The sequence below is a fragment of the Inquilinus sp. Marseille-Q2685 genome, assembly GCF_916619195.1.
Taxonomy (GTDB): domain Bacteria; phylum Pseudomonadota; class Alphaproteobacteria; order DSM-16000; family Inquilinaceae; genus Inquilinus.
The window spans coordinates 222,566-391,346 of record NZ_CAKAKL010000005.1 but is presented as its reverse complement, the minus strand read 5'-3'; the positions used below and the strand labels follow the sequence as shown (position 1 = coordinate 391,346).

Genomic DNA, 168,781 nt, shown 5'->3' with positions numbered 1-168,781 from the left:
AGATTGAGTCGCCGCCCAGCTCGAAGAAGTTGTCCTCCCGGCCCACCTGACGCAGGCCCAGAACCTCCGACCAGATGCGGGCGATGGCCTGCTCGGTCTCGCCCTCCGGCTCGGCCAGGGTCTCGGCGCTGCCTTCCCATTCCGGCTCCGGCAAGGCCTTGCGGTCCAGCTTGCCGGTCGGCAGCAACGGCAGCGCCGGCAGCACCAGGATCCGCGACGGCCCCATGTAGTCCGGCCCCAGCCCCGACAGGTGCCGCTTCAGCTCGGACTCGAGGCCGTCCCCGGCCTCCGGCGCCGCGACATGCGCCACCAGGCGCCTGCCGCCCGGCGAGGCCACCGCCGACACCACCGCACCGCGCACCTGCGGGTGCGACAGCAGGCGCGCCTCGATCTCGCCCGGCTCGATCCGGTAGCCCCGGATCTTCACCTGATGGTCGGCCCGGCCGAGATACTCGACCGCCCCGTCCGGCCGCCACCGCACCACGTCGCCGGTGCGGTACATCCGCGATCCCGGCTCGCCATACGGGTCCGGCACGAAGCGCTCGGCCGTCAGGTCCGGGCGGCCGACATAGCCACGCGCCAGGCCGGTGCCGCCGATATAGAGCTCTCCCGCCACGCCGACCGGCACCGGCTGCAGCCGCCCGTCCAGCACATAGGCCCGGCGGTCGCCCACCGGCCGTCCGATCGGCACATAGGCGCCGTCGCACGGCGTGTCCGCCGTCCCCTTCCACACCAGCGGCGTCACCACCGCCTCGGTCGGGCCGTAGCCGTTGATCATCGCCCGCGGCCGCAGAGTCCGGCGCACGCGGTCGTATCCCGCCGCCGGCATCGCCTCGCCGCCGAAGGAATAGAGGTCGACCGGCGGGCATCGGCCGGTCTCTTCGGCCCAGGCCGCCATCTCGTTGATGTAGACCGGCGGGAAGCCGGCATTGGTGACGCCGTGCCGGCCGATCGCCGCCAGCGTCTTCTCGGCCGGCCACAGGCTCTCGTCGCGCAGCACCAGGCTGGCGCCGCAGGTCAGCGCCGTCAGCCAGCGCTCATGCGCGCCGTCGAAGCTGAAGGCGATGAAGTGGAACTCGCGCGAGCTCTCGTCCATGTCATAGAGCGGCGCGGTCACCCGGCAATGCATGGCCAGCGGGCCGTGGGCCACGGCGACGCCCTTGGGCTTGCCGGTCGATCCCGAGGTGTAGATCACATAGGCGAGGTTGTCGGGGTGCAGATCGACCGCCGGCCCTGCCTCGGCCTCGCCGGCCTCGGCCTCGACCAGCATCCGCTCCAGCCCCTCCGGCAGCCTTGCGGCCAGCGAGGCCTGGGTCAGCACCAGGCGCAGCCCGCTGTCGGCCGCCACCTCGGCCAGCCGCGCCGCCGGCGCGTCCGGCGCCAGCGGCACATAGGCGCCGCCCGCCTTCAGCACCGCCAGCAGCGCCACCAGCAGCTCGACCGACCGCTCCAGCACCACCCCGACCAGCACGTCCGGCCCGACGCCGGCCCGGACCAGACGGTGCGCGAGATGGTTGGCCCGCCGCTCCAGCTCGCCCCGGCTGACCTCGCGGTCGTCGAAGATCACCGCCGTCCGGCCCGGCTCCGCCGCCGCCCAATGAGCGATCCAGTCCTGGACCGACCGATAGGGCTCGGCCTCATACGGCTCGGTCTGCCATGCCGCGAGCTGCGCCAGATCCGCCTCCGCCAGCAGGGACAGGGAGCCGAGCGCAGCGCCCTCGCCCCCGGCCAGGCGGTCGAGCAGCGTGTCGAGGTGGCGGGCCAGCGCCTCGACCGGCGCCGGCGCGAGGGCGTCGCGGCGATACCCGAGGGCGATGTCGGGCGTGTCGCGGGCCGGGACCGCCAGCGACAGCGGGTAAGGCGTCGCTCCCACCGTTCCCGCCGCCGATACGAGCAGGTCACCGCCGGCACGGGCGGCGCGGTCGATCGGGTAGTTCTCGAACACCAGCAGCGTGTCGAACAGGCCGCCCTGCCCGCCCCAGCGCTGGATGTCTGCGAGCGGCGTGTGCTCGTGCTCGTGCAGCGCCAGCATCACGTCCTGCACCTGGCGCAGCCAGTCGCCCACCCGGGCCTCGGGGTCCGGCCTCTGGATCACCGGCAGGGTGTTGATGAACAGCCCCAGCAGCGTCTCGGCGCCCGGCAGCTCGGCCGGCCGGCCGGCCACGGTGGCGCCGAAGGCGACGCCGGCCTGGCCGGTGTAGCGCGACAGCAGCAGCGCCCAGGCGCCTTGCACCAGGGTGTTCAAGGTGATGCGCTGCCGCCGGCAGAAGGCGGTCAGCCGGGCGGCATCGCGGCGGGTGGCGCGGACGCCGTGCCCGTCGCCCTTCTCCAGCGGGGCCGGCAGCGCGTCGGCCAGCCGGGTCGGCGCCTCCAGCCGGGCCAGCTGGCCGCGCCAGAAGGCCTCGTCCGCCGCGGCGTCGCGGCCGGCCAGCCAGGCGATGTGGTCTCGGTAGCGGCCCGGGCCGGCGGCCGGCGCCGCGCCGTGATACTGCGACAGCACCTCGCCGATCAGCCGCGACGTGCTCCAGCCGTCCATCAGGATGTGGTGGAAGGTCCAGATCAGCCGGTGCCGGTCGTCGGCCACCCGCAGCAGCAGCACCCGCATCAGCGGCGGCGTGGCCAGGTCGAAGCCGCGCTCGCGCTCCCAGCGGGCGATCTCGGCGATCCCCGGCTCGTCGAGGCCGTGCCCGTCGCGGATCTCGACCGGCACGGCCACGCCGCGCCGCACCAGCTGCAGTGGCGCCGGGCCGTCCCACAGGAAGCCGGTGCGCAGGATGTCGTGCCGCTCGATCGCGGCCTTCCAGGCGCCGGCGAAGCGGCCGGCGTCGAGCGGCCCGTCGAAGGTCGCCAGCACCTGGTTGACGTAGAGCCCCGCCTCCGTGGCGTGCAGGGCATGGAACAGCAGCCCCTGCTGCAGCGGCGACAGCGGATAGGCGTCGGCGATCTCCGCGGCCGGGACCGGCAGGGCGTCGATCTGCGCCTGAGTCAGCCCGGCCAGCGGCAGGTCCGACGGCGTCAGGCGCCTCGGCCTCTCAGTGGCAGCGGTCGAGGCCGGAACGGCTGCCGGCGCCGTCCCCCGCCGCGCCGCCGCGGCCAGGGCCCGCACGGTCTGGTGCTGGAAGGTGTCGCGGAGGGTCAGGACCAGCCCCTGCCGCCGGGCCCTGGCGATGACCTGCAGGGACAAGATTGAGTCGCCGCCGCGATCGAAGAAGTTGTCGTCCCGGCCCACCGCACCCAGGCCCAGAACCTCCGACCAGATGCGGGCGATGGCCTGTTCGGTCTCGCCCTCGGGCTCGGCCAGGGTCTCGGCACTGCTCTCCCACTCCGGATCCGGCAAGGCCTTGCGGTCCAGCTTGCCGTTGGCCGAGACCGGCAGGGCCGCGAGCCCGACAATCCGCGACGGCACCATGTACTCCGGCAGCAGCGCCGACAGGTGCTGCTTCAGCTCGGCCTCGTCCGGCGCGGCGTCGCCGGCGACATAGCCGACCAGCCGTCCCTCCCGCAGCACCACCACCGCGTCCCGCACGCCGGGATGGGAACGAAGGGCGGCCTCGATCTCGCCGAGCTCGATCCGGAGGCCGCGCAGCTTCACCTGGTGGTCCAGCCGGCCGAGATACTCGATCGCCCCGTCCCCGCGGCGCCGCACCAGGTCCCCCGACCGGTACATCCGGCTGCCCGCAGGACCATCGGGATCCGGCACGAACCGGTCCGCCGTCAGGTCCGGGCGGCCGAGATACCCCCGCGCCAGGTTCACCCCGGCGATGGTCAGCTCCCCGGCCACGCCCTCCGGCACCGGATTGAGATCGGCGTCGAGGATGTGGATCCGGGTGTTGGCGATCGCATGCCCGATCGGCACGCTGCGCTGTCCCTCCTCCGGCCGGCAGGCCCAGAAGGTGACATCGATCGCCGCCTCGGTCGGGCCGTACAGGTTGTGCAGCTCCGCCCGGGTCTGGCCCAGCACTTCGTCCTGCAGTTCGCGCGGCAACGCCTCGCCGCTGCACAGGATCCGGCGCAGGCTGGTGCAGGCCGGCAGCTCGCCCGACGCCGCGAACGCCCCCAGCATCGACGGCACGAAGTGCAGCGTCGTGATCCCCTCCGCCCGGATCACCCGCCCCAGCGCCTCCGGATCCCGATGCGCTCCGGGCTCGGCCACCACCAGGCAGGCCCCGGTCATCAACGGCCAGAAGAACTCCCACACCGACACGTCGAAGCCGTAGGGCGTCTTCTGCAGCACCCGGTCCCCCGGACCGATGCCGTATTCCGCCTGCATCCATTGCAGACGGTTCAAGAGGCCCTTGTGGCTGTTGCCCACCGCCTTCGGCTTGCCGGTCGAGCCGGAGGTGGTGATGCAGTAGGCCAGGCTCTCCGGATGCCAATCCACCACAGGCGCCTCGTCCGCAAAGCCGGACAGGTCCCAGCCCTCCAGCGCCACCACCTCGACGCCGTCAACCTCAGGCATCCGGTCGACGAGATGCGCCTGGGCCAGCACCAGCCTCAGGCCGGTCTCGGCGATGGTGCCGGCCAGCCGCTCGCGCGGATGCTCGGGGTCCAAGGGCAGGTACGCCCCGCCGGCCTTGGCGATGCCGAGCAGCGCCACCACCATCTCCACCGACCGCTCGGCCGCCACCCCGACCAGCACGTCCGGCCCGACGCCCTTCGCCGCCAGCGCCCGGGCCAGCCGGCTGGTCCGCCGCTCCAGCTCGGCATAGCTCAGCCGCTCCGCGCCGAACACCAGCGCCTCCGCCTCCGGTGTCGCCCGCGCCTGCCGTCCGATCAGTGACAGCACCGTCGGCACCGCCTCATAGGCCACATCCGTCGCGTTCCAGGCGGACAGGCGCTCACGGTCCGCATCGGTCTGGAGGTCCAGTCGCGCCAGCGGTCGGTCGGGATGCGTCACGACCTGCTGCAGCACCGCGACGAAGCTGTCGCGCCAGCGCTCCACCGTCGCCCGCTCGAACAGCTCGGTGGCATAGGTCAGCTCGGCGGAGATCCGCCCGGCCTCGTCCTCCGCCGTGGTCAGGCTCAGGTCGAACTGGGCGCTGCCGCCGGACCGCGCCAGGACCTCGGCCCGCACATCGCCGAGGCGCAGCGCCGCCGCATCGCGCCGCCGGCCATGCTGCATCATCACCTGGAACAGCGGGTTGCGGCTCAGGCTGCGCTCGGGGTTGAGCGCCTCGACCAGCCGTTCGAAGGGCAGCGCCTGGTGCGACTGGGCGGCCAGCGCCGTGTCGCGCACCGCCGCCAGCAACGACCGGAAATCCGCCCGGCCGTCGACCTTGACCGGCAGCACCTGGGTGTTGACGAAGCAGCCGACCACCGCCTCGACATCCTGGCGCTGGCGGTTGGCGACGGGCACGCCGACGCGCAGATCATCCCGCCCGCCGAGCCGCCGCAGCAGCACGGAGAAACCGGCCAGCAGCACCATGAACAGGGTCGCACCCTGCCGCTGCGCCAGCGTCCGCAGCGATGTCGAGAGGTCGTCCGGCAGGTCGAAGGCGACGGTGTCGCCGCGCCAGCTCGGCTCGCTCGGGCGCGGCCGGTCGGCCGGCAGCTCCAGCGCCGGCTGCTCCGGGCCCAGCTTCTCCACCCAGGAGGCGAGCAGGCGTTCGCCCTCGCCGGCCTCCATCAGCTGGCGCTGCCAGACCGCGTAATCCGCGTACTGGATCTCCGGCGCGGCGCGCTGCGCCCGGCCCGACCGGTGGTCGTCATAGCCGCGCACCAGATCCTCGACCAGCAGGTCGAGCGACCAGCCATCGGCGACGATGTGGTGCAGGGTCAGCAGCAGCACGTGCTCGTCCGCCGCCAGCCGGACCAGGGTGGCGCGCAGCAGCGGGCCGGTGGCGAGGTCGAATGTCTGCCGCACCTCGGTGGCCGAGACCTCGTCGAGCCGGGCCTGCCGTCCGGCCGACAGGTCGATCCAGGCGAGGCTCACCGGCACCGGCGGCAGGATGCGCTGCCGCGGCTCGCCATCGACCTCCGGGAAGACGGTGCGCAGCGCCTCGTGCCGGGCGACCAGCCCGTCCAGCGCCGCCTGCAGCGCGGCCGGATCGAGGTCGCCCGACAGGCGCAGCCCGCCGGTGATGTGGTAGGCCGCGCTTTCCGGCTCCAGCTGCCACAGCAGCCAGAGGCGACGCTGGGCGTGCGACAGCGGCAGGTCGCCGTCGCGCGGCGCCGGCACGATCGGCAGGCGCTGGGCGCTGATGCCCTTGGCGTCGAGCTGGACCAGGAACTGCCGGCGCTTGTCGGCCGGCAGGGCGGCGACGCGCTCGGCGATCGCGCGCATCGGATCGGCCAAGGTCATGTCGTTCATTCGGACAGCTCCAGCGCGTCCAGGAGGTCGGACATCGCATTCAGTTCCGCCGCGGCGTCGGCGCGGCCATGTCGGTCGATCAGCGCGGCCAGGCCGGCAATGGTGCGGGCCTCGAACAGCGCCGCCAGCGGCAGCTCCACGCCCAGGGTCTGGCGCAGCCGCGACGCCACCCGGGTCGCCAGCAGCGAGTGCCCGCCGAGTTGGAAGAAGTCGTCGTGCCGGGAGACATGGGCGAGGCCGAGGACGTCCTGCCAGATGCGGGCGATGGCCTGCTCGGTCTCGCCCTCCGGCTCGGCCAGGGTCTCGGCCGCGCTCTCCCAGTCCGGATCCGGCAGCGCCTTGCGGTCCAGCTTGCCGTTGGCCGAGACCGGCAGGGCCGCGAGCCCCATGATGCGCGACGGCACCATGTAGTCCGGCAGCAGCGCCGACAGGTGCCTCTTCAGCTCGGCCTCGTCCGGCTGGGCATCGCCGGCGGCGTAGCCGACCAGGCGGCCCTCCCGCAGCACCACCACCGCGTCCCGCACGCCGGGATGGGAACGAAGGGCGGCCTCGATCTCGCCGAGCTCGATCCGGAGGCCGCGCAGCTTCACCTGGTGGTCCAGCCGGCCGAGATACTCGATCGCCCCGTCCCCGCGGCGCCGCACCCGGTCGCCCGACCGGTACATCCGGCTGCCCGATGGCCCCTGCGGATCCGGCACGAACCGCTCCGCCGTCAGGTCCGGACGGCCGAGATACCCCCGCGCCAGGTTCACCCCGGCGATGTACAGCTCCCCGGCCACACCCTCCGGCACCGGATTGAGATCGGCGTCGAGGATGTGGATCCGGGTGTTGGCGATCGCATGCCCGATCGGCACGCTGCGCTGTCCCTCCTCCGGCCGGCAGGCCCAGAAAGTGACATCGATCGCCGCCTCGGTCGGGCCGTACAGGTTGTGCAGCTCCGCCCGGGTCTGGCCCAGCACTTCGTCCTGCAGCGCCATCGGCAAGGCCTCGCCGCTGCACAGGATCCGGCGCAGGCTGGTGCAGGCCGGCAGCTCGCCCGACGCCGCGAACGCCCCCAGCATCGACGGCACGAAGTGCAGCGTCGTGATCCCCTCCGCCCGGATCACCTCTCCGAGGGCGGCGGGATCGCGATGAGCGCCCGGCTCCGCCACCACCAGGCAGGCTCCGGTCATCAACGGCCAGAAGAACTCCCACACCGACACGTCGAAGCCGTAGGGCGTCTTCTGCAGCACCCGGTCCCCCGGACCGATGCCGTATTCCGCCTGCATCCATTGCAGACGGTTCAAGAGGCCCTTGTGGCTGTTGCCCACCGCCTTCGGCTTGCCGGTCGAGCCGGAGGTGGTGATGCAGTAGGCCAGGCTCTCCGGATGCCAATCCACCACAGGCGCCTCGTCCGCAAAGCCGGACAGGTCCCAGCCCTCCAGCGCCACCACCTCGACGCCGTCAACCTCAGGCAGCCGGTCGATGAGATGCGCCTGGGCCAGCACCAGCCTCAGCCCGGTCTCGGCGATGGTGCCGGCCAGCCGCTCGCGCGGATGCTCGGGGTCCAAGGGCAGGTACGCCCCGCCCGCCTTCATGATGCCGAGCAGCGCCAGCACCATCTCCACCGACCGCTCGGCCGCCACCCCGACCAGCACGTCCGGCCCGACGCCCTTCGCCGCCAGCGCCCGGGCCAGCCGGCTGGTCCGCCGCTCCAGTTCGGCATAGCTCAGCCGCTCCGCCCCGAACACCAGCGCTTCCGCCTCCGGCGTCGCCCGCGCCTGACGCCCGATCAGCGACAGGACGTTGGGGACGCGCTCATAGGCGATGTCCGTTGCGTTCCACTGCGACAGGCGCTCCAGATCCTCCGCGGTCGGCAGGGCAAGCGTGCCCAGCCTTGCGGCGGAGTCGTTGGCCAGCCGCCGCAGCAGCGCCTCGAGCTGCCGCATCAGCTGGGCGATGCGATCCTGGTCGAAGGCGTCGCGCCGCCAGCTCCAGCCGATCTCCAGGTCTCCGCCCGCCTGCACCGTCAGGGTCAGGGCGTAGTTCGTCGTCTCCAGGTTCGCGACCGGGCCGAAGCGCAGCCCCTTGCCGTCGCGTTCCCGCAGCGCCTGGTCGACCGGATAGTTCTCGAACACCAGGATCGTGTCGAACAGCGCCCGTCCGCCATGCCCGGCCCAGCCCTGGATCTCGTAGAGCGGCGTGTGCTCGTGCTCCCGCAGCGCCGCATTCTCCGCCTGCAGATCCCGCAGCCAGTCGCCGACCCGCCCCGCCGGATCCAGCGCCGGCGCCACCGGCAGGGTGTTGATGAACAGCCCCAGCAGCGCCTCGGCGTCGCCCAGCTCCGCCGGACGCCCCGACACCGTCGCCCCGAACACCACCCGGCGCTGCCCGGTGATCCGCGACAAGAGCAGGGCCCACGCCCCCTGCAGCACCGTGTTCAGGGTCACGTGCTCGCGCCGGGCAAAGGCCTTCAGCGCCTCCGTCGCCGCCGCATCCAGCCGCAGCTTCCGGCTGTCATGCCTAGGCTCGGGCTCCGGCGCCGGCAGCGCCGCGGCCAGAAGCGTCGGCTCCTCCACCCCGGACAGCCGTTCCCGCCAGAAGCTCTGGTCCGCCGCCTGGTCGCGCCGGCCGAGCCAGGCGATGTAGTCCCGGTACCGGCCCGCCGGCAGCGCCGGGGCCGCGCCGTGGTACCGCGTCAGCACCTCGCCGATCAGCCGCGACGTGCTCCAGCCGTCCAGCAGCAGATGGTGGCTGGTCAGGATCAGCCGGTGCCGATCTTCCGCCGTCCGCACCAAGAGCACCCGCAAGAGCGGCGCCGCCGCCAGGTCGAAGCCCCGCGACCGGTCCGATGCGGCGAGATCCGCCAGCGCCGGCTCCAGATCCGGCCGGCCCCGCCAGTCCAGCCGCTCCACCGGCGACGGCACCCGCCGCCGCACCAGCTGCAAGGGCTTGTCGCCCTGCCACAGGAACCCCGTGCGCAGGATCGCGTGGCTCTCCACCGCCGCCTCCCAGGCCCGGGCGAAGCGGCCGGCGTCCAGCCCGTCCACATCCACCCGGATCTGCGTCACATACAGCTCCGGCACCTGCAGGCTGTGGAACAGCATCCCCTGCTGCATCGGCGACAGCGGGTACAGATCCTCCACCTCCGCCGCCGGCACCGGCAGCGCGTCGAGCTCCGCCTGCGTCAGACCGGCCAGCGGCACATCCGACGGCGTCAGACCGCCTGCCCCCGGGGAGGAGCACAGCGCAATCAGCGCTTCCAGCTCCGCCGCGAAGGCCTGGGCCAAGCCCTCGATCGTGCCGGCGTCGTGCCGGGCGGCGCTGAACAGCCAGGTCAGGCCCAGCACGCCCTCCGCCACCTGGCCGTTCACCACCAGCTCGGCCCCGAGCGGCGAACCCTCCGACTGGTCCTGCCCGGCGCTCTCCCGCGCCAGGGCGAACGCCCCCGCCGTCACACCGTCGAACCGCCCCAGATAATTGAATGTCACTGCCGGCCACGGCCGGCCCGACAGAGCCGCCTGCACCTCGGGCGAACCCATGTAGCGCAGCACGCCGTAGCCGAGGCCGCGGTTCGGCACCGCCCGCAGCTGTTCCTTCACCGCCTTCAGCGAGGCTTCCGGATCCTCCGCCGGAGTCAGCCGCACCGGGTACAGGCTGGTGAACCATCCCACCGTGCGGCTGAGGTCCAGCCCGCCCAGCGCCTCCCGGCCATGGCCCTCCAGCGCCACCAGCGCCGAGGCCTGCCCGGTGTGCCGGCACAGCGCCCGCGCCAGCGCCGTCAGCAAGAGGTCCTCCACCCCGGCCCGCCACGCCCGCCCCGCCGTCACCAGCCGTTCGGTCAGATCCCGATCGAAGCGCTGCCGGTGCTCCGCCCGCTCCGTGTCCGCCCCCTCCGGCCGTGCCGCCGGGAAGGCCGACGGGCCGTCCAGCACGCCCTGCCAGTACGGCAGTTCCGCCAGCAGCTCCGGGCTCGCCGCATGGGCCTGCAGCACCCGGCCCCAGGCCCCGTAGCCGCTGCTCGCCTCCGGCAGGGCGATGGCCTCCCCGGCCACGGCCTGGCCGTAGGCCGCCTGCAGGTCCTCCAGCAGGATCCGCCATGACACGCCGTCCACCACCAGGTGGTGGATCACCAGCAGCAGACGCTGGGTGCCGTCCCGGCGTTCGACCAGCGCCGCCCGCAGCAGCGGGCCCCCGGCCAGGTCCAGGCTGCGCTGGGCGTCCTCCGCCACGGCCGTCTGTTCGGCCTCGTCGGCGACGCTGCGGACCCACAGCCAGTCCTGCTCCTCAGGCTCGGCATAGGCCTGGGTCCAGGCGCCGTCCGCGCCCCGCACGAAGCGCAGCCGCAGCGCAGCGTGATGGCCCACCACCGCCGCAATCGCCCGCCGCAGCGCCTCGGCCTCGAGCCGTTCCCGCGGCGCCAGCAGCACCGACTGGTTCCAGTGCTGCCGCCCCGGGATCGCCGCCCCGAAGAACCAGCGCTGGATCGGCAGCAGCGGCGCCTCGCCCGTCGCCGCCTCCTCCACCACTGCAACCTCGCGCCCGACCACCGCCGCCAGACCCCGCACCGTCTGGTGCTCGAACAGCTGCCGCGGCGTCAGCACCAGACCCGCACGACGCGCCCGCGACACCACCTGCAGCGACAAGATTGAGTCGCCGCCCAGCTCGAAGAAGTTGTCCTCCCGGCCCACCTGACGCAGGCCCAGAACCTCCGACCAGATGCGGGCGATGGCCTGCTCGGTCTCGCCCTCCGGCTCGGCCAGGGTCTCGGCGCTGCCTTCCCATTCCGGCGCCGGCAAGGCCTTGCGGTCCAGCTTGCCGTTGGCCGAGACCGGCAGGGCCGCGAGCCCGACAATCCGCGACGGCACCATGTAGTCCGGCAGCAGCGCCGACAGGTGCCGCTTCAGCTCGGCCTCGTCGGGCTGCGCCTCGCCGGCGGCGTAGCCGACCAGGCGGCCCTCCCGCAGCACCACCACCGCGTCCCGCACGCCGGGATGGGAACGAAGGGCGGCCTCGATCTCGCCGAGCTCGATCCGGAGGCCGCGCAGCTTCACCTGATGGTCCAGCCGGCCGAGATACTCGATCGCCCCGTCCCCGCGGCGCCGCACCAGGTCGCCCGACCGGTACATCCGGCTGCCCGATGGCCCCTGCGGATCCGGCACGAACCGCTCCGCCGTCAGGTCCGGGCGGCCGAGATACCCCCGCGCCAGGTTCACCCCGGCGATGTACAGCTCCCCCGACACACCCTCCGGCACCGGATTGAGATCGGCGTCGAGGATGTGGATCCGGGTGTTGGCGATCGCATGCCCGATCGGCACGCTGCGCTGTCCCTCCTCCGGCCGGCAGGCCCAGAAAGTGACATCGATCGCCGCCTCGGTCGGGCCGTACAGGTTGTGCAGCTCCGCCCGGGTCTGGCCCAGCACTTCGTCCTGCAGCGCCATCGGCAGCGCCTCGCCGCTGCACAGGATCCGCTTCAGGCTGGTGCAGGCCGGCAGCTCGCCGGACGCCGCGAACGCCCCCAGCATCGACGGCACGAAGTGCAGCGTCGTGATCCCCTCCGCCCGGATGATGCGACCCAGCGCCTCCGGATCCCTGTGCACCCCGGGCTCGGCCACCACCAGGCAGGCCCCGGTCATCAGCGGCCAGAAGAACTCCCACACCGACACGTCGAAGCCGTAGGGCGTCTTCTGCAACACCCGGTCTCCCGGACCGATCCGGTACTCCGCCTGCATCCATTGCAGACGGTTCAACAGCCCCTTGTGGCTGTTGCCCACCGCCTTCGGCTTGCCGGTCGAGCCCGAGGTCGTGATGCAGTAGGCCAGACCCTCCGGATGCCAGTTCACCACCGGCGCCTGCTCCGGATAGCCGGACAGGTCCCAGCCCTCCAGCGCCACCACCTCGACGCCGTCAACCTGCGGCAGCCGGTCGATGAGATGCGCCTGGGCCAGCACCAGCCTGAGGCCGGTCTCGGCGATGGTGCCGGCCAGCCGCTCGCGCGGATGCTCGGGGTCGAGCGGCAGATACGCCCCGCCGGCCTTGGCGATGCCGAGCAGCGCCAGCACCATCTCCACCGACCGCTCCGCCGCCACCCCGACCAGCACGTCCGGCCCGACGCCCTTCGCCGCCAGCGCCCGGGCCAGCCGGCTGGTCCGCCGCTCCAGCTCGGCATAGCTCAGCCGCTCCGCCCCGAACACCAGCGCCTCCGCCTCCGGTGTCGCCCGCGCCTGCCGTCCGATCAGTGACAGCACCGTCGGCACCGCCTCATAGGCCACATCCGTCGCGTTCCACCGCGCCAGACGGTCCTCATCGGCGGCCGTCAGCAGGCCGATGGTTCCCACCACCCGGTCCGGGGCCGACACCATCCGGCGCAGCACCGCGACGAAGCTGTCACGCCAGCGCTCCACCGTCGCCCGCTCGAACAGCCCGGAATCGAACTCCATCCGGCAATCGATGCCGTTGCCCTCGGCGGCGACGTCCAGCGACAGGTCGAACTGGGTGGTGCCGGTGTCGACGTCGATCAGTTCGGCCGCCACCCCGTCCAGCGCCAGGGGCGCCGCGTCGCGGCTGGCGCGGAAGTTGAACAGCGACTGGAACAGCGGCGCGTGCCGCGCGTTGCGGGCGACGCCGAGCCCGTCCAGCAGCAGCTCGAACGGCACATCGGCTTGGTCGAGCGCGGCCATCGCCTCGCCGCGCAGCCGGCGGCACAGAGCCCGAACCGTGAGACGAGGATCGAGCCGGACGCGGTAGACCTGGGTGTTGACGAAGAAGCCGAGCAGGTCCTGGACCTCGGCCCGGCCGCGCGCGGCGTTGGGCACGCCGACGGCGAAATCCGACTGGCCGGAGAGGCGGCCGAGCAGGACCTGCCAGGCGGCGAGCAGCACGACGAAGGGCGTGCAGCCCTCTTCCCGACACAAAGCCTGGACCGAGCGGACCAGATCCGGCGGCAGCAGGAAATCGATGCGACCGCCGGGGCGGTTGCCCTCGGCGTCGCGCGGTCGGTCGGTCGGCAGGGCCAGCACCGGCACGTCGTCGCCGAGATAGTCCTTCCACCGCGCCACGACCTGGTCGCGGCGCTCGCCGGCAAAGCGCCGGCGCTGCCAAGCGGCATAGTCGGCATAGCCCAGCGCCGGGGTGGGCAGCGGACGCCCCCGGCGGGCCGGGTCGCTTAGCGCCTCGCCATAGGCGCGGGCGAGGTCGCGCACCAGCACCGCGGTCGACCAGGCATCGACGACGATGTGGTGCATCACCAGCAGCAGCACCCACTCGCCGTCTTGCGGCTCCCCGCGCCGGGCCAGGGCGACGCGCAGCAGCGGCGGCCGGCCGAGGTCGAAGGGCCGGCGCACCCGCGCCTGCAGCCAGGCGGACAGTGCCTGCTCCGCGCCCGGCGTCCCGGCCGCCGGCAGCACGGCATGCTCGATCGCGACATCGACCTCCGGCAGCACCACCTGCCGCGGCTCTCCCTCCCCGCCCTCGAAACGGGTGCGCAGCACGGCGTGGCGCTCGACCAGCCGGCGGAACGCGGTCTCCAGCGCCGGCACGTCCAGCCGGCCCTGCAGCCGCAGGGCGCGGACCGAGTTGTAGGCCGCGCTTTCCGGGTCGTAGTGCTGCAGGAACCACAGGCGCTGCTGCTGGAAGGACAGCGGGGCCGGGGCCTCGCCGCCGCGCGGCCGGATCGCGTCAGGATCCACGGCGTCGTCGTCCAGCAGCAGCGCGAGCAGCGCGTCGGTGTCGATGAGATTCATAGTCTCGTCGGGCATGATGCTCAGGGAGCCTTGGCCTGCCGCGCCTTCTCCAGAAGCGCCGCCCGTTCCGCCTCGCCCATCCCGTCGAGGCTGAGGCGGAGCGTGGCGATCTGGTCGACCCGCCCCGGCGCCGCATGGCCGCGCAGCGCCTGGGCCAGGGCGGCGATGCTGGGATGGTCGAAGACGATGCCGGGCGGCACCTCGACCTGGAACAGCTTGCGGATGCGGGCGACCAGCTTGATCACCTGCAGCGAGTTGCCGCCGATGTCGAAGAAGTCGTCGGTGACGCCGATCGCCTCGGCCGGCCGGTCCAGCAGCTCCGCCGCCATCTGGCGCAGCAGGGTCTCGACCGGGTCGCGCGGCGCCACCTTGGCGCTGGCCTCGACCAGGGTCGCCGGATCGGGCAGGCCGCGGCGGTCGATCTTGCCGTTGGCCAGGCGCGGCATCCGGTCGAGCGCCACGATCTGCGCCGGCACCATCGGGCCGGGCAGGCGCGCCGCCAGGGCCGGGCGCAGCGCCGCAGCGTCCGTTTCGCCCGAGGCCAGGGTGACGAAGCCGACCAGCCGCGCCTCCCCACCTTCCGGCCGATGCACGATGACGACCGCCTGCTGCACGCCGTCGAGCGCCTGCAGCGCGGCCTCGACCTCGCCCGGCTCGACCCGGAAGCCGCGGATCTTCACCTGGTGATCGGCCCGGCCGACCACTTGCAGGCGGCCGTCCGGAAGATGCCGCGCCAAGTCGCCGCTGCGGTAGAGCCGCCGGCCCTCATGCTCGACGAAGGCGCCGGCCGCATCGTCGTGCAGATAGCCGCGACTGAGCTGGGCGCCGCCGATATGCAGTTCGCCCACCGCGCCGGTCGGCGCCGGCCGGCCGGCCGCGTCGAGCACCAGCACCGCACTGCCGGCCAGCGGACGGCTCAGCGGCAGCGCATCGCCGGCCCAGACCGGGGCCGCGGGGTCATGGGCATGCACCAGCACGCCGACCGTGGTCTCGGTCGGGCCGTAATGGTTGAACACCCGGCACTGCGGCGCCACGGCGAGGATGCGGTCGACCAGCGCCCTCGGCGTGGCCTCGCCGCCCAGGATCAGCGTCGCCGGCAGCAGCACCGGCTGCGGCGCGTCGAGCAGCGCCGCCAGATGCGACGGCACCAGCTTGGCGCAGTCGATCCCGTGCCGCCGCAGGAAGCCGGCGAAGGCGGCGCCGTCGGCCATCTCCGCCTCGTCCGCCACCGCGAGGCAGGCGCCATGGCGCAGCGCGCCGAACAGCACGGTGTTGCCGAGATCGGCGGCGACGGTCGAGGTCAGGGCGAAGCGCCGGCAGCCGGCAAGGCCGAGCGCCTCGCTGACCGCCTCGACATAGGTGCGGAGCTGGCCGTGCTCGATCACCACGCCCTTCGGCGTGCCGGTCGAGCCGGAGGTGAACAGCACATAGGCGACGCGGGCCGGATCATCGTCGCCGAGGTCGGGGAGGTCCGCCGAAACCGGCTCCGCCATCGCCGCGGCCAGCGTGTGGACCGGGATCGTGTCGGAGGCGACCGGGTCGGCCGCGTCGGTCAGCGCCAGCACCGGCCTGGCCTGGTCGAGCAATAGCTGCCGCCGCGCCTGCGGCCATTGCGGGTCGAGCGGCAGATAGGCGCCGCCGGCGCGCCAGACGGCGAGCAGCGCGACGACCATGTCGGCCGAGCGCGCCATGTCGAGCGCGACGATGGCCTCCCGGCCGACGCCCTGGGCGGCGAGCCAGGCGGCCAGCGCATCGACCCGCGCATTCAGCCCGGCATAGTCGAGGGCGATGCCGCTGCCGGCCAGGACCGGCGCCGTCGGGGTCTCGTGAGCCCAGCGGGCGATCAGCGCCGGCAGCGACCGGCCAGGCGCCGGGGCCTGCGCCGTGGCGTCGAAGGCTGCGAGCCGCGCCCGCTCCGCCGCGCCGACCGGCGACAGGGCGCCGAGCGGCGTGTCGAGCTCGTCGGGCAGTTCGGACAGCAGGGTCACGACCTGCTCCAGCAGCGTTTCCATCGCCGCGTCGCCGTAGCGGCCGCCATCCCAATGCAGGGCGACGGCACGGAGGCTGCCGTCCTCGGCGAGGTCGGCCTGCAGCGCCAGCTCGAAGGGCTGGCTGCCGTCCGCCGAAACCAGGCGCCAGGCATCGTCATCGGCCATATGGCTCGCGATGCGGAAGCCGGCGACAAGATGGTCGCTGCGGCCCGGCGCCTCGACCGCCCAGTGCTCCTGCCAGCCGCGATGGCTGTCGAGCACCGGGGCGAGACGGTCAAGGAAGGCCGCAAAGGTCCCGGCCGGGTCGGCCGCCAGCCGCAGCGGCAGCACCTTGTCGAACGGACCGACCGTCTTGGCGAAGGCGTCGTAGTCGCGGCGGCAGTCATGCTGCCAGCCCGCCACCAGCTCGGCCCGGCCGGAGATGCGAGCCAGCAGCGCCCACCAGGCCGCCTGTAGCACCGCGTCGAGCCCGATGCCGCGCGCGGCGGCGAGATCCGCCAGCCGCCGGGCGACGGAGGCGTCGATCGCGGCCTCGAGACTGCCACGCACGGCCGGGCCGGCGTCGGGATGGCGATAGGGCAGATGCAGGGCCGGCGGCGCCGAAGGGCCGAGATGGTCCTGCCAATAGCGACGGCCTTCGTCGGCATCCTCGTCGGCCGCCATCTCGGCGCGCCATTCAACATACTGCGCGTAGGCGACGCCGTCCTCGTTGGCCGGCACGGCGGCACCCGCAACTTCGTCGCGCAGCGCGCGAAGGATCAGGTCGAGCGCGCCGCGATCGGCCGCCAGCGGCGAGGCCAGCAGCGCCATGCGCCACTCCGCGTCGCCCAGCCGGTAAAGCGTGGCCCGCAGGGTCCGGCCGGAGCCGAGGTCGAACCCGGCGTCCCTCTGCGCCGCCAGATCCCGGGCCATGGCCTCGGCCGCATCGGCCCGGCCGCGCAGGTCGTGCGCGGACCAGGCCGGCTCGGCCGGAGCGTCGAGCGGCCGGGCACGCAGGCCACGAAAGCCGGGGACGGCGACGAAGGCGGTGCGCAGGATGTCGTGCCGGCCGGCGACGCGCAGCAGGGCCGTGCGCAGCCGCGCCTCGTCCAGCTCGCCGGCGATGGCGACGACCAGGGTCGCGACAGCCTCGGGATGCTCCGCGGCGACGCGCTGCTCGGGGCCGAGCGGCCAGGTCTCGGCCCCGGCGGAGAGGGCGAGGTCGGTCATTGCGCGTCCCCCTGCCCGAGGCTGCTGCGGTCGACCATGTCGCCCATCGCCACGACGATGCGGCGCGGCCCCTCATACGGGTCGCGGGCATGGGCGGCGAGCATGTTGTCGAGCATCACCACATCGCCGCGGCGCCAGTCGAAGCGCACGGCGCAGGCCTCGTACAGCTCGCCGATCAGGTCCATCACTGCGTCCTCGATCGGCGAGCCGTCGCCGTAGAACACCTGGCGCGGCATCCGCTCCGGCCCGACCATGGCCAGCAGGTCCTCGCGCACATCGGCGTCGAGGCAGCGGGTGTGGTGCAGCTGGACCTGGTGGAAGAAGGAGCGCTCGCCGGTCAGCGGATGGGTGATCACCGCCGGGCAGCGGGTGCGGGTCTGCAGCTCGTCCTTCCCGATCCAGGCGAAGTCGACCCCGGCGGCGCGGCAGCGGGCCTCGACCTCCTCGCGGCTGTCGGTCTTGAAGAAGTCGCGCCAGTCGACGTCGAGATTCTCGGTGAAGGTGCGGACATAGGTCAGGCCGAGGCGGTCGAAGCGTTCCGCCAGCTCGGCCGGCAGCCGGCGGTACAGCTCGCGGCAGTCGACGATCGGGGTGGCGCCGCCGACCGGGGACGGCTGCTCGCAGAAGAACCACTGCTTGCGCGGCCAGCGCGGCAGGTGCGAGCTCTCATTGTGATAGAGGATCATCTTCCGCTCCGGATACGGCGTGGAGCGGTAGGTGTTGCGGCCGCCTTCCTTCTTCGGCAGGTCGCCATAGGAGCCGTAGAGGCCGGGCTGCAGCGCCTCGGCGAAGGCCTCGAACTCCTGCGGCGTGGTCAGGCCGAAGCCGCGGAACAGCAGGCCGGCATGGCGCCGCAGCCAGCCCTCGACCTGATCGCGATGCGCGGCGGCCCAGGCCACGGCGTCGAGATCGGCGCTGGCCGGCTCGACCACCAGCGGGAAGATCGCGCCCGGGGTCAGGGACGAGGTCCGCACCAGCTCGCGCGCCGGCGCCGCGGCAGTGGCCGGACGGGCGGCGGGGGATGCGAACTTCTTCAGCTTGTCCAGCTTGGCGCCCATGCGGGCGGTGGTCTCGGACGGCGACGCGGTCGACGACATCGCGGACTCCTCCAGGGGGGGAAGGGTGAAGCCGCTCAGCGAGCGGTCCGGGGTTTCGGCGATCTGCTCCAGCAGCGAGGTCCAGGCGGCCACCAGCCGCCCGACCCGCGGCCGGGCGAACAGGTCGGTGGCGAAGACCCATTCGCCTTCCAACCCCTGCGCGGCGCGGGGGCCGAGCGGGTCGAGGAACAGCGCCATGTCGAATTTCGAGCCATGGGCCTGGGCGGGCCGCAGTTCGGCCGTCAGGCCGTCGACGCCGAAGCGGCCGCGCGGCGCGCTCTGCAGCACGAACAGCACCTGCACCAGCGAGTTGCGGGCGCGGTCGCGCGGCGCGCCGACGGCCTCGACGATCTGGTCGAAGGGCAGCAGCGGCTGTTCGAAGGCCTGCAGCGAGTCCTCGCGCACCCGGTCCAGCAGTTCGGCGAACGGGGTCGTTCCGGTGGGGCGGGCGCGCAGCGGCAGGACGTTGACGAAGAAGCCGACCAGCCGGTCCAGCTCGCGCCGCGGCCGGCCGGCGACATCGGTGCCGATGACGAAATCGGTGGCGCCGGTCACGCGGTGCAGCAGCGCCTCGAACGCCGCCAGCAGCACCATGAACAGCGTGCCGCCGCGGGCATGGCCCAGCGCCTCGAGCCGCGCGACCAGCGGCCCCGGCAGGCTGAATCGAATGCTGTCCCCGGCCTGGGAAGCCACGGCCGGACGGGGGTGGTCGGCCGGCAGCTCCAGCCGGTGCGGAACATCGGCGAGGCGGTCGCGCCAGAACGCCTTCTGCCGGTCCAGCCCCTCGCCCTGCAGCAGCCGGCGCTGCCACAGCGCGTAGTCGAGATACTGCACCGGCAGCGGCGCCAGCTCGGCCGGGCCGTGCTCCAGCGCGGCCCGGTACAGCGCGCCGAGATCGTCGATCAGCACGCCGATCGACCAGCCATCGGCGACGATGTGGTGCAGGCCAAGCAGCAGGCTGTGCTCTGCCGGCCCGAGCCGCAGCAGGGTGGCGCGCAGCAGCGGCGCCGCCGCCAGGTCGAAGGGCCGCCGCGCCTCCTCCGCCTCGATCTCGGCCAGCCGCGCCTCACGCCGGGCCGGGTCGAGGGTGGAGAGATCGATCTCAGGCAGCGCCAGGACGGCGTCGGCGTCGACCCGCGCCACCGGCACGCCGTCGGCATCCTCGGGATAGGCGGTGCGCAGGATCTCGTGCCGCGCCAGCAGCCCGGCTAGGGCGCGCTCCAGCGCCGGCCGGGACAGCGGGCCGGTCAGGCGCAGCTGGCCGGTGAGGTTGTAGGCGCTGCGGGCCGCCTCCCCCGCCAGCCGTTCGGCCAGCCACAGGCGCTGCTGCGCCAGGGACAGCGGCATCTCCGGCTGCCGCGACTCGGCCGTCACCGGCGGCAGCCCGGCCTCCGGCGCCCGGCGCGGCGCCGCGTCCAGCCGGGCGGCAAACTCGGCCAGGCTGTGCGGCGCGAAGACCTCGCGCAGCGCCAGCTCGACGCCGAATTCGGCCCGGATCCGGTCGATCGCCTGCATCGCCAGCAGCGAATGGCCGCCCAGGGCCAGGAACTGGTCGCCGCGGCCGATCGGCCCGCAATCCAGGAGGTCGGTCCAGATCGCGGCCAGGCGCTGTTCGGTCCCGCTCTTCGGCGGCTCACGATCCTGCGCCCCGGCGCCGGCCAACGGGCGGCGGTACAGATGCCAGGCCTGCAGCTCGCCCGAAGCCAGCCGGTCGCGGCAGGCGGAGCGCTGCAGCTTGCCGCTGGTGGTCTTCGGCAGGGTGCCGGGGTCCAGCAGAGCGATCAGCGCCGTCGGCTCCTGCTGGGCATCGGCGACGACGCGGTCGATCGCTTCGACCAGCGCCTCCGGCGCCGTCTTGCGCTGCGTGGTGCGGCTGATCTCGACCGCGACGCCGATGCTCTCGCGGCCGTCATGCTCGACCGCGAAGGCCGAGACCCGGCCCTTGCGGATCTGGGGCACGCCGGCCTCGACAGCCTTCTCGATGTCCTGCGGATAGCGGTTCTGACCGCGGATGATGATCACATCCTTGCGGCGGCCGGTGATGAACAGCTCGCCCTCGTGCAGGAAGGCGAGGTCGCCGCTGCGCAGCCAGACGCCCTCGCCCCGATCCAGGAACGCCTCGCCCGTCGCCTTCGGATTGCGCCAATAGCCGCGGGTGACGCTGCCGCCGGTCACCCAGACCTCGCCGACGGCATCCTCGCCGAGCGGTTGCAGCGTCTCCGGATCGACGATGCGCAGCTGCTCCGGCCGGATCGGCCGGCCGCTGCTGACCAGCTCGATGCCCTCGCCGCTCGGCACCACCCGGTGCGCCGCCAAGGCCTGCGGGTCGACGCGCAGCGTGACATAGGCGTGCGGCCGCGGGCTGCAGGACATGGTCAGCGTGGCCTCGGCCAATCCGTAGGCGGGGGCCAGGGTCTCGCGCCGGAAGCCGGCGGGGGCGAAACGGGCGGCGAAATCCGCCAACGTGTCGGCCCGCACCGGCTCGGACCCCGAGAAGGCGTATTGCCAGGAGCGCAGATCGAGCCCGGCCAGGGGCTTGTCGCTGACCCGCTCGCAGCACAGGCGGTAGGCGAAATCGGGGCCGCCGCTGAGGGTGGCGCCGAAGCGGTGCATCGCCTCCAGCCAGCGCGCCGGCCGGGCCAGGAAGTGCTGTGGCGCCATCAGCACCAGCGGGATACCGGCGAAGAAGGGCAGGATCAGCCCGGCGATCAGCCCCATGTCGTGATAGAGCGGTAGCCAGGAGACCAGCACGTCGTCGGCGGTGACGCCGCAGCCATGCACCATCATCCGCTGGTTGTCGATCAGGTTGGCGTGGGTGACCTCGATGCCCTTCGGGTTTGCGGTCGAGCCCGAGGTGTATTGCAGGAAGGCGATGTCGTCGCCCTTTGCCGGATGCGGGCGCCAAGCTTCGGCAAGGACCGAGGACAGAGCGTCGACCGCGATCACGTCGACGCCGTCCTGACCGGCGCAGAGGGCCTCGACCGAGGCGCGATGGGAACGGTCGGTCAGCAGCAGGCGGGCGCCGGCATCCTCGACCATGCCCTGCAGCCGCTCGACATGGTGGCGGCTCATGCCCTCCGGCGGGTAGGCCGGCACGGCGATCACCCCGGCATAGAGGCAGCCGAAGAAGGAGGCGACGTAGTCCGGCCCGCTGTTCAGCAGGATCAGCGCCCGGTCACCCGGCGCCGCCACGGCCAGGAGGTGCGCGGCGATCGTCCGCGCCCGCAGGTCGAGAGCGCGGTAGCCCAGGGTCTCGCCGACCGTCTCGCCGTCGGTCAGGAATCGCAGCGCCGGCCCTCCGTCATCGGCGGCGGCACGGCGGCGCAGCAGCTCGATCAGCGTCTCGGCATCGGCATAGTCGAGCGCCAGCGGGGCGGCGGCGTCGCGGCGCGGGCGAAGATCGAAGGCAGCGTCGCTCACGGCGAACCTCATGATACCGGCGAGAGGGAGAGATCGTGACCGTTGACGGCGCGCTGGGGCGCCGGCCCGGCCGCGGCGGGGCCGCTGCATTCGACCACCTGGCCGCGGTCGAGCTTGACCAGCTGATCGGCGAGCGGGAACCAGCGGTCGTCATGGGTGATGACCAGCACCGTCTTCCGCCGGGCCTTCAGCTCGGCCAGGACCTCGCGGTAGAACACGTCCTTGAACTGCGGGTCCTGGTCGGCCGCCCATTCGTCGAACACCATGACCGGCCGGTCCTCGAGGCAGGCGGCCACCAGCGCCAGGCGCTTGCGCTGCCCCTGCGACAGGTCGCGGGTGGAGAAGGCGCCGTCGCGGACCGCGACCTTGTGGTCGAGATGGAGCTGGCGCAGCCATCTGTTGGCGCGGTCGTCGAGCGACCCTTCCGCCGTCTCCAGCAGTGTCTCGAACAGATGGAAGTCGGAGAAGACGGCCGAGAACAGCTGCCGGTGTGCTTCGCCGCCCGGTGAGGCGAGTGCCTGGCCGTCGACGCGGATGGTGCCGGCCTCGGGCACGTAGAGGCCGGTGATCAGCTTCGCCAGCGTGGTCTTGCCGCTGCCGTTACCGCCGACCAGGAAGGTGACCTCGCCAGGCCGCAGCGTCAGGTCGACCGGACCGAGAGTGAAGACCTCGTCCTCACGCTCGTCATAGTAGCCGTGGGTCACGCCCTCCAGCACCAGGGTGACCTCGCGCCCGGCCGGCGGCGGTGCCGGGGCGCGGCCCCCTGCCCCCGTGTCCAGCTTCGCCAGCGTATCGCCGATACGGCCGAGCGCGACCCGGGCCATGCCGATATGCGGAATGTTGGCCAACAGCCCTTCCAGCGGGCCCATGATGTAGAGGAAGGCGATGACGTAGCCCGTGACGACCCCGGCATCCCCCGGCGCGATCCAGATCCGCGCGAACAGCGCCGTCCCGATCGTCGCCATGAACAGCAGCCGGCCCCAGCCATCGGCGAAGGCCAGCAGCGACAGGCCGCGGATGCGGCTGCGGGCCACCGCATCGATCGCCTCGGCCAGCACGACGTCGAGGAAGCGGCGCGCCTTGCCGGCGTTCAGCTTCAGCTCCTTGGCGCCGCCGTTCAGGGCCTCGAACTGGCTGAACAGCCGATCCTGGCCGCGGCCCGCTTCGCGGAAATGCGACAGCACGCGCCGGTAGCCGAGCTGATGGCCGATCGAGCCGAGCACCATCACCGCCGCGGCGAGCAGCAGGAAGGTCCAGGACAGGGTGACGAGATAGGCCAGGACGCCGAGGATGACGACACCGTTGGTCACCAGGATCGGCAGGCCCATGCAGAAGGTGGCGATGGCCGAGGCGTCGTCGGTCAGCAGCGACTGGATCCGCGCCCGACCGACGACCTCCAGCTGCCGGTAAGGGGCCGCCACCACCGCCTGGGCGATATGCTGCCGCAGCCCACCCAGCGCGCGCTGCCCCAGCCGGGCGAACAGGGCGCGCGACGAGACCTGCGCCGCCATCACCAGCAGCGCCGCGGCGACGAAGGGCAGCAGCCATTGCGGCAGCGCCTCCGCTGGCGCATGCAAGGCGCGGTTGATCAACAGCACCAGCAGCGCGCCGCCCAGCCCGCAGGCCAGGCTCGCGAGGATGGCGGCCGCGAACAAGGTGCGCGATCCGCGGAGCAGCATTCCGAGAAGCGACACGTCTTTCTCCGGCTCGGAGCGTCAGTGCAGGCCGTGCGCTTCCGCCATGGCGACGATGACCTTGCGCGGCCCCTTGAAAGGCGCCCGCGCATGGGCGGTGAGCATGTTGTCGAGCATCAGCACGTCGCCCGCCTGCCAGGGGAAGCTGATCTTGTGCGCCTCAAGCACCTCGCGGACGACGGCCAGCGTCTCGTCCTCGATCGGCAAGCCGTCGCCGTAATAGACGTTGCGCGGCAGGTCGGGCTCGTCGACCAGCTCCAGCAGGGTCGACCGCACCTCGGGCTCCAGGTTCGAGACATGGAACAGATGGGCCTGGTTGAACCAGAGCATCTCGCCGGTCACCGGATGGGCGATCGCGCCCTGGCAGACCTGGCGGGTGCGCAGCTCGCCGTCCGGCTTCCACTCGCAGTCGATGCCGTGGCCGCGGCAATAGGCTTCGACCTCGCCGCGATCCTCGGTGCCGAACACCTGCTGCCAGGAGACGTCGAGGCCGTTGCCGTAGTTGCGGACATACATCAGGCCCTTCGCGGCAAAGCGGTCGCGCAGCGCTGCCGGCATGGCGCGGTAGACGGCGCGGCTGTCGGCGATCGGCGTCTCGCCCCCTTCCGGTGCCGCCTGCTGGCAGTAGAACCAGATCTTCATCGGCCAATCCCGGGTGTAGGCCTGCTCGTTGTGCAGCGGGATGTGCTGATGCGGCGGGTATTCGGTCGAGGTGTAGACGCCCTGCGTCACCTTGCTGCGCGGGGTCGAGCCGAACTCATAGGTCAGGAGCGGGTGGCCGAAGCCGGCGGCGAAGCTACGGAAGGCGTCGGCGCCGTCCAGCGCGAAGCCGCGGAACAGCAGCCCGCCCTCAACGATCAGGTGACGGTCGACGACCGGCCGGATCTCCGGCAAGGCCTCGATCAGCGACGGGGTGCCGCCTGCGGGCTCGACCAGCAGCGGCAGGGAGCCCTCGTCGCGCAGCGGGCGGATCGTCAGCGTGGTCACGGCATCCATGGCGTGGGCACTCACTGAAGCGTGGCGGCCGGGCCGCCGTTCAGCCGTCGCGACAGGGCGGCGTCGACGACACCGAGCACTTCTGCCTGACGGGCGTGGATGAAGAAGTGGCCGCCCTCGAACAGGTCGATGGCGAAGCCGCCGCACGTCTCCCGGCCCCAGGCCTCGAGCGCGGGGCGGTCGAGATCGTCGCGAGTGCCGGCAAGGACATGCACCGGACAGGGCAGCGCCGGGCGCGGGCGGTAGGCATAGGCGCCGGCCATCATGAAATCGGCCCGCAACACCGGCAGCACGACCGCCATCAGTTCGGCATCGGCCAGCGCCTCCTCCGGCGTGCCATGATAGCCGCGCAGATCGGCGATCAGCTCGTCATCGCTGCGCGGCCGGGCCAGGTCGCGGTCGTCGCGCATCGCCGGCGCCTCGCTGCCGGAGGCGAACAGCACCAGCGGCGGCGCGGCGCCGCGCTCCAGCAGGGCATGTGCCAGCTCGAAGGCCAGGAGGCCGCCCAGGCTGTGGCCGAACAGGGCGTAGGGCCCGTCGATCAGGCTCTCGACCTCCGCTGCCAATGACGCGGTCAGGCGGACCGGGTCGGTCGACAGCGGCTCGCCGGCGCGGGCGCCGCGGCCGGGCAGTTCGACCGGATGCACCGCCAGCCAGGACGGCAGCGCCCGGCGCCATCGCGCATAGACCATGGCGCTGGCGCCCGAATAAGGCAGGCAGAACAGCCGGGCGGCGACGGCGCTCATCCGATCACTGCGCCGCGTCGGCCGGGGGGATGTCCGCGGTGGCCGGGCCGTCCATGTGACGGCGCAGCGACAGCGGCCGCATGTCGGTCCAGACCTCGGCGATATAGGCCAGGCATTCCGGCTTCGGGCCGGTCTTGCCCACGGCGGTCCAACCCGCGGGGATCTCCTTGTAGTCGGGCCAGATCGAATATTGCTCCTCGTGGTTGACCACGACGTGAAAGACGGTGTCGTCCCGATCGAAGGCCATCAGGCGCTCCTCGCCGATATCGCACGCAGAGATAAAGAGAATTTTACGGATTTTGCAGATGCAGCCACACGACACCCTGCCGAATTGGCTTCGGCTTGGCATCTTGACTTGGTCTTCTGCGCTGTCCGGTGGCTTGAAGGAGATCGATCAGGAGCCGACAACGTGCCTGGACTTCCTGTTCCCTTCTGGCTATGAATGATAATGATTTGCAGTTGCACTGCGAGTCAAGCCCGTTTTCGCCCTTCCCTGTTCCTCGTCCGGGAAGAGGCGAGCCGACCAGACGACGAGACGAATCCGCCGCTTGCCGGCGGCCGCCGACACGCCGGAATGGGCAGAGTCTCGCGGCCGCGGAAGGAGAAGACGATGGACGCCATACCCATTCCGCAGCCCGGCACGACCTTCCTGTCCTATGCCTCCACCCGGGCTCCCGTGACGACGTCGCGCCAGGGCGATTCGCTGACGGTGCGGCAGGCCGGCGCCGCGCCGCTGACGCTCCGGCTGACCGAAGGGCGGCTGTCGGTGACCGGCGCCGGATCGGGCGATGCCGCCCTGCGCGGCGTGTGCGCCGCCATCGAGGCCGCCTTCGGCTGGCATCCCGGGTGGGAGCGGCTGACGCTCGACCTTGGCGACGGCGCCACGGAGCTGGCCGACGTACTGCGCCGCCGCGGGGTCGCGGTCGAGACGGCCGATGCCCCGCTGACCGTGCTGCCGGAGCTGTTCATGCAGCAGGCCGACCTCTGGCACGGCCGGCCCGACCTGCCCGCCTTCCCGCAGCGCCATGTGATGACGGACGGCAAGCGCCACCCGCAGCGGCCGCCGAAGCCGCAGGGGATAGTCTATGCCCGCTGGATCCCGTGGCTGGAGCAGACCATCGCCTTCCGCGCCGCCACGGTGGAGGACGATCTCGGCCATCTGCACAAATGGATGAACGATCCGCGGGTCGCCGCCTTCTGGAACGAGGACGGCGATCTGGAGAAGCATCGCCGCTACCTGTCCGGGCTGATCGCCGACCCGCACATGGTGCCGCTGATCGCCACCTTCGACGGCGTGCCCTTCGCCTATTTCGAGATCTACTGGGCCCGCGAGAACCGGCTGGCGCCGTTCTACGACGTCCAGGACTACGACCGTGGCTGGCATGTCGTGGTCGGCGAGGACGCCTATCGCGGCCGCGCCTTCATCAGCGCCTGGCTGCCCTCGCTGACGCATTACATGCTGCTCGACGACTGCCGCACCCAGCGCATCGTCGGCGAGCCTGCGGCGGCACACCACCAGCAGATCCGAAACCTCGAGACCTCCGGCTTCGTGCGGATCAAGACCTTCGACTTCCCGCACAAGCGTGCGGCGCTGGTGATGCTGCTGCGCGAGCGCTTCTTCTTCGACCGGCTGTGGCTGCCGGCCGCCCCCGCCGCCCAGCCGGTGCTGAGCCGATGAGCCAGGACGCGATCCACGACGTCATCGGCGTCGGCTTCGGCCCGTCGAACCTGGCCCTGGCCATCGCGCTGGACGAGGCGCTGCGCCAGCGCGGCGCGGCGCTGAGCCATCATTTCATCGAGAGGCAGCCCGGCTTCACCTGGCACGGCGGCATGCTGCTGCCGGACAGCGACATGCAGATCTCCTTCCTCAAGGACCTGGTGTCGCTGCGGGACCCGACCAGCCCGCTGACCTTCGTCAACTATCTGCACCAGAAGGGCCGGCTGGAGGCCTTCATCAACCGCAAGACCTTCTTTCCCAGCCGGGTCGAGTTCAACGACTATCTCAGCTGGGCCGCCGCGCGCTTTGCCGAGCATTGCAGCTACGGCGAGGAGGTGACGGCGGTCGAGCCGGAGACGGCGCAGGGCATCGTCACCGGCCTGCGCGTGCGCTCGCGCACCGCCTTGGGCAGCGAGACCGTGCGGCGGACGCACAACCTGGTCGTCGCCACCGGCGGCAATCCGCGCATCCCGGCTGCCTTCGCCAGGCTCCGCGGCGAATCGCGGGTCTTCCATTCCTCCGGCTATCTCGACCGCATCCATGGGCTGGGCCTGGCGCGCCGCCCCTCCGCCCGGGTGGCGGTGATCGGCGGCGGCCAAAGCGCGGCGGAGATCACGCTCGACCTGCATGGCCGGTTCCCGCAGCTCGGCATCGACCTGCTCTTCCGCGGCCATGCGCTGAAGCCGGCCGACGACACCCCCTTCGTCAACGAGATCTTCAATCCCGGCTTCACCGACTACGTCTTCGGCCAGGGAGAGGCGCAGCGGGACGCGATCATCCGCGAGTTCCGCAACACCAATTACGCGGTGGTCGATGCCGACCCGATCGAGCGGATCTACGGCATCCTGTACCAGCAGAAGGTCCAGGGCGCGGCGCGGCTGTCGCTGTGCGGGCGCTGCGAGGTGACCGAGGCCGAGGCGGGCCCGGAGACGGTCGAGCTGACGGTGCGCGACGGCTTCGCCGGCATCGCTGCACGGCGCGGCTACGACGCCGTGGTGCTGGCGACCGGCTACGACCGCGACGGCGGGCGCCGCCTGCTGTCGGCGCTGGCCCCCTGGATCGAGGATTTCACGGGCGACCGCGACTACCGGCTGCGCACCCGGCCCGAGTTCCGGCCGCAGATCCACCTGCAGGGCCAGTCCGAGACCTCGCACGGGCTCAGCGACACGTTGCTCTCGGTGCTGGCGGTGCGGTCGCAGGAGATCGCGGAATCGCTGCTGGCGGCCAAGCGTCGGCGCGGTATCCCGCCCGACCTGCACGCCCCCGCCCCGCTGCGCCGCCTGGCTGTCAACGACGACTGAAATCCCGCAGCCCGGCCGCCGGTTTCCGGCGGCTGCAGATTCGCGTTGATATTCGTTTCAAATGAAACAATCATCCCGGCAAGACGCAATGACAGCCGCCGGGAGGACGCCATGACGCTCCGCTACATGCCGGGATTCGGCAACGATTTCGAGACCGAGGCCCTGGCCGGCGCCCTGCCCCAGGGCCAGAACTCGCCGCAGCGCTGCGCCTACGGGCTGTATGCCGAGCAGCTCTCCGGCTCGCCCTTCACCGCGCCGCGCGGCACCAATGAGCGGTCCTGGCTGTACCGGCTGCGGCCCTCGGTCAAGCATGTCGGCCGGTTCCGGGAGATCGAGCTGCCGCATTGGAAGACGGCGCCCCACGTGGTCCGCCACGGGCTGCCGCTGGGCCAGCTGCGCTGGGATCCGACGCCGATCCCGGACGAGAGGCTGACCTTCCTGACCGGAATGCGGACCATGACCACGGCGGGGGACGTGTTCACCCAGGCCGGCATGGCCGCGCATGTCTACCTGGTCACCGAATCGATGGTCGACGAGGTGTTCTACGACGCCGACGGCGAGCTCCTGATCGTGCCGCAGCAGGGCTCGCTGCGGCTGGTCACCGAACTCGGCATCATCGAGATCGGCCCGGCCGAGATCGCGGTGATCCCGCGCGGCATGAAGCTGCGGGTGGAGCTGGTGGACGGCCCGTCGCGCGGCTATGTCTGCGAGAATTACGGCGCCAAGTTCACCCTGCCGGACCGCGGCCCGATCGGCGCCAACTGCCTGGCCAATCCGCGCGACTTCAAGACCCCGGTCGCAGCCTTCGAGGAGAAGGACGGGCCGCACCGCGTCGTCGTCAAATGGTGCGGCGGCTTCCACGAGACCACGATCGACCACTCGCCGCTCGATGTCGTCGCCTGGCACGGCAACTACGCGCCGTACAAATACGACCTGCGCACCTATTCGCCGGTCGGCGCGATCAGCTTCGACCACCCGGACCCGTCGATCTTCACCGTACTGACCGCGCCGTCCGGCGAGGAGGGCACGGCCAATGTCGACTTCGTGATCTTCCCCGAGCGCTGGCTGGTGGCCGAGCATTCCTTCCGGCCGCCCTGGTACCACATGAACATCATGTCGGAGTTCATGGGCCTGATCTACGGCCGCTACGATGCCAAGGAGGAGGGCTTCCTGCCCGGCGGCATGAGCCTGCACAACTGCATGCTGCCGCACGGCCCCGACACCGACGCCTTCGCCAAGGCCTCGACCGCCGAGCTGAAGCCGGTGAAGCTGACCGGCACCCTGGCCTTCATGTTCGAGACCCGCTTCCCGCAGCAGCTGACCCGCTATGCGGCGGAGCTGCCGACGTTGCAGGATGACTATCCGGCCTGCTGGAGCGGGCTGGAGAAGAACTTCGACAAGACAAATCGGGAAGGAACCGGCCGATGAAGCTCGCCAGCCTGAGGGACGGGTCGCGCGACGGGCGCCTCGTCGTGGTCTCACGCGACCTGACCCGCTGCACCGCAGCCGGGGGCATCGCCCCGACGCTGCAGCGCGCGCTCGACGATTGGGACCATCTGCGGCCGCGGCTGGAGGCGCTGGCGCACGACCTCGAGCTCGGCGCTGTACCGAGTGAAAGATTCCGCGAGCACGACGCCCTCTCCCCCCTGCCCCGCGCCTATCAATGGGCCGACGGCTCGGCCTATGTGAACCACGTCGAACTGGTGCGGAAGGCGCGCGGCGCCGAGATGCCCGAGAGCTTCTGGACCGACCCGCTGATGTACCAGGGCGGCTCCGACGCCTTCCTGGCGCCGCGCGACCCCATCCGGATGGAGAGCGAGGCCTGGGGCATCGACCTGGAGGGCGAGGTCGCGGTCGTCACCGGCGACGTGCCGATGGGCGCCGGCCGCGACGCCGCGGCCGAGGCCATCAAGCTGGTCATGCTGGTCAACGACGTCTCCCTCCGCAACCTGATCCCGGCGGAGCTGGCCAAGGGCTTCGGCTTCTTCCAGTCCAAGCCGTCCTCCGCCTTCTCGCCCGTGGCGGTGACGCCGGATGAGCTGGGCGACGCCTGGGACGGCGGAAGGCTGCACCGACCGCTGCTGGTCGAGCTGAACGGCGCCCCCTTCGGCCGGGCCGACGCCGGGGTCGACATGACCTTCGACTTCCCGACCCTGGTCGCCCATGCGGCGAGGACGCGGCCGCTCGGCGCCGGCACCATCATCGGCTCCGGCACCGTGTCGAACCGCGATTCGGATGGTGGGCCGGGCAAGCCGATCGCCCAGGGCGGCCTCGGCTACTCCTGCCTGGCCGAGCTGCGCATGGTCGAGACCATCCTGTCCGGCGCGCCCAGGACGTCCTTCCTCCGCTTCGGCGACACGGTGCGGATCGAGATGAAGGACGCCCATGGCCATTCCATCTTCGGCGCCATCGAGCAAACCGTCGAGGAAGCTGCCGGGTAACGGCGGCGTTATGCATTTCGCGGCCCCGCCCGACCGTCTCGAGGCAAGCCCTCTTCTGCCTCAAAAAAGCCCACAAAACTCACAAAAATCGTTTGACACTCCAAGCACAGAAAGCTTGAAATCCAGCCTCGAAGGAATTTCTTTCGAAACGGACAGGTTGTCCGCCGCTTACCTGGCGAACTGTATCGGGATTTCACTGTCAGACTTGGGGCCACGGCGCGCGGAATCTCAGCAAATAGGATTTCTCGCGCCTCCTGGATGAAGGAGGGGGATGTGATTCACGGAAATAGGGTTTTGCTCTTTGCCCGTGTAGACTGGGCGACGCAGGCCGTGGCAGGAAGAATCGGAACAGCCTGAGCAGGACGCTGGTCGGCAGTCGCCGACATCGCATCGGACAACGGTTTGAGAGAAATCCCTTATGAGAATCCTCGTCACAGGCTCGCGCGGGCTGATCGGCACCGAGATCATGCGGCGCTTTGCCGAGGCCGGGCACCAGCCGGTTCCCTTCGACAGCGCCTATGAGCCCGGGTCGCCCGGCCATGGCGACATCCGGAACCTGGACCAGCTGCGGCAAGCCATGGCCGGATGCGGCGGCGTGGTGTCCCTCGCCGCAATCTCCCGCGTCATCACCGGCGAGCGCAACCCGGAGCTGTGCTGGGACATCAACGTCAACGGCACCGAGGCGGTGCTGAAGGTCGCGCTGGAGCAACCGGCCGACCGCCGCCCCTGGGTGGTCTATGCCAGCAGCCGCGAGGTCTATGGCGATTCGGCGACGCTGCCGGTGCCCGAGGATGCGCCGCTCGAACCCGTCAACATCTACGGCCGGTCCAAGGCCGCCGCCGAGGCCGCGGTCGGCCGCGCCCGCGAGGCCGGGTTGGCCACGGTGATCGTCCGCTTCTCCAACGTCTTCGGTTCCATTGCCGACCATCGCGACCGGGTGGTTCCGGCCTTCGCGCGGGCGGCCGCGACCGGCGGCACGATCTCGATCGAGGGCGCGGAGAACACCTTCGATTTCACCCATGTCGAGGATGTCGGCCGCGGCCTTTCCCTGCTGGTGGAGCGCCTGAACGAAGGCGACCGGACGCTGCCGCCGATCCACTATGTCGGTGGCCGGGCCGTGTCGCTGGGCGAACTGGCGGAGATGGCCCGGGCCGCCGCCCTGGCCCCGGTCGAGATCCGCACGGCGCCGCCCCGCAACTTCGATGTGGCGCATTTCCGGGGCGATCCGGCGCGGGCCGAGGCGCTGCTGGGTTGGCGGACCGAGATCTCGGTCGAGGAAGGGCTGCGCCGACTGATCCATGCCTATGCCGCCGATGCGGAGAGGCAGCAGCCCCAGATCGCTGCGAGCGCACCAGCGAAGTAGCATGCTTCGGACACATTTGCGGCGGGCTCCGTAGCCTCAGGCCGCAGGTAAGGATCTTGGAGGGCCGGCCACGCGTCACGTGGCCGGCCCTTTTTGCTGAGATCGGCGACCGCACCTCGATGTCTGTGGGTTCTGCTGGCGTGCCTCTTCCGAAGCCTGCCGCCTCGTATCAACGCCGGCAACTCCGGCTGATCAGATTTCGATATAATCTCTTGAGAAAACCATCCCATAAAACCTTACAAAAACTTTATTGACATCTCGAACCCTCAAAGTTTGAATCCGAACCCTGAAAGCTTCCGGCCGAAACCCTGACGAAACTAAGGTTTTGCGGCGAATCGCGCCCCCTAGAGGCCGCCGATCGAGCGAAACCAAGGCTTCATCGGAAAACTCTTGTCCGGATGCGTGGAACCTGAAGGCGCGAGTGCGGTCTTGCCGCCTTCGAGCAGGGGAACGCCGACCTTCATGAGAATCCTCGTCACGGGCTCGCGCGGGCTGATCGGCACGGAAATGATGCGATGCCTGGCGGCAGCCGGGCATCAGACGGTCGCCTTCGACATCGCCCATGAGCCGGGGACGCCCGGCCACGGCGACATCCGGAGCATAGACCAACTGCGGCAGGCCATGGCCGGCTGCGACGGCGTCCTGTCTCTCGCCGCCGTATCCCGCGTCATCACCGGCGAGCGCAACCCGGAGCTGTGCTGGGATATCAACGTCAACGGCACCGAGGCAGTGCTGAAGGTCGCGCTGGAGCAGCCCGCCGATCGCCGGCCCTGGGTGGTCTATGCCAGCAGCCGCGAGGTCTATGGCGATTCGGCGACGCTGCCGGTGCCCGAGGACGCGCCGCTCAGTCCGGTCAACATCTACGGCCGGTCCAAGGTGGCCGCCGAGGCAGCGGTGGGCCGCGCGCGCGAGGCTGGCCTCGCCACTGCGATCGTCCGCTTCTCCAACGTCTTCGGCTCTACCGCCGACCATCGCGACCGGGTGGTGCCGGCCTTCGCCCGGGCGGCCGCGACCGGCGGCACGATCTCGATCGAAGGCGCGGAGAACACCTTCGACTTCACCCATGTCGAGGATGTCGGCCGCGGTCTGACGCTGCTGATCGAATGCCTGAAGGAAGGCCATCGGGCGCTGCCGCCGATCCACTTCGTCGGCGGCCGGGCCGTGTCGCTAGGCGAGCTGGCCGAGATGGCCCGGGCCGCCGCCCTGGCCCCGGTCGAGATCCGCACGGCGCCGCCCCGCACCTTCGACGTGGCGCATTTCCGGGGCGATCCGACGCGGGCGGAAGCGCTGCTGGGCTGGCGGGCCGAAATCTCGGTCGAGGAAGGGCTGCGCCGGCTGATCCATGCCTATGCCGCAGAGGTGCCGCAGCCGGTGTCCGTGCCGGCGACGGGGGACGCGGAGGATCGGGACGAACCGGTCCTCCGCCGCGGGAACTCGCCCCGGCGATTGTCGCAGCTGACCCCCTGGATCCTGGACTTCAGCCACGATCCGATCCGCATGCCGCCGCGGCCACCGACCCTGCGGCATGCGGGCTACGAGGACGATTTCGACTTCACCACGGTGTTCTGCGACGTGTTCTGGGACGCGTCGGGCGAGGCGATCCGCTTGGTCGGGCCGCCGCTCCTGAACCTGGAGGCGGAGCTGGAGTTCCGGTTCACCGCCCTTCCCTCGATGCAGCCCTGCGCCTTCGAGGTGCGGCACAAGCGCTGGGTCGACCTGGTCACCGTCCCGGTCCCGCCCGGCACCACCGGGCTGATCGCCGACACAAGCCTCGGCCGCGCCTTCCTGGCGCCGCAGCCCAATCTGAGCGAGATCTTCGCCGGCCGGCGCTGCATCTACGCGATGAGCCAGGACAACGACATCGCCTGGATCCAGGACTGGGTCCGCTACTACGCCCGCGGCCATGGCTGCAACGGCGTCGTCCTCTACGACAACAACTCCACCGCCTACAGCGTCCGCGAGCTCGACGACGCGCTGCGCGCGATCGACCCTTCGATCGAGGTGCTGACCATCCCCTGGCCGTACAAATGGGGCGTATTCGACGGCCGACGGCCGCTGTCCTACAGCATCTGGGATTCGTTCTACGGCCAGGCCGCGGCCTTCGAGCATGCGCGGCTGCGCTATTTCCGCAAGGCGGCCAGTGTCGTCAACGCCGATATCGACGAGCTGGCCGTCACCCGCGACGGGCAGAGCGTGTTCGAGATCGCCGAGCAGTCGGACACCGGCTTCATCCGCTTCGACGGCTGGTGGATCCACAACTATACGACCGAGGCGCTGCCGCGGCAGCGCCGGCACAAGCACTTCTTCTACAAGAAGACCGGCCGCCTGGACGCCTGCACCGAGAAATGGGCGGTGGTTCCGGCCAAGTCGCCGGAGGACGTGCAGTGGGCGATCCACAACGTCATCGGCATGACCCCGGACGAGGCCAGCTTCAAGGTCGGCCTGCGCCACTTCAAGCCGATCAACACCAGCTGGGACGTGGATTCGAACCTGACCGACGCCAAGCGGACCGAGCTGTTCCATGGCGACGGCACGGATCTCGAGATCGACGAGGAGTTGCGCCGGACGCTGGCCCGAATCTTCCCCGATAGCGAGGATGAGCAACCGGTCGCGGCGCCGGACCGGCCGGCCGAGGTCACGGCGTATCAGCACCGGGTGCGGAGCGAGGCTCTGGCCCGTGGCGGCCGGGTCGAGGAGGCGGTCGGCGAGGCGCGCCGGGCGGCGGAGCTGCTGCCCGGCCACCCGGCGACGCTTCTGCATCTCGGCAAGCTGCTGCGCTTGCAGGGCGGCGAGGACGAGGCGGTCCGGTTGGCCCAGGAGGCGCAGCGGCTGCGCGAGGCCGACCCGCTCTACCATGTCCAGATGGGCCGTTCGGCCCAGCACACCGGTGCGATCGACGAGGCTGTCGCCAGCCTCCGTCGCGCGCTCGAGCTCGACCCGGTGTCAATCGACGCGGCCGAGCTGCTGTTCAAGCTGTTCTGGGGCCATGGCCGTTACGGCGAGGGCCGGGCGTTGGCCCGGGACTGGGTTGCGCGCGCCCCGGCCGATCTTGCGGAGGCCCAGGCGCTGGCCGGCACCATGCTGATGACGATCGGCCGGGCGCCCGAGGCGATCCCGTTCTGGCGCAATGCCCTGGCGCTCGACCCGGAGCGTGCGGATTTCCACCACAGCCTGGCGCGCTGCCTGCTGCTCGACCGCAGCCTGGCTGAAGCGGAGCAGATCGAGCGGATGGCGATCCGCCTCTACGAGGATGAACGCGACCACGCCCGCGACCCGATCCCGCCCGATGAGGTGCAGAAGCTGAAACGCAAGCTGCTGCTGCGTGCCTCTACCCGATCATCGATGTTCGAGCAGCTCGGACGCATCCTGCGGGCGCGTGGTCGCCTGGACGAGGCGGCCGAAGCCGTGCGCGAATCGATCCGGCACTACCGCTTCGACCCGGACCTGCATCTGCTTCTGGCCGAGATCCTGACCGATCTGCGCAGGCCCGACGAGGCGAAGGCGGAGCAGGCCAAGGCTGCGGCGGTGGCGCGGGAGCTGCTGGGGCATCCGCCCAACACCATCCGCACCGCCTTCGATCGCGAGCGCGACCTGGTCGGGCTCTACTCCTGGGTCGCCACCGTCCTGCTGCGCTGCGGCCATGCCGAGGAAGCAACGGCGACGGCGGACGAGATCGGCCGGCTCTTCTCGGGCAGCGCCAATGCCACGACCGCGCGCGCCGGCTTCCTGATCAGCGCCGGCAAGCCCGAGGCGGCGGAGCGCCTGATCGCCGAGGCCGTCGCTCGCGGCGAGGATCACTCCCGGCTGCATCACCTGCACAGCACCGTCCTGTCGCAGCTGAACCGGCTGCCGGAGGCGATCGCCGCCTGCCGGCGCGCCCTGGCGCACGACCCGGACGGCCCGCATCTGCATCGCAGCCTGGCCGCGCTCTTCATCTCGGACAAGCGCTGGACCGACGCCGTCGCGGCGCTGGAGACAGCGATCGCCCTGGAACCGTCGCATGCCGGAGCCCAGCGGCAGCTGAGCAACGCCCTGGCCGCCCTCAACCGCCCGGCGGAAGCGGAGGCGGCGGCGCGCCGCGCGATCGGGCTGTCCCCCGACGAACCCGGCCTGTATCGCCATCTCGCCAACCTTCTCGCCGCCCGGAAGCGTTGGAAAGATGCGGTGGTCGAGCTGCGCCGCGCGATCGACCTCGACCCCGGCCATGCCGGCGCGCACCGGCAGCTGAGCGCTGCCTTCGCCGGACTCGGCCAAATGGAGAAGGCGCTCTCGACCGCCCGCAAGGCGATCAAGCTGGCGCCCGACGATGCCTCGTTGCACCGTCATCTCGGCAACCTGCTGGCCGGCCAGAAGCGGTGGGACGAGGCGGCGCTGGCGCAGGGCCGGGCGGTCGAGCTCGAGCCGTCTCACGCCGGGGCACGACGGCAGCTCGAGGTCGCCCGGGCGGAGGCCCGCAAGGCCAAGGCGCCGAGCCCGGCCAGGCAGCCGACGCAGCCGGCGGCGAACCTCAGCGGCACCGCCGCGGAATAGTCGAAAGCGCGCTATCATCCGCGGTTGACGACCCCGGCGGGCCTCACCTATCGGTGGGGCCCGCCTGAGTCTGCGAGCGAAGACCGCGATGACCGCACCCGACAGATCCCTCGCGACCGCGGTGCCGGACCGGGGCTCGCCGGCCGAGGTGTTCCGCGTCTTCCTCAAGCTCGGCCTCACCTCCTTCGGCGGACCCATCGCCCATCTCGGCTATTTCCGCGACGAGCTGGTGAAGCGGCGGCGATGGATCGACGAGACCGGCTATGCCGATCTCGTCGCCCTGTGCCAGTTCCTGCCGGGGCCGGCCTCGAGCCAAGTCGGCTTCGCCCTCGGCCTGCTGCGCGGCCGCGGGCTGCTGGGCGGGCTCGCCGCCTGGTGCGGCTTCACCCTGCCCTCGGCCGCCCTGCTCTGCGCCTTCGCGCTCGGCGCCGCCGCCCTCACCGGCCCGGTGGCCGAGGGCGTCCTGCACGGCCTGAAGCTGGTCGCGGTCGCCGTCGTCGCCCAGGCGGTCTGGGGCATGGCCCGCACCCTGACGCCCGACCGCGAGCGCGCGGCGATCGCGCTGGCGGCCGTGGCCTTCACAGTGTTCGTCGGCGGTTCGCTCGGCCAGATCGGCGCGATCGTCCTGGGCGCGGCCGCCGGCCTGAGGCTCTGCCGCCACGGCGGCCCCACCCTAGCCGGACGGCTGAGCTTTCCGGTATCGCGCCGGGGCGGCGGCGTCGCGCTCGCGCTGTTCGCGGCGATCTTTCTGGCCGCCCCCGCGCTCGCGACGGCGACCGGCGCCCAGGGGCTGGCGCTGTTCGACGCCTTCTACCGCTCGGGCACGCTGGTCTTCGGCGGCGGGCACGTCGTGCTGCCGCTGCTGCAGGCCGAGGTGGTGCCGCCCGGCTGGGTCTCCAACGAAGCCTTCCTCGAAGGCTACGGCTTGGCGCAGGCGGTGCCCGGACCGCTGTTCACCTTCGCCGCCTGGCTCGGCGCGGTGATGGGATCGCCACCGAACGGTCTCGCCGGGGCCGCGATCGCGCTCGTCGCCATCTTCCTGCCGGGGCTGCTGCTGGCCTACGGCACCCTGCCCTTCTGGGACGCTCTGCGCCTGCGCCCGGGCGCCCAGAGCGCGATGCGCGGCGCCAACGCGGCCGTCGTCGGCATCCTCGGCGCGGCCCTGTACAGCCCGGTGTGGACCAGCGCCGTCCTGGCGCCCCGCGACTTCGCCCTGGCGCTGGCCGGCTTTCTCCTCCTCACCGTCTGGAAGGCGCCGCCCTGGACCGTCGTCCTCGGCCTCGCCGCGGCAGGGGCGGCTGTCCCGCTGATGGGGCCGTAGGGCGAGACCGCCGGCCGGTTGCGCCCGGCGGCCCCTGCCATTAGCCTTCCGGTGTCGGCGGATCGTCGGCCAGGCATCTCGCGCAGGAGGGTCCGATGGTACAGATCATCGACCGTATCCGGGCACCGTTCGCAGCCGATCCGCGGCGCCCCGGCAGCAGCGACGACAGCGTGGCGACCGCCTTCCGGGCCGCGCTGGCCCATGCCGCCCCGACACCCGGGCCGACGCCGCCGGCGGACCCTCTGCCCCGGGAGCGGCCCCTCCCGGCCCCCTCGCCCAGTCCCGGACCGGCCCCGGCCCAGCCCGGCGCCAGCGCCGAAGAGCAGGCGCTGGATAGCAGGATCCGGGCCAAGCTGGCCGGAGATCCGGTGGCGCTCCAGGCCTATGAACGGCTGTGGCGGATCTCGATCTTCCAGGACATGCAGCCGGAGGCGGCCGGACAGCGCATCGAGATCCTGCGGCAAACGCTGGCGGCACCGGCACGGGTCAGCACCGGACCCGCGGTCGATCCTCAACGCCTCGCCGGGCAACACGCGCCCGTTCTGGTCCTGCCCCAGGGCGAGTACAACCTTCCGGCCGATCCGCAGGCCTTTATCGCGAACTCCCGCTGGCGCCAGGACCGGGCGTTCTGGCCGGACCGGGAGCACGGCAACAACACCAACGGCGACAGGGACGACGACTTCACCGCCTCCGATGTCGCCGGGGCCGGAAGCGATGATTTCCTGGACCTCGACAACGACGCCCGCGGCCGGCTCGGCAGCGCGGACGCGCCGGTGTTCTACCAGTACGACGATACGGACGGGCTGCCCCGGCTGACCTATCACGTCTTCTACGCCTACAATGACGGGCCGTCGGTGCAGAACCACGAAGGCGACTGGGAGCGCATCACGATCGAGCTGAACCCGGTGACGCTCGAGCCGATGGCGGCACGCTACAGCGCCCATGGCCACAGCTCCGTCACCGCCTTCCACGATCTGCCGAAGGATGCCCGGACCGGCCGGCCGCTGGTCTATGTCGCCGGCGGGTCGCATGCGAACTATGCCAGCCCTGGCGGGCATCCGACCGCGGTGCCGTTCTTCCACGACCACACGGCGACGGACCGGAACGGCGACGGCACGATCGATGCGGCGGACGGCGCCCTGCGGTTCGACACCGGCCGGACCTTGCGAGACGTCCGGGCGCAGGACTGGTACCCGTCCGATGGCAAGGGCCTGCGCTGGGGCGAGATCGGAGAGCTGGACGCGACCAGCGGCCCGCATGGCCCTTCGCCGGAGAAGGGAGCTGTCGGCTGAGCCGAAACGCGCCAGCTACCAGCGCAGCCAGCGTCGGCCCGCCAGGGCGCCGATCAGCACCACGATCCCGGTCGCCAGCGTGTACCAGGTGGCGACGAAGAACGGGCTGTCGTCCGGGCAGTGCGCGGCATAGAAGGTCGCGGCGATGCCGCTGGCGACGAGGCCGGCGACTGCGCCGGCCAGCCCCGGACGCCGCGGCGCGCCCTGGCGCAGGGCGAGCAGCAGCAGGGCCAGCGGTCCCAGCGCCATCAGCGGGATCAGCGTCAGGCACCAGGGCGCATTGGTGCCGATCCACCGGCCCCCCCAGCTCGACATCGGCATCGCCATCATCTCCAGCGCGACCGAGACGACGAGAAGAACAGGCGCGGCCAGCAGCGCCCAGCGCCAGGCGCCCAGCGGCACGCCCGGCCGTGCCAGATGCAGGATCAGCCCGGTCGCAGTGACGGCGAGCGCCAGGGTGACGACGAACTTGAACAGGTAACGGACGGTCTCGACCGCCTGCATCACGTCCGGCCGGATGCCCACGCCGGCGAAGAAGATGACCCCGGCCACGACCGCGCCGCCGGCCATGGCGGCCGCCACCGCACGGCCGAACGGCCAGCGGACGGGCGCGTCCTGCGCCAAAGCGGTGATGAGGTCGTCGGTCTTCACTCCGGTTCACTCCGATACAAGGCGGCCAGCGCCTTCAAGGCGCGGTGCAGCGCCACGCGCACGGCGCCTTCCGTCATGCCGAGACGGCCCGCGGTCTCGCGCACGCTGCCGCCCTCGACCGAGATCGACCGCACGATGTCGCGCTGCCGGTCCTGCAGCCGCGACAGCAGGCGGTCGACGTCGCGCTGCTCCAGCCCGTCCGGCGGCGCCTCCGCCGCCAGCGTGTCGATCACGTCCTCGATCGGCACGTCGGCATGCCGGCCGCGCCGACGCAGCGCGTCGATCATCTTGTTGCGCACGATCACCGAGATCCAGGGCCCGATCGGCCGCGACGGGTCCCAGCTGCCGCGCTTCAGATGGATCGCCAGCAGCACCTCCTGCACCACGTCCTCGGCGTCGCTGGCCGAGCCACCGAACAGGGCGCCGCGCCGCCGGGCCATGGCGCGCAGATGCGGGGTCACCGCCTGCAGGAACAGGCGATAGGCGCCGGCGTCCCCGGCAATCGCGGCCCGCATCCATGTCGCCCACTGGTCCTCCCGCAACGGATCACTCACGCGTCATCACCTCATACGGCTCCGATCCCGGATTCGTTACAGAGGGCCCGGCGGTTCTGCGGACAGTGTCAGAAAAATTTTCCCGGGCCGTGTAATACCAGCCGCCCGACCGCCGAAGAAGTCGTCACGAGCCCGTTGCGGCGAACCTCTTCTGCAGGAACATCCGATGGATCGTCTCCAGCTTCACTTCGCCCCGAGGACCGCTGATCCGGCGATGACGCCTCCTGCCGGCCCGGCCGCCCCGCCGGCATTGCGGTCGAGGGTCGCAACCCGCGACGGCTGAGCCCCCGGCGCACCCGCCCCTTGCACAGAACCGGATTGCCGCCGCGTCGCCCGATCGACGCCACGGCCGAGCCTTGCCCGGACGGGCGAGAAAGGACCGACATGCCGTTGGACGCCCACGATCTCTCCACCAGCTCCGCCAGCCCCGGCGCCACGCAGGCCTTCGAGGAGGCGGTGCGCGACCTCGCGGCCCACAGGCCTTCGACCGGCGCGGCGATCGGCCGGGCGCTCGAAGCCGATCCGGACCATGTGCCGGCCTTGGCGCTCAAGGGTTTCGCCAACCTGATCCTGGCCCGCCGGGAGCTGGCCGCCCCGGCGCGCGAGGCGCTGGCGGAGGCCCGGCGCGCCCTGGCGGCGAAAGAGGGAGGCACAGGCGACGAGCAGGCCCTGGTCGAGGCTCTCGGCCACGCCGCGGAGGATCGCTTCGCAGACGCGGCAGACTGCCTCGACCTCCGCTTCGCCGACCGTCCGGCCACCTTCCTGCCGTTCAAGATCGCCCATGCGCTGCGCTTCATGCTCGGCGATGCCGCCGGCATGCTGGCCGCGTCGCAGCGAATGATGGCCGTCTGGTGTCCCGGCCGCCCGATGGCCGGCTTCCTCTTGGGCTGCCACGCTTTCGCCGTCGAGGAGCACGGCGCCTATGCCGCCGCCGAAGCCTATGGCCGGCAGGCCGTCGCGATGGAGCCGGACGACGCCTGGGGGCTGCATGCGGTCTCGCATGTCCATGAGATGAGGGGCGAGACCGCCGCCGGCATCGCCTGGCTGGAGGCGAGCCGCGGCAGCTGGTCCCGCTGCAACAACTTCAGCTTCCACATGGCCTGGCATCTGGCGCTGCTGCACCTCGAGCGCGGCGATCACGAGCGCGTGCTGCACCTCTATGATGAGGAGGTGAGGCCGCAGCCGACCGACGATTTCCGCGACATGGCCAACGCCGTGTCGCTGCTGTGGCGGCTGGAGCGGCTGGGCGTCGATGTCGGCCACCGCTGGACCGGCCTGGCGGAGATCGCCCGCAGGCGCCGGGCCGACACCACCCTGGTCTTCGCGTCGCTGCACACCCTGATCGCCCTGGTCGCGCTCGGCGACCGGCCGGCGGCGGCGGAGCTGGTGATGGCGCTGCAGGTCCGCGCCCAGGGCACCGGCGACCAGGCCAGGGTCGCGGCCGATCTCGGCCTGCCCCTGGCCCGCGTGATCGCCGGCCTGGGCGGCGAGCGCGGCGCGCTCGACCGCCTCGCCGCCGCCCTGCCGCGGCTCGGCGGCAGCAACGCCCAGCGCGACCTGTTCGTCCTGGCCTTGGCCGAGACCGCGTCCCGGCGCGACGACGCCCCGGCCCTGCGCGCCATCGGCGACGCCCGCCGCCGCCTGAAGGCCGAGGACCGCCTGATCGCGGCGGTCGACGGCCGTGCCCTGTCGGCCCGCCTCCGGGCCCACCGTTGAGCTCGACTGGAGATCCCATCATGACCATGACCGAGACCACCCCGGCACCGCTGTTCCCCTCCCTGACCGGCCGCCTCGTCCCGACCATCCTGCTGGCCGGCGTCGCCGCCGACCTGACCTGGGAGGTCTGGGCCCGCGGCATCACCCCCTTCCTGGTCGGCGGCCCGCTGGAGCCGGCGGCCCTGGTGCAGTCCGTCTTCGGCTTCCAGAGCTGGGCGGCGGCGGAGCTGATCCACGCCATCGTCGGCATCGTGTTCTACCCGATCGGCTACCTGTTCATCGCCCGGCCGCTGCAGCGCCGGATCCTGCCGCAGCTGCCGCTGGTGCTGACCGGCATCGGCTTCGGCACCGGGCTGTGGGTCTTCGCCCTCTACGTCATGGCCCACATCTTCGCCGGCCTGCCCGCCTTCCTCGGCTTCATCCCGCTGACCTGGGCGTCGCTGGTGGGCCACATCCTGTTCGGCCTGGTCGTGGCGTACGTCGTACGCTTCCGTGAATCCCAGCCCGCCGAAAGCGCCCCCCGATGACCCGCATCGCCGACACGATCGCCGCCACCCTGCACGCCCATGGAATCCGCCATGCCTTCGGCATGCCGGGCGGCGAGGTCGTGACCTTGATCGACGGGCTGGAAGCGGCGGGAATCCGCTTCCACCTGGCGCGGCACGAGACGGCGGCGGCGATCATGGCCGCCGGCGCCTCGGTGACCACCCGCACGCCGGGCCTGCTCGTGGCGACCGTCGGGCCAGGGCTGGCGAATGCGGTCAACGGCATCGCCGATGCGGCGCAGGAGCATGTGCCGCTGGTGGTGATCTCCGGCATCGTCGACCGGCCGACCCGGGCCCGCTACACCCACCAGGTGATCGACCATGCCGCGTTGCTGCGGCCGCTGGTCAAGGCCAGCTTCGAAGTCGAGCCGGAGAGCGCGGGCCCGACCGTGGCCCGGGCCTTGGCCATCGCGCTGGCCGAGCCGATGGGGCCGGTGCATCTGGACCTGTCGCCGGCGGTGGCGGCGATGGCCGACCCGGCGCCGCGGCCGGTCGCGCCGCCGGCCGTGCTGCGCCCGTCGGTTGCGCCGCGGGACCCGGCGATCGCGGCACTGGGCGACCGGCTGTCGCGGGCGCGGCGGCCGCTGATCCTGGCCGGGCTGGAGGCGGCGCAGGGCGGCGCCGGCCCGGCGCTGCTGCGCCTGGTCGAGCGGCTCGGCGCGCCGGTGGTCACCACCTACAAGGCCAAGGGGCTGGTGCCGGAGGATCATCCGCTGGCGCTGGGCGGCGCCGGGCTGTCGCCGCTGGCCGACGCGGTGCTGCTGCCGCTGTTCGGCCGGGCCGACCTGCTGCTGTTCGTCGGCTACGACCCGATCGAGATGCGGCTCGGCTGGCTCGACCCGGTCTCGGACCCGGATCGCATCGTCGAGATCAGCGCCGCGCCGGCCGACCATGCCATGCACCATGCCGGCACGCGCCTGCTGGCCGCCCCCGCGGCCGCGATCGCCGCCCTGGCCGAGGCGGTCCGCCCCGGCGAGGCCTGGACCGACGGTGAACCCGCCGCGGCCCGGAGGGCGCTGGCCGAACGCTTCGCCGCCCGCGCCGACTGGGGCCCGCATGCGATCGTCGAGGTGCTGAACCGCGCGGTCGGGGACGGCGACCTCGTCACCGTCGACGCCGGCGCCCACCGCATCCTGTTCTCCCAGAAATGGGTCGCGCGGCGGCCGCTGTCGCTGCTGCAATCGGCCGGGTTCTGCACCATGGCCGCGGCCCTGCCGCTGGCGATCGGCGCCAAGGTCGCCGACCCGTCGCGCCGCGTCGTCGCCGTGATGGGCGACGGCGGGCTGGAGATGGGGATCGGCGAGCTCGCCACCCTGCGCGACCTCGGCCTGCCGGTCACCCTCGTGCTGTTCCAGGACCGGAGCCTGGCCCTGATCGCGCTGAAGCAGAACTCCGCCGGACTGGCGCCGAACGGCGTCGCCCTCGGCCTCACCGATTTCGCCGCCGTCGCGACCGCCTTCGGCGGCCATGGCCGAACCGTCGCCGGCGCCGCGGCACTGGCCGAGGAGCTGGCCGCCGCCCGGGACCGCAACCGCTTCACCCTGATCGCCTGCAGGTTCGACGCCGATGCATATCACCAGGCATTCTGAGCCGACGGAGGCGCTGTCCAGCGCCCCCGCCGGCCGGACCCGGCGCGACCCGCGGCTCGACTTCTTCCGCGGCCTCGGGATGCTGATCATCCTGACCGCGCATATCCCGGACAACCCGTGGATCCTGTGGATCCCGGCACGCTTCGGCTTCTCCGACGCGACCGAGATGTTCGTGTTCCTGTCCGGCATGGCCTCGGCCATCGCCTTCGGCCGGGTGTTCGACCGCGACGGCTTCGCCCGCGGCGCCGGCCGGGTCGCGCGCCGGGTCTGGCAGATCTACTGGATCCATGTCGCGGTCTTCGTCGTCATCGCCGCGCTGGTGGCGGCGGCCGGCACCCGGCCGGGCGGCGAGAGCTACATCGTCGAGCTGAACCTGCCGCATTTCTTCGCCGACCCGATGGGCCTGCTGCCGCGATTCCTGACCCTGACCTATGTGCCGAACTATTTCGACATCCTGCCGATGTACCTGGTCATCCTGGCGCTGATGCCGGCGATGATCCTGGCCGAGCGGCTGCACAAGGCCCTGCCCTTCGTGCTGATGGCGGCGATCTGGGGACTGACCCAGGCGCATCTGCTGGACCTGCCGGCCGAGCCCTGGTCGGACCGCCCCTGGTTCTTCGACCCCTTCGGCTGGCAGCTGCTGTTCTATCTCGGCTTCTTCCTGATGCGCCGCACCCTGCCGGCGCCGGGCTTCAGCTGGACGCTGACCGCCCTGTCCGCGCTCTTCGTCCTGGCGACGGTGCCGTTCGCGTATTACCGGATCATCGAGGCCTCGCCCTTCTTCGGCGGCTGGGCCCGGGCGCTGGCGCCGCTGACCGACAAGACGCATTTCGGCGCGCTGCGCCTCCTGCACTTCCTGGCGCTGGCCTATCTCGCCGTGCGGCTGGTCGGTGACGGGGGCCGGCGGCTGAAGGGCCCCATCGTCGCCGTCGTCTCGAAAGTCGGGCAGCAGACCCTGGCCGTGTTCGTCGGCGGCATGGTGACGGCGCAGGCTCTGGGCATGGCGCTGGACCACACCGGCCGGGACCCGCTGGCCGTCTCCGCCGCCAACCTGGCCGGATTCGGCGTGCTGGTCGCGGCCGCCTATGCCGTCGCCTGGTTCAAGGACGGGGCGGCCCCCAAACCGGACCGCGGGAGCCGGCGCATCCGTGAACTGGAGGAGGCGTTGGCGCGACAGCGCGCCGCCGCGCTGCTGCCCCAGTGACCCCACCCCCTCGAAAGGAGCCCATGATGCTTCGTCGCACCCTGCTGGCGCTGGCCGCGCTGGCCTGCTTCACACCCCTGTCCGCCCCGGCGCAGGACGCGTCCCGCCCCGTCAACACGCTGGGATCGCCCGACCATGTCGCGATCCGCGGCTACGACCCGGTCGCCTATTTCCGCGAAGGCGCGCCGCGCCAGGGCAAGCCCGAATTCGCGGTGCAGCACGGCGGCGCCACCTGGTGGTTCGCCAGCGCCGAGGACAAGGCGCTGTTCGAAGCCGATCCGGACAAGTACATGCCGGCCTTCGGCGGCTTCTGCGCCTATGGCACGTCGCGCGGCTATCTGGTGAAGATCGAGCCGGAGGCTTGGTCGATCGTCGACGGGCGGCTGTACCTGAACTACGACCTCGGCGTCCGCGACACCTGGGCGAAGGACCCCAAGGGCTATATCGCCAAGGCCAATGCGAACTGGCCCGGCCTGGATCGAGACGACATCAGATAAGGCCGATCGCCGTGTCGGACCGAACCGTCGCCGGGCGCGGCGTGTTGACTCCATATGCGGGCCGACCGACGCCTCGGCGGCCTCCCGAAACCGCATGGAGCTCGCGATGGATCCGCTCGTGATTCTGCAGCGCTGCAAGCCCGGCGATCACCTGGAGATAACGAATTCGAACGGCGACAAGGACGACGTCATCGTCGCCCGGCTGGATCTCGACCGGCAGCAGGTCATCCCGGAGCAGGGCAACGCCATCGCCTTCGGGGATGTCGGGGACGTCGTGAACCACAGCGAGGAGCGGCGCCGGAAGAGATCCGCGTGACCGCCCAGCTTATACCGGCGGCCTTTAAGATCGACACTTCGGTCCCTTCCCCGTCATGGCCAGGGGCCGGTGCGAGCCGCCCTGGATGGCCACGCCCCTTCGGGGCTCGCCATGACGGGTCAATATTTCGGGCCGCTGGTATGAGATCCGGTCACATCATGGCCTGACAGGATGGCGAGCATCTCCCGGGTGAGGGTCGGTCCCGGCCTCGACAAACTCCCCTCACCCGGAGGCGCAAGCGCCTCCGACCTCTCCCGCGGGGCGGGAGAGGCAAAGGAAGCGGTTCGTTTCATAGGTTGGGTTCGCGGCACGCGAACCCAACAGGATCGGGGGCCGCGACGGCGGCCGGATGTCGGGTTCGCCACGGGCGAACCCAACCGACGCGGTCATCCCGTGTCCGGAGCTCTGGGTCTGCGGCCGGGAGCAGCAGCCGGGCGGGGCTCGGGCGGGTCCGCAGGCGGATCGTCCTCGCCGTCCTGCGGCGGCAGGAAGCCGAGCTCCTCCATCGCCTCGTCGGCCATCTCCAGCCACTGCTCCACCCGCACCGGGTAGCCCCAGCGCCGGCACAGCGCCGCCACCGCCACCTCCGGACGGCTGGCCTCGATCAGCTCCACCACCTCCGGCCGCTCCAGCCGCTCATGCATCTCGGCTTCACGGCGGTCGGCCTCCTCGCCCTCCTCGGACACCTCATAGGCCGCCGCCATCATCGCCAGCTGCACCCGCAGCCCGTGCCAGTCCTCCTGCGCCGCCTCGCGCTGCGCCGCGGCCTTGCGCTTCTCCTCCGCCTGCCGCGACAGCTTGTCCTCCAGCAGCAGGGTCAGCCGCAGCGACCGGGTGACGACGGCGATCCGCTGGCCATAGTCGACCCCGGGCTGCGGCGCCTCCACCGCTTCCGTGCGGGTGGCCTCGATGATCTCCATATGGACGTCCGCCGCCCGGGCGAGCATGCGCAGATGCCGGGCCGCCCGCTCCTCCTGAAGAGCGGGCGCGGCCTCCGATGTCCGATCGGTCTGCGTCGCGTCCATGGAACATAGCATGAACGCGCCTGCAAGATAATACAACTGCACGAAGTGTTTACACGCTCTGCCTCGATGCCGGCTCGCAGCGTGTCCATGCCGGCGGTCGGCGGTTCCGCTCAACACGATCCTTGAAGACAGGCCGAGCGTGCCGGCGGGAGGCGCGAACCGCTCCGATCATCCGCACCCCTGCCGTCATCGGCGCCACCGACTTTCTTGCACTTGCCCGGTGGCTAGTCCGATGCCGGCGTCAGCAGGTCATGCAGCCTGATCGGGAAGCGGCGGACACGCGTTCCCGTCGCGTGCCAGACCGCGTTCGCCACGGCACCGGCGGTGCCGGTGATGCCGATCTCCCCGACCCCCTTGATGCCCAGGGCGTTCACATGGGGATCGTGCTCCTCGATCATCAGGGCATCGATGGACGGCACGTCGGCATTCACCGGGACGTGGTACTCGGCGAGATCGGCATTCAGGATGCGGCCGGAACGCCGATCCATCACCGCTTCCTCATGCAGTGCGAAGGACGCACCCCAGATCATGCCGCCATAGTACTGGCTGCGCACGAGCCGCGGATTGATGACCCGACCCGCCGCAAAGGCCCCAACGAGTCGGGTGACGCGGACCTGGCCGAGATCGGGGTCGATCTTGACCTCGGCAAAGACCGCCCCGTGCGCATGCATCGCATAGGCCGACTGAGCCGCGGGGTCCGCGGCGCTCCTGCCACGGCCCTCCAACTCAGTCAGCCCGGCGCGGGCGAGAATGTCGATATAGCTCTCGCTCCGGCTTTCGTCGTCACGGCGGAACAGGCGGCCGCTTCGCGCCAGCCCCCCGGCATTTCCCGCCCCGAACAGGGGCGAACGCTGATCACCTGTCGCCAGATCGGTCAGCTTGGCGATGACGTCGGCGCCGGCGCCGTGGATCGCCATCCCGGCCGTGGCGGTGTGGGCCGAACCACCGGCGATGCCGGCATCCGGGAGATCGGACGAGCCGGCCCTGAACTCCACCTGATCGAGATCGAGCCCGAGGCCGTCGGCCGCGATCTGAGCCAACGCGGTCCAGGCGCCCTGCCCCATGTCCTGGGCGCCGGTCTCCATCACGGCAGTGCCGTCGCGCCGCAGCACGGCGCGGGCCTGGGCCTGGAACATCAGCGCCGGGAAGGTCGCGGTCCCCATGCCCCAGCCGACGAGGAAGCCGGCCTCGTCCCGCATCTGCCGCGGCGCGAGCGGCCGCCCCGACCAGCCGAAACGCGCAGCCCCTCCCGCGTAGCATTCGCGCAGAGCCTTGGAGGAGAACGGCTTGCCGGAGATCGGCTCGCCCGCGGCGTAGTTCTTCACCCGGAGGGCCAGCGGGTCCATCCCGCAGGCCCAGGCCGCTTCGTCGATCGCGCTTTCCAGCGCGATCGAGCCGGTGGCTTCCCCAGGCGCCCGCATGAACAAGGGCGTGCCGGTGTCGACGCGGACCGCTTCGTGCGAGGTGGCGATCGCCGGGCTGGCGTAGAGCGTGTGCGAGGCGTCGGCCGCCGGCTCGAAGAAATCGTCGAAGCTGCTCGACGTCGTCCTCGCATGATGGGCAAGCGCCGTCATCCGGCCCTCGCCGTCGAGGCCGATCCGGAGCGTCTGGCGGGTTGGCGCGCGATGGCCGACCGGCCCGTACATCTGCTCGCGGCGCAGCACCAGCTTGACCGGCCGGCCGACCAGCCGGGCCGCGAGGATGCCGAGGACCTGCGGCCCGGAAACCAGGCCCTTGGAGCCGAATCCGCCGCCGAGGAAGGGGCTGCGGATATGGATCTTCTCGGGCGGGATGCCGAACAGCCCTGCGATCCGGCCCTGAGCCATCGCCATGCCCTGGCTCGGCGTGTCGATCGAGAGGGCATCGCCGTCCCAGGAGGCCACGATGGCGTGAGGCTCCATGGCGTTGTGGTACTGGCTGGGAGTCTCATAGGTCGCCTCGACCCGGTTGGGCGAGGCGGCAAGGGCTGCCTCGACCTCGCCCCGTTCCACCTGGGCCGGATTGCCGACGCCGACGGCCGGCGGCACGAAGCTGTCGCCAGCGTCGAGCCCCACACGTGCGGGCAGTGTCTCGTATTGCGGCGACAGCAGCGCCGCGCCCTCCGTCGCGGCCTCCAGCGTCTCGGCGATCACCACCGCGATCGGCTGGTTGGCATAACGCACCAAGTCGTTCTGCAGGACATCGATCCGGAACATGAAGGGGTTCGACTTCTCGTCCGGATCCATCGCCAGCGGCGGCCGGTTCCCGGAGGTCATGACCTCGATCACGCCCGGATGGGCCTTGGCCGCATCGATATCGAGGGCCTTCACCCGGCCGCGGGCGATGCTGCTGACCGCGAGAACCGCGTACAGCATCCCCGCCGGGTGATTGTCGGCGGCGTAGCGCGCCGCGCCCGTCACCTTCAGGATGCCGTCGCGGCGCGTCAGTGGCTGGCCGATGCTGGAGCCGTGGCGCATATGGCCGACAGCGGCTGAGGGGCGGATCTCAGTCATCGTGGCGCGCTCCGCAAGCTGATGAGAACGGCGAGGCCGGAAGGGCGGGGAGGCGCTTGGGCGTGCCGGCTGCGGCGAGCGTCAGGGTCCGGACGAGGACCCGGCGCGCGAGCTCGATCTTGTAGGCGTTGTCGCCCGAGGGCCTAGCGTCCGCCAGGGCCACCTCCGCCGCTTGGCGGAAGGCGGCGGCGCCCGGCCTGGCGCCGGCGAGAACAGCCTCCGCTGCCCGGGCGCGCCATGGCTTGGCCGCCACGCCGCCGAGCGCGAGCCGGGCCTCCCGGATCGTGCCGTCCTCGATGCGGAGCGCCGCCGCGGCCGAGACGACCGCAAAGGCGTATGAGGTGCGTTCCCGCACCTTGAGGTAGCGGGCATGAGCGGAGAATGCGGCGGCCGCGGGCGGCAGGCGGATGGCGACGATCAGGTCGCCCGGCTCAAGCGCGCTCTCGCGGTCGGGCGTTGTGCCCGGCAGCCGGTGGAGATCCTCGACGGCGATCTCGCGCCGGCTGTTCCTGCCCTCGATCTCCGCCACGGCATCCAGCGCGACGAGCGGCACGCAGAAGTCGGAAGGGTGAGTGGCGATGCAGCCGTCGCTCCAGCCGAGCACGGCATGCAGCCGGTTCTCGCCCTCGCGGGCGTCGCAGCCCGCGCCCGGCTGGCGCCTGTTGCAGGCGCTGGCGGTGTCATAGAAATACGCGCAGCGCGTCCGCTGCAGCAGGTTGCCGCCGACCGTCGCGGCATTGCGGAGCTGCGCCGAGGCGCCGGACAGCAGCGCCTCCGCCACCGCCGGATAGCTCCGGGCGAAATCCGGGTCGTGGGCGAGGTCGGCATTGCGCACCAGGGCGCCGATGCGAATCCCTCCGTCGGGCAAGGCCTCGATGCGGTCGAGCCCCGGCAGCCGCGTGATGTCGACGAGACGGCCGGGACGGGAGACGCCGACCTTCATCAGGTCGAGCAGGTTCGTGCCGGCGGCGAAATAGGCGGCCCCCGGCTCGGCCGCAGCCGCGACGGCATCGGAGATCGTGGCGGGCCTGACGTATTCGAAGGTGTTCACGCAGCGTCCCTCCGGCCGGCTTCGGCCAGGTTCTTCTGCGCCTCAAGCACAGCCTCCGTGATCCCGGCATAGGCCGCGCATCGGCAGAGATTGCCGCTCATGCCTTCGCGGATGCGTTCGGGGTCGTCGCCGGCCTGGCCTTCCCCGATCAGGCCGATGGCACTCATGATCTGGCCCGGCGTGCAGAACCCGCACTGAAAACCGTCATGGGCGATGAAGGCGGCCTGGACCGGATGAAGCTCGTCGCCGCGGGCGACGCCCTCGATCGTGAGGATGTCGGCCTCGTCATGGCTGACCGCAAGCGCCAGGCACGAATTGATGCGGCGGCCGTCGACCAGGACCGTGCAGGCGCCGCACTGGCCGCGGTCGCACCCCTTCTTCGTGCCGGTCAGGTCGAGGCGTTCGCGCAGAAGATCGAGCAGGGTGACCCGCGGATCATCCAGCTCGATGTCATGCCGCGCACCATTCACGGTGAGGCTGATCGAGAAACTCATGCAGGACTCCGATCGGTGATATCGTCGAAGGCATGGCGGCCGCACGAGACGCGCGGCGAGGCCGGAACGGCCGGATTTGCGTGCTATGAGGACACCAGGCGCCCGCCTTGTTCGACTTGGCGTTTCGAAGTCGTGTCCGTTTGGATAATATACGGAGGGACCCTCCGCTTTTCAAGCAGGATGGGTGCTCAGACGAGGAATATGGAAGAGAACCCGGCAAAGACCACCCGGAAGCCGCGCGCCGATGCGGCCCGCAATCGCGAGCGCGTCCTGGAAGCCGCGAAGGCCGTGTTCAGCGCCGGGGGGCCGGACGCCAGCCTCGAGGCGGTGGCAAGGCGAGCCGGGGTGGGCATCGGCACCCTGTATCGGCACTTTCCGACCCGCGACGCCCTGTTCGAGGCGGTCTATCGACGCGAGGTGGAGCAGCTCGGGGCTTTGGCCGAGCAGCTGAAGGGAGAGGCGGCGCCGGTCGATGCCCTGCGCTCCTGGCTCAGATCCAATGTCGACCTGGTCGCCACGAAGAAGGGCATGCTGGCGGCGCTGGCGCTTGCGACGCACGGACGGTCGGAACTCTATGCCCACACGTTCGATCGCCTGACCAAGGCCGCCGGCACGCTGCTGGACCAGGCCGTCTCGGCCGGCGAGATCCGCCCCGATATCAGCGCCGAGGACCTCCTGCGCGCGCTCGTGGGCATGTGCTACATGCACGACCAGCCCGGCTGGCAGGAAACCGTGCTGAAGCTGCTGGATGTCTTCGTCGACGGCCTTCGCCTGCAGACGGGGGCGAAGCCAGCGGCGCCAAACCCCTCCCCCTAACCCCCTCCCGCAAGGGGAGGGGGAGAGTGGAAGTACGCGTCGGTTCAAGTGATCGAATTCTGAAACAGGTCTTGCAAGCGGGCGAGGCAGTCGGATCTCGCCCGACGCGTGGCGGGGTCAGCCCGCGCTGGCCGCCAAAGCCTGGGTCAGGTCGGCGATCAGGTCCTCGACATGCTCGATGCCGATCGAGACGCGGATGGTGGCGTCGGAGATGCCGATCCGCTCCCGCGTCTCCTTCGGCACGCCGGAATGCACCGTGGTCGCCGGGTGGCAGACCAGGGATTCGGTGCCGCCCAGGCTGACCGCGAGCTTGAAGATCCTGAGCGCGTTGAGGAAGCGGAAGGCCTCGGCCTCGCCGCCCTTGATGTCGAAGGAGAAGGTGGTGCCGGCGCCGGTGCATTGCCGGTCGAGCACCGCGCGTTCCGGGCTGCCTTCGGGCAGCAGCGCCGGGTAGTAGACCCGCGCCACCTGCGGATGCTCGGCCAGGAACCGCGTCACGGTCTCGGCGTTGCGGCAGGCGGCGGTCATGCGCAGCGACAGCGTCTCCAGCGACCGCGCGATCATCCAGGCCGAATGCGGGTCGAGCTGCGTGCCGATGGCGCCGCGCAGCAGTTTCACCTGCTTGATCTGGTCGCGCCGGCCCAGCACCGCGCCGGCCACCAGGTCGCTGTGGCCGCCGACATATTTGGTCAGCGAATAGACCACGATGTCGGTGCCGTGCCGGATCGGCTTCTGGAAGATCGGGCCCAGGAGGGTGTTGTCGCAGACCACCACCGGGGTGTGGCCCTGCTTCGCCCCGATCTCGTCGGCGACGGCGCGCACCAGCTCGAGATCGACCAGGGTGTTGAGCGGGTTGGACGGCGTCTCGACCAGGATCACCGAGACCCGGCCCTTCGCCGTCGCCTCGTCGGCCGCGGCCCGGATCACGGCGCCGTCGACGCCGTCGGCGAAGCCGACCGAGGCGATCTGGAACGGCGCCAGGGTGCGCGCGATCAGCGTCTCGGTGCCGCCATAGAGCGGCTGGCTGTGCAGGATCACGTCGCCCGGCCGGGCGAAGGCCAGGAGCGTGGTCGCGATCGCCGACATGCCGCTGGAGAAGATGCCCGCGGCCTCGGCCCCCTCGTAGATCGCCAGACGGTCCTCGACGATCTCGCTGTTGGGGTGATTGAAGCGGGTGTAGACCAGGCCCGCGTCGACGCCCGGCTTCGGCTCGCGCCGGCCGGCGGTGTAGTCGAAGAAGTCGCGCCCGTCCTCCGCCGATTTGAAGACGAAGGTCGAGGTCAGGAACACCGGCTGCTTGACCGCGCCCTCGGACAGGGTGGGGTCGTAGCCGTAGCCGAGCATCAGCGTCTCGGGGTGCAGCTTGTGGTTGCCGATGCGGTCCTTGCGGTAGCCCGATCCGGCCATGGGGAGTCTCCTGAACAGTGTTGGCGCGGAGACTACCCCGGATCGGCCCGCGATTCCGCAACTACGATATAGCGCCCGTCCGAGAACGCGCTGGCGCGAGTCGGCTGGCGGTGGTTTCGAGAACCGGAGCGCAGCGCACGTTTGGTGCGTGAGCACCGGAAGCTTCGAGCCCGCCGTCAGACGGCCGCGCCAGTAGCGTTATCGGGCGGGCTCTCAGTGGTCGTAGCCCTCGCCGGCCTTAACCTTGCCGCGGAACACCCAGTAGGCATAGGTGGTGTAGACCAGGATCAGCGGGATCAGGAAGGCGACGCCGATCAGGAGGAACAGCTGCGACGAGGCCGGGGCGGCGACGTCCCAGATGGTCAGGTCCGGCGGCACCACCTTGGGCCACAGGCTGATCGCCAGGCCGGTATAGCCCAGCACGAACAGCGCCATGGTATAGAGGAACGGCCCGTAATCCGAGCCGCGCTGCAGCGACAGCCACAGCCGCCAGGCGAACAGCACCACCAGGATCGGCACCGGCGCGAAATACGCGATGTTCGGCCAGGTGAACCAGCGGTCGGCGATCTCGCGGTCCAGGAACGGCACCCACAGGCTGACCACCGCCATGAAGAACAGCACGCCGAGCAAGAGGCGGATGGTGGCGTCGCGCGCCCAGGCCTGCAGCGGCCCTTCCGTCTTCATCACCAGCCAGGCGGCGCCGAGCAGGCCGTAGCCGAGCACCAGGGCGATTCCGGTCATCAGGCTGAAGGGCGAGATCCAGTGGAACGCCCCGCCGGTGTAATGGCCGCCGGAAAGCGGAAAGCCCTGGACGAAGGTGCCCAGCACCACGCCCTGGAAGAAGGTGGCGAGCAGGCTGCCGCCGGCGAAGGCCACGGTCCACAGCCATTTGCTGGTGTGCGCCTTGAACCGGAACTCGAAGGCGACGCCGCGGAAGATCAGCCCCATCACCATGAAGGTGATCGGCAGGTACAGCGCCGGCAGGATGATCGAGAAGGCGGCGGGGAACACGGCCAGGAGGACCACGCCGCCCAGCACCAGCCAGGTCTCGTTGCCGTCCCAGATCGGCGCGACCGAGTTCATCATCAGGTCGCGGTCCTCCTCGGTGCGGGCCCACGGGTAGAGGACGCCGACGCCGAGGTCGAACCCGTCCATCAGCACATACATGAACACCCCGAAGGCGGCGATCGCGGCCCAGATCAGGGGCAGGACGGTCGGAATCGTCCAGACTTCCGGCGTCATGGCATCACTCCCGGGATTCGAAGGAGGCATCGGGCAGGGAGAACGGCCGCGCCGGGGTCTTGAACGGCTCCTCGCGGTCGGATTCGGGGGCTTCCGGCCCGATCCGCACCAGCTTGACGATGTAGTAGACGGCGGAGCCGAGCAGGATGGCGTAGACCAGGACGAACAGCGCCAGCGACAGCAGCACGCTGCCGCCGCCGACCGGGGACAGCGCATCCGCCGTGCGCAGGATGCCCTGCACCACCCAGGGCTGGCGGCCGATCTCGGTGGTGAACCAGCCGGCGATCACCGCGACGAAGCCGGAGGGCAGCATCACCACCATGAAGCGGTGGAACCAGCGGCTGTCGTAGAGCCGGCCGGTCGCCCGCAGCCACAGGCCGAGCAGGCCGGCGCCGAGCATCAGGAAACCGAGCCCGACCATGATCCGGAAAGTCCAGAACACGATCGCGACCGGCGGCCGGTCCTGCGGCGGGAAATCCTTCAGCCCCTGCACCGAGCCGTCCCAGCTGTGGGTCAGGATCAGCGAGCCGAGATGCGGGATCTCGAGCACGAAGTCGTTCTTCTCGCCGCTCTGGTCGGGCCAGGCGAACAGGATCAGCGGCACGTCCGAGCCGGTCTGCCAATGCGCCTCGATCGCGGCCAGCTTGACCGGCTGGCGCTCGCGCACCTCCAGCCCCGCCTGGTCGCCGATGAAGATCTGCAGCGGCGCCAGCACCGCGATCAGCCACAGCGCCATCGAGAAGGCCTGGCGCGATTCCAGCACGCTGCGGCCGCGCAGCAGGTACCAGGCCGAGACGCCGGCGATGACGAAGGCGGTGGTCAGATAGGCCGCCGCCACGGTGTGCAGGAAGCGCACCGGGAAGGACGGGTTGAACACGATCGCGAGCCAGTCGGACGGGACCAGGGCACCATCCGCCACCTCGTAGCCGGCCGGGGTGTGCAGGAAGGAATTGGCCGACAGGATCCAGAAGGCGGAGATCGCGGTGCCGACCGCCACGGCGGCGGTGGCCCCGAAATGGACGATGCGGGGCACCTTGTCCCAGCCGAACAGCATGATGCCGAGGAAGCCGGCCTCGAGGAAGAAGGCGGTCACCACCTCGTAGCCGAGCAGCGGCCCGAGGATGCTGCCCCCGGCTCGGGTCAGGCCGGCCCAGTTCGTGCCGAACTGGTAGGTCATGACGATGCCGGTGACCACGCCGACGCCGAAGGAGACGGCGAAGATCTTGATCCAGAACTTGTAGAGCGTCCGGTATTCCGCCCGCCCCGTCCTCAGATACAGCCCCTCGAGCACCGCCAGCCAGCTGGCGATGCCGATGGTGAAGGCCGGGAACAGGAAGTGGAAGGAGACGACGAAGGCGAATTGGAACCGGGACAGGAGGACCGGATCGAGATCCATGACAATTCTCCTTCGGCGACCGACTGGCTTCGGTCGCCTTATTTCTTGGCTCGGAAAGAATATGCCACGATTCCACCGTTGGCCCACGAACTTCCCGACGTGCCATAAGGCCCCAGCCGGGCGACACGTCGCAGCGCAGCGAAGCGGCTGGGCGTGCTAGGGCTGTTCCTTCCCCCGGGACGGAGGGCTATGCTCGCGCCATGAGCTTCACCGACGCCCAGATCAAGCGCTATGCGCGCCACATCCTGCTGCCCGAGGTCGGCGGCAAGGGTCAGGAGAAGCTGCTGGCCGCCCGGGTGCTGGTGATCGGCGCCGGCGGCCTCGGCTCCCCGCTGCTGCTGTACCTCGCCGCCGCCGGCATCGGCACGATCGGGATCTGCGACGACGACCTGGTCGAGCTGTCCAACCTGCAGCGCCAGGTGGTGCACGACACCACCACGCTGGGCCAGCTGAAGGTGGACAGCGCCATCGCCCGGCTGCAGGCGCTGAACCCCGAGGTCAGGGTCGAGCGCTTCGCCGAGCGGCTGACCGCGGCCACGGCGCAGGAGCGGGTCGCCGCCTTCGACCTCACGGTCGACGGCAGCGACAACTTCGCCACCCGCTACCTGCTGAACGACGCCTGCTACCTGGCCAAGCGGCCGCTGGTCTCGGCTGCGATGCTGCGCTTCGAGGCGCAGCTGTCGACCTTCAAGGCGCATCTCGGCGATCCCCACCCCTGCTATCGCTGCCTGTTCCCGGCGCCGCCCGACCCGGGCACGGTGCCGAGCTGCTCCGAGGCCGGGGTGTTCGGCGCCCTGCCGGGCGTGCTGGGGTCGATGCAGGCGATCGAGACGATCAAGGAGATCCTGGGCATCGGCGAGGGCCTGTCCGGCCGCCTGCTGCTGTACGATGCGCTGGAGGCGCGGCTGCGCGAGATCGCCCTGCCGCGCGACCCGGACTGCCCGCTCTGCGGCGACCATCCGACAATGACCGACCTGTCGCATCACCATGGCTGACGCGGGCATCGGCGCGCTGTCGATTGTGGTGTTCGACGGCCGCTTCGACCGGGTGCACTACGCCCTGGTCCTGGCCAGCGCCGCCGCCGCGACCAACCGCCAGGCGACGCTGTTCTTCACCGGCCAGGCGCTGCGGGCGCTGCTGCCCGAGGGCTGGCGACGGCTGGACGGCGATGCCGAGGCGCAGGAGGCAGGGTTCGCCGCCCGGCGGGTGGCGACCTTCGCCGAGCTGCTGGACGCCTGCCGGGCGCTGGGCGTCCGCTTCATCGCCTGCGAGATGGGGCTGCGCGCGCTCGGCCTCGCCGCCGCCGACCTTGCGGTGCCGGCCGAGATCGCCGGCGTCGTCACCTTGCTGGCTGAATCGCCGCGCGACGGCCAGCTGCTGTTCATCTGACCCGCAGCGGTCCCGTCAGGACACGGGCACGCGGAACATGAAGGACGGCGCCGAGGTCAGCCGGTCGCTGCGGCTGCCGGACGGGCCGTTGGTCGAGAGCTGCACCGACCGGGCGTCGCCGGTGATCGGCCCGGCGAAGACGAAGCTGGCGTTCACCCGCGAGCGCGGGGCGATCTCCACCTCCGGATTGCCGGCCGGCGGCACGAAGGGATGGACACGCCCCCTGTCGTCCACCAGCACCAGGCTGCCGGCGCGATTGAGCGACACGGGCCGGCCGGACAGGTTGGTGATGCTGGCGGAGACGATGACGCTGTCGGCCCGGAAGGTGATGCCGGTCAGCATCATCGAAACGCCGCTGGGGTGCGCCTGCTGCTGCTCGAGCGGGACGGTGCGGCCGGCGTCCTGGCCGCCCGGGACGGCGGCCGGGACCGCGGCGGAGGCCGCAGGCGCCGTGGGCGCCGGCGCCATCACCGGCCGTTCGGGCCGCGACGGCAGCCCCGGCTTGACCAGCGGCTGGGACGGGGTGGGGCTCGACGGAGCCCGGCTGGGCGGCGCCTGCAACGGGTCCAGCGGGACCTGGGCCTGGGCCGCCGTCGCGGTCGCCATCACGGCAAGCGCGATCAGAATCGGCCGAAATTTCATCAAAATCCTCCCGAATGGCGTTTGCTTGTTCAACCCGCGGTCCGGCCCGCTGTTCCCGCGGCGGGCGCCGCGAAGTCGCTTTGCACATCTCAAAAGAGTGATACCGTGAAGGCGATTCGGCGCGAGCCGCGCGGAAGACTGCACAGATGCCCCCTTGATCAGAGCCGAAGGAGACAGGCCAATCATGTCGGGATCCTGGACAGCCTGGCGGCGCCGTGCGCCCGTCGCCTTCGGCCTTCTCCTCCTCGCCGGCTGCAACGAATCCTCGGAAAAGCAGGCCCAGGCGCCGCAGATGCCGCCCCCCGCCGTCGGCGTCGTCACCGCGGCCAAGCGGCCGGTGGCCGAAGGCTACACCTTCGTCGGCCGGGTCCAGGCGCTGAACAAGGTCGACCTGGTGGCCCGGGTCGAAGGCTTCCTGCAGCAGCGCAACTACACCGAAGGCCAGGAGGTGAAGGCCGGCGAGCTGCTGTTCGTGCTGGAGAAGGACACCTACCAGGCCGCCGTCGACCAGGCCCAGGCCAACCTGGCCAGCGCCCAGGCCACCGCCGACAACGCCAAGCTTCAGACCGACCGCGCCCGCGAGCTGATCAAGAACCAGAACGTCGCGCAATCGACGCTGGACGACCGCATCGCGGCGGAGAAATCGGCGGTCGCGGCGGTGCAGCAGAACCAGGCGGCGCTGGAGCAGGCGCAGATCAATCTCGGCTACACCGAGATCAAGGCGCCGTTCGACGGCCGCGTCGGCATCTCCAACTTCAGCGTCGGCGCGCTGGTCGGCCCCGGCAGCGGGGCGCTCGCCACCATCGTCAGCCAGGACCCGATCTACGTCACCTTCCCGGTCAGCGACCGCTTCATCCTTGACGTCCAGCAGCAGACCGGGGCCGGCAAGGTGAACCCGGAGAACGTGGCGGTGAAGCTGACCCTGGCCAACGGGTCGCAGTATCCGCAGGTCGGCAAGATCGACTTCACCGACGTCAAGGTCAACCAGAACACCGACACGCTGCTGGTGCGGGCGGAGTTTCCGAACCCGGACCGCACCCTGACCGACGGGCAGTACGCCCGGGTGACGGCGGAGCGGAAGGACCCGGTCGAGGCGCTGGTGATCCCGCAGCGCGCGATCCTGACCGACCAGAGCGGCAGCTACGTGCTGGTGGTCGGCGAGGGCAACAAGGCGGCCGCCAAGCACATCACCACCGGCGCCAACCAGGGCGCCGACGTGGTGGTGCAGCAGGGGCTTAACGACGGCGACGTGGTCATCGTCGACGGCGTGCAGAAGGTCCGCCCCGGCCAGGAGGTGAACCCCGCGCCGGTCACCGAGGCGACGGCGCCGGCGAAGCCGGCGGGGAACTGACCCCATGCTGTCCTCGATCTTCGTCGATCGCCCGCGCTTCGCGATCGTCATCGCGATCGTCATCACCCTCGCGGGCCTGATCGCGATCCGCAGCATCCCGATCGCCCAGTTCCCCGACATCGTGCCGCCGCAGGTGTCGGTCACCGGCGCCTATCCCGGCGCCAGCGCCGCGGTGGTCGAGGCGACCGTGGCGCAGCCGATCGAGGCCCAGGTCAACGGCGTCGACAACATGCTGTACATGTCGTCGACCAGCGGCAGCGACGGCTCCTACTCCCTCACCGTCAGCTTCGCGGTCGGCACCGACCCGGACATCAACACCGTCAACGTCCAGAACCGGGTGGCGCTGGCCGAGCCGAAGCTGCCGAGCGAGGTGACGGCCCAGGGACTGACGGTGAAGAAGCAGTCCTCGGCGATCCTGCAGCTCGTCACGCTCTACTCGCCGGACAAGACCCAGGACGTCCTGTTCCTGAACAACTACGCGATCATCAACGTGGTCGACGCGCTGGCCCGCGTGCGCGGCGTCGGCCAGGCCTCGCTGTTCGGCACCCAGAACTACGCGATGCGGATCTGGTACAGCACCGATCAGCTGACCAGCTTCGGCCTGACCCCGAACGACATCGTCACCGCGGTGCAGAGCCAGAACGTGCAGGCCGCGGTCGGACGCCTGGGCGCCCAGCCGATGCCGGATGACCAGCAGATCCAGGTGACGCTGCAGACGCTGGGCCGGCTGAGCGACGTCAAGCAGTTCGAGGACATCATCCTGCGCGCCAACCCGGACGGGTCGGTGGTGCGGCTCAAGGACGTGGCGCGGCTGGAGCTGAACGCCCAGTCCTACGACACCGTCGCCCGGCTGAACGGCGCGCCGGCCGCGGTGATCGGCATCTACCAGTCGCCCGGGTCCAACGCCGTCGCCGCCGCCGAGGGCGTGCGGGCGGAGATGGAGCGGCTGAAGGAGCGGTTCCCGGCGGGGGTCGACTACCGGATCACCTACGACACCACCGTCTTCGTCAGCGAGACGATCGGCGAGGTGATCCACACCCTGCTCGAGGCCTTCGTGCTGGTCGCGATCGTGGTGTTCGTGTTCCTCGGCAACCTGCGCGCCACGCTGATCCCGATCATCGCCGTGCCGGTGTCGCTGATCGGCACCTTCGCCGTGCTGCTGGCCTTCGGCTTCTCCGCCAACACCATCTCGATGTTCGCCATGATCCTGGCGATCGGCATCGTCGTCGATGACGCCATCGTCGTGGTCGAGAATGTCGAGCGGGTGATGGCCGAGACCGGGCTGCCGGCCCGGGAGGCGACCAAGCTGGCAATGCGCGAGATCACCGCGCCGATCATCGCCATCACCCTGGTGCTGCTGTCGGTGTTCGTGCCGGTCGGCTTCATTCCCGGCATCACGGGCGAGCTGTATTCGCAGTTCGCCGTCACCGTGTCGGTGGCGATGCTGATCTCGGCCCTGAACGCCCTGACGCTGAGCCCGGCCCTGTGCGGCGTCTTCCTGAAGCCGCACCAGCACGGCCACCGCCCCGGCCTGTACGGGCGGATCATGGGCCGGGTGTCCGGCGGCATCGACAAGGTGCGCGACGGCTATGCCTGGATCGTCGCCCGGCTGGTGCGGCTGGCGGTGCTGTCGATCGCGCTGGTGGCGGCCTTCGGCGGCCTGGCCTGGCTGGTCAACAGCGCCACCCCGACCGGCTTCCTGCCCGACGAGGACCAGGGGCTGTTCTTCGTCGAGATGAAGCTGCCGGCGGCCGCCGCGCTCAGCCGCACCACCCAGGTGACCGAGCAGGTCGAGGCGCTGGTGCGCGACATCCCCGGCGTCGCCGACATCACCGGCGTGGTCGGCCGCAGCTTCATCGACGGTCTGGCCGAGCCGAACGCCGCCTTCCTGGTGGTGGCGCTGAAGCCGTTCGACGAGCGGGTGAAGGAGGGGATCACGGTGTTCAACGTGATCCGCGAGGTCGCGATCCGCACCGCCGGGGTGCGGGACGCGCTGATCATTCCGCTGAACCTGCCGCCGATCATCGGCCTCGGCACTGCCGGCGGCTTCCAGTACCAGCTCGAGGACCTGGAGGGCAAAAGCCCGAACGAGCTGGCGGCGGTGGCCCAGGGGCTGGTGGTGGCCGCCAACCAGGCGCCGGGGCTGACCCAGGTCTTCACCTCCTACAACGCCAACACGCCGCAGATCTTCCTGAACCTGGACCGCGAGAAGGCGCAGAATCTGGGCGTCGCCGTCAGCGCCATCTTCAATGCGCTGCAGGCGACGCTGGGCGGCTTCTACATCAACGACTTCAACCTGTTCGGCCGCACCTGGCAGGTGATCGCCCAGGGCGAAGCGAACGACCGGCGCACGGTCGACGACATCTACCGGATCTATGTCCGGTCCTCGACCGGACAGATGGTGCCGATGCGGTCGCTGGTCGACGCGCAGCAGCAGCTCGGCCCGCTGTTCATCACCCGCTACAACAACTACCGCTCGGTCAGCATCCTCGGCAGCGCCGCGCCGGGCGTCAGCTCGGGCCAGTCGCTGGCGGCGATGACGCAGGTGTCGAACGCGACGCTGCCGGCCGGCTTCGGCTTCGAATGGACCGGCACCGCGCTGCAGGAGCTGGAGGCGGCGGGCCAGACCGGCTTCATCCTCGGCCTCGCGGTGCTGTTCGCCTATCTGTTCCTGGTGGCGCTGTACGAGAGCTGGTCGATCCCGATCGGCGTGCTGCTCTCGGTCATCGTCGGCATCGTCGGCGGCCTGGCGGCGCTGTGGATCGCCGGCCTGTCGAACGACGTCTACGCCCAGATCGGCATCGTCGTGCTGATCGCGCTGGCCAGCAAGAACGGCATCCTGATCGTCGAGTTCGCCAAGGCCAAGCGCGAGGAGGGCATGGCGATCGCCGACGCCGCGATCGAGGGCGCCAAGCTGCGCTTCCGGCCGGTGATGATGACCAGCTTCGCCTTCATCCTGGGCTTGGTGCCGCTGGTGACGGCCGCCGGCGCGGCCGCGGCCAGCCGGCGCGGCGTCGGCACCTCGGTGTTCGGCGGCATGATCGCGGCCTCGGCGATCGGCATCTTCCTGATCCCGATGCTGTACGTCACCCTGCAGCATGTCCGCGAATGGGTGCACGAGAAGCTGCTGGGCGGGTCGATCGCGCCGAAGCCGCGGGCCGAGGCGCCGAGCACGCCTGCCGAATGAAACGGGCGGCTCCGGTGGAGCCGCCCTTCTCTCTCGCCGCTAATGCACCCAGCGGCCGCGGTCGCGGTACCAGGGCCGGCCGCGGTAGTAGTTATCCCAGTACGGGCCGGCATCGAAGGTGATCACCGGCACGCCGATCACCGGCGCCGCCTCGACGATGATCCGGCGGCGATGCTGGACATCGGCCGCCAGGAACCGGCCGTCGGTCCAGCCGCGGTCGGGACCGACGCCGATGTCGCACCAGGCCCAGCCGTCGAGGCAGCCGAAGATCTGCACCGGCACGCCCGGCCGCAGCCGCGCGACCACCGGATAGTCGGCCCCCGGCCCGGCGCGCAGCCGGACCGAAGCGGTGGTGTAGCCCGGCGCGGCATCGGCCGCCGTCGCCGTCAGGGCCGTCATCGCCAGCCCGGCCATCGCGGCCAGGGCGAGCTTCCATCTCATCATGCGAACTCCAGGGACGAGAATCCCCCTTCGTCCGCCACAACGCGGCAGAACCGAATTCCGGTCGCCGGGATCGGGGGGCGCGGCGCCGTGCCTCACCCCGCGAGGGTTCCGCCGTCAGCCGGCCCGCTTCGCCGCGTCGAGGGCGCGGGACAGGTCGCGCTCCAGGTCCTCGATGCCCTCGAGGCCGACCGACAGCCGCACCAGCCCTTCGGTGATGCCCATGGCGGCGCGGTCCGCCGCCTCCATCGCCCGGTGGGTGGTGGTGGTCGGATGGGTGGCGAGCGACTTGGTGTCGCCGAGATTGTTCGAGATGTCGACCAGCCGCAGCGCATCGAGGAAGGCGAAGGCCGCCGCCTTGCTGCCGAGGTCGAAGGCGACCAGCGTGCCGCCGTTCTTCATCTGGCGCTTCGCCAGCTCGTGATGCGGGTGGCTCTTCAGCCAAGGGTAGCGCACCGACTTCGCCGCCGGATGCGCCTCGACCAGCTGCGCCAGGCGGTGGGCGCTGGAAACCTGGCGCTCGACCCTGAGGCCCAGCGTCTCCAGCCCCTTCACCAGCACCCAGGCGTTGAAGGGCGACAGGGCCGGGCCGGTGTGCCGGTAATAGGGCAGGAAGTCGTCGGTCAGGAACTTCCTGTCGGCCAGCACCGCGCCGCCCAGCACCCGGCCCTGGCCGTCGATGTGCTTGGTGGCGGAGTAGATCACCACATCGGCGCCGAGCTCCAGCGGCTTCTGGCCCAGGGGCGTGGCGAAGACGTTGTCGATGAACACCTTGGCGCCGGCGGCATGGGCGATCTTCGCCACAGCGGCGACGTCGACCAGGTCCAGTGTCGGGTTGGCCGGCGTCTCCAGGAACACGGCCCGGGTGTTCGGCCGCATCGCCGCCTCCCAGGCCGCGAGGTCGCCGCCGTCGACGAAGGTGGTGGTGATGCCGTAGCGCGGCAGGATGGTGCCGAGGATGACGAAGCAGGAGCCGAACAGCGCCCGGCTGGCCACGACGTGGTCGCCGCCGCGCAGATGGCAGAACAGCGCGGTGAACACGCCCGACATGCCGCTGGCGGTGACGTGGCAGCCCTCGGCCCCTTCCAGCAGGGCCAGGCGCTGCTCCAGCACCTCCAGCGTCGGGTTGCCGTAGCGGGAATAGACGAAGCCCGGTTCGTCGCCGGTGAAGCGCGCCTCGGCCGCCGCGGCGCTGTCATAGACGAACCCCGAGGTCAGGAAGATCGCCTCGGAGGTCTCGCCATAGGGCGTTCGTCGGGTGCCGCCGCGGATCAGCGCGGTCTCGGGGCCGAATTCGTCTTCGCTGGGGGCTTCGTATCGATCCATCTCACCGACTCCTCGATCCGACCGGGAGGCGGTGCGTGCGGGACCTGCGCGCATCCGACCTTTTAGCGGAGATTAACGTGGCCGCAAGCCGGTCGGCTCAAATCACCACGGGGCCGCTGTCAGGAGCGGCGGCCCCAAGACTTATCGGCAAAACGGCAATCGGGCAATGCGTTTCGGGCAACGCTGCCTTTCATCCTTCGGCCAGGGCGTAGAGCACGAAGGGCAGCTCGAGCCCCTCATAGAGCCGGCGGTAGGAGCGGCACAGTCGGAAGCCGCGGGATTCGTAGAAGCGGCGGGCGAGCCGGTTGTGGGCGAAGCTCTCCAGCGTGCGGCAGCCGCGCGCCACGGCGTCGGCCAGGAGGGCGGTGCCGGCCGACCGGCCCTGCGCCGCCGGGTCGACGAACAGCATGTCGAGATGCGACCCGGTCATCAGCGAGAAGCCGAGCTGCGCGTCATGGGCATCGACGGCGACGCGCAGGTCCGGCAGCCGGGCGGCGAAGCGGCGGGCGAAATCCTCCGGCCGCTTGCGGTCCAGGACCGCGGCCGGGAGGATGTGCTCGAAGGCGGCGCGGGTGCTGCGCCAGGCCACATCCGCCAGAGCCGGCAGATCCGCCGCCACCGGCGGCCGGACCGTCACCGCCTCCATCGTCTTCGCCTCAGCCATCATCCACTACCCCGCAGCCTGGGATCGAGCGCATCGCGCAGCCCGTCGCCGAGCAGGTTGAAGCCGAAAGACGCCAACAGGATGGCAAGGCCGGAGAAGATCGAATCCCAGGGCGACAGCAGCAGATAGCCGCGCGCCTCGGCCAGCATGCGGCCGAGCGACGGCGTCGGCGGCTGGGTGCCGAGGCCGAGGAAGGACAGCGACGCTTCGACCAGGATGGCGGTGGACAGCGACAGGCTGGCCTGGACCAGGATGACGCTGGCGAGGTTGGGCAGCACATGGCGCCACAGCACCCGCCCCTCGCCCGCCCCGATGGCGCGGGCGCCCAGCACATACTGGCTGCCGGCGACCACCAGAGCCGGGCCGCGCAGGAGGCGGGCGAAGACCGGGATGTAGACGACGCCGATCGCCAGCGCCGTGGTCGTCGCCCCCGGCCCCAGCATGGCGACGATGCCGATCGCCAGCAGGATGATCGGGAAGGCGAACAGGATGTCCATCAGCCGCATGCCGGCGCGGTCGAGCCAGCCGCCGCGCAGCGCCGCGGCCACGCCCAGGGTGCCGCCGACCAGGAGCGCCAGCAGCACCGCGCTGGCCGAGGCGGCGAGCGAGGCGCGATAGCCGTAGAGGATGCGCGACAGCACGTCCCGGCCGAACTGGTCGGTGCCGAGCCACGCCGCGACGCTGGGGCCCTTCATTCGCCGGATGACATGCTGGGCCAGCGGGTCGTCCGGCGCGATCCAGGGCGCCAGCAGCGCCGCCCCGACCTGCAGCAGCACCAGCGCCCCGCCGATCCAGACCAGCGGGTGGCGCGGCGCCGCGATGCGGCGGCGCGAGGGCGGCGCCAGGGTCTCGGGCAGCAGTGCCGTCATCTGAGGCCGATCCGCGGGTCGAGCGCGGCGTAGAGCATGTCGGTGACGAAGTTCACCAGCACGAATCCGGCGGTGACCAGCAGGATCGCCGCCTGGATCAGCGGGTAGTTCCGCTCCGCGATCGCGCCCAGCATCAGCCGGCCGAGCCCCGGCAGGGCGAAGACCTGCTCGACCACGATGGCGCCGCCGAACAGATAGCCGGCGGAGATGCCGAGCGCGGTGACGAAGGGGATCATGGCGTTGCGGAAGGCGTGGTGGAACACCACCGACCGCTCGCTGACGCCCTTGGCCCGGGCGGTGCGGATGTAGTCCTGCCCCAGCGCGTCGAGCATGGCGGAGCGGACGATGCGCGACAGCGAGGCCAGCACCGGCACGGCCAGCGCGATGGTCGGCAGCAGCATCCGCTGCAGGTTGCCGACGGGATCCTCGGCCAGCGGCACGAAGCCGATCGCCGGGAAGGCCGGGAACACGCCGTGGAACAGGTAGATCAGCAGCGCGCCGAGCCAGAAGGAGGGCACGGTGACGCCGGCGATGGTGACCACCCGCACCAGATAGTCGCGCGCCGAGTTGCGGAAATAGGCCATCAGGCAGCCGGCCGGCACCGCCAGCGCCACCGAGACGGCGAGCGCCAAAAGCGTCACCTCGATGGTGACGCCGATCCGGGCCGCGATCTCCTCCAGAACCGGCCGGCCGGTCCACAGGCTGGTGCCGAGATCGCCGGTCAGCAGCCCGCCGAGCCAGGCGAGATACTGCGTCACCAGCGGCTGGTCGAGGCCGAGGCGCTGGCGCAGCGCCGCGATCCGGTCGGGCGTCACCTCGCTGTTGGCGCCGAGCATGATCTGCACCGCATCGCCCGGGATCAGCCGGATCATCAGGAAGGCGACGACCGAGACCCCGAACAGCACCACCAGCAGGTCGAGCAGCCGCCCGGTCAGGAAGCGGACCATGACGCCTCACCGGGACGATAGCTCGGTCCCGCCGCAACCCCTTTTCTGTCATGCCCGGGCTTGACCCGGGCATCCAGAGACTGTCGACATCCTCTGGATTGCCGGGTCAAGCCCGGCAATGACAAGAAAGGATAGGCTGGAATCATCACTTCTCCAGCGCCGTCTGGCGCAGCGAGCGGGTGGAGCGGTTGCCGGTGATCTCGTATCCGGTCACGCCGTCGCGCACCGCGGTGAAGAGCTGGCCGAAGGCCAGATGCGCGATCGGCCCGTCGCAGGCCAGGCGCTTCTGCAGGTCGGCGTAGATCGCCTTGCGCTTCGCCGGATCCAGCGTCGTCCGCCCCTCGTCCAGCAGGCGGTCGACCTCGGCGTCCGAATACTTAAAGACGTTGGTCGAGCCGCCGGTGCGGAAGGTGCGAAACATGTAGCCGTCCGGATCCGCGACGCCGCCGTTGATCGAGGCGAAGAGTTGGAAGTTGGAGTTGCGCCAGTCCTGGATGAAGGTGCCCTGCTCCTGCACGTTCAGCGCCACCTCGAAGCCGGCGGCGTTGAGCTGCGCCTGCACCACCTGGGCGACGTCGACCACCAGCTGGTTCGAGCCCAGCACCTTCAGTTCGGCCTTCAGCGGCAGGGCCACGCCGGCCTCGGCCAGGAGCGTCTTCGCCTTCTCCGGATCCGCGGCGTAGCAGGGATAGTCCGACACCGGCAGCGCCCAGTCCTTCAGCGCCGGCGACAGCGGCCCGCCGGGCTGGCCCTTGCCGAAATAGGCGGCCTCGACGATCTGCGACCGGTCGATCGCGGTGTTCAGCGCCTGGCGCACCTTCGGGTTGTCGAAGGGCGGCTTCGACACGTTCATGCCGACCAGCGTGTAGGACAGATCGGTCGTCTCCAGGAGCGTGACGCCGGGGGTGCCCTGCAGCGTCGCCGCCGTGGCCGGGTCGACATTCGGCAGCAGCTGATAGGTGCCGCCGGAGATGCCGACCTGCCGGGTCGAGGCCTCGGGCACGATGTTGAACTTGATCGCGTCGAGCTTCGGCAGCCCCGGCTGCCAGTAGCCGTCGGCCTTCGCCAGCAGCAGGTAGGTGTCGGGCACCCATTCCTTCAGCGTGAACGGGCCGGTGCCGTCGGTCCTGCGCTGCAGGTCGATGCCGCCGGTCGCCGCCGCGGCCGGCACGATCACGATCTGCGGCAGGTTGGCCAGGAACGGCGCCGACGGCGTCGACAGCGTCACCGTCACCTGCCGGTCGCCGGTCGGCTCGACCGACTTCACCATGTCGATGCGGCTGGCATAGGGCGAGCCGGTCTTCGGGTCGCGCACCCGGGCGAAGCTGGCGGCGACGTCGGCCGGGGTCACCGGCGACCCGTCGTGGAACTTCGCGCCCGGCCGCAGGGTGAAGACATAGGTCAGGCCGTCGGGCGAGATGGTCCAGGATTCGGCCAGCTCCGGCACCACCTTCAGGTCCTTGTCGATCGAGGTCAGGCCCTCATAGACCGCGCCGTTGACCAGCACCGTGGCGAAGGAGGTGGCGACATGCGGGTCCAGCCCGACCGGCGACTGGTCGGTCGCGACCTCCAGCGTCTGTGCCGCCGCCATCGATCCGACGAGGGCTGCCGCCGCTGCCGCCAGCGACGCCCGAATCATCCGTCCCATCTTCCAGCCTCCCCCTGTTCATTGGGCGCCAGTAAGGCGCGTTCGACGGGCGAGGTCAATCGATCGGGCGCAGGCTGCTGCTCCGTTCCGCTTTGACCGACGCAGGACTGTTTGTGATAATTCTGTTCTTCAGAATGGAAATTTTCATGCGCTATTTTCAGGAGGCTTCATGAGCAATCGGCAGATTCGGCACTACAGCGCGCCATCGGCGTCCCGGCGGCGCTTCACAGCCGCGGCGCTCGCCATCCTGGCCCTGTCCGTCGTCGGCCCGGCGGCGCGGGCCGCGGATGCGCCGATGGACGCGCGGATCCCCGCCCTGGAGCCCGAGCTCGAAGCCTATGCCGCGGCCGGGATGAAGGCATTCGACACGCCGGGCCTCGCCATCGGCATCGTCAGCGGCGACAAGCTGGTCTACGCCCATGGCTTCGGCGTGCGCAGCAAGGCGAAGGGCGGGGCGGTGGGCACGCGCACCGTGTTCCAGATCGGATCGACCACCAAGGCGTTCCTCGCCGCCACCCTGGCGATCGCGGTGGACCGCGGCACGCTGCGCTGGGACGACCGCGTCGTCGACCTCGACCCGGAATTCCAGCTGAAGGACCCCTGGGTGACGCGCGAGTTCCGGGTGTTCGACCTGCTCGCGCAGCGCTCGGGCCTGCCGCCCTACGCCAATGATTCGCTCGGCATCCTGGGGCTGGACGAGGCGGCGATGATCCGATCGCTGCGCCATGTCGAGCCGGTGTCGAGCTTCCGCTCCACCTTCGCCTACACCAACATCACCCACATGCTGGCCGGCCGCATCGTCGCACGCGGCGAGGAGGCCGCGGACTGGAACGCGGTGCTGCGCCGGGACCTGCTGGAGCCGCTGGGCATGGCCGAGACATCGACGACCGCCGAGGCGATCGAGGCCGCGCCCGACCATACCCAGGGCCATCGCTGGACCCCCGACGGCACGGTGGAGGTGCCGTTCACCCCGCTGTTCCCCTACGCCTTCGGCGGCGCCGGCGACATGAACTCCACCATCGAGGACATGGCGCGCTGGCTGCGGCTGCAGCTGCGCGACGGCAGCTTCGACGGCCGAAAGATCGTTTCGCCGGAGAACATGGCGGTCACCCGCACGGCGCGGGTGGGGATCACCGACAAGGCCTTCTACGCGATGGGCTGGGTCGGCGTGCTGACCCCGAACGGCCGCGTCGTCTGGCACAATGGCGGGACCCCGAGCTTCGGCGCCTATGTCGGTTTCGCGCCAGAGAAGGATGTCGGCGTCGTCGTCCTGACCAATGCGGAGAATGTCGGCTTCCCGGACGCCGTCGGCGCCTGGGTGCTGGACCGCCTCTTGGACAATCCGCGGGTCGACCATGTCGCGGCCGCGCTCGATTCCGCGAAGGCCCGCTTCGCCGAATCGGCGAAGGCGTTCGTCAGGCCGGAAAACCCGCAGCCGGCCCTGCCGCTGGCGCCGCTGGCCGGCACCTATGCCGAGCCGAGCTTCGGCAAGGCCGTGCTGCGCCAGGACGGCGACGGCGCGGTGCTGGAGCTGCAGGACGGCGGCGGCGCGCTACAGCTCGAGCCGTGGGACGGCAGCGTCTTCACGGTTCGGCAGAAGCCGGTCGGCCGCTTCGCCGCCATCGTCGAGAACAACGGGCCCAGCCCGAGCGGCTTCGCCCAGTTCCAGATCGATACGGACGGAACCAAGCCCCTGCTGCGCCTGACCATCGAGAACCAGTCCTATATGTTCCGGCGCGAATAAGGCCCCCCGCCGGTTCAGACGACCGCGACCGCCAGCCCTTCCGACAGGCCCAGCCAGGCCTCGGCCAGGCCCGGGACGCACAGCGCCCAGGCGGCGAGCCGCCCCTTGATCTTCCCGAGGGTCGAGGCCTGGACCGGTTCGAACGTGTCGAGCCAGCGGGCGAAGGCCTTGTGCGGCAGCACGCCGGGGCGATCGGCCAGGGCCCAGAGCCAGGTCGCGTGCACCAGGCGGATGTGGACCGGAACGCGATCGAGGCCGAGCGCCTGCGCGGCGCAGATCCGGTGGCGGCCCGCCAGCATTCGGTAGAACGTGCCGTCCGGGCCGGCCGCGACGATGATGTCGCCTTCGGTGCGTTCGCTGCGGGGATCACGCCCGCGGGCCGGGGCGAAATCCGGGGTCAGTTGCCGCGGCGTCACGCCATGGGTCCGGATGCTGTCGAGCAGCGATTCGCAGTAGCGGCGGTAGGATTCGATCGCCTCGACGCTGTCGAGCACCAGCGGGCCGACCTGCATCGGGCGGCCCGCCTCCATCAGGCGCAGCATCCTGCGGTAGCTGGGCGTCTCGGTCAGGGTGCCGCCCCACACCAGATCGTGGAACCACTGGTGGTGAAAGCTGTCCGCCACCGGCTTCGAGATCTCCGACCAGTCGCCGGCGTCGATGAAGCGGTCCCGCAGCCAGACCGGGCGGCCCCGGGCATGGACCTGGGTGGCCAGCGTCCGGGTCACCAGCCGCATCGGCACCCAGCGCAGCAGGGCGGACCCGTAGAAAATCCGCGCGTCGCGAGGAGAGACCAAGGATCTCTCCGGAAGCTCCGGTAATTTTTTCAGGTCCCTCAGCATCCTTCCAGGGAATCTCAAACGAGACTCCAGAATTGTTTGTGGACCCGCTTTTTCTTGAGTCTCAGAGATTTGCTGAAAGAGAGGGATGATGGCGGCGTCGGCGCGCTGATAGGTCAGCATTGCTTCTCTCCCCGATCGCAAGACTGTGTTTGTAATGAAAGTGTCACAGTCTGGCAAGAATGGGGCGGGAACGGCTTCCACGCGGGCCGGCGTCTTCGCCATAATCCCGGTGCCGATTCGACGGCGAAGACGCGAGGAGATCCCCCATGGCCGCAGCCCGGCGCACCGCCATCGGACTGATGAGCGGCACCTCGATGGACGGGGTCGACGTCGCGGTGATCGAGACCGACGGCGAGACCGTGTTCGCCTGCGGCGCCGCTTCGACCACCCCCTACACCGACGCGGTGCGCGACGCCCTGCTGGCGGTGGCGCGAGACCCGGCGCGGGCCGAGCACGAGGCGCTGGACGATCTCTCCGCCGCCGTCACCGACCTGAACACCGCCGCCGTCCGCCGCCTGCTGGACGAGACCGGTCTGACGCCGGAGGCCATCGACGTCGTCGGCATGCACGGCCAGACCGTGCTGCACCGGCCGGAGCGGCGCTTCACCCGGCAGCTGGGCGACGGCGCCCGGCTGGCCGCGGCGCTGGGCATCCCCTGCGTCAACGACTTCCGCTCCGCCGACGTCGCCGCCGGCGGCCAGGGCGCCCCCTTCGCGCCGCTGTACCACGCCGCCCTGGCAAAGGACCTGCCGCGGCCGCTGGCCGTGCTGAACCTGGGCGGCGTCGGCAACGTCACCGTCATCGAAGAGGGGACCATCACCGCCTTCGACACCGGCCCGGCCAGCGCCATGATCGACGACTGGGTGCAGCGCCACACCGGCGCCCGCTATGACGAGGACGGGCGGATCGCCGCCAGCGGCCGCATCGCCGAAGACCGGCTGGCGGCGCTGATGGCCAACCCCTATTTCGACGCGCCGCCGCCGAAATCGCTGGACCGCAACGATTTCCCGCTGGCGGCGGTGGACGGTCTGTCGCTGGCCGACGGCGCCGCCACGCTGGCGGCCTTCACCATCGCCTCGGTCGCCGCGTCGCGCCAGCACTTCGCCGCGGCGCCCGGGCGCTGGCTGGTGACCGGCGGCGGCCGGCACAACCGCACCCTGATGGACGGGCTGCGCCGGGCGCTGGGCGTGCCGGTCGACCCGGTCGAGGCGGTGGGCTGGGACGGCGACGCGCTGGAGGCCCAGGCCTTCGCCTTCCTGGCCGTGCGCTCGCTGGACGGGCTGCCGCTCAGCCTGCCGACCACCACCGGCGTGCCCCGCCCGATGACCGGCGGCGTGCTGCACCGGCCGCTGACGCGGGCGGCGTGACCAGGTCCGGCCCTCTTCTTGTTGTCATCGCCGGGCTTGACCCGGCGATCCAGGGGCCATTACGGACAGGCCTGGCCAAAATGCCCCTGGATGCCCGGGTCAAGCCCGGGCATGACAGTAGAGTGTTGCACGACCTCCTTCCGGACTCCGCCGAATGACCCTTGCCGCCGCGGCCGACGCCGCCTTCGCCCTGGTCGATGAAGCGATCGATGCCGGCCGCATCCCCGGCGCCGTGCTGGGGCTGGTGACCCGCGACGGCGGCCGCGCCATCCGCTCCGGCGGGCACGCCGCGCTGGTGCCGGAGCGCGCGGCCCTGGCCGAGGACACGCTGTTCGACCTGGCCAGCCTGACCAAGGTGATCCTCACGACGACCGAGGTGCTGTGGCTGGTCGAGCAGGGGCGGATCGACCTGTCCGACCCGCTGGCGCTGCACCTGCCGGACCTGCGCCAGTACCAGCCGGAGCACTGGGTGCGGCAGGTCACGGTGCGGCAGCTGCTGTCGCACCGCTCCGGCCTGCCGTCGGTGGAGCCGCTGTACACCTGGGGCAGCGACCCGGAGACGCTGAAGGCGCTGGTGCTGCAGAAGGACTGGGTGGCCGGCGCCGACACCTATTCCGACGTCAACTACGTGCTGCTGGGCATCCTGGTCGAGCGGCTGCGCGAACGCCCGTTGCGCGACCTGCTGCCGCCCGGCGACTTCGCCGTCAACCCCGGCCCGGCCCGTGCCGCGGCCACCGAGCGCTGCACCTGGCGCGGCCGGGTGATGCGCGGCGAGGTGCATGACGAGAACGCCTACGCCCTCGGCGGCCTGGCCGGCCATGCCGGGCTGTTCGGCAGCGCCGCCGCGGTGCTGGACTTCGCCCAGGCCTTCCTGGCCGGCACCGTGCTGCGACCGGCCACGGTCGCCGAGATGCTGCGCGCCGAGGGCCACCCGCACGGGCTGGGCTGGCAGGTGCGGCACGAGGGCTGGTCCGGCGGGTCGCTGTGCTCGCCCGACACGATCGGCCACACCGGCTTCACCGGCACGGCGCTGTGGATCGACCTGGAACGCGGCCACGCCTGGACGCTGCTGACCAACCGGGTGCACCCGTCGCGTCATGTCGAGACCGGCATCCAGGCGTTGCGGCGCGGGGTGTCGAACACGGTGTCGGCGGGCTGGCCGTTTTAGGCCGGGACTCAAGTCGTAAATCCGTCATGGCGAGCCCCGAAGGGGCGTGGCGCTGCGCTCCTCGCCATGATGGAGTGGGGCCGGAGGGGGCGGCATCCACGACATGATTGACAGGCGATTCCCGCCCGCCTTCCATGGGCACAATCGGTCCGGCGATGGGAGAACGCCGGAGATTTCTCATAAAATTCAATGCATAGGGGGACCCCAATGATGAGATCCCGCCTGCTGGCCGCCGGCGCCGCCGCGGCCGCCCTGCTGTGGGGCATCGCCGCCCCGACCCAGGCCGCGGCGCCGACCCCGGAGGAGGCCCGCGCCTTCGTCGACAAGGCCGAGGCCGACCTGGCCGCCACCAGCGAATACCTCAACAAGGCGTCCTGGGTGCGCGCCACCTTCATCACCGACGATACCCAGTGGCTGGAGGCCAAGGCCAATGGCGAGTGGACCGAGAAGACCACCGTCTATGCCAAGGAGGCCTCGCGCTTCGACGGCGTCGCGCTCGACCCGGTGACGCGGCGCAAGCTCGACATCCTGAAGCGCAACCTGGTGCTGCCGGCGCCGGACCGGCCGGGCGCGGCCCGCGAGCTGGCGACGCTGAGCACCAAGCTCGACTCCACCTATTCCACCGGCGAGTTCCAGGTCCAGGGCAAGACCCTGACCCTGAGCGACGCCGAGGACATCCTGGCCGCCTCGCGCGACCCGGCCGAGACCAGGGCGGTGTGGGAGGGCTGGCATTCGATCTCGCCGGTGATGCGGCCGGACTATGCCCGGCTGGTGGAGCTGGCGAATGAGGGGTCGAAGACGCTGGGCTATGCCGACACCGGCGCGCTGTGGCGGTCCGGCTACGACATGCCGGCGGACGAGTTCGCGGCTGAGACCGACCGGCTGTGGGGCCAGGTCGAGCCCTTCTACAGGAACCTGCACTGCTATGTCCGCGGCCGGCTGAACGCCCGGTACGGCGACGCGGTGCAGCCGAAGACCGGCCCGATCCGCGCCGACCTGCTGGGCAATATGTGGGCCCAGTCCTGGGGCAACATCTACGATCTGGTGGCACCGAAGGACGAGACCGAGGGCTACAGCCTGGACAAGCTGCTGGTCGACGCCGGCTACGACCCGACCAGGATGGTCAAGACCGGCGAGGCCTTCTACACCTCGCTGGGCCTGGCGCCGCTGCCCGACACCTTCTGGAAGCGGTCGCAGATCGTGCGGCCGGAGGGGCGCGACGTCGTCTGCCACGCCTCGGCCTGGGACCTGGACGACCGCGACGACATCCGCATCAAGATGTGCACCAAGGTGAACGGCGAGGACTTCTACACCGTCCACCACGAGCTCGGGCACAACTACTATCAGCGCGCCTACAAGGACCAGCCCTACATCTTCAAGAACGGGGCCAATGACGGGTTCCACGAGGCGATCGGCGACTTCATCGGGCTGTCGGCGCTGACCCCGACCTACCTGAACCAGATCGGCCTCCTGGACAAGGTGCCGGGCGCCGAGGGCGACATCCCGTTCCTCTTGAAGATGGCGCTCGACAAGATCGCCTTCCTGCCCTTCGGCCTGCTGGTCGACCGCTGGCGGTGGGAGGTGTTCGCAGGGAAGGCGACGCCGGAGACCTACAACGACGCCTGGTGGGCGCTGCGGCTGAAGTACCAGGGGCTGGTGCCGCCGGGGCCGCGCCCGGCCGACGCCTTCGACCCCGGCGCCAAGTACCACATCCCCGGCAACACGCCCTACACCCGGTACTTCCTGGCCCATATCTACCAGTTCCAGTTCCACCGCGCCGCCTGCCAGCAGGCCGGCTGGACCGGGCCGCTGCACCGCTGCTCGGTCTACGGGAACAAGGAGGTCGGCGAGCGCTTCAACGCGATGCTGGAGATGGGCCAGTCCAAGCCCTGGCCGGAGGCGCTGGAGGCCTTCACCGGCGAGCGCCGCACCGACGCCAGCGCCGTGGCCGAGTATTTCCAGCCGCTGAACGACTGGCTGACCGAACAGAACAAGGGCCAGAGCTGCGGGTGGTAGCGGCCCGCTCCGCCCTGTATCCTTTCTGTCATTGCCGGGCTTGACCCGGCAATCCAGGGGCCACCGAGAGCCGCTCTTGAAAGCCCCTGGATCCTCGGGTCAAGCCCGAGGATGACAGAGAAGGAAGGCGGGACTTGCTCCGCCCCTCACACCACCCGGGCGTACCAGTCGAAGTCCAGCGGCGGCACCTGGCTATGAAAGCGCCGGTATTCGGCCAGCTTGATCTTGGCGAAGGCGTCGACGAAGGCGTCGCCGAGATAGTCGCGCATCAGGGCCGACTGCCGGAAGTCGCGGATCGAATCCAGCCAGTTCGGCGGGATGTCCGAAGCCGGGGTGCCGTAGCCGTTGCCGGTCACCGGCGGGCCGGGGTCGCGCCTGTCGAGAATGCCGCGATGCATCCCGGCCAGCGCCGCCGCCAGCGCCAGATAGGGGTTGGCGTCGGCGCCCGCCACCCGGTGCTCGACATGCTTGGCTGCCGGCGGGCCGATCGGCACGCGCAGCGCCACGGTGCGATTGTTGACGCCCCAGGTCGGCGCCAGCGGCGCGTAGCTGAGGGTCTGGAACCGGCGGTAGGAGTTGGCGTTCGGGGCGAAGACCAGCATGCCGTCGCGGATCGTCGCCCCCATGCCGCCGATGGCATGACGCAAGAGGTCGTCCCCGCCCTCGGCCGCGAAGCGGTTGCCGCCGTCGCCGTCGGCCAGGCTGATGTGCAGATGGGTGCCGCTGCCGGTCTCCCCGGCATAGGGCTTGGCCATGAAGGTGGCCTCCATCCCATGCCGCTTGGCCACGGCGCGGACCAGCCGCTTGTACATGATGGCGTCGTCGGCGGCGCGCAGCGCGTCCGTCCGGTGCTTCAGGTTGATCTCGACCTGGCCCGGCGCATATTCGCTGATCGCCGTGTCGGCCGGCAGGCCCTGGATCTCGCAGCAGGCGTAGAGATCGGCCAGGAAGTCGCCGAGCTCGTCGAGATCGGCCATGCCGTAGGCCTGCTTGCCGGTGCTGGCGCCGCGCGGCGGCACCGGGCGTCCGCTCTCGCGCCAGGCTGCGTCGAAGACGTAGAACTCCAGCTCCACCGCCACCACGGGATGCAGGCCGTCGGCCGCCAGGCGCGACACCACCCGGGACAGCACCTGGCGCGGGTCGTAGGCGGACGGCGTGCCGTCCAGCTCGAACAGCGTCAGCAGGAGCTGGGCCGAAGGCTCGGCCTTCCACGGCACCGGCACCAGCGTGCCGGGCACGGGCCGGGCGGTGCGGTCGGCGTCGCCGTCCTCCCACACCAGCCCGGTCTCCTCCACATCCGCCCCGGTGATGTCGAGGCTGATGATCGAGCCGGGCATGTAGCGGCCGTTGCGCCAGATCCGCTCCAGCTCCCCCACCGGGATGCGCTTGCCGCGCTGCACGCCGCAGGCATCGGTCAGCAGGATGTCGACGAAGCGGATGTCGCGGTGCCGGGCCAGGAAATCGAGGCATTCCTCTGCCGGATCGGCGGCGGCGTTCGAAGTCGCGTCGGGCATGTCCGGTCCCCCCTCAGGCGTGGCCGGCCAGCGCCGCGGCGCAGGCGTCGAAGGCGTCGTGGAAGCGGGCGATCTGGTCCTCCGTCGTGGCCGGGCTGGCCAGCATCATGTTGTGGAACGGCGCGATCAGGATGCCGCGGTTGATCAGGAACAGGTTCACGAATTGCTCCAGATCCGGCCGCATCGCCGAAGCGGCTTCGCCGCCGGTGCGGTAGGGCGTCGGCGTGAAGTGGAACTCGACCCGGGCGCCGATCTGGGTGACGTGCCAGGCCAGGCCGTGCCGCGCCACCGCGGCCTCGATCCCCGCGGCCAAGCGCCGGGCGCGGTCGACCATGCCGGCATAGGCGGCCTCGGTCATCACCTCCTCCAGCATGGCCCTGAGGGCGCGCATGGCCAGGGCGTTGGCCGACAGCGTCGTGCCCATGCCGCTGTGGCCGTGCGGCACGCCCGCCTTGACCCGGCGCATCCGCGCCTCGACCTCGGCGGTGAAGCCGTAGACGCCGCAGGGGATGCCGCCGGCGATCGGCTTGCCGAGGGTGAGGACATCCGGCTCCAGCCCGTATTCCCGGGTCCAGCCGCCCGGGCCGGTCGAGATCGTGTGCGTCTCGTCGATCACCAGCAGCGTGCCATGCCGGCGTGTCAGGCCGCGCAAGGCCGCGTGGAAGCCGGGCTCGGGCAGCACCATGCCGATATTGGTCAACGCCGGCTCGGTGATGACGCAGGCGACGTCGCCGGGTGCCAGCGCCGCCTCCAGCCCCGCCACGTCGTTGAACTCGACCACCTTGGTCGTCGCGGTCAGGTCGGCCGCCTGGCCCAGCAGGCCGGGCCGGTGCGCCGGCCGGCCATCGTCCAGCCGGACGAAGGTGTCGTCCACCGTGCCGTGATAGCAGCCGTTGAACACCAGGATCTTCGGCCGGCCGGTGATGGCGCGGGCCCAGCGCAGCACGAAGCGGTTGGCGTCGGTCGCGGTCGTCGTCACCTGCCAGTAGGGCAGGCCGAAGCGGCGGGCCAGCGCCTCGGCCGCCGCCACGCCGTCTTCGGTCGGCAGCATGGCGGTGACGCCGCGGGCGACCTGGTCCGCCACGGCGCGCGCCACCGGTTCCGGCGAATGGCCGAACATCGACCCGGTGTCGCCCAGGCAGAAATCGGCGTAGCGATGGCCGTCGGCGTCGACCAGCTCGGCGCCCCGGGCCTCGGCCATGAACAACGGGAAGGGCGTGGCCCAGTCGCGCATCCAGTGCAGCGGTACGCCGCCGGGGAAGACCGCCCCCGCCCGCTCCGCCAGGCGCTTCGAAGCGGGGTGGGAGGCCTCGTAGCGCTCCAGCTCCGCCCGCATCGGGCTGTCGATCACCCTGCCCGCATCGTCCAATCCGGCCTCCCTCCCTGGTGTCTGGTGCCGGAGAGCTTAGGGGGAGGCGCGGGCGACCGGAACTGGTCCCAACCGCGGGACCGTCATGCCATCGGCAGCCTATTTCCTCTTCCCCGCCGCCTGGAACCGGCCGACATACTCCGCCATCAGCGTGCGGATCGCGGCGCCGATCCTGGCGTAGTCGGTCTCGTTCAGGTTGGCGAGCGACACCCGGGCCGAGGGGTGCAGCGTGCCGAAGCCGCGGCCCGGCAGCAGCACCACGCCGCTTTCCTTGGCCAGCCGGAACAGCACCTCCTGCGGCTTCGTGTTCTTCATGAACCAGTCGACGAACTTGCGCCCGTGCAGCCGGGTGCCCAGCACCTCGAGATCCAGGATGGTGTAGTAGTCGACCGAGTTCTCGTCTTCCTCCAGCGTCACCCCGGCGGCCTGGTACAGCGCGGCCTTGCGGCGGCGGATGATCCGCTTCATCGCGTTCTTGTAGGAATCGGGCTCGTCCATCAGGCAGAACAGCGAGAACAGCACCATCTGCACCTGCTGCGGCGTCGACAGGCCGGCGGTGTGGTTCAGCGCGACGGTGCGGCTGTCGGCCACCACCCGGTCGATGAAGGGCAGGCGGCGGGGGTCGGTGGTGATCGACGCATAGCGCTCGTCCAGCTCCTTCTGCACCCTGGCCGGCAGCCTGGCGATGGCGCGGTCCAGCACGTTGTCCCTGTGGGTGGCGATCACGCCGAGGCGCCAGCCGGTGGCGCCGAAATACTTGGAGTAGGAATAGACCAGGATCGTGTTCTGCGGGCAGGTCGCGAACAGCGACACGAAATCGTCGGCGAAGGTGCCGTAGACGTCGTCGGTCAGGAGGATCAGGTCGGGCCGCCTGGCCACGATCTCCTGCAGCCGCTTCAGGTTGGCCGCGCCCAGCTTGACCGAGGGCGGGTTGGACGGGTTGACCAGGAAGAAGGCCTTCACCTTCGGGTCGAGCAGCTTGTCGAGCTCCTTGTCGCCGTACTGCCAGCCCTTCTCCGCATCGGCGTTCAGCCCGACCTCGACCAGCCTGTAGTCGTTGAGATGCGGGATCTCGATATAGGGGGTGAAGATCGGCAGGCCGATCGCGATCGAATCGCCCGGCGCCAGCAGCCGGTTCTCGCGCAGGCTGTTGAACAGATAGGTCATCGCCGCGGTGCCGCCTTCGACCGCGTAGAGGTCGAAATCGCCGACGAAGGACTGGCGGCCGATCATCTCCTTGCGGAGGTACTGGCCGACGATCTTCTCGGAGAGCACCAGCATCCGGTCCGGCACCGGGTAGTTGCAGGCGAGGATGCCCTCGCACATCTCGTAGAGGAAGTCGCCGGCGGAGAGGCCGAGCTGGTCGCGGACATAGGACACGGCGCCGACCAGGAAGGCGACGCCGGGCACGTCCTTGTGGGCGCGGGCGAAGATCTCGAACCGGCCCTCGATGCCGTCGCGCCGCGGGAAGCCGCCGACCCCTTCCGGCATGTAGGCGAAGGAGCGTTCGGCCTCGGTCATGGCGAACAGGCCGAGCTGGAAGAAGCCGTGGCGCGGCACGGTCGCCAGGAAGTTCGGGTTGCCGCGGCCGGCGTTCAGCATCATCCGGTCGGCGTCGCTCTTCGCCAGCTGGATCAGCGCGTCCTTCAGCTCGAACGGGCTGAGCTTGGCGAGCGAGGCGGCCGTCTTCTCGTCGATGGCGGGTGCGGTGTCGTTCATGATCGTTCTCCTCCCTGGCGCGCTCAGACGAAACCGACCACGAGGGGCCCGAGGATCGTCAGCAGCACATTGGCCATGGCGTAGGTGATGGCGAAGGGCACGGTCGGCACCGAGTTGCCGGCCTTGTCGAGCACGGCACCGAAGGCCGGGTTGGCGCTGCGCGACCCGGACAGGGCGCCGGCCAGGATGGCGGCGTTGTCGTAACGCAGCACGTAGCGGCCGAAGAGCAGCGTCAGCACCAGCGGCACCAGCGTGACCACGAGGCCGAGCACGAAGATCGCGGCGCCGCTTTCCTGCAGCGTGGTCCAGGCCTGGGCGCCGGAGGACAGGCCGACGCAGGCGACGAAGGCGGCGAGGCCGAAATCCTTCAGGATCTGGCCGGCCGCCGACGGCATCGCCCCGAAGGTCGGGTGCTTGGCGCGCAGCCAGCCGAAGACGAGGCCGGACAGCAGCGCGCCGCCGCCGCTGCCCAGGGTCAGCGGGATGCCGCCGACCCGCGCGGTTATCAGGCCGACCAGCAGGCCCAGCAGGATGCCGAGGCCGAGATAGACGAAATCGGTCTTGTCGCTGGGCGCGATCTCGTAGCCGAGCAGCTTCGCCGCCCGGTCGACATCGGAGGCGGCGCCCTGCAGCGTGATCACGTCGCCGTGATGCAGCGCGGTGCCGTCCAGCACCGGCAGCGGCCGCTCCATCCGGGTGATGCCGGCGATGTAGACGCCGTGCCTGGCTGCGGCGTCGGCCTGGGCCTTGAGCTCGCCGATGGTCTTGCCGCTGGCGCCGGGGCGGGTGAAGACCACGTCGCGGAGATGCAGCACCATGTCCATGCCCGCCGCCGCAGCCTCTTCGGTGCCGATCGCCGGCGCCGCCGCGACCACCGCCTCGCGCCGGCCGACCACCAGCACATGGTCGCCGGCCGCGAGCCGCAGACCGGGGTCGACCGCCGGCGCCGAATCGCCGCGGCGCACCCGCTCGATCGTGATCCCCGGCGCCGCGGCCTCGATCTCGCCGACCGTCCGCCCGGCGGCCGCGATGACGGCGTAGGCGCGGCCGACCAGCGCCGGCGCCGCCGCGACGTCGCCGCGGCCCAGCACGGCGCCGCCGCCGGCCAGCGCCCGCTCGGCCTTCACCGCATCCTCGCGGATGTCGCGGCCGAACAGGCGCGGGATCAGGATCAGGCAGACCAGGATCGGCCCCAGCGAGCCGAAGATGTAGGTGACGGCATAGCCGATCGCGATCTCGGATTGCTGGCGCGCCACCTCCTCCGCGGGCAGGCCCAGGCGGTTCAGCGTGTCGCCGGCGGTGCCGATGATCGCCGACTGGGTCAGCCCGCCGGCGGCGATGCCGGCCGCCAGCCCCTTGTCCAGCCCGCCGATCCGGGCGCAGAGAATGACGGTGACCAGCGCCGTCGCCGCCAGGAACACGGCCAGCACGATCTCGCGCAGCGCCGAGCGGTTCAGCGAATTGAAGAATTGCGGGCCGCTCTCGAAGCCGACGGCGTAGATGAACAGGGCGAAGGCCACCGCCTTGATGCCGGGATCGATCGTCACCCCGACCTGGCTGATCAGCACCGCGGCGATCAGCGAGCCGGCGACCCCGCCGAACTGGAACCGGCCGAACTGGATCTTGCCGACGGCGTAGCCGATCGCCAGCGACAGGAACAATGCGGCCTCTGGCGAGGCTTTGAATAAATTATGAAGTATTTCCATGTGTGTGCTCCATCACTGGATGGCACTACACGACAATCGCCGATGACGTCGGCGGCGTCATCAAAAATCCATTCCATGAATACAATAGTAGTCGCTGCCGCGACTGCGGCCGAATCAGATCACGGCTCGGCGAGGCCGGATCGCACGGCGTGTCGGCAGGCAGCGATTGCAAAGGGGGCTGGAGCGGGTGAAGGGAATCGAACCCTCGTCGTAAGCTTGGGAAGCTTCTGCTCTACCATTGAGCTACACCCGCGCGCCGTCGGTTATAGGCGAAGCGGCGATGCCGTTCAAGGCGCCTCGACGACGCCGCGTAACCCTGTTTTGTTCGCGATGCTGGGAAACGGCGTCCCGCCGGTCTAGATAGGATCGGTGCCCGTCCGCGGCGGGCGGGCGGCGGGAATGGAGCGCGCATGAGCGGCGAGATCGCCACCATGATGGACCTGCTGGCGCGGCTGCCGGGGCTGGGGCCCCGGTCGGCGCGCCGGATCGCGCTGCATCTGCTGCGCCACCGCGACACCGCGATGCGCCCGCTGGCCCAGGCGCTCGAGGCTGCCGCCACGGCGATCGTGCCCTGCTCCATCTGCGGCAACCTCGACACCGTCGACCCCTGCCCGATCTGCAGCGACCCGGCCCGCGACGCCGGGGTGATCTGCGTGGTCGAGCAGGTGGCCGACCTGTGGGCGCTGGAGCGGGCGCGCGCCTTCCGCGGCCGCTACCACGTGCTGGGCGGCACCCTGTCGGCGATCGACGGTGTCGGGCCGGAGGACCTGGCGATCCCCCGCCTGCTGGCCCGCGCCCGCGAACCCGGCGTGACCGAGGTGATCCTGGCCCTGAACGCCACGGTCGACGGCCAGACCACCGCGCATTACCTGGCCGAGAAGCTGGAGGGCGCCGGCCCCAGCGTCACCCGGCTGGCGCATGGCGTGCCGGTGGGCGGCGAGCTGGACTATCTCGACGACGGCACCCTGGTCGCCGCCCTGCGCTCGCGCCGCGGGCTGCAGCCATAGACCCCTACCCTGGCAGCGGCGGGGCGCGCGGCGGCACCGGAGTGGACTGGACAAACGAGGGGGTGGGCTGGCCCTGCGCCAGGAAGCGGGCGGGCAGCCGGTCCAGCGTCTCGATCGCCTCGACATGCACCTTCAGGATGAAGCAGTCCTCGCCGGTGATGCGGTGGCATTCCGCCACCTGGGGCATGGCCCGCGCCAGCTCGGCGACCTTCGGCACCTGCCCCGGCATCGGCCGGATGCGGACGAACACGGTCAGCGGATAGCCGAGCGCCTTCGGCTCCAGCTCCAGCCGCCAGCCGCGGATCACCCCCGCCTCCTCCAGCCGCAGCAGCCGCTCGCGCACTGCCGGCGCCGACATGCCGACGCGCCGCGCCAGCTCGGCCGTGCCCAGGCGCGGCTCGGCCTGCAGCAGGCGGATCAGCGCGAGGTTGCGCTCGTCGGCGAGCAGCGGCGAGACCTGGAAGGCCAAATCAACGGATCTCCTTCGAAACGAAGGCAGATGAAAGCGACAAGCTTCGACCGATCATGGGCCGGATCGCCGGGGCATGCAAATCTTCGGCATGTCGACCCATGAGACCTCCGCCCCCGCGCCGCTGGCGCAGCGGGTGCCGCCACAGCTGTTCTTCGTCGTCAGCGCCGTGTTCCACTATCTGGGGCCGGCCTGCGCCGTGCTGCTGTTCGCCGCGGTCGAGGTGCTGGGCGTGGCCTGGCTGCGCATCGCCACGGCCGCCCTGGTCTTCGCGCTGTGGCGCCGGCCCTGGCGGCTGTGGCGGCGCAGCAGCCCGGCCGATCGCCGCACGCTGCTGGCGCTGGGCTTGGTGCTGGCGGCGATGAACGGCTGCTTCTACCTGGCCATCGCCCGGCTGCCGCTGGCGACGGTCGGCGCCATCGAGTTCCTGGGGCCGATCGGCTTGGCGCTGGCCGGGCTGCGCAGCCGGCGGAACCTCGCGGCGCTGGGTCTGGCGGCGGCCGGCGTGGCGCTGCTGACCCAGATCCGGCTGGAGGGCGACGCGCTGGGCTATGCCCTGGCCTTCGCCAATTGCGCGCTGTTCGTCGCCTACATCGTGCTGGGCCACCGCATCGCCGGGGCCGGCGGCATCGACGGGCTGGCCGCGGCGATGCTGGCGGCGCTAGCGGCGATCACCCCGTTCGGGCTGGGCCCGGCCCTGCCGGCGCTGGCGGATCCGGCGCTGCTGCTGGCCGGGATCGGGGTCGGCGTCGCCTCCTCGGTCATCCCCTATGCCTGCGACCTGCTGGCCATGGCCCGGCTGCCGCGCGCCAGCTTCGCGCTGATGCTGGCGCTGCTGCCGGCCACCGCCGCCGGGATCGGCGTCCTGGTGCTGGGACAGATCCCCTCGGCCCGGGACCTGGCCGGCATCGGTCTGGTGATGGCCGGCGTCGCCCTGCATCGGGCCGTTCGGGCCTGACAGGCCAAAAAAAATTGCTGACCAGCTGACTGGGACGATAATCTCACCCCGGTGACACAATCGCGCCAACATCTGCCGATATCCAGATTCACAAGCGCGGTGACGACGCGGCCTCGATCCCAATCGCAGGACCTCGTCATCGGGCAGCCCGCCGGCGGCAGGTCCGGCCCGTGAGTCAGCGAGATCGAGCGAGCGACGGGGCACGCCGGCGAGCACCGGTCCCCCGGTCCAGCGGCAAATTGCCGGCTCGGCAGCGGCGACGACGCAAATAAGTTTGAATCAAAGTTTATTTGATGGAAGGGGAGCACCTTGGACGTCATTCATGGGACCGCACCGGTCGCGGCAGAAGACCGCAGCGGCCGCCCGAGGAGCCTCCGTCTCCTCCTGTAGCCTTCCGGACAGGCCGGCAAGGCCGGCCGACCACTCGGACACTTCAAGCTCAAATTCCTCCCGCCATCGCGCGGGAGCGGTGAGGCGGCCTTCGCCACGAAGGGCGCCAACGGCCCTGTCATGTCCGCTCCGAGGGCGGGCGGCGGCCTTCGATCGAACCAAAAAAGGATGAAGCAATGACGGACTATATCGGCGACGATAGCAACAACACCTTCACCGGCGGCAGCGGCAGCGATACCTTCATCGGGCGCGGCGGCAACGACACGCTCACGGGTGGCGGCGGCAGCGACACCTTCAAATACGACACCCGGCAGTTCGGCGCCGATGTCATCAAGGACTTCGTCGCCGGCGCCGGCGGCGACAGGATCGACCTGTCCTTTCTGAAGGTCGCCGATCTCGCCAGCCTGACGCCCTTCATGACCGAGGATAACGGCAACGTCCTCATCAAGCTCGGCTACAACAGCTGGACCGAGAGCATCCTCATCGAGAACACCACCATCGCCCAGCTGACCGCAGCGAACTTCGTCTTCAACACCTCGTCCGATGTGGTCAACACCACCGGCACCGGCTATCGCGACGTCCTGTTCGGCGGCAACGCCAACGACATCCTCCGCGGCGGCGACGGCAACGACACCCTCGTCGGCGGCGTCGGCAACGACACGCTCACCGGCGGCGGCGACGAGGACACGCTGCGCGGCGGCGGCGGCAGCGACACCTTCGACTACAACAGCCGGCAGTTCGGCGCCGATGTCATCAAGGACTTCACCGCCGGCGCCGGCGGCGACAGGATCGACCTGTCCTTCCTGAAGGTCGCCGATCTCGCCAGCCTGACGCCCTTCATGACCGAGGATAACGGCAACGTCCTCATCAAACTCGGCTACAACAGCTGGACCGAGAGCATCCTCATCGAGAACACCACCATCGCCCAGCTGACCGCGGCGAACTTCGTCTTCAACACCTCGTCCGACGTGGTCAACACCACCGGCACCGGCTATCGCGACGTCCTGTTCGGCGGCAACGCCAACGACATCCTCCGCGGCGGCGACGGCAACGACAGCCTCGTCGGCGGCGCCAACAGCGACACCATCACCGGCGGCGGCGACGACGACACGCTGCGCGGCGGCGGCGGCAGCGACACCTTCGTCTACAACAGCCGGCAGTTCGGCGCCGATGTCATCAAGGACTTCACCGCCGGCGCCGGCGGCGACAGGATCGACCTGTCCTTCCTGAAGGTCGCCGATCTCGCCAGCCTGACGCCCTTCATGACCGAGGATAACGGCAACGTCCTCATCAAACTCGGCTACAACAGCTGGACCGAGAGCATCCTCATCGAGAACACCACCATCGCCCAGCTGACCGCGGCGAACTTCGTCTTCAACACGTCGCCTGACGTGATCAACACCACCGGCACCGGCTATCGCGACGTCCTGTTCGGCGGCAGCGCCAACGACATCCTCCGCGGCGGCGACGGCGACGACACCATCGTCGGCGGCGCCAACAGCGACACCATCACCGGCGGCGGCGACGACGACACGCTGCGCGGCGGCAGCGGCAGCGACACCTTCGTCTACAACAGCCGGCAATTCGGCGACGACGTCATCAAGGACTTCACCCGCGGCGCCGGCGGCGACAAGATCGACCTGAGCTTCCTGAAGGTCGCCGATCTCGCCAGCCTGACGCCCTTCATGGAGGAGGTCGATGGCGGTGTCGTTATCACCCTCGGCTACAACAGCTGGTCCGAGACGATCCGCATCGAGAACACCACCATCGCCCAGCTGACCGCGGCGAACTTCGTCTTCAACGCCTCGTCCGACGTAGTCAACACCACCGGCACCGGCTATCGCGACGTCCTGTTCGGCGGCAACGCCACCGACAGCCTCTCCGGCGGCGACGGCAACGACAGCCTCGCCGGCGGCGCCGGCGACGACGTGCTTCGCGGCGGCACCGGCAGCGACCGGTTCTTCGGCGGCACCGGCAACGACACCGTCACCTATTTCGGCACCGACGGTGCCGTCACGGTGAACCTGGCCACCGGCGTCGGCAGCAGCGGCGAGGCGCAGGGCGACACCTTCAACGGCGTCGAGAACGTCTATGGCGGCAAGGCCGGCGACACGCTGACCGGCAATGCCGGCGCCAACATCCTCAAGGGGTATGACGGCAACGACCAGCTTGCCGGCGGGGATGGGAACGACATCCTCAACGGCGGGACCGGCGGCGATTCCATCAACGGCGGGGCCGGCATCGACCTCGGCACCTATTTCGACAGCGCCGTGGGCGTGACCGTGAACCTCGCCGCCGGCACCGGCAGCGGCGGCACCGCGCATGGCGACACCCTGGCCGCGGTCGAGGCCGTCAACGGTTCCACCCATGCCGACACGCTGATCGGCAGCAGCGCCGCCAATACCCTGCGCGGCGGCGACGGCAACGATTTCCTCCGCGGCGGTGCTGGCGCCGATGTCCTCGACGGCGGCGCCGGCGTCGATACGGTCAGCTACACCGACAGCGCCAAGGGCGTGACCGTCAATCTGGCCGCGGGCACCGGCAGCGGCGGCACCGCCACGGGCGATACGCTGCTCTCCATCGAATCCGTCAACGGCTCCAGCTACGCCGACACGCTGATCGGCAACAGCGTGGCCAACGCCCTGACCGGTGCGGGCGGAAAGGACGTGCTGACCGGCGGGGCCGGGTCCGACCGCTTCGTCTTCGGCGCCGGCCACAGCGCGACGGGATCCGCCAACGCCGACCGGATCACCGATTTCAGCCACGCCCAGGGCGACAGGATCGACCTGTCGCTGATCGACGCCAACACCGGCGCCGCCGGAAACCAGGCCTTCAGCTTCATCGGCACCGAAGCCTATACCGGCGTCGCCGGCCAGCTGCGCTATGTCGTCTCCAACGGCGACGCGGTGATCGCCGGCGATACCGACGGCGACAAGGTTTCCGACTTCAACATCGTGCTCGACAACATCGGCAGCCTGCAGGCCTCCGACTTCGTCCTGTAACGCCGACAGGCCCGGTGCCGGCCTCGCCGGCACCGGGGATCCTTGCAGCAATCGACGACGTCGCGCATCGCCGGCGGCGTAGGAGTTCTCTCCGGTCGAGGATTGCCGGCACAAGGTGACTGCGATACACTCGATTTATCTTAAAATATTGCAAGAAAATAAGCATCTTGGATGGCATTCGTGGAACGGGGATCTGTCGATGACGCCTCGCAGGGGACCGCGGCCTGCGCCCATACGGCGAGATCTCCTTTCTTGTGACATCCGTCCGGAACGGCCGGTGAAACCGGCTATCCGGTAGGAAGATCGAGGGTTGTCCGCACGCGCGCCCCGGCGAAGGTGTCCTGCGCGGCGCTGTCACACCCGGTGTCCACGCCGAGGCCGTTCGGCGGGCATTCGATCGAACCTTCGGCAAGGGAAGACGCGACGATGAACCATGTCGGCGGCAATCTCGACACCATCATCACCGACGGCAGCCCGCAGGCCTCCGGCTTCGTGCTGTAGCTCCATCGATCGAGGGGGACGTTCACGCGAGGGGGGACGTTCACGGGGACAGCCGTCCCGCGGACGCCAGCCTCCCAACCGCCAAGGAGGAGACCATGCCTGACTTCGACGGAACCGATGGCGACGATATCATCCGGGGCTCGCAGGAAGCGGACCGCATCCGCGGCCTCGGCGGAAACGATGTCCTCAACGGCCTCGGCGGAGCCGACATCCTCGATGGCGGGGACGGCACGGACATCGTCTCCTACTTCGACAGCACTGTGGGCGTGATGGTGAACTTGGCCACCGGCACCGGCAGCGGCGGCACCGCCGAGGGCGACACCCTGATCTCGATCGAACGGGTCCACGGCTCCGCCTACGATGATGTCCTGACCGGCAGCCAAGACAACGACATCTTTATGGGCTACGCCGGGAACGACCTCCTCGACGGTGGCGACGGCAGCGACAGGCTCGACGGCCACCAGGGCAGAGACGATCTCACGGGCGGTTCCGGGGCCGACGCTCTCCACGGAGGCGACGGCGGCGACGATCTCGCAGGCGGTTCCGGGGCCGACATCGTCGATGGCGGTAACGGCATCGACACGGCCCGCTATTCCGACAGCACCGCGGGTGTGACCGTGAATCTGGCCGCCGGCACCGGCAACGGCGGCGATGCCGAGGGCGACACGCTGATATCGATCGAGAACCTGCATGGCTCCGCCTATGCCGACAAGCTGACAGGCGGCAGCGGTGTCGAAAGCCTGTTCGGGGAAGACGGCGACGATGTCCTCGAAGGCCTCGGCGCAGACGATAGCCTTCAAGGCGGTGCCGGCGACGATGCCCTCCACGGCGGTGAAGGGAACGATTACCTCTCCGGCGACGTGGGCACGGACACCCTCGACGGTGACAATGGAAATGACCAGCTTTATGGCTACCACGGGAACGACGTCCTCCGCGGCGGTGAAGGGAACGACTATCTCTACACCGGAGAAGGGGCCGACATTCTCGATGGCGGCAGCGGCACCGATGAGGTCTCCTACGACGACAGCCCCGCGGGGGTGATGGTGAACCTCTCCACCGGTGCCGCCAGCGGCGGCACCGCCGCTGGCGATTCCCTAATCTCGATCGAACAGGTCCGAGGTTCCGTCCATGCCGACACCCTGATCGGCAGCGGCTCCGCCGAACACCTGGTCGGAGGCGATGGTGATGACGTCCTCGAAGGTCATGACGGAGACGACACCCTCGACGACGGCATCTACTTTCTCCACCCCGGCTTTGGCAACGATATCTTCCGCGGCGGCAACGGCGACGACACCATCTACGGTGGTCCCGGGACCGATACCCTCGATGGCGGCGACGGCTACGATCTGGCCATCCACTCCCGCAGCACCGTGGGCGTGAGGGTGGACCTGACCACCGGCACCGGCGGCGGCGGCACTGCCACCGGCGACACGCTGATCTCGATCGAAGCCGTCGAGGGGTCCGACCATGCCGACGTCCTGACCGGCGATACCGGATCCAACACCCTGGCCGGGGGCTGGGGCAAGGACGTGCTCACCGGCGGGGACGGCGCCGACCACTTCGCCTTCGCCTTCGACAATAGCATACCGCTCCGCTCCGATGGCGACCGGATCACCGATTTCAGCCGCGCCCAGGGGGACAAGATCAACCTGTCGGCGAGCGACGCCGACCTCGGCACCGCCGGCGACCAAGCCTTCACCTTTATTGGCACCGCAGCCTACACCGGGGTCGCCGGACAGCTGCGCTATGGCGTCTCCTGGGGCAATGCCGTGATTGCCGGCGACATGGACGGCGACGGCGTCTCCGACTTCCACATCGTGCTCGCCAACATCGGCAGCCTGCAGGCCGCCGATTTCGTCTTGTAACGGAACCGACCCGGCGCCGGCCGCACGACATCGGCTAGAGTCGCGGGTGAACGCAATGATCCAAACTGCTGCGGACGGGAGCGGAGCGAACGCCGGCTCCGCCTCCAGATGCGGTGCCACAGGGGGAGAGAGACATGGCGAGTCGCATTGACGGGACGTCTGGCGACGACGTCCTTACCGGGACGGATCAAGCCGACGAGATCTACGGCTACGCCGGCGACGATCGGCTGGCCGGCGGCGCCGGGGCGGACGTCCTCGACGGCGGTGAGGGCTTCGATACCGTCAGCTACGGCGACAGCACCAAAGGCGTGACGGTGAACCTGGCAACCGGCATCGGCAGCAGCGGCACCGCGTTCGGCGACACCCTGGTCTCGATCGAAGCGGTCGAGGGCTCCGCCTATGCCGACACCCTGATCGGCAGCGCCGCCGCGGAGACCCTCCGCGGCGGCCAGGGCGACGACGTGCTCCGCGGCGGGGCCGGGGCCGACACCCTCGACGGCGGGGCCGGCTTCGACACCGTCAGCTTCGCCGACAGCACCAAAGGGGTGAGGGTCAACCTCGCTGCCGGCAGCGGCACCGCCGGGACGGCATTCGGCGACCATCTGATCTCGATCGAAGCGGTCGAGGGCTCCGCCCATGCCGACATCCTGCTCGGCAGCGCCATGAAAGACACACTGCGCGGCGGCGGCGGCGACGACACGGTCCAAGGCGGTGCCGGGGCGGACACCCTGGATGGCGGGGGCGGCTTCGACCTCGCCAGCTATTCCGAGAGCAACGTGGGCGTGAGGGTGAACCTGGCAACCGGAACCGGCCTCTACGGCACCGCGCATGGCGACGTCTTGATCTCGATCGAGGCCGTCATCGGCTCCCGCTTCATCGACGTTCTGACCGGCACCGGCGACGCCAACGTCCTGCGCGGCGGCGACGGTGACGATTTCCTTCTCGGCGAAGCCGGGGACGACACCCTCGACGGCGGCAACGGGAACGACACTCTCGACAGCGGTGCCGGGGCCGACGAACTCGACGGCGGTGCCGGCTTCGATACGGCCCGCTACGGCACCAGCACCCTGAGGGTGATCGTGGATCTGTCCGCGGGCACCGGCGTCGGCGGCACCGCGGCCGGCGACACCCTGGTCTCGATCGAGGCGGTCGTGGGCTCCGCCTATGGCGACACCCTGATCGGCAACAGCGATGCCAATATCCTCGACGGCGGCGGCGGCCGCGATATCCTCCGCGGCGGCGGCGGGAACGACGTCCTCGACGGCGGGTCTCTGGAGGACACCCTCGACGGCGGCGCCGGGGACGATGTTCTCGCTGGCGGGAGCGGGAGCAACACCCTGGACGGCGGGGACGGCCACGATCGTGTCTCGTATGATGGTCTGTTCGGCTCCACGATGGTGAACCTGGCCACCGGCACCGCCAGCAGCGATCGTGGCGCCGATACCCTGATCTCGATCGAGTCCGTCACCGGCGGGTATGACGACGACACCCTGATCGGCAACGCCGCCGCCAACACCCTGGCCGGGGGCGGGGGAGCGGATGTGCTGACCGGCGGGGGCGGCGCGGACCGCTTCGTCTCCTCCATGGCGTGGCAAGGCACGGACCAGATCACCGATTTCAGCCACGCCCAGGGAGACCGGATCGACCTGTCGGCGATCGACGCCGACGGCAACGGCTTGGACGGCGACGACAGCTTCACCTTCATCGGCACCGCCGTATTTACGGGCGTCGCCGGCCAGGTGCGCTATGCCGTCTCCGGCGGCGATGCCGTGATCGCCGGCGACATCAACGGCGACGGTGTCTCCGACCTCGAGATCGTGCTCAGCAACGTCGGCAGCCTCCAGGAATCCGACTTCGTGCTGTAACGCCGGGCGCTCTTCGGGAGCTGTCGGCACGGTTGCACCCTATCGATCGAAGGGATGTCCCGCGGCAACCCGCCCGCGGGGGCATCTGCTTCTCCAGGAGAAAAGCATGCCTGATTTCGACGGCACCGAGGACGGCGACATCATCCGCGGCTCGCAGGAAGCGGACCGCATCCGCGGCCTCGGCGGCAACGATGTCCTCAACGGCCTCGGCGGGGCCGACATCCTCGACGGCGGGGACGGCCTGCAGCGGCAACGCCACCGGCGACACCCTGGTCTCGATCGAGGGGGTCGCCGGCTCGCGCTATGCCGACACCCTGATCGGCAGCAGCACCGCCAATATCCTCAATGGCGGTGACGGAGACGATGTCCTGCGCGGGGGCGGTGGCAGGGACACCCTGACTGGCGAGGGCGATGCCGATCGCTTTGTCTTCACCACCACCGGCGACAGCGCGACGGGATCCGCCAACGCCGACCGGATCACCGATTTCAGCCACGCCCAGGGCGACAGGATCGACCTGTCGCTGATCGACGCCAACACCGGCGCCGCCGGAAACCAGGCCTTCAGCTTCATCGGCACCGAAGCCTATACCGGCGTCGCCGGCCAGCTGCGCTACGTCGTCTCCAACGGCGACGCGGTGATCGCCGGCGATACCGACGGCGACAAGGTTTCCGACTTCAACATCGTGCTCGACAACATCGGCAGCCTGCAGGTCTCCGACTTCGTCCTGTAACGCCGACAGGCCCGGTGCCGGCCTCGCCGGCACCGGATTTCACAGCGGCGTGAGCGATGTTCAAGACTGCTGACTGCGCTTCGTAGCGGAGCCGGCTTCCCGGCACCGTGTATCATCGCGATGGGAAGCGATTCTCGGAACTGCTGCTGACGGGAACCGGAGCGAGTCCCGGTTCGCGTCTCCTGATGGTGTGCCACAGGGGGAGAGAAGCATGGCGAATCGGATCGACGGAACTCTCGATGACGACATCCTGCATGGTACGGATCAGGCCGACGAGATCCATGGCTATGCCGGCGACGACACGCTGCAGGGCAAAGCCCACGACGATCGGCTGATCGGCGGCGCCGGGGCGGACACCCTCGACGGCGGAGCCGGCTTCGACACCGTCAGCTACGCCGACAGCATCAAGGCCGTGACGGTGAATCTGGCCAGCGGTCGCGGCACCGCCGGAACCGCATTCGGCGATCGCCTGATCTCGATCGAGGCGGTCGAGGGCTCCGCCTATGCCGACATCCTGCTCGGCAGCACCGCCGCCGACACACTGCGCGGCGGCGCCGGGGCCGACACCCTCGACGGCGGTGAAGGCTTCGACACCGTCAGCTACGCCGACAGCATCAAGGGCGTGACGGTGAATCTGGCCAGCGGTCGCGGCACCGCCGGGACCGCATTCGGCGACCGCCTGATCTCGATCGAGGCGGTCAGAGGCTCCGCCTATGCCGACATCCTGCTCGGCAGCGCTGCCGACAACGTCCTGGACGGCGATGATGGCGATGACGTCCTCGAAGGCTATGGGGGAGGCGATACCCTCGGAGGCGGCAGAGGGAACGACATACTCATCGCCGGCAGCGGCGGCGACTTGCTCGCCGGTGGCGACGGGAATGACACCCTCGTCGACTTCGACAGCAGCGGCGGGAACGACTCCCTCATCGGCGACGACGGCTTCGACACCGTCAGCTACGCCAACAGCACCGAGGGCGTGACGGTGGACCTGACCACCGGTCACGGCCGGGGCGGGGCGGCCCATTGGGACAGTCTGCTCGATATCGAAGCGGTCGAGGGCTCCGCCTACAGCGACGCCTTGATCGGCAAAAGCGACGCCAACACCCTGCGCGGGAACGACGGCAACGATGTCCTCCGCGGCGAAGCTGGGGCGGACATCCTCGACGGCGGCGGCGGCTTCGACACCGTCGGCTACACCGAGAGCAACGCGGGCGTGACGGTGAATCTGGCCACCGGCATCGTCAGCGGCGGCGACGCCACCGGCGACACCCTGGTCTCCATCGAAGGCATCAACGGCTCGGCCTACGCCGACACCCTGATCGGCAACAGCGGTGACAATGTACTGCAGGGCAGCGCCGGGGCAGACACCCTCGACGGCGGCAACGGCGTCGACACCGCCAGCTACGCCGACAGCACCAAGGGCGTGACGGTGAACCTGGCCACCGGCATTGCCAGCGGCGGCACCGCCACCGGCGACACCCTGGTTTCCATTGAGGGCGTCAACGGCTCGGCCTACGACGACACCCTGATCGGCAGCGCCGCCGCCGATATCCTGGCCGGCGGCTGGAGAAAGGATGTTCTGACCGGCGGAGGCGGCGCCGATCGCTTCGTCTTCACCGATGCGCGCGACAGCTCGTGGGACCGGACCTACACCGACCGGATCACCGATTTCAGCCGCGCCCAGGGGGACAAGATCGACCTGTCGACGATCGACGCCAATGGCGACGGAGCCGGCAACGGCAGCTTCACCTTCATCGGCACCGCCGCCTACACCGGGGTCGCCGGCCAACTGCGTTATGCCGTCTCCGGCACCGATGTGGTCATCGGCGGCGACATCGATGGCGACGGCGTCTTCTCCGACTTCAACATCGTGCTGAGCCACGTCGGCAGCCTGCAGGAAGCCGACTTCGTGCTGTAGCTCCATCGATCGAGGGGGCGTTCACGAGGACAGCCGTTCCCGCGGACGCCCGCCTCCCAACCGCCCAAGGAGGAGACCATGCCTGACTTCGACGGAACCGATGGCGACGACATCATCCGGGGCTCACAGGAAGACGACCGCATCCGCGGTCTCGGCGGAAACGATACCCTCAACGGCCTCGGCGGGGCCGACATCCTCGATGGCGGGGACGGCAGCGACATCGTCTCCTACTTCGACAGCGCCGCGGGCGTGAGGGTGAACCTGGCCACCGGCACCGGCAGCGGCGGCACCGCCACCGGCGACACCCTGGTCTCGATCGAACGGGTCCACGGCTCCGCCCATGCCGACACTCTGATCGGCTGACCGGCGGAGGCGGTGCCGACCGCTTCGTCTTCGCCGCCGTCGGCGACAGCGCAGCGGGGGAGGCCAATGCCGACCGGATCACCGATTTCAGCTCCGTCCAGGGCGACCAGATCGACCTGTCGCCGATCGACGCCGACGGCAGCGGCGCCGGCAGCTTCACCTTCATCGGCACCGCGGCCTATACCGGCGTCGCCGGCCAGCTGCGCTACGACGTCATCGGCAGCGACGCCGTGATCGGCGGCGACACCGACGGCGACGGCATTTCCGACTTCAACATCGTGCTGAGCAACGTGAGCAGCCTGCAGGCCTCCGATTTCGTCTTGTAACGGAACCGACCCGGTGCCGGCCGCACGACATCGGCTAGAGTTGCAGATGAACGCAATTATCGAAACTGCTACGGACTGGAGCGGGTCGAACACCAGCCCCGCCTCCAACTGCGGTGCCACAGGGGGACAGAGGCATGGCGCGTATTGACGGAACCTCCGGCGACGACGTCCTTCCCGGGACGGCTCAGGCCGACGAGATTTATGGCTACGCCGGCGACGACACTCTCCAAGGCGAAGCCGGCGACGATCAGCTGATCGGCGGCGCCGGGGCGGACGTCCTCGACGGCGGTGAAGGCTTCGACACCATCAGCTACGGCGACAGCGCTCAAGGCGTGAGGGTCAATCTCGCCACGGGTGTCGTTTCCGGCGGCGATGCCGAAGGCGACACCATTGCCGATATCGAACATGTTCGCGGTTCGGCCCGCGCCGACACGCTGGTCGGCAGCGCCGGAGACAATATGCTGCGCGGCGGCAACGGGGATGATTGGCTGGTCGGCGGCGCCGGAGCCGATACCCTCGACGGCGGATTCGGCTGGTCCGACATCGCCAGCTATTCCGGCAGCAACGCCGGCGTGACCGTGAACCTCGCCCTTGGCACCGGCTCGGGCGGCGATGCCGAGGGCGACAGCATCGCCGACGACATCGAAGACGCCTCGGGTTCGGCCTATGCCGACACTCTCACCGGCAACGCCGAGGACAACTTCCTGTCTGGCGGTGCCGGCAACGACGTGATTCGCGGCGAAGCCGGCGACGACGTCCTGGAAGGTGGGGCCGGGGCGGACACCCTTTCGGGCGGCGACGGCATCGACCTCGTCGGCTACGGACACAGCAGCGCCGGCGTCACCGTGACCATCGGCGGCATCGCCGCCGGCGGCGATGCCCAGGGCGACAGCATCGCCGACGACATCGAAGACGTCTCGGGTTCCGTCTATGCCGATACGCTCACGGGCAGCGCGGGAGACAACACCCTGAATGGCAACAGCGGCAACGACATCCTTCGCGGCGGCGCCGGGGCGGACATTCTCTCCGGCGGCAGCGGCACCGATCTCGTCAGCTACTCGGACAGCACGAAGGGCGCGACGGTAAACCTCGCTGCCGGCGCTGGCAGCGGCGGCACCGCGCATGGTGACCGCCTGTACTCGATCGAGACCGTCATCGGCTCGGCCCATGCCGACACCCTGATCGGCAGCGAGCTCGACGACACCCTCATCGGCGGCGCCGGAGACGACCGGATCACCGGAGGAAAGGGCGACGACGACACGCTGACGGGTGGCGTCGGCAACGACATCTTCGTCTACGACGCGCGCGAGTTCGGCGAGGACACCGTCACCGACTTCGACGCCGGCGACAAGATCGACCTGTCGGCCCTGCACATCGCCGACTTCGACACGCTGAAACACTTCATGGAGCAGGACGGCAGCGACGTCGTCATCACCTTCGGCTACGGCATGTGGGAGACTTTTCCCCCGGATCCGCCCTGGCCCAACAACGAGCTCATCCGTCTCGAGAACGTCTCGCTGGATAGCCTGAGTGCCGACGACTTCATCTTCGACACCTCGACCACTCCCAGCGGCATCAACGGCACCGACCTCTATGATGTCCTGTTCGGCAACAACGGCAACAATACATTCTACAATGGTGATGTAATATACGCCGGCGGTGGCGATGATTATGTTCAGAACAGCCCCAGATTTCTCGACGGGGGTGCGGGGATCGATACCGTTGCCCTGGGCAACGATTTTGTCCACTTGGGCTCCTCGGCGGATCTGCAGTCCGGCCAATACGTCAATGTCGAGAACGTCACCGGCACGTATTACGACGACATTATTCGCGGAGATGGTGGCGCCAACGTGCTTCGAGGCTTGGACGACAACGACGTTCTCACCGGCCGCGGCGGGGCCGACACCCTCGACGGCGGCGCCGGCTCCGATACCGCCAGCTATTCCGACAGCACCAAGGGCGTGACCGTGGACCTGGCCGCCGGCACTGGCAGCGGCGGCACCGCGCAGGGCGACACCCTGGTCTCGATCGAGGCCGTCAACGGCTCCGCCTATGCCGACACCCTGATCGGCAGTGGCGGCGCCAACACCCTGCGCGGCAGCGTCGGCGACGATGTGCTCCGCGGCGGCGCCGGGGCCGACACCCTCGATGGCGGCGCCGGCTTCGACCTCGTCAGCTATTTCGACAGCACCAAGGGCGTGACGGTCAACCTCGCCGCCGGCACCGGCAGCGGCGGCACCGCCCCCGGCGACCCCCTGGTCTCGATCGAGGCCGTCAACGGATCTGCCCATGCCGACACCCTGATCGGCAGCAGCGCCGCCAACACCCTGCGCGGCGCGGCCGGAAAGGACCTGCTGACCGGCGGCGCCGGCGCCGACCGCTTCGCCTTCACCGGCGGAGACAGCGCGGCGGGCCGGATCAATGCCGACCGGATCACCGATTTCAGCCACGCCCAGGGCGACCGCATCGACCTGTCGGCAATCAATGCCAATGGCGGCGGCGCCGGCAACGGCAGCTTCGCCTTCATCGGCACCGGCGCCTATACCGGCGTCGCCGGGCAGCTGCGATACGCCCTCTCGGGCACCGACGCGGTCATCGGCGGCGACGTCGACGGCGACGGCGTCTCCGACTTCAACATCGTGCTCAGCAACGTCGGCAGCCTTCAAGCCTCCGACTTCGTGCTGTAGCCGGCGGACAGTAGAAGGGCCGGCTCTCGCCGGCCCTTCTCCGCCGGATGCTACTTGCCCATCGCCTTGTCCCAGGCGGCGTGGGTCCAGGCCGCGTCGCCCGGGTCCTTGGTGATCACCGGGTCGCTCTTGCTGGACAGCAGCACCTGCACGGTGCGCTTGTACGCCTCGGGGTCCAGCCAGCCGATCTTGTCGTCCGACACGGTGATCAGCTTGGCGATGTTCTCGGCCATGCGGGTCTGCACCTCGTCGGTGGTGGCGCCCGACGCGTCGGCCTCGGCCACGATCTTGCCGGCCTCGTCCGGATGCGCCTTGGCATAGGCCCAGCCCTTGGCCGAGGCCTTGATGAAGCGGCCCAGCCGGTCGACATAGGCCGGGTCCTTCAGCTTGGAGTCGAGCGCGTAGAGCCCGTCCTCCAGCGTCGCCACGCCCTGGTCCTCGTAGTAGAAGGTGATCAGGTCGCTCTCCGGCACGCCGGCGTCGATCACCTGCCAGTACTCGTTGTAGATCATGGTCGAGATGCAGGCCGCCTGGTTCTGCAGCAGCGGGTCGACGTTGAAGCCCTGGCGCAGCACCTTGACGTCCGGGTTCGAGCCCGAGGTCGACAGGCCCAGCTTGCCCATCCAGGACAGGAACGGATACTCGTTGCCGGCGAACCAGACGCCGAGGGTCTTGCCCTTGAAATCGGCCGGCGAGGTGACGCCGCTGTCCTTCTTGCAGGTCAGCATCATGCCGGAGCGGTTGAAGATCTGCGCCACGTTCACCAGCGGCACGCCCTTCTCGCGCGCCGCCAGCGCCGCCGGCATCCATTCGACGATGACGTCGGCACCGCCCGCCGCGATCACCTGCGGCGGGGCGATGTCCGGCCCGCCGGGCTTGATCGTGACGTCCAGCCCCTCATCGGTGTAGTAGCCCTTCTCGGCGGCGACGTAGTAGCCGCCGAACTGCGCCTGGGTGACCCATTTCAGCTGGATGGTGAAGGGGTCCGCCGCCTGCGCCGGGCCGAAGCCCAGCGCCGCTGCGATCGCGGCCAGTCCCAGAATGGTTTTTTTCATGTGAAGCCTCTCCCGTTCGTTCGATGCCCTGTCAGTGCGTCGTGCCCCGCATCGAAGGGTGCCAGAAGGTCGTCGCCCGCTCCACCAGGGCAAGCAGCCCGTAGGAGGCGGAGCCGGCGACGGCCGCGACCAGGATGGTGGCCCAGACCATGTCGACATTCAGCCGCGCCACCTCGGTCGAGATGCGGAAGCCCATGCCGTAGATCGGGGTGCCGAAGAACTCCGCCACGATGGCGCCGATCAGGGCCAGCGTGGCGTTCAGCTTCAGCGCGTTGAAGATGAAGGGCAGCGCCCCCGGCAGCCGCAGCTTCAGCAGGGTCTGCCGATAGCTGGCGGCGTAGGACCGCATCAGGTCGCGCTCCATCGCCCCCGCGGCCTCCAGCCCGGCCAGCGCGTTCACCAGCATCGGGAAGAAGGTCATGACCACGACCACGGCGGCCTTGGAGTGCCAGTCGAAGCCGAACCACATGATCATGACCGGGGCGATGCCGACGATCGGCATGGCCGAGACGGCGGAGCCGAGCGGCAGCAGCCCGCGCTGCAGGAAGGGCGACCGGTCGATCGCCACCGCGGTCAGGAAGCCGGCGCCGGAGCCGATCAGGAAGCCCGGGATGGCCGAGCGGATGAAGGTCTGGACGAAATCGACCCACAGCGTGTCGGTGCTGGCGGCGAAGCGCGCCGCGATCTGCGACGGCGCCGGCAGCAGGATCTGCGGCACCTGGAATCCCGTGACCAGCACCTGCCACAGCCACAGCAGCACGGCGCCGAACAGGACCGGCACGGCGATGCCGGCGGCACGGCCGGGGACCGGCGACAGCCCGCGCAGCGCCGCCCAGGCGGCCGCCACGGCCGCGACGATCGGCAGGGCGATCCAGGCGGTGCCGGCGGCGAACACGCCGCCCGCATCGATCCACCGCAGCACGAAGCCCGCGAGGACCACCGCCAGGAGCAGCCAGCCCAGGCTGCGCAGCACCCGCGCGTTCATCCTCGCCCTCCGCGGCTGGCGATCACGGCGCGCTCGGCCAGGGTGACGGCGAAGACGCAGAGCAGCGCCAGCAGCGCCGCCATCACCAGCGCCGACCACAGCTGGATCATCTGGCCGAAATAGGAACCCGTGAGGAGCCGGGCGCCGATGCCGGCCTGGGCGCCGGTCGGCAGCTCGCCGACGATGGCGCCGACCAGGGCCAGCGAGATGCCGATCTTCAGGCTGGGGAACAGGAACGGCACCGCGGCCGGCCAGCGCAGCTTCCAGAACACCTGGGCGCCGCTGGCGGAATAAGTGCGCAGCAGGTCGAGCTGCAGCGGGTCGGGCGAGCGCAGGCCCTTGACCATGCCGATGGTGACCGGGAAGAAGCTGAGATAGGCGGAGATGATCGATTTCGGGATCACGCCGGTGAGGCCGAGATTGCCGAGCACGACCACGATCATCGGCGCGATCGCCAGGATCGGCACGGTCTGGCTGGCGATCACCCAGGGCATCAGCGACCGGTCGAGCGTCGGCACATGGACGATGCCGATGGCGAGCCCGATGCCGAGCAGCGTGCCCAGCACGAAGCCGAGCAGGGTCGAGCTCATCGTCACCCAGGCATGGTAGACGAGGCTGCGGTTGCTGGTGACCGGCCGGCCGACGGTGTTGGTCCAGAGATCGGCCGCCACCTGGTCCGGCGTCGGCAGCAGCGGCCGGTCCAGCTTCCAGACCGCCTCGAAGAACTGCGCGGTGGTCCAGTCCGGCCCGGCGCGGTTCAGCCGCTCCACCGCCGCCGGCGCGTTCAGCCAGAAGGAGGCGAGATACCAGACCACCAGCAGCACGCCGAGCACCGTGGCCAACGGCAACGCCCGCCCGCCCTTCAGCCGCGCCCAGACGTTCGGGCGCGCCGAGAGGGAGTCGGCGAGGGCGGTCATGCTGACCTCAGGAGGACGCACAACCACAATCCCCCTCCCCTTGCGGGAGGGTAGGAGGGGCTGTCGATCGAAGAGGGCCGGCGTCGGGCCGCCCAAAATCGGATCATCGCTGATCGGCGATTGACGATCGCTCCTGCGGCGCCACCCCTCCCTAGCCCCTCCCGCGAGGGGGGGGAGAGTGAATGATGACCGCCGCTCGCGATGCGCAACCGCACCCTCGGCCTCATTCGTAGGAATGCCCGGCCCGCAGGCCCTCGCGGACCTGCTGGGCGATGGCGAGGAATTCCGGGGTCTCGCGGATGTCGAGGTCGCGCCGGCGCGGCAGGTCGCTGTCGATCACGTCGAGGATCCGGCCCGGCCGCGGCGACATCACCACGATCTTGGAGGACAGGAACACCGCCTCCGGGATCGAATGGGTGACGAAGATGACCGTCAGGTTCGTCCGGTTCCACAGGTCCAGCAGATGGACGTTGAGGTTGTCGCGCGTGATCTCGTCGAGCGCGCCGAAGGGCTCGTCCATCAGCAGCAGCTTGGGCTGGAAGCCGAGGGCACGGGCGATCGACACGCGCTGCTGCATGCCGCCCGAGAGCTGCCAGGGAAACTTCTTCTCGAACTGGCCCAGCCCGACGGTGCCGAGCGCCGCCCGCGCCCGCTCCTGCCGCTCCGCCGCCGGCACGCCCATGATCTCGAGCGGCAGCTCGACATTGCGGCGGACATTGCGCCAGGGGTAGAGGGCCGGCGCCTGGAAGACGTAGCCATACGCGCGGGCCAGCCGCGCCTGTTCCGGCGACATGCCGTTCACCGTGACCGAGCCGGCGGTCGGCCGCACCAGGTCGGCCACCACCCGCATCAGCGTGGTCTTGCCGCAGCCGGACGGGCCGATCAGCGACACGAACTCGCCTTCGCCGATGGTCAGGTCGACATCCTGCAGCGCCACCACCGGCGCGTCGGCGGTCTGGAAGGTCAGGCCGAGGCGCCGGGCCTCGACCACCGGCGGCGCGGCGGAAGCCGTTTTCGGAAGCTGCTCGGGCCGGACCGCCGACACCGCCATGCCCTCAGCCCGCCTTTCCGGCCTGTTCGAGCGAGCGGTCGTAGTCGAGCACGGCGCGCAGCAGCACATTGGCCCCGGCGGCGGCGTGGTCGAACTCGATGCTCTCCTCCTCGTTGTGGCTGATGCCCTCGCGGCAGGGCACGAAGATCATCGCGGTCGGCGCCACCCGGGCGATATAGGCGGAATCGTGCCCGGGACCGGAGACGATGCGGCGATGGGAGAAGCCGTTCGCCCGCGCCGCCGCCTCGACCGCGTCGATGCAGGCCGGGTCGAACTTCACTGCCGGCGAATCCCAGATCGCCTCGACCTTGACCTCGAGCTTCAGCTCGGCCGCGATCCGGTCGATCGCCGCTCGCGCCTCGGTCTCCATCACCCCGATCTTCGCGTCATCGGGGTGGCGGTAGTCGATGGTGAAGAAGACCTCGCCCGGGATCACGTTGCGGCTGTTCGGCCGCACCTCGACCAGGCCGACCGTGGCGACCGCATCGGCCGTGGCGTCGCCGACCGCGATCACCGCCTCGATCATCCGGGCGGCGCCGCGCAGCGCGTCGCGGCGCAGCCGCATCGGGGTCGAGCCGGCATGGCTCTCGCGCCCGGTCACCGTCACCTCGTACCAGCGCATGCCCTGCACGCCGGTGACGACGCCGATCACCTTCTCCTCGGCCTCGAGGATCGGTCCCTGCTCGATATGCAGCTCGAAATGCGCGCCGAGCCTGCGCTGGCCGACCGGCTCCGGACCCTTGTAGCCGATCCGCTCCAGCTCCTCGCCGAAGCGATGGCCGTCGCGGTCCTCGCGGCTGTAGGCGTACTCCTTGGTGAACACCCCGGCGAAGACGCCGGAAGCCAGCATCGCCGGGGCGAAGCGGGAGCCCTCCTCATTGGTCCAGTTGATGACCTCGATCGGCGCGTTGGTCTCGTAGCCGGTGTCGTGCAGGGTGCGCAGCAGCTCGAGGCCTGAGAGGACCCCGAGGATGCCGTCGAACTTGCCGCCCGTCGGCTGGGTGTCGAGATGGCTGCCGACGCAGATCGGCGGCAGCGAGTTGTCCCGGCCCGGCCGGCGGGCGAACATGTTGCCGACCTCGTCGACGGTGACGGTGCAGCCGACCGCCTCGCACTGCCGCCGGAACCAGTCCCGCACCTGCTTGTCCAGGTCGGTCAGGGTCAGGCGCTTGACCCCGCCCTTCGGGGTCCTGCCGAACTCGGCGGTCTCCATGATCGCGTCCCAGAGGCGCTGCGGATCGATCTGGATGTTCTGCTGCATCGTCACACGTCCTTGAGGTCACATCCGGGCCCGATCTCCCGATCAGGCCGGCCTGCGGATGAAATCGGCCTCGATGGTGGAGGCCGGCTGGCCCGCCACCTCACGGGTATAGGCCAGCTTCAGATGGGAGCCGTCGACCAGGGTGCGGCGGTAGAGCTGGCGCTCGACCTTGCCTTCCTGGGTGGTGCCGACGACCTCGACCGTCAGGGTCGGGCCGGACAGGCTGGCGGTGGCATAGGCGCGGTCGGCCGGGACCGTGGCGGTCCAGAAGTTCGGCCGGGTCGAGGGCTGGAAGGACAGCTCCCGCTCGCGGAACTCCAGCCCGTCGCCGGGCTGGCCGGCCTGGACGTTGCGCCAGAACAGCCGGAAGCCGCCGTCGCTCCGTGGCTCCACGATCACCGCCGAGGCGCGCTGCACCTCCTCCTGGCTGGCGCCGATCCAGGAGCCTGCGAAATCGTCGAGCTTGGCTTCCGCCACGGGTCCGGATGCCGGCTCCTTGCTGCCGGCACATCCGGCGAGCGCCGCGGCCATGATCCCCACCAGCACCGCGCGTCGCATGACAGCCATCATTCCCCTCGCTTCTTTTCGTATCGAATGATCGGAAGGGCGCCATCATGACCGATCGCTCCCGAGCCGACGATGCCAAATCGCATCAAAAGTCAGGGGTTATTCGGCGGCATCCTTGCGCATGGGGTTGTTGGGGTGGTGCTGCCAGTTCAGATAGGGCAGGCCGGTGTCGACCGCCTGCATGGTGATGCAGTTGTCGACCGGGCAGACATGCATGCACAGGTTGCAGCCGACGCACTCCGCCTCGTTGACCTCGTAGCGCCGCGCCCCCTCCGGCGTGCGCAGCTTGAAGATCGACTGGTGCGAGGTGTCCTCGCAGGCGATGTAGCACTTGCCGCACTGGATGCAGGCGTCCTGGTCGATATGGGCGATCGACTTGAAGTTGATGTTCAGATCCTGCCATTCGACGAAGTTCGGCACAGCCAGCCCCTGGAAGGCGCGGGTGGTCGCATAGCCCTTGCCGTCCATCCAGTTGGCCAGGCCGGACGCCATGTCCTCGACGATCTTGAAGCCGTGGGTCATCGCCGCGGTGCAGACCTGGACGTTGGTGGCGCCCAGCGCCATGAACTCCGCCGCGTCGCGCCAGGTCGAGACGCCGCCGATCGCCGAGATCGCCATGCCCCGGCATTCCGGGTCGCGCGCGATCTGCCCGACCATGCGCAGCGCGATCGGCTTCACCGCCGGGCCGCAATAGCCGCCATGGGTACCGAGGCCGTCGACCGTCGGCGTCGGCGCCATCAGGTCGAGGTCGATCGACACGATCGACTGGATGGTGTTGATCAGCGACACCGCGTCGGCGCCGCCGCGCTTCGCCGCCCGCGCCGGCCCCAGGATGTTGGTGATGTTCGGCGTCAGCTTGACGATCACCGGCATGCGCGAGTGCTGCTTGCACCAGCGGGTGACCATCTCGACATATTCCGGCACCTGGCCGACGGCGGAGCCCATGCCGCGTTCCGACATGCCGTGCGGGCAGCCGAAGTTCAGCTCGATGCCGTCGGCGCCGGTGTCCTCGACCAGCGGCAGGATCGCCTTCCAGCTCGCCTCCTCGCAGGGCACCATCAGCGACACGATCAGTGCCCGGTCCGGCCAGTCGCGCTTGACCTGCTTGATCTCGCGCAGGTTGAGCTCCAGCGGCCGGTCGGTGATCAGCTCGATGTTGTTGAGGCCGGCGACGCGGGTGCCGTTATAGCTGACGGCGCCGTAGCGGGAGGAGACGTTGACCACCGGCGGGTCCTCGCCCAGCGTCTTCCACACCACCCCGCCCCAGCCGGCGCGGAAGGCGCGGACGACGTTGTACTCCTTGTCCGTCGGCGGCGCCGAGGCCAGCCAGTACGGGTTCGGGGAGCGGATCCCCAGGAAGTCGTTGCTCAGATCGGCCATCGAAGCCTCCAAAAGATCCCGCGGCTCTGCGGCCGCTTTCCTGTCGTCCGACCGACGGCGCCGGCCGGGTCAAACCGTCAGCAGCGCCTCGATCTCGTCCGGCAGCCGGTCGCCCCGGAACGGGTTGCGCACGGTAACGCCGCCCAGCGTCACGCCGTCCGCCATGTCTTCGCTCAGCAGCGTGGTGCAGCCATGGCTGTCGGCGGTCGACAGCAGCATCGCATCCCAGTAGCCGAACCGCGCGGCGGCGGCTTCTCGCGCCGCCGTCATGGTGTTCGCCGTGGCCGGGGCCATGGTCGCGAACAGCTCCATCCAATCGGCGACCTGGGCTGCGGCATCGGCCGCCGGCAACAGGCGGCGGCGCTGCGAAGTGACATAGAACTCCCCCAACGCCTGGATCGCGAGAACGCAATCCGTCTGCGCGGCGCGCTCGACGATCTCCCTCGCCCGGCTGTGCTTATTGCCCTCGCCGCTGTCGATCGCATGGATCAGGATGTTGGTGTCCAGGGTGAACCGCCTATCGGTCATGCAGCGCATCCCGGTCGAAAGGCTCCGGCGATTCGCTGCGGTATCCATGAGCCATGCGCGCCCGCGTCCGCTCCAGCGCCGCCTGCTGCGACGGGGTCAGCACGCGCCGGCGCGACACCGGCACCACCCGGGCCACCGGCTCGCCGCGGCGGGTGATGACGAACTCCTGGCCGGATTCGACCGCGCGGATCATCTCGGCGAAGCCCTGATTGGCCTCGCGCAGGGTGATGGTGGTGCTGGATCCGTCGTTCATGGCGTTACTCCTCCGAATGCACTACCAATGTAGCACATTCAGCGCCGCAGCGCCCGGTCGATCGACAGCGCCGCCAGCTTGCCGTCCTGCACGGCGCTGACGGTCAGGTCCTGGCCCGGCACGCAGTCGCCGCCGGCCCAGACGCCGGACAGCGAGGTCTGCCGCTCCTCGTTCACCGCGATGCGGTTGCCGGCCATGTCCAGCGTCTCGGCCTCGTTCGCGAACGCGGAGGGCACGAGGTACTGGCCGATGGCGGTGAAGACCTGATCGGCCAGGATGGTGAAGCGGTCGCCGGTGCCGGTCAGGCGGCCCTGGGCGTCGAGCTGGGTGTGCTCGAACTCGACCTCCTTGACCGACGCGGCCTTGCCGTTGGCCGGCCAGCCCAGGATGCGGCGCGGCTGCGCCCAGTGCCGGACGGTGACGCCGTTGACCTGCGTCCAGTCCTGTTCCTTCCAGGTGGCGGACATCTGCTCGGCGCCGCGGCGGTAGACCAGCATCACCTCCTCCGCCCCCAGCCGCTTGGCCTGGGTGGCGGCGTCGATCGCGGTGTTGCCGCCGCCGATCACCACCACGCGGCGGCCGATCGGCACCGTCCGCTTGTCCGCGGCCTGGCGCAGACGGGCGATGAAGTCGACCGCGCTCTCCACCCCGGCCAGGGTCTCGCCGTCGCAGCCGAGCGCGTTGACCGCGTTGTGGCCGAGGCCGAGGAACACGGCGTCGTAATCGCGGCGCAGCTCGCCCAGGGACACGTCGCGGCCCAGCGCCATGCCGGTGCGGATCTCGATGCCGCCGATCTCGAGGATGTAGGCCAGCTCGGCCTGGGCGAAGCCGTCCGCCATCTTGTAGGCGGCGAGGCCGTATTCGTTCAGCCCGCCAGCCTTCTCTTTCGCCTCGAACACCACGACGTCGTGGCCCAGCACGGCGAGGCGGTGGGCGCAGGCGAGGCCGGCCGGGCCGGCGCCGACCACGGCGATACGCCGGCCGGTCGACGGCGCGCGGCTGAACAGCTGCTCGTTGCGCAGGAACACATGGTCGGTGGCATAGCGCTGCAGGGCGCTGATCGCCACCGGCTTCTCCTCCTGGTGGTTGCGGACGCAGGCGTCCTCGCACAGCTCCTCGACCGGGCAGACCCGGGCGCACATGCCGCCCATGATGTTGGCGGTCAGGATGGTCTGCGCCGCGCCCTTCACATTGTCGGTGGCGATGCCCTTGATGAAGGCCGGGATGTCGATGCCGGTCGGGCAGGCCTCGATGCAGGGCGCGTCGTAGCAGAAATAGCAGCGGCTGGCTTCGATCAGCGCGGTGCGCCGGTCGAGCGGCGGATGGATCTCCGCGAAGTCCTCGGCGATGCGCTCGGCGCCGAGGCGCCCGGCCGCGATGTCGGATCCCGTCGTCATTCCCCAGCCTCCGATGGCCGGTCCGACCGGCGCTCCGCCCGTCGACCTCGGCCGTCCTGTCATGGGCGCGCCCGGATTCTCCCGGTTCTCGCCGCGGCCCAGCCTCTCCTGACCGAAACGGTATCGAGAACCTGACCAAATGGTCAACTCTATTTTCAATTGAGAGTCACTATCATTCTCGGTTGTTGCGCGAAGCCGAATCGTGCTAGGAACGTTTCGGGAACGCGAAACAAGCGCACGGGAGACGGCGCATGGACCGACATGTCCGATGGGCCCCGGCCGACGGCATCGGCCTGGAGCATCTGCGGCTGCACCGCAGCGGCGCCTGGATCCAGGCCGACAGCGTGGTGATCGGTGGCGACGAGGGCGTCGAATGGGCGCTGAGCTACGCCATGGTGATGGATTCGGAATGGCGGGTGCGGTCGGTGGCGGTGACCGACCATGCCGGGGACCGTCGGCTGCGGCTTCTGGCCGATGGCGGCGGCGCCTGGACCACCGGCGACGGCACGCCGCTGCCGCAGCTGGACGGCTGCATCGATGTCGACCTGGTGGCGACGCCCTTCACCAACACGCTGCCGATCCGGCGGCTGGGGCTGCAGCCCGGCGAATCGGCCGAGATCCGGGTGGCGTATCTGGCGCTGCCGGACCTGGCGCCCTTCGCCGCGCCGCAGCGCTACACCGCGCTGGCGCTGCGGCGCTGGCGGTTCGAATCGCTGGACGGCAGCGGCTTCGCCGCCGAGATCAGCACCGACGCCAACGAGCTGGTGCTGGATTATCCGGGCCTGTACCGCCGGGTGGGGTGACGACGCCGCGGCGGCACCTCACCCCGAGTTCATCTCCGCGCCAGCCTCGTGCAACGCTCCGTCGCCTAGTTTCCGACGCTGCGGACGCATGCGTCGGACAGGGACATCCGGCTGCCCGGCCCTCAGCGTGGCCGGCGGCCGAGGAGGAACGGATGAAAGCGCAGATCCTGGCGGGGATCGCCGCGGCGGCCCTGCTCTGCGGCGTCGGCCCGGCGTTGGCGGACGATCCGCCGGCCCGGGTCGGGCGGCTGGCCGACATCTCCGGCGCGGTGTCGCTGCGCCTCGACCCGGCCCAGCCCTGGGCGGTGGCCGCCCGCAACCAGCCGGTGACCTCCGGCATGTCGCTGTGGACCGAGCCGCAGGCCCGGGCGGCGCTGGAGATCGGCCCGACCGAGCTGCATCTCGGCGACCAAGCCGAGCTGGACATCCGGCAGCTGGACGACAGCGCCTTTGCCGCCCAGCTGGGCCAGGGATCGGTCAACATCGACATCGCCGACCTGCAGGCGGGCGAGAGCTGGACGGTTGACACCCCGCGCGGCACGATCACGCTGGACCGGCCGGGCGAATACCGCATCGACGCCGGCACCACCCAGGACCCGACCCAGGTGGTGGTGTTCTCCGGCGAGGCGCAGATCGCCGGCGGGCCGGACGGGCCAGTCGACATCCAGGGCGGCGAGACCGGCGTGGTCGCCGGCGGCAGCGATCCGTTCAGCTACACGCTGGCGCAATCGGCCGACCGCAGCCCGCTGGACGACTGGGCCGACGGCCGGATCCGGGCGGCGGACACGGCGCCGCGCTACGTCTCGCGCGCCATGACCGGCTGGCAGGACCTGGCCGCCGCCGGCACTTGGCGCGAGACGCCGGGCACCGGCGCGATCTGGTATCCGACTGACGTCCCGTCCGGCTGGGTGCCCTACCGCTATGGCCGGTGGTCCTACGACAGCCGCTGGGGCTGGACCTGGATCGACGACCAGCCCTGGGGCTTCGCGCCGTTCCACTACGGCCGCTGGGCCTATGTCGACGACCGCTGGGGCTGGGTGCCCGGCCCGGTCGAGATGCATCCGGTCTACGCCCCCGCCCTGGTCAGCTTCTTCGCCGGCGCGGCGGTCGGCGCCGCCGTCACCCTGGCGGCCGACAGCCACCCGATCGGCTGGTATCCGCTGGGCCCGGGCGAGATCTACCGCCCGCCCTACCGGGTCAGCGACACCTATGTCCGGAACGTGAACGTCACCAACATCCGGAACGTCCAGATCAACCGGATCACCAACATCCACAACGGTCCCACCACGATCGTCGAGGACGGCGCCAACCGCCGCTTCGCCACGGTGGTGCCGGCACAGGTCCTGGCCGGCCGCCAGCCGGTGGCTCATGCGGCGCTGCCGGTGGCGGCGGACCAGCTGGACCATGCCAGGCTGACCCCGGTCGCGGCCCTGCCGCATCCCGAGGGCCCGGCTGCCGGCCAGACGCCGGCGCCGCATCCGGCGCTTTCCCGCGGACCGGAGGCTCCCGGACCGGGAGGCCACCTGCCGCTGGCCGCAGCCGACCCGACCCGGCCCCGCCCGCCGGCGCCGAGCCAGCCGGCCCGGCCGATCGACCGCGCGGCGGGCCCGGCCGCTCCGGCCCAGGCCACCGGACCGTCGCCCGTGGCGCCGACCGGCACGCCGCCCGCCGCCGGAACCGCACAGGCCCAGCCGGCGCATCCGCCCCTGCCCGCCCCCAGCCAGCGCGGACCCGAACCGCCGAGCGCCGCCGCCCGGCCCGGCCCCGCATCGCAGGAGCAGCATCCGCCGCTGCCGGAGCGCAGCCAACGGCCGCCGCCTCCGCCGGCCCGCCGCCCCCGCCACCGCCCGACAAGCGGCAGCAGCAGGACCAGACCTGACCGCGCGGACCCTCACCGCCGGTTATGACGTCCCGAAGCCGCGGTCCTGGCCTGCCCCCGGATTCCCGCTACACTCGCGGCGACCGTTGGTGAGGAGCCCGCATCGTGGATATCAGGCGTCCCTATCTGCTGTTCCTCGGGGATGCCCCCGACCAGCTCGCCGCCAAGACCGCCTATGGCGTGGCCCAGTGGCGCCGTGAGGTCTGCGTCGGCCAGCTTCGGCTGGACGGCTGCCGTGCCACCTGCGGCCTGCCCGACCTGACGCTGGAGGAGGCGGCGGCGCAGGGCGCCCAGACGCTGATCATCGGCGTGGCCAACCGCGGCGGCCGGATCTCCGAGGCCTGGCAGGACACCATGCTGCGGGCGCTGGAGCTCGGCATGGACATCGCCTCGGGCCTGCACAGCCGCATCGCCGACCTGCCGGCGGTGGCGGCGCGCGCCCGGGCGCTGGGCCGCAGCCTGTTCGACGTGCGCCACCCAGACCGCGACTTCGACGTCGCCACCGGCGTGCCGCGCCGCGGCCGGCGCCTGCTGACCGTCGGCACCGACTGTTCGGTCGGCAAGATGTTCACCTCGCTGGCGCTGGAGCGCGAGATGAAGGCCCGCGGCTTCAAGGCGGATTTCCGCGCCACCGGCCAGACCGGCATCCTGATCGCCGGCGGCGGCGTCTCGGTCGACGCCGTGGTGGCCGACTTCATCTCCGGCGCCACCGAATGGCTGGCGCCGGAGGCCGAGACCGACCATTGGGACCTGATCGAGGGCCAGGGGTCGCTGTTCCACGCCTCCTACGCCGGCGTGTCGCTGGGCCTGCTGCACGGCGCCCAGGCCGAGGCGCTGGTGATGTGCCATGAGCCCGGGCGGCCGCATATGCGCGGCCTGCCGAACTTCCCCCTCCCCGACCTGGCCGACTGCATCGCCCTGAACGAGCGCTGCGCCCGGCTGACCAATCCGGACGCGAAGGTCGTCGGTCTTGCCTTCAACACCTCGGCGCTGGACCCGCAGGCGGCGGAGCGGGCGCTGAAGGAGGCGGAGGACCGCTTCGGCCTGCCGACGGTCGACCCGGTGCGCACCGGCGTCGCCGCCATCGTCGACCGGCTGCCGGCCCCGGTGCACGCGTGATCGGCCGAATCCTCTCGGTCCGGCAGGCGGTGTGGCCGATCCGCGGCGTCTTCACCATCTCGCGCGGCAGCCGCACCGAGGCGCGGACGCTGATCGCCGAGATCGCCGCCGGCGGTGCTGTCGGCCGCGGCGAATGCACGCCCTATGCCCGCTACGGCGAGAGCCTGGAGAGCGTGACCGCCCAGATCGAGAGCGTGGCCCAGGCCATCGCCGACGGCGCCGACCGGCCGGGGCTGGAGGCGCTGCTGCCGCCGGGCGCGGCCCGCAACGCGGTCGACTGCGCGCTGTGGGACCTGGAGGCCAAGCTGGCCGGGGTGCCGGCCTGGGCCGTGGCCGGCCTCCCGGAGCCCGGCCCGGTCACCACCGTCTACACGCTGAGCCTGGACACGGTGGAGAAGATGGGCGAGGCGGCGCGGCAGTCGGCGCACCGGCCGCTGTTGAAGCTGAAGCTGACCGGCGACGGCGACCTGGAGCGGGTGCAGGCGGTGCGGGAGAACGCGCCGGCCAGCCGGCTTGTGGTCGACGCCAACGAGGCTTGGTCGATCGGCCATCTCGAGCGCTTCGGCCCGGCCTTCGCCGCGCTCGGCGTCGAGGTGATCGAGCAGCCGCTGAAGGCGTCCGAGGACGACGCGCTGCTGGGCTTCGCGAGCCCGATCCCGCTCTGCGCCGACGAGAGCTGCCACGACACCGCCAGCCTGGACCGCTGCGCCGGCAAATACGCCATGGTCAACATCAAGCTGGACAAGGCCGGCGGCCTGACCGAGGCGCTGCGGCTGCGTGCCGCAGCCCGCGAGCGCGGCTTCGCCGTGATGGTCGGCTGCATGGTCGCCTCCTCCCTCGCCATGGCGCCGGCGACGCTGGTGGCGCAGGGGGCGGAGGTGGTGGACCTCGACGGGCCGCTGCTGCTGGCCCAGGACCACGATCCTGCCCTGCGCTATGACGGCGCCACGGTGTACCCGCCGGAGCCGGCGCTGTGGGGCTGAGGCGGGATCGGCTCCCGCTCCGGCTCGCCGTGCAAGGCAGCTTTTCCTTTCATTGGTAAGAGGCTCGACTCGAAATCTGGACGCCATGCCCCTAGATGAAGGAGGCTGTGCTGCGAGGGGCGGACCATGGGCGTCGTGATCGAGAAAGACCATCCGATGACGAGCTGTACCGGCTCACCCGCGCTGGACTGGCTGCTCTACGAGGCGCCGAGCATCCGTGACACCGGCCAGCTGCTCGAGGAATTCTGCAACCGCCTGGTCGCCGAGAACGTCCCGGTCGCGCGCGGCTTGGCGATCATCCCGGCCCTCCACCCGCTCTATTTCGGCACCGCCTATATCTGGCGCGGCACCGGCGCGATCGAGCGCCGCCGCGGCCTGTGGGAGAACCGGAACGCGCCCGAATATCTGGAGAGCCCGATCCGCGTGGTGATCGAGGAGGGGGCGGACGCGGTGCGCCGCCGGCTGACCGGCCCGAAGGCGCAGTTGGACTTCCCGGTGCTGGTCGAGTTCCGCGACGAAGGGCTGACCGACTACGCCCTGTTCGGCCTCGGCTTCACCAGCGGGCGCCGCTCCGCCATCTCCTTCGCCACGCGCGAGGAGGGCGGGTTCAGCGAGGAGGCCCTGGCCAAGATCGACCGGCTGATGCCGGTGCTGACCCGGCTGATCGAGATCCACACCCTGCGCGCCACCGCGGTCGACCTCCTGGACACCTATGTCGGCCACGACGCCGGCGCCCGCATTCTGAATGGCCAGATCCGCCGGGGCATGTCGGAATCGCTGCACGCCGCGATCTGGTACTGCGACCTGCGCGACTTCACGGCGATGAGCGAGAAGGTCGGGCGCGAGGAGATCGTCGCCTCGCTCGACAGCTATTTCGAGACGATGGCCGCGGCGGTGCAGGAATCCGGCGGCGAGATCCTGAAGTTCATTGGCGACGCCATGCTGGCGATCTTCCCGGTGGATGAGGAGCAGGGCGTGCAGGACGCCGCGACCAAGGCCCTGACCGCCGCCGCGGTGGCCGAGCACGGCATGGCCGCGCTGAACGCGAAGCGGGTCGAGGAGGGCCGGCCGGCGCTCGATTACGGGCTGTCGCTGCATATCGGCGAGGTGATGTACGGCAACATCGGCGCTGCCGACCGGCTGGACTTCACCGTGATCGGCCCCGCGGTCAACCTGGCCAGCCGGGTCGAGGCGCTGTGCCGCATCACCGGCCGCCGGCCGCTGATGACCGATGCCTTCCGCCGCGCCGCCGGGGTGGAGGCCGAGCCGATGGGCCGGTTCAGCCTGCGCGGCGTGTCGGAGGAGCAGGAGGTGTTCAGCCCGGTGCGCCTGCCGCTCCCGGCCGAGGCCGAGGCGGCCGCCGAGTAGGTCAGCCCCCGCCGGACGCCTGCAGGTCGGACCCCAGGACCGTCCCGTCCGCCAGCGCCCGCCGGGCCTCGCCGCGGATTTCCGCGCCCGAGGGCAGGTCGGGCCCCGGATGCAGCATCCAGTCGGCGATGTCGCGCTGCGGCGTGCGGCGGCCGAGGTCGCGCAGCAGCCAGTGCCAGCCGCGGCTGTAGGAGGCGACGACCAGGTCCGGCCGCCGCGGCAGGCGGCGCAGCAGCAGGTTGACCGAGGCCGGCGCCAGCACCTGCTCGTGCTCGCCCAGCAGCACCAGGGTCGGTTCCGAAATCTCCGCCGCCGCATCGGAGGCGCGGCCCATCAGGTCGACCAGCCCGTCGATCGCGTCGACCCGGGTCGCCCGGATGTAGAGCGGGTCGCGTCCGAGCGCGACCAGCATCGGCACGTTGTCGCTGGCCTGGACGCCGAGGTTGCGCCCGGTGAAGGTCATCGCCGGGATCAGCCGGCGGGTCAGCCACAGGGCCACCCGCGGGATCGTGGCCATGCTCTGCCGGCCCCAGGTGGCCGGGGCGGACAGGATCAGCCCGGCCATCGGCGGATGGTGCGGCCCGGTCGCGGTCAGGATCGCGACGGCGCCGCCCATGCTCTCGCCCAGCAGATAGACCGGCACGCCGGGATGGCGCGCCTCCAGCAGCTGCAGCGCCGTGGCGGCGTCGGCGGCCAGCGTCTCCGCCCCCGGCCAGATGCCGCGCTGGGCGGTGTCGCCGAAGCCGCGCTGGTCATAGGCGTAGGTGGCGATGCCGAGCTGGCCCCAGAACCTGGCCGGATCGTCGAAGGCGCGGCCGTATTCGTTGAAGCCGTGCAGCGCCAGCACCACCGCGCGCGGCTTGTCGACCGGCCCCCAGCGCCGCAGCGGCAGGCGGTAGCCATCGGCCGCGATCACCGCGTCGGCCTCCAGCCGCGGCGTCCCGTTCGAGACACCCATCGGCTGGACCATCGCCCCGCAGGCGGCGACCAGGAGGAGGGTGAGGCAGGCGAGGAGACGGGCAAGAGGCCGGCAGATGCTTGGTCGCCGACCCGCCCTCCTATCCTCCCCCTCCCCTTGCGGGAGGAGGTAGGGGGAGGGGTTGGTGCAGCAAGGCCCTTGTCGGAAAATCGTCGCAGCCTGGCGGCGATCCCGGATCTCCTCGCATCGCCGCCCGTCATCGACACCCCCCCCTACCCCTCCCGCAAGGGGAGGGGGAGAATAGAGGGCTTGGGCCGGCATCAACGGAGCGAAGGCTGTCATGACGGATCTGTCGCTCACCATGATCCCATTTCAGCCGCCCGCCGCGGCGGGATCAAGGTGTCGCGACCTCCTGCGGCAGCCGGCCCTCCAGCAGGTCGCGCCGCTCGCGGAACAGGGCGACCAGGGAATCCATCACCCGGCGCACCCGCGACAGGGCCCGCAGGTCGCGATGGACCAGGAGCCACTGGTCGACCCCGACCTCCTCCACCACCGGCCCCAGCCGGCGCAGGCCCGAATCGGGGTCGCCGGCATAACAGGGCAGCAGGCCGATCGCCTCGCCGCTGCGCACCGCCTGGTGCAGCACCAGCCAGTTGTTGACCCGCACCGCCGGCCGGGCTCCCTGCAGCAGCTCCGCCACCCAGGCCTGGCCGGGCATGTAGGCGTGCTCCTCGTCGAAGCCGGCCCAGGTCAGGCCGCGCAGCCCCTCCGGCGACGCGTCGGCGATGTCGCGGCCGCGGGCGGCGTAGATCGCGTATTCCACCCGGCCCAGCCGCCGCGCCACCAGGCTCGGGATGTCCGGCACCTGCTCGCGGATCAGCAGGTCGGCCTCGCGCCGCGACAGGTTGACCAGCATGTGGCTGGCCGCCAGCTCGATCTCGATGCATTGCAGGCCGCGCCGCAGCCGCGGCAGGTGGTCGGCCAGGAACCCGGCCATCGCCTCGCCGGCCGAGACCCGGACCGTGCCGTGCGCGGTGTCACCGAGTCCCGCGCTGCGGCGCTGGATCGATTCGGCGGCACGCTCCATCGCCTCGGTATCGGCCAGCAGCTCCTCGCCCGCCGCGGTCAGCACGAAACGGTCCGGCAGCCGGTCGAACAGCCGGGCGCCGATCGCCTCCTCCAGCCCGCGCACCCGCCGCGCCACGGTCGGGTGGCTGACCTGCAGCCGCCGCGCCGCGGCGGTCAGGTTGCCCTCGCGCGCCAGCGTCAGGAACACGCGCAGATCGTCCCAGTCGGCGGCCATGGCCGGCTTCTCCTGCACCGATATGCCTGAACAGAAACGTACAGCCCCTCCTCGAATTTGTCGAATTCCGTTCACCAGCGTTCACATTATCGTCAGGTCGGAACCGGCCCGACCCATCCGACGACAGGCGGCCGGCGGCGTCCTTTCATCAGAGGGAAACACGCGCGATGCATTTCGAACCGCGCCTGTGGAGGTTCACGGAAGGCGTCCGCCTCCGCATCGTCTGGGCCGTGGCGATCGGGCTGGTCTCGGTCGCGCTCGGCGTCGCCCGGCTGGCCCTGCTGGGCTGGCTGATCGGCCAGGTCTTCGCCGGCCGGCCGCTGGCCGGGCTGGTGCCTTCCATCGCCCTGATCGCCGGCGTGATGGTGCTGCGCGGCGTGTTCGAGCACTGGCGGGTGATGATCGCGCATGAGACCGCGTCGCAGGTCCAGGCCCGGCTGCGACGCACCATCTTCGACCGCATCGCGGCGCTGGGGCCCGGCACGGTGGCCCGCCGCCGGTCCGGCGCCCTGACCCTGTCGCTGATCGACGGGGTGGAGCAGCTGGAGGTCTATTTCGGCCAGTTCCTGCCGCAGTTCCTGATCTCGCTGCTGACCCCGATCCTGATCTTCGCCGCCATCGCCTTCGTCGACCTGCCGGTGGCGGCGGTGATGCTGGCCTTCGCCCTGATCGCCCTGTTCGGCCCGGCGCTGTGGCACAAGCACGAGACCGGCAGCTCGCTGCAGCTGCGCCAGGTCTATGCCGATTTCGCCGCCGAGTTCCTGGATTCGGTCCAGGGCCTGGCGACGCTGAAGGCCTTCGGCCAGAGCAAGGCCCGCGCCGCGGTGCTGGAGACCAAGGCACGGTCGCTGTTCCGCAGCACCATGCGGGTGCTGGCGACCAACGTGCTGGCCCGCGGCATCACCGACAGCGCCATCGCCTGCGGCGCCGCCGCGGCCCTGGCGCTGGGTGTCTGGCGGGTGGAATCCGGCGCCATGGCCCTGTCGGCGCTGCTGGTCATCCTGATGCTGGGCGTCGAGATCTTCCGGCCGATGCGCGAGCTGCGGTCGGTGCTGCACCAGGGCATGGTCGGCCTGTCCGCCGCCCAGGGCATCTACCAGGTGCTGGACGACGTGCCGGAGGTGGCGGATGCCGCCCCGGCGGCGCTGGCCCGGCCGCTGGCCCCGACCATCGAATTCGACGGCGTGCGCTTCCGCTACCCCGGCACCCGCCGCACCATCCATGAGGCGCTGAGCTTCGAGGCCAGGGCCGGCGAGCGGATCGGCCTGGTCGGCCCGTCCGGCGGCGGCAAGTCGTCGATCGTGCGCCTGCTGCTGCGCTTCTACGACCCCGAGGCCGGCGCGATCCGCCTGGGCGGGCACGATCTGCGCGGCCTGTCCTTCGACCAGATCCGGTCGATGATCTCGGTGGTCAACCAGGACACCTTCCTGTTCCACGGCACGGTCGAGGACAACATCCGCATGGGCCGGCCGGAGGCGACCGAGGCCGAGGTCGAGGCCGCCGCCCGCGCCGCCAACATCCACGGCTTCGTCCAGACCCTGCCGCAGGGCTACAGGACCGTGGTCGGCGAGAAGGGCGTGAAGCTGTCCGGCGGTCAGCGCCAGCGCGTCGCCATCGCCCGGGCGCTGCTGCGCGACACCCCGATCCTGGTGCTGGACGAGGCGCTGTCCGCGGTCGACGCCGAGAACGAGGCGGTGATCCAGGAGGCGCTGGACCGGCTGATGCAGGGCCGCACCACGCTGGTGCTGGCGCACCGGCTGTCGAGCGTGATCGGCTGCGACCGCATCCTGGTGCTGGACCGCGGCCGGGTGGTGGAGAGCGGCCCCCATGCCGCGCTGATGCAGCAGGGCGGCGTCTATGCCGGGCTGATGGCCGAGCAGGCCCGCGAATCGGCCGCCGGCGCCATCATCGACGCGCCCGTCGCCGCCCGCACGGTCGAGTCGGCGCCCACAGCGCCGGCGGCCGCAACCAAGGTGGAGACCGAAGGCATCCTCAAGGCCGAGGGGCTGGGCTGGGGCCGGCTGGTGGCCGAGCTGATGAAGCTGGCCAGGCCCTGGAAGGGCAAGCTGGCCCTGACCTTCGCCTTCGGGGTGCTGCGCGTTGTCGCCTTCATCGGCGTGGGCGTGCTGAGCGCGCTGGTCCTGCTGGCGCTGAAGAACGGCGAGCCCTATGGTGGCCTGCTCTGGGCCCTGGCTGTCGTCGCGCCGCTGTCCGGCGTGCTGCACTGGCTGGAATCCTGGATCGCCCACGACATGGCCTTCCGCCTGCTGGCCGACATGCGCGCCGACGTGTTCCGCAAGCTCGACGCCCTGGCCCCGGCCTATCTGGTGCGGCGGCGCACCGGCGACCTGATGGCGCTGGTCACCCATGACATCGAGCTGGTGGAGTACTTCTTCGCCCACACCGTGGCGCCGGCCTTCGTCGCGGTGCTGGTGCCGGCCGCGGTGCTGGCCGTGCTGGTCTGGGCCAGCCCGTGGATCGCGCTGGCGCTGCTGCCCTTCCTGCTGGCCGTGGCCGTCAGCCCGTTCCTGATGCGCGGCCGGGTCGACCGGCTGGGCTCCGAATCGCGGGAGGCGGCCGGCGAGCTGGGCGCCTTCGCCGTCGATTCGGTGCAGGGGCTGGGCGAGATCGTCGCCTTCCAGCAGGAGAAGGCGCGCGGCGATCGGCTGGACGCGCTGTCGCAGCGCTTCATCCGGCTGCGCCTGCCCTTCTTCGCCGAGCTGACCCGGCAGCAGAGCCTGCTGGAGATCCTGACCGGCCTGGGCGGCCTGGCCGTGGTGGTGACCGGCGCCGCGCTGTCCACCCATGGCGCCATCGACCCCGGCCTGCTGCCGCTCTTGACGATCCTGGCGATGTCGGCCTTCCTGCCGGTGTCGGAGATCGCGCAGATCGGCCGCCAGCTGGCCGACACGCTGGGCGCCACCCGCCGCATCTACGGGCTGAAGGCCGAGCCGGTGCCGGTGGTGGACGGGCCGGGCGTGCCGGACCATGCGGGTCCGGCGGCGCTGGCGCTGCAGGGCGTCGGCTTCACCTATCCCGGCCAGGGCCGGCGCGCCCTGGCCGGGGTGACGGTCGAGATCCCGGCCGGCAGGACCGTGGCGCTGGTCGGCACCTCCGGCGCCGGCAAGACCACCACGGCCCAGCTGCTGATGCGGTTCTGGGACCCGGACGAAGGCCGGATCACCCTGAACGGGTCCGACCTGCGCGACTACGAGCTCGACGACCTGCGCCGGCGCATCGCGCTGGTGGCCCAGGACACCTACCTGTTCAACGACACGCTGCGCGCCAACATTCGCATCGCGCGGCCGGAGGCGAGCGAGGCGGAGCTGGCAGAGGCGATCGAGCACGCCTCGCTGGCCGAGCTGGTCGCGACCCTGCCCGAGGGGCTCGATTCGCCGGTGGGCGAGCGCGGCACCGCCCTGTCCGGCGGCCAGCGCCAGCGCGTCGCCATCGCCCGCGCCTTCCTGAAGAACGCCTCGGTCCTGATCCTGGACGAGGCGACCTCGCATCTCGACACGGTGAACGAGCAGGCGGTGCGCCGGGCGCTGGACCGGCTGCAGGCGGACCGCACCACCATCGTCATCGCCCACCGCCTGTCGACCGTGCGCGACGCCGACCTGATCGTGGTGCTGGACGAGGGCCGGGTGGCCGAGACCGGGACCCACGCGGCGCTCCTGGCCCGCGGCGGCCTCTACGCCCAGCTGGTCTCCCGCCAGCTGGCATCGGCGCAGGCGGCGCAGTAGGCGTGAACGGTTGTGCCGTCGGCCCTTGAGACCCGCTCTCCGGCCCCTTTCTCGTCATGGCGAGGCGCGCAGCGCCGTGGCCATCCAGAGGGCGGTGCCACTGGATGGCCACGCCCCTTCGGGGCTCGCCATGACGGGTCTATATTTCGGCGCCGGTAGTGAGATCGTCACGCCTGCGGAGCTGCTGAGGAGGATCGGATGAGCAAGGCCAACTATGCGCTGCGTCTTCAGCCTTCGCTCAAGAGCGCGGCGGAACGCCTGGCGGCGGCTGAAGGCACCAGCCTGAACCAGTTCATCAACGTCGCCGTGGCCGAAAAGCTGTCGGCGCTCGAAACGGAGGAATTCTTCCGGAAGCGGGCGGCTACAGGAGACCGGGCGGCGTTCCTGCGCTTCCTCGACGAGGCCGGCGACGAACCGCCGGCCGACGAGGACGCCGGCTGAGACGGCTTACTCCCCCGCCGCCCTCCGCGCCGCGGCGGCGCCCTCGCCGGTCAGCTGCAGGAAGATGTCCTCCAGGTCCGTCTCCTCGGTGGACAGGTCGGCGATGCGCACGCCGGCCTGGTCCATCAGAGTCAGCAAGTCGCCCAGCCGGGTCTCGCTCGGCCGGTAGCGCAGCACCAGCCGGGCCGCGCCCGCCAGCTCCATGCCGCGGGCGGCCAGGGCCGGCGGCAGCGCGTCCAGCGGCTCGCTCAGGCTCACCACCAGGGTCTTGCTGTCGACGCTGGACAGGAGGTTGGCGGTGCTGTCGCAGGCGACGATGCGGCCGTGATCGATGATCGCGATCCGGTCGCACAGCTCCTCCGCCTCCTCCAGGTAGTGCGTGGTGAGCACGATGGTGGTGCCGGCCCGGTTCAGCGCCCGGACATGGGCCCACAGGCTGCGCCGCAGCTCGATGTCGACGCCGGCGGTCGGCTCGTCCAGCACCAGCACGGGCGGCGAATGCACCATCGCCTTGGCCACCATCAGCCGCCGCCGCATGCCGCCCGACAGGGTGCGGGCATAGGCGTCGGCCTTGTCCGCCAGCCCGACCGCGGCCAGGAGATCCGCGGTGATCCGCTCGTTCTTCGGCACGCCGTAGAGGCCGGCCTGCAGGTCCAGCAGCTCGCGCGGGGTGAAGAAGGGGTCGATGTTCAGCTCCTGCGGCACCACGCCGATCGCGGCCCGCGCCTGGCGCGGCGCGCGGGCGATGTCGAAGCCCCAGATCCAGGCGTCGCCTGCGGTCTTGGTGACGAGGCCGGCCAGGATGTTGATCAGGGTCGACTTGCCGGCGCCGTTCGGGCCCAGCAGGCCGAAGATCGAGCCGGCGGGGATGTCGAGGTCGATCGGGTGCAGCGCCAGCTTGTCCGGCTGCCGGTTGCGGCCGCGATAGGTCTTGGTCAGGCCGCGCAGGCGGATGGCGCTCTCGGGGGCGGCGGCATTCATGATGGTACGTGAAACAGTTGATCGGCCGGGCGCCATGGGTATCATCCGGCCGGAACGCGGGCAATCGCCGCCCGCCCATGTTTTGCCGCCAGGAACCCCCAGCCATGCAGCCCGCCGCCCTTCAGCCGTCCGATGTGATCGAGGTCGACCGCGATGTCGAGACCGTCGGGTGCGACGGCGGCGGCGGCCCGCTGGGCCACCCGATGGTCTATTACCCGATCGGGCATGAGCACGAGGTGGTGTGCAACTATTGCGGCCGCCGCTTCGTCCGCAAGGCCAACCGCCACGGCCACTGACCCGCGGAGGGCGCGATGACGCCCGAAACGGTCGAGGAATTCTGCCTGACCCTGCCCGGCGCGGCCCTGAGCGTGCAGTGGGGCGGCGCCCATGTGTTCAAGGTCGGCGGCAAGATCTTCGCCATCCTGGCCGGGATGTCGCGCGGCGAACCCGAGGCCTGGTTCAAGGCGTCGGACTTCTCCTACATCCTGCTGGTCGAGCAGCCGGGCATCCGCCCGGCGCCCTATCTGGCCCGCGCCAAATGGGTGGCGGCGGCGCTCGACGCCCTCCCCGCCGACGACCTGCAGGCCTATCTGCGCGAGGCGCACCGCCTGATCCTGGCCAAGCTGACCCGGGCGGCGCGGGCGGAGATCCTGGGGGCGGGGTGACGGATCGCGGGCTTCCGATCCGCGCGGCACTCCTGTAAGAGGCGCAAACCCGTTCCGACCGCCCGAGGGGCCATGTCGCGCCAGCCGATCTTCAACGTCCCGCCGATCACGCTGTGGCTGAGCGGCGTGATGATCGCGGTCTTCGCCGTCATCCATCTGCTGCCGGAATCGCTTTGGGCGCCGATCATCTACCGCATGGCGGTGGTGCCGGCCTATTTCGGCTATCTGGACCAGCTGCCGCCGCTCGACGCGCTGACGGTGGTCGCCTCGCTGGTATTCTACGCGCTGGTCCATTCCGAGCCGATCCACCTGATCGCCAATCTCGGCTTCTTCCTGGCCTTCGGCAGCGTCTGCGAGCGGCACTACGGCCTGCGCCGCTACACCGTGCTGCTGCTGGTCACGACCGTCGTCGCGGCCCTGGCCCAGGTCGCGGCGAACTGGGGCGAGGAGACAACGCTGATCGGCGCCTCCGGCGCGGTGTCGGGCTGCATCGCCGCCTTCTGCCGGCTGGCGCTGGCGCGGCACGATCCCGCGGGGCGGCGGCTGGCGCTGAACCTGATCGGCTTCACCATCATCGCCAACGCCCTGTTCGCGCTGATGGGCGGCGGCTTCATGGGCGTGAACGCCCAGATCGCCTGGCAGGCGCATATCGGCGGGTTCCTGGCCGGCCTCGTCCTGGGAGCCCCGCGCCGAGCGTGACGCGGCGGCCACAGCCGTCCGGGCCGCCGTCACAATCCTGAAGACTCGACGTTGCAGCCCGAGGACGCGCCGCCTATATGACCGGGGAAGCAAGAGCCGCCCGCGCGGGCGGCATGGACATCGATTGGGGGTCCCGGCGGTGCCTCACCGAGGGCCAGCCGCGACCTGCTGAAGGAATGAGGAAGAGATGAGCAAAGTCATCGGTATCGACCTCGGCACGACCAATTCCTGCGTCGCCATCATGGATGGGGCCCAGGGCCGGGTGATCGAGAATGCGGAGGGCGCGCGCACTACGCCGTCGATCGTCGCCTTCACCGAATCGGGTGAGCGGCTGGTCGGCCAGGCGGCGAAGCGCCAGGCGGTGACCAACCCCGAGAACACCATCTTCGCGGTCAAGCGCCTGATCGGCCGCCGCTACGACGACCCGATGACCCAGAAGGACAAGGGCCTGGTCCCGTACCAGATCGTGTCCGGCGACAACGGCGACGCCTGGGTCGAGTCGCGCGGCCAGAAATACGCCCCGAGCCAGATTTCCGCCTTCACCCTGATGAAGATGAAGGAGACGGCCGAGGCGTTCCTGGGCGAGAAGGTGACGCAGGCCGTCATCACCGTTCCGGCCTATTTCAACGACAGCCAGCGCCAGGCCACCAAGGATGCCGGCAAGATCGCCGGGCTCGAGGTGCTGCGCATCATCAACGAGCCGACGGCGGCCGCCCTGGCCTACGGCCTGGACAAGAAGGCGTCGGGCACGATCGCGGTCTACGACCTCGGCGGCGGTACCTTCGACATCTCGATCCTCGAGATCGGCGACGGCGTGTTCGAGGTGAAGTCGACCAACGGCGACACCTTCCTGGGCGGCGAGGATTTCGACGCCAAGATCATCGACTACCTGGCCGAGGAGTTCAAAAAGGAGCAGGGCATCGACCTGCGCAAGGACCGCCTGGCCCTGCAGCGCCTGAAGGAAGCGGCCGAGAAGGCGAAGATCGAGTTGTCCTCCTCGGTCCAGACCGAGGTGAACCTGCCCTTCATCACCGCCGACGCGTCCGGCCCGAAGCACCTGAACATCAAGCTGACCCGGGCGAAGCTCGAGGCGCTGGTCGACGACCTGATCCAGCGCACGGTCGAGCCGTGCCGCGCCGCGCTGCGCGACGCCGGCCTGAAGGCCAGCGAGATCGACGAGGTGATCCTGGTCGGCGGCATGACCCGCATGCCCAAGGTCATCGAGACGGTGAAGCAGTTCTTCGGCAAGGAGCCGCATCGCGGCGTCAACCCGGATGAGGTCGTGGCCGTCGGCGCCGCGATCCAGGGCGGCGTGCTGCGCGGCGAGGTCAAGGACGTGCTGCTGCTCGACGTCACCCCGCTGTCGCTGGGCATCGAGACGCTGGGCGGCGTGTTCACCCGGCTGATCGAGCGCAACACCACGATCCCGACCAAGAAGAGCCAGACCTTCTCGACCGCCGAGGACAACCAGACCGCGGTGACCATCCGCGTGTTCCAGGGCGAGCGCGAAATGGCGGCCGACAACAAGCTCCTGGGCCAGTTCGACCTGGTCGGCATCCCGCCGGCCCCGCGCGGCATGCCGCAGGTCGAGGTGACCTTCGACATCGACGCCAACGGCCTGGTCAATGTCAGCGCCAAGGACAAGGCGACCGGCAAGGAGCAGGCGATCCGCATCCAGGCCTCGGGCGGCCTGTCCGACGCCGACATCGACAAGATGGTCAAGGACGCGGAGGCCAACGCCGCCGGCGACAAGAAGCGCCGCGAGGCGGTCGAGGCGCGCAATCACGGCGACGCCCTGATCCACTCGACCGAGAAGCAGCTGGCCGAGTTCGGCGACAAGGTCGACGCGGCCGACAAGGCGGCGGTCGAGAGCGCGATCGCCGAGCTGAAGTCGGTGCTGTCGAGCGACGACGCCGACCAGATCAAGGCCAAGACCGAGGCCCTGGCCCAGGCGGCGATGAAGATCGGCGAGGCCATGTACAAGGCCAGCCAGGAGTCGGGCGCGGCGCCGGAGGGCGGCGAGCAGGCTTCGGCGAAGCCGGATGACGGCGTGGTCGACGCCGATTTCGAGGAAGTCGACGACGACAAGAAGAAGAAGTCGGCGTGACCGCGGCCGCATGACCGCGACACGACGATAAGGGGCAGACGCCGCCCCCGCGAGGGTCCGTGAGGGACCGCGCGGGGGCGGTTTTCATCCGGGCCGGGGCCGATGCGGCTCTCCCGGTTCGGCACGAGGATCTTCATGGCGAAGCAGGACTTTTACGATCTTCTGGGGGTCGCGCGCGGCGCCGGCGCGGACGAGATCAAGAAGGCCTACCGCAAGCTGGCGATGCAGTATCACCCGGACCGCAATCCGGGCGACAAGGCCGCCGAGCACAAGTTCAAGGAAATCAACGAGGCCTACGACGTCCTAAAGGACGAGCAGAAGCGCGCCGCCTATGACCGCTTCGGCCACGCCGCCTTCGACGGCGGCGCCGGGCCGCGCGGCCCCGGCGGGGCCGACTTCTCCGGCGGCTTCGCCGACATCTTCGAGGAGATGTTCGGCGACTTCATGGGCGGCCGCCGCGGCGGCCAGCGCGCCCAGGCCGGGCGCGGCGCCGATGTGCGCTTCAACCTCGAGATCACGCTGGAGGAGGCGTTCGTCGGCAAGCAGGCCACGATCAAGGTGCCGTCCTCGGTCGCCTGCGAGGTCTGCGACGGCTCGGGCGCCGAGCCCGGCAGCCAGCCGGTGACCTGCCCGACCTGCGGCGGCGCCGGCCGCGTCCGCGCCTCCCAGGGCTTCTTCACGGTCGAGCGCACCTGCCCCGGCTGCGGCGGCCAGGGCCGGGTGATCAAGAACCCGTGCCGGAACTGCAGCGGCTCCGGCCGCGTGCGCAAGGACAAGACGCTGAAGGTCGACATCCCGCCGGGGGTGGACGACGGCACCCGCATCCGCCTGTCGAACGAAGGCGAGAGCGGCATGCGCGGCGCGCCGCCGGGCGACCTCTACATCTTCCTGTCGGTGCGGCCGCACCCGCTGTTCCAGCGCGACGGCGCCGACCTGTTCTGCAAGGCGCCGATCCCGATGACCACGGCGGCGCTGGGCGGGCCGATCGAGATCCCGGCGATCGACGGCGGCCGCGCCAAGATCACGGTGCCGGCCGGCACCCAGTCCGGCGCCCGCTTCCGCCTGCGCGGCAAGGGCATGTCGGTGCTGCGCTCGGCCGGCCGCGGCGACATGTATGTCGAACTGCAGGTCGAGACCCCGGTCAACCTGACCAAGCGCCAGCGCGAGCTGCTCGAGGAGTTCGAGCGCGAGGGCGGCGGCGGCACCAGCCCAGAGAGCCAGGGCTTCTTCGCCAAGGTGAAGGAGTTCTTCAAGGAGTAGGCGCGACTCGCGTCACCGCTTCCCCTTTCCGTCATCACCGGGCTTGACCCGGCGATGCCGGGGTCGCAAAGAGCGCATACATCCAACCTGGATGCCCGGGTCAGGCCGGGCATGACAGGGGTGGAAGAGGATCGCCACCGAAGGACCCTGCCGCATGACTGCCGGCGACACCCCGCGCCCCGTCGAGGGCCCCGTCAGGATCGGCATCACCGGCGCCGCCGGACGGATGGGCCGGATGCTGCTCCAGACCGTGCTGGACGCGACCGACAGCTCGGTGGCGCTGCACGGCGCGGTCGAGCACGAGGGCAGCGCCGCGGTCGGCCAGGATGCCGGCCTCCTCGCCGGGCGTCCGGCCTGCGGCGTGATCGTCTCGGACGACCCGGTGCAGCTCTTCGCCACCGCCGATGCGGTGATCGACTTCACCCGGCCCGAGGCCTCGGTCCGCTTCGCCGCCTTGGCGGCGCAGGGCAAGGCGGTGCATGTGGTCGGCACCACCGGCTTTTCGGCCGAGGACCTGGCGGCGCTGGGCCGGGCCGCGCGCCACACCCCGATCATCCAATCCTACAATATGAGCCTGGGCGTGACCCTGCTGGCGGCGCTGGTGCGCCAGGCCGCCCGCGCGCTGGATGCCGGCTGGGACCTCGAGGTGGTGGAGATGCACCACCGCCACAAGATCGACGCCCCCTCCGGCACCGCCATCCTGCTGGGCCGCGCCGCCGCCGAAGGCCGCGGCGTGGACTTCGACGCGGCGAAGGCGATCGACCGCGACGGCAAGCGCGTCGAAGGCGCCATCGGCTTCGCCACGCTGCGCGGCGGCGACGTGGTCGGCGAGCATGCGGTGATCCTGGCCGGGGCCGGCGAGCGCATCGAGCTGGGGCACAAGGCCACCGACCGCGGCATCTTCGCCCGCGGCGCGCTCAAGGCCGCCCTGTGGGGCCGCGGCCGGGCGCCCGGCCTCTATTCGATGAACGACGTGCTGGGGCTGAGCTAGGGCTCCTCGTCTTTCTTCCCTGTCATGCCCGGCAATGACAGCAGAGGGGTTTTAAACGCACACCGGCGGCCGGCGCTCGATCCAGGGCTGCGCCGCCTCCAGCTGGGTCGCCAGCCGCAGCAGCGTCGCCTCGTCGCCGGTGCGCCCGACCAGCTGCACCCCGACCGGCAGCCCGTCCGGCGTCCAGTGCATCGGCAGCGACATTGCCGGCAGGCCGGACAGGTTGAACGGGAACATGAACACGGCGTCCGACCACAGCGCGTTGTAGGCGTCGTAATCGGTCATGCTCATATCCCAATGGCCGAAGGGCCGCGGCGGCTGGGTCAGGGTCGGGGTCAGGACGGCGTCGAAGGGCAGCAGCTGCCCGACCAGGCCGCGGGCGAACTGGCGCAGCGCCTCGACATCATTGGCGTGCCGGATGCCGCTGATCGACCGGCCGCGCTCGATCGCGGCCCAGGTCAGCGGCTCGACCTCCGCCGGCGTCACCGGCCGGCCGACCAGCGGCTCCAGCGCCGCGAACAGCGCCGCCGTCTCGACCGCCAGCATGTCGGTGTAGACCGCCCAGGCGCGCCGCGCGTCGAAGTCGAGATCGTGCTCCACGACCACATGGCCCAGGCTCTCCAGCACCTTTGCGGTGCCGCGCACTGCCGCCAGATTCTCGGGATGGATCGGGCCGCCATCCGGCGCCCGGGTGACCAGGCCGATGCGCAGGCCCCGGGCCGGCTGCCGCGCCGCGGCGGCCCAGCCTTCCGCCGGCGTCTGCGGGGTGTAGGGGTCGCCCGGCGTGCCACCGGCCACGGCGTCGAGATAGGCGGCGGTGTCCCGCACCGTGCGGGAGACGCAGAGCATGTACACGCCGCCATACCAGATATCGACCGCATCGGGGGCGAAGGTGATCCGGCCGCGCGACGGCTTCAGCCCGACCAGGCCGCAATTCGCGGCGGGCACGCGGATAGAGCCGGCGCCGTCGCTGGCCTCGGCCAGCGGCACCATCCGCGCCGCCACCGCCGCGGCCGACCCGCCGCTGGACCCGCCGGGGGTCACATCCTCGCGCCAAGGGTTGTGGGTGCGGCCGTACAGCTTCGGCTCGGTCGAGATGCACCAGCCGCCCTCCGGCACGTTGGTGCGGCCGAGCGGCACCAGCCCCGCGCGCTTGATCCGCCGCGTCAGCTCACTGTCGCTTGGCGCCGGCAGGTCCCTGAAATAGGGGCAGCTCCAGGTCGCCGGCACGCCCTGCCATTGCGAGGCGAGATCCTTCATCAGGAACGGCACCCCGGCGAAGGGCCCGTCGGCCGGCGCCCGTGCCGCCAGGTCGCGGCCGATGTCGTAGGCCTTGCGCGTGACGGCGTTGAGCCGCGGGTTCAGCCGGTCGATCACGGTGATCGCGGCCTCGGCCAGCTCGGCCGCCGAGACCGCGCCGCTGCGCACCCATTCGGCCAGGCCCAGCCCGTCGCGCGCCGCATAGTCTCGGATCAGGGCCTCGGTCACGATCGCCATGCGCTTCCCTCCCTCATCTGGTTTGAGGCAAGGCTAGCATGGGTGCTGCCGGCGGCAACGGCGGCCCTCCGCGGGGCTGCCATCACCACGGCCCATGCTATGCTGCAGCATGAACGACATCCTGACGGACGCCGTGATCGACCGGGCGCGCGGCGCCCTGGTGGGGCTCGCGGTCGGCGACGCGCTCGGCACCACGCTCGAATTCAGCACCCGCGACAGCCGGCCCCTTCATCGCGAGATGACCGGCGGCGGCCCGTTCGGGCTCCAGCCCGGGGAGTGGACCGACGACACCAGCATGGCGCTGGCCCTGGCCGACAGCCTGATCACCCGCGGCAGCTTCGATGCGACCGACCTGATGGACCGCTTCGTCGCCTGGTGGCAGGACGGCCGCTACTCCTGCACCGGTGCGTGCTTCGACATCGGCATGGCCACGCAGCAGGCGCTGGACCACTACCTGCATGGCGGCGGTCCCTTCGCCGGATCGACCGACCCGACCACGGCCGGCAACGGGTCGCTGATGCGGCTGGCGCCCGCCGTGCTTCATACCCTTCGCGACGCCGAGGCCTGCCGCCGCATCGCGGCCGATCAGAGCCGCACCACCCATGGCGCGCAGGAGGCAACGGACGCCTGCGTCTTCTTCGGGGAGGTGCTGCGATCGGCGATCCTGGGCGCCGGCAAGGCCGAGACTCTGGCACCCAGGGCGTGGGACGGCGCCGCCAGGATCCAGAGCATCGCCCATGGCGATTGGCGCGGCCAGCCGCGAGCCCTGATCGAATCCTCGGGCTATGTCGTCCATACGCTGGAAGCGGCGCTCTGGGCGGTGGACCGCACCGACAGCTTCGAGGAGGCCTTGGTCCTGGCCGTGAATCTGGCCGACGACGCCGATTCGGTCGGCGCCGTCACCGGCCAGCTGGCCGGCGCGCTGTACGGGATGTCGGGCATCCCCCGGCGCTGGTTGGAACCGCTGGCCTGGCGGGAGCGGATCGTGGAGACGGCCGACGGCCTGATCGCCGGAACCTAGGCCGCCGCGGCGTCGGTCAGGCCGGCTTCCCAGGCCAGCAGCGCCTGCTTCTTGGCCGAGCCCCAGCGGTAGTTGTGGAGGATGCCGCTGGCCCGGATCACGCGGTGGCAGGGGATCAGCACCGAGACCGGGTTGGAGCCGACCGCCCCGCCCACGGCGCGGCTGGCGGTCGGCCGGCCGATCGCGGCGGCGACGTCGCCGTAGCTGGCGACCCGGCCGGGCGGGATCGACAGCAGCGCCTCCCACACCTTGACCTGGAAGTTGGTGCCGCGCAGCAGCACCGGCAGCGGCGGCCGCTGCCCCACCGGCGCGAACATCCGCGCCACCACCGCGGCGGTGGCCGACTGGTCGCGCACCAGCTCCGCCCCCGGCCATTCGCCGGCGAACTCGGCCACGGCCGCGCCCTCGTCGCCGGTCACGAAGCTGAACCAGCAGACGCCGCGGTCGGTGACGCCGAGGATGCAGCGGCCGAACGGGCTGGACTGCAGGCCCCAGCGTATGACGAGGCCGGCGCCGCGCGTCTTCCAGTCGCCCGGGGTCATCGCCTCGCAGGTCACGAACAGGTCGTGCAGCCGCGACGGGCCGGACAGGCCGGTGTCGAGCGCGGCGTCGAGCAGGCTGGTCGGGGCGCTGAGCAGCTTTCGGGCATGGTCCAGCCGCAGATACTGGGCGAAGCGCTTGGGGCTGATCCCGACCCAGCGCGAGAAGACACGCTGGAAATGATGCGGGTGCAGCCCGGCCTCGGCCGCCAGCGTCGCCAGGTCCGGCGGGTCGTCGCGCCGCTCCACCAGCAAGGCGATGGCCCGCGCCACCGCCTCGTGGCGCGGCTCGTCGGCGGCCCCGGTCAAGTCATGGGGGGCCAGCTGATCGGCGGAAAGGGTGCTCATGCCGCCACTGTCCCGCCGCCGGCCTGCGCGGACAACCCGGAAGTTGCGGTCAGGCGCCGCCGCGCAGCCGGTCGAGCGCCGCCGACAGGTCGCGCGCCAGATGGGCGCGGTCGGACGGCGCCAGGAAGCCGCCGATGGCGACGCGCTGGCCGTGGCTGGTCAGGGTGACGCGGTTCTGGCCGACCTCGCTGCGGTCGACCTCGACCCGCAGCCAGTAGGGCTGCAGCTCGATCCGGTGCGACACGCCGCGATGGTCGCCATGCTCGATCACCAGCCGGCCGGCGGTCAGGCGCAGGCTTTCCCAGCTGCGCCCGGCCCGGCGCAGATTCGACCGCATCAGGACGAACAGCAGCAGGGCGTCGAGGCCGTAGAAGCCGAACACCGGCCAGGCGCCGAGCATCAGGAACAGCACGCCGTTGAACAGGCTGGTGACGCCGACCACGCCGATCACCAGCCAGAAGCCGATCGGCCCCAGGCTGCGCTTGGGCCGCAGCAGCCGCTCGAACAGCACCGGGTCCGCCGCGGCGGGGCCGTGGACGCCGATCCGGGTGAGGCTGCTGCTGCGCATGGACATCAGCATAGGCCGGACCGGCGGCATGGCAATGGCCGATGGCGCGCGCCCCGTCGCCCCGTTAGGCTGCGGCGCATGAAGCCAGCCGCCATCGACACCTTCTACGCCCGCCTCGCCGCCCGGATGCCGGAGCCGAAGAGCGAGCTGAACTACCACAACCCATACACCCTGCTGGTCGCGGTGGTGCTGTCGGCCCAGGCCACCGATGTCGGGGTGAACAAGGCGACCGGGCCGCTCTTCGCCGTCGCCGACACGCCGGAGAAGATCGTGGCGCTGGGGGTGGAGGGCCTGTCGCGCTACATCCGCACCATCGGCCTCTACAACATGAAGGCGAAGAACGTCATCGCCCTGTCGCAGATCCTGCTGCGCGACCACGGCGGCGAGGTGCCGCGCGACCGGGCGGCCTTGGAGGCGCTGCCGGGCGTCGGCCGCAAGACCGCCAATGTGGTGCTGAACGTCGCCTTCGGCGAACCGACCATCGCCGTCGACACCCATATCTTCCGGGTCGGCAACCGCACCGGGCTGGCGCGGGGCAAGACGCCGGACGCGGTGGAGAAGGTGCTGGAGCGGGTGACGCCGGACCGCTGGAAGCTGCACGCGCATCACTGGCTGATCCTGCACGGCCGCTACACCTGCAAAGCGCGCAAGCCGCTGTGCCCGGCCTGTCCCGTCGCCGATCTGTGCGAATGGCCGGAGAAGACGGCCTCGATCCCCGCCTAGAGCGGCACCCCCGCCCGCTCTCCGGTCCGCCGGCCCGCGGCGCCGGCCAGCATCGCCAGATGGGCCCGGGCGATGCCCAGCTTCTTCCCGAAGGACGTGCCGCATTCGATGCGGTGGAACAGGTCCTGCCGGTCCGACAGCGCGTCGATCATGCGGTCGACATAGGGCTGCCGGGGCCGGGCCCGGGCGACCGCCCGCAGATGGGCCAAGCCGTCCGGATCGGCGAGGTCGCCATCGAAGCTGTCGCGGATCTCCCCGGCCAGAGCGGCCTCGAACCACGGCAGCAGCCGGGGATGGGTCAGCAGCGCCCCGAACAGCGCATCGTCGCGGTAGCCGTGCCAGCGCGTGGTCAGGCGCCGGGCCTCGTCGTCGCCGACGCTGGCGAGGTCCTTGAACGAGCTGCCGCCACCGTGCCGGGTGACGGCGGCGACGCGCTCGCTCGACCGCAGCCCGAGCCGGTCGGCCACCCGCTGCCGGTAATCCGCATCCAGGACCCAGGCGTTGTAGCCGATCAGCGACAGCCCCGGCACGGTGCCGTCGGCATGGATCTGCAGCCAGTCGCGCTCGGCGAAGAGCTGGCGCAGGATCATCACCAGGTCCAGCCGGGCCAGACGCTTGCGGTGCATCAGGCTGGCGCAGAGGTTCAGCGGGTCGCGCAGGAACAGCAGGTCGACCCGCCGGCCGCCGGCGGCGCGCTGCATCCGCCAGGCGGCCTCGAGCCCCAGCAGCGTCACGCCCTCATAGTTGAAGATCGTGGTGCCGTTCGCGCCCTTGCCCCGCGCCGCCGGGCCGGCGACCTTGCCGAGATGCGACCGGATCGGGTCGCCGATCACGGCGTTGTTGACGAAGGCAGCCGGCGTGTCGCGGTGCTGCCGCAGCCAGCGGACGAAGGCGTGATGGCCGGACCGCTTGGTCGAGATGACGTTGATGAATTCGAGACCCATCCTGCGTCCCGCTCTCCCTCGGTGTGGACGGATGAAGTTCCCTGCCCCGTGTTCCGGACAGCGGACGGCGCCGCCGTCGGCCGGCTTCGGGCCGGCGCGGCTATCCTTACAGAAAAGTAAAGTCGGGCAGAACCGCTAAGTTCGCCGCAGGGGCCGGGCGCGTCCCGCGCCGGCGCCGGTCACGGCGTGGTTGCCGTCACCGCCGGATGAGCTCGGCGCCATGCCGGCTCAGGCCGGGGGATCGGCGATCTCGTCATAGCCGCGGTTCAGGAACTCGATCAGGCACAGCCCGTGGCCGAAAGGATCGGCCAGCGGCGCCAGCCGGCCCCAGGCCGCGGTGCGGATGCCGTCCTCGGCCACGGCGCCGGCCGCGACCGCGCGGGCCAGCGCCGCCGCGACGTCGTCCACCACCACGTCGAGATGCACCGGCGTCCAGTGCCGGGCGTAGCCGCGGCGGCTGTCGCCGGCGCCGACCGTGCCGGCCGCCTTGCGCAGCAGATAGAGCGGCGCGGGCCAGCCCGTCAGCTCCGCCATCTCGCCGCCGAAGCGGCGCCCGACCTCGAGGCCGAAGGCGCCGGTGTAGAAGGCCACCGCGGCCTCGAGATCGGGCACGTCGATATTGACCAGCAGGCTCACGGCGGTCCCCTCCCCTCGCCCCGGCGGCCGCCCTATCCTGCCAGCGCCTCCGGATCGAGCGCGCCGAGGGCGGCGGCGAAATCGGTCATGTCGGCGGTCAGCCGGGCCAGGCCCTTGGTCGGCGACAGCGTCGCCTCGTCCATGTACAGGGCCCGGTTCAGCTCGACCTGCAGGGCATGGATGCCGGCGCGCGGCCGGCCGTAATGCCGGGTGGTGAAGCCGCCGGCATAGGGGGTGTTGCGGGTGACGACATAGCCGCGGCCGGCCAGCCACTGCTCCGCCGCCTCGGTCACCGCGGCGGCGCAGGAGCTGCCGTAGCAGTCGCCCAGCACGACGTCGACCGCGCGGCCGCCTGGGGTGCGCGAGGCGCCCTGCGACGGCATCGAATGGGCGTCGATCAGGACGGCGTGGCCGAACCGGTCGCGGGTCTCGTCGACCAGCCGGCGCAGCGCCGCGTGATAGGGGGTGTAGTATCGCTCCACCCGCTCCACCGCCTCGGCGAATCGCAGCTTGCCGCGATAGATGTCCTTCCCCTGGGCGACGATGCGGGCGATGGTGCCGAGCCCGGCGACCACGCGCGGCGAGCGGGTGTTGACCCAGCCCGGCAGCGCGTCGTCGAACATCTCGGGATCGAGCTCGTAGGCCTCGCGGTTGACGTCGAGGAAGGCGCGCGGGAACAGGGCGCGCAGCAGCGGCACGCCCTGCTCGGGCACCCGGCCGAAGATCTCGTCGACGAAGCCGTCCTCGGACCGGCGCAGCGTGTGCGGGTCGAGCCGCGCCGCGGCCAGGAACGACGGCGGGTAGTCGCGGCCGCTGTGCGGCGAGGCGACCACGACCGGGAGGCGCCGGTCCTGCGGCAGGGCGATCGCCACCGCGTCGGACGCCGGCGACTGCGAGGCGACTTGACCATCCATGCCACCGTCATATCCCAGCGCCCCCGGGCTGTCGACGGGGCCGATAGGCCGGTTCGGCGGCAGGGACGGTTTGATGCTTGCACCCCCCGGTCGATGATGCTACATGGGCGCTCCCCGCGGACGACCGGCCTTCGGTCGTCCTTCCCGGTACCGGGCGCGTAGCTCAGCGGGAGAGCACTACGTTGACATCGTAGGGGTCACTGGTTCAATCCCAGTCGCGCCCACCACCGGCCTCCTGAAGAGATCAGTAGCTGGTCTGGCCGGCCAGTCGCGACAATAGGCTCGCGACGAGTTCCCGTCCGCCCATGAGGGGGTGTTCTGCCACTCGCATTCGAAGCGATGCGCTCGGCCTCGCCGAGCAGAATCGCCCTGGCCTGTGGGATGACCTGGCCAGCTGGACGGCCGTCATGCGTATGCATTACAATGTCATCAGCACAGGAGAGCGCCGATGACATCAAGCGCACTGATCCAGACTCGCATCGACCCCGCTCTGAAGGACAAGGCGACACTCGTGCTCGCCCGGATGGGCCTGACCGTTTCTGATGCCGTCAGGATGCTGCTCACCCGTGTGGCGAACGAGGGCACTCTGCCGGCTGGGCTGGCGGTGGACCCGGAAACCTACGACGCTTGGTTCCGACGGAAGGTGCAGGAGGCCATCGACGACCCGCGCCCCTCCATCCCGCATGAGGAGGTGGAGGCCGAGTTCGCCCGGCGCCGCGCTGAGACACGCCGCAAGCTGGCCGAAGGCAAGGCGTGAAGGTTGAGTGGCGTCCGGCGGCGCAGGCGGATCGGGACGCGATTTACGACTACATCGAGGCAGACAACCCGCGCGCTGCGCTGGTTGTGGACACGCGCGCCTGTGGGCGCATGCACAGACCCTGACGCGGCTGCCGGCACTCGGACGACCTGGACGGATCGCAGGAACACGGGAGCTGGTGATCCGTCGGACATCCTACATTCTTGTGTATCGGCTGGCCGGCGACACTGTCGAGATCCTGCGAATCCTGCACAGCGCCCGCCAATGGCCAGCGGAACTGGGCGACGAGCAGTAGAAGCATCATGCCGACGCAGGCACTTTACCGCGCTGAAGCGATGGAATTTGCGGCGACTGCGGCCGCCTCTTCACCCGTCCTTCGCCGACGCCTCCACCTCCACGATCCCGACCCGCGATTCGATCTCCACCGCCGACACCACCCCCTCCGCCTGCTCGATCTCGCGGAAGCAGCGATACATGCCGTCATTGAAGCGGATGTCGTCGAACACAACGACCCAGCGGCCGGCCAGCCGCGGGATCAGCAGCTCGGCCTGGGCCTTGACGATCTCGCCGACATGGATGCCGTCGATGAAGGCGATCCCCGGCCGGTCGAAGCGGATCTCCGCCGCCTCGAACCCCGCCTCGAAGGTGTCGGCGACGGCGGTGAATCGGGGGCTGATCGCGGCCAGGTTGGCGCGGGCGATCTCCTGCCACTGCCGGTTCGGGTCGAAGGTGACCAGCCGGCCCCGGCGGTTGGCCGAGAGCCCGGCCAGCCAGTACATGCCCGAGACCCCGAAGGCGGTGCCGATCTCGACCACCGTCCACGGCCGGAAGCGGCGGACCAGCTGGTAGTAGACCCGTCCGTATTTGTGGCTGGTGCGGACGGCGTTGCTGGACCGCTTGAAGCTGTCGTCGGGCGCGGTGAAGTCGCGATAGCCCTCCCACAGGTCGAGCGGCCCGATCTCCTGCGTCGACCGGGCGCGCTCCGCGATCAGCCGCTCCTTAGCGAAGCGGCGGGGGCGGATCAGATCCGCCACCCGCGTCTCGTTCAGGAACGCCGTGTCCCGCTTCCGGCGGACCACGGCGAGCGGCACTTGTGCCGGTTCTCCCATCCTGCCGGTCAGGCCGCGAGCGGGAACGGGCAGGCCTCGCGCAGCGCCGCCAGGTCCGGCATCCGCTCCGGCACGTATTGGCACAGCCGCGCATGGTCGGGCGTGACCGTGCCCAGCTCCGCCAGGTCGAAGGGCTCGACATCCTTCAGCCCGACCGAGGCGAAATAGTCCTCGAACTTGGTGTTGCCGCCCGGAATCTGGGTCTCGCTGGTCGACATCACCGCCCAGCCGACCGGGATGCCGTAGGCCTGCGACACGATGAGCCCGTGCAGCGAGGTCGAGATGATGTGCTCGCACTCCGACACCTCGTCGAGGAACGCCTCGATGCCGTCATAGGAGCCGCGCATGATGTCGATCACCTTGACGTCCGGATGCACCTCCAGCGGCGCCGCCACATGGGTGAAATGGCGGATCAGGCCGAGCTTGTGCTTCTTCGTGCCCTTCGGCTGGTACAGCTGCGGCAGCAGGAGGGCGACGTCGCCATAGACCTGCGGGCACTTGCCGCCGCTGTCCAGCACCAGCCGCCGGGTCAGCGGGCCGCGCACCGCCTTGTACACCGCCTGCGGGTGCAGCTTGTCGGTCAGGCGCGGGCTGCCCGTGCCCCAGACCGGCGTGCCCTTCTTGGCGAACTTGATCACCGAGCCGATCACCAGGGCGCCGCTGCCCGCCGCCACCCAGCGCGGCGGCCGCCCGGTCAGCTTCTCGACGATATAGGGGTTCAGGATGTCGCCGAAATTGCCGGGATAGGGCTGCTCCATCCACCACAGCTGCGGCCGCTGCTTCGGCTCCAGCCCGCCGGCCTTGGCCCGCTCCTCCAGCCCCAGCCGCAGCATCCGGCCCTGGGCGAAGGCCCTGGCCTTGGCGGTGCCGTGCTCCGCCAGCTCGCCGGCATAGCGCAGGCCCTCCTCCGGCAGGTGGAACTCGATGCAGAAATCGACCACGCGCTGCAGCAGGGCCGACAGGCGGTCGCTGTATTCGCCCTCCTGCCGCAGCTGGGAGATCCGGCCCTCGTACAGCGCCAGCGCCGCCTGCTCGCCCTCCTGCCGCCGCGCGATGCGGGCCAGGGTGTTCAGCGGGTCGTCCTGCGACGGGTCCAGCTCGGTCATCTTCTTCAGATAGACCCCGGCGTTCTGCAGCTTGCCGGCCTTCAGCTCCTGCTCCGAGATCGCCTTCAGCACCCGATACTGGCGCGACGGCTCCAGGATCGGCGCGTCGTGCTGGGCCACCTCCTTGACGAAGTCGCGGACATTGCCGCTGTCGCCGAAGGCGAACCAGGCGTCGGCCGCGCCCAGCTTCTCGCCCCAGGCGATCCGCTTCGGCGGCAGCAGCGTGATCTGCAGCTGCTCGGAATGCGCGCGCCACGCCTCCTCGAAGAAATAGTCGTCGGTGCCGCGCTCCTTGCTGCCCTTCTCCAGCTCCACCAGCTGCTCCAGCAGCCGCCGGGTCGGCGCCGTGTAGTTGAAGAACAGGAACCCGGGATGGAACGTCCGCGCGAAGATGAACGGGTCGTATTCCCGGAAGTACTTGAAGTTCCGCAGGAACGCCGCGAAGTCGCTCTCGCAGCGCAGGAACGGGTCCGGCCGCTTGATGATCCGGGTGTCGATGTCGACCCAGATGATCGGCCGCTTATGCTCCTCCAGCTTGCGGGAGTAGTAGTTGACCTTGTAGCGGCAGATGTCGGCCCAGTTGGCGTCCGGCCCCAGCTTGACCTCCTCGAAATCGTATTCGATCTCGAGCTTCTTGCAGTCCTCGGCCAGGTGGTAGGCGGAGTCGTAGTAGTACTGCTTCCCGCCGTAGAAGCTGACGACGACGGCTTCCTTATCCATGGTGCGCCTCTTCGAGCTGCAGAAGCAGGGTGGTCTCGTCGAGCTGGGCGATCTCGTAGATCGGCCGCTCGACCAGATCGGAGTCGGCGAAGGTGAAGATCCGCCGGCCCTCGCGGGCGATCTCGGAGCCGAGGAAGCTCTCGATCGCGTTGCGCACGGCCGGCAGGTCGGCCGCCTCGACGATGACATGCGGCGAGCGCGAGCGGATCGCGCGGACGCAGTCGGCCCGGTCGCGGGCCGCCTGGCCCGACAGGCGCAGCCGCACCAGAGTGGCGTCGTCGCAGGCCTTGGACAGCTGCTTCGGGTCGGCGGCGTCACACAGCTTGATCGCCGCCCGGTCGCCCTTGCCGTTGAGGGCGCGGTACTGCTTCAGGATCGGCTCGCCCTTGCTCTTCTCATAGGCGACCGACACCGAGCCCGCCTTGGAGACGAGATTGCCGAAGGCCGAGGCGAAGTAGAGGAAGCCGGGGTCGAGATCGACCACCTTGTCGCCCGGCTTCAGCACCTTGGCGGCGCAGGCCAGCGTGCTGTTGCGCCACCGCCGGGCCTCGATCTCCGACAGCTCGGCCTCGAGGCCGTCGGCCGGCACGGCGAGCTGGATGGCATCGGCCGTGGTGACGACGACATGGTCCGGCAGCACGATCTCCTGGTTCTTCGGCGGCTCCTCGACAACGGCCGCCGCGGGCTCCGGCGCCTTCGCCGCGGGCGCCGGATCGATCGCGAGGGCCTCGACCGCGACGGCCGGCTTGCGGTCGAAGGCGGCCGCGAACTGCTCGACATTGTCCAGCGCGCCCGCGATCGCGGCCGACCGCTCCTCCTCGCCGACCGGCTGGGCGAACTCGATCGCGTCGCCGATCCGCAGGTTGCGGTTGGCGTGGTCCAGCAGGATCGCAGCGCGGGTCAGCGACGGGAACCGCTCGGCCAGCGCCCGGCCGCTCTTGCTGGTCGGGCCGCAGACCTGGATCAGCGGCGTCCGCCCCATCACCGAGAACAGCAGCCCGTGGAAGCGGGAGCTGACCGCGAGCGCCGCCGAGGCGTAGAGATCCATGATCGCCGAGACGTCGAACTCGGCGGCCTTGACCACATGGATGTCGCGCCGCTGCCGCAGCCGCTCGTAGATCGCCTCGTCATCGACCGAATGCACGACGCCGACCACCGTGTCGTAGCCCTTGCCGAGGGCCTCGAGCGTCTCGTCGAGATAGGCGTCGATCGTGCTGTCGCGCTTGGCCAGCCAGCTCTCCAGGCTGTGGCTGAGCGACAGCACGGCGAGGTTCGGGTCGCGCCGCACGGGCACCGGCCGGGGCCCGTCCGCCAGCAGCAGCGCCAGGTCGCCGGTGGTGTGGACGTTCTTCAGCCCCACCGTCTCGGTCAGGAGGGTGGCGTCGCTGCGCTCGCGCACCGTGACCAGCTTCGCCAGCGACAGCGTGTCCTTGTAGGCGGCGGCGCCGAGCGTGGTCCGGATCCCCTGCGTGCCGACGCCGAGCACGGCGGAGGGGATGCCGCGCTCATAGGCGTAGCGGATCGGCGCCGTGTAGTTCGAGACGTTGCTGAAGCTGCTGTCGTAGAGCAGCCCGCCGCCGCCGATCGCGAGCAGGTCGGCGCCGTCGATCACGGAGTAGTCGGGGTTGGGGCCGACCAGCTCGACCTCGTCGAAGCCGTTCCGGTACAGGATCTCGCGGGCGCCGAAGCTGACCGCGTCGTCGCCGACATTGCCGACCCCGAAGGCCGAGACCACCACGGCCCGCCTGCTCGCCGAACGGGGCCGCACGCGCGTGTCGCGCTTGACGTATTCGAGCACCGGCTGGGTGTGTCGCCGCCGGGCGACGTCGAGCACCGCCGGCTTGGCGCCGGCGGCGTGCCTGGCGAACACCACGAAGACCTCGTTGGCGTGCACGACGTCGCCGTGGATCACCAGCGCCTGCAGGATCTGCCGCGGCAGGCGGGGCATCAGGCCCTTGTGGACGATCGCCCGTTCGGGGACCGGCGATTTCAGCTGCGCCGCCGCGCTGTAGGGAATGACCCGGGCGTTGGCGAGATCCTTCGACAGGGCTTCGAACAGATAGTCAGGAACGAGGACCTCGTCGCCCGGCGCGAGCTTCAGCGACGAGATCATGTCTTTGTGGTGCTTATCCACTATCCCCTCCGAGAAACCGGTTGAAAGGGGGAGGGTGGCGCGACCAGCTTTCCCGCGGGTCCGAAAGGGCCTCTTCCGGACCCGCGGGCATGACGGGCTGGCTCCCGCCGGCTATGCGGCCGGGCGGGCGGTGGCTGTCATCGCTGGAAACGCGGAACGTCGGCGCTACGAGGCGTCGGGTCTCGGTCTGGGACGCCGCTGGTCGATCGATTCCATCTGATCCCCCTTCACTGAGGTGCGCGGCCGCCATCAGCCGTCCGGACGAACCGGGATCAGCTGACAATCGCGACCGCCTTCCCCGGGGTTGGGTCCCAGATCAGGCACAATGGCGCCGAAGCGCCATTCGCCCCGCAGGCTGAACGCCTTGCGATAGGGTTAGTCGGCCGCAGGCCACCGGATCTTTTTGACACCGTTCATGTTGCAGCGCAATCAGTAATTCGTCAGTTCTTTATACTGTCAATAAAGATCACAATTTATATTATTCCCTGCTAATTATTGCTGCATATTGCATAATTTTTAAGCATTCTTTATTTGGTAACAAGACTTCGATCTTCTACACTAGAATCAGATGGCAGATTTCGCAACCCCGTTCGGCTCATACCTTGTCATGAAAACCATCAATCCTGGTTTTCAGCGTGAAATTACAGAGGAGCCTTCGCCGAAGTCTGGCTGCTGCCTGTTGGCTCACGCCGCCGCTTTGCGCTCCAATCGCCGGATCGCGTCGGCGAGCGGCCGGGCGGCATCGTCATAGCCGTCCCAGGCGGCGCTCTTCGCCAGCAGGTCCGGCGCGGTGCGCAGGGTGTAGCGCTTCGGGTCGAGGCCCTTGCGCACCTGGTCCCAGGTCAGGGGCATCGACACGGTGGCGCCCGGCCGGGCTCGCGGCGACAGCGGCGCCACCGCGGTCGACATCCGGTCGTTGCGCAGATAGTCGAGGAAGATCCGGCCCCGGCGCTTGTCCTTGGCCATGTTGACGACGTAGCGGTCCGGCGCGTCGCCGGCCATGCGCAGGCAGACCTCCTTGGCGAAGCCCTTCGCCTCCGGCCAGTCCGGCGCGCCGGCGCGGGCGGCGGCGAGCGGCGTCACCACATGCAGCCCCTTGCCGCCGGTGGTCTTGCAGAAGGGCACCAGGCCGACCGCCTCCAGCCTGTCCTTCAGCTGCCGCGCCGCGTCGACCACCCTGGCGAAGTCGACGCCGGGGCCGGGGTCGAGATCGAACACCAGGCGGCCCGGGCGGTCGGGCACGCCCGGCCAGCAGTTCCAGGGATGCAGCTCCAGCGCGCCGGACTGCGCCACGGCGGCCAGCGCCTCGATCCGGTCGATCTGGATATAGGGCTTGCGGTCGCCCGACACCCGGGCGAGGGAGATCAGGCTCGACGTGCCGGGCATGGCATGGCGCTGGAAGAAGATCTGGCCGCCGATCCCGTCCGGCGCGCGCAGGATCGAGCAGGGGCGCCCCTTGATGTGCGGCAGCATCCAGGGGCCGACCGCCTCCAGATACAGCGCCAGGTCGTGCTTGGTGACCGGCTCGCCGTCGCCCGCATCCGGCCACAGCGCCTTGTCGGCCTTGGACAGGGCGACGCCCATAACCGTCGCCTTGGCCGCGCCGCGGCGGCGCACCGGCCCGGCAGCTTTGGCCGGCGCCGGCTCCGCCAGCTCCGTCTCGGCCGCGGGCGCCGGCGTCCCGGCCTCGACCTCCTCGGCCGGCTTGTCCTCGCGCAGCCCCTTGAACGAGGCCTGGCGCACCATGCCGGAGCCGGTCCAGCCGGCGAATTCGATCTCGGCCACCAGCTCCGGCCGGGCCCAGTGAACGTTGCGCTCCTTGCGCGGCGCGCCGGGGCCGGTGAAAGGTGATGTGTCGGTCTCGACCGCCTTCAGCCGCGGCACCAGCCGCTCCACCTTGGCGGCGCCGAAACCGGTGCCGACCCGGCCGATATGGACCAGGTGGCCGCCGCGATGGACACCGACCAGCAGGGATCGGAAGCGGTTGCCGGTCGTCGACCAGCCGCCGATCACGACCTCCTCGCCGCCGCGGCACTTGGCCTTGGTCCAGCGGTCGCTGCGGCCGGACTGGTAGGCGGAATCGAGGCGCTTGGAGATGATGCCTTCGAGATGCAGCCGGCAGGCGGAGCGCAGGACGGCCTCGCCCGCCTCCTCGAAATGGTCGACGTAGCGGATGGTGGAGGTGGCGTCGCAGCCCCGCGCCTCCAGCAGCTCGCTCAACCGCGCCTTGCGCTGCGACAGCGGCTCCGGGCGCCAGTCGCGGTCGCCCTCGTAGAGCAGGTCGAAGGCGAAAAAGATCAGGTCGCGGCTGCGGCCCTCGGACAGCGCCACCTGCAGCGCGGGGAAATTCGGATGGCCGTCCTCGTCCAGCGCCACCGCCTCGCCGTCGATGATGCCGTCCGGCCAGTCTTTCGCCGCGTCGGCGATGGCCTGGAAACGGTGCGTCCAGTCGAGGCCCTTGCGGGTCTTCAGCGTCGCCGCGCCGCCTTCGATCCGCAGCTGCAGGCGATAGCCGTCGAACTTGATCTCATGGCCCCAGCCCGGGCCGCCGGGCGGCCGGTCGACCGACAGGCACAGCTCCGGCGGGATGAAATCCGGCATCGCCGAGGCGGCGGCCGTCTTCCGGCGGCGCGGTGCCAGTGCTTTGGCGGCGGCCTTCTCCGGTTTGGCCGACGAATCCCAGACCGCATCCGCCCGCGCGGTCTTCCGGCCGCCCAGCATGAAGGGCTTCGGGCCGCGGCCCCGCCCGCCGGCGATCTCGGCCATGGCGCGGCCGGAGGCGACCGACCGGTCCTCGGCCAGCACCGCGTCGCCATCGGCCTCGACCGCATGCGCGTCGCGATGCTTGATCAACAGCCAGTTGCTGCGCTTGCCGCCGGTGCGGTCCCGCTTCATCCGCACCAGCACCCAGCTGCCGTGCAGCCGGTCGCCCTCCAGGGCGAACTTCAGCTCGCCCCTGGCCAGCTGCTGCTGCGGCGACAAGCGGCCCTCGGGCTCCCAATAGCCGCGGTCCCACAGCTGGACCGTGCCGCCGCCATACTGGCCCTTCGGGATGGTGCCTTCGAAATCGCCATAGGCCAGCGGGTGGTCCTCGACCTCCACCGCCAGGCGCTTGTCATGCGGGTCGAGCGACGGCCCCTTGGTCACCGCCCAGGACTTGAACACGCCGTCGAGCTCCAGCCGCAGGTCGTAGTGCAGCCGCGTCGCCGCGTGCTTCTGGATGACGAAGCGCAGCCGGTCCGACGGCGCCACGCCGCCGGCGCCGCTGGGCTCGGAGGTCTTCTCGAAATCTCGCTTGCGCCGATAGGTCGACAGGCTGTCCTTGGCCATCGCCTTCGCCCGAATGATCCGCTGCCCTGGAAACGATGCATGCGAAGCGGCAGTTCCGGAGGCGCCTATCGCGGTGACCAGCTGCCCTCCCGCACTCCGGGGGCGGCAAACAGCCTTTCGATGGAGTCCGGCAGATCGTTGTCGGCCAGGTATCCCCGCCACCGCAGATCGTAACGCAGGGTCCGGCATCCGGCCGCCGGCTGGACCGCGACCGTGCTGGTGGCGATGCGGAAGCCCGCCTGCCGCAGCGCGGCCTCGACGTCGCGGACGCTGAGCCGGTCCTGCTCCACGGTCAGGCTCAGCCGCGCCTTGCGCTCGTGCGTCACCCGGTCCTCGAGCTGCTTCAGCCCCCACAGCACGGCCAGGCCGACGGCGAAGGCGATGCCGCCCAGAATCAGCTCCCCGGCGCCGAAGCACAGCCCCATCACCGTGACGAACCACAGCGTCGCCGCCGTGGTCACGCCCATCACCAGGTCGCCACGATGCAGGATCGCGCCACCGCCGATGAAGCCGATGCCGGACAGGATGCCGAGCGGCAGGCGCATCACATCCATCCGGATGAAGCTGTCGTCGGTCTTGCCGGTGGTGGGCAGCAGCAGATTGGCCAGCACCATCGAGAAGGCGGCGGCGAGGCAGACCAGGAGATGGGTGCGCATCCCCGCCGGGCGGCCATGGGCGCCGCGGTTCCAGCCGATGGCGGCACCGGCGAGCGCGGCGAGCGCGAGCCGCAGCAGGAGGTCGGGCCAGGTCGGATACAGCGGCATGGTCGAAGCCCTCGCAAGCGACGCCGGAGCGATGCGGAGCGCCGCACCGGAGTCAACATCGCGGGCCGGCCGGCGTTCCGTCGCCGGAACCCGTCGCCGGCCCCGGCCGTTCGTTCTGAAGCATCGGCCGACGAGGATGCCATGGCGCCGCGCGCGAACTGGAAAGGCATGCTGAAGCTGGGCTTCCTGTCCTGCCCGGTGGCGCTGTACACCGCGGTCGGCGGCGGCGACGAGATCCATTTCAACATGGTCAACCGGCGCACCGGCCACCGGCTGCGGCGCCTGTTCGTCGATGCCGAGACCGGCAAGCCGGTGGAGCGCGACCAGCAGGTGAAGGGCTACGAGGTCGACACCGACCGCTATGTCGTGCTGACCGAGGAGGAGATCGAGGCGGCGATCCCGGACAGCACCAAGACCATCGAGATCGAGGCCTTCGTCCCGCGCGACCAGGTCGACCGCGTCGCCATCGACCGGCCCTATTACCTGGCGCCCACCGACGCCGTCGGGTCGGAGGCCTTCGCCGTGATCCGCGCGGCCTGCGAGACGGCCGGGGTGGTGGGCATCGGCCGGACCGTGCTGTTCCGGCGCGACCGGGTGCTGATGCTGTGTCCGGAAGGGCCGGGCTTCCTGGCCAACCTGCTGCACTTCGAATACGAGATGCGCGACGAGGCCCAGGCCTTCGACGACATCCCGGACATCAAGATCACCGGCGAGATGCTGGACCTGGCTAGGCACATCATCGGCCAGAAGAAGGGCAGGTTCGAGCCGGCGAAGTTCGAGGACCGGTACGAGACGGCGCTGATGGAGCTGATCCGCGCCAAGCAGCGCGGCGAGACGATCAAGCCGCCGGCGGCGCCGAAGCGCGGCCAGGTCATCGACCTGATGGCCGCGCTGCGCGAGAGCGCCGGGGTCTCGGCGAAGCCCGGCCGGAAGAGCGCGGCGAAATCCAAGACCACCGCCAAGAGCAAGACGAAGCGCAAGGCCGCACCGGCCGCCCGGACGACCCGGCGGAAGGCCGGTTGATCGGAAAGCGCCGTCGCGCTGCCTCTCCTCCCCGGGCTTGACCCGGGGATTGCGGACCTTTTCAAGCATCCATCCCATACCCGTCATGGCGAGGAGGCGAAGCCGACGAAGCCATCCAGGGGCCGTCTCCAGCCGCCCTGGATTGCTTCGCTGCGCTCGCGATGACGGCACTGCCCATTGCGAGCGCGTCACCGATCTGCCCGGCCTCCCCCTTCCTCCCTCCCGCAAGGGAGGGGGAGAATAAAAGTCCATACCGGACGGGCACGGGCCGTTCCGAAAGATCCCGCAAGCAATAGAGGCAACAGAGTTGGCGAGATCCCGCCCGCCCCTCCCGGGATGCCATCGATCCTCGGCCGGCCCTCCGCCGCTAGCGCTTCCGCTTGTCGGACTCCAGGCTCTTGCGCAAGGCGGCCATCAGGTCGATGACCTTGGCGGTCTCGTCCTCGGTCCTGGGCTTCGGCGCCTCGATCTTCTTGCCCTTCTTCTTGCGGGCGATGATCTTCTGCAACGAGGCCTGGACGCGGTCGCCGAGCAGGTCCTCGCTCCAGTCGGTCTTGCGCTCCTTGATCACCGACAGAGCCAGCTTCATCGCGTCCTTCGGCGGCTCGGCCGGCCTGATGCCGCCGAAGGCCTCCGCCTCGTCCCGCACCTCGTCGGCCTGGCGCAGGGTCCACACGATCATGCCCTTGCCGCGCGGCTCGATCATGATCGGCCGCTCGCGGCGGTACAGCACCAGCTTCGACAGCCCGACGGTCCGGGTCGCGGCCATCGCCTCGCGGATCACGCTGAACGCCTCCTCGCCGACCGGCTCGCTCGGCGCCAGGTAGTGCGGCCGGTCGCGCCAGACCAGGCCGACCTCGGCCCGCGGGACGAAGGCCTCGATGTCGATCGTGCGCGTGGTCTCCAGCGCGACGGCGGAGAACTCCTCATCGGTCAGGATGACGTAGTCGTCCTCGCCGACCGGATAGCCGCGCACCTGGTCGTCATCCGCCACCGGCTTGCCGGAGACGGAGTCGACATACTGGCTGACGACGCGGTTGCCGGTCGCCTCGTTCAGGGTGTGGAAGCGCACCCGCTCCGCCTGGGTGACGGCCGGCGTCATCTCCACCGGGCAGGTCACCAGGCTGAGCTTGAGATAGCCGGACCAGAAGCTGCGGGCCGCCATCGGCCGCCTCCGCGACGGTGTCTCCTGCCGAAGAAAGCGCCGCGGCCGGCCGACGGTTCCCCGCCGGCCCGGTCCGCCCCTACTTGGCCGCCGCCTTCCGGCCCCGGCCCGACTTCGCGGCCGGCGCCGGCGCGGGCGCCGGCGGTTCCGCCACGCGGCGGGTGCCGAGGCCGATGCTCTTCGCCAGCGAGCTGCGCTGCTTGGCGTAGTTCGGCGCCACCATCGGGTAGTCGGCCGGCAGGCCCCAGCGCTCGCGATACTCGTCCGGCGTCATGCTGTAGGCGGCCTGCAGATGCCGCTTCAGCATCTTCAGCTTCTTGCCGTCCTCGAGGCAGACGATGTAGTCGGGCGTCACCGACTTGCGGATCGGCACCGCCGGCTCCGGCCGGCTCGGCGCCGGCGTCGACGGCTTGCCGAGGCCGGTCAGGGCGCCGTAGACCTGCTCGATCAGCGCCGGCAGATCGTTCGGCGCGACGCTGTTGTGCGAGACATGAGCAGCCACGATCTGAACGGTGTGCTTGCGCAACGCATCTGTCGAAGTCGGCTTCAAATCGTCGGCGATGTCTGCACCCATCAAATCTCTCCTGTGAATGGATCGGACATAGATATCGCATTCCAGCGACAGGTCCAGACTTATTTGAACAAGTCGAGATGATCCGCATCCAAAGACTTTCCATAGAATGCTTTGCGACCCGATGATCGGGGAGAGCTGCGACGCCATGGCCTGGGCCGGCAGGCTGGCCGCGGCGGGAAACCGGGTTAAGATCGCTCCGGCTCGCTCGACACGACAGGATTCCCGATCGATGGCGCAGCACGGTCCACTTCCAGGCTTCCGGCGCACCGCCGCCCTCGCCGCCGCGGCCCTGCTCGGCCTCCTGTCCGCGGCCCGGGCGGAGCCGGCCTTCACCGATCCCTGGCCCGCGGTCGGCGACGCCGCCGGGCGGATCGTGGCGGTGCCGAGCCACAGCCCCTTCGTCCCGTCCGAGATCGGGCCCGAGGCCCCCGCCACGCCGGCGCGCGTCACCTACTATCCGCCCGCCGGCGCCGATGCCGCGCACAAGGCGCCGGCGGTGGTGCTGCTGCACGGCGCCGCCGGCGTCGACGAGCATCGCGAGCCGACCTATGCCCGGCAGCTGGCGGCGATGGGCATCGGCGCCGCCGTGGTCGACGTGTTCGGCGCGCGGCGCGACGTGGCCACCAGCTTCACCGACCGGGTGATCCGGATCACCGAGACCATGGCGCTGGCCGACGCCTATGCCACCCTGGCCTGGCTGAAGGCGCGGCCGGAGATCGACGGCGGCTGGGTGGCCGTGTGGGGTTTCTCCTACGGCGCCATGGCCAGCATCGTCGCCACCAATGCCGCCATCGCCGACCGCTTCGCGGCGCTGTACGATCTGGGCGACACGCGCTTCGCCGCCCATGTCGCCTTCTACGGCCCCTGCATCATCGACTTCGAGGATCCGCGCACCACCGGCGCGCCGGTGCTGATGGCCTGGGGCGACCGCGACGCCATCATGGATGCCGAGCGCTGCCAGGCCACCGCGGCAACACTGCGCCAGGGCGGGTCGGAGGTCCGGACCATCGTCTATCCCGGCGCCGTGCACCAGTGGGACGGCAGCCGGCCCGGGCCGCGGCCGATCGGCCGGCTGCTGAACGGCTGCGACTTCGAGGTCGAGCGCGACCTGACGGTGCGCGACGGCAATCTCGGCATCGCCATGGGCGGCACCTTCACCCGCAAGCTGATCCTGGCCAACTGCGTCGGCAGCGAGGGCTATCTGATCGGCCGCGACGATGCCGTGCGGGCCCGGTCGGACCGCGACGTGGCCGCCTTCCTGTCGACCGCCTTCGGCCTGGCCGAACGCAGCTGACCCATGTCCGCTCTTCACAGGCTGATCGCCGCATTGGCCCCGCTGGTGCCGGCGCTGCGCGCCTTGGCGCCGCGGCCGGTGTCGGCAGCCGAGCGGCTGGCCGCCTTCCCGACCGGCGGGCTGCCGCTGGCACGGCCGGTCGACATCCGCTGGAACGGCCACCAGATCCCCTTCGTCGAAGCCGAGACCGACGGCGACCTGGCGGTGGCGCTGGGGCTGGTGCACGCCCATCTGCGCGGCGGCCAGATCGCGCTGATGAAGCGGGTGGCGCAGGGCCGCCTGTCGGAGATCGCGGGGCCGGTGGCGCGCGACATCGACCACGCCCTGCGCATCCTCGACTACGGCCATGCCGCCGACGCCGTGATCGACCGCATGCCGACGGACAGCCGCGCCTTCGCCGAGGCCTTCGTCACCGGCGTCAACGCCTATCACGCGCTGGAGCGGGCGCCGCCGCCGGAATTCGCCCTGCTGGGGCTGCGGCACGAGCCCTACACGCTGCGCGACATGTGGACGATCGGCCGGCTGGCCGGCAGCGACATCAACTGGGTGGCCTATTTCGGGCTGCTGCGCGAGCGCGGCACGCCCGGCTTCGCCGAGGCCTGGGCCCGCACGCTGAAGGCCGGGGCCAACGCCGTAACCAGCTTCACCACCGACAGCCGGCAGGCGGCGCTGGCGACCCTGCTGACCGCGACCGGCCGCACCGGCAGCAACAGCGTCGCCGTGGCCGCCGCCCGCAGCGCCACCGGCGGCGCGATGATCGCCAGCGACCCGCATCTGTCGCTGTCGCTGCCGAACCTCTGGCTCGTCGCCGGCATGCGCTCGCCCGGCTACCACATGGCCGGGCTGATGGTGCCGGGCATGCCCTTCGTCGCCGTCGGCCGCAGCCTGCACCTCGCCTGGGGCGGCACCAATATGCGGGCGGCGTCGAGCGACCTCTACGACGTCAAGGCGCTCCCGGATGCCGAGATCGAGACCCGCGAGACGGTGATCCGCACCCGGTTCTGGCGGCGGGCCCGGCGCCAGATCCGCCGCACGCGCTTCGGCCCGATCGTCAGCGACGCCAAGGTGGCGCGCAGCCGGCCGGGCGACACCATCGCCCTGCGCTGGATCGGCCACGAGCCGACCGACGAGGTCACCGCCCTGCTGCGCGCCAGCCGCGCCGCGACGCCGGAGGCGTTCCGCGCCGCCTTCGCCGGCTTTGGCGTCTCGGCCCAGAACATGGTGGTGGCGTCGGCGGATGGGCGGATCGGCCAGATCATGGCCGCGACCCTGCCGGTGCGCCGCCGCTTCCCGCCGGCCGACCCGGTGCTGGATGCCGGCGACCCGGACACCCACTGGCACGGGCTGGTCGACGCCCCGGCCCTGCCCTGGACCGCCGACCCGCCGGACGGGGTGCTGGCCACCGCCAACAACCGGCCAACCGACACCGCTTTGCCGGTCGGCTTCTTCTTCTCCGCCGACGAGCGGGTGCGGCGCCTCTATGCCCTGCTGCGGTCGAAGGACCAGCTGGCGCCGGAGGACCTGGTCGCGCTGCAGGCCGACACGGTGTCGCCGGATTCCGCCGCCCTGGCCCGGCACCTCGCCGAGGCGATCCGCGCGGCCGGGATCGGCGGCGAGCATACCAGCTTCCTCGACCGGCTGGCCGGCTGGGACGGCGACTACGCCGCGGATTCGGCCGGCGCCCCGGCCTTCGAGGCGCTGCTGCACCACCTGGTGCCGCGGGTCTACGGCGCCGAGACCATCGACGCCATGCCGCGGCTGATGGCGCAGTGGAACGCGATCACCGCCTTCCTGGCCGACGACCTGGCCGCGCTGGCGCCGGAGCGGCGCCGGCAGGTGCTGGGCGAGGCGGTCGGGCTGGCCGCGATCGACGCCGCCCCGATCCCGAACTGGGGCGAGATGCACCGGATGCGGGTGGCGCACATCCTGGCCAACCTGCCGGTGCTGGGCCGCTTCTTCGTCTTCGGCGAGTATCCGACCGGCGGGTCGCGCGAGACGCCGATGAAGACGGCGCACGGGCTGGTGCGCGGCCGGCACAACGCCAGCTACGGCTCGATGGCCCGGCATGTCGCCGACATGTCCGACCCCGACGCCAGCTGGGTCACGCTGTTCGGCGGCCAGGACGGCTGGCTGGGCAGCGAGGGGATGACCGACCAGATCCCGCTGTGGCGCGAGCGCCGGTCGATCCGCCTGCCGCTGCGGCCCGAGACGGTGGCGCGGGAGTTCCCGACCCTGACGCGCCTCTCTCCGCGATGATCGATGCGACTCCCGTTTTCCGGCTGGCGGCGGCGCTGCGGCGCCGGCGGCTGCGACGCCTGGACCCGGTCGAGAGCCAGCGCCGCACGCTGCTGCGGCTGCTGCGCCGGGCCGCCGGCACCCGCTTCGGCCGCGACCATGGCTTCGACCGCATCGCCGACGTCGCGGCCTTCCAGGCGGCGGTGCCGCTGCGCCGCTACGAGGAGATGTGGCGCGACTACTGGCAGCCCGCATTCCCGGTGCTGCGGGACGTGTCCTGGCCCGGGCCGATCCCGTTCCTCGCCGTCACCTCCGGCACCACCAGCGGCCGCAGCAAATACATCCCGGTCAGCGACGCGATGCGACGCTCCAATGTCCGTGCCGCCTTCGACCTGACCGCTTGGCATCTCGGCGCCCGGCCGCACAGCCGGATGTTCGGCGGCCGCAGCCTGATGCTGGGCGGCAGCACCGCCCTGACCGAGGAGGCGCCGGGGGTGCTGAGCGGCGACCTGAGCGGCATCGCCGCCCGCACCCTGCCGGCCTGGGCCCGGCCCTTCGTCTTCCCCGGGCCGGACCTCGCCCTCCTGACAGACTGGGAGGAAAAGCTGGACCGCATCGCCCGCGGGTCGCTGGACCTTTCGATCCGCAGCGTCACCGGCACCACCAGCTGGCTGCTGATCTTCCTGGAGCGGGTGCGGCAGCTGCGCCGTGCCCGCGGCGACGCGCCGGACCCGCCCTATCCCTCGCTCGACCTGCTGGTGCCGGGCGGCGTCGCCCTGGCGCCCTACCGCCCCCGGCTGGGGCGGCTGATCGCCGGCACCGCGGCCGAGATCCGCGAGGGCTACGCCGCCAGCGAGGGCTTCATCGCGGTGCAGGATGCCGGGCCGGAGGACGGGCTGCGGCTGAACCTCGATCACGGGCTGTTCCTGGAGTTCGTGCCGGTGGAGGAGCTGGGCTCGCCCCGGCCAGCCCGGCACTGGATCGCGGATGCCGAGCCTGGGGTGAACTACGCCATCGTCCTGACCAGCTGCGCCGGCGCCTGGGCGTATGTGCTGGGCGACACGGTGCGGCTGGTCGGCCGCGACCCGCCCCGCATCCTGATCACCGGCCGCACCAGCTACGGCCTGTCCGCCTTCGGCGAGCACCTGATCGCCGAGGAGGTCGAGCGCGCCGTCGCCGACGCCGCCGCCGCGATCGGCGCCGACATCGCCGATTTCGCGGTGATGGCGGTGTTCCCGGACGAGGCCGCCCCGGTCGGCCGCCACCGCTGGTTCGTCGAATTCGCCGCGGCACCCGACGACGCCGCGATCGGCCGCTTCGCCGCCACGCTCGACGCCCGGCTGTCGGCGCTGAACGACGACTACGCCGCCCACCGCGCCGGCGGCACCGGGATGGGGCCGCCGGAGGTGGCGGCCGTGCCACCCGGCCGCTTCGCCGCCTGGATGAAGTCCCGCGGCCGGCTGGGCGGTCAGAACAAAGTGCCGCGGCTGATCGCCGATCCCGGGCTGGCGGCCGAGCTGGCGGCGTTCATGGCCGGGTCGTGATGCCCCGTGCGGTCCATCAGCGTCGGGTCGTCGTTGCGCACGGCATTGACCCGGGTCGAGACCGGATAGGCCTCGACCGGCAGGTCGGCGGGCGGCGCCAGCATGGCCTGCAGCTGCGCCGGCGACGCCGTTTCCTCGCCGAGCCAGGCCGGCCACCGCTCCGGCTCCAGCATCACCGGCATGCGGTGATGGATCGGCCGCAGCCGCTCGACCGCGTCGGCGGTGACGATGGTGAAGGTGCGCGTCCACTCGCCGGACTCGGGATCCTTCCAGCCTTCCCACAGCCCGGCGAAGACCATCGGCCTTCCGTCCAGGCGGCGGACGAAATGCGGCGTCCGGTCCGGCGCCCATTCGTAGAAGCCGTCGGCCGGGACCAGGCAGCGCCGGGCCTGGAAGGCCTTGGCGAAGCTGCGCCGCTCGGCCAGGGTTTCGGACCGGGCGTTGATCAGCTTGGCGCCGCCCTTCAGGTCCTTCTCGCCGTTCGGCACCAGGCCCCAGCGCAGCAGGTCGATCGCCCGCCGCCCGGTCTTGGGGTTGAACCGGACCACGGCGAGATCCTGGGTCGGCGCCGCGTTGTAGCGTGCCGGGACGTTGGGCACCGGGCCGTCGGCGCCGAAGGTCTCGACCAGCTCCTCCGGCGGCAGCTTCTGGACGAACCGCCCGCACATGGCTCAGGCCGGCACCGGCAGCACATAGGGCCCGAGCAGCAGGCCGAACAGCATCATCAGCACCACCAGCGTGACCAGCGTCAGGCCGAAATGGGCGCCGCGCTGCTCCTGCGGCACGCGCAGCACCAGGCCGGTGCCGCGATACAGGATCGTCAGGGCATAGCCGATCGCCAGCAGCACCAGCAGCACGGCGGCCGGGCCCGACATCAGCAGCTGCACGCCGGGGCCCAGCATCTCGGCGACATAGACCGGCGTCATCGCCAGCGCCACCAGGACGAAGGCGGCATCGAAGCTGGCCGGCGCGCCGAACATCCCAGCATAGAATCGGACCACGGCGGCCATGACGAACAGACCCGCCAGATTCACCGCCACCCGCACGGCCAGGAACAGCACCAGCAGGCCGAGCGGCGTTTCGACGTCCGAGACCGAGAGCAGCAGCGCCAGCAGCAGGAAGGCGCCGATCGAGGTCAGGATCAGCACCGGCAGCACATGCTCGCGCACCACCACGCGCCAGCCCGGCGCCGGCACGCCATGGCCGGCCAGCGTGGCGTCGGGTTCGAACAGCATGCCGCGCACGCGGCCTACCACTGCGGCGAGATCCAAAACCGTCTCCAGCACATCGTCGCGGCCGCTCAGGACCGGCCCCCTAGCACAGGGATATGGCCCTGGCCGCGAAGCGCATGCAACCCCACGCCTTGCAAGGCCGGGCCGCGCATGCCATGGCTGCCACCATGAAGCGGCAGATGCGACGGAGCAAGCCCGCGGCCCCCGGGTCGCGGCGGGAGATCGAGCTGGTGGTCGAGCGCCTGGGCGGCGGCGACGGCATCGGCACGGTCGACGATCATCGCGTCTACGTGCCCTTCGCCGCGCCGGGCGACCGGGTGCGCGCCCGGCTGGGCCGGCCGGAAGGCCAGGCCTATCGCGGCGAGTTCATCGAGCTGGTGCAGCCCGGCCCGAATCACCGCGAGCCGCCCTGCCCGCATTTCGGCCCCTGCGGCGGCTGTCAGGTGCAGCATCTGGCACCGCCGGTCTACACCGACTGGAAGCGCGGCCTGCTGGCCGGCGCCCTGGCCCGCAACGGGCTGGAGGTCGAGGTGGACGCCCTGGTGGAGACCCCGCCGCACAGCCGCCGCCGGGCCAGCCTGGCGGCACGGCACGGCCGGTCCGGCGTGTTCCTGGGCTTCAACGAGGCGGGGTCGAGCCGGATCGTAGACCTGACCGACTGCGTGGTGCTGCGGCCGGAGATCACGGCCCTGCTGCCGCCGCTGCGCACGGTGCTGGCCGCGATCCTGCCGGAGAACGGCGGCGCCGACCTCGCCGTCACCCTGCTGGACGACGGCCTCGACCTGGTGGTCGTGGCCGAGGCGGGCCTGGACCTGCAGCGGCGGGAGCGGCTGGCCGAGTTCGCGGCGGCGCAGGACCTGGGGCGGCTGTCCTGGCGCGGCCCCGACGGCTTCACCGACCCGGTGGCGCATCGCCGCGCCGGGGTGGTGCATTTCGACGGCGTGCCGGTGGCGGTGCCGCCCGGCGGCTTCCTGCAGGCCAGCACCGAGGGCGAGGCCGCGCTGGCCCGGCTGGTGCGCGAGGGCGTCGGCCAGGCCAAGCGGATTGCCGATCTGTTCTGCGGCGCCGGCACCTTCGCCCTGCCGCTGGCCCGCGGCGCCCAGGTGACCGCGGTCGACGGCGAGGGCCCGGCGGTCGAGGCGCTGGCTGCTGCCGCCCGGCGCGGCGGCCGGGGCGAGCGGATCACGGCGCAGCGGCGCGACCTGTTCCGCCAGCCGCTGACGGCGGCGGAGCTGCGCGGCTTCGACGCCGTGGTGTTCGACCCGCCGCGGGCCGGCGCCCGCGACCAGGCGCAGGCCTTGGCCTCATCCGCCGTGCCGTTGGTGGTCGCCGTGTCCTGCAACCCGTCCAGCCTGGCGCGCGACGCCCGCATCCTGGTCGACGGCGGCTACCGGCTGGAGCGGGCGACGCCGGTCGACCAGTTCCTGTGGTCGCCGCATCTCGAGGCGGTTGCCGTCTTTCGACGGTAGGAAACAGCCCTTCCATTGTCATGCCCGGGCTTGACCCGGGCATCCAGAAGATGTCGACGCTCTCTGGATTGCCGGGTCAAGCCCGGCAACGACAGAAGAGGAGACTCACCCGATCAGGCTGCGCAGCGGCACCAGGGGACGGGGGCCGACATGGCTGATCACCTCGGCGGCGGCGATGCTGCCGATGCGGCCGCATTCGGCCAGGCCGAGGCCGCGGGTGAAGCCGTAGAGGAAGCCGGAGGCGTAGAGGTCGCCGGCGCCGGTGGTGTCGACCAGCTGGGCCAGCGGCGCGGCCTCGACCACATGGCTCTCGCCGTCGGTGACGATCACCGAACCCTTCTCGCTGCGGGTGATCGCCGCCACCTCGCAGCGGCCGCGCACCGCGGCGACGGCGGCGTCGAACTCGTCGACCTGGTACAGCGCCTTGATCTCCGCCTCATTGGCGAACAGCACGTCGACATGGCTGTCGATCAGCGACAGGAAGCTGTCGCGGTGCCGTTCGACGCAGAAGCTGTCGGACAGGGTCAGCGACACCTTGCGGCCGGCGGCGTGGGCCACCCGGGCGGCCTTGATGAAGGCCTCCTTCGCCGTCGGCCGGTCCCAGAGATAGCCTTCGAGATAGGTCACCTGCGAGCCGGAGATCACCGCCTCGTCGACGTCGTCGGGCGTCAGCTCGACGCAGGCGCCGAGATAGGTGTTCATCGTCCGCTGCGCGTCGGGCGTGACGATGATCAGACTGCGCGCGGTCGGCGGCGTGCCCGGCACCGCGGGGTCGAGCGGCTTGGAGTCGAAGTCGACGCCGACGGCGCGGATGTCGTGGCGGTAGACGGCGCCGAGCTGGTCGGCCGTCACCTTGCCGATGAAGGCGGCCTTGCCGCCCAGCGAGGCCAGCCCCGCCGCGGTGTTGCCGGCGGAGCCGCCCGAGGCCTCGAGCCCCGGTCCCATGGCGGCGTAGAGCGCCTCGGCCCGTTCCGCATCGATCAGCGTCATCGCCCCCTTCACCAGGCCGTGCCGGGTGATGAAGGCCTCGTCGTTCTTGGTGATGACATCGACGATGGCGTTGCCGATGCAGGTGGCGTCGTAGCGGGCGCTCATGGGTCTCGCTGGTTGCGGCCGAGGATGCGACCCGCAAGGGGTCCCCGACCCTCTAGGCTGCGGCCGCCCCCGAGTCAACCTGAGCCGCCGGGTCGCGCGCCGGCGCGGCGGGGTGCGGGAGGCAGTAGCGCTCCGCGATCCGGTCGATCCACAGCCCCGGCGTGCCGTGCGGCCGCTCATGGGGAGCGAAGGGAGTGATCACGGCGTCGAGCCGCGCCATCGCCGCCGTCACCTGCTCCGCCTCGGCCGGGCTCAGTGCCGGCTTGCTTCCGTCCTCCGTCAAGGCGCGGATGCGGCTGCGCTCGACCAGCTTGGTGACCAAGTGATGCCCGTCGAAGCTGCGCAAGCAGACGGCGTACGCGCCGCCCAGCCAGTTCTCCTCCCAGATCTCCTCGATCGCCTTGGCGAAGGCGGCCTCGTCGATCGCGCCCATGGCGCCGAATAGCTCGGTCCAGCCATGGACGCGGCCTTCGGAGGCGAGCAGCGCGCGGCGGAAGTCGGCCGTGAAGTCCCGCCGCAACCGCTCCGCCAGCGCGGGCAGCGGCAGGGTCGACTCGGCGGCGCGGCAGGCCCAGGGCAGCACCGCGGCGCCGAACCATTCCTCCGGCCGCGGCGTCAGCGCTTCGCTGCGGATGGCGCTGCGCGCCGTGAGCGACGGGTCGAGCACATAGGTCGGCCCCGGCAGGCAGCGGCCAGCGATCAGCTCGCGCAGCCGCCCCTCCGTCAGCCCGGCGGCCTGCGCCAGCGCGGGCGGCGTCAGGCAGCGGCGGCGGACATAGTCGAGAATCGCGAAAGCGTCGGTCATGGTCGGCTCCCGTTCAGGTCGCCTCCAGGTGACATCCGGCGAAGGGCCTTGACCAGCGGGGATAGATCGACCACCATCGAAATATGAAGGAAGGCCTTGATCTGGCGAGCTTATCGTCCTTGATCGGAGATCCGAGCCGGGCGCTGATCCTGTCGGCGCTGTTCGGCGGGGAGGCGCTGCCGGCGGGCGAGCTGGCGTTCCGCGCCCGGGTCACGCCGCAGACCGCCTCGAGCCATCTGGCGAAGCTGACCGAGGCCGGGCTGGTCACCGTCGAGCGCATGGGGCGGCACCGCTACTACCGGCTGTCGGGGCCGGAGATCGGCAGCTTGCTCGAGCGGATGATGACCATCGCCTGGAAGCCGTCGGTCGAGCGGTCGCGCGTGCCGGCACCGTTGCGCGACGGGCGCATGTGCTACGACCATCTCGCCGGCCGGCTGGGCGTGGCGGTGACCGACGCCCTGGTGGCGCGGGGCGTGCTGGCACGGGGCGACGACGCCTTCGCCCTGACCGAGGCCGGGACGCGTTGGTTCGCCGATCTGGGCATCGATGCGGCGGCGCTGCGGGACGGCCGCCGGGCCTTCGCCCGGCACTGCATCGACTGGAGCGAGCGCCGGCCGCATCTGGCGGGTGCGCTGGGCGCCGCCATCGCCGAGCGCTTCGTCGACCGCGGATGGATCCGGCGCGACCGCGACAGCCGCGCCGTGGCGCTGACCGAGGACGGCCGCGCCGCGCTGGCCCGGATCTTCGGGCCGGAGATCCTGGCGGAGACGGCTGCGGCCTGAGCTTCAGCGCAAGATCCGCAAAGACGCCGCACCGGGGCCAATGTAGAACGAGATCCTTCCATCGCAGGGAAGGATGGAGACGATGTCGGAGAAGGCCGAGCCCCGGACCGGCGGATGCGGCTGCGGCGCCGGACGCCATGCCGCGGCGGGCGGGCCGCGCTGGGTGGCGGGCTGCCATTGCCGCGACTGCCGCCGCCTCACCGGCGCCCCCTATTCCGTCTATGCCGGCTTCGAACGCACTCAGGTGAGCTGGAGCGGCGAGGCGCCGCGCCGCTTCCGGTCCTCGCCGGGCGCCGAGCGCTTCTTCTGCGGCCGCTGCGGCACGCCGCTGGCCTATGAGGGCGCGCGCTGGCCGGACGAGGTTCATCTGCTGGTGACGACGCTCGACGACCCCGGCGCCCTGCCGCCGCGCGGGCATGTCCATGTCGGCCAGAAGCTGCCCTGGGTGCGCCTCGCCGACGGCCTGCCCCGCTATCGCACCACCGCCGGCGAGGGCGGGCCGATGACGGAGAGCGAATAGACGCCGCCCTTGCGCCGGGACCGCCGCCGCCCCAGGTGAACGGCCGCGACACCAACCGTGCCGAGTCCGATGCCGAACGCCCTCCGCCTCGCCCTGCAGCAGATGACGTCCGACCCGGCGATCCGCCGGGTGCTGTGGGTCAGCTTCGCCGCCACCATCGCCCTGGTGCTGACCCTGCCGGCCCTCGTCGGCTGGGGCCTGTCCTTCGTCCACATCGCCAACTGGTCCTGGGTCGACACCACACTCGACGTGCTGGGCGGCGTCGCCGTTCTGGCGCTCGGCATCCTGCTGTTCCCGGCGATCGTCGGCCTGGTGGCTGGGCTGTTCCTCGACGACGTCGCGGCGGCGGTGGAGGCCCGCCATTACCCCACCCTGCCGCCGCCCCGCCGCCAGCGGATCGGCGAGATCGTGTGGGGTTCCGCCCGCTTCTTCCTGGCGCTGGTCGCGTTCAACCTGGTCGCGGTCGGCATCGTGCTGGTGGTGCCGGGGGTGAACCTGCTGGTGTTCTGGCTGGTGAACGGCTACCTGCTGGGCCGCGAATATTTCGAGCTGGTGGCGGCGCGCAGGGTCGAGCCCGCGGCGGCGCGGGCGCTGTGGCGCGAGCGCCAGGGCCGCTTCATCGCCGCCGGGCTGGTTCTGGCCGCGATCCTGCTGGTGCCGGTGGTCAATCTGGTGGTGCCGGTCCTGGGCGCCGCCTTCATGACCCATGTCTTCCACCGCGCCGTCGGCGCCGCCCCCGGCGGGGTCGCGACGAGGCGGATGGCCGGATAATTCATTTGACCGAATTGCGGCTTAATTGTTCCTGTGCCGGGAACGGGGCTGGCCGCGGCGGGTTGAACCGCGGATACGCATCCATGCTACAGTCCCGGCCCCATCGCCGATGGGGCATTTGAGCCCGGAACCACAACAAGCAGGGGGACACCCGCGTGTTTCGTCGACGCAACCCCGCTGGCGGAGGATCGGATGGCGGTGCCGAGCGGCCAGGCTATTCCCCCGCCACGGACACGTCCGTAGTTCGGCCCACCGCCCCGACCGCGCCTCAAGGAGAGCCCATGTCCACCGCCAAGCCCGCCACCGGCTACAAAACCGAGCTGCCGCGCCGGGTCGACCTGCCCGGAACCGGGGCGATCGGCGGCGTCCGCCGCCCGGCGGAGTCGGCGCCCACGACCGGCCGCGAGTCGCCGCGCAAGCTGATCGTCGGCAGCGAGATCTCGCTGGCCGGCGAGATCACCGCCTGCGACCACCTGGTGGTCGAGGGCCGGATCGAGGCCAAGATCAAGGACTGCCAGACGATCGAGATCGCCGAGCAGGGCGTGTTCAAGGGATCGGCCGAAATCAGCGACGGCGACATCGCCGGCCGGTTCGAGGGCGACCTGTCGGTGTCCGGCCTGCTGCGCCTGCGCGCCAGCGGCGTCGTCACGGGCACCATCAAGTATGGCGAGCTGCAGGTCGAGACCGGCGGCAAGCTGATCGGCACGCTGCAGCCGCTGGGCGGCGACGCGGCGGCTGCGGCCCCGGCCGCGGCGGCTGCCCCGCAGCCCGCCCCGACCCCGCTGTTCGACGACAAGGCCGAGGCCGGCAGCGAGGCCTGAGTCGGGCCGCATTGGGCCACCAGCGACCATGAACGGCCGGGGCGACCCGGCCGTTTCGCTGTCCTACCGATCGCCCGAGGGCGATTCGAGCTGTCCCGGGATCCGAAGGGACCGGAGATCGAGCCTTCCCGGCTGCCGACGTGTCCGGGGCCGCGCAAAGAAAAAGGGCCGCAGCGAACTGCGGCCCGAGTTTAGGGAGGAAACGCCCAAGAAGTGCGTTACGACAGCAGCATCGCTGCATGTCGCAATGCACAATTTAGGGAGTTCGCCCGACAAATCAAGAAGAAAATAAATTCTCCTTATGCAACAGGCGCTTAGGTGCCATTCGTGCCTAAGATATGTGCATTTAGCATCAAGTTTGTGCTGCGATGCACACAGACGCGCCGAATCCGATCCGGCGATACATTCCGGCTCGCGGCCGGCGCCATAAGCTTCGGGCTTGCCCCCGGCGGCCGCATGAGGGAAGCATGGCCGACCCGACACAGCCGGCCCGCCATGTCTGAGCCCCTCGCCCTCATCGCCGATCTCGGCGGCACCAACGCCCGCTTCGCCCTGGCCGATGCCGGCGGGACGCGCGACACCAAGATCCTGCACGGGGCGGATTATCCGACCCTGGCCGATGCCGCCCACGCCTATCTCGACATGGTCAAGCCGGCGACTCCGCCCCGGCAGGCGGCGATCGACGTGGCCAGCCCGGTCACCGGTGATCAGGTGACCCTGACCAACGCCGCATGGTCCTTTTCGATCGCGAGCCTCAAGAAGGATCTGGGGCTGGAGCGGCTGGAGGTGATCAACGACTTCACCGCCGTCGCCCTGGCGGTGCCCTATCTTGAGGAGGGCGACCGCACCCGGATCGGCGGCGGGGCGGCGGTGGCGGACGAGCCGATCGGCGTGCTCGGCCCCGGCACCGGCCTCGGCGTCTCCGGCCTGGTGCCGAGCGGCGGGCGCTGGGCCGCCCTGGCCGGCGAGGGCGGGCACGTCACCATGGCCGCGGCGACCGAGCGCGAGGCGGCGGTGCTGGACCGACTGCGGCACCGCTACCAGCATGTCTCGGCCGAGCGGGTGCTGTCCGGCATGGGGCTGGTGAACCTGTACGAGACGCTGTCGCAGCTCGACGGTGTCGACCCCGCGCAGCGGGACGCCGCCGCCGTGACCGAGGGTGCCGGGACCGGCGATCCGCATTGCGTCGAGGCGGTGTCGATGTTCGCCTCGATGCTCGGCACCGTCGCCGGCAACCTGGCGCTGACGCTGGGCTCGCGCGGCGGCGTCTACATCGCCGGCGGCATCGTGCCGAAGCTCGGGCCCCTGTTCGACGGCGCGCTGTTCCGCCAACGCTTCGAGGCCAAGGGCCGGATGCGCAGCTTCGTCGTCGGCATTCCGACGCACCTCGTCACCCACCCGCTGCCGGCCTTCATCGGGTTGCGTTCGGTGCTGGGCCTCACTCAGGCACGATGATGCTCGATCTCGACCGGTTGCGCGCCGACACGCCGGGCTGCGCCCGGGTGCTGCATCTCGACAACGCCGGCTCGGCCCTGCCGCCGCGGCCGGTGCTGGATGCGATGCTGGACCATCTGCGGCGGGAGGCGGAAATCGGCGGCTATGCCGCCGCGGCCGAGGCGGAGCCGCGGCTGGAGGCCGCCTATGTCTCGATCGCCCGGCTGATCGGCGCCGATCCGACCGAGATCGCGATGATGGAGAACGCCACCCGGGCCTGGGACATGGTGTTCTACGGCCTGCCCTTCCGGCCGGGCGACCGGATCCTGACCGCCAAGGCCGAGTACGCCTCCAACACCATCTCCTACCTGCAGGTGGCGCAGCGGACCGGCGCGGTGGTCGAGGTCGTGCCCGACGACGCCACCGGCCAGCTCGACGTCGCTGCGCTGGAGCAGGCGGTGACGGCGACCGACCGGGGCCCGGCGCGGCTGATCGCGGTCAGCCACGTCCCGACCAATGGCGGGCTGGTGAACCCGGCGGCGGCGATCGGCCGGATCGCACGCGCGCATAACATTCCCTACCTGCTCGATGCTTGTCAGTCGGTCGGTCAGATGCCGGTCGATGTCAAGGCGATCGGCTGCGACATGCTGTCGGCCACCGCCCGCAAGTTCCTGCGCGGGCCGCGCGCCGTCGGCTTCCTCTATGTCCGGCGGTCGATGCTCGACCGGATCGACCCGCCCTTCCTCGACCTCTACGCGGCGGAGATGGTGGCGCCCGACCGCTATGTGGTGCGCCCGGACGCCCGCCGCTTCGAGAATTTCGAGCGCAACTTCACCGGCATCCTCGGCATGGGCGCCGCGGTCGACTACGCCCTGGCCCTCGGCCTCGATACCATCCGCGACCGAGCCCGGGCTCTGGCTGACCGGCTGCGCGACGGGCTCTCGACCCTGCCCGGCGTCACCGTGCGCGACAAGGGCGCCGAGCGGTCCGCGATCGTCAGCTTCACCAAGGCGGACGAGCCGGCCGAGGGGCTGCACAAACGGCTGCGCGCGGCCGGCATCAACACCAGCGTCACCCGCCGCCGCTCGACCATGTTCGATATGACCGACCGCGGCCTCGACGCCATGCTGCGGGCTTCGCCGCACTGCTACAACAGCGAGGCCGAGATCGAACGGTTCGTGGCCGCGGTCGCGGCAGGCTGAACCGGAACCGAGCGGCGCTCAGGCGCCAGCTTCGATCAGACGAACCGCATAGGCCCGGAGCACCGGATCGGCCGTCATCAGCTCCAACCCCTCCGTCTGGGCCTGCGCAATCAGCATGCGATCGAAGGGATCGCGATGGTGCGGCGGGAGGGCCCCCGCCTGTTGGCCGTGGAAGAACGAGATCGCCAGCTTGGCGAACCCCTTTTCCTCCACCACGGCCTCAATGTCGGCGGGTGCCGTCAACTTGCCGAGCTGCCGCTTGATGGCGATCTCCCAAGCCGTCGCTGCGCTGACGACGACACGGTTCCGCGGCTCGGCGATGATCTCTCGCGCCGACGGCCCCAGGGCAGCATCGTTCGCGAGCCACCACAGGAAGGCGTGGGTATCGAGCAGGACAGCGCGCATCACTTGCCTTCGAAGAGGTCGGCGATCTCCTCATTCGGGGCATCGAAGTCCGGAGCGATGACGATCTGGCCCTCATAGCCGCCGGGTTCGCGGCGCGCGCCGGTGTAGGGCACCAGTTCGACCCATGGCTCCCCCGCGCGTGCGATGACGACCTGCTCGCCAGCCCGCGCTTTTTCCGCCAGCGCCGACAGGTTGCTCTTCGCTTCGTGCATGTTGACTCGGATCATGGCGACCTCCTTAGCCCGATTAGCTAAGATCAGGCCTGAGGAATGTCAATGGGGCGCCGGCGTTATTCCCCGAGCAAGTGCAGCACGATCTCGCGCCGGTGCGGCATGCTTCGGTGTTCGAACAGGTAGATGCCCTGCCAAGTGCCGAGCACGAGACGGCCGGATGCGACCGGGATCGAGAGCTGCACCTGGGTCAGCGCCGTGCGGATATGGGCCGGCATGTCGTCCGGCCCCTCGGCATCGTGGATGTAGACGTCGCCCTCCGGCGCGATCCGCTCGAAATAGGCCTCCAGGTCGGCCCTGACGTCCGGGTCGGCATTCTCCTGGATCAGCAGCGAGGCCGAGGTGTGTCGGCAGAACACGGTCAGGAGCCCGGTCCCGATCCGTTGCGCCTCGACCCAGGGCCGGATCTGCGGCGTGATCTCGACCAGACCCTTGCCGCGGGTGGTGACCTGGAGGGTATGGAGGAACTGCTGCATCGGTGCACCATGCGTCGGGCGGTGTTCCGGATCAATGGCAGCGACAGGATGGCGGATCCCCGCCCGATCGGCGAGAATGCGGCCATGGCCGAGGACGACTTCTACCCCCAGGTGCCGGTGTTCGACGGCTTCGCCCGGCTGACCGACACGGCGCTGTACCGGCCGCTGCCGGAGGATTGGGTGATCGGCCTGTCCGACGTCGTCGCCTCCACCGCGGCGATCCGGGCCGGGCGGTACAAGAGCGTCAACGTCGCCGGCGCGGCGCTGATCGCCGCCGTCTCCAACGCCCTGGCGCAGCGCGACTTCCCCTTCGCCTTCGGCGGCGACGGCGCCAGCTTCGCCCTGCCGCCCGGCGATGCCGACACCGCCCGTGCCGCCCTGGCCGCCACCGCCGCCTGGGTGCGCGACGAGCTCGGCCTGACCCTGCGGGTCGGGCTGGTGCCAGTGGCATCGATCCGGACCGCCGGCTGGGACGTCCGGGTCGCCCGCTATGCCCCGTCGCCGAACGTCGCCTACGCCATGTTCATGGGCGGCGGCCTGGCATGGGCCGAGCGCGAGCTGAAGGCCGGCGCCTTCGCGGTCGAGCCGGCGCCGGCCGGCACACGCCCCGACCTGACCGGCCTGTCCTGCCGCTGGCAGGAGTTTCCGGCCCGGCACGGCGTGGTGGTGTCGCTGATCGCCGCCCCGGCGGTGGCCGAGAGCGAGGCCGGATTCCGCGAGCTGGTCGGCGACATCCTGCGCATGACCGGGCGCGAGAGCGAGGCCGAGCACCCGATGATCGATCTCGCCCGCGGCCTGGCCTGGCCGCCGCCCGGGCTGGACATCGAGGCGCGGACCTTGCGCGGCGCCGGCCAGCCGCTGTTCCTGCGCAAGCTGCTGGTGGGGCTGCACAGCCTGGGCGGCTGGGCGGTGTTCCGCTTCGGCATCCCGGTCGGCGGCTTCCGGCCCGAGCGCTACATGCGCGAGATGGTGGCCAATGCCGACTACCGCAAATACGACGACGGGCTGCGCATGACGCTGGACTGCACCCCGGCCCTGGCCGACCGGCTGGAGGCCCGCCTGCTGGCCGCCGAGCAGGCCGGCATCGCCCGCTTCGGCCTGCACCGGCAGGACTCGGCCATCGTCACCTGCTTCACCCCGTCGCCGCTGCGCAGCGACCATGTCCATTTCATCGACGGCGCCTCCGGCGGCTATGCCGCCGCCGCCTCCCGGCTGAAGCCGTCATGAAGGCCGGCAACCTGTTCGATGCCCTGCCGCGAGAGGCGGCGGAGGAAGAGTTCACCACCCTGCTGCAGGGCGCGGGCTTCATGCTGGAGCGCATCGTCTCCACCGGCCAGGCCAGCCCGCCCGGCTTCTGGTACGACCAGGCGCGGGCGGAATGGGTGGTGCTGCTGCGCGGCTCCGCCGGCCTGGAGGTCGAGGGCGAGGCGGCGCCCCGCAGCCTACGCCCCGGCGACTGGGTGCACATCCCGGCCCATGCCCGCCACCGCGTCGCCTGGACCGATCCGCAAGAGCCAACCGTCTGGCTGGCGCTGCATCACGGCTAGGCCGCGATCAGCTCGAACCGGTCCACATCCACCAGCCCGCGATCGGTGATCTTGAGGTGCGGGATCACCGGCAGCGGCAGGAAGGCCAGCTGGATGAAGGGCTCCGGCAGGGGGCATCCCATCGCCTTCACCGCCCGGCGCAGCGTCAGCAGGTCGTCCGCCACCTGCTCGAAGGGCTGCAGGCTCATCAGTCCGGCCAGGGGCAGGGCGATCTCGCCGGCCACCTGGCCGTTCCGGATCGCGACGAAGCCGCCCTGCAGCGCGATCAGGCGGTTCACCGCCGCCGCCATGTCGGCATCGTTGTCGCCGACCACGCAGATGTTGTGGCTGTCATGCCCGACCGAGGAGGCGAGCGCGCCGCCGCGGAAGCCGAAGCCCTTGACGAAGGCGCGGCCGACATTGCGGTTCACCCCGTGGCGGGCGAAGACGCAGATCTTGAGGATGTCCTGGTCCGGATCGGGGTGGCGGCAGCCGTCGCGCCAGGGCAGGGTCGCGGTCAGCGCCTCGGTGATGATCTTGCCCGGGATCAGCCCGATCACCGGGCTGGTCGGGCCGGATGTGGGAGCCTGGAAATCCTCCGCCACCACCGGGTCGAGCTTCACCGAGCCGAGGCCGACCGAGGCCGGCGCGGCCCGCCCCGCGAAGATCTCCGGCCCGACCACACGCCCGGCGCTGATCACCTGCGACACGGCGCAGGCTTCGAGATCATCGAGCAGCACCAGGTCGGCGCGGCGGCCGGGGGCGACCAGGCCGCGATCGCGCAGGCCGAAGCCCTGGGCGGCCGACCAGGTGGCGGCGCGGTAGACATGGGCCACCGGCGCGCCGCGGCGGATCGCCGACCGGATCAGGTGATCGAGATGGCCTTCCTCGGCGATGTCGAGCGGGTTGCGGTCGTCGGTGCACAGGCCGAGCAGCGGCGAGGTCTCGGCCGAGATGATCGGCGCCAGCGCGTGCACGTCCTTGCTGACCGAACCGTCGCGGATCAGGATCTGCATGCCCTTGCGCAGCTTCTCCAGCGCCTCCTCCGGCCCCGTCGTCTCGTGGCAGTTGCGGATGCCGCAGGCGAGATAGGCGTTCAGCGGCTTGCCGGTCAGCAGCGGCGAATGGCCGTCGATATGGCCGTCCTGGAAGGCGGCCAGCTTCTCCAGCACCGCCTCGTCCTTGGCCAGCACGCCGGGGAAGTTCATGAACTCGGCCAGGCCGATCACCTTGGGATGGCCGCGGTGCCGGGCCAGATCGGCGGCGTCGAGCCGGGCGCCGGCGGTCTCCAGCTCCGTCGCCGGCACGCAGGAGGAGAGCTGGACCCGCAGGTCCATCGCCGTGCCCTGAGCGCCGTCGAGGAAGTAGCGCAGCCCAGCCTCGCCCAGCACGTTGCAGATCTCGTGCGGGTCGCAGACCGCGGTGGTGGTGCCGCGCGGCAGCACGCAGCGATCGAACTCCGCCGGCGTCACGAGGGTCGATTCGCAATGCACATGGGTGTCGATGAAGCCGGGCACCACCACCTTGCCGCGGCCGTCGATCTCGGCCGCGCCGGCATAATCGGCGCAGGTGCCGACGATGCGGTCGCCGCAGACCGCCACGTCGCCCTCCAGCAGCGCGCCGGTGATCACGTCGAGGGTGCGCGCGCCCTTGATCACCAGATCGGCGGGCGCGTGGCCCAGAGCCTGGTCGATTCGCCGCCTCAGATCCGCCGTGCCGCTCATGCCGTCCTTCTCCTGCCGGGACCGCAGCGTAGCAGGATCGAGCCGATCCGTGCCCGACTTCGAAATAGATAGAACTTTAGAATAATTATTCATACCGTCCGCCCGACGGCGACACCGCCGCCGGCTTCGACTATCACCTGATCAAGAGGCCGATGGCCCGGGGGACGATCGGGAGACGCGTGGGGAATGGAGAAGTTTCTGGGCTCGGTCCGCTCGATCGTTCTGCTGGCGATCCTCGGCTTCCTGCTGTTCTTCGGCACGGCCGGATGGCTCGGCAAGCAGTTCCTGGCCGACAACGCCCGCACGCAGGCCCGGGTGGACCACACCAACCTGGTGATCACCACCATCTACGAGGCCCGGCTGGCCATCGCACGGGCCCAGGCCTTGAGCCGCGGCTTCATCATCACCGGCAGTCCGCGGGATGCGGCGGTGGCGGAGGACAGCGCCCGGCTGGCCACCGACAAGCTGCTGGACCTGCGCAGCCTGACCGCGGACAACCCGGAGCAGGTCCGGCGCTTCGACGACGCCGCGGCCATCACCGAGCAGATCCTGGTCACCAACGACCGGATCATCGCCGCGGTCCGGCAGGGTGACCTCGACGGCGCCCGCGCCATCGTCAGGGACGCCGCCGACCAGGCGCCGGCCTTCCGCGACAGGATCGAGGCGGCGGTGGCCACGGAGAAGGCGCTGCTGACGGACCGCCAGGCCGCCACCGAGGCGACGCTGCGGCGGATCATCTGGCTGCTGGCCGGCGTCGCCGCGCTGGCGGCCCTGTGCGGGCTGCTGGCCGCCTGGGCGATGTCGCGCCAAGTGCGCACCGACCTGCAGCGCTATCGTGAGCTGGAGCGGGCGAAGCTGGAGAGCGACGCCGCGGCCCGGGCGCTGGCCGAGAGCCAGGCCCAGCTGCAGGCGGTTCTGGACAGTGCCCGCGACCCGATCCTGGTGGTCGGCCAGGACGGGGTGGTCGAGCTGGCCAACCGCGCCTGCGGCGAGGCCTTCGGGGTCGCCGGCGGCAGCCTGGCCGGGGCCGACATCTCCGCGCTGGTTCCGGCCCTGGCCGGCGGCGCCCAGCCGATCGGCGAGGTCACGGTGACGCGGCGCGATGGCACCAGCTTTCCGGCCGAGATCTCGACCGGCGTGTTCGAGCGCGACGGCCGCACCGTCTCGGTCTGCATCCTGCGCGACATGACCGAGCGGCACCGGCTGGACCAGCTGAAGAACGAGTTCGTGTCGACGGTGAGCCACGAGCTGCGCACGCCGCTGACCTCGATCCGCGGCTCGCTGGGCCTGATCGTGGCCGGGGCGGCCGGCGGACTGCCGGAGAAGGCGAAGTCGCTCTTGGAGATCGCGCACAAGAACAGCGAGCGCCTGGTCGGCCTGGTCAACGACATCCTCGACATCGAGAAGATCGAATCGGGGCGCATGGAGTTCCGGCACGACCGGCTGGAGGCCGGCGCGCTGGTCGAGCAGGCGGTCGAAGCCAACCAGGCCTACGCGGCGCAGCACGAGGTCGAGTACCGGATCACGACCCGGTCGGGCACAGCGCTGCCGGTGCAGGGCGACGCCGACCGCCTGATCCAGGTGCTGACCAACCTCCTGTCGAACGCGGCCAAGTTCTCGCCCGCCGGCAGCACGGTGGAGGTCGCGGTCGAGACGGTGGGACGCCAGGCCCGGATCAGCGTGCGCGACCGTGGCATCGGCATTCCGGAGGAGTTCCGCAGCCGGATCTTCCAGCGCTTCGCCCAGGCGGATGCCAGTGATGTGCGGCGCAAGGGCGGCACCGGCCTCGGCCTGTCGATCGCCAAGGCCATCGTCGAGCGCCATGGCGGCCGCATCGGCTTCGAGCCGGCGGAGGGCGGCGGCACCCGCTTCTGGTTCACCCTGCCGCTGCTGGCCGAGGCGCCGCAGATGGCGGCCCCGGCCGGCGACGCCCGGCGCCAGGTGCTGATCTGCGAGGACGATCCGGACGTCGCGACCCTGCTGGGGCTGATGATCGAGCAGGACGGCTGGCGGGTCGACTTCGCCCGCGACGCCGAGACGGCGCTGGAGAAGGCGCGTACGGGGCACTACGACGCGATGACCGTCGACCTGCTGCTGCCGGGCATCGACGGGATCACCCTGATCCGGCAGCTGCGCGCCGACCCGGCGACGGCGGAGCTGCCGATCGTCGTCGTCTCCGCCACCGCCCAGGACGGCAAGCGCGAGTTGAACGGCGACGCCTTCAACATCGTCGACTGGCTGGACAAGCCGATCGAGCAGCTGCGGCTGCGGGCGGCGCTGCGCCAGGCGGGCTTGCGCAACCGCAGCGGCCGCGCCTGTATCCTGCATGTCGAGGACGACGACGACGTGATCGAGGTGGTCGGCGCCATCGTCCGCGACGAGGCGGAGATCGTGCCGGCGCGGTCGCTGCAGGAGGGCCGCGAGAGGCTGGCGGAGCGGCGCTTCGACCTGGTCATCATCGATGTCGGGCTGCCCGACGGCTCCGGCCTCGACCTCCTGGAGACGATCAATGCCCGCACGCCGCGGGAGCCGGTGCTGATCTTCTCGGCCCAGGATT

General features: G+C 70.8%; 129 protein-coding genes, 2 tRNA genes, 1 pseudogene and 1 riboswitch (1 of these 133 only partly in view). Of the genes and pseudogenes, 67 read left to right on the top strand and 65 right to left on the bottom strand.

Annotation, left to right across the window (positions count from 1 at the left end; genetic code table 11):
• The 8 genes from LG391_RS23885 to LG391_RS23850 form a co-directional block, all read right to left on the bottom strand.
• Window positions 1-6,310, bottom strand: a 6,310-nt coding sequence (locus LG391_RS23885) for a non-ribosomal peptide synthetase (RefSeq protein WP_225770548.1), incomplete at its 3' end; no start/stop codon positions are given.
• Window positions 6,307-14,046 carry a non-ribosomal peptide synthetase gene (locus LG391_RS23880; protein WP_225770547.1) on the bottom strand — a complete coding sequence of 2,580 codons (7,740 nt, stop codon included), beginning with the start codon at window positions 14,044-14,046 and terminating at the stop codon, window positions 6,307-6,309. The genes LG391_RS23885 and LG391_RS23880, both read right to left, overlap by 4 nt.
• Window positions 14,047-14,051: 5 nt before the next feature.
• Complete coding sequence (locus LG391_RS23875; protein WP_225770546.1) at window positions 14,052-17,231, bottom strand: non-ribosomal peptide synthetase; 3,180 nt, start codon at window positions 17,229-17,231, stop codon at window positions 14,052-14,054.
• Complete coding sequence (locus LG391_RS23870) at window positions 17,228-21,748, bottom strand: condensation domain-containing protein (RefSeq protein ID WP_225770545.1); 4,521 nt, start codon at window positions 21,746-21,748, stop codon at window positions 17,228-17,230. The genes LG391_RS23875 and LG391_RS23870 overlap by 4 nt, the downstream gene beginning before the upstream one ends.
• 8 nt (window positions 21,749-21,756) lie before the next feature.
• Window positions 21,757-23,442 (bottom strand): cyclic peptide export ABC transporter, encoded by a 1,686-nt coding sequence (locus tag LG391_RS23865; protein ID WP_225770544.1) that lies wholly within the window; start codon window positions 23,440-23,442, stop codon window positions 21,757-21,759.
• Window positions 23,443-23,463: 21 nt separating this feature from the next.
• Entirely contained in the window at window positions 23,464-24,438 is a 975-nt protein-coding gene (locus tag LG391_RS23860; RefSeq protein ID WP_225770543.1) for a TauD/TfdA family dioxygenase, read from the bottom strand.
• Window positions 24,439-24,449: 11 nt separating this feature from the next.
• Window positions 24,450-25,184, bottom strand: a complete 735-nt coding sequence (locus tag LG391_RS23855; RefSeq protein WP_225770542.1) for a thioesterase II family protein — start codon at window positions 25,182-25,184, stop codon at window positions 24,450-24,452.
• A 4-nt stretch (window positions 25,185-25,188) separates the two neighbouring features.
• A complete protein-coding gene (locus LG391_RS23850) occupies window positions 25,189-25,431 on the bottom strand; it encodes an MbtH family protein (protein ID WP_225770541.1) in 243 nt (80 codons plus the stop codon).
• A gap of 363 nt (window positions 25,432-25,794) precedes the next feature.
• On the opposite strand from LG391_RS23850, the gene LG391_RS23845 reads away from it, so the two are divergent.
• The 8 genes from LG391_RS23845 (at window position 25,795) to LG391_RS23810 (ending at window position 39,149) form a co-directional block, all read left to right on the top strand.
• Window positions 25,795-26,862 carry a GNAT family N-acetyltransferase gene (locus LG391_RS23845; RefSeq protein WP_225770540.1) on the top strand — a complete coding sequence of 356 codons (1,068 nt, stop codon included), beginning with the start codon at window positions 25,795-25,797 and terminating at the stop codon, window positions 26,860-26,862.
• Entirely contained in the window at window positions 26,859-28,202 is a 1,344-nt protein-coding gene (locus LG391_RS23840) for a lysine N(6)-hydroxylase/L-ornithine N(5)-oxygenase family protein (RefSeq protein ID WP_225770539.1), read from the top strand. The genes LG391_RS23845 and LG391_RS23840 overlap by 4 nt, the downstream gene beginning before the upstream one ends.
• A gap of 111 nt (window positions 28,203-28,313) precedes the next feature.
• Window positions 28,314-29,630, top strand: coding sequence for a homogentisate 1,2-dioxygenase (hmgA, locus tag LG391_RS23835; protein ID WP_225770538.1), 1,317 nt, complete (start codon window positions 28,314-28,316; stop codon window positions 29,628-29,630).
• On the top strand, window positions 29,627-30,643 hold the full coding sequence (locus LG391_RS23830) for a fumarylacetoacetate hydrolase family protein (RefSeq protein WP_225770537.1): 1,017 nt from the start codon (window positions 29,627-29,629) through the stop codon (window positions 30,641-30,643). The genes hmgA and LG391_RS23830 overlap by 4 nt, the downstream gene beginning before the upstream one ends.
• 418 nt (window positions 30,644-31,061) lie before the next feature.
• Window positions 31,062-32,006 (top strand): NAD(P)-dependent oxidoreductase, encoded by a 945-nt coding sequence (locus tag LG391_RS23825; RefSeq protein WP_225770536.1) that lies wholly within the window; start codon window positions 31,062-31,064, stop codon window positions 32,004-32,006.
• A gap of 462 nt (window positions 32,007-32,468) precedes the next feature.
• Entirely contained in the window at window positions 32,469-36,536 is a 4,068-nt protein-coding gene (locus LG391_RS23820; protein ID WP_225770535.1) for an NAD-dependent epimerase/dehydratase family protein, read from the top strand.
• An 88-nt stretch (window positions 36,537-36,624) separates the two neighbouring features.
• Complete coding sequence (gene chrA, locus LG391_RS23815; protein WP_225770534.1) at window positions 36,625-37,857, top strand: chromate efflux transporter; 1,233 nt, start codon at window positions 36,625-36,627, stop codon at window positions 37,855-37,857.
• 95 nt (window positions 37,858-37,952) lie between these two features.
• Entirely contained in the window at window positions 37,953-39,149 is a 1,197-nt protein-coding gene (locus LG391_RS23810; protein WP_225770533.1) for a hypothetical protein, read from the top strand.
• 15 nt (window positions 39,150-39,164) lie between these two features.
• Here the strand turns inward: LG391_RS23810 and LG391_RS23805 are convergent, their stop codons facing one another.
• The gene (locus LG391_RS23805; protein ID WP_225770532.1) at window positions 39,165-39,800 is read right to left on the bottom strand and encodes an NrsF family protein; all 636 of its coding nucleotides are present in this window, start codon (window positions 39,798-39,800) and stop codon (window positions 39,165-39,167) included.
• Window positions 39,797-40,354: a sigma-70 family RNA polymerase sigma factor gene (locus tag LG391_RS23800; RefSeq protein ID WP_225770531.1), complete on the bottom strand. Its 558-nt coding sequence runs from the start codon at window positions 40,352-40,354 to the stop codon at window positions 39,797-39,799. Before LG391_RS23800 ends, LG391_RS23805 begins: the two co-directional genes overlap by 4 nt.
• A 384-nt stretch (window positions 40,355-40,738) precedes the next feature.
• On the opposite strand from LG391_RS23800, the gene LG391_RS23795 reads away from it, so the two are divergent.
• The 6 genes from LG391_RS23795 (at window position 40,739) to LG391_RS23770 (ending at window position 46,221) form a co-directional block, all read left to right on the top strand.
• Window positions 40,739-42,070 (top strand): hypothetical protein, encoded by a 1,332-nt coding sequence (locus tag LG391_RS23795; protein ID WP_225770530.1) that lies wholly within the window; start codon window positions 40,739-40,741, stop codon window positions 42,068-42,070.
• A 20-nt stretch (window positions 42,071-42,090) separates the two neighbouring features.
• Window positions 42,091-42,597 (top strand): YqhR family membrane protein, encoded by a 507-nt coding sequence (locus LG391_RS23790; RefSeq protein WP_225770529.1) that lies wholly within the window; start codon window positions 42,091-42,093, stop codon window positions 42,595-42,597.
• The gene (locus LG391_RS23785; protein ID WP_225770528.1) at window positions 42,594-44,204 is read left to right on the top strand and encodes a thiamine pyrophosphate-binding protein; all 1,611 of its coding nucleotides are present in this window, start codon (window positions 42,594-42,596) and stop codon (window positions 44,202-44,204) included. Before LG391_RS23790 ends, LG391_RS23785 begins: the two co-directional genes overlap by 4 nt.
• Window positions 44,182-45,408, top strand: a complete 1,227-nt coding sequence (locus LG391_RS23780) for an OpgC family protein (RefSeq protein ID WP_225770527.1) — start codon at window positions 44,182-44,184, stop codon at window positions 45,406-45,408. Before LG391_RS23785 ends, LG391_RS23780 begins: the two co-directional genes overlap by 23 nt.
• A gap of 26 nt (window positions 45,409-45,434) precedes the next feature.
• Entirely contained in the window at window positions 45,435-45,905 is a 471-nt protein-coding gene (locus tag LG391_RS23775) for a YHS domain-containing (seleno)protein (RefSeq protein WP_225770526.1), read from the top strand.
• A 106-nt stretch (window positions 45,906-46,011) separates the two neighbouring features.
• Entirely contained in the window at window positions 46,012-46,221 is a 210-nt protein-coding gene (locus LG391_RS23770) for a hypothetical protein (RefSeq protein ID WP_225770525.1), read from the top strand.
• Between the two features lie 386 nt (window positions 46,222-46,607).
• On the opposite strand, the gene LG391_RS23765 is transcribed toward LG391_RS23770, so the two are convergent.
• From LG391_RS23765 to LG391_RS23750, 4 genes are all read right to left on the bottom strand, one after another.
• On the bottom strand, window positions 46,608-47,246 hold the full coding sequence (locus LG391_RS23765) for a hypothetical protein (RefSeq protein ID WP_225770524.1): 639 nt from the start codon (window positions 47,244-47,246) through the stop codon (window positions 46,608-46,610).
• Window positions 47,247-47,470: 224 nt separating this feature from the next.
• On the bottom strand, window positions 47,471-49,738 hold the full coding sequence (locus LG391_RS23760) for a xanthine dehydrogenase family protein molybdopterin-binding subunit (protein ID WP_225770523.1): 2,268 nt from the start codon (window positions 49,736-49,738) through the stop codon (window positions 47,471-47,473).
• Complete coding sequence (locus tag LG391_RS23755) at window positions 49,731-50,789, bottom strand: xanthine dehydrogenase family protein subunit M (RefSeq protein WP_225770522.1); 1,059 nt, start codon at window positions 50,787-50,789, stop codon at window positions 49,731-49,733. The genes LG391_RS23760 and LG391_RS23755 overlap by 8 nt, the downstream gene beginning before the upstream one ends.
• Window positions 50,786-51,283 (bottom strand): (2Fe-2S)-binding protein, encoded by a 498-nt coding sequence (locus LG391_RS23750; RefSeq protein ID WP_225770521.1) that lies wholly within the window; start codon window positions 51,281-51,283, stop codon window positions 50,786-50,788. The genes LG391_RS23755 and LG391_RS23750 overlap by 4 nt, the downstream gene beginning before the upstream one ends.
• A gap of 201 nt (window positions 51,284-51,484) precedes the next feature.
• On the opposite strand from LG391_RS23750, the gene LG391_RS23745 reads away from it, so the two are divergent.
• The gene (locus tag LG391_RS23745) at window positions 51,485-52,099 is read left to right on the top strand and encodes a TetR/AcrR family transcriptional regulator (RefSeq protein WP_225770520.1); all 615 of its coding nucleotides are present in this window, start codon (window positions 51,485-51,487) and stop codon (window positions 52,097-52,099) included.
• A 117-nt stretch (window positions 52,100-52,216) separates the two neighbouring features.
• On the opposite strand, the gene LG391_RS23740 is transcribed toward LG391_RS23745, so the two are convergent.
• The 3 genes from LG391_RS23740 to LG391_RS23730 all read right to left on the bottom strand — a co-directional run bounded on the left by LG391_RS23740 (window position 52,217) and on the right by LG391_RS23730 (window position 56,144).
• Window positions 52,217-53,506, bottom strand: a complete 1,290-nt coding sequence (locus LG391_RS23740) for a cystathionine gamma-synthase family protein (RefSeq protein ID WP_225770519.1) — start codon at window positions 53,504-53,506, stop codon at window positions 52,217-52,219.
• Between the two features lie 213 nt (window positions 53,507-53,719).
• Entirely contained in the window at window positions 53,720-54,748 is a 1,029-nt protein-coding gene (cydB, locus tag LG391_RS23735; protein WP_304608558.1) for a cytochrome d ubiquinol oxidase subunit II, read from the bottom strand.
• Between the two features lie 4 nt (window positions 54,749-54,752).
• Window positions 54,753-56,144: a cytochrome ubiquinol oxidase subunit I gene (locus LG391_RS23730; RefSeq protein WP_225770518.1), complete on the bottom strand. Its 1,392-nt coding sequence runs from the start codon at window positions 56,142-56,144 to the stop codon at window positions 54,753-54,755.
• Between the two features lie 200 nt (window positions 56,145-56,344).
• Here LG391_RS23730 and LG391_RS23725 point away from each other — a divergent pair, with 200 nt between their 5' ends.
• Both LG391_RS23725 and LG391_RS23720 read left to right on the top strand, forming a co-directional pair.
• Window positions 56,345-57,139 (top strand): molybdopterin-synthase adenylyltransferase MoeB, encoded by a 795-nt coding sequence (locus LG391_RS23725; RefSeq protein WP_225770517.1) that lies wholly within the window; start codon window positions 56,345-56,347, stop codon window positions 57,137-57,139.
• The gene (locus LG391_RS23720) at window positions 57,132-57,533 is read left to right on the top strand and encodes a DsrE/DsrF/DrsH-like family protein (protein ID WP_225770516.1); all 402 of its coding nucleotides are present in this window, start codon (window positions 57,132-57,134) and stop codon (window positions 57,531-57,533) included. The genes LG391_RS23725 and LG391_RS23720 overlap by 8 nt, the downstream gene beginning before the upstream one ends.
• Window positions 57,534-57,548: 15 nt before the next feature.
• Here the strand turns inward: LG391_RS23720 and LG391_RS23715 are convergent, their stop codons facing one another.
• Window positions 57,549-58,175, bottom strand: coding sequence for a hypothetical protein (locus LG391_RS23715; protein ID WP_225770515.1), 627 nt, complete (start codon window positions 58,173-58,175; stop codon window positions 57,549-57,551).
• Between the two features lie 184 nt (window positions 58,176-58,359).
• Between LG391_RS23715 and LG391_RS23710 the strand changes: the two genes are divergently transcribed.
• Window positions 58,360-59,526: an efflux RND transporter periplasmic adaptor subunit gene (locus LG391_RS23710; protein ID WP_304608557.1), complete on the top strand. Its 1,167-nt coding sequence runs from the start codon at window positions 58,360-58,362 to the stop codon at window positions 59,524-59,526.
• A gap of 4 nt (window positions 59,527-59,530) precedes the next feature.
• Complete coding sequence (locus tag LG391_RS23705) at window positions 59,531-62,713, top strand: efflux RND transporter permease subunit (RefSeq protein ID WP_225770514.1); 3,183 nt, start codon at window positions 59,531-59,533, stop codon at window positions 62,711-62,713.
• Between the two features lie 39 nt (window positions 62,714-62,752).
• Here LG391_RS23705 and LG391_RS23700 read toward each other — a convergent pair whose 3' ends face one another.
• From LG391_RS23700 to LG391_RS23675, 6 genes are all read right to left on the bottom strand, one after another.
• Complete coding sequence (locus LG391_RS23700; protein WP_225770513.1) at window positions 62,753-63,157, bottom strand: SH3 domain-containing protein; 405 nt, start codon at window positions 63,155-63,157, stop codon at window positions 62,753-62,755.
• A 114-nt stretch (window positions 63,158-63,271) separates the two neighbouring features.
• Entirely contained in the window at window positions 63,272-64,480 is a 1,209-nt protein-coding gene (gene metZ, locus LG391_RS23695; protein ID WP_225770512.1) for an O-succinylhomoserine sulfhydrylase, read from the bottom strand.
• A gap of 42 nt (window positions 64,481-64,522) precedes the next feature.
• Window positions 64,523-64,599, bottom strand: a riboswitch (SAM riboswitch).
• A gap of 71 nt (window positions 64,600-64,670) precedes the next feature.
• Window positions 64,671-65,144 carry a GNAT family N-acetyltransferase gene (locus tag LG391_RS23690; protein WP_225770511.1) on the bottom strand — a complete coding sequence of 158 codons (474 nt, stop codon included), beginning with the start codon at window positions 65,142-65,144 and terminating at the stop codon, window positions 64,671-64,673.
• Window positions 65,144-66,013 carry an ABC transporter permease gene (locus tag LG391_RS23685; protein ID WP_225770510.1) on the bottom strand — a complete coding sequence of 290 codons (870 nt, stop codon included), beginning with the start codon at window positions 66,011-66,013 and terminating at the stop codon, window positions 65,144-65,146. The genes LG391_RS23690 and LG391_RS23685 overlap by 1 nt, the downstream gene beginning before the upstream one ends.
• Complete coding sequence (locus LG391_RS23680) at window positions 66,010-66,960, bottom strand: ABC transporter permease (protein WP_225770509.1); 951 nt, start codon at window positions 66,958-66,960, stop codon at window positions 66,010-66,012. Before LG391_RS23680 ends, LG391_RS23685 begins: the two co-directional genes overlap by 4 nt.
• Window positions 66,961-67,105: 145 nt before the next feature.
• A complete protein-coding gene (locus LG391_RS23675; RefSeq protein WP_225770508.1) occupies window positions 67,106-68,608 on the bottom strand; it encodes an ABC transporter substrate-binding protein in 1,503 nt (500 codons plus the stop codon).
• Window positions 68,609-68,777: 169 nt separating this feature from the next.
• On the opposite strand from LG391_RS23675, the gene LG391_RS23670 reads away from it, so the two are divergent.
• Window positions 68,778-70,352: a serine hydrolase gene (locus LG391_RS23670; protein ID WP_225770507.1), complete on the top strand. Its 1,575-nt coding sequence runs from the start codon at window positions 68,778-68,780 to the stop codon at window positions 70,350-70,352.
• Between the two features lie 14 nt (window positions 70,353-70,366).
• On the opposite strand, the gene LG391_RS23665 is transcribed toward LG391_RS23670, so the two are convergent.
• Window positions 70,367-71,146 carry a hypothetical protein gene (locus LG391_RS23665; protein ID WP_225770506.1) on the bottom strand — a complete coding sequence of 260 codons (780 nt, stop codon included), beginning with the start codon at window positions 71,144-71,146 and terminating at the stop codon, window positions 70,367-70,369.
• 311 nt (window positions 71,147-71,457) lie between these two features.
• Here LG391_RS23665 and LG391_RS23660 point away from each other — a divergent pair, with 311 nt between their 5' ends.
• From LG391_RS23660 to LG391_RS23650, 3 genes are all read left to right on the top strand, one after another.
• Window positions 71,458-72,558 carry an anhydro-N-acetylmuramic acid kinase gene (locus tag LG391_RS23660; RefSeq protein ID WP_225770505.1) on the top strand — a complete coding sequence of 367 codons (1,101 nt, stop codon included), beginning with the start codon at window positions 71,458-71,460 and terminating at the stop codon, window positions 72,556-72,558.
• 154 nt (window positions 72,559-72,712) lie between these two features.
• On the top strand, window positions 72,713-73,726 hold the full coding sequence (locus LG391_RS23655; protein WP_225770504.1) for a serine hydrolase: 1,014 nt from the start codon (window positions 72,713-72,715) through the stop codon (window positions 73,724-73,726).
• Between the two features lie 207 nt (window positions 73,727-73,933).
• Window positions 73,934-75,742 (top strand): M2 family metallopeptidase, encoded by a 1,809-nt coding sequence (locus LG391_RS23650; RefSeq protein WP_225770503.1) that lies wholly within the window; start codon window positions 73,934-73,936, stop codon window positions 75,740-75,742.
• Between the two features lie 146 nt (window positions 75,743-75,888).
• Here LG391_RS23650 and LG391_RS23645 read toward each other — a convergent pair whose 3' ends face one another.
• The 5 genes from LG391_RS23645 to LG391_RS23625 form a co-directional block, all read right to left on the bottom strand.
• A complete protein-coding gene (locus LG391_RS23645; protein ID WP_225770502.1) occupies window positions 75,889-77,256 on the bottom strand; it encodes a glutamine synthetase family protein in 1,368 nt (455 codons plus the stop codon).
• Between the two features lie 13 nt (window positions 77,257-77,269).
• Entirely contained in the window at window positions 77,270-78,625 is a 1,356-nt protein-coding gene (locus LG391_RS23640) for an aspartate aminotransferase family protein (protein WP_225770501.1), read from the bottom strand.
• A 99-nt stretch (window positions 78,626-78,724) separates the two neighbouring features.
• Complete coding sequence (locus LG391_RS23635) at window positions 78,725-80,344, bottom strand: bifunctional aspartate transaminase/aspartate 4-decarboxylase (protein ID WP_225770500.1); 1,620 nt, start codon at window positions 80,342-80,344, stop codon at window positions 78,725-78,727.
• A gap of 23 nt (window positions 80,345-80,367) precedes the next feature.
• Complete coding sequence (gene aspT / locus LG391_RS23630; protein WP_225770499.1) at window positions 80,368-82,050, bottom strand: aspartate-alanine antiporter; 1,683 nt, start codon at window positions 82,048-82,050, stop codon at window positions 80,368-80,370.
• A gap of 179 nt (window positions 82,051-82,229) precedes the next feature.
• A tRNA-Gly gene (locus LG391_RS23625) sits at window positions 82,230-82,303 on the bottom strand.
• Between the two features lie 157 nt (window positions 82,304-82,460).
• Here LG391_RS23625 and recR point away from each other — a divergent pair.
• On the top strand, window positions 82,461-83,057 hold the full coding sequence (gene recR, locus LG391_RS23620; protein ID WP_225770498.1) for a recombination mediator RecR: 597 nt from the start codon (window positions 82,461-82,463) through the stop codon (window positions 83,055-83,057).
• Between the two features lie 4 nt (window positions 83,058-83,061).
• Here the strand turns inward: recR and LG391_RS23615 are convergent, their stop codons facing one another.
• The gene (locus LG391_RS23615) at window positions 83,062-83,526 is read right to left on the bottom strand and encodes an Lrp/AsnC family transcriptional regulator (RefSeq protein WP_225770497.1); all 465 of its coding nucleotides are present in this window, start codon (window positions 83,524-83,526) and stop codon (window positions 83,062-83,064) included.
• Window positions 83,527-83,602: 76 nt separating this feature from the next.
• Here LG391_RS23615 and LG391_RS23610 point away from each other — a divergent pair, with 76 nt between their 5' ends.
• From LG391_RS23610 to LG391_RS23565, 10 genes and pseudogenes are all read left to right on the top strand, one after another.
• On the top strand, window positions 83,603-84,484 hold the full coding sequence (locus tag LG391_RS23610; protein ID WP_225770496.1) for a DMT family transporter: 882 nt from the start codon (window positions 83,603-83,605) through the stop codon (window positions 84,482-84,484).
• Window positions 84,485-85,050: 566 nt separating this feature from the next.
• Window positions 85,051-87,876: a calcium-binding protein gene (locus tag LG391_RS23605; protein ID WP_225770495.1), complete on the top strand. Its 2,826-nt coding sequence runs from the start codon at window positions 85,051-85,053 to the stop codon at window positions 87,874-87,876.
• A gap of 363 nt (window positions 87,877-88,239) precedes the next feature.
• Entirely contained in the window at window positions 88,240-88,377 is a 138-nt protein-coding gene (locus LG391_RS23600; protein ID WP_225770494.1) for a hypothetical protein, read from the top strand.
• 95 nt (window positions 88,378-88,472) lie between these two features.
• Window positions 88,473-90,242: a calcium-binding protein gene (locus LG391_RS23595; protein ID WP_225770493.1), complete on the top strand. Its 1,770-nt coding sequence runs from the start codon at window positions 88,473-88,475 to the stop codon at window positions 90,240-90,242.
• A gap of 134 nt (window positions 90,243-90,376) precedes the next feature.
• Window positions 90,377-92,107 carry a calcium-binding protein gene (locus LG391_RS23590; protein WP_225770492.1) on the top strand — a complete coding sequence of 577 codons (1,731 nt, stop codon included), beginning with the start codon at window positions 90,377-90,379 and terminating at the stop codon, window positions 92,105-92,107.
• A gap of 106 nt (window positions 92,108-92,213) precedes the next feature.
• Window positions 92,214-92,282 (top strand): annotated as a pseudogene (locus LG391_RS34965) (hypothetical protein); the annotation flags it as partial.
• Between the two features lie 16 nt (window positions 92,283-92,298).
• On the top strand, window positions 92,299-92,838 hold the full coding sequence (locus LG391_RS23580; protein WP_255646817.1) for a type I secretion C-terminal target domain-containing protein: 540 nt from the start codon (window positions 92,299-92,301) through the stop codon (window positions 92,836-92,838).
• A gap of 211 nt (window positions 92,839-93,049) precedes the next feature.
• Window positions 93,050-94,756 carry a calcium-binding protein gene (locus tag LG391_RS23575; protein WP_225770490.1) on the top strand — a complete coding sequence of 569 codons (1,707 nt, stop codon included), beginning with the start codon at window positions 93,050-93,052 and terminating at the stop codon, window positions 94,754-94,756.
• 78 nt (window positions 94,757-94,834) lie between these two features.
• Window positions 94,835-95,119, top strand: coding sequence for a hypothetical protein (locus LG391_RS23570; RefSeq protein WP_225770489.1), 285 nt, complete (start codon window positions 94,835-94,837; stop codon window positions 95,117-95,119).
• A gap of 460 nt (window positions 95,120-95,579) precedes the next feature.
• Window positions 95,580-98,132 carry a calcium-binding protein gene (locus LG391_RS23565; RefSeq protein ID WP_225770488.1) on the top strand — a complete coding sequence of 851 codons (2,553 nt, stop codon included), beginning with the start codon at window positions 95,580-95,582 and terminating at the stop codon, window positions 98,130-98,132.
• A gap of 50 nt (window positions 98,133-98,182) precedes the next feature.
• On the opposite strand, the gene LG391_RS23560 is transcribed toward LG391_RS23565, so the two are convergent.
• The 10 genes from LG391_RS23560 to LG391_RS23515 form a co-directional block, all read right to left on the bottom strand.
• The gene (locus LG391_RS23560; protein WP_225770487.1) at window positions 98,183-99,187 is read right to left on the bottom strand and encodes an ABC transporter substrate-binding protein; all 1,005 of its coding nucleotides are present in this window, start codon (window positions 99,185-99,187) and stop codon (window positions 98,183-98,185) included.
• A gap of 31 nt (window positions 99,188-99,218) precedes the next feature.
• The gene (locus tag LG391_RS23555; protein WP_225770486.1) at window positions 99,219-100,172 is read right to left on the bottom strand and encodes an ABC transporter permease; all 954 of its coding nucleotides are present in this window, start codon (window positions 100,170-100,172) and stop codon (window positions 99,219-99,221) included.
• A complete protein-coding gene (locus LG391_RS23550; protein WP_225770485.1) occupies window positions 100,169-101,089 on the bottom strand; it encodes an ABC transporter permease in 921 nt (306 codons plus the stop codon). Before LG391_RS23550 ends, LG391_RS23555 begins: the two co-directional genes overlap by 4 nt.
• A 223-nt stretch (window positions 101,090-101,312) precedes the next feature.
• Window positions 101,313-102,140, bottom strand: a complete 828-nt coding sequence (locus tag LG391_RS23545) for an ABC transporter ATP-binding protein (RefSeq protein ID WP_225770484.1) — start codon at window positions 102,138-102,140, stop codon at window positions 101,313-101,315.
• 4 nt (window positions 102,141-102,144) lie between these two features.
• On the bottom strand, window positions 102,145-103,401 hold the full coding sequence (locus LG391_RS23540) for a Zn-dependent hydrolase (RefSeq protein ID WP_225770483.1): 1,257 nt from the start codon (window positions 103,399-103,401) through the stop codon (window positions 102,145-102,147).
• 42 nt (window positions 103,402-103,443) lie between these two features.
• Window positions 103,444-103,959 (bottom strand): hypothetical protein, encoded by a 516-nt coding sequence (locus LG391_RS23535; RefSeq protein ID WP_225770482.1) that lies wholly within the window; start codon window positions 103,957-103,959, stop codon window positions 103,444-103,446.
• Between the two features lie 108 nt (window positions 103,960-104,067).
• Window positions 104,068-105,348: an NAD-dependent dihydropyrimidine dehydrogenase subunit PreA gene (gene preA / locus LG391_RS23530; protein WP_225770481.1), complete on the bottom strand. Its 1,281-nt coding sequence runs from the start codon at window positions 105,346-105,348 to the stop codon at window positions 104,068-104,070.
• Window positions 105,349-105,417: 69 nt separating this feature from the next.
• Window positions 105,418-105,876: a PIN domain-containing protein gene (locus tag LG391_RS23525; RefSeq protein WP_225770480.1), complete on the bottom strand. Its 459-nt coding sequence runs from the start codon at window positions 105,874-105,876 to the stop codon at window positions 105,418-105,420.
• Window positions 105,866-106,129, bottom strand: coding sequence for a type II toxin-antitoxin system Phd/YefM family antitoxin (locus tag LG391_RS23520; protein WP_225770479.1), 264 nt, complete (start codon window positions 106,127-106,129; stop codon window positions 105,866-105,868). The genes LG391_RS23525 and LG391_RS23520 overlap by 11 nt, the downstream gene beginning before the upstream one ends.
• Window positions 106,130-106,167: 38 nt before the next feature.
• Window positions 106,168-107,526, bottom strand: coding sequence for an NAD(P)-dependent oxidoreductase (locus LG391_RS23515; protein ID WP_225770478.1), 1,359 nt, complete (start codon window positions 107,524-107,526; stop codon window positions 106,168-106,170).
• A 251-nt stretch (window positions 107,527-107,777) separates the two neighbouring features.
• Between LG391_RS23515 and LG391_RS23510 the strand changes: the two genes are divergently transcribed.
• The 5 genes from LG391_RS23510 (at window position 107,778) to LG391_RS23490 (ending at window position 113,678) form a co-directional block, all read left to right on the top strand.
• Window positions 107,778-108,329, top strand: a complete 552-nt coding sequence (locus LG391_RS23510; RefSeq protein ID WP_225770477.1) for a putative glycolipid-binding domain-containing protein — start codon at window positions 107,778-107,780, stop codon at window positions 108,327-108,329.
• A gap of 152 nt (window positions 108,330-108,481) precedes the next feature.
• Window positions 108,482-110,236 carry a DUF6600 domain-containing protein gene (locus LG391_RS23505; protein ID WP_225770476.1) on the top strand — a complete coding sequence of 585 codons (1,755 nt, stop codon included), beginning with the start codon at window positions 108,482-108,484 and terminating at the stop codon, window positions 110,234-110,236.
• A gap of 77 nt (window positions 110,237-110,313) precedes the next feature.
• Window positions 110,314-111,327: an N-acetyltransferase DgcN gene (gene dgcN / locus LG391_RS23500; RefSeq protein ID WP_225770475.1), complete on the top strand. Its 1,014-nt coding sequence runs from the start codon at window positions 110,314-110,316 to the stop codon at window positions 111,325-111,327.
• Window positions 111,324-112,310 (top strand): N-acetyl-D-Glu racemase DgcA, encoded by a 987-nt coding sequence (gene dgcA / locus LG391_RS23495; RefSeq protein ID WP_225770474.1) that lies wholly within the window; start codon window positions 111,324-111,326, stop codon window positions 112,308-112,310. Before dgcN ends, dgcA begins: the two co-directional genes overlap by 4 nt.
• Window positions 112,311-112,466: 156 nt before the next feature.
• Window positions 112,467-113,678, top strand: a complete 1,212-nt coding sequence (locus LG391_RS23490) for an adenylate/guanylate cyclase domain-containing protein (RefSeq protein ID WP_225770473.1) — start codon at window positions 112,467-112,469, stop codon at window positions 113,676-113,678.
• 1 nt (window position 113,679) lies between these two features.
• On the opposite strand, the gene LG391_RS23485 is transcribed toward LG391_RS23490, so the two are convergent.
• Complete coding sequence (locus tag LG391_RS23485) at window positions 113,680-114,636, bottom strand: alpha/beta fold hydrolase (RefSeq protein WP_225770472.1); 957 nt, start codon at window positions 114,634-114,636, stop codon at window positions 113,680-113,682.
• Between the two features lie 355 nt (window positions 114,637-114,991).
• Entirely contained in the window at window positions 114,992-115,900 is a 909-nt protein-coding gene (locus LG391_RS23480) for a LysR family transcriptional regulator (protein ID WP_225770471.1), read from the bottom strand.
• Between the two features lie 167 nt (window positions 115,901-116,067).
• Between LG391_RS23480 and LG391_RS23475 the strand changes: the two genes are divergently transcribed.
• Together LG391_RS23475 and LG391_RS23470 are read left to right on the top strand one after the other, a co-directional pair.
• Entirely contained in the window at window positions 116,068-119,643 is a 3,576-nt protein-coding gene (locus LG391_RS23475; RefSeq protein ID WP_225770470.1) for an ABC transporter ATP-binding protein, read from the top strand.
• 198 nt (window positions 119,644-119,841) lie between these two features.
• Window positions 119,842-120,084 (top strand): toxin-antitoxin system HicB family antitoxin, encoded by a 243-nt coding sequence (locus LG391_RS23470; RefSeq protein WP_225770469.1) that lies wholly within the window; start codon window positions 119,842-119,844, stop codon window positions 120,082-120,084.
• 6 nt (window positions 120,085-120,090) lie between these two features.
• Here LG391_RS23470 and LG391_RS23465 read toward each other — a convergent pair whose 3' ends face one another.
• Complete coding sequence (locus LG391_RS23465) at window positions 120,091-121,065, bottom strand: ABC transporter ATP-binding protein (protein ID WP_225770468.1); 975 nt, start codon at window positions 121,063-121,065, stop codon at window positions 120,091-120,093.
• A 104-nt stretch (window positions 121,066-121,169) separates the two neighbouring features.
• Between LG391_RS23465 and LG391_RS23460 the strand changes: the two genes are divergently transcribed.
• The 6 genes from LG391_RS23460 to dapB all read left to right on the top strand — a co-directional run bounded on the left by LG391_RS23460 (window position 121,170) and on the right by dapB (window position 126,787).
• Complete coding sequence (locus LG391_RS23460) at window positions 121,170-121,361, top strand: zinc-finger domain-containing protein (protein ID WP_034837579.1); 192 nt, start codon at window positions 121,170-121,172, stop codon at window positions 121,359-121,361.
• 15 nt (window positions 121,362-121,376) lie between these two features.
• The gene (locus tag LG391_RS23455; RefSeq protein WP_225770467.1) at window positions 121,377-121,730 is read left to right on the top strand and encodes an MmcQ/YjbR family DNA-binding protein; all 354 of its coding nucleotides are present in this window, start codon (window positions 121,377-121,379) and stop codon (window positions 121,728-121,730) included.
• A gap of 72 nt (window positions 121,731-121,802) precedes the next feature.
• Entirely contained in the window at window positions 121,803-122,429 is a 627-nt protein-coding gene (locus LG391_RS23450) for a rhomboid family intramembrane serine protease (RefSeq protein WP_225770466.1), read from the top strand.
• A gap of 187 nt (window positions 122,430-122,616) precedes the next feature.
• On the top strand, window positions 122,617-124,536 hold the full coding sequence (gene dnaK, locus LG391_RS23445) for a molecular chaperone DnaK (RefSeq protein WP_225770465.1): 1,920 nt from the start codon (window positions 122,617-122,619) through the stop codon (window positions 124,534-124,536).
• A 135-nt stretch (window positions 124,537-124,671) separates the two neighbouring features.
• The gene (gene dnaJ / locus LG391_RS23440) at window positions 124,672-125,796 is read left to right on the top strand and encodes a molecular chaperone DnaJ (RefSeq protein ID WP_225770464.1); all 1,125 of its coding nucleotides are present in this window, start codon (window positions 124,672-124,674) and stop codon (window positions 125,794-125,796) included.
• A gap of 154 nt (window positions 125,797-125,950) precedes the next feature.
• Window positions 125,951-126,787, top strand: coding sequence for a 4-hydroxy-tetrahydrodipicolinate reductase (gene dapB, locus LG391_RS23435; RefSeq protein WP_225770463.1), 837 nt, complete (start codon window positions 125,951-125,953; stop codon window positions 126,785-126,787).
• A 51-nt stretch (window positions 126,788-126,838) separates the two neighbouring features.
• Here dapB and LG391_RS23430 read toward each other — a convergent pair whose 3' ends face one another.
• Window positions 126,839-128,284, bottom strand: coding sequence for an amidase (locus tag LG391_RS23430; protein WP_225770462.1), 1,446 nt, complete (start codon window positions 128,282-128,284; stop codon window positions 126,839-126,841).
• Between the two features lie 109 nt (window positions 128,285-128,393).
• On the opposite strand from LG391_RS23430, the gene LG391_RS23425 reads away from it, so the two are divergent.
• Complete coding sequence (locus tag LG391_RS23425) at window positions 128,394-129,305, top strand: ADP-ribosylglycohydrolase family protein (RefSeq protein WP_225770461.1); 912 nt, start codon at window positions 128,394-128,396, stop codon at window positions 129,303-129,305.
• Here LG391_RS23425 and LG391_RS23420 read toward each other — a convergent pair.
• A complete protein-coding gene (locus LG391_RS23420; RefSeq protein WP_225770460.1) occupies window positions 129,302-130,192 on the bottom strand; it encodes a bifunctional transcriptional activator/DNA repair enzyme AdaA in 891 nt (296 codons plus the stop codon). The genes LG391_RS23425 and LG391_RS23420 overlap by 4 nt on opposite strands.
• Before the next feature lie 49 nt (window positions 130,193-130,241).
• The gene (locus tag LG391_RS23415) at window positions 130,242-130,760 is read right to left on the bottom strand and encodes a DUF2244 domain-containing protein (RefSeq protein WP_225770459.1); all 519 of its coding nucleotides are present in this window, start codon (window positions 130,758-130,760) and stop codon (window positions 130,242-130,244) included.
• A 78-nt stretch (window positions 130,761-130,838) separates the two neighbouring features.
• Between LG391_RS23415 and nth the strand changes: the two genes are divergently transcribed.
• Window positions 130,839-131,483 (top strand): endonuclease III, encoded by a 645-nt coding sequence (nth, locus tag LG391_RS23410; protein WP_225770458.1) that lies wholly within the window; start codon window positions 130,839-130,841, stop codon window positions 131,481-131,483.
• Here the strand turns inward: nth and LG391_RS23405 are convergent.
• The 3 genes from LG391_RS23405 to LG391_RS23395 all read right to left on the bottom strand — a co-directional run bounded on the left by LG391_RS23405 (window position 131,480) and on the right by LG391_RS23395 (window position 133,977).
• Window positions 131,480-132,427: a hypothetical protein gene (locus tag LG391_RS23405; RefSeq protein ID WP_225770457.1), complete on the bottom strand. Its 948-nt coding sequence runs from the start codon at window positions 132,425-132,427 to the stop codon at window positions 131,480-131,482. The two genes, nth and LG391_RS23405, sit on opposite strands and share 4 nt — an antisense overlap.
• Before the next feature lie 228 nt (window positions 132,428-132,655).
• On the bottom strand, window positions 132,656-133,063 hold the full coding sequence (locus LG391_RS23400) for a VOC family protein (RefSeq protein ID WP_225770456.1): 408 nt from the start codon (window positions 133,061-133,063) through the stop codon (window positions 132,656-132,658).
• 32 nt (window positions 133,064-133,095) lie between these two features.
• Complete coding sequence (locus tag LG391_RS23395) at window positions 133,096-133,977, bottom strand: N-formylglutamate amidohydrolase (protein ID WP_225770455.1); 882 nt, start codon at window positions 133,975-133,977, stop codon at window positions 133,096-133,098.
• A 152-nt stretch (window positions 133,978-134,129) separates the two neighbouring features.
• Here LG391_RS23395 and LG391_RS23390 point away from each other — a divergent pair.
• From LG391_RS23390 to LG391_RS23380, 4 genes are all read left to right on the top strand, one after another.
• A tRNA-Val gene (locus LG391_RS23390) sits at window positions 134,130-134,204 on the top strand.
• 221 nt (window positions 134,205-134,425) lie between these two features.
• Complete coding sequence (locus tag LG391_RS23385) at window positions 134,426-134,734, top strand: type II toxin-antitoxin system RelB/DinJ family antitoxin (protein WP_225770454.1); 309 nt, start codon at window positions 134,426-134,428, stop codon at window positions 134,732-134,734.
• Entirely contained in the window at window positions 134,731-134,859 is a 129-nt protein-coding gene (locus tag LG391_RS35075) for a type II toxin-antitoxin system RelE/ParE family toxin (RefSeq protein WP_374200767.1), read from the top strand. Before LG391_RS23385 ends, LG391_RS35075 begins: the two co-directional genes overlap by 4 nt.
• Window positions 134,835-135,029: a type II toxin-antitoxin system RelE/ParE family toxin gene (locus LG391_RS23380; protein WP_374200774.1), complete on the top strand. Its 195-nt coding sequence runs from the start codon at window positions 134,835-134,837 to the stop codon at window positions 135,027-135,029. The genes LG391_RS35075 and LG391_RS23380 overlap by 25 nt, the downstream gene beginning before the upstream one ends.
• 70 nt (window positions 135,030-135,099) lie before the next feature.
• On the opposite strand, the gene LG391_RS23375 is transcribed toward LG391_RS23380, so the two are convergent.
• From LG391_RS23375 to LG391_RS23355, 5 genes are all read right to left on the bottom strand, one after another.
• Window positions 135,100-135,825 (bottom strand): class I SAM-dependent methyltransferase, encoded by a 726-nt coding sequence (locus LG391_RS23375; protein WP_225770452.1) that lies wholly within the window; start codon window positions 135,823-135,825, stop codon window positions 135,100-135,102.
• A gap of 26 nt (window positions 135,826-135,851) precedes the next feature.
• Complete coding sequence (locus tag LG391_RS23370) at window positions 135,852-137,669, bottom strand: polysaccharide pyruvyl transferase family protein (RefSeq protein WP_225770451.1); 1,818 nt, start codon at window positions 137,667-137,669, stop codon at window positions 135,852-135,854.
• A complete protein-coding gene (locus LG391_RS23365) occupies window positions 137,662-139,782 on the bottom strand; it encodes a polysaccharide pyruvyl transferase family protein (protein ID WP_225770450.1) in 2,121 nt (706 codons plus the stop codon). The genes LG391_RS23370 and LG391_RS23365 overlap by 8 nt, the downstream gene beginning before the upstream one ends.
• Before the next feature lie 705 nt (window positions 139,783-140,487).
• Complete coding sequence (gene ligD / locus LG391_RS23360) at window positions 140,488-143,133, bottom strand: DNA ligase D (RefSeq protein ID WP_225770449.1); 2,646 nt, start codon at window positions 143,131-143,133, stop codon at window positions 140,488-140,490.
• Between the two features lie 65 nt (window positions 143,134-143,198).
• Window positions 143,199-143,897: an MgtC/SapB family protein gene (locus tag LG391_RS23355; RefSeq protein ID WP_225770448.1), complete on the bottom strand. Its 699-nt coding sequence runs from the start codon at window positions 143,895-143,897 to the stop codon at window positions 143,199-143,201.
• A 141-nt stretch (window positions 143,898-144,038) separates the two neighbouring features.
• Between LG391_RS23355 and LG391_RS23350 the strand changes: the two genes are divergently transcribed.
• Entirely contained in the window at window positions 144,039-144,920 is an 882-nt protein-coding gene (locus LG391_RS23350) for a Ku protein (protein WP_225770447.1), read from the top strand.
• Window positions 144,921-145,287: 367 nt separating this feature from the next.
• On the opposite strand, the gene LG391_RS23345 is transcribed toward LG391_RS23350, so the two are convergent.
• Both LG391_RS23345 and LG391_RS23340 read right to left on the bottom strand, forming a co-directional pair.
• Complete coding sequence (locus LG391_RS23345; protein WP_225770446.1) at window positions 145,288-146,085, bottom strand: Ku protein; 798 nt, start codon at window positions 146,083-146,085, stop codon at window positions 145,288-145,290.
• 79 nt (window positions 146,086-146,164) lie between these two features.
• Window positions 146,165-146,659 carry a MucR family transcriptional regulator gene (locus LG391_RS23340; protein ID WP_225770445.1) on the bottom strand — a complete coding sequence of 165 codons (495 nt, stop codon included), beginning with the start codon at window positions 146,657-146,659 and terminating at the stop codon, window positions 146,165-146,167.
• Window positions 146,660-146,888: 229 nt separating this feature from the next.
• Here LG391_RS23340 and LG391_RS23335 point away from each other — a divergent pair, with 229 nt between their 5' ends.
• The 3 genes from LG391_RS23335 to LG391_RS23325 are packed head-to-tail and all read left to right on the top strand — an operon-like array spanning window position 146,889 to window position 151,732.
• Window positions 146,889-147,953, top strand: a complete 1,065-nt coding sequence (locus LG391_RS23335; protein WP_225770444.1) for a dienelactone hydrolase family protein — start codon at window positions 146,889-146,891, stop codon at window positions 147,951-147,953.
• A 3-nt stretch (window positions 147,954-147,956) separates the two neighbouring features.
• Window positions 147,957-150,209, top strand: coding sequence for a penicillin acylase family protein (locus LG391_RS23330; protein ID WP_225770443.1), 2,253 nt, complete (start codon window positions 147,957-147,959; stop codon window positions 150,207-150,209).
• Entirely contained in the window at window positions 150,206-151,732 is a 1,527-nt protein-coding gene (locus LG391_RS23325) for a GH3 auxin-responsive promoter family protein (protein ID WP_225770442.1), read from the top strand. Before LG391_RS23330 ends, LG391_RS23325 begins: the two co-directional genes overlap by 4 nt.
• Here LG391_RS23325 and LG391_RS23320 read toward each other — a convergent pair.
• A complete protein-coding gene (locus LG391_RS23320) occupies window positions 151,657-152,400 on the bottom strand; it encodes an SOS response-associated peptidase (RefSeq protein ID WP_225770441.1) in 744 nt (247 codons plus the stop codon). The genes LG391_RS23325 and LG391_RS23320 overlap by 76 nt on opposite strands.
• Window positions 152,401-152,403: 3 nt before the next feature.
• Entirely contained in the window at window positions 152,404-153,003 is a 600-nt protein-coding gene (locus LG391_RS23315) for a YIP1 family protein (protein ID WP_225770440.1), read from the bottom strand.
• 140 nt (window positions 153,004-153,143) lie between these two features.
• Between LG391_RS23315 and LG391_RS23310 the strand changes: the two genes are divergently transcribed.
• Window positions 153,144-154,433 carry a class I SAM-dependent RNA methyltransferase gene (locus LG391_RS23310; protein ID WP_225770439.1) on the top strand — a complete coding sequence of 430 codons (1,290 nt, stop codon included), beginning with the start codon at window positions 153,144-153,146 and terminating at the stop codon, window positions 154,431-154,433.
• 105 nt (window positions 154,434-154,538) lie between these two features.
• Here the strand turns inward: LG391_RS23310 and LG391_RS23305 are convergent, their stop codons facing one another.
• Window positions 154,539-155,528 carry an adenosine kinase gene (locus tag LG391_RS23305; protein WP_225770438.1) on the bottom strand — a complete coding sequence of 330 codons (990 nt, stop codon included), beginning with the start codon at window positions 155,526-155,528 and terminating at the stop codon, window positions 154,539-154,541.
• A 52-nt stretch (window positions 155,529-155,580) separates the two neighbouring features.
• The gene (locus LG391_RS23300; RefSeq protein ID WP_225770437.1) at window positions 155,581-156,333 is read right to left on the bottom strand and encodes a DUF6058 family natural product biosynthesis protein; all 753 of its coding nucleotides are present in this window, start codon (window positions 156,331-156,333) and stop codon (window positions 155,581-155,583) included.
• 83 nt (window positions 156,334-156,416) lie between these two features.
• Here LG391_RS23300 and LG391_RS23295 point away from each other — a divergent pair, with 83 nt between their 5' ends.
• The 6 genes from LG391_RS23295 (at window position 156,417) to LG391_RS23270 (ending at window position 161,863) form a co-directional block, all read left to right on the top strand.
• A complete protein-coding gene (locus LG391_RS23295; protein ID WP_225770436.1) occupies window positions 156,417-157,115 on the top strand; it encodes a helix-turn-helix transcriptional regulator in 699 nt (232 codons plus the stop codon).
• An 82-nt stretch (window positions 157,116-157,197) separates the two neighbouring features.
• Window positions 157,198-157,635, top strand: a complete 438-nt coding sequence (locus LG391_RS23290) for a GFA family protein (RefSeq protein ID WP_225770435.1) — start codon at window positions 157,198-157,200, stop codon at window positions 157,633-157,635.
• Window positions 157,636-157,704: 69 nt separating this feature from the next.
• A complete protein-coding gene (locus tag LG391_RS23285; protein WP_225770434.1) occupies window positions 157,705-158,406 on the top strand; it encodes an EI24 domain-containing protein in 702 nt (233 codons plus the stop codon).
• Between the two features lie 281 nt (window positions 158,407-158,687).
• Window positions 158,688-159,227, top strand: coding sequence for a polymer-forming cytoskeletal protein (locus LG391_RS23280; protein WP_225770433.1), 540 nt, complete (start codon window positions 158,688-158,690; stop codon window positions 159,225-159,227).
• A gap of 495 nt (window positions 159,228-159,722) precedes the next feature.
• Complete coding sequence (gene glk, locus LG391_RS23275; RefSeq protein WP_225770432.1) at window positions 159,723-160,682, top strand: glucokinase; 960 nt, start codon at window positions 159,723-159,725, stop codon at window positions 160,680-160,682.
• Window positions 160,679-161,863: an aminotransferase class V-fold PLP-dependent enzyme gene (locus LG391_RS23270; RefSeq protein ID WP_225770431.1), complete on the top strand. Its 1,185-nt coding sequence runs from the start codon at window positions 160,679-160,681 to the stop codon at window positions 161,861-161,863. The genes glk and LG391_RS23270 overlap by 4 nt, the downstream gene beginning before the upstream one ends.
• A gap of 18 nt (window positions 161,864-161,881) precedes the next feature.
• Here LG391_RS23270 and LG391_RS23265 read toward each other — a convergent pair whose 3' ends face one another.
• The 3 genes from LG391_RS23265 to LG391_RS23255 form a co-directional block, all read right to left on the bottom strand.
• Window positions 161,882-162,268 (bottom strand): type II toxin-antitoxin system VapC family toxin, encoded by a 387-nt coding sequence (locus LG391_RS23265; protein WP_225770430.1) that lies wholly within the window; start codon window positions 162,266-162,268, stop codon window positions 161,882-161,884.
• Window positions 162,268-162,495 carry a type II toxin-antitoxin system Phd/YefM family antitoxin gene (locus LG391_RS23260; RefSeq protein ID WP_225770429.1) on the bottom strand — a complete coding sequence of 76 codons (228 nt, stop codon included), beginning with the start codon at window positions 162,493-162,495 and terminating at the stop codon, window positions 162,268-162,270. The genes LG391_RS23265 and LG391_RS23260 overlap by 1 nt, the downstream gene beginning before the upstream one ends.
• Window positions 162,496-162,557: 62 nt before the next feature.
• Window positions 162,558-162,974 (bottom strand): secondary thiamine-phosphate synthase enzyme YjbQ, encoded by a 417-nt coding sequence (locus LG391_RS23255; RefSeq protein ID WP_225770428.1) that lies wholly within the window; start codon window positions 162,972-162,974, stop codon window positions 162,558-162,560.
• A gap of 48 nt (window positions 162,975-163,022) precedes the next feature.
• Here LG391_RS23255 and LG391_RS23250 point away from each other — a divergent pair, with 48 nt between their 5' ends.
• Both LG391_RS23250 and LG391_RS23245 read left to right on the top strand, forming a co-directional pair.
• Complete coding sequence (locus LG391_RS23250; RefSeq protein WP_225770427.1) at window positions 163,023-164,201, top strand: DUF3095 domain-containing protein; 1,179 nt, start codon at window positions 163,023-163,025, stop codon at window positions 164,199-164,201.
• Window positions 164,198-164,521 (top strand): cupin domain-containing protein, encoded by a 324-nt coding sequence (locus tag LG391_RS23245; protein ID WP_225770426.1) that lies wholly within the window; start codon window positions 164,198-164,200, stop codon window positions 164,519-164,521. The genes LG391_RS23250 and LG391_RS23245 overlap by 4 nt, the downstream gene beginning before the upstream one ends.
• Here LG391_RS23245 and ade read toward each other — a convergent pair.
• A complete protein-coding gene (gene ade, locus LG391_RS23240; protein WP_225770425.1) occupies window positions 164,518-166,224 on the bottom strand; it encodes an adenine deaminase in 1,707 nt (568 codons plus the stop codon). The genes LG391_RS23245 and ade overlap by 4 nt on opposite strands.
• A gap of 186 nt (window positions 166,225-166,410) precedes the next feature.
• On the opposite strand from ade, the gene LG391_RS23235 reads away from it, so the two are divergent.
• Window positions 166,411-168,781: the 5' portion of a response regulator gene (locus LG391_RS23235; protein ID WP_225770424.1), read on the top strand. Its footprint extends 140 nt past the window's final position; only the first 2,371 of its 2,511 coding nucleotides appear in the window; its start codon is at window positions 166,411-166,413; the stop codon falls past the right edge of the window.

What these genes read in the sequence shown, in the direction of transcription:
- LG391_RS23540 (WP_225770483.1), bottom strand. Translation starts at nt 103,401, where the DNA reads ATGCAGCAGAACATCCAGATCGATCCGCAGCGCCTCTGGGACGCGATC.
- LG391_RS23860 (WP_225770543.1), bottom strand. Translation starts at nt 24,438, where the DNA reads ATGGATGCCGTGACCACGCTGACGATCCGCCCGCTGCGCGACGAGGGC.
- LG391_RS23680 (WP_225770509.1), bottom strand. Translation starts at nt 66,960, where the DNA reads ATGGTCCGCTTCCTGACCGGGCGGCTGCTCGACCTGCTGGTGGTGCTG.
- LG391_RS23430 (WP_225770462.1), bottom strand. Translation starts at nt 128,284, where the DNA reads ATGGCGATCGTGACCGAGGCCCTGATCCGAGACTATGCGGCGCGCGAC.
- LG391_RS23320 (WP_225770441.1), bottom strand. Translation starts at nt 152,400, where the DNA reads ATGTGCGGGCGGTTCGTCCAGAAGCTGCCGCCGGAGGAGCTGGTCGAG.
- LG391_RS23575 (WP_225770490.1), top strand. Translation starts at nt 93,050, where the DNA reads ATGGCGAATCGGATCGACGGAACTCTCGATGACGACATCCTGCATGGT.
- LG391_RS23655 (WP_225770504.1), top strand. Translation starts at nt 72,713, where the DNA reads ATGACCCTTGCCGCCGCGGCCGACGCCGCCTTCGCCCTGGTCGATGAA.
- LG391_RS23300 (WP_225770437.1), bottom strand. Translation starts at nt 156,333, where the DNA reads ATGACCGACGCTTTCGCGATTCTCGACTATGTCCGCCGCCGCTGCCTG.
- LG391_RS23690 (WP_225770511.1), bottom strand. Translation starts at nt 65,144, where the DNA reads ATGGCTGAGGCGAAGACGATGGAGGCGGTGACGGTCCGGCCGCCGGTG.
- LG391_RS23515 (WP_225770478.1), bottom strand. Translation starts at nt 107,526, where the DNA reads ATGACGACGGGATCCGACATCGCGGCCGGGCGCCTCGGCGCCGAGCGC.
- ade (WP_225770425.1), bottom strand. Translation starts at nt 166,224, where the DNA reads ATGAGCGGCACGGCGGATCTGAGGCGGCGAATCGACCAGGCTCTGGGC.
- ligD (WP_225770449.1), bottom strand. Translation starts at nt 143,133, where the DNA reads ATGGCCAAGGACAGCCTGTCGACCTATCGGCGCAAGCGAGATTTCGAG.
- LG391_RS23845 (WP_225770540.1), top strand. Translation starts at nt 25,795, where the DNA reads ATGGACGCCATACCCATTCCGCAGCCCGGCACGACCTTCCTGTCCTAT.
- LG391_RS23565 (WP_225770488.1), top strand. Translation starts at nt 95,580, where the DNA reads ATGGCGCGTATTGACGGAACCTCCGGCGACGACGTCCTTCCCGGGACG.
- LG391_RS23395 (WP_225770455.1), bottom strand. Translation starts at nt 133,977, where the DNA reads ATGGATGGTCAAGTCGCCTCGCAGTCGCCGGCGTCCGACGCGGTGGCG.
- LG391_RS23465 (WP_225770468.1), bottom strand. Translation starts at nt 121,065, where the DNA reads ATGAATGCCGCCGCCCCCGAGAGCGCCATCCGCCTGCGCGGCCTGACC.
- LG391_RS23425 (WP_225770461.1), top strand. Translation starts at nt 128,394, where the DNA reads ATGAACGACATCCTGACGGACGCCGTGATCGACCGGGCGCGCGGCGCC.
- LG391_RS23875 (WP_225770546.1), bottom strand. Translation starts at nt 17,231, where the DNA reads ATGACCGACCTCGCCCTCTCCGCCGGGGCCGAGACCTGGCCGCTCGGC.
- LG391_RS23825 (WP_225770536.1), top strand. Translation starts at nt 31,062, where the DNA reads ATGAGAATCCTCGTCACAGGCTCGCGCGGGCTGATCGGCACCGAGATC.
- LG391_RS23820 (WP_225770535.1), top strand. Translation starts at nt 32,469, where the DNA reads ATGAGAATCCTCGTCACGGGCTCGCGCGGGCTGATCGGCACGGAAATG.
- LG391_RS23550 (WP_225770485.1), bottom strand. Translation starts at nt 101,089, where the DNA reads ATGACCGCCCTCGCCGACTCCCTCTCGGCGCGCCCGAACGTCTGGGCG.
- LG391_RS23555 (WP_225770486.1), bottom strand. Translation starts at nt 100,172, where the DNA reads ATGAACGCGCGGGTGCTGCGCAGCCTGGGCTGGCTGCTCCTGGCGGTG.
- LG391_RS23325 (WP_225770442.1), top strand. Translation starts at nt 150,206, where the DNA reads ATGATCGATGCGACTCCCGTTTTCCGGCTGGCGGCGGCGCTGCGGCGC.
- LG391_RS23775 (WP_225770526.1), top strand. Translation starts at nt 45,435, where the DNA reads ATGCTTCGTCGCACCCTGCTGGCGCTGGCCGCGCTGGCCTGCTTCACA.
- LG391_RS23330 (WP_225770443.1), top strand. Translation starts at nt 147,957, where the DNA reads ATGTCCGCTCTTCACAGGCTGATCGCCGCATTGGCCCCGCTGGTGCCG.
- LG391_RS23460 (WP_034837579.1), top strand. Translation starts at nt 121,170, where the DNA reads ATGCAGCCCGCCGCCCTTCAGCCGTCCGATGTGATCGAGGTCGACCGC.
- LG391_RS23700 (WP_225770513.1), bottom strand. Translation starts at nt 63,157, where the DNA reads ATGATGAGATGGAAGCTCGCCCTGGCCGCGATGGCCGGGCTGGCGATG.
- LG391_RS23250 (WP_225770427.1), top strand. Translation starts at nt 163,023, where the DNA reads ATGGCGGATCCCCGCCCGATCGGCGAGAATGCGGCCATGGCCGAGGAC.
- LG391_RS23305 (WP_225770438.1), bottom strand. Translation starts at nt 155,528, where the DNA reads ATGAGCGCCCGCTACGACGCCACCTGCATCGGCAACGCCATCGTCGAT.
- LG391_RS23365 (WP_225770450.1), bottom strand. Translation starts at nt 139,782, where the DNA reads ATGATCTCGTCGCTGAAGCTCGCGCCGGGCGACGAGGTCCTCGTTCCT.
- LG391_RS23265 (WP_225770430.1), bottom strand. Translation starts at nt 162,268, where the DNA reads ATGCGCGCTGTCCTGCTCGATACCCACGCCTTCCTGTGGTGGCTCGCG.
- recR (WP_225770498.1), top strand. Translation starts at nt 82,461, where the DNA reads ATGAGCGGCGAGATCGCCACCATGATGGACCTGCTGGCGCGGCTGCCG.
- LG391_RS23795 (WP_225770530.1), top strand. Translation starts at nt 40,739, where the DNA reads ATGCCGTTGGACGCCCACGATCTCTCCACCAGCTCCGCCAGCCCCGGC.
- LG391_RS23255 (WP_225770428.1), bottom strand. Translation starts at nt 162,974, where the DNA reads ATGCAGCAGTTCCTCCATACCCTCCAGGTCACCACCCGCGGCAAGGGT.
- LG391_RS23685 (WP_225770510.1), bottom strand. Translation starts at nt 66,013, where the DNA reads ATGACGGCACTGCTGCCCGAGACCCTGGCGCCGCCCTCGCGCCGCCGC.
- LG391_RS23650 (WP_225770503.1), top strand. Translation starts at nt 73,934, where the DNA reads ATGATGAGATCCCGCCTGCTGGCCGCCGGCGCCGCCGCGGCCGCCCTG.
- LG391_RS23590 (WP_225770492.1), top strand. Translation starts at nt 90,377, where the DNA reads ATGGCGAGTCGCATTGACGGGACGTCTGGCGACGACGTCCTTACCGGG.
- aspT (WP_225770499.1), bottom strand. Translation starts at nt 82,050, where the DNA reads ATGGAAATACTTCATAATTTATTCAAAGCCTCGCCAGAGGCCGCATTG.
- LG391_RS23645 (WP_225770502.1), bottom strand. Translation starts at nt 77,256, where the DNA reads ATGCCCGACGCGACTTCGAACGCCGCCGCCGATCCGGCAGAGGAATGC.
- LG391_RS23480 (WP_225770471.1), bottom strand. Translation starts at nt 115,900, where the DNA reads ATGGCCGCCGACTGGGACGATCTGCGCGTGTTCCTGACGCTGGCGCGC.
- LG391_RS23745 (WP_225770520.1), top strand. Translation starts at nt 51,485, where the DNA reads ATGGAAGAGAACCCGGCAAAGACCACCCGGAAGCCGCGCGCCGATGCG.
- LG391_RS23610 (WP_225770496.1), top strand. Translation starts at nt 83,603, where the DNA reads ATGCAAATCTTCGGCATGTCGACCCATGAGACCTCCGCCCCCGCGCCG.
- LG391_RS23280 (WP_225770433.1), top strand. Translation starts at nt 158,688, where the DNA reads ATGTCCACCGCCAAGCCCGCCACCGGCTACAAAACCGAGCTGCCGCGC.
- LG391_RS23635 (WP_225770500.1), bottom strand. Translation starts at nt 80,344, where the DNA reads ATGAACGACACCGCACCCGCCATCGACGAGAAGACGGCCGCCTCGCTC.
- dnaK (WP_225770465.1), top strand. Translation starts at nt 122,617, where the DNA reads ATGAGCAAAGTCATCGGTATCGACCTCGGCACGACCAATTCCTGCGTC.
- LG391_RS23525 (WP_225770480.1), bottom strand. Translation starts at nt 105,876, where the DNA reads ATGACCGATAGGCGGTTCACCCTGGACACCAACATCCTGATCCATGCG.
- LG391_RS23245 (WP_225770426.1), top strand. Translation starts at nt 164,198, where the DNA reads ATGAAGGCCGGCAACCTGTTCGATGCCCTGCCGCGAGAGGCGGCGGAG.
- LG391_RS23290 (WP_225770435.1), top strand. Translation starts at nt 157,198, where the DNA reads ATGTCGGAGAAGGCCGAGCCCCGGACCGGCGGATGCGGCTGCGGCGCC.
- LG391_RS23450 (WP_225770466.1), top strand. Translation starts at nt 121,803, where the DNA reads ATGTCGCGCCAGCCGATCTTCAACGTCCCGCCGATCACGCTGTGGCTG.
- LG391_RS23505 (WP_225770476.1), top strand. Translation starts at nt 108,482, where the DNA reads ATGAAAGCGCAGATCCTGGCGGGGATCGCCGCGGCGGCCCTGCTCTGC.
- LG391_RS23340 (WP_225770445.1), bottom strand. Translation starts at nt 146,659, where the DNA reads ATGGGTGCAGACATCGCCGACGATTTGAAGCCGACTTCGACAGATGCG.
- preA (WP_225770481.1), bottom strand. Translation starts at nt 105,348, where the DNA reads ATGGCCGATCTGAGCAACGACTTCCTGGGGATCCGCTCCCCGAACCCG.
- cydB (WP_304608558.1), bottom strand. Translation starts at nt 54,748, where the DNA reads ATGACGCCGGAAGTCTGGACGATTCCGACCGTCCTGCCCCTGATCTGG.
- LG391_RS23595 (WP_225770493.1), top strand. Translation starts at nt 88,473, where the DNA reads ATGCCTGACTTCGACGGAACCGATGGCGACGATATCATCCGGGGCTCG.
- LG391_RS23260 (WP_225770429.1), bottom strand. Translation starts at nt 162,495, where the DNA reads ATGATCCGAGTCAACATGCACGAAGCGAAGAGCAACCTGTCGGCGCTG.
- dapB (WP_225770463.1), top strand. Translation starts at nt 125,951, where the DNA reads ATGACTGCCGGCGACACCCCGCGCCCCGTCGAGGGCCCCGTCAGGATC.
- glk (WP_225770432.1), top strand. Translation starts at nt 159,723, where the DNA reads ATGTCTGAGCCCCTCGCCCTCATCGCCGATCTCGGCGGCACCAACGCC.
- LG391_RS23710 (WP_304608557.1), top strand. Translation starts at nt 58,360, where the DNA reads ATGTCGGGATCCTGGACAGCCTGGCGGCGCCGTGCGCCCGTCGCCTTC.
- LG391_RS23675 (WP_225770508.1), bottom strand. Translation starts at nt 68,608, where the DNA reads ATGGGACGGATGATTCGGGCGTCGCTGGCGGCAGCGGCGGCAGCCCTC.
- LG391_RS23765 (WP_225770524.1), bottom strand. Translation starts at nt 47,246, where the DNA reads ATGGACGCGACGCAGACCGATCGGACATCGGAGGCCGCGCCCGCTCTT.
- LG391_RS23570 (WP_225770489.1), top strand. Translation starts at nt 94,835, where the DNA reads ATGCCTGACTTCGACGGAACCGATGGCGACGACATCATCCGGGGCTCA.
- LG391_RS23335 (WP_225770444.1), top strand. Translation starts at nt 146,889, where the DNA reads ATGGCGCAGCACGGTCCACTTCCAGGCTTCCGGCGCACCGCCGCCCTC.
- LG391_RS23780 (WP_225770527.1), top strand. Translation starts at nt 44,182, where the DNA reads ATGCATATCACCAGGCATTCTGAGCCGACGGAGGCGCTGTCCAGCGCC.
- LG391_RS23705 (WP_225770514.1), top strand. Translation starts at nt 59,531, where the DNA reads ATGCTGTCCTCGATCTTCGTCGATCGCCCGCGCTTCGCGATCGTCATC.
- LG391_RS23490 (WP_225770473.1), top strand. Translation starts at nt 112,467, where the DNA reads ATGACGAGCTGTACCGGCTCACCCGCGCTGGACTGGCTGCTCTACGAG.
- LG391_RS23385 (WP_225770454.1), top strand. Translation starts at nt 134,426, where the DNA reads ATGACATCAAGCGCACTGATCCAGACTCGCATCGACCCCGCTCTGAAG.
- LG391_RS23740 (WP_225770519.1), bottom strand. Translation starts at nt 53,506, where the DNA reads ATGGCCGGATCGGGCTACCGCAAGGACCGCATCGGCAACCACAAGCTG.
- dnaJ (WP_225770464.1), top strand. Translation starts at nt 124,672, where the DNA reads ATGGCGAAGCAGGACTTTTACGATCTTCTGGGGGTCGCGCGCGGCGCC.
- LG391_RS23850 (WP_225770541.1), bottom strand. Translation starts at nt 25,431, where the DNA reads ATGGCCTTCGATCGGGACGACACCGTCTTTCACGTCGTGGTCAACCAC.
- LG391_RS23485 (WP_225770472.1), bottom strand. Translation starts at nt 114,636, where the DNA reads ATGGGTGTCTCGAACGGGACGCCGCGGCTGGAGGCCGACGCGGTGATC.
- LG391_RS23790 (WP_225770529.1), top strand. Translation starts at nt 42,091, where the DNA reads ATGACCATGACCGAGACCACCCCGGCACCGCTGTTCCCCTCCCTGACC.
- LG391_RS23420 (WP_225770460.1), bottom strand. Translation starts at nt 130,192, where the DNA reads ATGAGCACCCTTTCCGCCGATCAGCTGGCCCCCCATGACTTGACCGGG.
- LG391_RS23405 (WP_225770457.1), bottom strand. Translation starts at nt 132,427, where the DNA reads ATGGGTCTCGAATTCATCAACGTCATCTCGACCAAGCGGTCCGGCCAT.
- LG391_RS23670 (WP_225770507.1), top strand. Translation starts at nt 68,778, where the DNA reads ATGAGCAATCGGCAGATTCGGCACTACAGCGCGCCATCGGCGTCCCGG.
- LG391_RS23560 (WP_225770487.1), bottom strand. Translation starts at nt 99,187, where the DNA reads ATGAAAAAAACCATTCTGGGACTGGCCGCGATCGCAGCGGCGCTGGGC.
- LG391_RS23840 (WP_225770539.1), top strand. Translation starts at nt 26,859, where the DNA reads ATGAGCCAGGACGCGATCCACGACGTCATCGGCGTCGGCTTCGGCCCG.
- LG391_RS23470 (WP_225770469.1), top strand. Translation starts at nt 119,842, where the DNA reads ATGAGCAAGGCCAACTATGCGCTGCGTCTTCAGCCTTCGCTCAAGAGC.
- LG391_RS23455 (WP_225770467.1), top strand. Translation starts at nt 121,377, where the DNA reads ATGACGCCCGAAACGGTCGAGGAATTCTGCCTGACCCTGCCCGGCGCG.
- LG391_RS23725 (WP_225770517.1), top strand. Translation starts at nt 56,345, where the DNA reads ATGAGCTTCACCGACGCCCAGATCAAGCGCTATGCGCGCCACATCCTG.
- LG391_RS23310 (WP_225770439.1), top strand. Translation starts at nt 153,144, where the DNA reads ATGCGACGGAGCAAGCCCGCGGCCCCCGGGTCGCGGCGGGAGATCGAG.
- LG391_RS23660 (WP_225770505.1), top strand. Translation starts at nt 71,458, where the DNA reads ATGGCCGCAGCCCGGCGCACCGCCATCGGACTGATGAGCGGCACCTCG.
- LG391_RS23345 (WP_225770446.1), bottom strand. Translation starts at nt 146,085, where the DNA reads ATGGCGGCCCGCAGCTTCTGGTCCGGCTATCTCAAGCTCAGCCTGGTG.
- LG391_RS23545 (WP_225770484.1), bottom strand. Translation starts at nt 102,140, where the DNA reads ATGGCGGTGTCGGCGGTCCGGCCCGAGCAGCTTCCGAAAACGGCTTCC.
- LG391_RS23415 (WP_225770459.1), bottom strand. Translation starts at nt 130,760, where the DNA reads ATGCGCAGCAGCAGCCTCACCCGGATCGGCGTCCACGGCCCCGCCGCG.
- LG391_RS23715 (WP_225770515.1), bottom strand. Translation starts at nt 58,175, where the DNA reads ATGAAATTTCGGCCGATTCTGATCGCGCTTGCCGTGATGGCGACCGCG.
- LG391_RS23285 (WP_225770434.1), top strand. Translation starts at nt 157,705, where the DNA reads ATGCCGAACGCCCTCCGCCTCGCCCTGCAGCAGATGACGTCCGACCCG.
- LG391_RS23535 (WP_225770482.1), bottom strand. Translation starts at nt 103,959, where the DNA reads ATGCGACGCGCGGTGCTGGTGGGGATCATGGCCGCGGCGCTCGCCGGA.
- metZ (WP_225770512.1), bottom strand. Translation starts at nt 64,480, where the DNA reads ATGGATCGATACGAAGCCCCCAGCGAAGACGAATTCGGCCCCGAGACC.
- LG391_RS23760 (WP_225770523.1), bottom strand. Translation starts at nt 49,738, where the DNA reads ATGACTGAGATCCGCCCCTCAGCCGCTGTCGGCCATATGCGCCACGGC.
- LG391_RS23520 (WP_225770479.1), bottom strand. Translation starts at nt 106,129, where the DNA reads ATGAACGACGGATCCAGCACCACCATCACCCTGCGCGAGGCCAATCAG.
- LG391_RS23880 (WP_225770547.1), bottom strand. Translation starts at nt 14,046, where the DNA reads ATGCCCGACGAGACTATGAATCTCATCGACACCGACGCGCTGCTCGCG.
- LG391_RS23580 (WP_255646817.1), top strand. Translation starts at nt 92,299, where the DNA reads ATGTCCTCAACGGCCTCGGCGGGGCCGACATCCTCGACGGCGGGGACG.
- LG391_RS23810 (WP_225770533.1), top strand. Translation starts at nt 37,953, where the DNA reads ATGGTACAGATCATCGACCGTATCCGGGCACCGTTCGCAGCCGATCCG.
- LG391_RS23720 (WP_225770516.1), top strand. Translation starts at nt 57,132, where the DNA reads ATGGCTGACGCGGGCATCGGCGCGCTGTCGATTGTGGTGTTCGACGGC.
- LG391_RS23355 (WP_225770448.1), bottom strand. Translation starts at nt 143,897, where the DNA reads ATGCCGCTGTATCCGACCTGGCCCGACCTCCTGCTGCGGCTCGCGCTC.
- LG391_RS23295 (WP_225770436.1), top strand. Translation starts at nt 156,417, where the DNA reads ATGAAGGAAGGCCTTGATCTGGCGAGCTTATCGTCCTTGATCGGAGAT.
- LG391_RS23605 (WP_225770495.1), top strand. Translation starts at nt 85,051, where the DNA reads ATGACGGACTATATCGGCGACGATAGCAACAACACCTTCACCGGCGGC.
- LG391_RS23730 (WP_225770518.1), bottom strand. Translation starts at nt 56,144, where the DNA reads ATGGATCTCGATCCGGTCCTCCTGTCCCGGTTCCAATTCGCCTTCGTC.
- LG391_RS23855 (WP_225770542.1), bottom strand. Translation starts at nt 25,184, where the DNA reads ATGAGCGCCGTCGCCGCCCGGCTGTTCTGCCTGCCTTATTCGGGCGCC.
- LG391_RS23830 (WP_225770537.1), top strand. Translation starts at nt 29,627, where the DNA reads ATGAAGCTCGCCAGCCTGAGGGACGGGTCGCGCGACGGGCGCCTCGTC.
- LG391_RS23750 (WP_225770521.1), bottom strand. Translation starts at nt 51,283, where the DNA reads ATGAGTTTCTCGATCAGCCTCACCGTGAATGGTGCGCGGCATGACATC.
- LG391_RS23785 (WP_225770528.1), top strand. Translation starts at nt 42,594, where the DNA reads ATGACCCGCATCGCCGACACGATCGCCGCCACCCTGCACGCCCATGGA.
- LG391_RS23270 (WP_225770431.1), top strand. Translation starts at nt 160,679, where the DNA reads ATGATGCTCGATCTCGACCGGTTGCGCGCCGACACGCCGGGCTGCGCC.
- nth (WP_225770458.1), top strand. Translation starts at nt 130,839, where the DNA reads ATGAAGCCAGCCGCCATCGACACCTTCTACGCCCGCCTCGCCGCCCGG.
- LG391_RS23510 (WP_225770477.1), top strand. Translation starts at nt 107,778, where the DNA reads ATGGACCGACATGTCCGATGGGCCCCGGCCGACGGCATCGGCCTGGAG.
- hmgA (WP_225770538.1), top strand. Translation starts at nt 28,314, where the DNA reads ATGACGCTCCGCTACATGCCGGGATTCGGCAACGATTTCGAGACCGAG.
- LG391_RS23475 (WP_225770470.1), top strand. Translation starts at nt 116,068, where the DNA reads ATGCATTTCGAACCGCGCCTGTGGAGGTTCACGGAAGGCGTCCGCCTC.
- LG391_RS23350 (WP_225770447.1), top strand. Translation starts at nt 144,039, where the DNA reads ATGGCGCCGCGCGCGAACTGGAAAGGCATGCTGAAGCTGGGCTTCCTG.
- LG391_RS23370 (WP_225770451.1), bottom strand. Translation starts at nt 137,669, where the DNA reads ATGGATAAGGAAGCCGTCGTCGTCAGCTTCTACGGCGGGAAGCAGTAC.
- LG391_RS23770 (WP_225770525.1), top strand. Translation starts at nt 46,012, where the DNA reads ATGGATCCGCTCGTGATTCTGCAGCGCTGCAAGCCCGGCGATCACCTG.
- chrA (WP_225770534.1), top strand. Translation starts at nt 36,625, where the DNA reads ATGACCGCACCCGACAGATCCCTCGCGACCGCGGTGCCGGACCGGGGC.